This window comes from Photobacterium carnosum, assembly GCF_002849605.1.
Taxonomy (GTDB): Bacteria; Pseudomonadota; Gammaproteobacteria; order Enterobacterales; family Vibrionaceae; genus Photobacterium; species Photobacterium carnosum.
Map to the genome: position 1 here is coordinate 115,344 of NZ_NPIB01000001.1, position 230,686 is coordinate 346,029.

A 230,686-nucleotide genomic window follows, 5' to 3' on the forward strand; every position below is an offset into this window, starting at 1 on the left:
GCATTACAATATTTCTAATGGAAAATACTTAACTAACTCAACATTGTTGCTAACATTGAGTTTATCCATTGCATTAGCACGATGTACATGAACCGTTTTATGACTCAAACCTAATTCAACCGCAACCGCTTTAACATCTAGGCCAGCAGCAAGCATTTCACTAATTTGACGTTCACGTTTTGTTAAACATGCAACAGATTGTTGGTAAGGATCGGTTGTCTCTAATTGCATTTCGATATCAGATGCTAAATAACATTCGCCTTTTGCAACTTTCCGTACAGCTTGAATAAGTTCATCAGGGCTACAACGCTTACTTAAATAGCCTTTTGCTCCAGTAGCCAATGCTTTATTTACTACAGTTGCTGAATCATGCACACTCAGCATAATACAACTGACATTGTCTGCTAAATCTTCAAGTAGAACTAAGCCATTTTCATTAGGCATTGAAATATCAATGATACATACATCAACGGCTTGCTTAGCTAATCCACTACGTGCTTCTTGTGCTGAACTATATTGGCCTGCTACTTTCATATCAGACTCTAACGATAATAATTGAGCAAAACCAGAACGAACAATGACATGATCATCAACTAAAGCAACTGTAATCATAACGGAACACCCATAAGCATTAAAAAAACAACAAAAACCACTGCTAATAAAATTAACAGTGGTTCTTCATTTAATCTATTTCTATAGCGCTATATTACCGTAAACTAACACAGTGATGCATTAATATAATGGCATTTCGTCAGCAACAAATGGATTGGTCGCTCGCTCATGACCAATGGTAGACAATGGGCCATGTCCTGGTACAAATGTTACTTCATTGCCTAGAGGCCACAATTTAGTCTTAATCGAATTAATTAATGTTGGATGATCGCCTTGTGGAAAATCAGTACGACCAATACCACCGTTAAATAATACATCCCCTACAAATGCGACTTTAGCATCTGCATTATAGAAAATCACATGTCCAGGCGTATGACCTGGTGTATGGGACACTTGTAAGGTTTGATTACCAACAGTTACTACATCACCATCATTAAGCCATTGCGTCGGCGTAAATGCTTCTGTCATTGGAAGGCCAAACATTTCACTTTGACGAGGTAAGCCTTGTAACCAAAATTCATCATCTTTTTGTGGACCAATCATAGGTACCTTAAAAATCTGAGACAGAGGTTCAGCCCCACCCACATGATCTAAATGTCCATGGGTAAGTAATAATTGAGTAACGTTAACGCCAAGCGCCGCCACTTCTTTCTGAAGTTGTTGAATATCACCACCAGGATCAATAATCGCAGCTTGATGGGTTTCATCACACCATATAATAGAGCAATTTTGCTGAAACGGAGTTACTGGCACAATTTTATATTGAAGACTCATTCATACTTCCTAAACGAAGACATTATTTAACGAAGCATGCCACGAATACCCTTAAAAATACAGATTATGACAGGAATAAACTACCCTCTCCAAGTACGTACAGGGCCAGTATCAATATGAACAAATTGACTATTTGGATAATAACCAACCCCACCAATATTTAAATCTAATGCGGCCTTACGTATTTTAGCTAATGGAACTCCTTCAAGATTAAAATCGATAGCCTGAGCTTTCATATGATAGCTTTTCTTTGCAACTCCACCACGTTTAGCTAACATCTTATTGGTTTTAGATGATCGATAACCTGAAAATAACTGCGCATAACCTTCATGTCCAAGATAAGATTGGATTTGCGCAATCGCATCATACAAACGTCGATCTATACGCGCGATTTCATTTTGACGAAAATCACGACAAAGATGATCTAAACGTCGAACTTCTTTACCCACATAGCTTTTACCATTGAAATATTTCGTTTCTAACTCTTCACCTGTATGCAAATTGCGTAATAGCATCGTTCGAGGTGTTGTTGCTTGAAAAGAACTCGCTTGAACAATATTCGGGAGCATACATGCTCCAACAGCTAATCCACTTAATGTTAAAAACTTACGGCGACTAATATCTAAATTTGACATAATTTACACAACCAAATAAAAATGTTCTTTATTGCCAAAGCAATTCATATACCAATGTTGCAGAACATTATCTTTAGTTAATTAAGCAGTCAAATACACAAGTCACATAATATCAAATTGATAAATCTATTTTTAAATATCATTAACTTACACTAAATTATTATTGTAAGAAGAAATTAATACCGCATTATTTGTTGTCATTAGTCATATTCGTAAATATCAAAACGATAATTAACCGCACCGTCATCATTCACCCATGCCGTTTGATAAATAATTTCCACTGGCACTTTTTTACCTTTATTTAACCTAATTGTGCGTGTTTTTTTACTATTAGAATATGCATTAAATTGCGATTCATTTTTCCCTGAATATTGCAATAATGCTAACGCAAGTGATTTTGACTCAAGCACACGCACGCAACCTGAACTCAATGCGCGCTCATACTTATTAAATAATACTGGGTATGAAGTATCATGAAGGTAAATAGCTTGATTATTAGGAATATTAAATTTATACAAGCCTAGTGCATTTTTTTTACCTGGCTTTTGGCGTAAACGATAAGGAAATTTATTGGGTGTTAATAAGCGATATGGAATTGAATTTATATTTATCTTTTCAGTACTGCTCCAACTACGAATAACTTCATAATTATGACGCTTTAAATAACTTCGACTACGCTTTACCTTTGGTAAAATATCTTTTTTCATAATTGAATTAGGAACATTCCAATATGGATTAAAGACTACTGAATTTACCATCGAATTGAAAATTGGCGTTTGACGTGAAGGTTTACCAACAATCACCTTACTTGTCATTATCCAGCGTCCATCTAACCATAACTTCATGTAGTAACTTGGGACATTTACCACGATACCAGTATAAAGACTTGTAGACCAAAGCCGTAATCGTTGAGCATTTAACGCTAATAATCGCACTCGCTGCGTTGGATTTAATGCTAACCATTGCTGTGTTTTCGGTCCAATAATTCCATCAGGCATTAAGCCATGTCGCGATTGGAAATGTTTTATTGCCAACACAAGACGACCGGTATATAACGATTTATGTTGTGATTGATAACGCTTGGCGTCTTGACCTGAAATATCACCTAAACGCTCAAGTACTATAAGCAAATTTGAAATATTTTTAATTGTTTGTTCCGGATTAACTTTGCCATTAAATACTAATACAGGCCAACGTAACGTCTGTTGTGAATCTAATTTATTAATTGTTGTGACTAATTGATTATATTCTGAAGTTTGAGGTTTTAAACGAAGAATAAATTGATTAAATCGGTGATTTTCATAATTTTTCAACATATCGTTAATAATAATTTGACTAGGTTGCGGTAATTTTAATGGTGTCGTTTCACCAAATAGCCATAACTTTCCTTTACCATGCAACTGTTCAATAAAGCTAATATATATTAATAACGTATCTGTCGCGATAACATCATATTGCTGCCAATTTTTTAGCGGTTGTAATTGAATAAGTAAATGGTACCTAGCGGTAAGTTCTTTATTTGTTTTAGATAAACTAACTATACGAAGCTGATCCATAAAATCATTAATTGCACGTTGATCTTTCCAAAATTGACTAAATCCTGTCGACACATATAATTCAACTAATATTGATGAGTATTTCAGATTAACCCTCTTGGCATTAGCATCCTCAATCCATTGCCTTGTGCTATTGAGCATATTCCCTGATTTATCCATCGACAAAAATAAAGGTTGAGTCTTATTTAATAATACGTGTTCATTTTTATCTCCAAGCGATTGTGCATATGCAGATAATGCTTGCAAATAAAAACTAACAAATAATATTATGGCAATAAAAAAAACATGCTTAACTAATGTCATTAGTTACCCCTGTCCATACTTTAAGTATGAAAATAGAACTCTATTTAATAATTAAATATAGATGGGGAAAATATTCTCAAATCTTAGAAGTACAATTATCATTCAAATTTAGGATAATAATATCTTTAAATTAGATATAAATATCTAAAAAACCAGCAGTAATAAAAAACAGACAAATCTCAGATGATGGTTAAATCTAGGTTGTTACTGATGCCAACATCTCAAATAACAATACAACAGCCCAAAAATTTCCCAAACGTATAGATCTTACATGAAAATAATAATTAATATCATTACCTTGAGATTTCGAGCGGATTTACATTCATATAATTACATTTATCTATAAATAAATTAATTAGATACCGATAAATACCGATGAAAACATTATAATTCTTGTATACTCTCACCATAAAAAGATCCTATATATTATAATAAATTTATAGAGTTATTGCATACAAATTTTATTGGGAGAGTTAGATGGATAGGCACGAAGAAGTACTTGTTGCTCTGAGACAAATTATTCGAGCAATTGATCTACATTCTAGAAAACTAAATAAGAGTGCTGGACTAACAGGTCCACAATTAGTATTAATGCGTGCAATTCGTGGATCGGGCGAAATTACTATTCGCCAACTATCTAATAACACCAATATGAGCCAAGCAACCGCAACAACAATTCTTGACCGTTTAGAAAAACGCAATTTAGTGGTACGTAAACGTAGTGTACTTGATAAGCGCAAGGTACATGCTCACCTTACAGAAGCTGGACTTATCTTACTTAATAAAGCTCCAATGCCACTACAAGACAGCTTTATCTCTCAATATCAAGATTTAGAAGATTGGGAACAATCACTACTGCTTTCTTCTGTACAACGTATTTCAACCATGATGAACGCCGAACATCTAGATGCAGCGCCATTACTTGAAGTTGGTAGCATTACAAAACCAGAAAAACCAAATCAAGATAATCCTGACAACGAATAATATCGATAGAAAACCGACATTATTCGTCGGTTTTCTTTTTGCTTAATTAGGGTTAGGTTAACCCGCTAATACAGGATCAACCTGATACTTTATCAACGTTGATGGTATCTGTTGTTGCGTTAACTCGTACATTGCTAAGAATAATGCTTGTTGCGTTGCCGCCTCATCATGTAACTCAACCGCGGATAAAGCACAATTTAGAGCCCGCTTGATCGCCTCAACTTTTACCTGTATTAATATTATCTGTTCTTGTTCAGATAAGGCCAATTGAGTAATAACTTGTGCATTTAAATCAGTATTCTGAGCATGACTCAAAACGCTTAACTGTTGGATTAACATATCTAAGGTATAAATCGTATTAAGTAACGATTGTGATGATTGTGTCATTGTAATATCCTTATTTATCAATGAAAAATAGACATTTATTTATAATAATACATATTTAATAATTAATTTGTTAACACGATCCAAGAAGAGATATAACATGCTATTGGAAGGCATTGAAACATTATTAGTGTTAGCTCAAGAAGGCACTATGAGTCGCGCAGGAAGTCGTTTATATATCAGCCAATCGGCAGTGAGCAAACGGATCGCAAAATTAGAAGCAACATTAGGAACCAAGCTGATTATTCCATCTGGCCGATTAATTAAACTCACCCCAGATGCACATGCTCTAATCAAAAATGTAGGCCCAAGTTTTAATGAAATTCGAGGGTTGATTTTTGAGCATCAGAATTTAGACGATCAAACAATTATTACGATTGATTGTTCTGAAACCTTAGTTGCAGGGTATTTATCTGATGCTTTGGGACAGTATTTTCAGCACGATAAGTATATTTCTATCACTACTCATCACACGCCAGTGATTGTCGAAAACGTCCAATCAGGTAAGGCTACCATTGGTTTTTGTGCCGGACATTTACCTACTCAATACCGCTTTATCGCTCAACATTTAGTGGATGAACCATTTAAAGTGGTCTTTAAGCAGCCTCTCTCTGCGCTACCTAAAGCTATTATCGCTAATGATTTAAAAAATCCATCAAATATTTCACAAGCAGCGGTACTACAAAAGCAAGGGATCACGCCTTTAATGGAAATGGATTCTTACACTGCATCGGCACAATTAGCACTAGCAGGCATGATACCTGCCCTTGTACCAAACTCAATTGTAAAAACATTAGGAATCAACGAGCGCTTCTGTTTTGAATTTGAAGAACTCGCTGAACTCACTCGTCCTATTTATCTAATTTACCGTCAAAATAGTTATAAATCACCACGAGTTAAAACCATAATTGAAACCATTGCGGATGCTGTTGCCACAGCAATTTAATCGCCATTCCCATCGACATTATTACTACCATTGGTCGAATAAAGCGCTGACCTTTACTAATAACAACGTGTGCGCCTAATCGTGCGCCCATAAAACCACCAACGGCCATTATTAACCCTACCTTCCAAACAGGTAATCCAGCCAAAATAAACAAGATTAACGCGGCAATATTAGAGGTGAAATTTAGAACTTTAGTGCGGGCGGTAGCTTCTACTAGCCCTAATTGAGCAAGAACAACAAAGCAGATGGTAAAAAATGATCCTGTTCCCGGACCAAAAAAACCATCATAAAAACCAATACTTGTACCAACCGAAAATGCAAAAGCGGCTTCTGATAATTTAGGCGTGCCTCCCCCTGTGCCAATATTGGGGGATAATAAGAAATACAGTGAAATACAGACCAGCAATATAGGAATAAGGCTCGTTAATACGCTAGCATCAATATATTGTACTAATACAGCCCCAATTGCCGAACCTGCAAATGTGCAACCTATAGCCAATCGCATTTGTTTTAGATTAACTAATCCATTACGGACAAAATACCAAGATGCAGAAAAACTACCAAATGAGCTTTGCAATTTATTGGTTGCCAATGCTTGAGCCGGTGGGATCCCGACAGATAAAAGCGCAGGCACAGTAAGCATTCCTCCGCCACCAGCAATCGCATCAATAAACCCTGCGGCAAGTGCCACAAAAAATAAAATCACTAATACATCTATACCTAATTCCATTTACGATCACTTTATTAATCAACATACTAATAGCAGAATAATAACGGTGATTGAGTATATCGAACAGTGAAAGCTTGGATAGCAATCCATTCCAGTTTGGAATTGATTAAATCGTAATACATCCATAACTGCCTTTTAGCTAATGACGATTACGGCAGATCTCAGCAGGAAAAGACAATTGCACCATAATAAAGCGTTTTAGTAACTCATCATAAGGTTGATCATCAACGGCTTTTTGCATGCACATGAGCCATGCCTGTTTTTCAGCTAAACCAATATGATGATGGTGATGAGCACTAGCAAGGTTCATGCGTCCATAGCGTTCACTATAATTATCTTTTCCGCCCAACCAACCAATTAAAAATGTCGTCAATTTTTGCTGAGCTTCAGTTAAATCATGACTGTACATGGCACGTATCGTTACCGCTTCAGGTAAGCTATCGATGTAATAATAAAAATCAGCAACCAACTGTTGTACGCCAATCTCACCACCCGCCGCCTGTAAAATGCTTTCTCCTTGTTCAAACTTGGGAACATTACGCTTTTTTACACCTGAAAAATCATCACCTTCAGGGAACTCGACTTTATCAACCATTTCATTATCACTTTATAGAAATCCTTTCTTCATACTATAAGAAATGAATAAAGAGCAGCCATAACCACTCTTTATTATTTATTGTTGATCACATTTTTAATTAACTCACATAAAGTGGTCCACTGAACGATGTCACTGGTGGAACTTTACCCGTGAATTTTTCAAAATCGACCACTACGGTATTCGCACTGGTTGCTTGAGCAAGCTCTGAGGTTGGAATATCAATGGTTAATGTATTAGGATCGCCATAAGTATCTATAGCGCCAATATCATTATTCAATGGCCCAAACCACGCCCCTTCTTCAATTCGAATCACTCCAGTTGGATAATGACTTGAAAGCACAGCGCCGGCTAACAATTGCCCACGATCATTAAACACTCTTACAATATCACCCTCTTTAATGCCTTTTTTATTCGCATCGTCAGGGTTGATATAAACGGGTTCATGCCCTTTTACGGCATAGGTATTACGGAAGTCTTCAGAATCACACATTTGTGAATGTAAACGTTTATTAGGATGGCATGATTGGAGCCAAAATGGGAATTTATCAGATTTAGGTCCGCCATGTGAACGCTCTTCTTTTTCAAACCACATGGGGTGGCCTTGGCAATGCTCATAGTTATAACGCGCAATTTTACGGCTATAAATTTCAATAAATCCAGAAGGTGTACCTAAGCTATTAATTTCAGGATCTTCTCTAAAAGCAGCATGACTGACATAGGTCTGGTCTGTGGTAAATTCGACCAATCCTTGTTGCCAAAATTGTTTAAATTCTGGCATTTCATGCTTACCGTCATTAGCTTTTCGACAATCATTATACAGTTGTTCAATCCACTGCATTTCTGTCATACCACGGGTATATTGTTTACTTTTTCCAAATCGTTCTGTTAATTCAGTGAATATCTGAAAGTCGGTTTTTGATTGATATAATGGATCAACCAATTTGTGCATCGCTAGAATACCACTGGTTGAGTAAGTACCATATTGGTCGAGATCACTACGTTCAAATTGTGTACAAGCAGGTAAAACAATATCAGAAAAACGGCACGTTGGTGTCCATGTATAATCAATATTAACCACCGTTTGCAGCTTTCTAAATGCCTCTTTCATACGGTTACGCTGCTGATGGTGATTCCATGGATTACAACCACTAAACACCATCATTTTAATATCCGGCAAGACCACATTAGCGCCGTTATATTGAATTTTTTTACCCGGTTCTATAATGGCATCAATCCATCGAGCAACCGGAATCGTTGAGCTATAACCTTTAAAATCAGTATTATTCCAAATAGGTTGCTGACCTTCATCAACATTACGCGGAAAACCACCGGGACCAGCAGCAGTGCTAAAAGGTAATCCAACCCCACTATAAAAATGCGAATAAGACACCCCACCACCGGGCAAACCGATTTGACCTAACATGGATGCTAAAACCGCCCCCATCCAATACGGTTGTTCACCATGCTGTTGACGCTGCACCGCCCAACCAAACATCAACATGGTGCGATCTTTCACTAAATTACGTGCAAATTCTCGAATAGCATCTGCTTTTACACCACAAATAGGCTCAGCCCACTCTGGCGTTTTAGCTATTTTGTCTTTACCTGTGCCTAATAAATAAGGTAAGAACTCATTAAAGCCGAGTGTATACATTTCTAAAAATTGTTTATCGTACAAATCTTCTTTATACAATGTGTGCGCAATGGCAAGCATGAAAGGCACATCAGTTTGAGGGTTGACGTATTGATGTTCACAATTAAAATATTGTTGCGATTTTGATACCACAGGATCGACCGAGATCATGCGGATCTTGCCATCAGCCACTTTCTGTTTTAATTGCTCATAGTAAGCATAAGAACCGTGGGTTTCACATTGCCACCCTACCTGACTATTTTTAATCGGATCGTTTGACCACCATATCAATGTCTTACAATCTTTGAGTATGGTTGACCATGTGGTTGCTTGAGCATAAACCTCTGTTGAGCCTAATACGTAAGGTAAAATAGTTTGCCCTGCGCCAGTAGAATAATCACCAACTTTCTTAATAAAGTTACCATGCATGCCCACAGCACGTTGCATGTGCGACGTACAACTTTGGAACTGTCCTGTTTCTCGCCATCCTGTTTGACCAGCATGCAATGCCCACGGACCGTAATCTTTCTGCACCCGTTGTAACTCTTGATAAAATAAATCTAATGCTTCATCCCATGTCACCCGTACAAAGCGATTATTACCGCGAGTTTCACCACTATATTTATTTTTCTTGAGCCAATCTAAGCGCACCATCGGATAGCGCACTCGTGAAGGACTATAAATTAAGCCTTTGATCCCGTTTAACATATCGGTAGGATTTTTATCAAATTCTAACGGTTTTATTTCAGCGACTTGGCCATTATATATTCGAGCTCGAAATGCCCCCCAATGAGAACCCGATACCTTCCAAATGCCCGGCGCATCGGCGGCGGGCGTATTAGTATCACTCGCGTGTGCAACTTGTAATAATAACCCTGGGCCAATCACAGAAGCAGCACTGGTTGTCGCTAACCCTTGTAAAAATTTACGCCGACTCAAAGACATAGATCTTTCCTCTTTTTAAACGGGATACGCTATCAATGTTTGTCTTTTGCAAAATCTGATGAATGATTTTGTAAATATTTCAAAACAATGGCTTCACTGTCGGTATCAAAATTCACAAACGCTAACATGCCATTAAACATTCCCGGCCACGTATTGGCATCAAAATGATTTTCGGCAGGTTGAGTATGGCAGACACTACAATTGGTTTTATAAGCTGATTGTGCAACTGACCAAATATCATTAACATTACTCACAAACTTCGCTTTTTCTACCCACAGAGTCGCTGTGACTTGTTGCCATTTAAGCCCTGTTATATCATCTTCTTTTTCGGTCGTCCCTTTAACAATATTCTTGTTTTGAGCCGCTTTTTTGCTTAATGCTGCGGTTGGTATATTCATACCAAAATCTTGATTAATAACGCGACCAAACCCTTTTTCCTTACGCCAACCACTGATCTCAATTTGTAACATGTCATCTTTAACAGCGACAACTTTCACACCCGATGCTGGCTCTAATGATCCACCATCTTGGGTTTTTGCCTCATCTTCAAACATAGGGATAAACTGCATACTGTAGTAAGTATTACCGTTCTCATAATCTGTATTTTGTGCCACAGCCGCTAATTCAGAAATCATGCCGCCTGATGAATCCATATTTGACGGTAAATGGTGGGCAATCCCTTTATGACAATCAATACAGCTTTGATCTTTTGCAGCCGCTTGCTTCATTTGTACTTGTGCCCGTGGCGACATTTCATCCCATTTCATACTGTCGTAACTGTGGCAGCTTTTACATTCTAAAGATTTATTAGCTGCAAACCGCTTCCACTCATGCTGAGCCAATTCCAACCGCTTCGCTTCAAATTTTTCAGGGGTATCAATGGTGCCGACAATCGCACCAAACACTTCTTTACTGGCCTGCATTTTACGGGCGATTTTATCGGTCCAATTATGGGGAACATGACAATCAGGACACGTTGCCCTCACTCCTGCATTATTCTCCCAGTGAATGGTACCTTGTAATTCTGGATAAACGGTATCGCGCATTGAATGACAACTGATACAAAATTTTTCAGTATTAGTCACTTCTAACGCAGTATTAAACCCACCCCAAAAGACAACACCAGCAACAAACCCACCAAGGGTCAGTACACCAAGGCTTATCTTTGTTGCTGGACGCCAAAAGGTTAACCATAATTTTTTTATGAACGTCACCATTGTTCTCCCTCCGTTGCTTAGTTCATCGAAACATTACAACCTAACCATGCCCAGGAGGACCAAAAACAAACACTTGTAACGCCCATATCGTAAAACCATAACCACTCACTAACGCCATGGATAACAATGGAAATAATAGAATAATAATGAATAAAAAGGCCCACCATTCATAGCGACCACGTTCTTGTTCAGTAATTTCAGTACTAGCCATAATTGACCTCTAGATAATCATTACAACAGCGATATACCATTCACGAATAACAATGGATTGATGAAATTATAGTCAATGATGAATAACATTCACGTTTAACGCTCAATTAGTTCTATCAATAACAGCCTTTGAGACAAATTACAGCCATAAAAAAAGCCAGCATCACTGCTGGCTTTTTTGCGTACTAAAAGAACTAATTGATATAATTACTGTTTACACAGGTTCAATATCTAATATCCCTTGTACGGGTATTTCTACTTTTGGTTTAGCACCGAAACCGCGTAAACCCACTACGTGTACATGTTCACGATCTTTAAATATTTTACGTACCAATTTATAGGTCGTACCTTTTTCAGGGCTAATATTTTCAGGGGCCGCAATTAATAGCTGCATATCTAGACGTTCACATAACTCAAATAAGGTCGCAATAGATTTACCATCTAAACGCGCGGCTTCATCAAGGAATAACAAACGACAAGGAATAATATCTTTACCGCGTAAACGGCGAGATTCTTCTTCCCAACTTTGTATAACCATCAATAGAATGGCTTGACCAGTACCAATCGCTTCACCGGTCGATAACGCACCTGATTCTGCTTGTAGCCAACCATCAGTACCACGATTAACCTCAATGTTCAGCTCAAGGTAGTTACGGTAATCCAGTAACTCTTCACCCAGAATTTGCGGTGAACGCTGACCCATATCAATATGTGGATTTAAACGCTGGAATAATTTCGCAATCGCTTCTGAGAACGTTAGACGATTATTACCAAATAAATCGTTATGTTGATCTTTTTGATCAAGTAACCCAAGCAGTAACGATTCATGCGTTTCACGTACTTTAACGTTAAGACGAACACCACATACCTGTCCAAAACCAACATGTTGTAGACCTTGGTTAAGCATTCGAATACGGTTTTGCTCACGCTGAATTGTTTTACGAATAATCTTCGCAACAGAATCAGAGCTGATCGCTAAACGTTGTTCACGTGCGGTAAGTTCTTCTGTTAAACGACCAAGCTCCGCTTCCATTTCTTCGATAGCTTCAACCGGATCATCAGTACGAATAATATCGTGACGAATACGCTCACGTAGATGCTGATACACCGCAATATAGAACAACACTTTACGCTCAGGACGCGCGACATCTTCTGAAGCACGTAATGCATCACGTAAGTTTTCGTTATCAGCCACCGCCAGGCGCAATGCACCTAGCGCTTTATCTGATAATGAACGTAGTTCGTCAGCCGACATGTATGCCATTTCACGGCGATGTAAACGACGTTCAACATCACTTTCACGAGCAAGGCGTAATACCGCACACCAGCCTGCTTTAGCATTCACAACCAACTTACGGAAGTCTTGGTAATCTTTACCCACTTTACGTAAACGTTTCATCAAGCCTTTCATTTCAAGCTCAATTGACGTGGTTGATTTCTCTAATGTACTGCGACGATTACGTGAACTGTGTAAGCGTTCATTCAGTTCATTACGACGCACTAATGCACGTTCTTCTGCTTCAACATCTGCACGAACACCCAACTCTTGCAGCTCACGTTCAAACTCAAGCACAGTTTCATTCTTAGCTTGATGCGAACTTTTCAGAGATGCTAACAACTGGTTATATTGGTTCGTTTGTGCACGTGATTGCTTCAAGCTTGCACGAGTTGTATTACGTTGTTGCTCAGCGGTCGCTAATTTTAGTTTTAGCTGATCATTAAGCTCTGAACTCTTACTCAATAACTCAACCGAATCAGCATAACTAAAGTAATGACGGCGCTCGGCCAAATCTGCAACCGCAAAAATCAATGTTTTAAGTTGTTGCAGTTTTTGATCGGCGGCTTCGTAATTGGCCTGTAATGCATCAAACTGCTCAGGATCGGCATTAAGTGCAGATACTAACCCTTCAAGTTCAATCAATGCTTTACCGTAACGATCCAAATAATTACGCGCTTCATCCATTTGCGAAAGTTGTTGTTCAACTTCTGCAAAACGTTCAGTTAGCGTTTCATCTTCAAGCAATGTCACGATTGGGTTTAATTTGCCCAGTAAGGTTAAGCCTTCACGTGCTGCGGCCAGTTGGCTACGTTGTTGTTGCTCTTGTGCTTGTGACTCGGCTAACTGACGCATGATCTGATTACGCTGATCACGGGCTTGTTTTAGTTCAACCTCAGGATCGGCATTAAAGGCAATCGCCATATGGGTTGCCACAAAACTATTAAAGCTTTGGTATAAACGTTGTAACTTTTGCGAATCAAATGCCGCTTTGGCGTGATCTTCTACCACTTGATCACGCTCATCACGTAAAGACTCTAATCGCTGTTCACGTGCTGCTCGGCCAAATAATGGCACTTTCGGGAAGCGTGAATAACGTAATTGGCGATCATTAAGATGCACACATACTGCATTCTCAAGTTCATCAACATCAAAACCACTGTCATCAAATGAATCAGCATCACCTTCAATGATGTACAAATCATCGGGGCAATCATCAAGAGCAATCAGCTTTTCTTTAATGCCACTTAAATCAGGGACGATAATTGCATGACGAGATGGGCCATACATCGCACTGAAATAAGGCGCATCCGCAAGCGTAATGTCATCATAAATTTCAGATAACATCGTACCGCCAAGCGTCTCAGCCAACGCACGCAGACCTAAATTATCACTACCACCTGGTTGTGCTAAGTGTTCAATATCATGCTCTAATGTTTGTTTGCGTTGCGCTAATTGGTCACGCTGTGCTGACACTTGACGTTCATTATCAAGTGTTGCTTGCATTGCATCCATTACCGTTTGGCTGCTGGTTAATTCAGTATTGGCTTGGTCAGCAAGGGTTTCAAGTGCATCTGAAGCGGCAATCCACGTTGGTGCAGAAGCTTCAAGTGCGCTAATACGTACAACCAATCTTTGCTCGTTATGACGCATGTCATTACGTTGCTCAACCAAGCTCGCTTGATCTTGCTCTAAGCTTTCTAAGGTTGCTTCATGGCGCGCTTGTTCTTCCGCTAATGCCAATTCACCATCAATGGTAGTCGCAAACTTTTTAGCATACGTTTCAGCAAGTTCAATCGCTTGACGTTGACTACGCACACTACGTTCTAAATCACGATATTGTGCTTTAAGTTGTTCACCACGCTCAGAAACAGAACGAAGCTGACGACCATGCTCAATTAACTCGCGCGCTTTATCACTCGCAGTAGTACGATCAACAACACCCGCAATTGTAGTCACAATTGCTAAGCCTTTTTCAAACTGCTGCGCGGCGGCTGATGACATATCAAGCTTATGCTTTAATGCCAATAACGCCGTTGTTTGCGTGTCTTGCTGTTGTTTAAGTTGTACAAGATACGGTGGCGCTTGGTCTGGCAGCATTTGATGATCACCAGACAAATTACGTGCTTTTTCTAATGCTTGTACCGCTTGTTGGTACTGCAATGCACGGGTTTGCTGCATGTCCAATGCTTGTTGGTAGTCTGCTAACTGGGTTTTTAAGCTATCAACTTCTTCTTCCGTTAGCTGTGATTGTTCTTCGGCTATCGCTAATTGTTCAGCCGCCTCTTCAACCACCATCACTTGTTCTTCAAGACGTTCAGTTAACTCTTCAAGATCTTCTTTATAGCGAGCAATTTTCTCAGCTTGGCGAACAGCCGTTTGCACTAACTGCAAGTGATCAGAGGCCGCTTGATGATCTTGCTCTAATGCACCTTCTTGCTCGGTAAGTTCGCCAAGCTCTGCATTCATGTTATTTAACGATGATTGCTGATCAACAAGCGCCTGACGCGAACCCATTAGCTCACCACGTAAACGCAGTGTTTGCTCTAGTTTTTGCTGACGTTCGTTAGCATGACGCATATAATCGGCAGCAACATAATTGGTTGCTTCAGAAATCAAATGCTTAAATAAGTCACGATCCGTTTGAGTTAATTTGATCGCTTCTAACGTCATACGATTTTCACGTAACGCCGCTTCCATATCTTGGAAAGCTTTTTTTACCCCAGAATTATGCGGTAATAAATAGTCACGTAGTGAACGAGTGATTGCACTTGAAATACCACCATATAAAGAGGCTTCAATTAAACGATAGAACTTTGAACGATCTTGGCTATTACGTAATTTCTTCGGTAATACACCCATTTCAAACATTTGCGTATGGTAATCAGTTACCGAATTAAATGTTTTAAACTGCACCCCTTCGTGCTGGCTAACGAGATCTTTGACATCGTTAAGCTGACGAACACGGGCTTGGTTTTCAGAAATCGTTTCAACTAAAATTTCAGCAGGTTTGATATGTGAAGGTAAACCTTGAATCAAAAATGGCTTAATATCCACTTTCTTATCGCGGCCAGCCACTTGCTGTAATTTAACTGCAAAAATAATACGTTGCTGCTTTGAGTTAACCACATCCAGTGCTGCATAACAGGCACCGGGTTTTAATTTACCGTGAAGACCTTTATCACGTGAAGCATTTGAGCTACCAGCTTCAGTGGTATTACGAAAGTGTAGTAGGCTTTGGTCTGGAATCAGTGTCGTGATAAACGCTGCCATCGTGGTAGATTTACCCGCACCGTTACCGCCTGAAAGCGTTGTCACCAAATTATCAATATCAAAGGTACGTGCAAAAAAGCCGTTCCAGTTGATCATAGTGAGCGATTGATACTTGCCGCGTTCCATTAAATACTACTCTCCTGTACCGCTTGCTCTACATCTTGTTGCATTTCAAGCATTTCTTGATTATTGGTGTCAATATCATCAAGCAAACTTGATTGACTTGACGTTTGCTGGTGAACCACGGCTTCACCGTCACGAATCAATCGTAACTGCGCTTCACGGACATCATCACCAGTACGTACATCAGCACCAAAACGGAACACAGATTCACTGATACGGAACTTACCATTCTCACCAATTGGAATAAGCATTCCTAAGCGACGTAAACGACGTAATGACGTTTTTACTTTATCAAACAACTTTTCACGATCAAGATCAGAACCTAATGCGCGATTGGTGACAAGTTTCATTAACTTTTGTTCATCAGCTAATACTAATAACTCATCAAATAGCTCTTGATTAGTAAAGATACCTTCGTGTGCTAAACGCTCAGGGCTAAGATAAAGAAAACACAATACCTTACCAACGAGCATATCAATTTCAGATAACACTGAACGACCGATCAATGAGGTTGAACGCGGACGTAAGTATAAAAAACCTTCAGGTGCACGTACTAATTCAGCATTATAACGACGATAAAACATCGCTAATTCTTTCTCAAACTCAATTAAGTAAGCGTGGCTATCTAAATCTTCACTTGAAACATGGCGGCCAGAGCGCAACGCGTTATCTAGCGTAGGGAAAAGTGGGTTAGCAATTGCTTTTGCCAACTTCTCCGGCATAAATTCTTCAATATTTGTCAATGACATGGGCTTGTACCTTGGCTCCGTATTCGTTAATTGCTTTCCAATCAGGCTGAATGGCATTGAAGTCCGCTTCGGAATAACCCATTCTTACAGCCTGATCAATCACAATCCGTGCTAAATCAAAATGTTGTGCATACGGATGTTGTGCCAAATAATCTTTAAGTAAAACACTCAAGTTGATTGGGGCACCTGTTGCTTTATGTGCTTGTAACATCAAACCGACTTTCTCAGCCAATAGATCGTTAACTAAATCAAGTTCTTCAAATTCCATTTCTCCAGGCACAATACCTGTCACTTCATCATCACGTAATATTAACGTTTCATCACGCATATCAAGTAAACGTTCAGCATCTGCAAATGTCAGTAACCATGGTGCATCGAAGTAATCGGTAACCGATTGGCGTAATCGTTGACTAAAGGCGCGATTTTTATCCATATCAATCGCAGTACGAATAAATTTATGCACATGGCGATCATAGCCAATCCATAAATCAATCGTTTGTTGTCCCCAACTGATAATGCGATCTAATTTCATTTGCAGGATATAAATCATACCATCAACAAAATCAAGATCATTACGTCCTTGAATCGCTTCTTGAATAGTAAGTAATTGACTTTGAAGCTGATCACCTGCGGCCTGCAATGTATCTTGCAATTCACGTAGTGTTGATGATGTTTCATCAAGTAATGCTTCACAATTACTGATAGCAGCTTGCCAGTCTTGATTTAATAACTCTGCAATATTGAGCTTCACTTGTTGCTGCTGCTCATCCATTGCACGTTGGTTTAAATCGATACGATCAAAGATTTCAGCGACGGAATATTTTAAAACTGCATGCACATTTAGATGCCAATGTTTTTCATCACCGCCGTCTTGTGCTGCTGTCGCTGCTTTATTGATCTCATCTGCCACCATTGCTAACTGAATAGATAGTTTTAGTGTTGAGAATTCACGTTGCCGCACGTAATAATCAGTAATGCCGAGCGCTAACGGACTTAATCGATAAATACTAGCGCCATCAGTCACCTCACTGGTAAAACGTGATATCAACCGCTGTCTTACCAATTCATTTATGGCGTTATTGGCACGAAATGCTAGGGTTTCCTTGGTTTGACCGAACATATCGCTCACAATGCGAAATGCATCAACCAATTCACCTTCCCCTAATTCTTCATCAAAGCGATCACCACTTAAGACAGCAATCGCTAACAAGAACGCCAGCCGTTCTGTCGGTAAATTAAGGGCAAACTCATTATTTTTGACCCAATTTACTAACTCAGGAACAGTCTGGATAACTTCACTCATCCCTTGTCCTTATTGCTATTATTTAAATTTGTCACCACTGTTGACGTTACATCTGTGAGAGGCTTACGCGCATACACATGAATGTAACGACCTAATGACAAAAAAGGTTCCTGACGACAAAGCTTTTGCTCCATATCAAGAACTTGTTCGAAACTGTAATCACCCATTCGATCATGCTGCATATAATCATAGAATGTGCGTACGCCGGTCTTACCCATTATGTCAAACCCAGCCGTCGTTAGACACTGATATACATCATCAGGTTTTATATCTTGCTGAGGTTGTAATTTAAACCGTTTACGGTGTGGCATGCCCTGTTCTATATGGGTTAAATTCCCACAAATCAGATTCTTAAACAATAACCCGTTGTAGTTATAAAACATGACAGAGATAACGCCACCGGGTTTTACGTTATCTAATAAATCGGTTAATGTTGCAATTGGATCAGCCAGCCACTCCATAACCGCATGAAAAAGAATTAAATCAACGGGAGCTTCAATATGCTCACTAATTTCTTGAATCGGTGAATGCACTAACCGATATTGCTCAACTAAGCCATTTTTAGCAATTTCTTGTTCCGCTAATGTCAACATTTCGCTAGAAAGATCACATAATGTTACGTAATGCCCAAGAGCCGCTATTTTTTGAGATATTTGCCCAATACCGCCACCAGCATCTAATACTTGTAATGGCGAGACACCATTCAATTCCTGCAGTATATATTCGATATCTTGCCAAACAACAACTTGTCGTATTTGACCTTTCGCTGTGCCATAAATATTATCAGCGAATTTTTTCGCTAAATCGTCAAAATTTCGGTCTTTTTTCATGGCTCATTTACGTTATGATAGCGATGCTAGAATATGGCTTATTTTCTCACAAGCGGTAAAGGAATAAAGGCTTGTGATCGATTTTAGGGCTCAACTGCTGAAATTTCGGACGACATATTATGTTTATACTTAAAAAAATCATCTCAACATTAATAATGCCGCTACCGTTTCTATTATTAGTCGGCGTTATTGGTTTATGCGTACTGTGGTTTACACGTCGAAAAAAATTAGCTTCTATCTTAATAAGTATCTCTCTAATTGGTATTTTCTTATGTTCTTTTCAACCACTAACAACCTTTTTACTACGACCATTAGAACAAGAAAATTCAGCCTTTGTAAGTACCACTAAACCGATTAGCTATGTAATGGTGCTAGGTAATGATCAAGTGATTGATAAAACCTTTCCAATTACCTCTGAGCTATCTCAAACTGCGATTGCACGGTTAGTTGAAGGTATTCGTATCTTCCGTATGTATCCTGGCGCAAAATTAATTTTATCAGGATATGGTGGAATAGCCTCTCATGGCATTAGTCATGCTCGTTTAATGGCGCACTTAGCCATAGCGTTAGGTGTTAATAAACGGGATATTTTATTATTTGAATCGACAAAAGACACCAAAGAAGAAGCTTTTCAAGCGGCTGATGTTGTTAAAGATAAGAATATGATTTTAGTAACATCAGCCAGTCAAATGTCCCGTGCACTTTACTATTTCCATCAAGCTGGATTACAGCCAATTGCCGCACCAACAAATTTTAGAGCCAGTAATAACATTCGTGATTTTGTGCCTGATTCAACCTACCTCACTCAAATGGAAATTGTTGAACACGAACGTTTAGGGCAATTATGGCAGCGTATTACCCGTCTATTATTAAACTCAAAAACTGAACATTCACAGGCCGAGAAGGCAAAACATGAAACGTTATAAATCATCCAACATCATGTTTTAGCTGCTTTATTTTCAGCCAGAGGAAACACTGTATAACTCTGGCTTTTTTAAGCTAACCTTATTTTTAGCATCATTATTAAACTCATGCTGTTCTAGTATTATTTTTATCTCATTATTTTATTCTAATCTCAGCATGCTTTACTGCATTTCATGATAAAATAATGACTTATTACTTAACAAAGAATTTAATTCATGAAACTTTTAATCCGTAGCCTTTCTCGCAGTACCACTGAAGATCAAATTCATAAAATGTTTGAAGAATTTGGCAAAATTAGTGCGTGTAATCTTGTATTAGACGAAAAAACAGGTAAATCAAAAGGATTTGCATTTGTTGAAATGGCTGATGATGAGCAAGCGACTCGCGCAATGAAAGCTCTTCATGAAATGATGGTTGATAAAAGCCGTATCCGTGTAAAAATTGCTGAATAATCCAATATTGGCTTTATTTAGAAACAAAAAACCGAGTAAATAATACTCGGTTTTTTTATGCCAATAATATTCTTTTTGCGAACTAACTATTTCTGTTAACTCACTAATTGACGTACCTTTTCTAAATCTTCTAATGTATCAACCCCTGCTGGCGGTGCATCAATAGCAACATCAACATGAATTTTTTCACCATACCAAAGCACGCGAAGTTGCTCTAATGATTCAATCTGTTCTAGTGGGCTTGGCTGCCAATTAATGTAGGTATTAATAAACCCTGCACGATAAGCGTAAATTCCAATATGACGCAGTATATTATGATGAACAATCCGCGGTTGCTTAGCAAAATTATCACGATCCCAAGGAATAGCAGCGCGACTAAAATACAATGCGTAACCGTCTTTATCCGTCACCACTTTTACTGCGTTAGGATTAAAGATTTCATCATGAAGATCAATCTCTACCGCTAATGTTGCCATTGGTGCATTGAAATTCGCAATATTATCTGCAACTTGACGAATAATTGTATCTGGAATGAGCGGCTCATCACCTTGCACATTCACCACAATATGATCATCTGCAAGTTGATATTTAGCAACCACCTCAGCCAAACGCTCGGTACCTGATTGATGATCAGTTCGGGTTAAACATACCTCACCACCAAAACTATGTACCACATCGACAATACGTTGATCATCAGTCGCAACAATGACCTGATCGGCACCAGATTTACATGCTTGTTCGTAAACCCATTGCACCATCGGTTTACCTGCAATATCAGCTAACGGTTTACCAGGTAAACGTGTTGATTGATAACGAGCAGGAATAATAACAGTAAAGGCCATTACTTAACCTCATCAGAACTTAATGTACGCGCTTCTGAATCAAGTAGAACAGGAATACCATCATCGATAGGATAAGCAAGACGATCAAACTTACACACTAATTCATTATTTTCTTTATCGAAATTCAATTTGCCTTTACATACAGGGCAAGCAACGATTTCAAGCAGACGGTGATCCATACTTTTCCTTAACCTCTATAATCTGTTTAATTATGGCTGATGCTTGTGGCTCAGAGATAACTGCATCAACAGGCAGATACCACCAATTATCCTCAGCGAATGGGTAACACTTTACCGCATCTTTTTCAGTCATGACTAAATGTTGCCCTTGTTGGGCTAACTCTAATAATGTTTGATGAGTAAATGCTTGATGATCAGCAAAAGGCTGACATACAACAGGCTTTACTCCTAACGTATCTAATGTCGCAAAAAATCGTGGGGGATGACCAATACCCGCCATTGCAATGACCGACGCTAACGATGTAGCCGCACAACGGGCACCGGTTTTAATATTAATTAATTCTGATGGTGATAAATGCATTGTCGCTTCATTAGCGTGAGCGATGCCACCATTACAAATAAGGAAATCAACATCATTTAAACGCTGACATGATTCTCGTAACGGGCCTAATGGCAATAATTGCTGATTACCAAATCGACGTTTACCATCAATAACGACTAATTCAAGATCGCGCTCAAGAGCATAGTGCTGTAAACCATCATCAGTAATGATGACATCAATATCATGCTTCAATAGCAGTTTTACTGCCTCGCTTCGAACCGGGGCAACCGCAACAGGCACGCCAGTTCTACGACGAATCAATACTGGTTCATCACCAGCAAGATCAGTACTGGTATCACTCTCGACAAAATACGGATAATACGGCGCTTTACCACCATAACCACGTGAAACGACACCAGGTTTTAATCCTTGCGCTAAGAGTTGCTCTACCAACCAGATCACGACAGGTGTTTTACCATTACCACCAGCAGTAATATTACCAACAATAACCACGGGTACTGGCGCTCGATATGCTACTTTTTTACCGTTAACATACTGCTGCCGCTTACGACGACTAATCATGCCAAACAGTTGACTGAGGGGCCACAATAATGGCCACAACAGTAAATAAGCAATTCTCGCTTTACCTTTAAGCGCAGATTGATACCACAGAGCCTCAATAATAGCTGCCACAATTAATCACCAAATTGAATACGATGAAGTTGCGCATAGGCACCATTTAGGCTAATTAATTCGCCATGTGTGCCACGTTCAATGATTTCACCATCATCGACCACTAAAATTTGATCCGCTTTTTCAATCGTTGATAGGCGGTGAGCAATAACTAAAACAGTACGATCTTTTTGCAGCTCATCCAGTGCCTGTTGAATTGCACGTTCTGACTCAGTATCCAAAGCAGACGTCGCTTCATCGAGCACTAACACTGGCGCATTACGTAATAACGCACGAGCAATAGCAAGACGCTGGCGTTGACCACCCGATAAACTCACACCATTTTCGCCAATAATAGTATCAAGCCCATGCTCCATGTTTTTAATAAAGTCCATTGCATAAGCAAGCTCAGCGACACGTTCAATATCAGCACGGGTATAAGCATCACCACCTGCGTAAGCAATATTATTTGCAATCGTGTCATTAAACAAATGAACACTTTGCGATACTACCGCAACTTGGGAACGTAAATTTGACAAGGTGTAATCTTGAATATCAATATTATCTAAATGTAGATCGCCCGAATCGATATCGTAAAAACGCGTCAATAAGTTAGCAATAGTACTTTTACCTGACCCTGAGCGCCCAACAAGAGCAATGGTTTTACCCGCAGGAAGTTCAAAGCTTACATTACGTAACGCAGGTGTATCTTTCGTTGGGTAAGTAAAAGTAACATCTTTTACTGATACATCACCTTTTACGCGTTCAACTTCATGCTTACCATGATCTTTTTCTGTATCTAAATCCATTAAATCAAACAATGTATGACAAGCAGCCATACCACGTTGAAATTGAGAGGTAACATTCGTTAATGATTTAAGTGGACGCATTAAGCCAAACATTGCACCAAATACGACAGCAAAAGTACCCGGCGTTAATGAATCACGTAATGATGGTGTATTAGCAAGAATTAACACCACAACCAATGCTGAAGAAGCAATAAGTTGGATAATAGGGTTAGCAATCGCCTGTGCAGAGACCAATTTCATGGATTGGCGACGCATTAAATTACTTACATAATCAAAACGTTCTTTTTCAACCTGCTGCCCGCCGTAACTTAATACGACTTTATGACCTTTTAGCATTTGCTCAGCTGATGAGGTAACAGAACCCATTGCATCTTGCATATTACGTGAGATCTTACGGAAACGTTTTGAAACAATGCCAATGCTGATAGCAACAACAGGGGCGATAACAATCAAAATAGCGGATAACTGCCAGCTATTCCAAAACATCAATACCATTAAACCAATGATCGAAGCACCTTCACGAACAATACTGACTAATGCACCACTCGTCGCAGAGGCAACCTGTTCAGAGTCATAAGTAATACGTGATAATAATGCACCTGACGCTTCTTTATCAAAAAATGCTACTGGCATTTTCATGAAATGTTGAAATAACCGCCGACGCAGGCTCATTACAACATTACCAGAAACCCATGATAAACAATAAGTTGACACAAAACCACTTGCACCACGCATGATCATTAAGCCAACCAGATAGATGGGCATCATGGCAAGAAAGCCTGAATCTATGTTATCAAAACCACCAAAACTTTTATCAAGTAACGGTTTGATCATTGATAACATTAAGGTATCACCCGCCGCATTAATGATCAGTGCAATAACAGCAACAATAATGCCTGCTTTATAGCTCTTGATATAAGGCCACAGTCTTTTATAAGTATCTTTGGTTGATTTTTCTGTTAATTGCGTCATGAATGCCAATTTTGATGAAATACAATCTTCCTATTCTACCCTTAAGATTGCTATCAACCAAATTTGTCCACAATCCTTTTCTCTTAAACTACTTTTTATGCTCATAAAAACGACACTAAATACCATTAATATTCATTATTTTATTCTTTAGCTAACCATTGTGGCCGATACCATGCTTGAGAGTAATGATAACGTTGTTGTTTAACGCTGTAGTTATTTGGGCTCATGATTATAGATACTTGACCACTATCTTGGGTACTAATCCAATTTACATTATTAGCTTGATACCGTTTTTTTATCATCATTGACGGTAAACCCCATGGATTGAAATGCCCAATTGATACAACGGCTAATGATGGTTTGACTGCATCAAGTAAAGTTTGTGTTGAAGAAGTGCTGCTACCGTGATGTGGCACTACGATAATATCGGCTTGCCAATCTTGCACCTGCGTTAACATAACTAACTCAGACTTAGCATCAATATCTCCGGTTAATAATACACTTGGACCGCTGCCATCCACTGGTTGAATATGAATAACACAAGAATCTGAGTTTGTTGCTCGATCTGTGGTAGCTGGCGGCCATTTAACTGAGAATTCAAGTCCCTGCCATTGCCATTTTTGTCCCATAACACAGGCTAAAAAGCCATCACGTTGATCACTACTGTATTTTTCTAGAGGTTGATAACGCTGTATAAGATAATCACTGCCTCCAGCATGATCATTATCAGAATGACTTAAAACAAGCCCATCAACAGCTGATATTCCTTTATAAGCTAATATCGGTTCAATAATTGATTGTGCAATACTTTTTCCCTCCCAAGCATTACCCGTATCATAAATAAATACCCGCTGCTGTTTTTCTATTAAAATAGCTAATCCATGACCGACATCTAATATCTTCATCGTCCATTGTGATTGATCACTCTTTCTATTCTCCCACCACCCACTGCATGCAATAAAAATAATACTGAAGTAAAACCAACGAAAATACTTCAATGGTAATAATGGCCATACAACAATCATTACCGCAATCATCACTAACAGTGGCGTTATTGAAGCCGATAACATCATCCATGCACCATTACTCCATGCCGCAACGTTTAAAATGGGTGTTAATGAAAAATCAGCCAATAACCAAAACAATGATGATAACCACGGCCACCCTACGGTTATCACACCAATCAAGACTAAAGGTACGGTAATAAAACTAAGCCAAGGAACCGCAATTAAATTAGTTAATGGTGCCGCAAGAGAAACACCACCAAACCACCACCATTGAATGGGCAACATTAATAACAATAAATATCCCTGAACCTTAAATAAAGACTTTATGCGTTGATACCATCGTTGTTGCCAAGACAATGTTGTCATTGTCGGTGAATTTTCAATAATAAACATAATTAAGAAAATAATAACCGCACCAAATGACAGCCAGAATCCTGCGCTGTAACTCACAAAAGGATCCCATGACAAACACAAACCTAACGTGACTAATAATATTTGCCAAGGTCGCCAATTAATTGCAGTAATGCGTAAAACACCCACGATTAAGCACATTAATAACGCACGAATTGTCGGTAAGCTAAATCCTGCAAGCCATGCGTATCCAAAAGCAAATAACAGCCCGCACAGCAAAGGTAGCCATAACCAATAACCCGTTTGCGGTAAACATAATCGTAATAAATAACCTATCCACCACCCGATAAGCATCGCCAACCCAATATGCAATCCTGAAATGGCTAATAAATGCGCCAACCCACTATCACGTAAATCAATCCAGTCCTGCGCTTCAAGCCCTTCTCTTAATCCAAAGGTTAAAGCCGTTAAATAACTTTGATGACGAGTATTTTTTAGTAAGGGGGTTACGTTATCTAACCATTGCTGGCGAAATGATATTGAAGATGACAATCGCGTCGGTAATCCATTAGCATTGATAACAACTGCGCGACCATGAATACTGCGGCTTAATGCGTATCGCTCACGATCGAAACCCGCTTGATTAACACGCCCAACAATACGACTCAACCTAACAGGCAAGCGCCATATTTGTCCTTGTTTTAATCTTGGTGCATCTTTCCAAAAAACCATCAGACGTAATGGCAATACAAAATCAACATTAGGTGAATGTAAATTTAGCACCTTTACTTCAAAATACTCCGTGGGTATATTTTCATTAAAAAGCGTACTAATGCTTACATCTATGATAGTATTAGAGCTGTTTATTGGAATACTATCAATATTGTTAATATATTGATTAGCATCAAAAACAGCCCAGAATATAGCAAGTGAAAAGCAAATAAAAATAACACTTCGATACACCATAAACACAATGACACCAACGACTATTATTAATAGTAAATACCCATACGGTGGCAACGTGTTAAAGAGATGTAACGACAGATAACCGCTTATGCTTGCTATAAATATTTGAACCATATGGCTTTAGCCAGTCAAAAAAAAATATTATGCCAAGACATTTCATTAAAAAATTTCTGCCTAGCCATGAAGTCATTAAACGCCAAAAAGCGTTAAAAATATTTGGCAATGTACTTTATAACCCTAATCTATGGTGTCTAAACCGTCGCTCTGCGTCTGGTGCTTTTGCTGTTGGGTTATTCATGGCTTTTGTCCCTCTTCCAAGTCAAATGTTGATGGCTGCTGGTCTCGCTATTATGTTTGGCGTGAACTTACCTTTATCCGTCGCACTCGTATGGGTCAGTAATCCCGTCACGATGCCCGTACTTTTTTATGGCGCTTATAAGCTAGGTGCCTGGGTACTGCATAGTCCTGATGTTGGCTTTCATTTTGAGTTAACATGGGATTTCCTTTTAAATCAAATGAGCCAAATTGGCCCACCGTTCTTATTAGGTTGCTTTATTTGCAGTGTTCTAAGTGCATCTATTGGCTATTTTGGTATTCGATGGCTATGGCGCTATTCAGTCGTACGTAGTTGGAATCGCCGTAAATTTCGGATTCCAAAAACACGTTAACTGTAATTTTGTTATAACAATAAAACTCTGTAATTGCGGAGTTTTATTGTTAACTCCCCTTTCTTTGAGAAACTACCTCCATCATTTCACTTTCTAGATAGTCAATTTTTCACAATTACTCGATCTAACGCACATTTATTTTTCTTATAACGGCATCAAAAACTTATATTGCTAATTAGTTGCACTTAATTCCTAGTAATTGTTATTGTTCAGTCTACTATTTAAAAATAGAATACAGCCTTAAATAGCAGTAACTTATTGCCAGCTGATAAGCATTAATATTTTAATTAAAGGGAAATAAAATGGAAAATCCAGTAAAGAATTTACTCACAAAAGGTTGGAAGTGGTTTGTTGTCGTTGGGGTTATTGTTGCTTTAGCCGGTATTTTTGCAATTAGCTTGCCCGTTGCAGCAGGCATGACAATCACAACAATTATTGGCGTGATCTTCTTAGTCATAGGTTTAGTACAGGTTTACCACACCTTTAGTATTCCACAATGGAAAACTAAAATTTGGTATGTCATCAGTGCGCTATTTTATCTTCTTGGCGGCTTATTCATTCTAGGACAGCCATTCATTGGCTTAGTTACCATTACCGTTCTTATGATCGCCACTATGGTATTTAATGGTATTACACGAATGATGTTTGGTTTTAGCAGCCGAGAGCACCTTGCTGGCTGGCGTTGGATTGTTTTCAGTGGTTTATTATCAACAATCATTGGTATCTATTTCTTTAATCTAATGCATAACCCTGAATTCTCAATGTCACTATTGGGCATCTTTGTGGGTGTTTCTTTAATTTTTGAAGGTATTAGCTTTATTTTCATTGGTTCACAAATGAAAAAAGCACTCCTAAAATAAACACACTCAGCACACAATCATAATTAAAGCTTCAGTTAACTACTGAGGCTTTTTCTTTATAGATCATAAAGTAATAGGTAAAAAATAGAATTAAAAAAACATTTTCATTACAAAATATTATAAAAACATTGCCTTTGATTATAATTTTAAGTAAAAGTGTATTTTTGATACTTAGGCGATACTGTTGATGAGTTATCTTACTCTATTTAGCTTACTGCTAAACGCTTTACTAGTAAGCATAACAACTATGGCAGTGCCTACACCGTGGTATCAATACGACTCTCATCAAGCATCAGAATTTAACATTATAAATAATGAAAAAAACTGGCACGATAATGTCGTAATTTTATCCAATAATAATCATAAAACACGACAACTATCAAAAATAGACAAGAAGAAATTTGTTCCAGCTCTATATTGTGATAACAATGTCACTAGACAAGCCCACCAAATAACAAGTCATTATTCTAAATATCAACGGTATTCACATCTTATTCTTGCTAACTTTCAATACCGTTTTACCCATAGTCGTCGGCAATTACTGTTACTCAATTTCCACGACATTTACTTTAATTATGACTCTGACTACAAGGACTACATAGATGCTTGATTCATTTGTATCTATTTTTTCAGCGCTATGGCAACAAGATTTTGCAGCATTACAAAACCCTGAAAGTATTGTAATGATCTATTTTTGTGTCACCTTTGTTATTTGGTTAGAAAGCGCATTTTTACCCGCCGCACCATTACCTTGCGACAGCATTGTTATTTTATCGGGTACATTAGGTGCTATGGGTATCATTGATTTTAAATTAATCGTATTTTTATTAATTATGGCTTCAGCTATCGGTAGCTGGCTAGCTTATTTACAAGGCCGCTGGCTAGATCATTTACCTAAAGTGAAACAATGGGTCGAGATGGTTCCGCCTCATCGAATGCAAACAGTAGATAAACTATTAATTCGACATGGTGTTGTGGCTTTATTTGCCGCACGATTTATACCCGTTGTACGTTCTTTACTGCCTTTAGTTATGGGCTTTAGAATCAAAAACCAAGCACATTTTTTCCGTTTTGCTTGGTTAAGTGCTACTGCTTGGATCTTATTACTAACAGGATTAGGGTATTTATTAACGCTATTACCTGAAAATATCGCTCGCATAACAACCATGATATTAATGGTGGCACCGTTTATTACCTTGAGTATTGCAATTATTAGTCTGTTTAGTAGTTGGCTAATTAAGCGTATTAAAAAAAATAATATCGCTTAATCTCTCTTTACAAAATCAAGTTACAAAACCGATTTACAAATCAATAGCTATAAAAAAACCCGCTAAATTTAGCGGGTTTTTTATTGTCAATATTCGGGCTAAAACTTAGAAGTAGAAGCGAGTACCGAATACGATGTTAGTTAGGCTGTCTTTCGCTTTACCACTTGAGAACTCAATATCGTCAGTTGCGATGTTGTAGTTAACTTCTGCACTTAGTGCAACATTAGGGTTGATGAAGTACTTAACACCAGCCGCTAATTTAAGGTTTAGTGCCCAAGAATCACCACTTTGACCTAAATCAGAATTAGCACCATCTTTGTTGTTGTAGTTTAGAGCTGCAAGCTCAGTTGCTGCACCAACATAAGGTACCCAGTTAGTAGTGTTAACAAAGTTGTATTCAGTGAATACACCTAGTTTACCACTAACTGCATCATTTTCGTCTTTAGCTGCAACAGAAGCAGTACCACCTAGCTCCCAGTTGTCTTTAATAAATGTACCGTAAGAACCGTTTAAGTTCAGATCCCAACCACTACCTAGTTTAGCGTTACCTTGAATACCAATTTCTTGTGTACCAGCTGGAAGTTGAACAGCTGCTTGTGCAGCAACAGGAGCCATTACAGCAAAAGCTACTAATAAACCTAGTGCATTCTTTTTCATTTTAATTCCTAATTGTTTTATTTATTAACAAATCGCTGTCTATTTATAGAATGACAGTCTTATCGATTATAGAATAACAGTCATATTCGATACAGGATAAATTTGATCTAACGACGACTAAAACCGATTTGTTTTTAAGTAGCGACAAATTATCATGTAAATATGACACTGTTAAATTAAACAATATAAATTCACAAAAAAAAGAACAGTGTTCGTAATTTATATGTCATATAAATTACGATTAGAAATTTCAGATAAACATCAAGCAGCATCAATACTGACATGTATTTCTTTTTTTATAAAAAATCATCACTAAAAAAATAAAAAAAAATTAAGAAAATAAAAAAAAAGAGCCCAGCAACACTTATAAATATCACATTTAAGGCTAATTTGTAATCAAATAGGACGTATTGCACTCTATTTGTGAGTTTATTTATTACGCATTTTATCTTTATTTACAGACTAAAAATGAACTTATCTCTAATAATGCGTTAAACACCGCTTTTTTTTGACTATTAAGGCTATTTACTTAACCAACAAATAAAAAAGCGGAGTCTCGTACTCCGCTTTTCAACTAACATAACAGCTGTAAATTATATAAGTTATTACTTAGCACTCAATACTCGTGCCGGGTGTAATCGACTTGCTCGTGTCGCTGGATACCAAGTGGCAATCAAACTCAATACAATTGCAGTGGTCGTAACAATCGCCACATCCTGCCATGCTAATTGCGTTGGAAGAAAGTCAACAAAATAGATATCTCCAGATAAAAAACGATGCCCGATGATTTTTTCTATCACTCTAACAATATGCGTTAGATTAATAGCAATTAATGACCCAAATAATGAACCAATAATACTACCCAATACACCCGACAATACCCCATGCCAGACAAAGATAGATTTAATCAGTCGATCAGTTGCCCCCATGGTACGTAATATTGCAATATCAGCGGCACGATCCTTCACCGCCATCATCAATGTAGAAACAATATTAAAACAAGCCACACCAATCACGAGTACCATCACCAAATACATAATGGTACGAACCATTTGAATATCACGGTATAAATAGCCGTATTTTTGGGTCCAGCTTTTTAGATAAACATAAACGGGTAGTGTATCACCCACTTCTTTTACGATTTGTTGGGCGTTAAGCACATTATCAACATTCATTTCAATACCTGAGACACCTTGTCCCATATCTAAATATTGTTGAGCATCTTGTAACGGCACAATGGCTAAGCTGTGATCAATTTGTCCACCTAGGGCCAGCAAACCAACAACCTGTAATCGAATACGTTTTGGGGCACGTAACTTCATTTGAGGATCAGTATTTGGAATCATTGCGGTGATCCAATCGCCAACCTTCAATTTAAGCTTAGTTGCCACACCTTGACCTAAAATAACTTCACGCTTACCCGCTGTAAATCGCGACCAAGCATTATCTTTAACATAACGAGGTAGCTCACTAACTTTTAATTGTTCTTTTGGATCGACACCACGTACAGCAACTGCTTTAAGTTTAGAGCCTCTTTCAAGCAAGGCTGTAAATTCAACATAAGGCGCGGCGGCAGTAATATGTGGATGCAGTTCTACTTGCTTTAATAACGGTTTCCAATTATTTAATGGTGGTTGTACGGCTTGTAGTTCACCTTGAGGAATAACAGACAGTACCCGTGTTTGTAATTCACGCTCAAAACCATTCATCGCCGACAAACCAATGATGATCACTGCAACACCCACAGCAATTCCAAGCATTGATGATAAAGAGATAAATGACACCATTCGATTTCGTTTTTTAGAACGATTAAAACGACTACCTATATAGAGAGATAACGGACGAAACATTACTTCTCCTTAATCTCAGCTAAAATACCATCTTGCATATACATACAACGATCAAGTTTTGATGCTAATTGCGTATCATGGGTAACCACTAAAAATGCCGTACCTGATTCAGTATTAAGCTTACGCATTAGATCATAAATATCTAACGCTGTTTGATGATCTAAATTACCCGTCGGTTCATCTGCCAATACAATCGCAGGGTTATTCACTAAAGCACGAGCAATGGCAACCCGTTGACGTTCCCCCCCACTCAATTCGGATGGACGATGTTCAAGACGATGACTCAACCCCACCATATCTAGCATATCTTGTGCACGAGTACGGGCTTCACTAATAGCAACCCCGCCAATCAATAACGGCATGGCTACATTTTCAGTCGCTGTAAAGTCCGCTAACAAATGATGGAATTGATATACAAAACCAATATCTTGATTACGAATTTTAGCCTGTTTATTTGAACTTAAGGTATCTAAGCGCTGACCTTTAAAAAACACTTCACCGTTAGTAGGTTCATCTAGCGAACCAAGAATATGTAATAACGTGCTTTTACCTGAGCCAGAAGAACCAACAATAGCCACCAACTCATGATCAGCGATATCAATATTAACCTGTTTCAATACTTCAGTTTGTAACTGACCCTCTTGATAGGTTTTACATAATTGACTACAAGATAATAATGGATTATTCATAACGAAGAGCCTCAGCAGGACGGACAGCTGCCGCACGATAAGATGGAAAAATAGTCGCTAATAAGCTCAATATAATAGCGCCAACAATAACAGCCAAAATTTGCATTGGTTCAAAGTCAACAGGAAGAGAACCACCAATAACCGCAAGATTGACCCCTAAAAATGCCATGATTGGATTTAGGTAGTAAGAGATTATCACGCCAAAAACACCACCCAACAGAGCACCAATGACACCACTACTTGAACCTTGTACCATAAATAACATCAATACCTGTCGATGAGTCATCCCTTGTGTTTTCAGAATGGCGACTTCAGCTTGCTTCTCCATTACAACCATTATTAACGCTGAAATAATATTAAACGCAGCAACTCCAATGATAAGCCCCAACATCAGCCCCATCATATTTTTTTCCATTTTAACCGCTTGGAATAACTCACCGCGCTGTTCACGCCAATCTGACCATTTCCAATCGTTAGGCAAGGGTATTTTTGCTAATTCTGTCACTGCAAAAGGATCATTCAGATACAAACGCCAGCCCGACATTTGATCCAATTTATAATGCAATAATCGCCCCGCATCAGAAATATTAGTGAACACCAACTGCTTATCAACATCAGAGCCTGTATCATAAATACCAGACACAGTGAAATTACGCTGGCTTGGTAAGCGTCCTAATGGTGTAAATTGGCTCGCACTAGTCACCATTAATCGAATTTTATCACCGGGTTGAACGTCTAATTCAACGGCAAGTGCTTGACCAATAATAACGTTAAAACTACTCGGTTGAAGATCTTTTAATGAACCAACCATAAGGTGATCGGCAATAGGATCATATTGATTAGGTTCAATACCAATCATCATACCGGCAGCTAATGAGTTGGCACTCTGAATGATGGTTTCACCACGTGTTATTGCGGTCACTTTTGTTACATGCGGTAATTGTTTTAATACTTTCGGCACATGCTCCGAGAGTGGAACGCGACCATCAGCATTGGTGACAATAGCTTGTGGTAACACTCCTAAAATTCGATCTTTGAGTTGTTGTTCAAAACCATTCATAACCGACATTACTGTAATTAAAGCCATCACCCCCACTGTGATGCCTGCAGTTGACATGTAAGAAACAAAGCGACTAAAGCGATCACCAGAACGCCCACGTAAGTAGCGTAAACCAATAAAAAAAGATACAGGATGAAACATAGGCTTAAAAAACCACTCCTTTATTTGATAGCTCAAGAATACGCGTTAACGGCACTGTTTACCATCTAGCTAAGTAAATGTAATGTAAAAACAGAGGGTAAAAGATACCCACTTTACTGAGATCACTTGCTCGTAAGTACGCTCTAAGTAATAATCAGCACTAATGTCACCGATATTAGCCTTGGTTACATAATTAATATAATGACACACTCGATGACAATTAACTGGCAGTGAGTAAGCAATGAGACAAGATGAATACTTTTCAGTTCACTTAGGACTAACAATCAATGTCGAGCCATTAGCTGATGGCAAGCCGCTCCCTAATGCCGAAACTTTTAGTGCTGAAATACCAACGCTATTTCGTATAGCCCGCGAATGTAACACGCTCGAAGAAAATGCAGAACGGCTATTAAACGGCTTTGGTAAAGAAGATAGTAAAGCGTTGATCGACTATCTTGGTGCTCAAAATAGTAAAATAAACCTGCTGCTATCTTACGTGTTATCTCAACAAGATAATGCTAATTATCGTTATATTACCGAAACCTTTGGTGCCAGTAATCTAAGCTTTTATAGTCCACATCATTTTACGATTGGGCAAAATACTACCGTTAAACTATTTTTAGATCACCCCGCCGCTGCCATTTATTGTTATGCTGAGGTGATTAATTGCTCCGTTTCAGATGATCGTTTTTTAATTCAGTTGCACTACACGCGACTGTTAGAAGAAGATCGTGATTTATTAATCCGTGCCGCACTGCATTGCCAACAAAAGCTTTTACGTCAGCGGGCCCAACAACGAAACATGAATAATAACAATGACGAATAAAACATTACTCTCAATCCCCTTACCAAAAAAATCTGGGGATAATCGCTACATCGGTAATTTATCTGGTTCTGCGTTGGCATTGTCATTAGCAGAAATAGCCACTAAACATAATGGTCCTATACTTGCCGTTGTCGCGGATACGCAAACTGCGCTAAAACTACAGCCAGAGATCAGCCAATTTTGTGATCTTGATGTCCATGTTTTTCCTGATTGGGAAACACTACCGTATGATAATTTCTCGCCACATCAAGATATTATCTCTGAACGTCTGGCTCGTTTATATAAAATGCCAACGCAGAAAAATGGCATTATTTTAGTCCCAATCAGTACCTTACTACAGCGATTAACACCGCAAGAGTTTATTCATCAACATGCGTTAATCGTCAAAAAAGACGATCGTATCTCACTTGAAAAGCTACGATTACAGCTAGAAGCATCAGGTTATCGTCACGTTGACCAAGTGATGGAGCACGGTGAATACGCGAGCCGTGGTTCATTAGTTGATCTTTTTCCAATGGGAAGTAATGCACCATACCGGATTGATTTCTTTGATGATGAAGTGGATTCTATTCGTCAATTTGATCCTGAAAATCAGCGTTCAACCGCAGAAATCACCACCATTGATCTACTGCCTGCGCATGAGTTTCCAACCGATGAGTTAGCAATAGAAAACTTCCGTATGCGTTGGCGTGAACGATTTGAAGCCCGTCGCGAGCCAGAATCTATCTATCAACAAGTCAGTAAAAAAATCTGGCCAACAGGTATCGAATATTGGCAGCCGCTATTTTTTGATCATACCGAGACTTTATTCGATTATTTACCGACTAATACGCTATTAGTGACATTAGGTGATTTAGAACCCGCTGTAGACACATTCTTACACGATGCTGAGCACCGTTATGATCAACGTCGCGTTGATCCGCTACGGCCATTACTTGCACCTAAAGAATTATGGCTAACTAAAGATGAAATGTTTACTGGCTTTAAACAACTGCCTCGCGTAAGAATACAACGCGAAGCTATTGACGCTGAAAAAGTGGGTCGCTATAACCCTGCTTTAACGCCCGTTCCAGCTATAACGATTAACCATCAACTCAAAGAGCCATTCACAGAATTACGTCACTTCACTGAGCAATTTAAAGGCAAGATCATCTTCTCCGTTGCTTCTGAAGGTCGTCGTGAAGCCTTATTTGATCTATTAGCGCGCATAAAACTACGCCCAATTGTATTTGATAACCTTAGCGCGGCAATGGCTGATAAAGCCAAACATTGTCTTGTTATTGGCGCAGCTGAAAATGGTTTTATTCTTGAAAAACCCGCAGTCGCTTTTATTTGTGAAAGTGATTTGCTTGGTGAACGTATTCAACAGCGCCGCCGCAATGATAAAAAAACCACCGTTAATGCTGATACCATTATTCGTAACCTTGCTGAATTACAAGTGGGTCAGCCGGTAGTTCATATCGATCACGGTATCGGGCGTTATCAAGGCTTACAAACCCTAGAAGCAGGTGGAATAAAAACAGAGTATGTCACTCTTGAATATCAAGGTGGTGCAAAACTGTATGTACCCGTTGCCTCTCTGCACTTAATCAGCCGTTACTCTGGTGGTGCTGAAGATAGTGCACCAATTCATAAGTTGGGTGGTGAAGCGTGGGTTAAAGCACGTCGTAAAGCGGCGGAAAAAGTCCGTGATGTAGCAGCTGAGTTACTTGAAGTTTACGCCATGCGAGAGCTAAAACCGGGCTTTAAGTTCAAACTTGATCGTGAAAGCTATGCAGATTTCTGTACCAGTTTCCCGTATGAAGAAACTTATGATCAAGCGTTGGCGATTAATGCCGTCTTATCTGACATGTGCCAACCGAAAGCCATGGATCGTCTTGTTTGTGGTGACGTAGGCTTTGGTAAAACAGAAGTCGCAATGCGTGCTGCCTTTGTTGCAGTAGATAACAACAAGCAAGTCACTATCTTAGTACCAACAACATTATTGGCACAACAGCATTTCGAAAATTTCCGTGACCGTTTTGCCAATACACCCGTTCGCGTTGAAGTATTATCGCGCTTTAAAACAGCCAAAGAACAAAAACAAATTCTAGCGGATGTTGAAGAAGGTAAGATTGACATTCTTATTGGCACTCACAAACTGCTCAATAGCAGCGTTAACTACCATGATCTTGGATTACTGGTGGTCGATGAAGAACACCGCTTTGGTGTACGCCAGAAAGAAAAAATCAAAGCCATTCGTGCTGATGTTGATATTTTAACACTAACCGCAACCCCGATTCCCCGTACATTAAATATGGCGATGAGCGGCATGCGTGATTTATCAATTATTGCTACACCACCAGCACGTCGTTTAGCGATTAAAACCTTTGTTCGTCAAGGTGATGAAAATATTATTCGCGAAGCAATATTGCGTGAAATTAGCCGTGGTGGCCAAGTTTACTTCTTGCATAACGAAGTCGATAGTATTGAAAAAACTACCGAAGATTTAGCTAAGTTAATTCCTGAAGCTCGGGTCACCTTTGCTCATGGTCAAATGCGTGAACGTGAACTTGAACGGATCATGGGTGATTTTTACCATCAACGTTTTAATGTATTGGTTTGTACCACCATTATTGAAACAGGTATTGATGTGCCAACCGCAAATACCATCATCATGGATCGTGCGGATAATCTTGGCTTAGCGCAATTACACCAATTACGTGGTCGTGTCGGTCGCTCCCACCACCAAGCCTATGCGTATTTACTAACGCCACACCCAAAACGTATGACTAAAGATGCGGTTAAACGTTTAGAAGCCATTGCGTCACTTGAAGATCTTGGTGCGGGCTTCACACTTGCTACCCATGATTTAGAAATTCGTGGTGCAGGTGAACTCCTCGGTGATGAGCAAAGTGGGCAAATTCAATCGGTTGGTTTTAGCCTCTTTATGGAGATGCTAGAACAAGCAGTAGAGTCATTACGTGAAGGTAAAGAGCCAACACTTGATGACTTGCTCAAGCAACAAGCTGAAGTGGAAATGCGTATTCCAGCATTACTACCCGACGATTATATTCCTGATATTAATATCCGTTTATCACTTTATAAGCGTATCGCTAGCGCAAAAGATGATAATGAACTCAACGAGATTAAAGTTGAATTAATCGATAGATTTGGTCTTTTACCTGATGCAGCTATTAACCTAATTACCGTTAATAGTCTTAAACTAAAAGCGGCTATCATTGGGGTTAAGAAAGTGGAGAGTAATGAAAAAGGGGGTTACCTTGAATTTAAACAAGATGCCGCTATTAACCCTCATTTCTTGGTTGGTTTACTGCAAACACAACCCCATAACTTCAGAATGGAAGGGCCTACAAAGTTAAAAATAATGGCAAGTGAGACAGATCGTAAGAAAAGAATTAAATTTATTGAAGATCTGCTTAATCAATTTCGCGAAAATATGATTTAATATCACCCCGCCCTAGACATAACGTCTAGGGCTGTTTCTTTCTTATCGTTATTATCACAACCACGTCATAGACAAGAATTATCATGAAAATTGACTTTGAACTTACCACGCCTCGACTTATCTTACGTCCTTTTAAGACTGTAGATTTAAACGCTTTTCTTGAAGCTGTCACCCAATCAAGAGAACAACTTCAACCTTGGTTAGAATGGTGTGATGCCGATTTTGATCAACAACAAGCTCACGAATGGATCGAAGCAAGCCGTTTAAGTTGGCAGCATGATTATAGTTATGAATTAGCTATTTTTGATCGATTCAACGATGAGTTTGTGGGTGCAGTTTCTCTTAGTGCTATTGTGCCGTTATTTAATTCCGCGAATCTTGGCTATTGGATCACCCACAGTTATCATCGGCAAGGCATAGCGACTGAAGCCAGTCTCGCTATTATTCAATTTGCTTTTCAAATGTTAGGTTTTACTCGACTAGAAATTATTACCCATATTGATAATTATGCCAGTCAGAAAACAGCACTCGCTTGTAATGCCGTTTTTGAATGCGAAGCGAGAAACCGTATTTTTTATCAAAATAAACCCATCAATGGCTATGTGTATTCACTCATACCACAAGATTTATATTAAACAGCGTTAACCGTATTGAGATTGGTATACATCAACCTTTACCAACCCAATGTCAGTTATCATTAAATATTCTTTATTTCATAGATAGTAGTTACCCATTATGCATGCCACTGAAAGTCGCCATGGTCACGATATATTAAACCTGATTGCTGATGCATCAACACCATTTACAATCAAGACACTCCATACGTATGTTGAACAACATTGGGGAACCAACGTTCGCTTTCACACCTGTAAACTCAATGACCTTTCATTAGATGCACTCGTTACCTTTCTTTTATCGCGTAATAAAATCACAGTTGACGGCGATAACTTACATACCAATCAAGATAAAATCTGTCATCACTAAACCGTCATCCCATATAATTTAAACAACAAATATTTACACGAGATTGCTGTTCACATTTACGAGTAATGGTAAGATAAATCAACTTTATTTAGTAAGGATACACTGGTGCCAAAAATTATTATCGCAGTCGTTATCGCTGCATTAGTTGCATTTTTTCTTTATCGCTCTTACAACAACAAACAAGCGGCGCAAGAAAATATTAAAATTGGGCAAGAATTTCTAGCTGCAAACAAACTAAAAGAAGGTGTACAAACTACCGCTTCTGGTTTGCAATATTTAGTACTACAGCAAGGCACTGGCACTGAACATCCAAAAGCAACAGATACAGTGACTGTTCATTACCACGGTACATTACTTAATGGGACTGTTTTTGATAGTTCAGTTGATCGTGGTGAAAAAATTTCATTCCCACTAAATCGAGTGATTAAAGGTTGGACGGAAGGCTTACAACATATGGTTGTGGGTGAAAAAGTACGTTTCTTTATTCCCGCAAATCTTGCTTACGGTAATAATGGTGCAGGTAGTATTCCACCAGGCTCAGTACTTATTTTTGATGTTGAGTTATTTAAAATTAACTAAATAATCAACACCAATAACAACGCCAGTATGACGCTCAATTAACAAGCGTTTATCATACTGGCGTTTTTTATTGCGTGAAAAAAATCTTAGTGCAGTTTTAAGCTTGGACGAAGCACACGGTTAATACGCCCTACTAACATAATCAAACCGGTTTTAAACATGCCATGCAACGCCATTTGATGCATTCTGTACAATGAAATATAAACCATACGTGCAATACGGCCTTCAACCATCATCGAACCTTTAGACAGATTCCCCATTAAGCTACCGACAGTAGAGAAACGACTTAATGAGACTAATGAACCATGGTCGCTATAGATATACGGCTTTTGCTCACGATCTGATAATTTAGCCACGATATTAGAAAAGCAACGACTTGCCATTTGGTGTGCCGCCTGTGCGCGCGGTGGCACAAATGAGCCATCTTCTTGCACACATGATGCTAAATCACCAATAACATAAATATTATCATCACGGGTAGTTTCTAATGTTGGCTTAACCACTAACTGATTAATACGGTTAGTTTCAAGACCCGCAATATCTTTCATGAAATCAGGGGCTTTAATACCTGCCGCCCAGACCATGATTTGCGCAGGAATATGCTCGCCATCTTTGGTTGTTAAGCCTGTTTTATCAGCTTTAGTCACCATTGTTGCGGTACGAACATTAACACCTAACTTTGTTAATTCATTATGCGCAGCTTGTGAGATACGCGGTGGCAATGCAGGTAAAATACGTTCGCCCGCTTCCACTAAATTAATGTTTAAACGTGAACTATCAAGATCACTAAAACCGTAGTTATGTAATTCTTGAACTGCGTTGTGTAACTCAGCAGAAAGTTCTACCCCCGTTGCACCCGCACCAACAATGGCAATATCAACTGTTTTTTGATCTTTGTTGGCATGTAACTTCATGAACTGGTTATTCATTTCACTGCGGAAACGGTGCGCCTGCTCTGGGCTATCAAGGAAAATACAATTATCACGTACACCTTGAGTATTGAAATCATTTGAGGTCGAGCCTAGTGCCAAAACTAAAAGATCGTATTCTAACGAACGTTCAGGTACTAACAGTTCATTTTGCTTATCATACAATGCTGCCAATGTGATCGTTTTTGCATCACGATCAATATCCTGCAATGAACCCATCTGAAAATCAAATGAATGATTTTTAGCATGTGCGCGGTAACTAATCGCATCAACGCCTGCATCTAAGGAACCGGTGGCTACCTCATGTAATAATGGTTTCCATAAATGGCTAGCACGACGATCAACTAATGTAACTTCAGCACGACGCTTACGACCTAATGTACGGCCTAATTTAGTGGCTAATTCCAAGCCACCAGCACCACCACCCACAACGATTATACGTGTCAAGATAGCTTCCTCTCTTATTTTATGATTTTTAAAAACTGACAAAGACTGAATTGCATAGCAGTCTGCTGATAGTAAATAATCAAGCATAAAGACTGCTAGGCGAAAAAGTATCTATATCTTTTAATTCACACGTGTAGGCAGACGGATCTACGACCCGTCTGTAATCTGTAGGAGGTAATGGTTCCGTTGTTACTGCGCTTTAAACGCTTTTATTTTTTGTAAATGCTGCGAGATTTTTGCAAATTTATGAGATTCATTTTTATCCCAAATTATGTCATAAAATTGATCTAGCGCATTTTTTGTTTGCTGATTATCTAACACTTCATCATGAGTTGAAAGGATACAAAGGCATTTTCCTGTATTTTTTTTACGAAAATTTGTTACACACTTTGTCAAAATGTCGTCATATTCCTCTGGACGATCTATTTTACCCTCCATATTAGACTCAGGATGTAAATTAGGATTCAACATTACCTGTTTAATACCAGAAAGAAATCCAATCCGTTCCGCCCAATAACCACCAAGACCAACACCACAAATTAAAGGCTGAGGATCATCACTCGTCTCAAGCAATTTATGCACTTCTTTTAATAAATGTTGCATATCATGCTTAGGATGAAGAGTACTGTAATTTAGAAAACGAACATCAGAATCAATAAACTGCAATTGCAATACTTTATCGTGATTACCAGGACTTGTTGAGTCAAAGCCATGTAAATAAATAATCATTGTTATCTCTCGCTATCTAGTAATAATTTTACGTACTATCTATACCGACATAGACAAGTTAAATCCATAATACAGACATTGTTTTAACAAATTCAAAACAAAAACATGATCTCACCGACAAAAATGTATTCATTTAGATAATATTGATCTCAACTCAATGGCTATTTATACATATTTACTTATGCGGTCAAAAACAAGCAAACTATAATAAGTTAATCCGAATTAATATACTGAATAAGTTGTTGCTGTAATTGTAACGCTTGTTGTAAATATTCAGGCTGCTGCCAGAGATCATAACCAACCAAATACCATAATAATGCCAAATACTGACACCATGGCAGCCAAGCGATAACAGCCGTTAACCACTGCTGTTTATTAAATACCGTTTCGTCATTGATAAGCGCACGATAATCACAATAGTCATGAACGGCTTGTTCAATATCTAATACATTAGCAATAATGGTCATCGCCAAATCTAAACTGGGATCCCCTGCTGCTGCATATTCCCAATCAATAATTTTGGCTCTGGTGATAGAATCATCATCCGTAGACGGTACAATCACGTTATAGCGCCCCAGATCAAAATGGCAGCAACAATCATCAAACGCTACGGGTAAAGGCTGGCTCTGAAAGAAATGATAGATTGAGAATAGAGACGAGGTGTGATGGTCGGTATGGAGGTGTTGCCAATAATGCTCTGCACGTTGATGGACATCTAATCGCCACCAAGGTAATGGCAGTTGGTGTACTTTTGCTTGTAGTTGGCACAATGTTTGATTAGAAAATGCTGTTGTTGCTTCTACGCCTGGTAACCATTCAACCACCAGCCCTATCACTTGTTGTGTCGGTTTTTCTGCCGATGGTTCAACACTAGCAACTAACTGTAATGGCTTTGGTGCTAACTCAGTATCAGCGATCATCGACAATAATTGATATTCATGTTGACGCTCAATACCAAATGCTTGCGCAGATGCAGAAAATGGCCGCCAAACATAGTCTTTAATCTGATTGATTGACGGATGAAATAGAGTGAGTTTCCAACACCGATTCGTCAATCCTCCCGTCAGTTCGGACGCTGATATCAATTCAGTATCAGGTAAGGCAATTAAAAGATCACAATCAAAATGTTCATAATCAACCATATTGCTATTCCTCACCTGATACTAAGGCAGTGTAATTACCAAGCCGCGCTATTGGTTGCTGCGCTTTGAATTACTTGATCTTGATCAGACCACTCAATAGCGCCTGATTTCAGATCCATCAAGCGCATAGTCACTTTATAATAAGCTTGCTTACCGTTTGATGTTGATTTCATTACCGTTGATACCTTTCCATAAAGCATATATTGAGCACCAACCATATTACCAAATTGAATGGCTGTACTTTGGTTTACAAAACGATCATCTTCACGGAAATTTAGCTGTTGGCGTACTGCTTTTACACGTGCAGGATCAACAAATTTGAATTTACCCGAATCTTGTAAACGCTCAGTAATTATCGCGGTTAAATCTGCGGTATCAACATGATGACGAGTTTGATTTTTAATACTATCAACCACAACAATCGGCTCACTACGTGCTGTCATAGAACGAACAGCCGTTGACGCTAACATCTTATCAACCATTGATGATGATAACTTTTCTAAGTCACTGGAGCCAAAGTTAGTCACTGCATTTTCAATTCCATGTAAGCCACCACCGTAATTAATCGGTTGAGCACAACCCCCTAATAACGTTGCTGCTGCTAACAAGGCCATTACACTCTTTTTCATTTTAACTACCTTTAATTGTCACTATTCTAATTCATCAATTATATGTATCACGTACCACAATACGGTATTGCGTTGCCATCGTACTAGGAGCAAGAGCTTGCAGTAACAAAACTTGATTATGATTAAGTATCAATGCTCGTGATATTGACGGTGAATGATTTACTTCTAATCCATTCACATCATACCAATAAAAGTGATAGTTCAATGATATGGTTGCGTCAGTTTTATTCATGACTTCAACAGATGCATGCAAATAACCGTCACGTCGTTCTGTTTTCGAATGACTAAATTGAAGCTTATTTGCTAATACCGTATTTCCGATAACAACATGATGGTTACTATTTTCAAGACTGATCGTTGATATTGCTGATCCGCTACACCCACTAATGAGCGTTGCAAACAATATCGACAACATAGATATATATCTCATGCTACATTAATATACAGCTAGGCTGTAGCCTCCTACATTTTAATGGATTACTGATCAATATTATAAGTCTACTCAATAAAATAAAAAAAGCTTGAGTGACCAATAGCTGATCATTGTTAGTAGATTAGCCATCTTATACTCAAGCTTTATTCTCAATTTATTCTATTGCAATTTAATGCTAAGAATTGAGGACTTATTAGCTGACAATCATTGGACCTAATGGGCGGCCGCCTAATAAATGCATATGGATATGATACACTTCTTGGCCACCAAAAGGATTGCAGTTAACAATCAAACGGTAACCATCTTCAGCAACGCCTTCACTTTCTGCAAGCTTACGTGCAACCGTAAACATACGTCCCATCATTAATTCATCTTCTGCTTCAACATCATTGACTGTTGGCAGCAATTTATTCGGAATAATAAGAATATGGCTTGGCGCACGAGGATTAATATCACGAAATGCCGTCACTAACTCATCTTGATATAAAACGTCTGCTGGAATTTCTTTGCGAATGATCTTACTAAAAATAGTTTCTTCAGCCATATCTGACTCCATTAAATAATCAGCTTACATTAATTCTAGGTTAAGTATGCGCTACCCACGTCTAGAGGGCAATATTGAACACCGTTTTAAACGCTTTTTTCACTCCACTTTTCATGTTTTACCGTTTTTTTTGCAACCACCATCAAAATATTAATCAATGTTAGCCCTAAAAAGTTAAGATTTTGAAGTTCGAGACGATAGATAAATCAAACTAACGTAACATTAGAAATATCAATTATAACAATTAAATCAATCACTTTTAATAATTGCTTTTATACCAAGTGCCATCGTTATAAAGGATATTGCGATCATTAAGATCGCTATTCTCGGACTTTATGAAATTAGGGATATTATGAAAAAAAAATCTCAATCCTCTGTCATACGTCGTATGTACTTAGGCTTCGCTATCTTGGTAGCATTATTTGTCATCACAATTATATTCATGCTTGATGGTGTCGGCCGTATTCACAACCAATTAAAATCCATTACCGCTGATGCCCTTCCTCTTGTTTCAATGTCAAATAATGTGAGTGTACAACTACTGGTCGCAGATAAAATATTCAAAGATTATTTAACCAGCCAAGATCCTCAAGCAATGACCACTTATCGTACTGAATTTAAAAAACAAACTACCGTTTTTCAACAAGCACGCAATCAATTACAGCAAATCACTAAAAATAACCCACAATTAACAAAATCGATTCAAGCATTAACGGCATTAGAACAACGCTATTTTGATGAAGCGACGATTGCGATGACAAACTATCGTTCGTTATTATTAGCGACTAATAAACGCCAACAATCTTCACGTCAATTTCAACAACTACAAACAGAACTAAATATTGGCATGAAGGAATTTATTAACGAACAAGATAATATTGCTGTTAAAATATTGTCTAAAAACTATTTTGAAAAATTAAAAGAAACAGAAATCATCACTTTAGACGCATTAGCATCTGATAATACCACTGCTATCGAAAAAGCAATTAAAAGCAATAAAATCAGTGTCAATCACCTTAAAAATACCTTCCGTTCTCTCTCCACATTACAACCAAAATTAAAACAAGCCTTTGGTAACTCTGTAGAACAATACGGACTAGATATTGGCCGTACTGGTGGCGTTCTCGATCAACATTTTGAATACATCCAAGCACAACACCTTCTCTACAGTAATATTGCAACATTAGCTAAAGAAATTAATCAAGCAATGGGTATTGTTGGGGATTTTAATAAACAAGCAAATAATCAAATGAGTAATACGATTACTACAGCAGATAAAACCTATTCTGACGTAGTAACAAAAGCACTTATTATCAGCATTATAGTTATCTTGTTAGCCATTATCGTCGGATGGTATTTAGCCCGCAGTGTACGTCGACCTTTAATGGCTATATTAAAAACATTAGAAACACTAACGGCAGGAAATATGACTCAACGAACAGAAACAAGCACCTTTATTGAGTTTAGTCAGCTTAATCATCACATTAATATGTTGGCTCAAAATTTACAGCAAATTTTAACGCAAATCAGCCATACATCAGCAGAATTAAGTACCGTCGCAACTGAAAATCACGCTACAACAGCAGAAGCAAAATTGCGTTTAAATAGTCAGCGTCAGCAAACAGCTTCTGCGGCAACAGCAATGGTTGAAATGGAACATTCTGTTACAGACGTATCAAAAAGTGCCAAAATCACCATGGAACGCGTTAATGAGGTAGAACAAGCTTCAGCGACAGGTCGTGAAGTCATGACCAGTAATATCAATACAGCCCATCAGCTCTCTACACGTTTAGATGAATCCGTCCATGCCGTTGAACAATTACAAAAAATGAGCCGTAATATTGGCTCAATTTTAGATGTTATTCGTAATATTGCCGATCAAACAAATCTGTTAGCACTTAATGCCGCCATTGAAGCCGCCAGAGCTGGTGAACAAGGGCGCGGATTTGCCGTTGTCGCCGATGAAGTTCGCGTATTAGCAAAACGTACTACTGATTCCACCGCTGAAATTGAAGTTATGATCAAAAACTTACAAACCAGCTCAGGTCAAGCCATGAACATGATGCAAAGTTGCGTCACTGAAATGGATAATAGTATTAATCTGGCTTCTAATGCCAATAGTTCAATGGAAGAAATTCAAGCGATTATTATTGAAATCAGTGATATGAGTAGTCAAATTGCACAAGCGGCAGAAGAGCAACGTTGTACGACTACTGAAATTGCTCGTAGCTTAGAAGATATTAGCTACATTGCAGATAATAGTTATAACACCATGGAAGAGATGGCCGATACTGGTGTAAAACTAGAACATTTAGCCACCGAACAAAATACTCTCGTTAGTCGCTTCAAATTATAACAATATAGCTCACCGATCACGCTAATAATAACTATTCGATCGGTGGGTTTGCTTTATTTTACGTCCCAATCAGCAAACGATTGCTTTTTAAAGGAGTAATTATCCACATTGTTTGATTTATCAACTTTACTTCGGCGGGCGTTACTTTTAGAATCGGACAAATTTTTTGGGAGGGCAGAAAAAATGACGATGTTAACTATTACACGTCCAGACGACTGGCATACACATTTACGTGATGGCGATGTACTCGCTGACACAGTTCGCGATATTAGCCGTTATATGGGACGCGCGATTATCATGCCAAATCTTATTCCCCCTGTTACAGATACTGAATCTGCTTTAGCCTACCGTGACCGCATTCTTCAAGTAAATCCACAAGCTACCTTTTCTCCACTAATGGTTATTTATCTCACCGATAAAACATCCGCAGAAGAAATTCAACGAGCACATGCTTCTGGTCATGTTTACGCAGCCAAGCTTTACCCTGCTGGTGCCACCACCAATTCAGATTCAGGCGTTACTTCAATCGATCATATTCGCCCAGCATTAGAAGCGATGCAACAGGTCGGCATGCCGCTACTGATTCATGGTGAAGTCACCCATCATGATGTTGATATTTTTGATCGTGAAAAAGCGTTCTTAGACACCGTATTAGCACCTATCGTTAATGAATTCAAAGCGTTAAAAATCGTGCTGGAACATATCACTACGGCAGATGCGGTTGAGTTTGTAACCAATGCAGGTCCAAATGTTGGAGCAACCATTACTGCGCACCATTTAATGTTTAACCGTAATCATATGTTAGTCGGCGGTATTCGTCCTCACTTCTATTGCTTACCAATTTTAAAACGTAATACTCATCAACAAGCGTTAGTGGCTGCGGCAACCAGTGGCAATGCGAAGTTCTTCTTAGGCACAGACAGCGCACCCCATATAAAAGGACGCAAAGAAGCGGCTTGTGGTTGTGCAGGATCTTACACCGCCCATGCGGCAATTGAATTATATGCTGAAGTATTTGAACAAGCAGGCGCACTGGATAAATTAGAAGCCTTTGCGAGCTTCAATGGTGCTGATTTTTATGGCCTACCACGTAACACTGACACCATTACATTAACTAAAGAAGCATGGAAAGTCGCTGAAGAAATGCAATTTGGTCATGATACCGTGGTGCCAATTAAAGCCGGTGAAATGATGACTTGGAAAGTACTCCCTTAATTCAGTTGCTCTAATGATGATAAAAAAAAGGCTTCCTCTTTAGGAAGCCTTTTTAGTTTATATTATTGTTCGTTTAAATCCTCTTTACTTTACACTATCGGCTGTTGTGCTGTTTGATCTGCTGGTATTTTCAATTTATGAAATAAGCGATATAGCACGGGCACCACAATCAATGTCAGCACCGTAGCAAAGCTCAACCCAAACATAATCGTAACCGCCATCGGCTTAAAGAAAACATCGGGCAGCAAAGGTAACATACCTAAAACAGTGGTTATCGCTGCCATACACACAGGGCGAACACGACTGACTGCTGCATCAACCACCGCGAGATATTTCTCTTTGCCGCTGGCGATCTCAATTTCAATTTGATCTAACAATACGATACCGTTTTTCACCAGCATCCCCGATAGACTCAAAAATCCAAGTAGTGCCATAAAACCAAAAGGCGTATTAAGTAATAATAACCCTACCGTTACCCCAATAATTGCCAATGGTACCGTTGCCCACACAATCAGTGCTTCTTTAACTTTTTTAAATAAGAAAATTGTTATTAAGAACATGGCTAAATAGCCCATTGGCATGGTTTGGAATAGTGATGCTTTCGCGTCTGCGGATGATTCATACTCACCGCCCCACTCCAAGCTATAACCTGCGGGCAAATCAATGGTTTCAATAATAGGTAAAAGACGTGCTTGAACTGATGCCGCCGTTTCATCACCTAAAGGATCAGGATCCGCCATAATGGTTAGCATACGTTTTCGGTTTTTACGCACCACTAATGGATCTTCCCAGCGCACATTAACGCCTAATACCACTTGTTGTAATGGAATATAACCTTGAATGGCTGGGCTCCAAATCTTCATGCCTTCAATGGTACTAATATCAACCCGTTCTTCTTCTGGTAATCGGGCGACTATTGGCATCAAGTTTGTTCCTTCACGGTACAATCCAATGTTAATCCCTGAAAACGCCATTTGTAGCAGTTCATCAACCTCTTTTTTGGTAATGCCGTAACGTCTTGCTTGGCTTTCATTAAACACGGGTTCTATAACTTTAGTACGCTCTCGCCAGTCATGACGAATGTTAAAGGCGCCAGGATCAGCATTCATAACATCAACCACTTGTGACGCAATGCCTCGAAGGATCGTCGGGTCAGAACCGACAATACGAGCCTCAATTTTAGAACCCGATGACGGGCCTAACATCACCTGTTTGAGTTTGTATTCAACCTCTGGATGATCCTTATTCATCGATTGACTAAATTTACGCATAACAGGGATCACATCTTCAAAGCGCTTAACTCGAACAATCAATTCACCGTAAGACGCATAGCTTTTCTCAGGTGCATAGGTCAGCATAAACCGCTGTGAGCCTTTACCCGCACTCGAACTAACGTAATCAACGCCGTCTTCTGCATTCACCACTTTTTCTAACGATTTCAAGGTAGTATTAGTGGCACGAATATCTGTCCCTTCAGGTAACCACACATCGACCATAAACATGGGTGTTGTTGAAGCAGGAAAGAATGATTGTTTCAACAACGTAAAGCCGTATAAGCTGCCACCAAGCATTAGAATCAATGTCAATATCGTTAGCCATGCACGGCGCATACAAAACTCTAGCGACTTTCGGTATACCACAAAGAAAATACCACTATAGGGATCTTTTTGATTTTCACCTTGTTCAACGTTGACATTTTTAAAGAAAATATCAGCAAAAAAAGGCGTTAATGAAATAGCAGTAAACCAACTTAACATCAGTGAAATAAGCAACACGGTAAATAAAGTTCGGCAATATTCACCGGTTGAATCTTGCGACAAACCAATCGGCGCAAAAGCCATGACCGCAATCACGGTTGCGCCCAGTAACGGCCACTTAGTTTGAGTGACAATGTCTGAGGCAGCTTGCGCACGTGTTCGCCCCTTTTGCATCCCGATCAGAATCCCTTCGACCACCACAATGGCGTTATCCACCAGCATACCCAGTGCAATAACCAATGCACCTAATGATATACGTTGGAGATCTATTGCCATCCACTTCATAAACACAAAGGTACCAAGTACGGTTAATAGCAAGATAAGGCCAATTAACAGTCCTGAACGCAACCCCATAAAAAACAGCAGTACAATAATAACAATCGCAACCGCTTGGCCTAAGCTAACCACGAAACCACTGACTGATTTATCAACTTCTGTCGGCTGGCTATATACCTCATCGATATCAATACCAACGGGTTGTTGTTCTTTGAGCTCTGCCAATCGCTGCATCACGCGTTGACCTACTTCAACAACATTGACGCCTTCGACAAATGACACCCCCATATTAAGCGCTTGATGACCATTAAAGCTGACTAAATTATCTGGGATCTCTTTGAAACCTTTCTTAATATCAGCAACATCACGCAAATAAATTAATCCATTTGCGCCTTTATCGGTAATGATTAAATCACCCAACTCATCAACATTCTTAAACTCACCCGTCGGATGAACACGAACATATTCATCACCAATACGCACAGCTCCCGCACTTGTAACTAAGTTTTGGGTCGCTAAAATGTTATAAATCGTATCCAGTGAAATACCTAAACTGCTTAAGCGTTGCATCGATATTTCAATAAACACTTGCTCTTGCTGATTACCCGTAACAGAAACCTTACCAACACCACTCACTAGCTCAATTTCACGGCGTAAGTAATCAACGTAATCACTTAGCTCTTTATAACTATAACCCTCACCTGTGATCGCCAATAAAACGCCGAATACATCACCAAAATCATCAATCACTTTTGGCTTTGCAACACCCGGCGGCAAGTTTGATGAAATATCATTCACTTTACGTCGTAACTCATCCCAAATTTGCGGTAAATCATCAGGTCCATAATTATTTTTCATGGTGACTGTAATTTGAGAGAGCCCTCGGCTAGACAGTGAATTAACTTCATCAACATAAGTCAGTTGTTGAATTGCTTTCTCTATCGGATAAGTCACTTCTTCTTCTACTTGTTGCGGTGTAGCCCCAGGATAAGCAGTAACAACCATGGCATCTTTAATCGTAAAAGCCGGATCTTCTAACTGTCCAAGACCAAAGAAAGACACAGTGCCACCAACTAAAAATATCAGTGTAAGCATCCAGCTAATCACTTTGTTTTTAATAAAATAGGTCGCGATATCTTGTTTCATTACTGTGCCTCCTCCTGAGTAAATACCACCACTTTCTGTCCATCTCTTAAGCGGTTAACGCCTGTAACAACGACTATTTCCCCTTCTTTAACGCCGGATTTTAACCGCACACCTTCAGGTACAACCTTATCCGTCACAATTTGACGTTTTGACACCGTATTATCCGCGGAGAGCACCCATACATATTTATTTAATGAAGCAAGATCATCGCCATCCAAATTAAATAAGGCTTCTAGTGGCACTATTTGTTGCCCTATCGTATAAACTTGTAACTTCTGCGCATCGGCTTCAACTTCAATCGACATACCGTCTAAAATGAACTGATCTTTAGGCATTGGCATGGTTAAAGTCACCAGAAATGAACCGGATGTGGGATCAGGTTCGGTCGTAAACTCTTTTAATGTCACCGCATATTTTTCACCATTAGGTAAAATCGCTTTCGCAGTTGTGCGTTGTCCTTTATCAATCTCCAATATACTTTGCTTGGAATAAATCATATCGGGCGCTTGGATCTCGATATCGACAGAATCAGTACTATGAATATTCATCATTTGCTGACCAACTTTGATATTCTCAAATTGCTCAACAGGTACAATTGAAATCACACCACTAAAAGGGGCTTTAAGTACCGTAAAACTGAGCTGTAATTGGGCTAAATCAAGGTTAGCTTTTGCAATACTTCGCTTGGCTTTTAACTCATCAAATTGAGATTGAGGTAAATAACCATTTTTTAATAATATGGCTGAGCGACGATATTGGCTATTTATCACATTGTCTTTGGCCTGAGCATCATCAACTTCTAATTTAAAATCGCTGGGATCTAATCGAGCTAACACTTGGTCTTTTTTAACTCTATCTCCTGAGCGCACTAATATCTGTATCACTTCTCCTGCAATACGAAATGATAAAACAGATTTATCTGCGGCAGATGCCACTGCAGGAAACGTTAATTTAGGTGATTGTTTCCCTGATTTAACCTGTTGTACTTTTACCAACGGCTGCTCGTCACGCGGCTCAACACTCGGTTTATCACACCCGAAAAGTAACAACGCAGTACTGATTGACAGTGCCAATAAACTATAACGTTTGATCATAGTCCTCGCTCCTTGATCCATGAGCGGACCTTTTGACCTGATTGCAATTCAGAAACACCCGATGTTGCTATAACATCACCATCATTCAGCCCTGCAATAACACGGTTATTACTGTCTAATGTCACTTCGGTTCTTACAACTTGCTGCTTATCATCAACACGCCACACATAGCTTTTATTACCGTCAACCATGATGGCTCTAACTGGTATTGCTCCCGCATTACCTTGTGGCAGCACAATTGTCACGCTGCCTGACATTCCCGGCATAATATTACTACCATCAGGACGTGCCATTGAGAGTGTCACTTTATAACTGGATGTTTTGCTGTCAGGCTCAGTATCAATTTCTTTAAATTGGGCAGGAAAAGTTTGATGGGCTAAAGTATCAAACGCAACGGTAGGATTAATATTTTCAGCATGTCCTTGAAAACGCGCTAAGAGGTAATCAGGAAGCTGAAATGTCATATTGATTAATTTGGCACTTTGAATATGCATTACTGGTTGTTTAGCACCAATATATTCATAGTTTTCAACCATAGACAAAGAAATATGCCCATCATAAGGTGCAATTAACTTAGCATAACTTAAATTTGATTTTTCTTTATCTAATGCGGCTTTAGCCTGCTTAAGATTCGCTTTCGCAGTATCATAATCAAGTTCTGATACCACTTTTTTTTCACGTAATTTTTTATCACGCTTAAATTGTACATTGGCTAAATCATATTGCGCTTGGGATTGTTTTACCAACAGTGATAATTCATCAATATTTAATGTGGCCAGTGTCTGCCCTTTCGTTACAAATTGACCAGGATGGACATCAACACTCGCAAGTTGACCTGTAACTCGAAAGGCTAAAACCGCTTTATTTCCAGCTTCAACAATGGCAGGAAATGCACGTTGTGATTCATTATTACTAACTGAAACGGATTGTAATTTTACAGGGCGAGATTCAGGCTCAGCAATAACAGCTTGATCATCCTTGCACCCACTTAATGCTAAACATATAAATAATGCCGCAAAAGAGCGATATCTCATACTACTCTCCATGATGTTTCATACTGAATATTTACTATTGTTAAAATATTGTACGAATGAAATATATCTATGAATAATAGAAGTGGATAACCTAAAAAGCTCTTTTAATTGATTAGAATAGAGCCAATATCACAATCCTTGCCGATATAAAAAAGACAATAAAAAAGGAGCACAAGGCTCCTTTTATTCAACTATACCTAAATGGCTTATTTTGCCATTTCAGCTATGTTCACACGCCATGTGTCAGGGCCTGTTTGGTGAGCATTAACACCTTCAGCATCGACAGCCACCGTTACTGGCATATCTTCTACTTCAAATTCATAAATCGCTTCCATGCCTAAATCAGCAAAAGCCACTACTCGTGCTTTTTTAATTGCTTTTGCAACAAGGTATGCCGCACCACCGACCGCCATTAAATATACGGCTTTATGTTGTTTTATCGACTCAATCGTTGCGGGTCCACGCTCAGCTTTACCAATCATGCCCGTAAGGCCAGCTTCGCCCAACATCATTTCAGTAAATTTATCCATGCGAGTCGATGTTGTCGGTCCTGCTGGCCCAACAACTTCATCACGTACAGCATCAACAGGTCCAACGTAATAAATAAAGCGATTGGTAAAATCAACGCCTTCAGGCAAACCTTCACCATTAGCGAGCATTTCTTGAATACGCTTATGGGCAGCATCTCGACCTGTTAAAATCTTACCTGATAGTAATACTGTTTCACCTGAACGCCATTCTTGTACATCAGCTTTCGTCACATTATCAAGGTTAACACGACGAACATTATCGCCGACATCCCATGTTACTTGTGGCCAATCACTAAGCTTTGGTGGTGTCAATTCTGCGGGGCCTGAACCATCAAGCGTAAAATGCACATGACGGGTAGCGGCACAGTTAGGGATCATACATACCGGCTTAGATGCCGCATGCGTTGGCGCACTTTTAATTTTAACATCAAGTACCGTGGTTAAACCGCCCAAGCCTTGGGCACCAATACCCAAACGATTGACACGATCATAAATATCTAACCGTAATGCTTCTTCTGTTGTTTTTGCACCACGTTCTTGTAGCTCATGGATATCAACCGCTTCCATCAATGATTCTTTAGCAAGTAGAGCGGCCTTTTCTGCTGTACCACCAATACCAATACCTAACATACCTGGAGGACACCAACCCGCCCCCATAAGTGGTACTGTTTTTTCTACCCACTCAGCAACATCATCAGAAGGATTAAGCATCACCATTTTGGTTTTGTTTTCAGAACCGCCGCCTTTAGCCGCAATTTGAATATCAACTTTATTCCCAGCAACCATTTCAACATGCACTACCGCAGGCGCATTATCATGGGTATTTTTACGCGCTCCCGCAGGATCGGTAACTACAGATGCTCGCAATGGGTTATCCGCATTGGTATAAGCTTGACGAACCCCTTCATCAATCATTTGTTGTACAGTTAAATCGCTCTCCCACTGTACATTCATACCAATTTTGACAAAACAGGTAACAATACCTGTATCTTGACAAATAGGTCGTCGCCCTTCGGCTGACATACGAGAATTAATTAAAATTTGGGCAATAGCATCTTTTGCTGCTTGGCTTTGCTCTTTATTGTAGGCTTTTTCTAATGCTTGAATAAAATCTAAAGGATGGTAGTAAGAAATATATTGTAAAGCATCAGCCACGCTACTGATTACATCTTGTTTACGGATGATGGTCATAATTACCCTCGTTAAGTATTATCATTCCATGGCGCCCTATTTGAATCTTCCAAATTGTAGGGTATTGATCGGCAAAATAATGCTGTTCAATCTTGGGCGTCTTTCGCCGAATATGATACTCTTGCCCATAACATTGCGCTATGCGCCAATCAAACCCTTGTCACAAAAAAGAAAATGATTTGTAAATCACACCCAGAATTAAGTATTACCTCATTGCCTTACTCAAAAGATGCCGCACTTTCATGGTTTACACCATTATCGGGATTACCATGGGCAATGATATTACGTTCGGCAGCAGAAACGCATCCAGATAATCGTTACGATATTTTAGTTGCTGATCCTTTAGCCACAATTGAATCACAATCTGACACCACTTATATTAAATTTTCAAATGGTGACCAACGTAACACAACTGACGATCCTTTTTCGGTAATTGACGTGCTACAAAGTGAGCTATTACCGTCACTTAGCACATTATTAGACTTACCATTCCTTGGTGGTGCATTGGGATACTTCAGCTATGATTTAGGCCGTCGAGTAGAAAAAATTGCGACAACAGCGAGCCATGATCTTCACTTACCAGAAATGGCCGTTGGTATTTATGATTGGGCTCTCATTGTTGATCATCAATTACAACAAACATCACTTATCGAACCAAAAAATAGCCACCGTTTAGCGTGGTTAACCCAACAACACTCACAAGCACTACAATCCAACAACCAGAATAAAACATTTAAATTAACATCTTCTTGGTCATCAAATATGACTAAAGAGGATTACTGCAACAAATTTAACACGATACAATCATATCTATTATCTGGAGATTGCTATCAAATTAATCTGGCACAACGATTTAAAGCCAACTATCAAGGTGATGAATGGCAAGCTTATTGCCGCTTAGATACCGCAAATGGTGCGCCTTTTTCTAGTTTTATTCGCACGGATAACTGTGCCATTCTTTCTGTATCACCCGAACGCTTTTTACAATTAAAGCAAGGTAATATTGAAACAAAACCGATTAAAGGCACTCGTCCACGAAGTAAAGATGCCATCGAAGATAATGCTAACGCACAAGCACTCCAGCAAGCACCGAAGGATCGTGCAGAAAACGTAATGATCGTGGATTTACTGCGCAATGATATTGGTCGCGTTGCAATACCTGGCAGTGTTCGTGTACCCGCTTTATTTGCCATTGAAAGCTTTCCCGCCGTGCATCACTTAGTGAGTACCGTAACGGGTCAATTATCCAGTCATTACTCAGCAACAGATTTATTACGGGCTTGTTTCCCTGGTGGCTCAATTACTGGCGCACCGAAAGTAAGAGCAATGGAAATCATTGAAGAACTAGAACCTCATCGACGCAGTATTTATTGTGGCAGCATTGGCTATATCAGCCGTTGCGGCACCATGGACACCAATATTACGATTCGAACATTAGTTGCTTATCAACACAATTTATATGCATGGGCAGGCGGTGGGATCATTGCGGACAGTGATGCTGAGAGTGAATATCAAGAAACTCTCGACAAATTAAGTAAAATTCTGCCAACCTTATAATAACGCTAAATATAGCGATAGCAGTGTAATGGAGGCTTTAATGGGTGAACAACAGCAGATTTTAACGCGGTTTCTTATGGCACCAAGTCAACAGTATGACGCCAGCCATAAGCGTAGAATAAGTCATCACTTTACTGATGACACATATTTCAAACCCGCTGCTGTTCTGATCCCATTAGTTCCTAGAAAACAAGGTTTCAATGTCGTATTAACTCGTCGCGCTGAACATTTAAAACATCATCCAGGACAAATTGCATTTCCTGGAGGACGTTTTGAAGCTTCTGATAATGATTTAATAACCACGGCATTACGTGAAACCTTTGAAGAAACCGGTATTATTTGCCAACGTAATAACGTTATAGGTCAATTACCCCCACTAGCAACAATCAGTGGTTATATGGTGACACCATTCATATCAACAATTAGCAGTAATTATGCAGCCAAACCCGATCCGGGAGAGGTTGATACTATTTTTGAAGTACCGCTCAATTATCTGCTTAACCCCAATAATATCCACTCTCATCAGTTTCGCCTTCGAGGTGAATCCCACCAAGTTTACGCCATCCCTTATCATAATTATTCCATCTGGGGCGCAACAGCTCAGATAATTAAGCTGTTATCTAACCAAATTTGGGAAGATAAAAAATGACCAATTAGACGTTTTATTTTCATCTTACAAGCCCATTTTTGTGACGTACGTCTAATTTATTTGTATCACAAAAACTTCGTATTACAGAACGGGATCTTTATCCTTGTTTTCCCCTGACAAATAGCGACAATGCGCTCGTTCCTATATTCCGTTCCGTTCCCTTTTTATTGGATATCATAGTATGCAAAATACATCGTCAGCGTCAGCAACAGGTGCGACAAAAGCCAAATGGACCTATAAATATTTCACATGGGCTCTTTCTCTATTTGGTACTGCAGTAGGTGCCGGCGTTCTATTTTTACCAATAAAAGCAGGTGCGGGCGGTTTCTGGCCTCTTGTTATTTTGGCACTTATTGCAGCACCAATGACATGGTTTGCACATAAAGGCTTAGCACGTTTTGTATTATCCTCAAAAAACCCACATGCTGATATTACTGACACTGTAGAAGAGCATTACGGAAAAACTGGTGCTAACTTAATTACTTTCGCTTACTTCTTTGCTATCTACCCTATCGTATTAATTTACGGCGTTGGTATTACAAACACTGTTGATTCATTCATGGTTAACCAACTAGGTATGGAATCAGCACCTCGCTGGCTACTATCTGGTGTTTTAATTTCACTGATGACTGCGGGTGTAGTCTTTGGTAAAGAACTGATGTTGAAAGCAACATCAGCCATGGTTTACCCATTAGTTGTTATTCTTTTGATTCTTTCTGTGTACCTAATTCCTGATTGGAACATGTCAATGGTACAAACAGAAGTAGATTGGTCTGCAATGCCAACAATCATCTGGCTTGCGATTCCAATTATCGTGTTCTCATTTAACCACAGCCCAATTATCAGCCAGTTTGCTAAAGAACAACGTCGTATTTACGGTGATGAAGCAGTTAAGAAAACTGACATGATCACTGGTGGTGCTGCAATGATGCTAATGAGCTTTGTTATGTTCTTTGTATTCTCTGTTGTACTTTCAATGACACCAGAACAACTAAACATGGCACAAGAGCAAAACATTTCAGTACTGTCATACCTAGCTAACGTAAAAGATTCACCAGCAATTTCTTACTTAGGTCCACTAGTTGCATTTGCTGCAATTACATCAAGCTACTTCGGTCACTTCTTAGGTGCCCACGAAGGTCTTGTTGGCTTAACTAAATCTCGTACTAAGATGCCAATTGCTCGAATTGAAAAAATCTCACTAGCTTTCATTGTGATCACAACCTGGATTGTTGCAATCATTAACCCAAGTATTCTTGGTATGATTGAAACAATGGGCGCACCAATGATTGCAGGTATCTTATTCTTATTACCTGTTATCGCAATGCAAACAGTACCTGCAATGGCTAAATACAAAACATCTGTCTTTGCTCGTATCTTTACCATTTTATGCGGTATTGCAGCTATCACATCTGTCATTTATGGCGCATTTTAATATAACTATTAAAAATGTGATGATTGCGAATAATTAATCATATAAAAGCAAAAATATGTGCTAGTACTCATGGTGTTTACTAGCACAAATAACGTAAAATAGACGATACTTAAGAGTAAAGATGTTTAATCATCCTTACTCTTTTAGTTTAAGTGCGCTCGCCAAGGAAGGAGCGAGGATATCAACGAATGACAGTCTTCATCGGAGGCAAGAACAGCTTCCCCTTGACTGAGGTAATAACATGATCAGTATTTTCGATATATTCAAAATTGGTGTAGGCCCTTCTAGTTCACACACTGTTGGCCCAATGAAAGCAGGTAAAGAGTTCATCGACGACTTACGTGCGTTAGGCCAATTACGTGACGTGACAAAAATTACCGTTGATGTTTACGGTTCTTTATCGCTTACAGGTAAAGGCCATCACACTGATATTGCTATCATTATGGGCCTTGCTGGAAATTCACCTGAACATGTTGATATTGATAGCATTCCTGGGTTTATCTCTCGCGTAGAAGAAACTGAACGTCTTCCTGTTGGCATGCACTGCCATACTGTTGATTTCCCACGCGATGGCGGTATGAACTTCCATACGACTAACCTATCTCTTCATGAAAATGGCATGTCAATTCATGCTTGGCAAGATGACAAGGTCATTTTCTCTAAAACTTACTACTCTATTGGTGGCGGGTTTATTGTTGATGAAGAGAACTTTGGTAAAGAACAAGCAAATACTGTTGAGGTTCCTTACCCATTCTCTTACGCATCTGAATTGCTAGAACAATGTAATCTACATGGCCTTTCTGTTAGTGGGCTCGTTATGGCGAACGAACGCGCAATGAATGCAGAAGACGAAATTAGCACATACTTTGCTAATATTTGGAAAACCATGCGTGAGTGTATGGAACGCGGCATGAATGAAGAAGGTATTCTTCCTGGACCACTACGTGTTCCTCGTCGTGCAGCAGCATTACATCAACAACTGATTACAACAGAAAAATTAAATAATGATCCAATGACAGTTGTTGATTGGGTTAACATGTATGCATTTGCTGTTAATGAAGAAAACGCAGCTGGTGGCCGAGTAGTAACGGCACCAACAAATGGCGCATGTGGTATTATTCCGGCTGTTCTCGCTTATTATGATAAGTTCGTACAATCTGTTGGACCAAAAGAATACATCCGTTATTTTGCAGCATCAGGTGCTATTGGTGGTCTATATAAGCGTAATGCTTCTATTTCTGGCGCTGAAGTGGGTTGTCAAGGTGAAGTCGGTGTTGCTTGTTCAATGGCTGCAGCAGGTTTAGCAGAACTAATGGGCGGAAGTCCTGAGCAAGTTTGTATAGCTGCTGAGATCGCAATGGAGCATAACCTAGGTTTAACATGTGACCCAGTAGCCGGACAGGTGCAAGTACCTTGTATTGAACGTAACGGCATTGCAGCAGTAAAAGCAATTAATGCAACCCGAATGGCGCTTCGTCGTTCATCAGCACCACGTGTATCACTTGATAAAGTCATTGAAACGATGCTTGAAACAGGCAAAGATATGAATGCTAAATATCGTGAAACATCACAAGGTGGCTTGGCGATTAAAGTCATTTGCTAATGTAAAATGAACATTTAACGCAATTAACTAAAAAACTATCTTCGGGTAGTTTTTTTGTTTTACGCTCAAAATATTTATCTAAAAACCACAAACATATACAACATGATTCATTATTAATCACCTCATAACACCTATGAATTTAGATATATAGTCATATTATATCAATATAACTATCACTCTTGTTCATTACTTCTTATATCTCTAATTGTATCTATTCTTTCGTTTCTTTTCGTCCTATACTCAATTACATATACTCATTATCATTAATGTAGTGTAAGCATGGATGCGTATATCGCCTTTACATCATTGATGTTCGATATGTAATGAAGGATTTATTCCCTTTATAGAGAAGCAATATTGCTATGAAATATAAGCGTATCCTCTCGCAGAGCCATGTTGTTCTGAAAGAGTTTTATGTCGATCATCATTTAATTGTGAAGTTATCAAATGCAGACGGTAATATTCATATTAATGGTCATGTTATAGATATAAAAAATAATAGCATCTTAGTTATACCTAAATTTAGTCATATTTCTTGTTCAATTAATCAATTAAATAATCAAGAAAATATTGAACTACAAATATTAATGATCAATGAAGAGTCAATTACTGAAGCATTTAAATATATAAGTGCACTTAGGCAACCAACGTTAGCAACTTCAAATTGCTCACCTACTTATATCATTGATTCATCAGAAATTGTTGAGCAAAATTTCGCATTATTTAATCAACTATTGCCCAGCATTAGTGGATCAACAATGGAGCAAACTTTGCTGAGCCAATGCTTAGTCTTTATTTTAATAGCACTGAATAATACTGGTATTGATGTTTTCAATGTTTATCGTTTTAATTATGACGAGCCTAAAGAGCGCACAATTGCACGATTAATCACCCAAGATCCTCAACGCAAATGGAGTGTTGATGATATGGCAAAAGCACTATTTACAACGCAATCAACCTTGCGTCGTCATTTAGCAAAAGAAGGTGTTTCATTTAGCCAGTTATTACTAGATGTTCGAATGGGACTTGCACTTAATTTTTTAACTTTTTCTAATTATTCAATATCGCAAATTGGTAATCGTTCAGGCTTTGGTAGTGCCGCTTATTTTTGTGATGCATTTAAACGTAAATATAATGTCACACCATCACAATTTAGAACCAGTGCAAGAAAAGAAAATGATATGGATGCTGATGGTTGTTTTACTTGTAAAGATCACACTGAATATTTACCAGAAGCATGTCATTAGCAACCATCATTCAATAAAAAAACCTCGTCAATGCGAGGTTTTTTTATACACCATGAAAAGCAGATATAAAAAGCCCCACTTCAATAAGTAGGGCTAATTTCAAATCGTAACCGGTTACGCTACAGCGTTAGCTTGTTGTAACTCGCGATCTTTAGGCGCAACACCTACAGGTAGAATTACACGACCGTACTCTGCATTTAATACTTGTGCCATTGCAAAATAAATAGCACTTAAACCACAGAAAATACCTTCGATACCCGCAATAAAGCCAATCGTTTCGTTACCCGTAAAATCACGCGCCGCAAGCAAGAAGAATAGAATCGTTAGAGAACCGAAAACAACTTGCTTCGCTGGTGGGTAACGTAAAGAACCAACATACATAAATGCTGTAAATACACCCCATAGTAGTAAGTACCATGCCATGAACGGTGCTGGACTTGCCGCAAAGCCAAGTTTTGGCAACATAAGTAAACCAACTAATGACAACCAAAATAAGCCGTAAGAAGTAAATGCCGTTGTGCCGAAGGTATCACCACGCTTAAAGCACATCATACCAACAAGAACTTGCCCTAAACCGCCATAGAAAATACCCATAGCTAGAATCATCGAGTCTAGAGGAAAAAATCCAGCATTATGAATATTCAAGACAATGGTCGTCATGCCAAAGCCCATTAGACCTAATGGTGCTGGATTAGCAAGTTTTGTAGACATTTTATTCCCCTACAGGATTTACAACAAAAATAATAAAAATTAAAAATATGTGCGCATATTTATGCGCGGCGGATCTTAATGTAAGCCGCGGAACAGATCAATGCTTATATCACTAAAATCAGCATCTAAATTAAATACATCCTATTAAGGCATAAAACTAACAGCTAAGATTTATGATACTGAACACGTAATTTTATTTACCTTTATTAAATTACTGTTCCCTTGCCTTTTTACCTACAAGCAAGAAATAAAGCGTATATAACCTATTAATTTTAATCATTTAATTAAATTTTACGTCAAAAAAAGGAAATTGTTCTATCTATTTTAAACTTACATTTATTTGATAATTTAAAATTAAATTTTAAGAAATGTCGCTAAAAAATCGATTTTTCTCGAATGTAGAGCTAAAAAAAAAGCAACCTGAGTCACTTTTTCATACAAAACCAGTAAAAATCAATATAATCATACATTCATTGAATCAGTACTATTTTCTCTTATAACTGACCTTATGACATTGAAGCATGGCAATCATTGTGACAAACTTGCCTCAAAATTGTGATTAATCGCTGCTGATTTAATGGTAACGGATTACCTTTAATGACACAGGTACGTAATGCGTCCTCTGCAACCTCTTCAAACATGGTGTTGCATAACCCATAATCAGATAATAACGGTAACTGTAATTTTATCAGCATGCTATCAACCCATTGCACACTATCCTCAATATTAGCCTCATTATTCATCGTTAATATAACCGCTAATTTACGATAACGCGCCAGAACATCGCTGCGGCCTAATTCTGTTGCAACAGAGATATTTTCTTTCATCACGTAAGGCGAGAGTCGCGCCGTAATTAATCCATGGGGAGCATCTAAGCGACCACTTAATGCTGATGCTAATCCATGAGCAGCACCTAATTTAGCATTTGAACGCGCCATACCACCAAGCATTGCAGCAAAAGCCATGTCACATCGAGAAGGATAATGATCATCTTTGCAAGCAGGTAAAATTGACATCGCAATACGCTTTAATCCTTCCTCGCAAATCATGTCGGTCAATGGATTTTGTTCGCCACACACATACGCTTCCATTAAATGAGTAAAAGCATCCATGCCACAATATCCTGACAGCACTGCATCCATACCATAGGTTAATGTCGGATCAATAATGGCTAAATCAGGAAATAACTCCACATTACTTAAATTCACTTGTACTTGTTCTTGTGCAGATTGTAAGACAGCACTTTTACTAACTTCAGCGCCAGTACCCGCCGTGGTTGGAATTGCGATAAAAGGTAGTGATTTAACTTGTAAAGGAACATTGCGCCCGACAACATCGACATAATCATAAACACTGCCTTGGTTAGGAATTAAGGCCGCCAGAGATTTAGCTACATCAAGTACACTCCCCCCTCCGATACCAATTACCATATCAGGACAAAAAGTCCGCCCCATTGCAGCCAACTCTTCCATCATTGCAATTAAAGGTTCGCTTTTAATCACTAATCGCTGATAACGCATATTCTGTTGTTTGAAATATTGCTCCAGAGGTAGTGAACGTTGCTGATCTTGCCCGGTCACCAATAGCACACTGTAACCAAATTGATTAAGCAGCGATAAAGAATCATGCAGAGCACCTTCACCAAACACTATCCGTGTTGAAGTCATAAACTGAAACATAGTTATTTATCCTGTTTTAAATGATATTTATTCTATGGAAACCTCGTATTTAACCTTCGCTACGTCTTTTATCAAGGTTCACTAATTTATAAACTATCTAAAATTAGATTCTATTAGATGGCTTAATTTAATATTGATTACAAACAAGTTTTTATACATTTCAATTACTACAACATTAATATCAATACTGACTCACATTTAGTATTACTACGACAATAAAATACATGTAGTAAAAGTCACTTCTCATCGTAATAGAAGCGCAATAGTACGTCGTTAAGCTACGTAACATTCGAAGGCTAATGGTAAATTAGGTGATGCTAATTTAAATGGCTATATAGTTAAGTTAAGCAGGCTCAGTATTTGGTTTTTTATGCTTTGATACTATTTGACGTTAGACTCACTACATCGCTTTTATCTATTGGTTTAACAGAAAAAACCTGCTTTCTCTATTACCACTGCCGCGTTATAGTAATAACAAATTATGCAGGAGAAATTTATGTTCGTTGTTATTTTTGGTCGTCCAGGTTGCCCATTTTGTGTTCGCGCAAAAGAATTAGCAGAAAAAATCAAAGAAGAACGTGACGATTTTAACTTCCGTTACGTTGATATCCACGCTGAAGGTATCAGTAAAGCTGATTTAGAAAAAACCGTTGGTAAACCCGTTGAAACGGTACCTCAGATTTTTGTTGATCAAGATCACATTGGTGGCTGCACTGAATTTGAAGCTTATGCAAAAGAACATAACCTTCTATATAAATAAACACCATATTATTGATTAACAAAAAGGCTGACATTGTCAGCCTTTTTTTATAATTTTATAATTGTCATTCATTATTAAAACACTATTTTTTAACGTATGACGCACCTTTAAACAACCCTTCAAAAAAAATACAAATTATATTGAAGAGTTCGTTTATAAAATGGCTTTTCGTTATTTATTTCTAATATAAACTATAACCTCTGTTCAAAATCAGCTAGAATTTACCTCACTTTTATCTTTCCATTATTTCGGAAATCCGTCGTGAACATTGATGTAGCCGCTCTTCTACACCAAAATGATATTTTATTGCTATTTGTAGTCCTTGCTGTTGGTTTAAGTATCGGTAAAATTCGTTTTGCCAAAATGACACTAGGTAACTCTATTGGCGTTCTACTTACTGCTTTATTATTTGGTAATGCTGGTTTTACGTTTGACACTGACGCACTAAATATTGGCTTTATGCTATTTATTTTCTGTGTGGGTATAGAAGCTGGACCAAACTTTTTTGGCATCTTCTTCCGTGATGGTAAACACTATTTATTACTTGCATTAGTTGTCTTGTTGTCATCAATCGCTATAACGATGACCATGGCACGTTATCTGCACATGGATATAGGTTTAGCAACAGGCCTGATGGCTGGCTCACTAACAGCAACGCCAGTACTTGTGGGTGCAAAAGATGCACTTCACAACGGTCTAGCGGGTATTACTGATCCCGCAGTCATTAAGCAATTAAGCGAAAGTTTAAGTGTTGGCTACGCTATGTCTTATCTTGTTGGCTTAGTCAGCTTGATTTTCCTTGCCAAATTAATGCCTAAATTGCAAAAACAAAACCTTGCCGAATCATCACAGCAAATTGCACGTGAACGTGGCATCGGTGAAGTTGCACAACGTAAAGTATATCTACCCATTATTCGTGCCTACCGCGCAGGCCCTGAGCTTATCAACTGGATTGATGGTCGTAATCTGCGTGAGCTCGGTATTTACCGCCAAACAGGTTGCTATATTGAACGTGTTCGTCGTAATGGTATCTTAGCTAACCCTGATGGTGACGCTATTTTACAAGAAGGTGATGAAATTGCGTTAGTTGGTTACCCTGATAGCCATGCACGTCTTGATCCTAGCTTCCGTAATGGTAAAGAAGTGTTTGACCGCGATTTACTCGATCTACGTATTGTAGAAGAAGAAATTGTGGTTAAAAATGATGGTATTGCAGGTAAACGCTTATCCGAATTGAATTTATCTGAATATGGTTGTTTTCTTAACCGTGTAGTTCGTGCACAAATTGAAATGCCAATGGATCATAGTATCCTGCTAAATAAAGGCGATATTCTACAAGTTAGCGGTGAAAAAAGCCGTGTTTTAGGACTTGCTGAACGTATTGGTTTCATCTCAATTCACAGTCAAATTGCTGATCTGCTCGCTTTCTGTTGTTTCTTTATTATTGGCCTATTAATGGGCTTAGTCACAATGAAATTTGGTCATATTGCTTTTGGTTTAGGTAGTGCTGCAGGATTATTGATCGCAGGTATTACATTAGGTTTCTTACGTGCTAACCACCCAACCTTTGGTTATGTGCCTCAGGGCGCACTTAATATGGCTAAAGATTTAGGCTTAATGGTATTCATGGTGGGGATCGGTTTAAGTGCGGGTTCTAATCTATTTGCTTCTATCGGCAATATAGGTTTAACCGTCTTTATTACCAGCTTAATGGTCAGCGTCATTCCTGTCGTATTAGCCTATTTATTTGGTGCTTACGTACTCAAAATGAACCGAGCATTATTATTTGGTGCCATCATTGGTGCACGAACATGTGCCCCGGCAATGGATATGATCAATGAGCATGCTCGTAGTACTATTCCTGCTTTAGGTTATGCGGGAACTTATGCGATTGCCAATGTCTTACTGACTATCGCAGGTACACTGATCTTTATTTTCCAATAAAACCATTATCTTTATAGAGACTGACTTATTAGTTAACTAATGAGTCAGTCTCTATTCAGTCTGACTCTTTACACTACCTATTAGCGTTAAAATGTAACTAGCAAGACAATTACTTTATTTTTTATCCTACTTTTTGCGCTAATTTACATACCCTATCATGAAGTTACGGCAACAATAACTAATGCACTTTATTAGTTGATACTTTACCATGACTTATCAATACCATCCGTTATCTCTGGTGCCCAATCTATGCGTATTCTTATTGTCGAAGACGATGCTATTCTTAGCCATCACCTAAAATCGCAACTCAGCGAGTTAGGAAATCAAGTTCAATGTGCCAACACTGCCGAAGAAGGGCTATTTTTTGCACAAAATTATCCTAATGATATCGCTATCGTCGATATTGGCTTACCTGATAGAGACGGGATCAGCTTAATTAAAGACATGCGTAAAAAAGGCTTACGTCTACCAATCATGATCCTTACCGCTCGTTCTAATTGGCAAGATAAAGTCACAGGTCTTGAAGCTGGTGCTGATGATTATTTAGTAAAACCGTTTCAAAAAGAAGAAATGGTCGCTCGTCTTAGTGCCCTTGTTCGTCGCAGTGCTGGCTTTGTTAAACCAGAAATGACCGCTGGCGATATTCGCGTCGATTTACTCGCAAAGCAAGTTTATGTTTGTGACGAACTACTTGAACTAACTGCATTTGAATATGATTTATTAGAGTATTTAATGCGCCATAGCCGCCAAGTTGTATCAAAACAACGACTACTTGATGTGCTGTATGAAGACCAAGAAGGTGATCCAAATACGATTGAAGTTATGATCAGCCGCCTACGTAAAAAATTCACTAAAACAGGACAAAATAACCCTATTTCAACCATTCGTGGTCAGGGCTATATTTTTGAAATCAGCGCACAATGAAACGTTTTTTCCAGCCTAGATTAAGACAACGAGTATTGATTACCTCCGTCGCTATCATTGCCTTAGTGACTTCTGCGCTAGCTGCGGTTATCAATAAACTCTACTCTCAAAGCTATATGGCATCATATTCCTCGGAACTTGTTGCTCAAATGCCAATGGTTGTCGCACAACTTAATCGAGCTGGATTAATTAAAGATGTCGATAAATGGATTGATTCTCTCGATCCTTCTGACACTGATTATATTGCGGTTGTTTGTGATCAAAGTGATAAAACAACCTGGGTATCAAGTCAAGCTGCAAAAGCCAATTTACGTGATGTTTGCCGTTATTTGCCAGAAGATATTTCAACACCCACGTTAATTAAAATGAAAAATCATCAAGGTTATATTGCATATAATCTCAGTCGTAATAAAGAAGATGGCACAATTTATCAATTAGTCGTTCTTCGCTCTGCGAATGCCTATGAGTACTCTTTAGCGCAATTACATAAACGTACCGCTTTCTATTTAGGACTATTTGTCTTAATTGCCGTTGCCTTTTTGATTGCTGCTTTCCATTGGGGATTTCAGCCTTTACGAAAATTAGCATCGCAATTGGATCAAATGACCGAAGCTAAACGAGAGAAACTAGATGATGATTATCCGATGGAGTTACAAGAAGTAACGATGGCGGTTAATCGATTAAGCCGCATTAGTAATGACCAGCAAGGACGCTATCGTCATGCGATGGATGACCTTGCACATAGCTTAAAAACACGTTTAGCCGCCACCAATGCCCTGCTTGATGATTCATCCTTAGATCGCCGTGAGCTTAATCAACGTATCATGGAACAAATCAGCCAGATGGATGATTTGGTACAATATCAACTCAAACGAGCTATGGTCGGTCAACAAGGGTTACAAAAAAGTAATGTTGAGCTTAAACCGATTATTACCAGCCTAAATCGAATGTTAAATAAAATTTATGCTGATAAAGACGCGATATTGCATTATCACTTTGATGACAATTTAAAATTACCCATCAATAAAGATGATTTAATGGAATTATTTGGCAACATGCTCGAAAACAGTTTTCGCTTTTGTATTAGCCAAGTAAAATTATCCGTTATTGAAAATAGTGATTCTTTCACTATTTTCATTGAAGACGATGGCCCAGGGGTTAAACCTGCATTACGTGAAGCTATTTTTCAACGTGGTGTGCGCGCAGATCAACTCAATCCAGGGCAAGGTATTGGCCTCTCTGTATGTAATGAAATTATTGATAGCTACCAAGGTAAGATTCACGTTGAAGACTCAGAGCTTGAAGGTGCAGCATTCATTATTGAGCTTCCAAAAAGCTAATGGTTAATCGTTTTATCTGATTTATTAGCCAGCACTTTTATGCTGGCTTTTTAACACCTTAAAAATATAAAATTATTATGAATCAATAGGATAAATGCGATCATAAATCAAATTATATCCATATGCGTAGAATAAATAAAATATCACCATACCAATATCTAACACTAACGCATGCCATAAACTTACATTCAGCACCCATGCTAAAACTGGAATAGTGAAAATTAATAATCCAACCTCAAAACCTAAACTATGTACTATCCGTTGCGACATTGTTTTTTGAGTCACGTTATATTTTTTATACATTAACCGATCAAACCATAGGTTATATAAGTAATTCCATACTGTGGCTACAATAGAAAAAAATATCCCCATAATACCGACATGTCCAAGTTCAAACCCAAATTGACTTAAAATACCCACCATCAATATCAGACCAATAATCTCAAAACCAATAGCATGGCGAATGCGATCAAACGTTGTTCTCATAGTAAATGCTCTGTTGTGAACCAATAATATCTTTCACTAATATATCTACAAATCTCACCAATAAAAGTCATTAACTATCCGCTTAACAGATAGAAAAAAGAGCAAATATAAAAAAACCGCCATCACTGGCGGTTTATTCAATATCTATTTTATGATGCGATTATTAGATGTCTGCTACATCAAAATCAACAACAGGATTCACATCAGCATCGTAATCAATGCCATCAACACCAAAGCCAAATAGCTTCAAGAATTCATCTTTGTATTGTTGGTAATCAGCAACATCATATAAGTTGTCATTGGTTACTGTTGACCATTGATCACGACAATGCTGTTGAATATCTTCACGCAATTCCCAGTCATCTAAACGAAGACGATTTTCAGCATCAACGTCAGGTGCCGTGCCGTCTTCTTTATATAAGCGCTGCTTAAACATACGTAGGATCTGCTCCATGCAGCCTTCATGTACGCCTTCTTCACGCATTTTCTTAAAGACCATTGCAATGTACAACGGCATAACTGGAATCGCAGAGCTTGCTTGTGTAACAACACTCTTTAATACAGCAACATTGGCAGAACCACCCGTCGCACTTAGCTGAGTGTTTAGTTCTTTCGCGGCACGATCTAGGTCCATTTTCGCTTTGCCTAACGCGCCATGCCAGTAAATTGGCCATGTTAGCTCAGTACCAATGTAACTAAAGGCTACGGTCTTACAACCATCAGCCAATACACCAGCATTTGCTAGCGCATCAATCCATAGCTCCCAATCTTGGCCACCCATAACAGTAACAGTGTCTTCAACTTCTTGTTCTGTTGCAGGTTCAATACTGGTTTCAATTAATACGTTTTTATTGGTATCAACGGCTGTTGTTGTGTACGTTTCACCCATCGGTTTTAGGCATGAACGAATCACTTCACCAGTCTCTGGCAATTTACGTACTGGTGATGCCAGTGAGTAAATAACCATATCAATTTGACCAAGATCTTGTTTAATCAAATCAACTACTTTTTGTTTTGCTTCGTTAGAGAACGCATCACCATTTAGACTTTTTGAGTAAAGACCTTCAGCTTTAGCAAACTTGTCAAATGCTGCTGAGTTATACCAACCTGCAGTACCTGGTTTTTTCTCTGTACCTGATTTTTCAAAGAAAACACCAATTGTTGCAGCACTGCCACCGAATGCCGCAGCAATACGTGATGACAAGCCGTAACCACTAGAAGACCCTACAACCAAGACACGCTTTGGTGCATTTACAATTGGACCTTGAGCTTTAGTGTAAGCAATTTGCTGCTTTACGTTATCTTCACAACCAACGGGATGCGTTGTTGTACAAATAAATCCACGAGTTTTAGGTTTGATGATCATTTTCAGCTTCCCTTACATAATTATGAATAGGATAAAAGGTTAATGGCAGATACGCATTAAATTTATGTCCTAAATGAACAAAAATCGTAGTGGTTGGAGGTGTTACGCTAAATTTTGGTCAAAAAAAGTGCCACGCATTTGCGTGGCACACGGGAGAATCCAGGTTTATATATCAAAGACTAAGTACCCTAAGCTGCCTTCCCTGGTAGCAAACTTAGTTATTAAAATGGCTAGCACAGAAATGATCGACTTGAATCGCTTTCTGCCTTAGTTGCTCAGCATTCTCTATTTTTTTTACCTCCTCTTCTGTGACCACTCCCGCATCCAACGCTAACTGTAACTTCTTATTGAATAAAGCTTTGCGTGGGATCTCACCATTGCGTGTTGCTTGCATTAATTTGCGTTCTAAAGGTTTGATCTCATGCACGGCAATAAATGCGCGTTCCATAATTGCTACGGGATCATCCTCTCTATCGCCGACATAACATAAATGTGTTAATCGATCGCGATGTACACTCGGTGTCATTAATAATGCTGCAATACTGATACTAATTTCATCTTTAGGCGCCGAATAATGTATACCCAAAGGGAATGTTAATAATCGTAATGTGCGTCCAACCCCTTTACGAGGAAAATTCGTAAACACTTCATCAAATGCGACGCCACATTGATGCAAACAATGCTGTAATGCATAATCAACTAGCGGTAGATCTTGCGGCTGACGACCTTGGTCTTCAAATCGTTTCAATGTTGCTGATGCTAAATATAAATAACTAAGCACATCACCTAAGCGAGCAGATAATAACTCTCGACGTTTTAATTCACCGCCTAAGCTCAACATTGATATATCCGCACAAACGGCAAGCGCTTTTGACATACGGCTTAAATGGCGATAGTAATGACGTATTTCTCCACGAATAGGAGCACGATTAAAACAACTGCCACTCACCGCGTTTAACAACGACTTGGTTACATTACGGGTCGCAAAACCAATATGCTGCATCAACAAGCTATCAAAATCGTTCAGACCTTGATCTGAATCTGGGTTAGCTGCTGCTGCCATTTCATCAAGTACATAAGGATGACACCGTGTTGCGCCTTGACCAAAGATCATTAAATTACGGGTGATTATATTTGCTCCCTCAACGGTTATTGCTACTGGAATACCAAAATAATGATGACCCAAATAATTCATTGGCCCCAATTGAATAGCCCGTCCAGCATGTACATCCATCGCATCATTTAAAACGGTTCGAGACATCTCTGTCATATGGTATTTAGCAATGGCTGTCACAATGCCTGGTGTTTGCCCCATATCTAATGCCGTTGTTGTCAATGTTCGAGCCGCTTCTAGCATATAAGTAAAGCCACCAATACGACCTAATGCTTGTGCTACCCCTTCAAAATCACCAATCGGCATACCAAACTGTTTACGTACAACAGCATAGGCTCCCGTTGTTTTGGCAGCTAAGTGCCCAACAGCCGTTCCTAAAGCAGGCAATGATATACCTCGTCCTGCAGATAAACACTCCACCAGCATTCGCCAGCCTTTTCCTGCATAATCTTGGCCGCCAATGATCCAGTCTAATGGAATAAACACATTATGACCGCGCGTAGGACCGTTCATAAATGCCATATTAAGTGGATCATGCCGCTCACCAATATCAACGCCAGCATGATCAGCCGGAATCAACGCACAAGTAATACCTAAATCGACTTTATCGCCAAGTAAACCTTGGGGATCTTTCATTTTAAATGCCAACCCAAGCACCGTCGCAACAGGCGCTAGCGTAATATAACGCTTATTCCATGTGAGGTTTAAGCCGAGAACTTGCTCACCATCATATTCCCCATAACAAACTATTCCCTCATCAGGAATGCTGCCAGCGTCAGATCCTACTTCTGGACCTGTTAATGCAAAACAAGGAATATCTTCTCCATTAGCGAGTCGAGGTAACCAATATTCTTTTTGTTGTGGTGTACCGTAATGGGTAAGTAATTCACCGGGACCAAGTGAATTTGGCACCATCACACAAACTGCAGCACTTAAACTTCGGGTCGCTATTTGTGCCACAATCGTTGAATTAGCATGGGCTGAAAAATTAAGGCCGCCATATTGTTTACTGATAATTAACGCAAAGAATTTTTCATTACGTAAAAATTGCCAAACTTCAGCGGGTAAATCTTTTTGTTGCTGCACAATTTGATAATCATTTAACATTGCTAATAAGATCTGCAATGTTGTATCAATAAAATGTTGTTCTTCTTGCGTCAATGTCGGCTTAGGGTAATCAAGCAATGTTTGCCATTGTGGAGCCCCACCAAATAACTCACCGTCCCACCACACACTACCCGCTTCCATTGCTTCTTTTTCAGTATTAGACAGTGGCGGTAATAATGTTTTAAACCGTCTAAAAACAGGATCACTTACATAACGTTTACGCATGGTTGATAACGAGCTCATAATGCATATCCTTTTGTGATTCAATGACTATGTGGTGTACTGATTTCAGTTATTTGTCACGAAATATTTTGATAGCAAATTAATAAGAAATAGACCGATAAATCACATCTATCATTAGAATAAAATACTTGTTTAAATAATATATAACACAGCATAATTTAACAACCCAGTTACATCACACTATAAAATATCCATTCAGTGTTGTATTTCTTAATAAATAACAAGAAAGACACGGTTAATCACATCATGAGTAACTGAATCAAAGACAATCAAACTTATTTTCCTCTTTATAGGAACCAATAATAAAAAAATTTGTCTTACAAAAACTACTGCTTTTTTCTTGAAGAATATTCTTCGTAACCTACTTCGTTCATTGAGGTAGGTTTTTCTTTATCTATCATCTATTTTCCATTCTTTTAATCACCGCTATTCCTATTCACATCACGACTTATCTTATTAGTAAACAAATACCAAAAGATATAAATAGAAACCTATTATTACAAATGGAAATACCCGTAAATGATATTTTTTATTTACAAAAAACCATTCATTTTTTAGTTTTAAATCATACTTATAAATATACTTTTAAATAACATGCTTATTTAAATGCCGTTATTTTTAGTTCTATTAATTAGCCTTAAAATCAATTATAGATATATTTTAAACATTAAAAAATATCTATAATTGATTTGTAATACATAATACAAATACTATTTTTATTACATTTACTTACACTGAAAAATTAAATAAAAACATTTAAAATCAAAGGTTTAATTTAATTACTTTTTATTCGCTACTTAGCTTGCTAATATTATTATTATCATTAAAATCCCCTCACAGAATAATCATGTAATATTTATTTTCAAATTAATATTATGCCAAACTATTTATATGACCATCCAGCATATAAGTATTATTAGAGAGAAACTTCATGTTTGACAGAGCAAAACAAATTCTTATTGCTGGATTTTGTATTAATTTATGTATTGGTATCTTATTTACTTGGAGTGTATTTAAAAAAGCACTTGTTATTAATCTAGGTTGGACAAATTCTGAAGCTTCACTTCCATATACTGTTGCTATAATTACATTTTCTATAACTCTTCTTTTAGCTGGTATTCTGCAAGACAAATTTGGACCTAAACTAGTATTAATTACAGGTACTATTTTCGCAGGTTTAGGCCTTATCGCATCAGGTTATGTAACAAATTCCACACAACTGATCTTTACTTTTGGCATTTTAGCGGGTGGCGGTATTGGGTTTAGTTATGCTTGTTTAAGTCCAGCAGCAATGAAATGGTTTCATCCGTCAAAACGTGGCTTAGTCAATGGTTTAATCACTGCGGGATTTGGCTTAGCGGGCGTTTATCTAGCACCACTGATCACATCATTAATTGCGAGCTATGGTATTAATTATAGCTTTAATATTCTAGGCGTTGCCTTATTGTGTATTGCAACACCACTTGCATTTACGATCACTAATCCATCTGAAAACTATGTACCTGTTTCTTCAGCATCAGCAGTAAAGAAAACAGAAAAAGAAGTAATTATTCCACAAACAGAAATGTGTTGGACATCAATGCTTAAAACATCACAGTTCTATAATCTTTGGATTATGTACCTATGTGCGTCATCAACAGGTTTGATGATCATCGGTAACATTACGTCAATCGCAGCAATACAAGCAGATATGACAGACGCCGCACATCTTGTTGTTATCCTAGCGTTGTTTAACACATCTGGCCGTGTTTTAGCGGGTATGCTTTGCGATAAAATTGGTGGCTTAAAAACATTATCATTATCATTTGTGCTATCGATTACCAATATGCTGTTGTTCCCTCATTACAGTACTCATATTAGTCTAATTATTGGTATGGCGATTGCGGGGCTATGCTATGGTACATTACCTGCGGTATTCCCATCACTCACTGCTGGTTTCTACGGTCTCAAAAACTATGGTACAAACTATGGCGTGGTTTACACCGCGTGGGGCGTTAGTGGTTTTATTGGTCCTGTCATTGCAGCAAGTGCTGTTGACACTACAGGTAATTACCAATTAGCTTATTTCTACTCAACGATTATTATGGCTATCGCGTTTGTGTTCTCTCTTTTCACGAAAAACCCAAAGAAGCAATCACAAACGGAACCAAATGTAATGCAAACTCGCACAAAAAAAGCAACAGCATAATGTAATGATCTTAAAACATTCAACACAAAAAATAAAAATGAATTAAATCATAATGTTACAAATATACTCATTTTAAAGTAAAAAAAAACAATTATTTTAGGAACCTTTACAAATATTGTAAGTCTTATATATGTATTCAATTTGATAAATGGTTATTTTGCACTGCAATAATGCCTTTTATGAAATGTTTAATTTACTACTGCTTTAAATCCTAATTGTATTTTTTGGATAATCTCCATCCCGCTGATATTTGTCAGCGGGATTTTTTTTATCTACAATCATGGCATCTGCTCTATCAGACATCGATGTAAGAGAAGTAAACAGCAACCTTCAATAAAATAATTACATCTTTTTTATATTAAATTGAACTCTTTCATTAACGTGCAGTCTGATTATATAAGAATTGGAATTATAGATGCTTATTTTGTTTTTCAGGCCGTCAAACACAACATCTGTAATTCAAATTGCTACTACTGCTTTAAATCCTAATTGTATTTTTTTTTGGATAATCTCCATCCCGCTGATATTTGTCAGCGGGATTTTTTTATCTACAATCATGACATCTGCGCTATCAAACGTCGATGTAAGAGAAGTAAACAGCAGCTTTCAATAAAATAATGACATCTTTTTTATATTAAATTGAACTCTTTCATTAACGGGCAGTCTGATTATATAAGAATTGGAATTATAGATGCTTATTTTGTTTTTCAGGCCGTCAAACACAATATCTGTAATTCAAATTGCTACTACTGCTTTAAATCCTAATTGTATTTTTTGTTTACGCTGAAATATTTATTTCAGCGTTTTTTTTTGCTTTTTTTAGCGAATCTGCGGCGTGCCTTACAGCAAATCATCATGCTGTAACACAATACCTAAATGTCTAATTGTCTGATTTGAATTGATTTCCTTACCATTAATACCATTATCATCATTACCAAACTCAGGAAGTGGCAACTGTAACTTAATAGCCATCGCTGTATAATATTGCTCGCGAGTAGGATGGGTACTTGCCGCTAAATGCATGATAGGCATTGAAGGATGCTGCGTAATAATGGCAGTAATCACACCAATACAATCATCAAGATGTACTAGATTTACAGGCTGTTTAGCTGCACTCAACTGTTGACGACCAGATAAAAACGTCACCGGATGCCGTTGTGGTCCAATTAATCCAGATAAACGTAACACCGTCAGTTGTTGTTGCCATTGCTGACGTAACTGCTGTTCTAATGCGTAATGTAATTGCCCAGAAGCCGAACTAGGATTAACCGGGGTTGTTTCTAGTACCTCCCCTTGCAATGGGTCATATACAGAAGTAGTACTAATAAAAATAATCCGCTGACACCCTGCTTTCTTTGCTGCGGTTGCTAATGACATTACCTTTTCAATATGATCCTGTGGATCAAGATTTTTTCGTCCCGGTGGAATCGCAATTATCAGTACATCCGTTGTTAAAAATTGGACTATTGCAGGATCAATATCCCCAATCAGAGGCAGAGTTAATAAACAGCTATTAATACCTTGTTGTTGTAATACATTTGCCCCCTCAATGGTTGTTTTAGAACCCCATACTTCAATCGCTTGGCTTTTTAATGATAATGCTAACGGTAATCCGAGCCATCCACAGCCACAAATACTAACTTTCATTGATATTCCTTTTTATTTATATCTACATTTAATCAAACTTGTCATTTAATTACTTTAATTAAAAACCTACACAATAGAATCATGCTTATTTATTTCATTGCTTAAAATAACGCTTTATTTATAAAACAAATACTTATAACTGGTAAAATAAAACAACAAAAAATAACATTATTTGTTTTATAAATTTCAATTCTGAAAATAAAAAGTCGATCGCGATCAAAATCTAATAAAAACGCCCTGAAAAACACGGTTAATAGCTAGAACATGTTAATAGTTAAGTAGTATAGTTTCATTATATGGGCAACTTGATGACAAGAATGCTACAAATGAAATTCAATAACGAAGTGCATAAATAACTATGAATACCATAGAAAAAATACAAAATAACTTAGAACACTTCAGCAAATCTGAACGTAAAGTAGCGGAAGTTATTATAGCCTCGCCACAAACAGCGATTCACTCAAGCATTGCAACATTAGCTAAAATGGCCGATGTGAGTGAACCGACTGTTAACCGTTTTTGTCGTCGACTTGATACCAAAGGCTTTCCTGATTTTAAATTACATTTAGCCCAAAGTTTGGCAAATGGTACCCCTTATGTAAATCGTAATGTCGAAGAAAATGATGGTCCTGATGCCTACACCGCAAAAATATTTGAATCGACCATGGCTTGCTTAGATGTTGCTAAAAATAGCATCGACCCTATGCAAATTAATCGTGCTGTTGATTTACTCACCCAAGCAAAAAAAATATCCTTTTTTGGTCTAGGTGCATCCGCTTCAGTCGCGCATGATGCTCAAAATAAGTTCTTTCGATTTAATATCCCGATTGTGTGTTTTGATGACATTATTATGCAACGCATGAGTGTAATTAATTGCAGTGATGGTGATGTTGTAGTGGTTATTTCACACACTGGGCGTACTAAAAGTCTGGTTGAAATCGCACAAATGGCACGTGAAAATGGCGCGACAGTCATTGGTATTACCGCAAAGCATTCACCATTAGAACGTGAATGTTCATTGTCGATTTGCCTTGATATTCCTGAAGATACCGATATTTATATGCCAATGGCAAGTCGCGTTGTACAAATGACAGTGATTGATGTTCTCGCAACAGGCTTTACACTACGTCGCGGATCCAGTTTTCGTGATAATCTAAAACGAGTCAAAGACTCACTCAAAGACTCCCGTTTTTCTAAAGAATATCATTTGCTGTAATAACTAACATTAAGTGAGGCTTCGGCTTCGCTATCAAGATTATTGCACACTCATAGTTACCCACCTTATATGATAATAACTACCATACTTTTATCTTAAATTACTAAACCGTATTCATATATACCGCCTTGTTTATTCAATATAAAGCCATTTATATACTGCGAACATATTGGATAAATTAAGTCCGTTTATTTACATGGAGTTTATAATGTCAGAACAACTAAGACGTACTAAAATTGTTACCACCCTTGGACCTGCAACTGATCGCGATAATAACCTAGAAAAAATCATTGCTGCGGGTGCTGATGTGGTTCGAATGAACTTTTCCCATGGCAGCCCAGAAGATCATATCCTTCGCACCCAACAAGTACGCGAAATAGCAGCTCGTTTAGGTAAACATGTCGCGATTTTAGGTGATCTTCAAGGCCCTAAAATTCGTGTATCAACCTTTAAAGAAGGTAAAATTCAGCTCAATATTGGTGATACCTTTACGCTTGATAGTGACTTACCCAAAGGTGAAGGTCACCAAGATGCTGTTGGTCTTGACTATAAAGAACTGCCAAATGATGTTATTAAAGGCGATGTGTTGTTACTTGATGATGGTCGAGTTCAACTGCAAGTTACTGAAGTAACGGGTAATAAAGTACATACTATCGTTACCGTTGCTGGCCCTTTATCTAATAACAAGGGCATAAATAAAAAAGGCGGTGGCTTATCTGCAGCAGCATTAACAGCAAAAGATAAAGCAGACATTATTACAGCCGCAGCCATGAAGGTTGATTACCTCGCAGTTTCTTTTCCTCGCAATGGTGCAGATATGCATTACGCCCGTCAATTAGCAACAGAGGCGGGATTAACAGCAAAATTAGTCGCCAAAGTAGAGCGAGCAGAAACGGTTGCAACCACTGAAGCGATGGATGACATTATTCTAGCATCTGATGTAGTGATGGTTGCCCGAGGTGATTTAGGGGTTGAGATTGGCGATCCTGAGCTTGTTGGCGTACAAAAAAAGCTGATCCGTCGTGCTCGTAGCTTAGACCGTACCGTTATCACTGCAACTCAAATGATGGAATCAATGATCACTAGCCCAATGCCAACGCGAGCTGAGGTGATGGACGTTGCTAATGCAGTATTAGACGGTACTGATGCGGTAATGTTATCGGCAGAAACCGCCGCAGGTGATTTCCCTGTTGAAACCGTGACAATAATGGCGAGTGTTTGTCTTGGCGCGGAAAAAGAACCGAGTATTAATATTTCCAATCACCGTTTAGATCGTGAATTCTCAAATCCTGAAGAAACTATTGCAATGGCAACCATGTATGCCGCTAATCATATGGTGGGCATTAAAGCAATTGTCGTGATGACAGAATCCGGCCGTACACCCCGCTTAATGTCTCGTATTTCATCAGGATTGCCTATTTTTGCGTTATCAAGAAATAAAACGACATTGAACCAAGCTTCATTATATCGCGGCGTTACTCCCGTCTTTTTTGATCGTGATAGTGACGCAGGTTTAGAAGCGGCAAAACATGCTCTGAATGTGCTAAAAGAAGCAGGATATGTACAAGCTGGCGATTTAACCATTATTACCCAAGGTGATAAAATGGATACGGTAGGATCAACCAATAATATGCGTATTTTAACGGTTGATTAATTCTTAACTGCGCCGTTATACACGTATCATTAATAGCAATGAAAACAATGAATAACAAAGGCTGAGATCGTATTCTCAGCCTTTTTCGGTTTTAAACCAGACTCAGTTTATCGGCAGTGACCAATTAGGATTCACTAACGATGTTAAAATATGATCTTGCCATTGACCATTGATCAATAAATAATCTTTTGCTAACCCTTCTTGCTCAAAACCAACCGCCGTTAATACACCGCCACTTTTATTATTATGTGGCATATACGCGGCCATAACGCGGTGAAAATGTTTATCGATAAAGATCCACTCACATACCGCCGTTAGCGCACGACGCATCACCGCTTTGCCCTGATGCTCTTGATCTAATGAATAACCGACATGGCAGGCGTAAAAGGGTGACTTCACTAAATTACTAAAATTAATCACGCCAATAATAGCGTTCGTTTCACGATGCTCGATAACAAAATAAAAAGCCATCTCATGACGATGTAGGGTCGCGATTTGTTCTAAACGTTGTTGCCAACCCGCAAGGCTAAAAAAAGCCTCATGCCGTAATGGCTCCCAAGGCGCAAGAAAATGACGGTTACGTTGATAGTATGCTGAAATTTGTTCCGCATCTCGCGCTTCAATCAAGCGAATTTTTATATCATCAAGTATAATAGTTGATGAGCGATGTATAATTGAATGAAACAAGTACGACCTCGATATGACAGTGTTAATTGATATAACGCACATTTTATGAGTTTACATGATATTGAATACAAGCCACATTCAATATTCGATATATTAGCATAGCGTTGTCTGTTACTCTTCGGCAGTCAATGTTATTAATTATTACGCCTTTAGTGAGTGATTGATGTATTACGATTGTATTGAAACAGAACTGGGAAATATTATGTTGCTGGCCGATCATCAAGGTCTTCGACAACTATCAATTATGAGTCCCAGCTATAGCCCTAATGAAATATGGCAGCATAACCCCGAGTTTATGGCTCCCTTCATTAGACAACTCAAAGAATACCTCATCGGCTCCCGAAAAAAATTCACTTTTCCTCTCGCTCCTCAAGGCACCCTATTTCAACAGCAAATATGGCATGCCATTGCTGATGTTCCTTATGGCGAAACAGTTACCTACGAACAAATAGCCGCAAATATTGGCAATACCAAAGCAACCCAAGCAATAGGTATAGCTAAAAATGTTAACCCTATTCCCATTGTGATCCCTTGCCACCGAGTATTAAATAGCCATAATTCATTATGCGGCTATCGTTATGGTGAAGAAATCGTTGCACTATTATTAGCCTTAGAAGCTGGTGATACTATCTTGTTGGAAGAGCATCAAAACGACGAATACTAATTCCATAGCTTTATTGTTTGTTATAAAAAATAAAGAGATAGCAATAATGGCTATCTCTTTTATTTTAAGCTTAAGGATCAGTTACGTTTGCTAAGCCCATATTCACGAAGCTTATTCGCTACAGCAGTATGAGAAACCCCAAGTCGTTTCGCGAGTTTACGGGTTGATGGATAGCTCTGATATAAATTAGATAAAATGCCTGATTCATAACGTTTCATTATTTCATCTAACGAACCGGTTAATATTTCTTCACTAAGAACAGTCGTCGATTCATTTTCGGGTAATTGCACATAAGCAGACGTCATTTCAGCCCCTTCTACCTGTGTCATTGCACGAAATAAAACATTACGTAATTGACGAATATTTCCAGGCCAAGCATATTGCTTAAGGGCAAGCGCTAATTCTTCAGATAATATAGGTTTAGGTTGGTATAGCTCTTGAGAAAATTGTGTTAAGAATAATTCAGCTAACGGTACAATATCGGCGGCACGCTCTCGCAATGGTGGTACCACTAAAGCCAGCACATTAAGGCGATAGTAAAGATCCTCACGAAACGCGCCATCAGCAACCAAATCAAGTAATCTCTTTTGAGTAGAACAAATTACCCGGACCGATACTTTTATTTCCGCTTCTTCACCTACACGACGGAAAGTACCATCTTGTAAAAAGCGTAATAATTTAATCTGTAAGTGCTTTGACATCTCACCAATTTCATACAAAAAAACAGTACCACCAGCCGCTTGTTCAAAAATACCCTTTTTAGCCGGTTCGCTGACACTTCCAATGCAACCAAACAACTCTGTTTCTGCCGCATTATCCGGCATAGATATACAATTAACCACTAAAAATGGCTTATCACGATGCACTGAGCGTTGATGACAAGCTCGGGCTAACATCTCTTTACCCGTCCCCGTTTCGCCTTGAATAAGCAACGGTGCATCAAGCAATGCGAGCTTTTTTGCTTGGCCAAGTAAGTGCTTAAACCGCGATGAATGACCAATAAAATGCTCAAAACCACTGTCACCATGAATACTACGCATAACCATCGGCATTTTAGCTTCAGAAAGTGATTTCAATAAAATTAAAGCACTAACAAGTACAGGCTCAGGTGCATCATCACTGACAAATACTGGCATAATATCCATTTGATAATCTAGCCCCGAAATCACTACAATCTCACTGTGTTTTTTCGCCTGATCTTTATCTAACCAGCGAGAAAAATTGAACCCAAGTAAAGAATGAATATTTTCATTGAATAAGTCGTCACTTCGATGACCCATTAATTGTTCAGCAGCTTGATTTGCAAAATCCACTTTACCATTTAAATTAATGGTAAAAAATGGATCAGGTAACGTCTGTAATAAAGCAGATAACTCGGTATGTTCGCGTTCACTAGGCATAAATTGAATTTTACGGACATCAGTAACGCCATCTAACTGCCGAATCTGTGACATTAATTGACTAAATTGCTCAAACTCAACTTCTGGACAATTTAAATAAATAATACCAATACGATCAATTTCAATCCCACGAAGATCAATATCTTGACTCGTTAAAATATCCAATAATTCACGAGTCATACCTACTCTATCTTCGCAAAACACCTGTAATCTCATTGTTTACACCTTATTGTTATTTATCTTTTGTGTATAATTAATTACAGTTATCCATTTAGGACAATCTTGAACAATACCAATATTAATCATAGTGTTAAGATTTACCCCTGAGAGACTTAATCCACACAATTAAAAGTATCCATAAGTGAATACTGTCAACTATTCCTGACAGTTGTGTCAGTGTGCGACTAACCCATTAATGAGTCAAGCCACGAGATCGCATATACATAGATTAAATATAAAAAGAAATATTATCGACAATAAAAAAGAGAACCGAAGTTCTCTTTTTTATTGTGTATTAATTCAATCGTTAGCGCTTATCTTGCTTACCTAATTGACTTAATAGGTCGCGACGAATTTCACTCAATTTAGGCTGTTCACCCTCCATCCATGGTAATGGACGCATAAGGTTAATCGCTTTAAGTCCTAATCGACCTGTTAATAAACCGACCCCAACACCTTGGGCTACTCGGGTTGACATTCTTCCAGCAAGATCCATCGACAGCATATCCATCCCTAAATCGGCAATCACTTCAGATGCACCAGCAAATGCCATATTCGCGAGCACTAGTTTGACTAATTTAATCCGTGACCAATAACTAAGTTCAATACCATACACTGCTGAAATTTGTTCAATTAAACGAAAATTACGCCAAGCAACTAACAACATATCAGCCACCGCTAACGGACTCAGCGCCACCATTAATGCCGCTTCACTAGAATATTTTGCCACTAACTGTCGGGCTAATTTATCTTGTTGACTCACCACCATTTGATCATAAAGCGCCAACACTTCTCGATCATTATGGGTTGCAGCTAATGCATGGAGCCAACGATCATAACCATGATTATCGGTTGGAATTTGGCTTAATTTAGCTAATTTAACGCAAAAAGCTTTACCAGCCCCAATACCATCAGCCACTAATAATAGCTGCGCTTGCTCACGTTCAGTTTGACGTTGTTTTAAACGGCGTAAATTAATAAACTCACGTCCTAACGCACCAATACCCGCCACAGCAATACCTGCAACAATGGCACTCCACCCTAACGATAGCCAATTACTGGTTTGATAAGCTGTTGTGACATGATCCACGGTTTGCCAGCCAACCATAGCAGCACCAGCAACCAATAACCCTTTGAACCAACGATAACGACGTTTAGGCTTAGCGGCTAAAATTTGTTCTAGCGTTTGTTCGCTCTCAACTTCAGTACTCTCAACTGTATCAGGCAAAAATTCGCTTTGTTGTTCAAAGTTCATTTTTATCGTTAAATCCGGTTGTTGATCATTTAACGGCGGTTGAACCTCATCAAACACTATTTTTGCTTTTAATGGCTCTGTCATTGCAATTTATCTCCCAAAAGATATTCCAGTGCTTTATCCATTCGAATATGCGGTAACGGTTCATCTATTTGTTGTGGTAAAGGGCGTAAATTAATGAAATCGAATCCATTTTTATCCCAAAAATCTTGATTGGGTAATCGTCGCGGCACATCACCAGGAAAGAAAGTTTGTGCATTACCAGAAATATCCGTACCACGTAATGCGGGTACTTGTTTACCTTGGTAATTCACAAAACCAGGCTTACTCGCTTGAATCGATGCCAAGCTAACACAATCCATGCTAATACCTTCAAACGAGGCAGTTTGCCATGCTTCATTAACCAATTGCTGTAATAAGCCAACTAAGTTTGGGTGTTGCTCTGGGGTGATATGATCCGCTTTTGTCGCGGCAAACAACACTTTATCAATCCGTGGTGAAAATAACCGTCGTAACATTGAACTACGACCATATTTAAAGCTTTGCATCAATTGATCTAATGCTTGGCGCATATCATTAAACGACTCATGACCTGCATTTAATGGTTGTAAGCAATCAACCAGCACAATTTGTCGATCAAACTTAGAGAAATGATCACGATAAAAAGCTTTCACGACATGTTGCTGATAATACTTATAACGTTTTTTTAGCATCCCAAAGTTACTATCATCAGTGGCTGTTGCTAGTTGTTGCTCAGTATATTTATTGGTCCAGACCATCGGGAAAAACTGTAATACGGGCGCGCCCGCTAATTCCCCAGGTAATACAAACCGCCCCGGCTGAACCCAATGTAAACCACCTTCGGCCTTACATTGATGTAAATAATCCGTAAACGAAGCAGAAATCGTTTCAATCAAGGCTTCATCAGCAGGAGCAAAAGGATCAAACAGCTCCCCCATTGATAACCATGATTGTGCTAATGCTAACCGCTGACCTTTTAATGCTTGTGCTTGTTGCTTCGACCAATTCATGAAATCAAGATCAAGTAAGGGTAAATCTAATAACCACTCACCAGGGTAATCAATAATATCGAGATATAACGTCGCCGTATCTTGAAATAATTTCAAGGCCCCTTTTTGCGGTTTAAAGCGCAATGCTAATCGCGTTTGACTAACATCACAGGTTGGCTGAGGCCATGATGGTGGAGCCGATAATAACGCATTCATACCATCATCATAGCCAAATTTAGGGACATGCATATCCAGCTGAGGTACTCTTTTTGAACCTAATAAATAGCCTTCTCTTACCGCTGAAAACATCGGTAATCGAGGATTAATACTGGCGTGTAATAACTGGTTAATCAGTGAGGTAATAAAGGCCGTTTTTCCTGCGCGAGATAAACCGGTTACCGCAAGACGCACATGGCGATCAAGGCTGCGGTTAACCCATTTATTCACTTCATTGCTAATTCGATTCATCACGGTTCCCTATTCATCGATATGGTTTTATAACCAACCACAAAAAAGCAGGCCTGATATCATCAGTACCTGCTTCATCTTGATAGTATTTATCAACTTAATCTACGAAATAATATCAAGCACTTTAGATTTCTACGCTAAAGTTTATTAAATTCACGATCAACTTTAAAGGCAGAAGATGTTACATAAGCTTCCATTTTTTGAATTTTAGCTTCACTACGCCCAAGTTCAGTTTCAACATTATGTAAAATTTGTTGCGCTGATTGCCCTGTTTGCCATGGTTTTTGCTTGACGTTATGTTCGGTATATTGATGCTGTTGTTCTTTCCGTTGCGGTGGCATTTTGTCTAAAATTAACCACGCTGCGATATAAGCCACAGTTGCAAAAAAACCAACACCTAATAAAAAAGCCGTAACAGCCAAGATACGCATCAACCAAATTTCAACACCGAAATATTCAGCTAAACCTGCACAAACACCGCCTAATTTACCATTTTTAGGATCACGGAATAATGTTTTACGCACTATTTCTGCCTCCATTGTGGTACATCAGCATCTAGAATTCGCTCAAGCGTAACAATTCGCTCTTGCATCACCTCTGCGCGTGCCACTAAGGTTTCTAACTTTTGATGATCCTCACCAGATAATCCCTCACCTGATTTATGCTTACTGCGGTAATGAAGAATCAACCACAATGGCGCCACAATAATCATAAACACCACTAACGGAATACTAATAAAACCCATCGACATTTGTTGTTCTCCTTTCACGCAAAGGTAATAGCATTATTATTGTTTTTCTATTATTGAAAAGGCAATACCTTACAATTACTGTTGTTTATTATTCATGCTTGCTTTTAGACTCTCAAGCTCTTTTTCAATATCGTCTTGTGCTTGAAGATCTGCAAATTCTGACTCTAAGCTTTTTCCACGACCAAAACTATAGCTATCCGCTTCTGCTTCCATTTCATCAATACGACGCTCGTATTGTTCAAACTTCGACATTGCTTCATCAACTTTACTGGTATCAAGTTGACGACGTACATCTCGGCGCGTGTCGGCAGCTTTATGACGCGTCACTAACGCTTGCTGACGAGCACGAGTTTCTAATAATTTACGCTCAAGTTCAGCCACTTCTAACGATAATTTCTCAATCGTTTCATCAACTAACTTATATTCTTCATTTAATGTTAACGCAACATCAACTAACTTTTGTTTTTCAATTAATGCGGCACGAGCAAGATCTTCACGGCCTTTTTGAATCGCTAAACTGGCTTTTTGTTGCCAATCTGTTGATTGTGTTTCAATTGCTGTAATACGGCGACGCAGCTCTTTTTTATCTGCTAATGCACGCGCTGATGAAGTACGCACTTCAACCAATGTATCTTCCATTTCTTGAATGATAAGACGAATTAATTTTTGTGGATCTTCAGCCTTATCTAATAATGAATTAACATTAGCATTTACAATATCAGCAAAACGAGAAAAAATACCCATAATAAAACTCCTTGGTCAACCGTCTTAAATTACGCTTAATAAACGGTTTATATCATCAGACTCACGTTATATTGTCATGTGAGGTGCAATTCTTCTATATACATATCAACTTGCGTGCCAACTTTTAAGTGACTGTTTTACAGTAATTAAATAAATATCACCGTATATTAACCAACAATGATATAGTGAATATAACCAACTTTTAGTGAGATTGACCAATGAGAAAGACCGAAAATTTAATCGGTGAATCAGACGTTTTTTTAGCCGTACTTGATCACGCATCACGGTTAGCAACACTTAATCGTCCCGTGCTTATTTTAGGGGAACGCGGTACAGGTAAAGAACTAATTGCACAACGTATTCACTATCTATCAACCCGATGGGATCAACCTCTTGTTAGCTTAAATTGCGCAGCATTAAGTGAAGGCGTTATTGATTCTGAACTGTTTGGCCATGAAGCTGGCGCATTTACAGGCGCAAAAGGTCGACATCAGGGGCGATTTGAGCGTGCTGAAAATGGCACACTTTTTTTAGATGAACTTGCAACGGCACCGATGGGCGTTCAAGAAAAACTCTTACGTGTGATTGAATACGGTGAATATGAACGTGTTGGTGGCAATAAAAGCTGCCAAGCCAATGTTCGACTCATCTGTGCCACCAATCAAAACTTACCACAGCTTGCCATAGACGGAAAATTTAGAGCCGATTTATTAGATAGATTAGCGTTTGAAGTGATCCATTTACCACCACTTAGAGCACGGGCTGATGATATTTTACCATTAGCCGAACATTATGCGATTCGAATGTGTCGTGAAATGAACTTTAGTTATTTTGCCGGTTTTAGTTATCACGCCCAGCAACAATTATTAAACTACACATGGCCGGGTAATATTCGTGAATTAAAAAATGTTGTTGAACGCTCGATATTTCGTCATGCGATAGAAAATGAAGCTATAGATACCATTATTATTGACCCCTTCACGACGCCGTGGGAGCAACTTGACATAGCAACTACTCAACCATCTCTGTCCCAACCCCAGACAATTGTACAATTACAAAAACAAGATACGGCGACATTGACATTCCCTATAGATTTACGCCAACAACTGCAACAACAAGAAATTATATGGATTAAACAATCTTTAACATTCGCTAAATTTAATCAAACAAAAGCAGCCGAATTATTAAACCTTAGTTACCATCAACTAAGGGGATTAATTCGCAAATATGACATCAATGTTAATGGTGATTAATCAACCAAATTGAGACTACTATTCAACATAATTGACGCTTTTTCGCTAATTTAATTTAAAACAAGCAGGATAACTTGGTGAGCGAGATGGAAAATGTTAAATTTAAAAACTTAATTTCAAATAACGCCTATTAAATATGAGCGCTTACTATCGTCTTTTTATTGCTAGTTTGGTTTTATTAACCTTTAGTGGCTGTAAACAACCAACAAAAGATTCTATTACCCTACGAAACGGGTTTGTCTATTGTGGTCAAGATACACCAACAACGCTTAATCCTCAGTTAACAGACGGTGGACTAACAGCAGAAACCCTTTCGGCACAAATTTTTGACCGTCTGCTATTACTCGATCCCATTAGCTATAAACCACTACCCGATCTCGCTAAAAGCTGGACGATCAGTGATGACGGTTTAGTGTATACATTTACTCTTCGCCAAGGCGTGAAATTTCAAACAACCACATGGTTTACGCCAACACGCACTATGAATGCTAATGATGTTGTATTCAGTTTTGAGCGCGTGATTAATCCCGACAATCCTTTTCATCATATTTCTGGAGGTCGCTATCCGTGGTTTGAAAGTCTCGGATTTGCTAATGATGTTGAGAGCATTAAAGCACTGAATCCTCATACGGTTCAATTTACATTAAGACGCCCAGATAATTCTTTCTTATCTAATTTAGCCACCAGTTATGCTGTTGTTTATTCAGCTGAATATAGTCAACAATTATTAAAGTCCGGCCAAATTGGTAAATTGGATAGCCGCCCAATAGGGACTGGTCCTTTTTATGTTGATCAATTTATCCCTAACGATCTTATTCGTTTAAAGCGCCATACAGGTTATTGGCAAGGTACTGCGCCAATGGAACAAGTGGTGTTTGATATTTCTTCTCGAGGCATGGGAAATTTAACCAAATTATTAAGCGCGGAATGTGATGTCTTAGCTTCGCCTGTTGCCAGTCAATTACCGGTGATCACAGACAATAATAATTATGAATTATTAGCACAAACTGGGATGAACGTATCATTTTTAGCATTAAATACTGATCTAAAGCCCTTAAACAACCTCAAAGTTCGAGAAGCTATCAGCTACGCCATTAACAGAAATACACTACTTAATTCAGTCTATTATGGCACGGCAACCAAAGCAAAAAGCTTATTACCACCAACATCATGGGCTTATAATAATGACAGTAAAGCCATTAATTATAATCCTAAAAAAGCGAAGGCATTGCTTAAACAAGCAGGCTATAACACTGATCAAATATTAACGATGTGGGTTCCTTTAGAATCACGACCTTATAACCCAAGCCCACAAAAAACAGCAGAACTAATTCAAGCTAATCTCAAAGCTATTGGTATCAATGTGATTATTTATCATCAAGATAATATCGGTCGCTTAGGTGTCAATAACATGAATAAGTACGATATGATGCTTGCAGGTTGGATTGCCGATAACGGTGATCCTGATAATTTTTTGCGTCCATTACTGTCTTGTAATGCGAAGCATGTGGGATTAAATGTAGCTAATTGGTGTGATATTCAGTTTGATAATTTACTTGAGTTAGCATTACGTACTAATAAAACCCAACAACGGGTTAACTACTACAAACATGCACAAGATATCCTTGATCAACAAGTGCCGATCATTCCTCTTGCTCATGGTGTGCGTTTTCAAGCGCACAATAAAACACTCGGCGGACTACAGATGAGTCCTTTTGGCTCGTATTCATTTTCCAGCGTCTATCGGACTGAGTAAAGTATGTTTATCTACATTATACGTCGCTTAAATCTATTTATTATTACATTACTCATTCTAACCATTGTCAGTTTCAGCATTTTAAGACTTGATACCCAATTGCAATGGGCTTATGAACCCTTTTGGCAAGGTTGGTTCATTTACCTACAAAATTTATTCTCAGGTAACTTAGGTATTAGCTCGACAGGTATTCCGATGAGTACAGAGATACTCAAAGTCTTTCCTGCTACATTAGAATTATGTTTTTTTGCTTTTCTGTTATCTTTAGTGATTGGGATCCCGTTAGGTACTATTGCCGGCGTCCGTCGAGGCTACCCTATTGATACCATCATTAGTTCAATTACATTATTAGGTTATTCCATCCCTTTGTTTTGGCTTGCAATGTTGCTTATCTTATTGTTTTCATTGAACTTAGGATGGCTTCCTGTTTCTGGGCGCTATAGTTTATTATACCAATTTAACCATGTTACCGGTTTTGCATTAGTAGATATTCTACTATCCGATAAGCCTTACCGCATGGAAGCCTTCTTTGATGCAATTAAGCACCTTATATTACCAACTATTGTGCTAGCAATGGCCCCAACAACCGAGGTTATTCGTTTAACACGTGCATCAATAGCCGAAGTAATGACCAAAAATTATATCAAAGTTGCTCAAACCAAGGGCCTGTCAACCTTTGAGATTGTACGCCGCCATGGTATGAAAAATGCGCTGCCACCTATTATTCCAAAATTAGGAATGCAGTTTGCCTCAATGATGACCTTTGCGATGTTGACTGAATCTATTTTTAACTGGCCCGGTATTGGTCGCTGGTTACTCAATGCTATTGCGGCACAAAACTATATCGCCATCCAAGCTGGGGTTATTACTGTAGGCGGCTTTATTTTATTAGCCAATATCTTATCAGATGTTATTGGCGCACTTGTTAATCCATTGGTAAGAAAGGAATGGTATGCCATCAAATAGTGTTTACCAAGAAGCCACTATCCCAACCCAATGGGAACGCTCATGGCAAAATTTTCGCGCTAACTCATTAGCAATGTTTGGCCTGTGGTGTCTATTAGCCTTGTTATTAATTACCATTAATGCGCGCTGGTTAGCCCCTTATTCTGCGGTAGAGCAAGTAGGTGAACTACTGATGCCGCCATCATGGGATAATTCAGGACATGTCTCGTTCTTTTTTGGTACCGATGATCTCGGGCGTGATATTTTATCGCGATTGTTAATAGGCAGCCAATTAACCTTTGGTTATGCGTTATTAATCGCATTTGCATCCAGTATTATTGGACTGCTAATTGGTATTTTAGCGGGCATGAGTAGTGGCCTTAAATCGAGTTTTCTTAACCATATATTAGATACCGTATTATCGATTCCATCATTGCTACTCGCGATTATTGTTGTTGCCTATATGGGACCAGGAGAAACTCACATTTTATTCGCCATTTGGCTGGCCTTAATTCCTCGGTTCATTCGTGCTGTCTATACCGCAGTTCACATTGAGGTAGCTAAAGACTATATTATTGCCGCTCGTCTTGATGGTGCAAATAACTTTTACCTTCTTTATAATTCGATATTACCTAACATTTTAACTACCATTACCACTGAAATGACACGTGCCATTTCAGTCGCGATTATGGATATTGCTGCACTTGGCTTTTTAGGCTTAGGGGCACAAGCACCTCAACCTGAATGGGGTGCAATGCTTGGGGATTCGATTGACCTTATTTATCTTGCGCCATGGACAGTTACCCTGCCAGGGCTTGCGATTATGTTTAGCGTATTAGTCATTAACCTTGTTGGTGATGGTATGCGTCAAGCACTTAACGCGGGAATTGATTAACATGCCTTTACTTGATATACGTAACTTAACCATCGAAATTGACACGCCACAAGGGATGGTAAAAGCCGTTGATCGCATGAGTATTACGATTAACGAAAGTGAAATTCGTGGTTTAGTGGGAGAATCTGGCTCAGGTAAAAGCTTAGTAGCAAAAGCAATTGCAGGTGTATGTAAAGATAACTGGCGAGTTAATGCTGACCGAATGCGTTTAGGTGATGTCGATTTACTGGCATTATCCCCTCGTCAACGTCGTAAAATTGTTAGCCGCGAAATCGCGATGATATTTCAAGAGCCATCAACTTGTCTTGATCCCTCTGAACGTATTGGTGAACAATTAGAAGAGGCTATTCCATCATCATCATTTAGTGGTCGAATTTGGCAGCGTTTTCATTGGCGTCAGAAACAAGCCATTGCGTTATTACATAAAGTCGGTATTAAAGAACATAAACGGATCATGCGTAGCTATCCTTATGAATTAACCGATGGTGAATGTCAAAAAGTAATGATTGCAATGGCGATTGCTAACCGTCCACGACTATTGATTGCTGATGAACCGACTAACGATCTTGACCCTATTACTCAAGCACAAATTTTCCGCTTGTTAAGTCGTATGAATCAATTAGGCAACACCACCATTCTACTCGTTAGCCATGATCTCACTACCGTAACCCAATGGGCGGATAGGATCACGGTAATGTATTGTGGACAATCAGTTGAATCAGGCACATCAAAAGAATTACTTGAGCTTCCTCACCACCCTTATACCGCAGCATTGATGCGGGCAATGCCTGACTTTTCGCTTGGCATTAATCATAAATCTAAATTAGAAACATTACCGGGGTCTATTCCCCCACTCCAACATTTACCCATCGGCTGCAGGTTAGGCCCTCGTTGTCCTTATGCACAACGAAAATGTGTAGAAGTACCTCCTCGCCGAAAAATCAAAGGCCATAAATTTAGCTGTCATTTCCCGCTAAATATGAAGGATGACAACAAATGAGTTCACTACTTGAAGTTGTAAACCTAAAAAAAGATTATCACTACCGTTCAGGTTTATTCCGCCGTCGTACCATTGAAGCGGTAAAACCGGTTTCATTTCAGCTCAATGCAGGCGAAACTATTGCGCTATTAGGTGAAAATGGCTCAGGGAAATCAACATTAGCAAAAATGCTGGCAGGGGTGATCACACCAACAGAAGGTATTGTGCGAGTAAATGGTGAACAACTTCATCACCATGATTATCAAACACGCTGCAAATTGATTCGAATGATTTTCCAAGATCCTAATACTGCATTAAATCCACGGATTCAAATTGGACGGATCCTTGAAGGACCGTTAAAACAAAACACGAACATGACCCCACAAGCTCGTGAGCGACGTATTATGGATACACTTAAACGCGTCGGTTTACTGCCAGAGCATGCTTATTTTTACCCTCAGATGCTTGCAACAGGACAAAAACAACGTGTATCACTTGCCCGTGCGCTTATTTTGCAACCTTGTATTATTGTCGCTGATGAAGCCTTAAATGGTTTAGATATGTCAATGCGCTCACAAATGATAAACCTGTTACTTGAATTGCAAGAAGAGATGGGATTGTCTTATGTGTATGTATCACAACATATGGGAGTGGTAAAACATTTCAGTGACAAAGTAATGGTGATGCACGATGGCGAAGTCGTCGAAAAAGGACGTACTGCGAATGTCTTTGCTAACCCTAAGCACTCATTAACGCAAAAGCTACTTGATAGTCACTTTAGTATACCAACACGAGAAAAAAGTACTCGTATACTTAATAGTACGCCTAAAATCAGCTACTAATATAAAAATTAACGCCAGTATTTTTACATCATTGACATAAAAACACTGGCGTTATCGTTTGCTTATTTATTAAAAATTAAGCCAATGTTTTATTAATTGCAGCTAATACTGCCGCAGGATCACTTGCTTGAGTAATTGGACGACCAATCACTAAGTAATCAGACCCAGCGTCAATCGCTTCAACTGGCGTCATCACTCGACGCTGATCACCCGCTTCACTGCCTACAGGACGAATACCAGGGGTTACCAACTTAAATTGTTGTCCCAATTTCGATTTTAATATAATGGCTTCTTGCGCAGAACAGACAACACCATCAAGACCACTATTTTTAGTCAATGTTGCTAAATTCAATACCTGTTGTTGTGGTTGACACAAAATACCGACGCCGGCTAAATCACTGGCTTCCATACTGGTTAAAACCGTCACACCAATTAATAATGGGCGATCTTTACCATAAGGTTCTAAAATTTCACGTGAAGCAGTCATCATGCGCTCACCACCACTAGCATGTACATTCACCATCCACACCCCTAATTCCGCGGCCGCTCTTACTGCTTTTGAACACGTATTTGGAATATCATGAAATTTCAAGTCTAGAAATACTGAATGGCCGCGAGCATGTAATTGGCGCACAAAATCAGGACCAAAAAAAGTGAACATCTCTTTACCGACTTTTAATCGGCAGCTTCCTGGCTCAATACGATCGACAAAAGCGAGTGCCTCATGGTGATTATCATAATCAAGGGCAACGATTACTTTAGGGTCTGTTACTTTAGCGTCTAGCATTGAGTCTCCTATTATATCTAAATATATCCATTGAACGGTTATCCCACCGCCGGCAGGATTTTACATCAATTGATTAAATTTGATAACTACAACTACAAAAAAACCAGTACATTACTGCACTGGTTTTAATAATATAAAAATACTCGGTGATAATTATTCACCATCAAGTCCTCGAATTGGCTTGATTTGCCCCCAGCTCTTACAAGAAGGACATTGCCAATATAAAGCATGCGTTGCAAAACCACATTGACGACAACGATAGCGGGGTTTCGCTTTAAGTTGCTCACCCACTAAGTGACGCAAACTGGTTAAGCTTTCTTTAGCTCGACCTTCCTCTGCTTCATCAAGATGGTATTCCATCAACTGATAAAAACCTTTCATCGTAGGATTTTGTTGAAGTTGGCGTGTCATAAAAGACTGTGCGGTTACTACGCCATCATGCTTAGCAATTTCATCAGCAAGCATTAGTTCAGCACTCGCCCCTGCTTTTTGTTCGACACAATGTTGTAAATATTTCAGCCATGCCGTTTGATTATGCATTGCTTCATAACATTCAAGTAATAATGGTAAAGCCTCACCCACAAACTCAATATCTTGTTCAGATATACGCTCTAAAATTTTTGCAGCTTGTTTATATTCTTGTTGTTTAACTTGTATTTTTGCCATTGCAATCGAGGCACGAACACAGTGTTTATCCACTGACAGCGCTTTTTTGAGTAACTGCATAGCTTTATCTTGATTCTGAGCACTCAGCTCAAGCATAGACAGTTCACACCAGTAATGAGCAATATCATGCTTTAGTTTCGTTTTACCTAATTTCACCAACTGAGTTGCCATTTCAATGGCTTTTTCCCATTCTCGCGTTTGTTGATAAATAGCTAATAACTGTTGTAATGCAGACTTTCGATAATCAGGCTCATCCAACAACTGCTCAAAAATACGCTCAGCTCGATCAAAAAAACCTGCTGCCATATAATCTTTTGCTAATTGTTGTAAAGCTAAGTTACGTTGTTCAATCGATAAATTAGGCCTTGCTATCAAATTTTGGTGAATACGAATAGCGCGATCAACCTCTCCTCTGCTGCGGAATAAATTACCAAGAGCCAGATGAGTATCAATAGTTTCACTGTCAACCTGAAGCAACTCAATGAACAGGTCTACTGCTTTATCAGATTCATCTGATAACAACATATTAAGACCTGTTACATATTGGCGAGATAAGTGGTCAGACTTTTCTTGCTTTTGGTTACTTGCGCTCCTGTTACCCATATACCAACCATAAGCGGCAGCAATAGGTAAAAGTAAGAACAACAACTCAAGCATTAATTTTTATTCCTTAATAGGTTGAGCACGAAGCTGATCAAGTTCTTGTTGTTGCTTCGCTACTTTCTTTATTAATCGATTTTTAGCAAAGCGAGCTTTAAGATATAAAGTTCCACAAATTACCCAACCAATAACAAAACCAGCACCAAAGACAGTACCTAATAATGTAGAAAGTTGAAACTCACCCTGGGCAATTAAATAATCAAAACTAACCATTATTTGATTTTGCGCACCAAGAGCCAAAGTGATCAAAAAGGCAGCTACTAGAACAATAATTCCTAAAATCTTCATCGTGGATCCTCTCACTAAATCTAAATTATAATTACTGATTATGCAGTAATTTTACTGATCAAACCATGATCTATAGACATAAAAAAACGGCATACTGATAGTATGCCGTTTTTTTGTTCTATTCGCGGTTAAGCAGCTATTGATGCATTAACACGGTCACGTAATTCTTTTCCTGGCTTAAAGTGAGGAACGTACTTGCCGTCCAACTCAACTTTATCACCTGTCTTCGGATTACGGCCAACGCGAGGAGCACGGTAATGCAAAGAGAAGCTACCAAAGCCACGGATCTCAATGCGATCACCTTCTGCAAGTGTGTTCGCCATATGTTCAAGGATATCCTTGATTGCATCTTCTACCTGTTTGGCAGAGAGATGTGTTTGTTGACTACATAGTCTTTCAATTAATTCAGACTTTGTCATAAACACTCCGTTTTAGTATGTTTCTCAATAGTATAGCCGTTTAGAGGGAAAAAGCTAAAGCGATTTCCCTCTACGCTCAATTATTCGCCTTTAGCAGCTTTGAAAGCATCAGCCATAGCATTACCAAACGCAGCATCATCAACTTTGTTTAGTGTAGCCATTGCTTCTTGCTCTTCAGCAACGTCTTTAGCACGTACAGAAAGGTTAACTACACGGTTCTTACGGTCAACACCAGTGAATTTAGATTCAATAGAGTCGCCAACTGCAAGAATTAGAGTTGCGTCTTCAACACGGTCTACAGATGCTTCTGAAGCACGTAGGTAACCTTCAACACCTTCAGCAAGCTCAATAGTTGCGCCTTTAGCGTCAACTGCAATAACTTTACCAGTTATTAGAGTGCCTTTCTTAGTGTCAGCTACGAAGCTGTTGAATGGGTCTTCTTCGATTTGCTTAACGCCTAGAGAGATACGCTCACGCTCTGCGTCAACTGCAAGAACTACTGCAGAAATTTCGTCGCCTTTCTTGAAGTCACGAACTGCATCTTCACCAGAAACATTCCAAGAAATGTCAGATAGGTGAACAAGACCGTCGATGCCGCCTTCAAGACCGATGAAGATACCGAAATCAGTGATTGACTTGATCTTACCAGTTACTTTATCGCCCTTAGCTTGCATTTCTGCAAATGACTGCCATGGGTTAGCTTTACACTGCTTAAGACCTAGAGAGATACGACGACGTTCTTCGTCGATATCAAGAACCATAACTTCAACTTCGTCGCCCACGTTAACAACTTTCGATGGGTGGATGTTTTTGTTAGTCCAATCCATTTCAGAAACGTGAACAAGACCTTCAACGCCTTCTTCGATTTCAACGAAGCAACCGTAGTCAGTAAGGTTAGTTACGCGACCAGTAAGCTTAGTGCTTTCTGGGTAACGCTTAGCGATAGCAACCCATGGATCTTCGCCAAGTTGCTTAAGACCTAGTGATACGCGAGTACGCTCACGGTCGAACTTAAGAACTTTAACGTTGATTTCATCGCCAACATTAACGATTTCAGAAGGGTGCTTAACACGCTTCCAAGCCATATCAGTGATGTGTAGAAGACCGTCAACACCGCCAAGATCAACGAATGCGCCGTAGTCAGTAAGGTTCTTAACGATACCTTTAACTTCCATGCCTTCTTGTAGAGAAGCAAGTAGCTCATCACGTTCAACACTGTTTTCAGACTCGATAACTGCGCGACGTGAAACAACTACGTTGTTACGCTTCTGGTCAAGCTTAATTACTTTGAACTCAAGTTCTTTGTTTTCAAGGTGAGCAGTATCGCGAACTGGACGTACGTCTACTAGAGAACCTGGTAAGAACGCACGGATGCCGTTAAGTTCAACTGTGAAGCCGCCCTTAACTTTACCGTTGATGATACCAACAACTGTTTCAGCATCTTCATAAGCTTTTTCAAGCTGGATCCAAGCTTCGTGACGCTTAGCTTTCTCACGAGAAAGCTTAGTTTCACCAAAACCATCTTCGATCGCGTCAAGAGCAACGTCAACCTGATCACCAACTGCTACTTCAAGTTCGCCAGCAGCGTTCTTGAATTCTTCAGCAGGGATAGATGACTCAGATTTTAGACCTGCGTCAACTAATACGTAACCGTTTTCGATAGCGATTACAGTACCTTTAACGATGGCACCTGGGCGAGTTTCAACTTGGTTTAGCGACTCTTCAAAGAGTTGAGCAAAAGATTCAGTCATTTAATTAATCTTCAATATGATAAACAACCATGGGTATCCTACCTCATGGGGTTGATAATAAAGTCAGTTATCATCCATGACACCGACGTTATTTAGCTGCTTACGCAACTAAATAGGGATTCATTTATTTTAGCTTAGCATCAACATATGCCAAGACTTTTTCTAATACTTGTTCAATTGACATTTCAGTTGAATCAAGTAATAAAGCGTCATCAGCAGGACGTAAAGGCGCTACAGCACGATTGCGATCGCGGTAGTCTCGTTCCTGAATTTCGCTTAGAAGGCGGCTAAAACTAACATCTAAGCCTTGTTTTTGCAACTGATTCATACGACGCGTTGCACGTTCTTCAGCACTAGCATCTAAGAAAATTTTCACTTCTGCCGATGTAAACACCACTGTGCCCATATCACGACCGTCGGCAACCAAACCCGGTTGCTCATTAAATGCACGCTGACGGCGTAATAATGCTTCACGCACTCGTGGTAACGCTGCTACTTTTGATGCTGCATTGCCTACTTTTTCAGTACGAAGTGTATCAGAAACATCTTCGCCTTCAAGAATAACTCGAACCAATTCACCTTCAGCAACAAACTGAACATCGAGATGAGCAGCAAGAGGCACTAAAGCATCTTCGGATTCAGTATCTACCCCATGATGAAGTGCTGCAAGTGCAAGAACACGATAAATCGCACCAGAATCAAGCAGATTCCAACCAAGCTTTTCCGCTAATAGCATACATAGTGTGCCTTTACCTGCACCACTAGGCCCATCAACAGTAATAACTGGAGCATGAGTAGACATAAGTTTTCTCCAAATAGGTGTCCGTAATAGCGGGAACTTAACCCAAATTAAGGTTAGCCATCAAACGGTGGCACATTATACAGAAAAAAACTTAAATTCATATAGTTATTCCTTTCTCTTTCTTTCCTTTTTATACCAATTTAAAAGCCTGATGTCATCATAATCAGCCAACTATGAATCTAAACTGACATATTAAAAATCAGCATCTAAAAACTACACACTCAATCCTTGGAATTTAGTGAAATAATCAGGAAAAGTTTTAGAGGTACATCCAGGATCATTGATCGTAACAGCGGTATCACTTAATGCCACCAATGAAAAACACATTGCCATTCGATGATCATCATAAGTATTAATCTCAGCATGCTTTAACTGAGCAGGCGGCGTGATCACAATGTAATCTTCGCCCTCTTCTACTATTGCACCAACTTTACGTAATTCTGTTGCCATTGCAGTAAGGCGATCAGTTTCTTTTACTCGCCAATTATAAACATTGCGAATTGACGTTGTACCTTTAGCAAATAATGCTGTTGTTGCAATCGTCATAGCAGCATCAGGAATATGATTAAAATCCATATCAACCGCAGTTAGCTCGCCACCACGAGCAATAACATAATCATCACCCCATTCAATATCGGCGCCCATTTTGGCAAGCGCATCTACAAATTGAATATCACCTTGAATGCTATTTTTACCAATTCCGGTTACTTTTATCGCGCCACCTTTAATCGCAGCGGCGGCTAAAAAATAAGAGGCCGATGAAGCATCACCTTCAACTAAAAGTTCGCCTGGTGATTGATACTGTTGACCACCTTTAACTACAAACTGTTGGTAATCACGATTTTCAACCTCAACCCCAAACTGCGCCATAATATGCAATGTAATATCAATATAAGGCTTTGAAACCAAATCACCTTTAATACTAATAACCGTATCGGCACTAGCCAATGGTGCGGCCATCAAAAATGCCGTTAAAAACTGACTTGAAATCGAACCATCAATTTCAACACAGCCACCAGACAGCCCCGTTCCAATAATTTTTAGCGGTGGGTAATTATCATTATCTATATATTCAACATTGGCACCAGCACTACGCAGTGCATCCACAAGATGACCAATTGGACGCTCTTTCATTCGAGGCTCGCCCGTAAGCGTATATTCACCAGTACCTAAACACAGCGCTGCCGCTAATGGTCGCATTGCTGTACCCGCATTACCTAAATACAATTCAAGCGGTTCTGTCATAGTAAAAGCATGACCTAAACCATCAATTTCACATTCGGTTTTATCTGCTGATAAGCGGTAATTCACACCTAATTGCTTTAATCCATTAAGCATATGGCGAATATCATCACTGTCTAACAAATTCGTTAACCGTGTTGTCCCTTGTGCCAATGCTGCTAATAATAACGCACGATTTGAGACACTTTTCGAACCAGGTAGATTCACTACACCATTAACTTTAGCAATCGGCTGTAAGGTTAAACTTTCCATTGATTATTCTTCCAATCCTAATTTTTCTTATTTAGCAGAGTACCCAATAATGTCGCAGTTATCTAGCGCCAGTTTTTTAAAATCTTGTCGCTTCTCGTTAATATAGTACCAGCATCTACACTCTAATTACGGTAGAGTAGTTATCAATGACCGAAGTAAATCTTGGAGTAAGAATGAGCACTGTAACGCCGATGGTTGGAATTGGGATTATTATTGTTAATCAACAAGGTGAGATCTTAATTGGTAAACGTAAAAATAGTCATGCCCCCTACTATTCTATCCCAGGTGGTCATATGGAGTTGGGCGAAACCTTTAGTCAATGTGCCATTCGTGAAGTTGAAGAAGAAACAGGACTCACTATTTATCAACCCCAAGTGATTGCAGTGACCAATAACATCGCCACCTATTTAGAGTCAGGCAAGCATTATATTAGTGTCGCCTTACTTACTACTGAATTCAGCGGAGAGTTAACCTTAAAAGAACCTGATAAATGTGAAGGATGGCAATGGCTTGATCCAACTCACGTTCCCTCGCCACAATTTGATGCCAGTGAGCAATCGATTCGATGTTACTTAGAACAACGGTTTTGTATTAACGAGTAATCACTGTAAATAAACCAAACGTTCTAAAACGCAAAAAGCGCCTCAAATATAATAGGCGCTTTTGGTTCGAGATTCGAAGTTATTTAATCATCTTCGCGTTCGATTTCACGTGCAACGTTTTTACCGTTAATAATTACACCTTCAACTTCAACACGCTGACCATGAAGAGTATCTTCATTTAAATAATCATCAAATTCAGTATAAGCATCAATATGGATCAATTTTCCAGCTACCGTAAAAGTACCTTTCTCACCAATACTTAATGCAATACCTTTGTATTCAAATTCACGAAAACCCGATACATTACTATCATCACCGTCTAACTCGATCTCTTGAGCAACGCCATTTAACGCTTCAACTTCAATAAATGAGCCGATAACGAGTCTGTTTTTATCTACATATTGATCGTTATATTCAATTTTTGTTTTATTATTAATAGTAAATTGATTTCGAGCATTAAGTATAAATTTAGTTTTATCTGGATTTATATCAGTAATGATACCTTCAATGCTAACTTCTTGTCCTTCAGCATCATCACTGTCAATCTCAACGTCATCAGCCATAAAAACGCCATTTAGCATTTCACCACTAACTTCAACCCACTGTCTATCGGCGTTAGTTAAGCATTGAATACCTTGACGATCATCACACTCAATTTCACCCAAATTAGCTGCCTTCGAAAAATCAACTAAAGTGCTAGCACCAATTTTAAAAGTCTGATCATCTTCATTTAAATTAGTTAAACGCCCTTCAAGCTCATAGCGATTGCCAAAATCATCTTTTTCAATTTGAATAACAGATAATACTTTATAACCAAGGCCTAATTCTGTCACAACAGGTAATGACGACACCATTACCCACTTGCCATCTAACTCAGAATTTACTTTATAATCTAACGTAACACCATTTACGACAAAAGTTTTAGCCGTAATATGACTGATTACACCCACCATTGTCGGTTCGATACTCACGGTCACATTTGATTTAGTTAATGCAGTTAATTCAACCATCATCTGAGGCTTTAATAGTGTAATACCATCTATTAGCGGTTTATTTGCGTATTCAACATCATTAACTTGGTATGACATTCCATTGACTGTAATTTCATGGTTAGTTTTATTAATACTGTCAATCGTACCCATTACCAATTGAGGCTTTATTTCAACAGGTGGTTGAGGTGCAGTGCTATCATCACCGCCGCCACCGCCACAACCAGTAAGAACTAGACCAATCAATGTCGCTAATGTGATTTTTTTCATGAATACAAACCTTTTGATTAACAAATTATGAATATTGTTTTATTGGTAGGTATACTAGATCATCAAACGTGAAGTATTCGTGAAGAGCTTAATTGAAAAGATGAAAATTCTTATTGTTGATGATAACTATCAGATTGTAGAAACTATTGCAGATTATCTAGAACTAGAAGGTATGACGGCTGATTGTGCTTATCATGGTCAAGCAGCACTTACCTTTATTGAAAATAACCATTATGACGTCATTATTATGGATATCATGATGCCTAAAATAGACGGTATTGCCGCGGTTCAAAAAATACGTAATGAACTCTATTGTGGCACGCCGATTCTATTCTTAACCGCCAAAGATACCCTTGAAGATAAAGTGGCAGCATTTAAAGCCGGCGGCGATGATTACTTATTAAAGCCTTTTGCGATGGAAGAATTGTGTTTACGACTTCGCGCATTATCTAATCGTGGTCATCGACAAGATATTGGTCTGTTAACATATGCAGATCTAATAATGAATAATCGTAGTGATGAAGTCAGCCGGAATGGAAAAGCCATAAAGCTTAGCCGCATCCAATTTAAAATCCTAAAAGTGTTACTACACCATGCCCCTAATATTGTGACGCGCCAGCAAGTTATCGATGCTGTTTGGGGCGAAGAATCCCCTTCTAGTGATGCCTTGCGTAGTCATATTTATGGTTTACGTAATGCTATTGATAAAGATTTTACCACTTCACGATTAGAGACTATTCATGGACAAGGTTACCGCATCAAAACCACATAACTTTCCCAGTATTTATCGCAAAGTCGGTTTAAGTTTTGGGTTAATGACCTTTGGTATGTTTATTTTATTCTGGGCAGTTATTTATGTCGCAGAAAATCAACTTGAAGTCATTAGTCTTCATCATTGGTTAGACAAAGAATCAAGCCAATATGTTATCGACTATAAAACAATGGGTGATGATGCACCGCTGCCCAATAATAGTGAATTTAAGAGCTATTGGAGTGAACGTTCATTACCTGATTGGTTAAAAAAATATAATCAACCCGGTTTTTTTGAGCATTTACGTGGTACTGAAGATAAGCATTTTTTAGTATTTGATCATCCTTCAGGTAGAGGGTTAATGTACGTTGTCTATCAAGATGATGCTGATGATTACCTTGATGAATATGAAGATAGCCTCCATTATTTTACCTTCATTTTTGGGCTGTTATTATCATTACTGATGGGAAGTTATAGTTTCTATTTTGTGCGTTCATTATCGCAACCATTAGCAAAAATAGATCAAAAAATTCGCCAAATGCCGCCTGATCAACCCACTTTTGAAGTCGAAACACAATACCGTGAAACACGAAAAATTGAACAAGCATTACTGGATAGTAAAAATCACATTGCAGGATTTTTTCAGCGTGAAAAAGAATTCAGCCGATTTGCATCCCACGAATTACGCACCCCGATAATGATCATTCAAGGTTCAGCTGATTTACTCAATAAAGTCCCCAATCAACCGAATGTCGCCAAAAAAGCCATTAATCGATTACATCAAGCCAGTGATGATATGCGGATCTTAACCGAAACATTCTTATTATTAGGTAAAGAATCAATTGAAAACCATCATTTTAGTCACTGTGATCTAGCACTCGAACTGCGCCAACAGTTATTAATAATGGAACCCTTATTTGCAAAACAAGATGCCAGCTACTATCTTGAGATCAACCACTCAGCCACGATTAATGCACCACTCAGTTTTATTACTATTATTATTAATAATCTAATAAAAAATGCCTTTAGTTATAGTATTGGCGACATCGAAATAAAATTAGCACATGATCGCTTAACGATCATCAACCGTCATGATGGCAATGAACTTTATAATCAAGGTTATGGCTGTGGATTAGTCATCGTGCAGCGTATTTGTGAACGAATGCAATGGGCATTTACTGTCACAGATAATGATATTACCTTTACCGCTGAAGTGGTTTTTTTACCTTCAGTGTAATTAAAGAAGGAAGAATGGATGCTTACTTATATAAAATGGTTTTGTGGCGTTATCTTATTAAGCATAACGGCAGGCTGTACAACAGGAAAACCCAATAATGTTCAACCAGTGACTAATTTTGATATCAATCGTTATTTAGGACAATGGTATGAAATAGCGAGGTTAGACCACAGCTTTGAACGAAACTTAGATCAAGTTACCGCCATTTATAGTTTAGAAACTAATAATACAATTAAAGTTATAAACAGTGGTTTTAATAGTGTTAATCAACAATGGCAACAGGCGCAAGGTAAAGCTAAATTTGTTGACCAGCCAAACCTTGGCCATCTCAAGGTCTCTTTCTTTGGCCCTTTTTATGGTAGCTATATTATCTTTGCTCTTGAAGATGATTATTCAGCGGCATTAATCAGTAGCTATAACTACGACTATTTATGGATATTATCACGAGATAAAACCCTCGATCCTGCGGTACTCGAACGTTATATTCATCGCGCTAAACTGGCGGGCTTTGATACCGAAAAGCTTATTTATCCACAACAATAATAATCAATAAAATAGGCGTTATGACAATAATGCCTAACTAAAAAGATGAAAACCTTGTGACAAGGCAATAATTGCAAACATAAACATGCCAATAAAGACCAGCAAACACGTGGTAAAAATAACCGGATCCATAACATTCTTATAGGGTGGCGAACACCTTAGATCCTACTATTTATTTTTACTCATAAAGCATAATTACCACTTAACAAATGCAAGCTTAGATTGATAAGTACTATTATCACATTTTACTTAGATGATTGGGCTAAACATTTTTAAACCACGTTAAAGCATCATTAAATGCCATCGGTTTAGCAAAATAAAAACCTTGGCAGATATTAATACCACACTGCTGCACAAACTGTTTTTCTGCTTCTGTTTCAACGCCTTCAGCAACCAAAATACAGCCTGTCACTTCACTTATTTTAGCCAACAGCTGATATAAATTTTTCTCACGATCATGTTCAATATTACGTAATAAGGTACGATCTAACTTTACTTTATCAAAGTTAAACTTCAATAAATGAGGAAAAGACGCATAACCGGAACCAAAATCATCAATCGCAACCGTTATTCCTAATCCTTGCAATACCTCGATATTTTCTGATACCAGCTTATCATCTTCAAGTATGGCTTCTTCTGTGATCTCTATTTCTAAGTTCAATGGTGAAATAGCATAAAAACTTAATCTTTCAAGAAGATAAGCAACAATATGCTTATCCGAAATTGTCTCCGCTGAGACATTAATTGCTATTTTACAACCATTATCAAGTGGCATCTTTTGCATATCTTTTAGGACCAAATCAATCACCATTTTATCCAGCTGCTTCATTGCGCCTAATTGCTGGAAATCTTGAATAAATAATGGTGGCAATATTTTACCGTCCACATCTTTATAGCGAACAAGTGATTCAAACGATAATCCTTTACCCTGACTTAAATTAATTTGAGGTTGGTAGAACATCACAAACTCACCATGATTCAACATACGACTAACACGGCGGCTAATATCATGCTTACTCACATAGCTCGTCATGGCTTGATTCACATCACCTAAAAACGATTTAAGTGTGCTACGTCCAAGCTCATATTGCTGACTTATCGATGTATTATTAGATCGGCTTTTTCCCGCATAATGCAGATAAAATGGCCGATAAATAACAATCCCTATAACAACTACAATTATCTGTAATATAACCCCAGATAAACTGTGCTGAGTGGCAACATAACCACTCAGAAAAGGAGGTGTCATCCAATCCACAATTGTCGTCACTGGGTGCACTAATCCAGATGAGATCGCACCATATACAACCACAAAACTCACTAAAGGAACGCAAACAAAAGATACAATTAATATTGGATTAAAAATAATCGGCAAACCAAACAGTAATAGTTCATTGATATTAAAAATCACCAACGGTAATGCTGATAGTGCTAATGTGATATGTCGTCTTTCTTTTGAAAATAATAAAATACAAAACAGCAGACTGATCATATTCCCAGAGCCACCCATCGATAAGAAAGCATCATAAAACCCCTGCCCTAGCACATTTAAAGGGGCTTCTCCTGCTTGCCAATCAGCAATGTTTTGTTGAGTAACTTCAAATAATTGCTGCTTTGTTCTGAAAAGAAAATTATGACCATTAATGCCAATTGCACCTAATAATCCCAAAATGAATTGATAGGTTAAGCCACCGTAAAAAGTGAGTGGATTCGGAGCAATATAATTATCTATGTTTTGACTAAACGCGATCACAATTTTAGTTAATTCCTCCAACCCAACGGCTAACAAAAGAAAACAAAAAAAATGGAATACATGTTTATAGAGTGTTCGAACAAAATCTAAACGAGAAGGATCGAGCGGAAAAAGACGAAATGAAATACAGCATGATGCAGCAATCATTGCTGAAAGTAGTGCCACAAGTGGGTTATTAGGCAACCCATTATGATCAGAAACTAAACCATTAGGCACCGACACAGCAATTAATAACAGTAATGAATATGGCACAACCACCATCGCATTAACGCCATGCTTAGTCGCAATGTAGTAACTGGTAATTAAGCACAGTGCAATCGGATAGATTCCAATTAATAAATTAGAAAAATAAAAAAAATAGTTCGCTAATTCACTAAAATCAACCCATTTTAATGCATACCCCACAAATAATGTGATCGCATTACAAATAATTAACGGCAGTAATAATAAAAAAACAATAGAAATATCACGGATATAATCGTTGTAATATGATTTTAATATTGATTTTTTGTTCATACATTCACAGTGTCGATAGAAAGGGCACTGGATTATATAGAGCAATTATAAATGCTCAAGCTAAAAGAGTGTAACTAGGTATTTCGTATCGAAAATAAAACTAAAAAAATACACACATGATGTGTGTATTTTTTATTAATTAACAGTCGTTATTCATTACGCATTATTTTTTTCAAACATCTGCATAAAGTCTACCAAAGCCTGAACACCGTCTAAAGGCATCGCATTATAAATAGAGGCACGCATACCTCCAGCAACACGATGGCCTTTCAATGCTTTTAATCCGACAACTTCAGCTTGAGCTAAAAACACTGCATCTAAATCTGGATTTTTTAATTGAAATGGTACATTCATGACTGAACGGTTATCCGCATGAACATTATTAATATAGAAATTAGAGTGATCAATAAAATCATACAATAATTTAGCTTTTGCAAGGTTGCGCTGTTCCATTGCAGCAACCCCACCGACGCTTTTAAGCCATTTAAACACTTCACCCGCTAAATACCATGCAAATGTTGGTGGTGTATTAAACATCGAGTCTTTATCAACTAACACCGTATAGTCTAAAATACTCGGTAAAATTGATTTAGCTTTACCTAATAAATCATCACGTACGATAACAATTGTTAATCCTGCTGGACCAATGTTTTTTTGAGCGCCCGCATAAATAACACCATATTTAGACACATCAATTTGACGAGATAAAATAGTCGATGACATATCAGCGACAATCGGTTTATCCGTTATCGGTAAATCACGAATTTCAATACCGTCAATGGTTTCATTTGGACAAAAATGCACAAATGCAGCTTCGTCAGAAAGTGACCATTCGGCGGCGGGTAAAATAGCCTTCTTACCTTCTTTTACGCAGGTAATATCAATATTATTAGGCTGACAATACTTAGACGCTTCTTCAACAGCACTGTGCGCCCAAAAACCACCATCCATATAATCGGCAGTGGTTGCTTCACCCAATAAATTTAACGGCACAGCAGCAAATTGACCACGTGCACCACCATGACAAAATAAAACATGGTAATTAGCAGGAATATTCAGTAAATCCCGTAAATCTTGTTCTGATTGAGCGGCAACCGCAAGAAATTCTTTACTACGATGGCTGATTTCCATAACGGAAGTGCCTAAACCCTGCCAATTAATTAATTCGTGTTGGGCTTGCGCCATAACATCAGCGGGGATCATTGCCGGACCGGCACAAAAGTTATAAACCTTATCCATAATGTGGTACTTGCTCCTGCTCGAGTTACAAAATAAAAATTTGCTGCTTCATAAAGCTAATAGCATCACAATCAGTACTACTTTTAGCATTACAAAACAGACAGTAAAGATAAATATCAACATTGTGACAGATATCATTCATTTATTTCTACACCTTTATTGCGCAACTTTAAAGATTTAATTAACGATTCATTAGTTATAAATATGAAGACAAAAAAAAACGCAGCCAAATGGCTGCGTATTATTTAGAATAAAGCACTATAAGGCTTACTCTTGCTCGGTTGAATCACCTGATTCTACATCTGTTGCTGGTAGTTCTGTATTTTCAACAGCTTCACCATCAACTAATTCAGCATCTTCAATTAATTCAACTTCTGCTGGCTCATCAATACGCTGTAGACCAACAACTTTTTCACCTTCAGTCGTACGAATAAGTGTAACACCTTGAGTATTACGACCTACACGGCTAACTTCAGCAACACGAGTTCGAACTAATGTGCCACCATTGGTGATCATCATAAATTCGTCGCCGTCTTCAGCTTGAACAGCACCAACAACGCTACCGTTACGCTCAGAGACTTTAATTGAAACTACACCCTGAGTGGCACGGCTCTTCGCCGGATACTCAGCAAGGCCAGTACGCTTACCATAACCATTTTCAGTTACTGTAAGAATATCGCCTTCATTGTGTGGAACAATTAGCGAAACAACTTTATCGCCTTCAGCAAGTTTAATACCACGAACACCAGCCGCAGTACGACCCATGCCGCGAACGCCACCTTTGGTATTGCCTTCGTCGTCAATAACAACTGGGCTTTCGTAGAAACGGACTACTTTACCGTATGCTGAGAACAGCATGATATCGCAGTCACCATCAGTAACATCAACACCAATCAATGAATCGCCTTCACGTAAGTTAACGGCAATAATACCGGCACTACGAGGACGACTAAAGTCAGTTAATGGTGTTTTCTTCACAGTACCATCAGCCGTTGCCATAAAGACAAACTTATCTTCTGTGTATTCACGCACAGGAAGAATAGCAGTAATACGCTCATTTTCTTCTAGTGGTAAAATATTCACAATAGGCTTACCACGAGCAGTACGGCTCGCTAGTGGTAATTGGTACACTTTCAGCCAGTACATACGACCGCGACTTGAGAAACATAAAATCGTGTCATGGGTATTAGCAACCAACAAACGTTCAATGAAGTCTTCTTGCTTCATGCGCGTTGCTGCTTTACCTTTACCACCACGACGTTGCGCTTCATAGTCACTCAGAATTTGGTACTTAACGTAACCTTCATGAGAAAGCGTAACAACAACATCTTCTCTAGGGATTAGATCTTCTAAATCAATATCATTGCTTGCTGCTGTGATTTCAGTACGACGTTCATCGTTAAACTGTTCTTTTACTAGCTCTAATTCTTCACGGATCACTTCCATCAAACGCTCAGAGCTTGATAGGATGAACATTAGTTCAGCGATTTCTTCAAGAAGTTGCTTATATTCTTCAAGAATTTTACCGTGTTCAAGACCGGTTAACTTATGTAAACGAAGATCAAGAATAGCTTGCGCTTGTTGTTCTGTTAAGTGGTATAGATTGTCACGAATACCAAATTGCTCTTCTAGCCAATCTGGACGTGCGGCATCAGTACCAGCACGCTCAAGCATTGCTGCAACATTACCTAGCTGCCAGCCACGAGCAACTAATGCTGCTTTAGCTTCTGCTGGTGTATTTGCCTGACGAACTAATTCAATAATTTCGTCGATGTTTGCAAGAGCAAGTGCTAAACCTTCAAGAATATGAGCGCGATCGCGTGCTTTACGCAATTCAAAAATAGTACGACGCGTCACCACTTCACGGCGGTGATTAACGAAGCACTTAATCATTTCTTTAAGGTTAAAGATCTTTGGTTGGCCGTTATCAAGCGCAACCATGTTGATACCAAATGTTGTTTGTAACTGCGTTTGAGCATAAAGATTGTTCAGAACAACTTCGCCAACCGCATCACGCTTACATTCGATAACAATACGCATGCCGTCTTTATCTGACTCATCACGTAATGCACTAATACCTTCAACTTTCTTATCTTTAACAAGCTCGGCAATTTTTTCGATCAAACGTGCTTTGTTAACTTGATATGGAATCTCATGAACCAGAATAGTTTCACGACCATTCTTTTCAGTTTCGATTTCAGCTTTGGCACGCATGTAAACTTTACCGCGACCAGTATGATAAGCATCAATGATACCTTTACGGCCATTGATCATCGCAGCTGTTGGGAAGTCAGGGCCTGGAATATATTCCATTAGCTGATCAATAGTGATGCTCTCATCATTGATATACGCTAAACAGCCGTCAATCACTTCGCCAAGGTTATGGGGTGGTATATTCGTTGCCATACCAACAGCAATACCAGAAGAACCATTCACCAATAGGTTAGGAATCTTCGTTGGTAATACTGCAGGTATCTGCTCGGTTCCGTCATAGTTAGGAACAAAGTCAACCGTTTCTTTGTCTAAATCTGCGAGTAGTTCATGCGCAATTTTAGACATACGAACTTCGGTATAACGCATCGCAGCGGCAGAGTCGCCATCGATTGAACCGAAGTTACCTTGGCCATCTACGAGCATGTAGCGTAGGGAGAACGGTTGTGCCATACGTACAATAGTATCGTATACAGCACTATCACCATGAGGGTGATATTTACCGATAACATCACCTACCACACGGGCAGATTTCTTATATGCTTTATTCCAGTCATTGCCTAGCACATTCATCGCGAATAAAACGCGGCGGTGCACAGGCTTAAGGCCATCACGCACATCAGGAAGAGCACGACCAACGATAACTGACATCGCATAGTCGAGATAAGAGCTTTTCAGCTCATCTTCAATATTTATGGGCGTGATCTCTTTTGCAAGATCGCTCATGGAGCCAATATCCCTCAGGTAATTTCTGTCGTATTTTTATACGTGCAAGGTGCAATAATATAGCATATTTCAGCCTTAATAGGCACACCTTTCACGGCTTATGTTATGAGTAATTTAGCGGAATTTACAGAAAACAGAAACAAACATCGTCACATCTGTGGATTAACCGCACATTGCTGTTTATTTATTGTTCATTATACCAACTATCTTAAACTACTCTTTTTAACCTACAGAGTATGTAATTATTTGTAAAAACAAGATGTAACACTGTTTTATAGATGGAACATCTTAAAATTAACAAAATAAAATCAAAAATGCGACATTTGGCCGTTTATTAATCATTATTATTGAGCACACTGTATTTGATGATTCGTCATTCAGAAGATGTTTGTATTTTCGTTATGACTAATTCATTGATGTCTAAATAACACTATTGTTCAATTAAACATTCAATGCTTTAAACATAAACTCACTGAGGATAAAATAATGGGTGCAGCAATTAACATAATTGGCATATCAATCATTATCGGTAAATATATTTAAATGCTCATACTGGCGATTACTACCTTGTTCAGAGGTGTATTCACCCCAGAATTGATTCCTGCCACAATAAGCAGTTTCAATGAGTGACACTTAAATATCGCCAAATAGTACAATTGTACTTAGCGTACATATCCCCAATTTATTATAGATATCAAAATTTTCTCTTAAAACTTGTCACAGTTATCCTTTGCAACTACCACTTTATTTCGCATAATAGCAAATATCAATTAAGGAAAATGGCACCACTAAAATGACCAAATCGCGTAATGTTGACCTTGCAGAAATCGAAAAATTTGAACAAATAGCTTCTCGTTGGTGGGATTTTGAAGGTGAATTTAAACCCCTTCACCAAATTAATCCGTTACGTTTAAATTACATTATTGACAATGCCAATGGCTTATTTGGTAAAAAAATCCTTGATGTCGGTTGTGGTGGTGGCATTTTAGCTGAGAGCATGGCGATTGAAGGCGCAAAGGTTACTGGCCTTGATATGGGTAAAGAGCCCTTAATGGTAGCTAAATTACATGCATTAGAAACGGGAACAAAACTGGACTACGTACAATGTACAGCAGAAGAACATGCTGAACATCATCATGACGCTTACGATGTCGTGACCTGTATGGAAATGCTTGAACATGTCCCAGATCCCGCATCCGTTATTGCGGCATGTGCAAAAATGGTTAAACCTGGTGGACATGTTTTCTTCTCAACATTAAATCGTAATATTAAATCGTATCTATTTGCGATTGTTGGTGCTGAACATGTTATGAAATTAGTGCCCAAAGGTACCCATGATCATCAAAAATTTATTCGCCCATCGGAGTTAATCGCAATGGTCGATCAAACACCATTACAAGATCGTCATATTATTGGACTTCATTATAACCCTCTCACTAATACCTACAGTCTTGGTAAGAAAGTTGATGTCAATTATATCGTTCATACAATTAAGCCGTTATAGTTAACCTTATCAATATTAAAGGAGATCACTTTTTCTCCTTTAGCTACATTCCGCTAACAAATACCACGATTATTATAATTTTAAGGATCAAAAAAGCCCAGTAAGATCAAGGACTATTAATGCTTTATTTAGCTAAAAATCCACCATTTTTTTGATTCAAATTCGAGCCAAAAAAGCAATAAAAATAAATTTTATTTATCTAAAAAAATAACTGAAAAAGCATTGATTTTTACTATCTATTTGATGCTATTCGCCACATCAGTAAGTTGGTACTAACTTTTTATTGAAATCCCCATGTTATCCACAGCTGGTCAAAAAATACCATCTTGCAAAACCACGCATTCACCACTATCTTGTAAGCACTTTCGCTCAACACCCCAACATGTAGTGTTTTTGCCGAATAACTATATTTATAATAAAGTTCACATTCTTTGCTAATCTAATAGATAAATTACAAAAAAATATCATCTGCAAGGAAAACTGGGAAAATAATAACAAATGACTCAACAACTAACAGTTACCAAGCGCAACGGTCGTAAAGAACTTATCGATCTCGACAAAATTCACCGTGTTATAGACTGGGCTGCAGAAGGCCTAGAAAATGTATCGGTATCTCAAGTAGAACTAAAGTCACACATCCAGTTTTATGATGGTATCCGTACTGATGATATTCACGAAACTATCATTAAAGCAGCTGCTGATCTGATCTCAGAAGAAACACCTGACTACCAATACCTTGCTGCTCGATTGGCAATTTTCCATCTTCGTAAAAAAGCCTATGGTCAATTTGAGCCACCAACACTTTTTAACCATGTTAAAAATTTAGTTGAAAAAGGTAAGTACGATAGTCATCTATTAGACGATTACACCGAAGAAGAATTTACGGTGATGGATACCTTTATCGATCACTGGCGCGACATGAATTTCTCTTATGCTGCGGTTAAGCAACTTGAAGGTAAATACCTCGTTCAAAACCGTGTATCAGGTGAGATTTTTGAAAGCGCACAGTTTCTTTATTTATTAATTGCAGCAGCACTGTTTAATAAATACCCGAAAGAAACCCGTCTTGATTACATTAAGCGTTTTTATGATGCTTCATCAACATTCAAAATTTCATTACCAACGCCAATCATGGCTGGTGTACGTACACCTACACGTCAATTTAGTTCATGTGTACTGATCGAATGTGATGACAGTCTTGATTCAATTAACGCAACTGCAAGCTCAATTGTGCGTTATGTGTCACAACGTGCAGGCATTGGTATTAACGCGGGTCGAATTCGTGCATTAGGCTCTGAAATTCGTGGCGGTGAAGCATTCCACACCGGTTGTATTCCTTTCTACAAATACTTCCAAACAGCAGTTAAATGCTGTTCTCAAGGTGGTGTTCGTGGTGGTGCTGCAACATTGTTCTACCCTATTTGGCACCGTGAAGTTGAATCACTATTAGTGCTAAAGAACAACCGTGGTGTTGAAGAAAACCGCGTTCGTCATATGGACTACGGTGTACAGATTAATAAATTAATGTATACCCGTTTAATCAAAGGCCAGAACATTTCTTTGTTCTCTCCTTCTGACGTTCCTGGTTTATACGATACATTTTTTGCTGATCAAGTTGAATTTGAACGCTTATATAACTTGTATGAACAAGACGACAGCATTAAAAAACAATCTATTAAAGCGATTGAACTATTCTCATTGTTGATGCAAGAACGTGCGTCTACAGGTCGAATCTATATTCAAAACGTTGACCACTGTAATACACACAGCCCGTTTGATCCGGCTGTTGCACCTATTCGTCAATCAAATCTATGCCTTGAAATTGCGCTACCAACCAAGCCATTAAAGAATGTTGAAGATGAAGATGGTGAAATCGCATTATGTACATTATCTGCATTTAACTTAGGTGCGATAGATAGCTTAGATGATTTAGAAGAGCTTGCTGAACTGACAGTTCGAGCACTAGATGCATTATTAGATTACCAAGATTACCCATTACCTGCCGCTCGTCGTTCAACAATGAACCGCCGTACATTGGGTGTGGGCGTAATTAACTTTGCTTACTACTTAGCAAAACACGGTGTTCGTTATTCAGATGGTAGTGCCAATAACTTAACCCATGAAGCTTTTGAAGCGATTCAATACTACTTATTGAAAGCATCAATGAACCTAGCTAAAGAATACGGCGCTTGTCCGTTATTTAACGAGACCACGTATTCACAAGGTATTTTGCCTATCGATACTTACAAAAAAGAAATCGATAATATTTGCAATGCAGAATTACATTATGATTGGGAAACATTACGCGAAGAGATCAAGACACATGGTCTGCGTAACTCAACCCTTTCAGCATTGATGCCATCAGAAACATCATCACAAATTTCAAATGCGACCAATGGTATTGAACCACCACGTGGATACGTTTCCGTTAAAGCATCAAAAGATGGTATCCTCAAGCAAGTTGTTCCTGAGTTCGCTAAATACAAAGATAACTATGAGTTACTTTGGAATATTGGCAGTAACGATGGCTACCTACAACTTGTTGGCATTATGCAGAAGTTTATTGATCAGTCTATCTCGGCAAATACTAACTATGACCCGAGTCGACAACCGGGTGGCAGAATCCCAATGAAACTGCTACTAAAAGATCTGCTTAATGCTTATAAATTAGGCATTAAAACACTTTACTACCATAACACTCGAGATGGTGCATCAGATAGTCAAAGCGACCTGAGTGATGATGATTGTACAAGTTGTAAAATTTAAGCATTAAAAAGGGAGCCATATGGCTCCCTTTAGATTTGAGGATATCATGGCCTACAGTACTTTTTGTCAAACAAGTAACGATCAACTTAAAGAACCTATGTTCTTTGGTCAATCTGTGAATGTTGCTCGTTATGACCAGCAAAAATTTGAAATTTTCGAAAAACTTATCGAAAAACAGTTATCTTTTTTCTGGCGTCCAGAAGAAGTTGATGTTTCTGGTGATCGCATTGATTACAATAATTTACCAGATCATGAAAAACATATTTTCATCAGTAATTTAAAATACCAAACGCTACTTGATTCAATTCAAGGCCGTAGCCCTAACGTTGCATTATTGCCTATCGTTTCGCTACCAGAATTAGAAACATGGATTGAAACATGGTCGTTTTCAGAAACGATCCATTCACGTTCTTATACTCATATCATTCGTAATATCGTCAATAACCCATCGATTATTTTTGATGATATTGTGCGTAATGAACATATTATTAAGCGTGCTGGTGATATTTCTAAATACTATGATGATTTAATCGTAGCAACCAATGATTACCACCGTTACGGTGAAGGTCAACATTCAGCTAATGGTATTGCTTTCACCGTCGATTTACATGAAATCAAAAAGAAACTTTACCTGTGCTTAATGTCTGTTAACGCATTGGAAGCAATTCGTTTCTATGTCAGTTTTGCTTGTTCATTTGCTTTCGCTGAGCGTGAAGTGATGGAAGGTAATGCAAAAATCATTAAGCTAATTGCACGAGATGAAGCATTACACTTAACAGGTACTCAACATATGTTGAACTTGTTACGTAATGGCCATGACGATCCACAAATGGCAATCATTGCTGCTGAATGTGAAGAAGAATGTTTCAACATCTTTAAAGCTGCAGCAGAGCAAGAAAAAGAATGGGCAGAATACCTATTCAAAGATGGCTCTATGATTGGCTTAAACAAAGAAATTTTATGCCAATACGTCGAATATATTACTAATTTGCGCATGGCCGCTGTTGGTCTACGTTCTGCTTATGACGGTGCCAATCAAAATCCAATTCCATGGATCAACTCTTGGTTATCATCAGATAACGTTCAAGTTGCGCCTCAGGAAGCTGAAATCAGCTCATACCTTGTTGGTCAAATTGACAATGACATTAGCGCTGATGATCTTGGTGATTTTGAATTGTGAGTCAATTAACCATTACGGTTAATGGTATTAAGGTTTGTGGCAATCGCCATGAACCTTTATTAACCCAGTTAGAAAAAGCGGGTATTAAACCTGAATATCAATGTCGCAATGGCATGTGTGGTGCTTGTCGCTGTAAACTCATCTCAGGTGCTGTCACACAACAAGATGCGCTGGCTTTCATTGGTCCAAATGAAATATTAAGTTGTTGTTCTCTTCCACAACAGAATATTGAAATTAGTTTTGATTACCAATTAAATACTCAACAACCAACTAAAACTAAAATAGCCCTTTAACGTTATCTGATTATTTTGATCAAGATAAACAATAAAGAGCTATTTTTTATTGTCTGTCAGTGGTGTAGCTAACTACTTCACACACATTACATGATAAACACCATCTTCAACTTCAGTCCCTTCCGTTTCATGTTCAAAGCCTGGGAATTCTTTATCCCAAATTTCTAAACTGTGCAAATAACCGATTTGAGGGCTATTGGCATCACCAAAGTTCTCACCAGACATTAGCATCGGAATACCCGGTGGATAAGGAATAACGGCATTTGCAGCAATACGCCCTTGGAGTTTATTGGATGGCACCATTTCAACATTATCATCCACTATCGCTTCAAATGCTGCTCGTGGTGTAATATCAGCCTTAGGTAAGGTCGAATAAGCCGCATTTAACATTTCAGATGGCGTATGCGTTTTCAAATAAGTAAACATCTTATCACCCAAGTCTTTAAGCCCTAAATCACCATATACTTTTGGGTGACTCGCGGCGAGATCAGGTAACACTGATTTCAATGGGGTATTATTATCATAATGGGTTTTGAAACTCAGTAACGTATTCACTAACGTTGCCCACTTACCTTTGGTTATCCCCATTGAGAATAAGAACATCACTTGAAAATCAGTGGTACGGGTTGGCACAATACCAAAACGGGTTAAATATTGGGTCACTAACGCGGCAGGTACACCTGTATCAAGTAATTTACCGTCATCTCCCATTCCTGGTGCTAAAATACTGACCTTAATGGGATCAAGCATGCACCAATCTTTTGGAATATCGTCGAAACCATGCCATTTATCGCCTGGTTTCATGATCCAAAAATCTTGGTTAGTAGCCAATAATTCTGCCGGCGCATCTTCAAAACCATATTCAACCCCGGTTTCAGGATCAACAATAGATTCCGCATTCCATGGTTTAAAGAACCAATCACCATCAGCAACAAATTCTCGATGCAAGCGTCCCATTGCTTGACGATAATCAACCGCTTCTTTAATGACTTCATTAGTTAATGATTCACCACGATTACCGTCCATTTGTGAGACAGCAATATCGTTTGAAACACTGATAGCATACAGTGGTGATGTGGTTGCATGCATCATGTATGACTGGTTAAAACGCTCAAAACTAATATGATCTTTACCATTACGGACATGGATCCACGAGGCTTGAGACAGTGCATTCAATAATTTATGGGTTGAATGGGTTGCAAACACCGTCGGGCCATCATCAGGGGTCTCTTGTGGCTCGCCACGCATTGCAAAGTGATCGGTATAAATAGGATTAAAACGCGCGTAGCCATACCATGCTTCATCAAAGTGAATACGATTACTACTCTCGCTTAAAATATCTTGGGCTCGTTTTGCGTTATAGCATAAGCCATCATAAGTACAGTTTGTCACCACCGCATATGTTGCCATTCCACCCGCAAGATGTTTTGTTAACTCACTACTTTGTGCCGATTTTTTTAGACCTTCAGGCGACATTTGATCAGGATAAATCGGTCCAATAATGCCGTAACGATTACGGGTTGGCACCATATAAACAGGTAATGCCCCGGTTAACATTAACCCCTGCTCTATCGACTTATGACAATTTCTATCACAAATTGCTAAGGTGTTTTCTCTCATACAAATTTGCATGATGGTACGGTTTGCACCAGATGTACCTGTTACCAATGAATAAGATTTATCAGCACCAAAGACTTTAGCTGCATAATCTTCACTTTCACCAAATGCTCCAGTGTGATCGAGTAATGAACCCAGCGAACCACGCTCAATACCCATATCTGAGCGGAACAGCCCTTCCCCATAATAATTATAGAACCGCTGACCTTCAGGTGTTTTTAGAAAACCGACCCCACCTTGATGACCCGGTGCCGCCCATGAATATTCATGAATACTGTCGTACTTCATCATTGCATTGGCGAGCGGCGGTAATAACTGATCACGATAACGTTTCATGGCAGCAATTGCCCTACCCGCCATAAAATCAGAGGTATCTTCTAGAATCCATGCAAACTCACTCACTAATGACATCAAATGACGATCAACTGTTAAGGTCATTTTCTTACGTTCTGCAAGTAAGAAAACTGGAACACCTTGCTGACGTTGATTTAATTTTTCAATCAGTGAAAAGAACATATCATTCTCTTCTTGTTGCTGTCCCGTCATGCTTGAGGTCAACATAAAGCAATCAACAGCCATATTAACATTAAGCATTGAATAACAATCATCGTAGGTAGATGCTTTGGCGACAATAATTGATTCATCTTCAAATTGTTCAACTAAACGGTCAATGGCATTTGCAACCACCCCCGTAGCCTGAGAATTATCAAAAATTAATACTCTCATATGCTTACCATAATTCAACATATACAATCCTTTACTTTAAGATTAATAATTAAGATTTCGTTTAATACAATAAAACTTACGATGACACTTTATTATTTACCGCTTCACGACTAGCAATAAACCCATAAAAGAAATAACCCAGTAACGTAATGATAGCGCCATAGAATACAGCCACCTCACCAGTAGAATATGCACCATATATACTATATAGAACGGCAACTGAACCAATAATAATACCGTTGTTATATTCTTTTTGATTAACATCTGCATTCTTCATAATAATACCGAGTGCAGTTAATGCTAATACATAAGGCACCATATTTATAAATACGGCTAAGTTCACTAATACATTGAATTGTTTTAATAAGGTTGGGGAAATAGTCATAATGGCAAGGATTAACTCAAAGGCTAACATAATCATCATACCTTTAAATGGCGCATCATATTTATTCACATCGCCAAAAATTTTGGGAAATAAACGCATATCCGCAGCCACTTTAGAAACCTGCGCATTAGTAAATTGCCACCCAAGCAATGATCCTAAACAAGCCATGATTGCCATTGCGGTAATAATTTCACCGACTAATGGGCTAAACATTTGTGCAAAAACAAGCCCAAAAGGAGAATCTGATTTCGCTAATACTTCATTGGGAATAATGCCTTGAATAACGGTTGTGGAAGCAATATAGGTTGCCGCAGAAAATACAGTCGCCAACATACATGCTAATGGCACATTACGTTTTGGATTTTCAACCGTACCCGAGTTAGCACCTGCTGATTCAATACCTAAAAAGGCCCATAATGTGAGTGCCATACCCGAATAAATTGCACTGCCAGCCGAGATATCATGCGGATTCCAAGCTTCTTCAAACACTTTAGCATCAAACCAAAACCAGCCAATAATGGATAAACCCAACACTGGAATAATAATACCCCATACCGTTATTGTAGATATTTGTCCGGTTATTTTCGCGCCCTTAACATTGGCAAACATAGTAATAATTAAAATAGAAATAACACCAACAAAAGTATGTATTGGTGTTTCTTTTAACCACGGAATAAAATATTCCAAGTAGCCGACACATGACACTGCGATGGCTACAGCACTAATAACAAGACACACATAGTAAGTATAAGAGGCAATAAAAAAACTGGATTTACCATGTGCTTTTTCTGCATAAGCGGACATACCGCCATCATCCGTACAATACATGCCACATTTAGCAAATGCATAAGCAATCGCTAATGCACCAATGGCAGTAACAACCCATGCAAGTAAAGCTATCCCTCCTGTTGCGGCTAAACTTGAGGGTAATAATATTATCCCCGATCCCATCATATTAACGGTCACAATGGTCGTTAATCCCATTAGTCCCATTTTGTTATTATTTGAACTCATAACGTGAACTACCTTATAGCTTATTTAATTACATTTAAAACACTATTATTTATATGGAATTACCCATCACTGTGTTATATCGAAATAAGTATAATTTAAAATATGAAGGTAGGTTTATTTGTTAATGATATATTCTAATGTTTTACCTATATATAATTAAATAAGTTTTTTTTTGCGTATTTCTATTTTCTGAACTAAGTAACTTTGTTATTTATTTAATATTCAACAATTAATATCCACAAAAAAAAAGCGTATAAAAGAAATTTCCTTCTATACGCTATAATATATTTTTTATTACAACATTATTTTATTTTAAATGTAGCAATAACATTATCGTTATTATTTTTAATGCTTAATGTATTATTATTAATGCTATAGCTAGCAAATTCAGGCAATGCCACTAAGAATGCTTGCTCTAATTCCATTCCTTCCATACACATTTTACGTGTCGATGCTGCTTGGCCTATCGTTAATGTTGTTGCTGTTTGAGATTCTAATGCACCGTGGAAATTATTACAGCCAGAAAAGCCATTAACACTATTCGTTGTTACATCAAACTGAATAAATGCATTATTGCCACCAGCGCCAGGTTTCACCGCTTGGCCTGATAATGTCACTAATTGCCATTGTGGCCCAGCAAGTGTGGGTTGATTAGCTTGTGGCGCTACATTTTGAGGTGGCGCAACACGATCTAATTTAACCTCTAATGGCTGTTTTGCATCAGTTGCAAACGGATCCATCGCTGACGTTGAAGTCATGATCAATTTATCATTTACTTTCACCGTTGCTCTTACATTGTAACGGTGGTTAGTTTTTATTTTATTCGCATCATAATTTAATGTAACAGGATAAGGTGGAGCACCCGCAATATCCATTGATTCAGTACTTAATGTTACTGATAGCGCGTCAGCAAGAGAGACATCTTCAAGAGCAACATTTAATACCGCACCGGGTGGTAACATACGGCGATCTAAATAGATAACATTTACTTCTAATGGTTTCATATCCGCTTTCTCTGCTTTAACAACAACAGTCGCTTGCTGAGGAGCCTTAACAGTCGCTTCATTATCATTACATGCTTGTAGCATTAAAGCTGATAACATTACTGAGGTTGCTATTACTACTTTTTTTAATTTAAAAGCCATTATTTTTCCTTAAATTTACGGATATTTATTTGAAGAAATTACTCTGCTTATGTTTGAGTTACTCACCATGATTATAACGATAGTTGTAATAACACATGTTACGGTTAGTAACTGTCTTTCGTTAAAGCCTATCATTTATCATTACAATAATACAGCATTCAAAATAACAAAAAATGACAGTAATACCTCATATTATTACTATAGAACCTTATAAATGCTCACTTGCAACGCGATCAAGTGATTCATAACAGCCAAACACATCTTTACCTTGTAAATGTCGGCGTAACATATCAAAAAGTACCGTAGAGATAATCCAACGTCGATTATAATTATTATATTGACGCTTAAACATTAGCTGCTGACACCAGCAACCATCAGGGGTTGAAAGACCTAACATAAAACCACCTTCAGTTAATGATGGACCAGTCGTTAGTGTATATGTTGCGGGAGCATGTAGATGTAATCTCTGTGCTCGTAACGCAATTAAGGTCGATAATTCTTCGACACAAGCCTGCTCATCGATACTATCAGCCATAACTTCACTCACAACTAATCGAGCACTTAATGATGATACATCTTGTAACCAATTAACGGCAAAGCCACCAGAGCTTTGTTCTGATAATACTAACGTTGCATCATCAGTTAATAAATTAGCAATGGTATTTAGTAAATCACAGCCCTCACCGACAATATTATCACCAAGCAATTCAATCATATTTCCCAATAATATCGGTACCTGACAGTCATCTTGTGGTGCAAATAATTTTATTTCGATAAAGGGCAACGATGAGCGATAACCTAAACTACATGTTTCTGGTAATGTTAAAGATTGAAACAGATCACTAATACCCGATTCAGACAGACCATAAGTGTAAAGACGATGACAGACTTTGCTATTTGTTACATTAAACATGGTCTTCAAACGCGGTAAGATTTGATCATTCACCATAACTTTAAATTCACTTGGTACACCAGGCGTAAAAAATAACCACGCACGATTTAACTGCATCATAAAACCACAAGCAGTACCAACAGGGTTATCAATTAATTCAGCACCTTCGGGTAACATCGCTTGTTTAAGATTAGCCGCAGGCATCACTCTTCCCACTTGCTTATACTTGGCCGTCATTTCATCGACCCAGGCATTTGATTGCTCAAGACCAACATTAGCCGCCATTGCCGCAGAAGCAGCAGTAAGATCATCAGATGTTGGCCCTAAACCGCCATTAACAATCACAATATCCGCACTTAAACTACACATTTCAATTTCTTTAGCTAATGCTTCATAGTTATCACCCACAGTCACACGGCGCGTCATCGCAAAACCTTGTTCAAACAACTGAGCTGATAACCATGCCGCATTAGTATCGGTAATATCCCCATATAGTACTTCTTCACCTGTACTGATCATTACGACACTAAGCATGGTTGTTATTCCCTATAAAATATTGCTGATTTTTTATAGTTTATGCTGAACCCTACGCCATGGACAGAATATTATGCATCACCATTATTATTGATTTTTTTGTTAAATCGCCAGAATAGGTGTATACAATTATTTACACAATAAAGATAAGTTGACAGTTATAAACTCTATCGTTAATGTAACGAACAACAGCAAAATATTATTAATTTGCAATTACACCTAGCTTAGAGAGAATAAACGTGCAAACTACCCATCCTAAGACTGCCTATCGATAGCCACAGTGGCTCAATCTAGGTGTAAACATTTTAAAACACTTCATCTCGATTATGCCATTGTGGCCTTCTTTATATATAGGGAGCGACCACAGGTGTATTTATACCCCCTCCCACGTTAAGTTCTTATCCTTCAGGGAGTGACATAATCATGTCTTTAAATAAAACATTCGGCAGTATGCTGATCATTGCAGGCACTACAATTGGTGCTGGTATGCTAGCCCTTCCTCTTGCCTCCGCAGGATTAGGATTCACTACCGCAACAATTATCATGGTTGGTATTTGGGCGTTAATGACCTACACCGCATTATTAATGTTAGAAATCCATCAACATGCAGATCCTTCCGCAACACTCAATACATTGGCACTCCAATTATTAGGTCGTAAAGGTCAAACTATCGCAACATTAGCCATGTTCTTTTTATTTTATGCATTATGTGCAGCTTACATCGCAGGTGGTGGTAGCCAGTTAAGTGAAAGAATATCAACGTGGACAGGAACAACTATTGCCCCTCAAGTTGGAGCGGTGGTGTTTACGCTTATTATTGCCAGTGTGGTATCAATAGGCACCCACAGTGTTGATATCGTTAACCGTATCCTTTTCAGCGCAAAAGTAATTGCACTTGCGCTAATGCTTGGACTGCTGCTACCTCATATTCAAGGGCAACATCTCGTTAATATGCCCATTGAAAAAGGCTTAATTCTGTCTGCATTACCGGTTATTTTTACTTCTTTTGGCTTTCACGGTAGCATTCCTTCCATTGTTCGTTACATTGGAATCGATATCAAAGTACTGAAAAAAATAATGATCTTTGGCTCTGCGCTACCACTAGTCGTATATATTTTATGGCAATTAGCAAGCCAAGGAATAATGAGTCAACCACAATTAATGGCGAACAGTACACTTGGGGCATTTATTGGCAGTTTAAGTCAATTACTGCATAACCCGATGGTAGGTCAATCTGTCTCTATCTTTGCAGATTTAGCACTTGCGACCTCCTTCCTTGGTGTCAGCTTAGGACTGTTTGATTTTCTAGCGGATACACTTAATCGTGGCAATCACTTAATTGGACGAGGACAAACTGCGCTAATCACCTTTTTACCACCACTCGCATTTGCTATTTTTTATCCTCAAGGATTTATTATGGCATTAGGCTACGCTGCTATTTCATTGGTTATTCTGGCAATATTCCTACCCGTTGCCATGGTTAGCGCACAGCGTAAAGCACAACAAACAACAAACAATCCATCAGGGTATATTGTAAAAGGTGGTTCACTGTCTTTAGCTATTGTAACCATCACCGGTATTATTATTATCACAGCCCAGTTATTACAAATGGTTGGAATAATACCCGCGGTAGGTTAATCATTATCCGCAGCACATAAATGACAAGAATATTACTATCCTTGTCATTTATCTAAACGGCACAATAAACCATAAAAATCATATTAAAAAATGAACCAATATCACGCAATCACCATAAATATATACTTTACTAGCATTATTTCAGTTATCATTTTGCAAATTAGCACATAAATACAAAGAAAGAAGTTGGAGATGGATCCATTCTCACTGTTATATTATCTCCAAAATCCAATCTGGGTCTTTGATATCGATAATAAAAAAATCCTATGGGCAAATGATAAATCACTGCGTTTATGGGAAGCAACATCAATTGAAGAACTCTTAAATCGTGATTTTAGCCAAGATATGTCAGCGGCTGTCGCTGCAACATTCTTAGAATACCAACAAGCATTCAAAGCAAATAAAGTCATTAAAACTTGGTGGAATTTTCACCCTAGAAAAATCGCCAAAAATACACTCTGCTTATTTTCAGGGATCCCTATTGAGAATGATCGTATGGCCATGCTGGTTGAAGTCATTGCTGATGAGTCTTCATTACGCCATGATCTTGCATTCTCCGATTGCTCAAATTTATCATTACTTTTTTCGAGTAACGGTAACTTTATCAGTGCTAATAATGCTTTTTTAAATAATTATGGCGACAATTTAATCGATCTCTCTGAGTTTATTGGCGATACAAATATTTCTCAGCAATGGTTAGAAGAGACAAAAAAAGATAATAATTTCAAATGCAATCGCTTATGTTGGACAGGACAAGGTCATCATTGGTTTGATATTGAAGCAAAATGGCTCAATAATAACTCACAACTATTATTGCAATTAATCAATGTCACCAAAGATAAAGAAAAAATCAACAAAGAAAAATATAATGCTGAGCATGATTTTCTTACAGGTTTAATGAATCGTCGTGGTGTTTCTGCAGCATTAAAAGCCAGTCATCATCATCTATCTCATTATAGTTTACTGTTTCTTGATCTTGATGGTTTCAAACTGGTTAATGATTCTTATGGTCATGCCGTTGGTGATAAATTATTACGCGCAGTCGCAATACGATTATTAAATATTGTCAAAGACAAAGGTCTTGTTGCCCGTTTTGGCGGTGATGAATTTATTATTCAAATAGAGAAGCGTAATTATACCACTATCCCTGATTTTACAGATCAAATAATAAAAACCTTAAATCGTCCTTTTCATATTAAAGATATTGGTGAACTCTCTATCAGTTGCAGTATTGGTACTGCAAATTATCCTGATGATGCCAATAATTTTGATACGCTGGTAACACAAGCAGATATGGCAATGCACCGCGCTAAACAACGTGGCCGAAATTGTTATTATCCATTTTTACAAGAAATGGCCGATGCGTTATATCGTAAAATGACCTTACGTCATCATTTATCACAAGCGTTAGAGAATCATGATTTTGAGCTGTATTATCAACCTATTGTTAATTTAAAAAACCAACAATTAAAAGGTTTTGAAGCATTGATCCGCTGGCATGATGATTCACTAGGTCAAGTTTCACCCGCTGAGTTTATTCCATTAGCAGAAGAGACGGGGCAAATTGTTCCGCTAGGATTATGGATTTTACACAATGCTTGTCAACAACTGGCCTATTGGACCCAACATTATAATCAATCTTTTATTATCAGCATCAATTTATCACGAGCACAATTACAACCAAGCCTTGCGCAAACTATTGAGCAAATTATTAGCCAATATAATGTTAATCCAGCACAACTCGCATTAGAAATCACAGAATCAGCCATGCTACAAGATTACTGTGAAACCAAACCTTGTCTTGATGCATTAGCGGCAATGGGAATTGAATTATATTTAGATGATTTTGGTACGGGTTATTCCTCACTATCACAACTTCATGAGCTACCTATTAGCACGGTTAAACTTGACCAAAGTTTTGTTCAAGGCAAACACACAAGTAATAAAGTTATTATTGAAGCGACCAAAGCTATCTGTGAAAAGCTAAATTTAAAAGTTGTCGCTGAAGGTGTAGAAACACAAGTCCAACTTGATTATATCAATCAATGTGGTTTTGATTATTGCCAAGGATATTTCTTTAGTAAACCGATGCCAGTACATGAACTTGAAAAAAAATATTTCCACACGACCTTAATGAATACTCCGACATCACTACCCTTCTAAATAATAATTATTTCCCTATCATTAATTTGATAGGGAATATTTAATTATAAATGCATCCGATCACGCCGTTCAGCATGAATCAATAAATTACGGGGCGTTATAGGTTTATCACAAAATGAGCCAATCATGACGTCATATCCTTGCTCTTCAAGAAAACAAGCACGATCCAAGGCGAGCCAAATTTCAAGTGGTCGTCTAAATAATTGCCGAACAAGTTCCATTCTTTCTGTAATTCTAAATCGCTTTTCACCCTGACGTTGCCACTCATCAAAATCAATGTTCTCAGGTAACTGCACACCTCTTCTTGCGGCAGCCCACTGACAAAACGCTTTAAAACCTTGCGTCAATAATGCTTTTTGTACATTAGGGACAGAAAGGTAAATATCCGTTTGGCTTAATTCACGTTGTAATAAATCAAATCCTAAACGAAAGCTTACTTCCACAAATCGTAACTGTTTTACTCGATTACCCGCAGTAACCGTTTCTTGTAATGGGAGCCGTAAATCATGTTTAGATAAAACCAATGTGCTTGTTTTAGCAACTGCCGACATTGGCTGATAATGTGACTGGCGGATTAAATGATAACAACAAGGTGAAATACTGACTGCGGCCACTTTTTTAGCAACCACTCGCTCTAATAATGACACATGCAAATCACCACAGGCATGTAACGCAACCGCATGTTGATTAGTAACAATAGCCTCATCACTATCTGCGCTAAATGCATCGGCATGAACAAAATTAATGTTTAATTGTAATTGTTTTGCGGCTTGCTCACCGTCGATACATAATTGCTGTTGCCATTCAAGGCTCGTGACTGGCTGTTGATGTGATATCGCCAATACACGCCCAAGATACCCTTTACCCGCACACCATTCTAACCATGGTAAACCTAATGCTGGTAATACCTCATTAAAAGCGATAATTTGTTGCCATTTTCGTCCGGGAATACCGCTATCAAAACCTTGGGGTATGAATGTTTTCGTACGCGCTAATGGCTGTATTTCAGTTGCAAGTTGAGTTAGCACCTCGGCGTCTTCAATCCATGGCATTAATGCTGCCGTTAATGCATGAATATCATCCCCTAACAACTGTAACTGATTGTCATCTAATGCCATTAACCACTGACAAAACGGCAAATTTTGATGCCAAACAAACCCACGTTCAGCAAACGGCATAAACTGCCAAAAATGACGATTCTTTACCAATAATGCATCAAGACGATGAAAAAGCTCAACGTAGTTAGACATAAACAACCATTAACCCACCAAAATTGGAGGCTAGTGTATACCAAGCTAACGACTTACACATTAATCAAATAAAAAAACCGCCATCACTAGCGGTTATGAATCAGGCTAACAACAGATTATATTATCTAATCGGTAAATCCATTGAAGCAAACATATTATTTATTTCTGCTGCATTTTTTAATGCTATAGCTTGATCAACAACATTACGCGTAAGATGAGGCGCAAAACGCTCTATAAAATCATACATATAAGTACGTAAAAAAGTGCCTTTCTTAAAGCCTATCATCGTCATACTTGACTCAAAAATATGGCGAGCATCAATGGCGACTAAATCATGATCAGCATCAGGATCCATCGCCATACTTGCGATAACCCCAACACCAAGACCTAAACGTACATAGGTTTTAATAACATCCGCGTCTGTTGCAGTAAAAACGATTTTTGGCGTTAAGCCTGAACGATTAAAGGCACTATCAAGTTCTGAACGCCCTGTAAAACCAAACACATAAGTCACTAATGAGTAAGCAGCTAAATCATGAATAGTAATCACTTTTTTAGTCGCAAGAGGGTGATCTTTACGTACAACAATAGAACGATTCCAATAATAACAAGGCAACATAATCATATCTTGATATAAATGTAATGCTTCTGTTGCTATTGCAAAATCAGAATTACCTTTACCAACAGCATCTGCAATTTGCGTTGGTGTGCCTTGGTGCATATGTAATGACACTTTAGGGAATCGACGTGTAAATCCTTGAATCACCTGCGGCAGTGCATAACGAGCTTGGGTATGCGTTGTTGCAATATTCAACGTACCCATTTCAGGGTGAGTGTGCTCGCCGGCAACCGCTTTAATACTCTCAACTCGTGATAAAATATCACGTGAAATGCGTACAATTTCTTCGCCAGCAGACGTCACTTTAGTTAAATGCTTACCGCTACGTTCAAAAATTTGAATACCTAATTCATCTTCTAATAAACGCACTTGCTTGCTAATACCCGGCTGAGAAGTATATAAACTCTCTGCCGTTGAAGAAACATTAAGGTTATGATTTACGACCTCAACGATATAACGTAATTGTTGTAATTTCATGGTCTCGCCCAATCAATAATCCGTTACCTTTCACACCTATCCATAAATTCATTTACTGATTTTCATTTCAAAGCATGATCGTGCAACCATGTAATAAATATTTTATATATTGAATTAGCCTTGTTTCATAGTATTAATTTACTTTTAATTATAGAAATACACTTCCACAATCAAACAGGCATAAGGCAATGCACAAACATACGCTAACATATGAGCGTTTAATTATATTAAATAATATGTTAAAAATAGGAGAGAAATAATAATATTATTATCTAAAAATATTCCGTAAAAATCGTTTTATCTTCTATAAATTACGCTATATTTACTCTATAACTCTGTATATTGAAGTAAACTTAGAATAAAAACAAAGCATTTAATTTAAAAAGCCATATCTTTCTCTGTAGCATTAATTAGTTAGCATTTTTTACTAACAAACTACCACCAAACAACGAGATAGTGTATCTTCATTGATACTATATCAACTTTAGAAGATAGACACATTTTATGAGTATTCCTCTTATCATTGGCTTAATCAGCCTGCTACTCATTTTAATTGTTGGTTACAATATAATCATTCAATACCGTCAGCGACTAGAAAGTGCTAAACAACAAGAATTGGCTAAGCAAGTATCAATCATTGACGCCACAGAAGAACTTATAAGTAACGCTAGTCATTTACCCTATAGTAAAGAACTCTTAGTGTGTCTTAATCGACGAATTCTTTATGCTCTAGAAACGATTGCTGAAGTTGACACTAAAGACCGTTCACTAAAACAACGTATCCATCACGTAAGCGAACAATTAACACACCTCGAAACACATTTTGACCAATCTAATATTGTCTCTTTTCAAGTCCCAAATTCTGATCGTCAAGCCATTGGTATGCTCCAACTGGTTAAACGATTAAAAAATGTAATTAAAAGCGAGCATGGTAAAGGTCGAATTGCGACTCAAGCCTACGTTATTGAAAATACACGCTTAGAAAACATGCAATTAAGAATTAATATTGAAAATGTTGTGAAACGAGCTAACGATGCCCGCTTAAAACGTCAATTTGGAACAGCCAAACAATTACTAAAAAAAGGCATTGATGTTCTATCTTCTCGTAATGATGATTATGCGACTAAAGCCCAGCAGAAACTTCAATATATGCTGAGTGAAATTGATAATAATATTAGTGTCAGTAGTGAACAAGAACGACAACAATTACTCGATAAAGATAATGATGAATTAGATGTATTATTCCAACCAAAACGGAAATGGTGATTTAATTCCCTTTGTCTTAAAATAACACAACGATAAAGGTCGCAATAGCGGCCTTTTTTACGTCATCAATAACAATAAAAAAGATATGCCTTATGAATATCGATAGCACTCAACACATGGTTAATGAATTACTTAAACCTATCAATCAATTTCTTCAATGTGGCACCCCTGATAGCTGGATCAAAGAAGCGATTAAACCTGAAAATCTGATCCCATTATTGGTCGATCATTGTAATTGTGAGCTTAAAGCAAGTCAGACGGCCATGTTTATGGTGCGTAAATATGCCGTCGAGAAACAAAGTGGTGAGGCACTAATGGCATGGGCGAAACCTTATGAAGATTTCGTTTATGGTGGAAATAACCGCTCAACAGCCCATTTTCACAGTAAGAAAAATGGCCTACTCGCCCCACTCACGCCTCGCAGTGATTTTTCTCATGGCCAAGAATTGATCGATAAAATGGTGCGGCTAATAAAAGAAGAATTTCATCACTTTGAACAAGTGTTAGAGATTATGGATAAGCGTGGTATCCCTTATAGCAACCTTCATGCTGGACGTTATGCCAAAGGGTTAATGAAAGCCGTACGTACTCATGAACCAGCAACCTTAATCGATAAGCTTATTGTCGGTGCATACATAGAAGCACGTTCTTGTGAGCGATTCGCTAAACTTGCTCCTTATTTAGATCCAGAGCTGAAGAAGTTTTATATCTCGTTATTACGCTCAGAAGCACGCCATTATCAAGATTACCTGACACTGGCTGAAAAAATCGCTGGAACAAATATTGCCGATCGCATTCGAGCAATTGGTAGCAAAGAAGCAGAATTAATTATGACGCCTGATGATACATTCCGGTTTCACAGTGGTCTTCCTGTCACCACCAACGCTTGTGTTTAAAATCATAAGATCACGTGTAGCACCTACAAAAAAACCGCCAAATTTGGCGGTTTTTTTAATCACAGAATAATGAATTACTCTTCTTCTGCTAATTTTTCTTTTTTAGGCTTTTTACGCTTATCGGTAATTTCCCACTTACCGTCCACAAATAGACCTGTCCAGCCACTTGGCTTACCGTCTATTTCTGAGCGCACATAGTTTTCTTTCGTTTTACGAGAGAAACGAATCACTGTTGGTAAACCATCAGGATCAGCCACTGGCGCGTCAGTTAAGTATAAAAACTTAGGTGATAAACGTTCTTTAAAGCGTACTAACTCTTCCACTAACGGTGCACGGGTTTCACGTGATTTAGGGAAGGTACTCGCTGCCATGAACAAACCAGACGCACCATCACGTAAAACAAAGTACGCATTGGTGTCTTGTGTACATGGAATTTCAGGTAAATGTACAGGATCTTCTTTTGGTGGCGCAACTTCGCCATTCTTTAGAATCTTACGGGTGTTCTTACACTCTTCGTTAGTACACCCCATGTACTTACCAAAACGACCGTTCTTCAGTTCCATATCAGAACCACACTTGTCGCATTCAATCAGCGGGCCTTCATAGCCTTTAAGCTTGAACTCACCTTTTTCAACAATGTAACCATCGCAGCTTGGGTTATTACCACAAACGTGCAGTTTACGATCTTGATCGATCAGGTAAGCATCCATTGCCGTGCTACAAATAGGACAACGTTTCTTGGCACGTAATGCTGCCGTTTCAACGTCTTCCTCTAGAACATTAACAATGCCTTCTTCACTGCCTAAATTGATCGTTGTTTTACAACGCTCTTTAGGTGGCAATGCGTAGCCAGAACAACCAAGGAATACCCCAGTTGATGCGGTACGAATACCCATTGGACGCGAACATGTTGGACATTGAATATCAGTTAGCACGATATTGTTAGGCTGCATACCGCCTTCTGATTCATCTAACTCCGCTTTTTGAAGCTCAGTCGTAAAATCAGAGAAGAACTCATCGAGTACTTTCTTCCAGTTTTTCTCACCTTCAGCGATTTTATCAAGATTACCTTCCATGCGGGCAGTAAAATCAAAATCCATCAAATCAGGAAAACTGTTATCAAGGCGGTCAGAAACAATCTCACCCATCTTTTCTGCATAGAATCGACGTTGATCAACACGTACATAACCACGATCTTGAATGGTTGAAATAATCGATGCATATGTTGATGGTCGACCAATACCACGCTTTTCAAGTTCTTTAACCAATGCTGCTTCTGTAAAGCGAGCTGGTGGCTTAGTAAAATGTTGTTTAGACTCAACGTGTTCTAACTTCAAGACATCGCCAACGTTTACTTCTGGCAATGTTGTATCTTCATTTTTACCAGATGGGCGCTGTACTAATGTCCAACCTGCAAAACGTAATGTACGGCCTTTCGCTTTTAGCAAGAAATTACCTGCTTTAACGTTGATCGTACTTGAATCGTATTTTGCTGGCATCATCTGACAAGACACAAATTGACGCCAAATTAAGTCATATAACTTAACTGCATCTTGATCCATGCCTTCTAAATTTTCAGCTTTCACATCAACACTTGAAGGACGAATGGCTTCGTGCGCTTCTTGAGCATTTTTCTTATTGCCATAAACATTGATATTTTCAGGTAAATATTCATTACCATACTCATTACCAATAAACTCACGAGCAGCGTCAACGGCCTCTTTTGAAAGATTGGTTGAGTCAGTACGCATGTAAGTAATGTAACCCGCTTCATACAGACGCTGTGCAAGGCCCATAGTGCGCTTAACACCATAACCTAAACGTGTACTTGCCGCCTGTTGAAGTGTCGAGGTGATATAAGGCGCTGATGGCTTACTGCTGGTTGGGCGATCTTCACGCTCAATCACTTTATAAGCTTCTTTTTCAAGTAGCGCATGCGCTGCCATCGTATCGACTTTATTCTCAGGACGGAAAGCTTTACCCGCCTGTTGCGCAACCATTAACCGTAATGCATCTTTGCCTACAGTTAGTGTATCAGCATGAATATCCCAAAACTCTTCAGGATCAAACGCGTTAATTTCATGCTCACGCTCAACAATCAGTTTTACCGCAACTGATTGTACACGACCAGCAGATAGCCCACGGGCAACTTTTTTCCACAATAGTGGTGATACCATGAAACCAACAACACGGTCGAGGAATCGACGTGTTTGTTGTGCATTCACACCATCAATATTTAGCTCACCAGGTTGTTCAAACGCTTGTTGAATCGCATTTTTAGTAATTTCATTAAATACAACGCGTTTGTAGCGTGATTCATCGCCGCCGATGATCTCACGAAGGTGCCACGCAATGGCTTCTCCTTCGCGGTCTAAATCCGTTGCGAGATAAATACAATCAGCATCTTCTGCTAATTTTTGAAGTTCACTAACGACTTTTTCTTTACCAGGAAGTATTTCGTAATGCGCATTCCAATCATCATAGGGATCAACACCCATCTTGCTGATTAACGCTTTACGATCTTTCTTGTTTTTTATCGCCGCTTTTTCTTCAACACTCAACCCTTTAGTCGATGTTGCCACAGCTTTTTTACCGCCACTTCGGGCGCCCGTTGGTAAATCACGTACGTGACCAACGCTTGATTTTACAATGAAATCCTTGCCCAAGTACTTATTGATTGTTTTCGCCTTGGCAGGGGACTCCACGATAACGAGAGATTTACCCATAATGACCCTATTACGTCCTCGTGCTCGCTAATTCTAAAAATATAAATAACTGCTTAGCTAATCATTAGCGCCACAACATTCGACCAATCTCATTAAGTCACTGATCGAAATATCTAAGAGCAGTGAATTAATATGATGAGTTACAATTTGAGAATGATACATATTTACAATTAATTATTGCACTTCATTTTTGTAAAATACTCTTTACATATTGGGCTAGAAAACAAGAAGGTCAACTGCTTTTTAATTAATTTCGTCTATTTGGTTGTACCTTCCGCACTTGTTATTAATTTGTAAATATTTTTCACGTTACGTTTTAGCCCCTTACAACGTACTGATTATCAAGGTGATAAAATCCTAATTTACCTTACAGGACAACCACTTTGATGCTTTATAACTGTAGTAAGAATATAACGCTACACCATCATTATCATCTATATAGAATTATTTGATCAGTTTTACTAAATTTTTTTGCATTTAATCACAATATTGATTCTTTTTAGTAAAATCCTTACTCATATTTGAATAGATATTAACCAATTAACAATCCCGTTATTTGTTTTCTAGCAGCAACTTACTTAAACTGTATCCATTCTACTATCGATGAGTATTAATCATGGCTAATAAAGCTGAAATTTCAATCAATGAACTATTAATGATCGCTAACCAAGTCATTCAAGATCACCAAGATTACGTTGACGGCATGCGCGCAACATCTGTCATAGAAAAAGATGGCGTATTGATATTCAAAGGTGAATATTTCCTCGATGATGACGGTTTACCAACAGCTAAAACTACCGCCGTATTTAATATGTTTAAATTTCTTGCGCATAAATTATCACCTGAATTTACACTCAATACACTGCTTGTTTAAGTAAAAAAACCCGCAATAAAATGCGGGTTTTTTTTATTTAAGCAAAACGAACCATATTACATAAATGGACGCTGACCGCGTGCAACCCACTTCATTAATAATGTATCAGCAGCTTCACTTGAAGCACCTGATAGTTTTTCGATTAACTTCTTACGACGCACATATTTAACTTGTAACACTTCACGCACTTTACATGCTTCAGTGATCAAATCATCACTGGTGCTAATTTGATCAACTAAGCCTAATTCAAGTGCTTGTTGACCAAACCAATGCTCACCTGTTGCGACTTTATTAAGATCAAGCTCAGGACGGTGAACAGCAATAAATTGCTTAAATAAACCGTGTGTTTCTTCAATCTCTTCTTTGAATTTTTCACGTGCTTTATCTGAGTTTTCACCAAACATAGTTAACGTACGTTTGAACTCACCCGCTGTGATTTGTTCAAACTCAATATCGTTTTTCTTCAATACCTTACTAAAATTAGGCAACTGTGCAATAACACCAATTGAACCTACGATAGCAAACGGTGCTGATACAATTTTATCCGCAACACATGCCATCATATAACCACCACTTGCAGCCACTTTATCAACAGCAATCGTTAGTGTAATGCCTGCTGCTTTTAAACGGTCAAGTTGTGATGATGCCAAGCCATAAGCATGCACCATACCGCCACCCGTTTCTAAACGTAGCAATACTTCATCGCCTTCAATTGCAATCGCTAAAATAGCACTGATTTCTTGACGCAATGACGACACTTCACGCGCATCAATACTGCCATGAAAATCAATCACGAATAAACGTGGATCACGCGTTGTCGTTAAATCGCCATTTTTTACTGCTTGTTTAATTTCATTTTGGCGTGCTTTATCTTGCTCTTTCTCTGTTTTTTTATCCGCTTTATCACGCGCTTTTAACAGTGCTTTATCAAATAAATGTAATTCTAACTGATCAATAGTGTCTTTATATTGTTCAGTTAAATCGATAACTTCTAGTTCACCTTTTTGTGAACCATGGCGACCATTTAACGCTTTTGCTAACACCAATACGCCAACAATCGCAATCACAACTGTCGCTATTTTGGCAAAAAACAAACCATATTCAAACAAAAATTCCAAGATTCAACCCTCTATTTTGGCAAGAAAAAATGCCATAAATTATTATAAATGTGTAATCACTATCGCCGTTATTAACTCAACTTATCGCTATAATAAATCAAATTCACCGTTACGATATTCAAATAAAAGTACATTCTCTCAAAATGTAAATTCTGATATGTTTTAGTAGTAATCGATATTACAGCCAAGCTCAAGACTTGATACGTTCTTCGACGAAAAAACAGTCAAATAACGACAAAAAGACATTTTTCAAAAGGAAGCGACTGTGGATTATCAAATTGCTGCAAACAATTTAAAAGATCGCGTGATATTAGTAACAGGCGCTGGTGATGGTATCGGCCGTGAAGCGGCAATCCAATATGCCGCTCATGGTGCAACTGTGCTTCTACTAGGAAGAACCGTTGCCAAACTTGAAGCGGTTTACGATCAAATAGAAAAAAATGGCAATAAGCAAGCTGCGATTATTCCTTTAGATTTAATGGGTGCTACCAAACAACACTACCTTGATATGGCAAACACCATCCAGCAACAATTTGGGCGTTTAGACGGTGTACTACACAATGCGGGATTATTAGGCGCATTAAGTCCACTTGAGCACATTGAAGAAGCAATTTTTGATGATGTTATGCAAGTTAACGTTAAAGCACAATTGTTACTTACCCAAGCAATTTTGCCATTAATCAAACAGTCACCGGATGGGCGCATTATCTTTACCTCATCAACCGTTGGTCACAGCGGACGTGCATTTTGGGGTACGTATGCTATTTCTAAATTTGCTACAGAAGGTATGATGCAAGTACTAGCGGATGAGCTTAATGATACAACGGTAAATGTTAATGCCATTAATCCTGGTGGCACTCGCACCAGTATGCGAGCGCAAGCCTTTCCCGCTGAAGATCCACGTTTATTGAAAACACCGCAAGATATTATGCCACTTTATTTATATTTAATGGGACCTGAAAGCCGTCATATTTCAGGGCAATGTATTGATGCTCAGCCACAACGTAAACCAGGTATCAATGGCGAAGAAGAATAATGACTCTGTGCTGTAATCAGTAAATAATAGCCATAAAAAAAGCCGACATCACTGTCGGCTTTTTACTATTCATTGTATGCGTTTACTAATACTGTCTAAGTATTACTGACGTGTACGAGGCTTAACGGGCTTATTCGCTAACGGGTTACGACGATTTGCCGCATTACCTGAAGGCTTACGCTTGCCAGATCCACCTTGTGGTTTATCTGATGCATTATAAGGCTTCTTCTCATCATCTCGTGGCTTACCCGCAATATGCACAGGTTTGCTTTGAGCACGATCTGAACGTGGTTTAGTATTATCACGAGTAGGTGCTGGTTTAATACGACCACGGCCACCACGTTGCTCTTGTTGTTGTGAATCAACCTCAGTATTACGGCTTGCACTTGATGGTGCACGACGGTCATTATTACGACCGCGACGACCGCTAGGACCCGTTGTATCAACACGCTCTTCATGACGACGAACAGCACGACGAATCTGACGAATACCTTTCTTACGCTTCTGACCTTCAACGGTTAATAACGTTTCAGTTTCAGGTGGCAATTCTACTGCTGTACGCAGTTCATTTACTTCTTTTAATTCAAGCTCGCTCCAACCACCACGAGGCATATCTTTAGTTAAGTAAACATCACCATAACGAACACGTTTCAAACGGCTAACGGTTACACCTTGTGAATCCCATAAACGACGTACTTCTCGGTTACGGCCTTCAGTGATCATAACGTAGAAAGTATGATTCATACCTTCACCGCCAGAATAAACAACATCTTCAAAACGTGCCACGCCATCTTCTAGCTCAACACCTTTAACGACATTTTTTATCATCTGTTCGTTTACTTCACCAAATACACGTACCATGTATTCACGTTCAACAGTACGGCTTGGGTGCATTAAACGGTTAGCCAATTCACCATCGGTGGTGAAAAGTAACAGACCTGATGTGTTCGCATCTAAACGACCAACAGAAACCCAACGGCCTGTTGTTAGACGTGGTAGACGATCGAAAACAGTACGACGACCTTCAGGATCATGACGAGTACATAGCTCACCTTCTGGCTTGTTATAAGCCAAAATGCGACAAATTTCTTCATCTGATGAAATTAATGTAATGTTATTACCATCAATACGAACATTAACACTAAGATCTTCAAGACGATCACCCAGTGTAGCAACAACACCATCAACACTAACACGGCCGTTTTGAATCATTAATTCAATTTCACGACGAGAACCTTGACCAGCACGCGCTAGTACTTTTTGTAATTTTTCGCTCATTGTAAATAAACCTTTGTCGCCTTCACAGGCGTCGAAATTCTCATCAAAAAACCACCAATTGATACGTTCTAGTAGCAAGAATTGCTTTAAAAAGAAAGTGACATGGGGTGATTGATGCGAATAGCAATAATTTGGATTCTAACGCGATAATCTATCATGCTAGATATGTAGCCGATTATTATCGCAAATATAACGATTATTTACCATAAAAATAGCGATAAAAAAAACGTATCATAAACAACATGATACGTTTATAAAAACACATATAACAACAATATAATTACTACACAAATTAAACGGTTTTATTCAAACGGCGTAATATCACCAGCGCCAATACGTACAATATCAATATTGCCGTCACTAAAATCAATAACCGTCGTTGGTTGTTCGCTAAGATAACCTCCGTGCATAATCAAATCGACAGCATGTTCTAATTGATCACGGATTTCATCGGGATCCGCTTCTGTGGTCTCTTTACCCGGTAAAATCAAACTGGTCGACATCATCGGTTCACCCAATGCTTCAAGCAACGCTAAAGCAATATTATTATCGGGAACACGAATACCAATCGTTTTACGCTTAGCGTTCATTAATCGACGTGGTACTTCTTTGGTACCTTTAAAAATAAAAGTATAAGCACCAGGGGTATTATTTCGTAATAAACGAAACGCGATATTATCAACTCGGGTATAAAGCGATAACTCAGATAAATCACGGCATAATAAGGTAAAGTTATGCTTATCGTTTAAACGTCGTATTTGACAAATACGCTCAAGCGCTTGTTTGTTTTCCATTTGACAACCCAAGGCATAACCTGAGTCGGTAGGATAAACAACAACACCACCATTTTTAATAATATCAACAGCTTGAGTTATCAGCCTTGCTTGAGGTGTTTCTGGATGCACATAAAAAAATTGACTCATTTATCCTCCTTCGAGGCAGATAACTCTGCAGTTATTTCTACCTCTACTCGCTTTTTCTCTACCATCCAATCTTGCCATAGCGGCACTACATCTTTAGGTAACCACAAATTACGGCCTAATTCGGTCCATGGTGATGGATAATGAAAATCAGACCCTTGCGAAGCGAGTAAATTATATTCGATGGCGTAATCCCCAAAGGTACGTCGTTCTTGCGGTGCTTGTTGAGGCTGAGCAACTTCAATGCCATCGCCTTCTGCTTCAATAAAGTGCTGAATTAAGCGCTTTATCCATTTTGCCGTCATTTGATAACGACCGGGATGAGCAATAACAGCTTGACCACCAGCAGCATGGATCACGGTCACTGCATCAGCAATTGAGCACCAACTTGGTGGTACATAACCGGGATTACCTCGGGTTAAGAATTTCTTAAACACCGCTTGCATGGTTTTGGCATAACCTTGTTCAACTAACCAACGAGCAAAATGCGCACGCGTAATCGACGCGTCGCCCGCTAATGCCATCGCACCTTCAAAAGCACCTGGCATTTTGTTTTTTTCTAACCGTGCGCCAATCTCTTTTGCTCGTTCAAGCCGATGCGCAGCTTGAGCGCTAATAAATGAAATTAACTCAGGATGATTGGGGTCTATATTAAGCCCAACGATATGAATATCAAAATTTTGCCACACCGTTGATATCTCAATACCATTAATTAATGTAATTGGTAATTGCTCTTGTTCGATAACCGCATGAGCTTGTGCAAGCCCATTAATCGTATCGTGGTCAGTAATTGCCAACACATCAACCCGCTTTTCAACAGCACGGCGAACAAGATCTTGCGGCGATAAGCGGCCGTCTGACGCTGTAGTATGACAATGTAGATCAAACAACATAACTTTACTTCTTGACTTTGTTTTAATGAACTAGTTTACTAGTACGCGATTACTAAGGCAGTTATTATTATTTTTCTAACTGCTACTTTAAGCTAGTTTAAACCTATTCACTCTTATATACCTCAATGAACCTAGGATATAGAAACAGGCAAAATAAGATAACGTCATGTTACAGCAAATTAGTATCCAACGACCGCCTTTCTTGATTATTTACGAATGGCAAGCAATGTTACAGAAACAGTAAAAGACAGTAACATTTGGTACTTTTACTCAAGCCCATCATTATATAATGATTTTTTTTAGTCATAACAACATGAATGATAATCACCCAATACATTGATTATTATCAACTTGACTAAAATAAAACATCACAAGGCATTTTGTTAAAAATTATCGGTAAAAGTAAAAAACTAATCTTGCTCAAATGATCAGTTTACGCCACTATCGAATAATAAAAGCAGGATCGCATTAGTACAAACGGCAGGGAGAACGCTGTGACAACTCACTCTATTGGATCGCATATCGATAACACAACACCAGAAAATCAACATCAAATTAAGGTACTTAACCTCGATGTACCTTATATGGCTGACCCTACTGATGCTTATTTTACACTGTGTGGTGATAGCCCTTGCCATCTATTATTAGAATCAGCCGAAGTCGATTCGAAACAAGATCTTAAAAGCTTATTATTGATTGATGCCGCCGTGCGGATAGTTTGTCGTGGCAAAGAGGTTATATTAGAAGCTCTGTCTGACAATGGTCAACGCATCCTGCATGTTCTCAACAGCCATCTCAAGTCTGATATTAAAGCGATCTATAATGCTGATACGCTGCGCTTACATTTTCCAACCCATGGGCAGACGTTAGATGAAGACTCTCGCCTACGCCAAACCTCATCTTTTGATGCGTTACGGCTAATTCAACATGCCTTTGATACCGAAAACCATCCTCGCGATGCATTATTCATTGGTGGCTTATTTGCTTATGATTTAGTGGCTGACTTTGAACCACTTATCGCCGTTGATGCGGATAATAGCTGTCCTGATTATATTTTCTATATCGCTGAAACATTGTTGATTATCGATCATCAACACCAACAAGCACACTTACAAGCAACCTTGTTTGAGCATAATACCCCGTCAATTGCGGATGATCTTCAACACCGTTTAGACACACTTAAAACCCGTTGTCTTAATCCTCAGTCATTGCCAGTTGCACCTACGATCACCGCTTGTGTACCCGTTCCAACAATAACGGATCACGACTTCAACCAAACCGTTGCCGCCCTAAAACAATTTGTTATTCGAGGTGATGTGTTTCAAGTTGTGCCATCTCGACAATTTAAGCTGCCGTGTCCCTCGCCGCTTAACGCGTATAAAGCATTGAAGATTGGTAACCCAAGTCCATATATGTTTTATCTGCATGATACTGACTTTACCTTATTTGGTGCCTCGCCAGAGAGTGCATTGAAATATTGTACCCAATCTAACCAAGTTGAAATTTATCCAATTGCAGGTACACGTCAGCGCGGTAAAAACAAGGATGGCTCAATTAATCTCGATCTCGATACGCGTATCGAACTAGAACTTCGCTGTGACACCAAAGAAAATGCTGAACACATGATGCTGGTTGATTTAGCCCGTAATGATATTGCCCGTATTAGCCAAGCAGGAAGCCGCCACGTAGCTGATTTATTACATGTTGATCGTTATAGCCATGTGATGCATTTAGTGTCGCGTGTCGTGGGCCAATTGCGCCATGATCTTGATGCCCTGCACGCTTATCAAGCTTGTATGAACATGGGTACCTTAACGGGCGCACCTAAAATTAGAGCCATGCAACTTATCCGTGAAGTTGAACAACGTCGCCGTGGAAGCTATGGCGGTGCGGTTGGTTATATTACAGGACATGGGGATATGGATACCTGCATTGTGATCCGTTCTGCTTATGTCGAAAACGGTATCGCCAGTGTTCAAGCAGGTGCGGGGGTGGTTTATGACTCCATACCACAAGCCGAAACAGATGAAACCAAATCGAAAGCACAAGCGGTAATCAATGCCATTCGTCACGCCCATCAAGGTTAAGGAGCACAAGATGACCATCACGAAAAATCACCATAATGCCCATATTGTGCTGTTAGATAACTTTGATTCCTTTACTTACAACCTTGTTGATCAATTTCGAAGTCTGGGTTTTCCCGTCACGATTTATCGTAATAATTTATCAGCGCAACAAATCGAACACGCATTACTTGAACATGAAAATCCGGTATTAGTGTTATCACCAGGCCCTGGCGCACCAGCTGATGCCGGGTGTATGCCTGAACTTATTCAACGCGTCAAAGGCAAAATCCCAATGTTAGGTATTTGCCTCGGTCATCAAGCGATTGTTGAAGCTTATGGTGGTACCGTCGCCAGCGCTGGCGATATCGTACATGGTAAAGCGGCAATGATGACCCATAACCAGCACCCTGTTTTTGGTCAACTTGCCAGCCCACTTACTGTCGCCCGTTATCATTCTTTGGTCGCAACCCATGTTCCTGCGAGCCTTGAAACGATTGCTGAGGTAAATGGATTAGTGATGGCGGTTGTTAATGAACACGATAAAGTCTGCGGCTTTCAATTTCATCCTGAATCTATCCTCACCACTCAAGGCGCGGAACTACTTACTCATACACTGGCTTGGGTTATCAAAGCACCCACCACATGCCTAAAATACCCATTAAGGAAGATGATGAACGCTACTATTGCTAAACTCGCCGATAAACTCTACGCCCAGCACCCCTTGAGCGAAGAAGAAAGCCATGTTCTCTTTGATGCGATCATCAACGGTGATGTTGAGCCGATTGTATTATCAGCCGTATTAACAGCCTTAAAAATTAAAGGTGAAACCCCCGCAGAGATTGCAGGCGCAGCTAAAGCACTGGTTAAAAATGCCAGCCCTTTTCCCCGACCAGATTATGATTTCGCAGATATTGTTGGCACGGGTGGCGATGGCGCTAATACCATCAACATTTCTACTACCGCCGCCTTTGTCGCTGCTGCCTGTGGTGTAAAAGTGGCTAAACATGGCAACCGTGGCGTATCAAGCAAATCAGGATCATCCGATTTATTAGATAAATTTGGGATTAATTTAACCATGCCAGCCCAAACAGCACGCCAAGCATTAGATGAGCTTGGGATCTGTTTTCTATTTGCGCCTGAATATCACGGTGGCGTACGTCATGCGATGCCGGTACGACAAACATTACAAACGCGCACTATTTTTAATGTCTTAGGCCCATTAATTAACCCTGCCAAACCTAATATTCAATTAATGGGGGTTTATGATATCGCTTTGGTTCGCCCTATTGCTGAAACCTTAGCAACAATGGGATTAAAACGTGCTGCGGTGGTACATGGTAGCGGACTTGATGAAGTTGCCATTCATGGTGAAACCCATGTAGCTGAAATTATTGATGGGGTGATCACCGAATATACTCTTACTCCGGCTGACTTTGGGCTCAAAAGCTATCCTTTAGAAGCTATTCGTGGCGGTGAGCCTGATGAGAACTGTACCCTCATTAAACATATTCTAACGGGTAAAGGAACACCCGCTCAAGAAGGTGCCATCGCTGTTAATGTTGCACTCTTATTGCGCCTTTTTGGCCATCAGGATCTTAAAGCAAATACTCAACGCGCAATCACCATCATGCGTTCAGGTAACGCGTATCAACTTGTAGAACAACTGGCAGCACGAGGTTAATCATGGAAACAGTCCTTGCTAAAATTATCGCGGATAAAAAAATCTGGGTCGACGCCCGCAAAGAAGCGCAACCACTCGCCAGTTTTCGCCACCAGCTTACGCCTAGCGATCGTGATTTCTACCACGCACTTGCCAATACAGATCAACATGGGTGCCATCGCCCTGCTTTTATTCTTGAATGTAAAAAGGCATCACCATCAAAAGGCTTAATCAGAGAAAATTTCGACTTAGATTATATCGCGACGGTTTACAACCAATACGCCAGTGCCATTTCAGTATTAACTGACGAGAAATATTTTCAAGGCAATGTTGAGTTTTTACCGAAGGTACGCAGCCAAGTTACCCAACCAGTATTATGTAAAGACTTTATGATTGATAGTTACCAAGTTTATTTGGCGCGTCATTATCAAGCAGATGCGATTTTATTGATGTTATCTGTACTGGATAATGAACAATACCAAACGCTTGCCGCTGTGGCTGAATCACTCCAACTCGGTATTTTAACCGAAGTAAGTAATGAAGCTGAACTCACGCGCGCCATCACACTCAAGGCAAAAGTCGTCGGTATTAACAACCGTAATTTACGCGATTTAAGTATTGATCTAAATCGAACTAAACAGCTCGCACCCGATTTACCTAAAGGCACAATTGTTATTTCTGAGTCAGGGATTTATACCCACCAGCAAGTACGTGAACTCTCGCCTTATGCCAATGGTTTTTTAATTGGTAGTTCATTAATGGCAGCTGATAACCTTGATTTAGCGGTTCGAAAAGTCTTATTTGGTGAACATAAAGTTTGTGGGTTAACCTCAAATGAAGATGCTCATCAGGCTTATCAACAAGGGGCAACCTATGGGGGTTTGATTTTCGTACCATCATCACCACGAGCTATTGATCTCGACCACGCTTTAGCGGTTACCGCCTCCGTTCCACTTAATTTTGTCGGTGTATTTCAAAACAGCCCATTGACAGACATTGTGACTACCGCAACAACTTTAGCCTTAGCGGCAGTGCAATTACACGGTAATGAATCACCACAATATATTGCGCAATTACGTGAACAATTACCGGTTAACTGCCAAATATGGAAAGCCCACGCCATCACTGACAGCGTACCTGATCTTACTCAATGGTCAGTCGACAAGCACCTGTTTGACAGTAAAGCTGAAGGCAAAAGTGGAGGCACAGGTATCACCTTTGATTGGTCTTTAATTACACCAGAAAACAGATCAAACAGCTTACTTGCTGGTGGGCTCAACCCAGATAATGTACACCATGCAGCCTCGCTTGGTTTTAGCGGCTTAGATTTAAATTCCGGTGTAGAGAGTGCTCCAGGTAAAAAAGATCCCCATAAATTAGCGGTAGCCTTTACGGCAATCAAACATATTAAGGACAATAAATAATCATGAGTAAATTGAATGCCTACTTTGGTGAATTTGGTGGTCAATATGTCCCTCAAATTCTAGTACCAGCCTTAGACCAACTTGAAGATGCTTTTATTGAAGCTCAACAAGATCCCGACTTTCAGCTGCAATTTATAACGTTATTAAAAGACTATGCAGGACGACCAACAGCGTTAACCTTGTGCCAAAATTTAACTCAAGGCACAAAGACCAAGCTTTATTTAAAGCGTGAAGATCTTCTTCATGGTGGCGCGCATAAAACTAATCAAGTATTGGGCCAAGCATTACTGGCACTGCGTATGGGTAAAACTGAAATCATCGCAGAAACAGGAGCGGGTCAACACGGGGTTGCAACAGCATTAGCGTGTGCTTTACTCGGGTTAAAGTGTCGCATTTATATGGGGGCGAAAGATATTGAACGTCAAAGTCCCAATGTATTTAGAATGAAATTAATGGGCGCGACGGTTATTCCTGTAACGTCAGGTTCAGCAACCTTAAAAGATGCATGTAATGAAGCGATGCGCGATTGGTCTGCTAGCTATGACAAAGCCCATTATCTATTAGGAACCGCCGCCGGTCCTCACCCATTCCCAACCATCGTGCGTGAATTTCAAAAAATCATTGGTGAAGAAACAAAAACCCAAATTATTGCAAAAGAAGGCCGTTTGCCCGATGCGGTTATTGCTTGTGTCGGTGGCGGATCAAATGCAATTGGTATGTTCGCTGATTTTATCGAAGAAAGTAGTGTCCGTTTAATTGGCGTTGAGCCTGCTGGAAAAGGGTTAGATACCAACATGCATGGCGCGCCATTGAAACACGGAAAAATCGGTATTTTCTTTGGTATGAAAGCACCGCTAATGCAAGATGAACATGGTCAAGTTGAAGAATCATATTCAATTTCAGCAGGGTTAGATTTTCCTTCTGTTGGCCCACAACACGCGCATCTTAATGCGATTGGTCGTGCAGAATACGGTGCGGTTACCGACGATGAAGCATTAGATGCATTTCAACTATTAGCCCGTAAAGAAGGCATTATTCCAGCACTTGAATCTGCACATGCATTGGCTTATGCACTAAAAATAATTGCAGATGAACCTGAAAAAGAACAATTACTGGTGGTTAACCTTTCAGGCCGAGGCGATAAAGACATTTTCACTGTGCACGATATTTTAACGGCAAAAGGAGTTTTATAATGGATCGCTACCACAATTTATTTACTCAACTTAGTGCCCGTAATGAAGGTGCATTTGTCCCTTTTGTTACCCTTGGTGATCCAACGCCACAACGCTCAATGGATATTATTGATACTTTAGTTGCCGCAGGGGCTGATGCCTTAGAGTTGGGGATCCCTTTTTCAGATCCTTTAGCTGATGGCCCAACGATTCAAGGGGCCAATATTCGAGCTCTTGCAGCCCAAACCACCCCCATTGTTTGTTTTGAAATGCTCACTCAGATTCGCGCTAAATATCCTCAATTACCGATTGGATTACTGATGTATGCCAATCTAGTATTCGCTACAGGTATTGATAATTTTTATCGTCGTTGTGCTGATGCTGGGGTTGACTCAGTATTAATTGCTGATGTACCTGTTAATGTGTCACTTGAATTTAGAGTTGCAGCAGAAGCTCAGGGGATTCACCCTATCTTTATCGCGCCACCTAATGCTGATGCTGCAACCTTAAAAACAGTCTCAGAGCTTAGCGGTGGTTATACTTACCTACTTTCACGCGCTGGCGTCACAGGTGCAGAAATGAAAGCAGAAATGCCGATTGAACCATTATTAGCCGCATTAAAAGCTCATAATGCGCCACCTGCGTTACTCGGTTTTGGTATTTCAACCCCAGAACAAGTTAAAGCCGCCGTAAGTGCTGGTGCTGCAGGCGTGATTTCAGGTTCAGCCGTCGTTAATATTATCGAACACAACCTCAATGATCATCCCGTTATGCTGCAGAAATTAAGCGATTTTATCTGTACGATGAAGTCAGCTACACTTCGCTGATTAAACAATATAGCGTTAATAAAACAGCAACTAATAACTAGCTACTTAGACAACTAAGTGACTTTTTTTCATTCAGAGCTTGGAACAGGTATACTCTGATTAATTATTTTTAATGAGCTTGCATCCATGAAGCAACTGATAGAATTTATTCCGTTACTGATCTTTTTTGTATTATTTAAAACCAATGGTATTTTTGTCGCGACAGGTGCGTTAATTGTCACAACAGCAATTCAATTAATCGTGACATGGGTTATCTATAAAAAAATAGAAAAAATGCAGCTAATCACCTTTGCTATGGTGGCTATCTTTGGTGGTTTAACACTGTTTTTACATGATGAAAACTTCATTAAATGGAAAGTGACCATCATTTATGGTCTATTTGCTCTCGCATTACTTATAAGTCAATTGATGCATAAGCCATTAATTAAATCGATGCTAGGCAAAGAGATGACGCTGCCAGAGAACGTTTGGTTACGTATCAATCTAGCATGGACAATATTTTTTGTTGTTTGTGCTATTGTAAACATTTATATTGCATTCAATTTTCCGCTTGATGTCTGGGTGGATTTCAAGGTATTTGGTTTGTTAGGACTAACATTACTCTTTACCTTCGCTACGGGTGGCTATATTTATCGCCACTTACCGAAAAGCCCTGATGATCAATAAAGTTGTATAACTGATGACTACTGAAAACAATATCCCTCGTGGACAGCTTCTACTACGCACATTAGCGATGCCTGCCGACACCAATGCAAATGGTGATATTTTTGGTGGTTGGATCATGTCGCAACTAGATTTAGCGGGTGCTATTTTAGCCAAAGAGATCTCTCGCGGCCGAGTCGTTACCGTTTCTGTTGATAAAATAGAATTTAAAGCCCCTGTTGGCGTTGGTGATGTCGTTTGCTGCTACGGTGAATGTAAACGTATCGGTAATACATCGATGAGTGTGGGTTTAGAGGTGTGGGTAAAACCTGTTGCTGTTGATGGCATCGGTGAACGTTACCGCGTCTGTGAAGCGACATTTAATTATGTCGCAATTAACAGCGAAGGTCGTCCACGTAAGATTGAAGTCACACAATAATCCCATAAATAAAAAAGCACTTAATTAACAATAAGCACTAACTAACGTTGGTGCTTTTTATTATTTGCCTAAATCTACTTGTCCCCTCTCAATATTTAGTTAGTATGGTGCATATTAAAACAGCACGAAGCGTTATTCGTGGTTTAAACCATAACTGAATAAGGAATACCCACGATGTGGTATGTGATTTTTTCTCAAGATGTTGAAAATAGCCTAGAACGCCGCATGAGTGTTCGTGAACAACACTTAGCTCGATTAAAAGAATTACAACAACAAAACCGTTTATTGGTTGCAGGGCCAATGCCTGCGATTGATAATGAAAATCCAGGTGACGCGGGATTTACAGGTTCCACCGTTATTGCTAATTTTAATTCATTAGAACAAGCACAACAATGGGCCAATGCCGATCCGTATATTGATGCAGGTGTTTACGCGAATGTGATCGTTAAACCCTTCAAAAAAGTCTTACCTTAAATATATTCAGGATCAACTTGTGAACCTAACTAAAACAAAAAAATTACTGGTTGCCGCTGTCGGTCTGTTTATCCTTGGTGGCTGTGCATCACACGACCAACAGATGGTGGCTGAATCACTAGCACAATCACGAGCAGCAGCGATTGATAGTAAAGCACCCTACCCAAGAATTGATGCTTACCAAATCACTCAAGCCTACGCGAGTAAAAATGTTGTAAAAATCAATATTATTTATGGTGGCAATGGGCGCATAAAACCTACAACAGCGATAAAAACAGCCAGTACCAATTACTGTAATAACGCTGAATTAATACCTTTGTTTAAACATGGGGTTAATTATTTAATTACCGTTCGAGATGTGAGTGGTCGACAGTTAGTATCACAAACCATTTCAGAAGAATATTGTGACTCGTTAAAATAACCAGTATGCAATAATCAAGAAATCCCTAACTGCAACCGACCATTTTATAATGTCAATATTGCTGGTTAGGGTTTTTTATTTCTTCATAATAAGCCACTATTCAACAGGAATAGTTTCAACATTAATTGCATCATTAATTTGCACTTCAAACGATCGTAGTCTTTTATAAATAGACATTAATTCAACAATCGTGCTCCATGAATGCACTAGAAATTGAAATGATTCTTCTACTTTTCCAAACGCTCTGAGTATCTGCTGCAATACCCCCAACGTTAATGCGCCAGAAATAATAGCAGGACCCAGTGCGATATAAGGCACAATCACGGTATATTGAATATATGACCATTTTGCGATATCAAAATATAAATAATGACGATAAAGATTAAAGTAATTTTTACGAACATTAAAAAAGAGGTCTTTCACTGTTTCTGGTTTTGCTCGCTGTGGATTATCTTCCCCAAACACTAACTCTTTACGATAAGCGGCTTCTACTTTTTGATTTTTAAATTCTAAGCCCGGTAAACGAATACCAACAATCGCCAATAATACCGTTCCAAATAATGCCGAAATAATGGCTAAATACACCAACGAACGATCGACACTGCCTATCCATGGTAACTCGGTAACATTTTCACTTAACGTCCATAAAATAGGTAAAAACGCAACCAACGTCATTAAGGAGCGCATAAAACTCACGCCAAGACTTTCGACTATACGAGCAAAACGCATTGTATCTTCTTGAACCCGCTGTGATGCACCTTCAATATGGCTAATTTTATCCCAATGTTTCATGTAATAATTATTCATCGCAGTACGCCAACGAAAAACATAATGACGAACAAAAAAATCGAGAATAACCGCAATAATGATATACATTGAGACAATATTGAAGAACTCAATACAACCCGCCAAAAATTCATCAAATGTCACAGCGTTAGGTTTAGCGAGTGCCTTTTGAATAAGATCATAAAAACTCCCAAACCATTGATTCACTTCTACATCTATCTGAACTTTATACCAAGTAACATATAAAATAACGATACTACCGACAATCGACCATAGAAACCAACGCCGATCAAGAAAGAACGATTTAAACATAGTCACACATCCTTAATGTATTTATATTGAGTGCACCCCTTGCACTAACAACGTAATCAATTCATTTAATTGTTAATCACTTATTTTAGTATTTGTCACCACACACGAAAGCGCAACAAAATCCTTACAATAAAGTTCATATCGCTTATTATAATAAAAAGATGACTACTAAATTTAGACAAAAAAATCCCTTATAAACGCTTAACTAAAAATAGTAGAGTCGATAAGGGATTCTTGTTTTAGCTGTCTATTCTGACGCTAAAAACTTAGCAATGACGCTCAAAAACTAAAGCTTTAAGGCCTGCTTCTGGCTCAATATCTTTAAACTCAGCAGGGTTATCTAAACGGTGAGAAAACACCATATCAGGCGCTTCAGCAGCCATTCCATCAATCAAGAATTGACTGGTTAAGGTTGGATCATTAACACAAGCTAATACAACACCCTCTTCCGTTAATAATTCAGGTAAACGGCGCAAAATCTTTTGGTAATCTTTGGTCAGTGCAAAACTGCCTTTTTGAAATGATGGTGGATCAATAATGATCAAATCATAAGGACCCATCTTGCGTACTTTACCCCATGACTTAAATAACTCATGGCCTAAGAAACTCACTTTCTTTAAATCATGGTTATTGAGGTGATGATTATCACGCCCGCGACTTAATGCCGCTTTTGCCATATCAAGATTAACCACATAATCTGCGCCACCCGCAATGGCTGCCACAGAAAAACCACAAGTGTAAGCAAATAAATTCAACACTCGTTTACCTGCGGCATGCTCACGTACCCAATCACGACCATAACGCATATCAAGAAATAGACCGTTATTTTGATTACGGCCTAAATCTAATTTATACGTTAAACCACTTTCAATAACATCTTGATAGTCAGAGCTTTGTCCCCACAATACATCCATAGGTGAACCTTGACGATCACGATGTTGCAACAATAAAGAACGCGCACCACTTGCTTGCCAAGCATCAGTTTCTGTTAACGTAATAAGCAAATCAGTTAACACTTGCATAAAATCAGCATCGGGCTCTTTGAATAAGGAAACCAGTACTTGACCTTGAAGCCAATCAACAGTGATTTGTTCAAGCCCTAGCCAACAACGACCGCGGCCATGAAACAATCGGCGAACTTCTGATGGTGGTGTCGCTAAAGCCGTTAATAAATGGGCTTCTAAAGTAGGTAAAGCGCTAATTTCCATAACATCATTCAAAGTAGTCAATTAAGGCGGGCTATTCTATACGTTGAGCCTCAGAATACCAACCGTGGGATAAAATAGAGTCATTTACTAATGTTGAGCACGTAAGACATATTCAACCGAATAATCAATAAGACTCGTGGAATGTAATGTCAGTGTTGCTGATGATGAAATAAAGTGACGCGGGGTAGTTTCAGGTAATATCAAATGTTGTTGAGCACGATTTCGACGATGATGTGATTGACGTTTTTGTTGAGAAACTCGCATTTTCAGCGTACGTGAATGAGCACTGCGCATTGTAAACCTCTAACTAATACATTCTTGGATACAGTATAAATTATCAATACCAAAAAGAAATGCACATCCACGTTTTACTTTTCAACTGCTTATAATATGCTCAATTAGCATGTGCATATCTGCATTTAATTCATGTTATTATTTTTTATTCGCTAATACAGGCCATGATAGCATCCAAGGTTGCTGCCATTTAGTTAATGCTAGCTCAGCCTCAGCTGTTGACCATAACTCTCCGATAGTAGGCAGACATAAAAATTGTTGTAGTTCACCTTGATAAGGAAAACGTAAACCATAAGCATGTAAATAGCCGCGATCTGCCGCTTCATTACCATAAATATCATCACCCGTAATACCAGAACCAACGCTGCGCAATGCCACCCGAATTTGATGGGTTTTGCCTGTATGGGGTTTACATAAAAAGATACGACGGCCTTCGCCACCAGCAGTGGAAAAAAACTGAGTAATTGCAGGGTTTACTTTGGTTGTTTCTAACTTCCAACTACTACGGCGTGAACGGGTCATATCACCAATCACAACACCTTGTTTTTTCTTTGGTTTTTTAGTACTAATCGCTATATAAAACTTTTCAACCCGACGTTCAGCAAAATTAGCGCACAATGCAGCTGCGGCCGTTTTATTGCGTCCAAGTAGCAATAAACCTGATGTCATTTTATCAAGCCGATGAATTAAATACAGTTTTTCATCGCCAGTTTGCTCGGCAACGGCTGCAAGTAATGGCTGATCATTATCGTCTTTATGTACACTAATCCCTGGGTGTTTATTAATAATTAAGAAATCAGTGTGCTGGTAAACAAGATCAAACATAATGAAAATAACGCCTTTACGGTACAAAGATGGCGCGAGTATAACTAGCCACTAAAAAAAGAAAAGTATTAAGATTAACGTTATAACAGTGCGCAACATTTAATCACCGCTAAGACAATCAAAATCACCTTATTTTTTTATACTAAAATGGTAACGCCTCCTCAAAAATAACCTTGATCATTCAACATAAGCATTAAAGAGCACTGAATATTAGGTTTTTTTTCCGTTTCAATGCACTATATATACAAATTGTATTTATATATTGATGAAGTCATTCGATGGAACAGTTTTATCAAATCTTAACGTGGATTGGCATTTTCGCCTATTGGCTGTTAATTGCATCTGTCACTGTGCGTGTGGTCTTTAAACGCCGAGCTGTTGGTGTATCTCTCGCATGGATGATGATTATTTATATCGTCCCCATTGGCGGTGTTATAGCTTATCTATTATTTGGCGAGCTTAATTTAGGAAAAAAACGGGCGGAACGGGCTCGTGAAATGTTTTTCCCCTTTCAAAGCTGGTTTCAATGCCTAACTGATTGCCCCGGCCACATGCCACAAAAAATGAGTGATGTTGCAAAACCAATTAACGATCTGTGTGAGAACCGTTTTGGGTTACCCGGATTAGTCGGTAATCACCTGTCATTAAAATCATCAACCGATGAGATTTTACGATCGCTTATTGCTGATATAAATAATGCACAACATTCAATTCATCTAGAGTTTTATATTTGGTATCCAGGCGGCCTTGCTGATGAAGTAGGTGTAGCCCTGATTAAAGCCGCAAAACGTGGTATTAGAGTTCGCATATTGCTTGATTCCGCCGGTAGCATGCGTTTCTTCCGCTCTCATTGGCCGAAATTGATTCGAGGTGCAGGTATTGAGCTTGTCGAAGCACTCGCTGTTTCACCATTTCGTATGTTCTTACGCCGCTTAGATTTACGTCAACACCGTAAAATAGTGGTTATTGATGACAACATTGCTTATACCGGTTCAATGAACTTAGTTGATCCCGCCTTCTTTAAAGTTGATGCGGGTGTCGGTCAGTGGGTGGATGTCATGGTCAGAATCAGTGGCCCGACTGTTTCGGTGCTTAATTGTATTCAAGCATGGGATTGGGAAGTGGAAACGGGACAACGTTTTTTACCGCCATTACCTACTTGCCAAATACCAACAGAAGATGAACCAGAGTATGACACGGTACAAGTGATCCCTTCAGGTCCGGGTATGCCTGATGACATTATTCATCAGGTGTTGCTATTAAGTATTTACCAAGCAAAGAAAAGTATTGTTATTACCACGCCTTACTTTGTGCCAAGTGAACACTTATTGCATGCAATGAAAGGTGCCGCTGAGCGTAATATTGATGTTCATATTGTACTACCCGATAAAAACGATTCGACCATGGTTGAATGGGCAAGTCGTTCTTTCTTTAGTGATTTATTAAAATCAGGGGTACATATTCACCGTTTTCATGGCGGTTTATTACACACTAAATCAGTGGTGATTGATGATACTCACTGCTTAATCGGTACGGTTAACCTTGATATGCGCAGTTTATGGCTTAATTTTGAAGTCACAATGGCGGTGGATAATCTTGAGTTCACCCATAAACTGAGCCAATTACAGCAAAGTTACATTGCCGATTCAGAGCCTGTAGATAAAGAACAATGGGAAAAACGTTCAGTACGTAATAAATTTGGTGAACGCTTCTTCTATATGTTTAGCCCATTATTATAATACGGTGAACATACTGATAATAATTTGATAATAGCTTAATCATAAAAACAAAAACGCCTCAACTAGTGAGGCGTTTTTTATATATTATATATTGCTAATCTTGTTTCACTAACAATGAGCGATTACATTGCAGCCATAAAGATTTGTGAAATTTCTTCATGCGTTGCTTGCTTAGGATTAGTAAAACCACACGCATCTTTTAATGCATTATCCGCTAACAATGAAACATCTTCAGCTTTCACATTAAGATCTTTTAAGCCAGCAGGAATACCTACATCTTGAGATAGCGCCATGATTGCATCAATGGCAGCAGCAGCGCCCTGTTGTGGCGTCATTTCAGTCACATTCACACCCATTGCTGCTGCAACATCACGTAAACGCTCAGGACAAACCTGCGCGTTATAACGTTGAACATGAGGCAATAGAACAGCATTACATACACCGTGTGGCAAGTTATAAAAACCACCTAACTGGTGCGCCATTGCATGAACATAACCTAATGATGCATTGTTAAATGCCATGCCAGCCATAAATTGTGCATAAGCCATTTGCTCACGCGCATTTAAGTTTTGACCGTCTTTAACGGCTGTACGTAAGTTCGCTTCAATCAATTCAATCGCTTTAATCGCAACTGCATCTGTGATTGGTGTAGCGGCAATAGACACATAAGCTTCAATAGCATGGGTTAATGCATCCATACCTGTTGCAGCAGTCAATGAAGCAGGTTTTGCTAACATTAATTTAGGATCATTAACTGACATTAATGGCGTAGTGTTCTTATCAACAATTGCCATTTTAATATGACGTGCTTCATCTGTAATAATACAGAAACGGGTCATTTCAGAAGCAGTACCCGCAGTGGTATTAATGGCTACAACAGGTAGTTGTGGTTTTGCAGAACGGTCAACACCTTCGTAATCACCAATCTGACCACCATTCGCTGCTAACAATGCAATACCTTTTGCACAATCGTGAGGTGAACCACCACCTAATGAAATAACAAAGTCACAGCCGTTATCTTTTAACAGTGTTAAACCTTGATCAACATTGGTAATGGTTGGGTTTGGTTGAGTACCAGCGTAAACAACTGAATCAATTCCACGCTCAGTTAATAGCACAACAACTTGCGAAACTACACCAATTTCATTTAATACTTTATCGGTTACTATTAATGCTTTTTTAAAACCGTGAGCCTTAACGGCATCCGCCGCTTCTGTCAAACAACCAGCACCCATAAAATTAACACTTGGGATATAAAATGCACTGCTCATAATAACTTACCTTATTTTTCAAATATTCATTATTAAATATGTCTTATTCTATAAAACAGGTTTAAATAATGACACTCAGCGAAAATACGTCTTAAGTATTTTTACGCCTTTGGTTTTAAAATCTATTTGATCTAAAACAAGTATTGAAAAAACATTGCAACTTATATGCAAAACCATGAGCAAGATCTCAAAAAAACACCCACATTGTTTCCCTATAAAAACAATAATATTCATTAAGGAAACATAAAGCCTTAAAATAACTTATGAAGCAATATCACATCTCAATTTAATCGGTACAAAAGTCCAGTAAATGATCACTTTGTCATCTTACTATGAGCAGTATTTCCACCTACTATGCAACTAAAGCAACTTATTATTACTCTTAGTGCCTTAGAATATTCACGATTGATCGATGTGAACATTCCTGCGCTACATATTTGTTAGGTGGAAGATTATGACGTTTAAATTGACTCCAATTGCTATCTCTCTGGTATTATCCTTCGGTTTATTTGGGTGTAACAACGATAAGAATCAGCAGATATAAAAAATCCCTCATTAGTTATAACGAAGGATTTTTATGTTTAGCTCAAGCTATTATGACAGCCTGCTATCAATCTAATAATCAGTCTTATGACCAAAAATCATCAACGGGTGCAGCTTTATTTTTACGTTTCTTTTTGCCTGTGCCTTCAGGTTTTGCCATTGGCTTTTCTGCCGCTAATAAGGCTTCTGACTCATCAACTTCAAAACCGGCAACTTGTTCACGCTCAAGTCGAATTTTATTTTTCTTCTCGATAACTTTAAAGTGATGGCTGTCTTCATAATCAATCAGTGATAATGCTAAACCGACTTCACCCGCACGACCACTACGACCAATACGGTGCATGTAATCTGCTGGGCTACGCGGTAAATCAAAGTTAATCACAACAGGTAGCTTTTCAATATCAAGACCACGTGCCGCAATGTCAGTTGCAATCAATACTTCAATATCGCCTAATTTAAACGCTTCTAATACACGAGTACGTGCACCTTGACCTTTATCACCGTGGAATACTTCAGCACAAATACCACGTCGAGAAAGTTTATCCGCTAAGTGTTCACACGTATTTTTAGCATTCACAAATATAAGCGTTTGACGCCATTGATTTTCTTTAATCAATTGCGCTAATACTGCGGTTTTTTCGCCTTTATTAACGGTAAACACACGCTGTACTAACGTACTTGCATCAACACTTTGTAATTGAAGCTCAACCGGATCATTAAGTAATTCTTGAGTTAATGTCTTTACTTGCTCAGGAAACGTTGCTGAGAATAATAACGTTTGCTTGTTTTTAGGTAACAATGCTAATAATGATGATAATTCTTCAGTAAAGCCAAGACTTAACATACGATCAGCTTCATCAAGCACTAAGGTTTTAACCCGATCAAGCTTAATAGCATTACTTGAAATCAAATCTAATAATCGACCCGGTGTTGCCACTAAAATATCTGTACCACCACGTAATGCTAGCATTTGGGTATTGGCTGATACACCACCAAATACAGCAACAGTTTTAATTGCGCCATTAAAATGGGTCGCATAAGATTTAATGCTATCTGCAACTTGTTTTGCTAGCTCACGGGTTGGAACTAAAACAAGCCCTGAAACATAGTTACCCTTCGCATTCTTATTTTCAGTAGCTTTAGTTTGATACAACTGTTGTAACAACGGCAAAGCAAATGTTGCCGTTTTACCTGAACCTGTATTTGCACCCGCAATTAAGTCACGTCCCGCTAATACACTCGGAATAGCTTGTGCTTGAATAGGCGTTGGCTGTTGATATTCCAGCTCCGTTAATCGTGCTAACAAAGGTGAAATAAGGCCAAGTTCTGCAAAGTTGGCTGGTGTTGTAATAGTGGTCATTAATATACAGGCTCAAAACTAAAATAATTGCTGTCATTTTAGCTTATTTAGCCTGTACTCAGTTAGTGATATTCTGTTATGAAGGTAACTGACGTATTTGGTGAGGGTTTATCGGCTATTGCTGATGGGTTATTTTCAGTCCCCCACTTCATTTGAGCTTGTTCTATCGCACGACAGAAAACAACCGCAAATTAACTGCCAGAACATATTCTAATATGAGTACGTATTGCAATACCTCTTACCCCCCCCTTTTGGGTTTGTTATTTACCATTTAAAGTCTCGCTCTGACCATGAAATGAACGTTGTTATCTATTAACATTACAACAAGAAAAACAAGGCAGGGAATAATTCAATTAGATCATTTTGATACTCATCCCCCCTGTTACTAAATATCACCTAGGAGCTTTCTATGAACAAAAAACACGTTGCAGTTATTGGTGCTACAGGTCAAATAGGGACACCTTTAACTAACGGTTTACTCACGTTAGGGCATGATGTCACCGTCATCACTCGTGAGCGTAACGCAAGAAATAGTGCTAAATTAGCGCAGTTTGAAAAGCAGGGAGCGAAGATCGTTGAGTGTGCAGATATGCATGATGTGGATGCAATGGCAAACATTCTTCAAGGAATTGATACATTGGTAGCAAGCGTTCCTGGCTCTAAAGAAATCATCCAAAAATCCGAACCGATTTGGCTATCAGCCGCGGTAAAAGCAGGTGTTGAGCGATTTGTACCTACCGAGTTTGGTTCCCACACTCAGGCGATTGAAATGGGAGATGGTGAAATATTTGACCAAAAAAAACGCTTCCATGATTTACTCATGAACTCAGGTATTGGTTGGACACTTTATTATAATGGTGGGATTTTTGACTATTTCTTACCTAACTTAAGATTCTTTCGCAAGATCACCACATTTGGGAATCTTGAGTTACCTATTTATACCCACGATATTGAAGATATTGGCTACCTCGCCGCTATGGCAGTGACGGATGAACGGACGATTAACAAATGTGTCCAGGTTGATTTCAATGCCTTAACTCAAAACGAAATGTTAGCTCAAATCAAACAGAATTGGCCTAATTATCCTTTTGAATATGAACACTTCTCTTCAGAATACATCACAGAAATGAAAGAAAAATCAGGTGATGAGATCACATCAAAGAAAGGGAACGAAACTGACAAAGAGCGTTGGGGCATCAACTATGTTAATTATGTAATTGATAAACTTGCTGCATTTACCGAACAAACTTTACGAGCCAGTGATCTATACCCTGACTATGTGTGTAAACGCCCAGAAGAAGCATTGAACGATGCGAAATTTGTCTTCGAGGATTAATCAGCCAACATGATAAAAAGAGATAACCTTCTCGTTATTTCTTTTTATCCAAGGTACAAGATATAGCAATTTCAACGTTCGAGATTAACCATTTTTCGCCAGAGGTTGACCGTGAATGTCATGTGTTGAGACATTAATATAAAGGCATCACTAACCTAATATACAAGTTCTCATTATGGATTCTTGGTTAACCTTATTACCTCCCTGTTTATCAATACTGCTTGCCATCACCACAAAGCAAGTTTATGTGGCCATTTTTGCTGGCATCATGGCGGGATCTATCCTGCTATCTCATAATGTCTTACTGGGTATTACAAATAGTTTCAATGCGGTCGCTGATACTTTTCAGTCATCAAACTCAGTAAAAAGCTTGATATTTATCTTGATGATTGGCGCAATCATCAATGTGATGAAACAATCTGGTGGCATTGATACGCTCATTTATCAACTGGTATATAAACGAAATATTGTAAAATCAAAAGGGAGTGCACAGCTTATCACCATCGCCTTTGGCTTTTTAATGTGCCTAGAAGGAGTTGGCTCCATGATGTTAATTGGTCTTGTTGGCCGTCCGCTATTTAATCAGTTTGATATTTCACGCGAAAAGCTTGCGTTTATAGCTAATTGCACCGGAGCACCCTTAGCCTGGCTGATGCCATTTAGTGGCGCAGGGATTTTCCTTGCCAGCCTAATTGCAGTTCAAGTGGAAAATGGCACTTTGGACAAGCCGCCGATGTACTATGTATTAGCCGCATTACCTTATCAAATCTACACGATGGCTATACTGGCTTTAGTGCTATTGCTGGCGTTGAAGCAGCATGATTTCACTGCTCAAAGTACATCTGCAAATCAAGTTAATATTGTACCTTCATCTGATCATCAGCCACAAACCAGCATCTTGGCTATTATATTGCCTGTTGCTATCTTATTAGCGTCGATTCTTGTTATTACTTACGTAACAAGAGACATCAGTTCAGCGGTTTATTGGAGTGGTTTCATCTCGCTTATCGGATCAGGGATCTACTTTCGAGTCTGCAAAGTTAACATTAACCAATATGTAGAATGGTGCGTAAAAGGGATGGAAAACATGCTACCCGCAGCCATCATATTGACATTAGCATTTTCATTAAGCGGAATTACCGGAGAACTTGGCACGGGGAAGTATCTGGCTAGTTTTGTATCAAACGAGGTACCTATATGGCTTGTACCGGCTTCTATCTTTGTTATTTGTGTGCTGATTTCATTTTCTACAGGTAGTTCTGGTGCAACCGTTAGCATCATGACCCCTATTATTATACCGCTTGCGGTTAGTATCGGAATATCGGTACCGCTTGTTATTGCCACAGTAATTTCAGGCGCTGTATTTGGCGACCAAAGCTCACCAATATCTGATTCAGTGGTTGTCGCCTCATCGGCAGCTAATTGCCCACCAGCAAAACACTTTGCAACTCAGTTGCCTTATACTTTGGCTGTCGCTCTACTGTCACTGATGTTTTATCTTATAATGGGTTTTTACACTTAAATATTGAATGAGTATTTATGATATGAATATCCCTTTAGTCGGCTTTAATCACGTTAAAACATCAAATTGTGAAATTGAAGTTATTGATTTAGAAGCGTTGTATCAATGCAAAGAAAGACTCACTCATAACCCCACATTGCCACATCGAGTCAATTTTAATCATATCATTCATATAGAAGAAGGAGAAGGTACCCACCTGATTGACTTTGTGAACTACCCCTATGAGTCAGGGGCATTTATTTTTATTCAAAAGAACCAAGTGCATGCGTTTGATTTCAGCCATAAACCAAAAGGGAAAGTACTGATATTTACTCAAGAATTCATCAATCAAGCACTTACCAATATGAGACTACCAGAATTTGTACCAACGCATCTCGAGTACACTTATAAGCCTGTTTTTATTCCTGACCCAGAAACAATAAGCAGTAGTGAAATATTGCTAACTGAAATCAGCAAAGAACTTCATTATCAGGAATCTAATCCGCTCATCACTATGTTTTTATTTTCTTCACTGTCGCTCATATTACGCCGAGTCATGCCAGAAAATCATCATGATAAATTAAACAAAAATCAGTTATCTAAGTTCAATGATTTTGTTGCACGGCTTGAAACAAACTTCCACCGCACCCGAGATGCAACCTATTATGCAGACCAACTGCACACGACCTACAAAACCTTAAATCAGATATGCAAATTAGCTTGCAACCAAACAGCTAAGCAACTCATCGATGCCTACACTATTTTAGAAGCCAAACGACGGCTGGTTCTGGATGGTCTACCAACCCAGCAGCTTGCTTACGAACTTGGCTTTGAAGATGCCAGTAATTTTGTAAAATATTTTAAAAAACATACCTTGATCACCCCATCCCGTTTTCAGAAACAATTCCAAGGTGTGTGATTGACCATTTTCTTACTTATACTGACCTTATTATCCTCGGCCTTTATAGTATTATTTACTCATTCCAATAAAAGGGAATGATTACAAAAAAGGTCTTTCTACCGTTTTATCCACAACGGTTTTAATGCGCACTGCATGTACAAGTCAGTTTCAACAGAGGAAAATACGATGAGCATATCTAACAAAGACAAAGCAATTGCCCTGCTTAACAGCATTGAAACTAGAGAGCAGCAGGCTGTCGCTTATGTCAATCCAGATAAATATATTCAACACAACCTAGCTATTAGTGATGGTCTTGCAGGGTTCGGTGCAGTCCTTCAAGCACTCCCAGAAAACAGTGCCAAGGTTGATATAAAACGTGCTTATCAAGATGGTAAATACGTATTTACCCATACCGATTACACTTTCTTTGGCCCTAAAGTTGGTTTTGATGTATTTCGCTTTGAAGATGGCTTAATCGTCGAGCACTGGGATAACCTGACTGAAAAAAGTGCGCTAAACCCAAGTGGTCGCACGCAGCTAGATGGCGCAACAGCAGTCAGTGATTTAGATAAGACAGAAGAAAACAAAGCACTCGTTACTGACTTTGTTGATACTATTCTTGTTAACGGTAAATTAGCACAACTTGGTCGTTTTATTGCTGACGGTGACGCGAACTATCTGCAACACAATTCAGCGATTGCAGATGGTCTTTCTGGCTTAGGCAACGCACTGGAAGCTATGGCCAAACAAGGCATTAAAATGGCTTATACCCAAAACCATATCGTATTGGGTGAAGGTAACTTTGTTTTAAGTATCAGTGAAGGTAGTTTTGCTGGCGAGCATGTTTCTTTCTATGATTTATTCCGCATTGAAAACAACAAGATTGTAGAGCATTGGGACACCATCGAACCAATTCCAGCAAAAGACTCATGGAAAAACAACAACGGTAAATTTGGTTTCTAAGCTAAATCAATCATCCAATAAACCGTAGCAGCCATATTGCTACGGTTTGATTTTCTGTTTAACCATCCTTCCTTTTATCTCATTACCTCTATTACGAGGATATCTGGTGCTGTCGTAAAATTTTGGTAAGTACAAACGTATCGAATTCTAAATACAACTATGCAGTGAATACAATAACTCTACGACTCACTGTAGGGAATGACGGGTGTTGATTTATTCAGACGTAAAAAAGCCGTTAACTTTCGTTAACGGCTTTCTTGAATATGGAGGAGCTGCTTCGAGGATTAATGGATTTGAACCCTGCTTTACTTACTCAAACTAAACACCCACTTTCATTCAGACGTAAAAAAGCCGTTAACTTTCGTTAACGGCTTTCTTGAATGTGGCGGAGCTGCTTCGAGGATTAGTGGATTTGAACCCTGCTTTACTTACTCAAACTAAACACCCACTTTCATTCAGACGTAAAAAAGCCGTTAACTTTCGTTAACGGCTTTTTTGAATGTGGCGGAGAGATAGGGATTTGAACCCTAGATACGCTATAAACGTATGCTGGTTTTCAAGACCAGTGCTTTCAACCGCTCAGCCATCTCTCCAATTTTTATATCTCTCTAAAAGAGATATGGCGGTGAGGGAGGGATTCGAACCCTCGATACGTTGCCGTATACACGCTTTCCAGGCGAGCTCCTTCAGCCACTCGGACACCTCACCACATTGTTGCCAACAACGCTTTGCTTGTCGACGGCGTGTAATATATTGATTTATGGGATCTAGGTCAAGGGTTTTTATTGAAGTTTTTTCCATATGCTTATTTATGGTTCAATTCGCATTGTTTTTATACCAAAACCATGACTTGCTCTCATTTAAAAACAATAAAAGCACCTCAAAGGGTGCTTTCGACTAATAGCAATAAAACTAACACAGGTTAAATAAGAGGTTGAGAAGTCACTGTAACACGGAACATTCTGCGGCATAGCTCAAGAAATTGACCATAAACCACACCTAGTGCGCCTGACACTAAAATGTTACTCATTACCGCCGCTATAATTTGTTCTTTATTCGCACCAACAACCAAAAGGATACATGCATAGATAGGAGACTGGAATACCACATATGCCACCATATCTGATAACCCTTTCATCCATCGTGTTGGCGACAACTTCCGACCCCAACCAATAACATAATCACGGAACATACCGTAGGGCCATGCAATCGCAATATTAATCGGAATAGATAACGTACGAGATGCTAATGACTGTTCAAAAGACATGCCTGAAATAAAAATTTCAATCATCATCCCAGTAATAAAGCCAAACACAACCATTGCAAATATATCTGCAGCGGCATTTCTAACTCTAAATGGCACTTTAATAACAGACATTCACTTCCCTTACTCTAGCAAAATCAACCAGTATTGGATCTACATACGTTACTTAAAACTACCTAATCAACACGATGTAGTTCATGTGCGAATTAAAACAGCTTTTTTATAAAATAAGGTTCTGTATTTAATATTGGTTTCGAGTTAATAACTACTATTTGAGTTAAATGTAGGGTTTTTATCTAGTCTAAAAATAACCATTAGAGCATTTAATTGTCACTATTAGTTTATTTAATACGGCAAATTAATAACAACTAAAAATCCGAATTTAAGAATAAATTCGGATTAGTTATTTATATGTATTTATCGGGCTTATTACGCCAAAGATGGCTGTGGTAATTTAGGTAACTTAATCGTTAGTGCGATAATTAATGAAACAATTAACAATGCAAACATTAAATAGAACGTCGCGATAAAACCGCCGAAGATAGAAGCAACAATTGAACCAATGAAACTACCAACACCAAACCCTAAATAAATGATACCGTAATTTTTAGTAAGGTTATTCAAACCAAAGAAATCACTAACTAATGAAGGGAATACAGTAATTGTGCCACCAAAACTAAAGGCAATACAAGCAACAGCAACATAGAAACTCATCTGACTTTGATGAGCAAATAATAAAGCACACACACCGATTAGACATACTGCTAATGATATTGCGACAACCTTAGTACGCGCCATTTTATCGGATAACACACCTAAAACTAGTCGACCACCTAAGTTAGCTACAGCAATAATAGCCACGCTAGATGCAGCAACATCTAATGATAAATGTACATAGCCCTGACCGATGTCTTTTGCAACACCAATAACGTACAAACCACTCATACAAACAGTTAAGAAAACTAAAGCTAACATCCAAAATTGAGGACATTTCATTGATTGTGAAAGACTAAAATCACGTACTTCTGCAGCAGATTCTGTGGCAGAGACTTGTTGTTTAGGTGCATCTTTCATCATTAAGCCGCCAATGATAACCATGACCATTGCAATGATGCCCCAGTAATCAAATGTGCTTTCTAAACCATTATGCTCAAGGAAGTACATATTAATGAATTTAAAACCTAAACTCCCTAAACCATACGCACCAATCGCACAGGCAGAAATTAACCCTTTACGCTCAGGGAAAAACTTAACGCAGTTAGAGAGCGTCATTAAATAACCCGTACCGTCAGCAAAGCCAATTAACAATCCAGCAAAAATATATAATAGCCAAATATTGGTAGCATGAGCAGTAAGCAATAAACTCACACCCAATAAAACACCCGCCCCCAGAGTAACGTTACGTACACCAAACCGTTCTTGCATTTTACCCGCCATTGATGATGCAACGGCTAATGCCAAGCTCATAATACCAAAAGAAAAAGCGACACGACTTACAGGCTCAGATAACTTACCTGCAAGTTGAGAATTAAATAAACTCCATGTATAAACTGAACCTAAAGCAAACTGAGTAATAACAGTACCGAGTAACGTGAAATAACGGCTACGACTGGTGAGTTGAGTGGTCATGGTGACGTCCTTTTTTGGTGAAATACTCAAGGCCATATTGCAGATTGCCTTGCTGCTGTTCACCAAAATACGACAATAACCATAGATAACAAGGGGGTAATAAAACAATAAAATCAATGGTAACGTATAAGGAATAAAATGCAGTATAGCGGCATGAAATACATTTAGCCGCTAATCATATGTTGTGATTTACAACTGCATTAGATTACGAAAAGATTTTAAATTACTGCGACTCACAGGAATTTGTTGATCAACATGGTCCATTTTTATCATATAAGTACTATTGACCCATGGAATAATTTCTTTAACCTCATTAATATTAATGCAATATGAACGGTGACAACGGAAAAAATCACTAACAGGTAAACGTAACATTAATTCACTGATCGTCATTGATGCAATAAAGCACCCTTTCGCAGTATAAACCTGTGTTACTTTTTCATTAGCAATAGCACAACAAATATCGCTAATCGCCGTAACATGAATATGATTATTAAGTATTAAATTAATACTCTTACTACGTATATTAAGGATTGGTTGCGGTAATTCTTGTTCTTGAGCCCGCGCCTGTAACTTAGTTAATAATCCCATCACTCGTTGCTCATTAAGCGGTTTCAGTAAATAATCGACCGCTTCTAATTCAAACGCATCTACCGCATATTCTTTATAAGCTGTGGTAAATATAATTTGAGGCTTATGGGAAAATTGGGCAATATTACGTGCTAACAACATGCCATCAATTGACGGAACATTAATATCTAAAAAGACAATATCAACCTTATTAGATTGTAAAAATTTAAAAGCATCTAAACCGTCATCAAATGCTGCCACAATATTAATGGTGCTATGCTTTTCAATTAAATAGGTTAATTCTTCACGGGCTAAATATTCATCTTCTACAATCAACGCATTTAATATCATGATCTTAATCCTGATCTTTTATAAAAAACTGCATACTCGTTCCTTGCTCAAGCCGAGCAATATGTAATCCATCGCTATACAATAACAACAACCGCTGATGAACATTATTGAGTCCAATATGATGTGAATCTATTTTACCTTGATATAATCTATCAATCGTTTGCTGATCGATACCAACCCCAGTATCTGTAATTGTAACAACCACATCATCAACATTTTTTTTAACTGAAATAACTACTTTCCCAGCGACTCGTGACTGCTGAATCCCGTGTAAAATAGCATTCTCAACTAACGGTTGAATCAATAAACACGGTATTCGAGGGTGAACATCATCAATATCAAACACCACCTCAAGTTTTGATCCAAACCGTGCCTGTTCAATGGCAACATAATCACGTACTTGTTGAATTTCTTCTTGAATATCAATTAACCCAACATCACGTTCTAAATTGTAACGTAAAAAATCAGCCAAATTAGCAATCAATTGTCGCGCTTCATCAGGACGAATACGAATTAAAGTCGAAATAGCATTAAGTGCATTAAATAAAAAGTGTGGATTTATTTTACTTTGTAGGGCTGAAAACTCGGCTTTTGCTGCCATTTGCTTTAATTGTTCAATCCTTGAAACTTCCATTTGAGTGGATATTATTTGTGATAAACCAATCGCCATTTCACGCAATGACATGCGAATATGATCAGGCTGACAATAAAATATTTTAAGGGTGCCACTCACCTCACCATTTTCCCACAATGGAATAATAAGCAATGAGTGAAAATTATGTACGTTAAGGTTATTACTTATTATTTGTTCGCCACTTTCTACTGCTTGACGAGTCATTTGGCTGATTTTATGATGGGCATCTAAAAAGTGTTCTTCCCCACGGCCAACATAAGCACGAACATCTTGCGTATTAGTAATAGCTACCGCATCAGCTCCCGTATAAAAACGAATAATACTGCACACTTTTTGTAAGGCATGTCGCGTGTTAATACGAAAATAAGGTAAGGTTTTATTGGCAATCTCAAGGGCGAGCTTAGCTTGTTGCGCCGCTATCAGCTCTTGCTCTTCATCTAAATCTTGCACTAATTTAATAATTAATCCAATTGATAATGTACCAAAAATCATTGGAAAACTAATATGGGCAACAATATTATAAGCTTGGTCTTTATTATGTGATAACACCATAATCAATACCATTGTCAGTATTTCACAACACATTCCCGCTAAAATACCCAATTGGGCATAATTTTTTTTAGTACACTTACAATGGATCCATGTTGCTAATAAACCCGCAAAAATACTTGTTATTAAACATGCAACAGATGTAGGGCCATCAACATCAATTAAATAGCGATGAATACCCGCAACAATACCCGCGGGAATACCAACCCATGGACCAAAAATAATACCACCCGATAACACCGCAATAATGCGCACATTCACTAATGAACCATCAACATATAAACCGGTATAGGTACTAAATACTGCAAATAAAATAAACAATGCTGAAATCATTGCGGTTTCAACGGGTCTTCGATGAGTTTTCTTTACTATTGATTGAAACAATTGGGTACGCGTTAATAAAAATAATGTCATCAACATCAAGGCCGCGCGTTCAAATACGGCTAATAACATCATGAATTGTTCGATGTACATCGCTAAATCCTAACTATAAGTAAAATAATGAGACTCTTTAATCTATTTTCATAACATAAATCTATTACATATTTAAAGATTATGTTATTAGTGAAGTCTTCATGTTTTAATTAAAATCAACAATAACCAATTTAATATCAGTAATCGTAATTTGTGCCTCTTTTTTGATGCAATATGATAAATATTTTTAACCGTGACTAGGTTGTTATCAGGAGGCTGTTACAATAGTGATCTAAAGTTCAGCTATGCATGTATAGTTAATGCACCTGAACACTTCACCATAATTAACTTGAGATTGTTTTATGCCTTCACACCTAAGTACTATTTTGCAAAACGCTCAACTAGCAGATCAATTGCTATCTGAATCACAAACTCGCGGCTTTGTAACGGCAATGGCGGCAGCACCGCACCTTATTGATCCGACGGAATGGTTAGCTTTTATGTGGGGTGGCGAAGAAACATCACCTTTCGATAGCCATGAAGACTTAGAAACTTACGCAAAAGCTATTATTGAGATCTGGAACGAAGCGCGTGCAGCATTATTTGAAAGCACTTGGCAATGGCCTGAAGGCTGCGCTTTAGATAATAGCCAAATTGTTACCGATGCTACCAGCAACTTTTGTGAAGGTATGCTACAAGGATGGCAATTAGCGCGTGATGATTGGGAAACAATTATGCCACCAGATAGTGAAGATAACGCGTTACTTGGCGGTGTATTATTATCTTTTAGCTTATTATTTGATCCTGAAACTGCATTAGAAGCGTTAAAAGAACAAAATGCCGATGCACTAGCGCAATTTGAAGAAATCTTTAATGCGATCCCCGTTATGCTATGTGGCCTAACACAACGTGGTGCGCAATTAGTCGCAGCCCAGTAATATTCCCCAAAACAAGACTAAAAAAGGCGAGTTGATTTTTTAATGAATACTCATTTCACATCAACTCGCCATTTCGTTTTTATTCAGTTCGTTTTAATTAAGTAAGTAACTACTTACGCATTACCCTTTACTTGCAATTGTAAATCGGCGGCAAACGCTAACATTCTGTTGAGTGGAATAAGTGATTTCACACGAATGGCTTCATCAACAAAAATTTCATGTTGCGAGCCACCTTCAGCCAAGGCTGTATAAATAGCTTTTAAGCCATTCATTGCCATCCACGGACAATGTGCACAACTGCGACACGTTGCGCCTGCACCTGCAGTCGGTGCTTCAATTAATTCTTTATTGGGCACCATTTGTTGCATCTTAAAGAAGATACCTTTATCGGTTGCCACAATTAATTTGGTCTGTGGTAATGTTGTTGCGGCTTTTATTAATTGACTGGTTGAGCCAATAGCATCAGCTAATGCAACCACACTGGCAGGTGACTCTGGATGCACCAAAATAGCAGCATCAGGGTGTAGGTGCTTCATCTGTTTTAGAGCTTGTGCTGAGAACTCATCATGCACAATACACTCCCCTTGCCACAATAGCATCTCAGTGCCAGTTTGTTTTTGAATATAACCACCTAGATGGCGATCTGGACCCCAAATAATTTTATGCCCTTCACTATCTAAGTGATCAATGATTTCTAACGCGATACTCGATGTTACCACCCAATCAGCGCGGGCTTTAACAGCGGCTGATGTATTTGCATAAACCACAACCGTATGATCAGGATGCTGATCACAAAACTCAGTAAACGCATCAACAGGACAACCAAGATCGAGCGAACATTCAGCCTCTAATGTTGGCATTAACACTGTTTTTTCAGGCGTTAATATTTTTGCAGATTCACCCATAAATCGCACCCCGCAAACAATCAATGTTGTTGCTGAATGTTGATTACCAAAGCGCGCCATTTCAAGTGAATCACCAACAAAACCTCCCGTCGCTTCAGCTAAAGCTTGAATCTCTGGATCGGTATAATAGTGAGCTATTAGTACGGCATTATTGTTCTTTAGTAGTTGTTGGATTTCTTTAATGTAAACCTGCTTTTCATTATCCGATAAAGCGGCAGGTTTGGCTGGAAACGGATAGATCATTTCCGATGGATCAAATGTAATATTCATTATTCATTTGCTCGTCAGCATTCCTTACGTGTTTGATCATTATACGCATGATTTTTTAAATATCATCATTAACTAACAAACATAGCCATAACATCACAGACATATAAAACACCATTTGTGCGCATTATATTTCTAAAAAACATATATAAAAGTGAAAATTTATTAATTTTATTCTGAGAATCCTCTGAGAACATCTCAGAAAAAATATTATTGATATACGTCACAGTTTTAAAGGTCACTATATTAAATAATATCTTATCGCTTTATTGCAACGATTTAACTACCTGTAGAAGAGGTGAGACATTGGTGAAGGTCTATAACTATCATCAAGCTAGCCCTTACGGCATACAATTATAAATTAAGCCGAAAAGCCTTTCTCATTTGAGAAAGGCTTTATTTTTAAATATCAGGCTATTTTTTGAAACACAAAAAAACGTATTAATAATCTCTTTGGGTAAATGAGTATTACTTAATACTTTCACTATATTTACGTTTTGGCCAAAAAACACATTTGTTTCAAGATCTGTAACAGAAATAGGCTTATCGATATGTTCAAATATATACTTTATAAAGCGATAATTACCACTGCCATCACGCACTGAAATTACTTTATGTCCATCACAAAAAACAGTTTTCGTCTTATCATCAAAAGAAAGTCGTTTTTCTTTATTCTCAAAAGACATTAGTAAATAGACATAAGAAACAACCGTCATAATACAAAAGAAAACAAATATCACAATCATAAAGAGCTCCATATATTTAACCTATTTAACCTATTTAGCCTCTTTACAAATTTGAGGTATATTCTTCGCACTAACCCACTGCTGGAATCGTTGAGGATCACTTTGACATAAGGTAATAATTGAACCTATTTGTGCGGTCCAACCATCTTGTTTCCATAATTCTATATTTGCTAAAATCACTGCTTCTGAATGATCATTATGTAATGATTGCTCAATAATATTAAACGCATTCTCACCAGCCATTTTAGTGGCATAATCACGATTCATGTTAACACCATAAATCAATACACCACCAGTAATCCAACCAGAAAAAGCCAATAATACTAAGAATACCGATATTATTTTATTCATAGAATAACCTTGGTAGCTATATACGCAAACGGCATATTGTTACGATGGCAGAATCAGAAAGAATTTGCTTCAATTTGTCACGATCATTATCACAAATAGTCGTTACAGATCCTGTTTGAGCAGTCCAGTCATTTGCAAACCAGAATTGTATTTGTTCAATAATTTCTTGATCTGATTTTTTATTTTGCAGAGATTGAGAAACAATATTATAAGCATTTACCGTAATTTTATCATTAATAAAATCACGATCATTATTTAAATGGATAAATATTAAATAAGCGGCAAACAACCAACCTGAAATGGAAATTAATGAGTAACATAATATTTTTTTTTGACTTAGCAAAACAACTCCAGCTATCCATAGTATTAGTATTACATTTAGTAACAGCACTGATTTATTTAACAACAGCAAATAATACCAAAAAAAATAGTAAATTCCATGATAGTTTATGTTAGATAAAAATCATTTTAATACAGTTATTATTAATAGGCTAAAAAAGAATAATACCTAGCCAATAACAAATAAATAGCAAAAAAAACCCACATAAATGCAGGTTTAAATAGATTAATAACAATAAGTCTAGTGCTTTGATAACTTCAATAACGCAGACTGTGCTTGCTTAGCACTGGTCGAGTTCGGATATTCCTTCTCAACTTGAGTGTAGTAAGACATTGCTTTAACGGTATCATTACCTCGCTCAGCAATAACACCCAGTTTTAATAATGCATTTGCACGCTTGCTTGAATCTTTAATGCTCACAACAACTGCAAAATTCTTTGCCGCTTGAACTAAATCATTTTGAGCGAAATGAAGCTGACCAAGCCAATAACTTGCATTAGGCCTGTATACTGACTCAGGATAAGTGATTAAGAAAGATTCAAATGCTTGAGTCGCCCCTTGATAATCTTTCTTTTTCAAAATTAAATTTACTGCATTTTGATACGCATCATTCTCATTCATATTTTTAGAATATGTTTCTACTGATGCGTGACTTACCGCTTTAACTGCTGGCGTTGCTTTTACTGGTTGGCGACTTAACTGATCAACATCATTGTACAGCTGTCGTTGACGCTCTTTCATCTGCTTAATATCGTAACTATTACGTTCTACTTTGCCACGAATATTATCAATATCAGCCGACATTTGATCTAGCTGACGTTGAACTTGCAATTGTGATTGCCCTTGAGCTTCAAGCATACGTTCTAATGTTTGTAAATTAGCTGCTGAAGCAGGCGCGGCGACCACTTGGGTCGCCGCACCAACCAGCAACACTAATGCAAACTGACGCATTATTTTGTTACTGTTCATAATTATCAACCTAAATCTTAATTAATAAACGATCACTGCACGACGATTCTTCGCGTAATCAGCATCCGTATGTCCAAATAATAATGGTTTTTCTTCACCATAACTTACAATCGACATTTGATTAGCCGACACACCTAATGCTTGCAGGTATTGAGATACAGCGGTAGCACGACGCTCACCTAACGCAATGTTATATTCAGGCGTACCGCGCTCATCAGCATGACCTTGAACAACAACCTTGGTATTAGGATGATTACGTAAATATTCTGCGTGAGCCTCTAACATGTTTTGATACGCAGGTTGAATTTCAGCGTTATCAAATTTAAAAAAGACTGTTTGCTCTTCTTGACGCAACTTTTTCATTTGTTGCTCATGCAATTGTTGCTCAGTCATCGATCCACTTTGATCAATCGGCGTAGAGATTGTTGTTTGGCCAAGACCACTATTAATACCAACATTACCATTCTGGTTTTGAGACGCGGTAGAGCTGCCAGTACTATCTGTTGAACTACATGCAGCCAATGTCATCATTGGTAACGCAATGGCTAAGCCTTTTAAAATTCGGTTAAATTGCATCTATTTTCATCCTTCATCATTCAGTAATACCCATTAATTGGATATATTATTGTTCTATAATCCTATTATAGGAATGGACCCCAAGCAGGTGCTCGTACTCGTTTACTTGTCGATGGTAAACGCGCTTGGAATCGACCGTCAATAGACACTAGAGACAATTCATAACTATTATTTTGTGCTGAGCTATAAATAATCATACTGCCATTAGGGGCAATGCTTGGTGATTCAGCTAAATTTGCTTTTGTTAATATCTGAACAGCGCCACTTTTTAAATCTTGCTTAGCGATGTTGTAACCACTATTTGAACGATTCACCATCACTAAAAAACGGCCATCAGGGGTAATTTGAGCCCCCATATTTTGGCTGCCTTGCCATGTTACACGTTGAGTCTCACCTGTCGCTAAATCAAGATGATAAATTTGTGGACGACCACCACGATCTGACGTGAAATACATAGATTTTCCATCGGGCGTCCAAACTTCTTCCGTATTATTAGCGCGACCATGGGTTATCTGGCGTAATTGCTTTGTTTTAAGATCTTTAATATAAATCTGTAAACTACCCGTTTTTGATAATACCATTGCCAATTTTGTACCGTCTGGTGAAAATTGTGGTGAACCATTATGACGAGGATAATTAGAAATTAATTCACGCGTACCTTTATAAATATCCAGTACAAAAATTTCAGCTTTACCATTTTCAAAGCTTACATACGCTAACTTACTGCCATCAGGCGACCAAGCGGGTGACATTAACGGCTGCTTTGATTTTAAAACTACACGCTCGTTATAACCATCATAATCAGCCACACGCAATTGATACGGAAATTGTGCGCCCTGATTATCATCGACATAAGCTATTCGAGTTAAAAATGCACCTCGTTGACCCGTCAATTTTTGATAGATCATGTCTGAAATACGATGTGCATATTGACGCATCCGATTCGGTTTTACGACCGCACGGTTATTTAACAGTAAGTAATCACTCGCCGTACCTTGCGCATCACTATTTAGTTTACCTTTAACTATATCAACCAGTTGATAATTAATAACATAATTACCTTCTGCATTTTGAGTAATACTGCCAGTTACAACTGCATCAACCCCTAACTTAGTCCATGCACTGTAATTAATTTGACTTTCATTATAAGGGCGTTGTGGTAATTTATTATTCGCTATTGGACTAAATTTGCCACTTCGCTGCAAATCAGAAGCAATGACAGCTGATATATCGGTAGGTAATTTATTTTGACCTTGCCACTCAAAAGGTACTATTCCTATTGGGCGGGCGGAATCAACACCATCAGTGATGACTAAATCAAGTGCAGCATGTGCAAATTGGCTAACGCTTAGTAAGGCAAAAAATACGCCTATCATCCAACGTTTCATCAATCGCTCCTTAATAGTTACAAAAGCCGCAATCACTGTTACGGCAAAAAATAAAGTCAGTATTCACAAGTTCTACGAATAATCTACGGACTAACCGTTAAGTTGATTTCCCGTAATTGTTTAACTACATTGGGGTCATCTGGCATAGGAAATACATCCACTTGTAACACCGCTGATTTAGCAGCACGGCAAAGGGTGTCATTACCGGCTAACTGTGAGACATTCAACACTAAACCATTAGCTGCCAAACGTAATCTTAGCTTACATTTCTGACCTTTAAGGCTTTGATCGACCAATAAATTTTGTTGGATCAGTCCTTTAAACATCGAGCTATACTTAGCAATTTCATCATCAATATGCTGGTCTTTCACACCATCACGTTGCTCATTTTCAGCTTCTAATCCTGAAAGCATATCATTTAATGCTGCATCTTGTTTAGCTTGAGCATCTGCCTTCGCTTTAGCGTCTGCCTTCGCTTTAGCATCTGCCTTCGCTTTAGCATCTGCCTTCGCTTTAGCATCTGCCTTCGCTTTAGCATCTGCCTTTGCTTGAGCATCTGCTTTCGCTTTAGCGGCTACCTTCGCTCTAGCGTCTGCCTTCGCTTTAACGTCTGCCTTCGCTTTAGCATCGGCCTTCGCTTTAGCGGCGACCTTCGCTTTGGCGTCGGCCTTCACTTTAGCGTCTGCCTTCGCTTTAGCATCTGCCTTCGCTTTAGCATCTGCCTTCGCTTTAGCATCTGCCTTTGCTTTAGCGTCTGCCTTCGCTTTAACGTCTGCCTTCGCTTGAGCATCTGCTTTCGCTCTGGCTTCTATAGCCTGTTGCTGCTGTACTTGTTGTCGTTTTTTAGCTTCACGAGTTGCTTTTTCTGCTGTTAGCTTATCTTCTTTCAGCTGACGGATCCGCTCGGCATCAGTTTTGCGTTGTGCTTCAAGTGCAGCGGTTTGTTGTTGTAAACGAGCTTGACGGGCCAACTCAGCATTTTTAGCAGCTTGGCGTTGCTGACGAATTTGCTGAGCTTGTTGATTCAATATTGCAGGATCAATCATTGTCGCTTGAATGGTATTTCCTACCGATTGTTTTTTCTCAAAGGTAAAATCAGCGCCCCACAATAACAGCACAATAAATAATACATGTACAAGTACGGATATAATAACTGATGTCGAATAATTACTCTTTTTCATGCCTTAATTTCCAGGCTTATCGAGAGGATCTGTCATTAAACCTACAGATCCAACACCAGCATGGCTTAACGCATCCAAAGTTTCTACAATATTTGAATAAGGTGTGCGTCCATCCCCCCCTACCATAACCAATGTTTTAGGATTCGCCGCAAGCTCTGCTTTTACTCGAGCGACTAATTCATCAAGACTAAGGTCGTGTGCCATCTCTGCATTATTAATGCTCACCCCTAAGTGGCCATCTTTATCAACTTCGACAATAATAGGTGGTGTATTAGAATCAGGATTCATATCTGCAACGGTTTCAGCTGTTTGCGTCTTAGGTAAATCAACATCGACACCTTGGCTTACAAACGGTGCTGTCACCATGAAGATAATTAATAAAACCAACATTACATCAATATAAGGAACGACGTTAATCTCTGCCGTTATTTTGCGTTTCTTCGGTTGATAAGCCATTGCTTATTACTCCTGATTCGCTGCAAATGCCTGGCGGTGTAAAATACTTGAAAACTCCTCCATAAAAGTGGCGTAAGTATGTTCAAGTTTAGTTACTTTATTAGTAAGGCTATTATAAAACATCACTGCAGGAATCGCAGCGAAAAGACCCATCGCGGTCGCAACCAATGCTTCAGCAATACCTGGTGCAACCATCGCTAATGTTGCTTGTTTTACAGCACCAAGTGCAATAAATGCCGTCATAATGCCCCATACTGTACCAAAAAGACCGATGTAAGGGCTGATAGAACCAACAGTCGCAAGAAACGGTAAGTTAGTTTCTAGTTCATCAACTTCTTTTGATAATGAAACCCGCATAGCACGTCCAGTACCTTCCATTACCGCTTCAGGTACACTGCCATTACTACGATGTAAACGTGCAAACTCTTTAAAACCTGAATAGAAAATCCGCTCAGAACCTGAGAGATCATCTTTACGTTCTTGAACTTCTTGATAAAGCTGTGAAAGATCAATACCAGACCAGAATCTGTCTTCAAATTGACTGGCGTTACGTTCAGCACGGTTTAAAACTTGTGAGCGCTTAATGATCATTGCCCAAGAAGCAATCGACATTCCAAGTAAAATAAGCATAACCAGTTTTACCAACAAACTTGCTTGTAAAAAAAGGTCTAAAATGGTTAGTTCTGAGTTCACCTAATTTATCTCCGGCTTTAATTGTGCAGGTAATGCGATGGGTTTCATGATAGTTGGATTAACGCAGGCAATTTTCACTATAGCGCGGCAAAATACCACATTATGATCATCAACCAATTCTTGGTTAAATTCTATTGATGCGCGACGTACATTTTGAATGGTTGTATTAACAATAAGTTGATCATCTAGCTTTGCTCCACGAATAAAATCAATATTCATACTACGTACAACAAAACTCATATTATCCGCAAATAATTGTTGTTGGTTTAAGCCAATATAACGCAATAATTCGGTTCGAGCTCGCTCAAAAAACTTTAAGTAATTAGCGTGATATACCACCCCGCCTACATCAGTATCTTCATAATAAATGGTAATTGGCCATTTAAAAATATCTTGTTCTTTCATTTAGTATCCATAACCACCATGTCTCCACGATGCTAACAATCACGCTTAATACTACTATACCCTAAGTCATCAACAGATAGTTACCATGACACTAATAGATAAGTGCATTTAACTAAAAAATGAAATTTGTCCGTAAGTTCTGACAATCAAATTACAATTCTGTTCAGTTATCATGCAGCAAAAAAATTGCTCATGATCACGGTAATTTCATCCCATAAAAAAAGCCTGCTTCCATTATGGTAACAGGCTTTTTTATGACTACAGGTTAAACGTTATAAGAAGCGTAACCCGAGAATATACAGCAATATAGGCAGTGCGATATAAGGTGTAAATAACACCTGAAAATACCACCGATGAGGAACAAAACCCATACCAAATACTATCGCACTACAGGTTGCCCAAATCATCAGCGGCGCTAGTCCTACACTAAATCCACCAATATCTTTGGCAAATTGTTGAGGCTCCCACATTAATAGCCCTGTAATAGTCAATGCTATTACTACTGCTAATAATTTAAGAGGCAACACATTCAATGGTGCATGAAGTAGCTTAACCGCACGATCTATCTTACTCACTGTCTTTATCCATATTTTCAGTCGTTTCAAGCCATAACGCATTGACAATACCGAATGAACAAGCCAGTAAAACACCTAGAATCCAAGCGAAATACCACATAGTTCGTCTACTCCTTAGTACAGTGAAGTCTTGTTGTCTTCGATATATTTAGTATCAAGACGACCAAACATTTTGTAGTAACACCATGAGGTGTACACCAAGATTACAGGTACCATAACAAATGCTACCACGGTCATAATCTTCAATGTGTATTCAGATGATGTTGCATCCCAAATAGTCAAACTTACATTAGGATCTAAGCTTGAAGGCATAATAAATGGGAATGTTGCAAAACCAAATGTTAATACCACACCAACAACCGTTAAGCTTGAGAACAAGAACGCAAAACCTGCACGTTCAGCACGTGAGCATAATGCTGTTAGTAATGGCATCGCCACTGCAAGTATTGGTGCAATCCACAATACTGGGTAGTTATGGTAATTAATAAACAACGCACCCACTTGACGAACAACATCTTTCGTTAATGGATCTGAGGCTACATTTGGCAATACTTGCGATGTAATCACATAACCGTTAATACCTTGAGAGACAAAACCCGCAATAATAAATACAACGGCCATCAATATTGCTGAAATTGCAGCAACATTACGGGCACGAGTATGAATAGCATCGGTTGTTTTCATCTGTAGGAATGTTGCGCCTTGGGTAATAACCATTAATACGCTAACAACACCACAAAGTAATGCAAACGGATTCAATAAACCAAAGAATGAGCCAGTATACGTCGTCATCATAAATTCGTTTATTTCAAACGGTACGCCTTGCATAAGGTTACCAAAAGCAACACCAAAAATAAGCGGTGGAACAAAGCTACCAACGAAGATTGCTTTATCCCATAAACCACGCCATTTTGGATCAGTTAGCTTAGAACGATAATCGAAACCTAATGGACGTAACCATAGTGACGCTAACGTTATAATCATTGCCACATAAAAACCAGAGAATACCGTTGCGTAAACTAATGGCCATGCCGCAAATAACGCACCACCAGCGGTGATCAACCAAACTTGGTTACCATCCCAGTGTGGTGCAATTGAGTTAATCATTACACGACGTTCGCCATCTGTCTTACCAATAATTGGAGACAGCATACCTACGCCCATATCAAAACCATCTGTGATTGCAAAACCGATGCACAACACACCAATTAGTACCCACCAAATGATTCGCAAGCTTTCATAATCAAACATTATTCTGTTTCTCCCTGCTTACACTTCAACCTGACGTGAAACCACATCTTGTGCTGTATCTTTTTGCTCAAAATGATAACGGCCTGTCTTCAAGCTACTTGGACCTAAACGTGCAAACTTAAGCATCAAGTACACTTCAGCAATCAAGAACAAAGTATAAAGTCCGATAATTGCAGCTAACGAGAACCATAATTGTGAGGGTTCAAGGTTGGATGCAGCCATATGTACAGGCAGTATTTCACCAACAGCCCATGGTTGACGACCATATTCGGCAACAAACCAACCTGCTTCAATCGCAATCCACGGTAATGGCATACCAATCAATGCGGCTTTAAGTACCCACTTATTACCCGTGATTTTATGACGGCAAGACTGTACAAATGCAGCACCAATAATGGCAAACATTAAGAAGCCGGCACCCACCATAATACGGAAGCTAAAGAATAGCGGCCATACACGTGGAATTGAGTCATCAACGGCTTTTTGAATTTGCTCTGGTGTCGCATCAACAACTTTATCAGTATAAGGCTTCAACAATAGGCCATAACCTAAGTCGCCTTTGACTTCATTGAATGCTGCAACATTTGCTGGTGTTCTTTTACCTTCACGCAATTTTTCAAGCAAACCGTATGCAACCATACCATTACGGATACGTACTGCATGCTGTTTTTTCAGATCGCGAATACCTAATACTTGAGTATCAAGCGAACGTGTAGCGATAATACCCATTAAGTATGGGATCTTGATCGCGTACTCTGTTTCCATCGTATCTTGATTAGGGAAACCAAAAGCGGTAAAGGCTGCAGGAGCAGGTTCGGTATGCCACTCAGCTTCAATTGCTGCTAATTTTGTTTTTTGGACATCACCTAGTTCATAACCAGATTCATCACCCAAAATCATTACTGAAACGATTGATGCAAGACCAAAAGCAGCAGCGATTGCAAATGAACGACGAGCAAAGGCAATATCACGCCCTCTTAGCATGTAGTATGAACTTACGCCAAGAATAAACATCGCACCACAAACATAACCAGATGCAACTGTGTGAACAAATTTAACCTGAGCAACAGGGTTAAAGATAACTTCAGAGAAGCTCACCATTTCCATACGCATGGTTTCATAATTGAAATCCGCGCCTACAGGGTTTTGCATCCAGCCATTGGCAATTAAGATCCACAATGCAGAGAAGTTAGAAGCTAATGCAACAAACCACGTCACTGTAAGGTGTTGACGTTTTGATAGACGATCCCAGCCAAAAAAGAACATACCGACTAAAGTGGATTCAAGGAAAAACGCCATCAGTGCTTCGATTGCTAACGGCGCACCGAAAATATCACCAACATAATGAGAATAATAAGCCCAGTTTGTACCAAACTGGAATTCCATGGATAGGCCAGTTGCCACACCCAGTGCAAAGTTAATCGCGAAAAGCTTACCCCAGAACTTTGTCATGTCCTTGTAGATTTGCTTGCCTGTCATAACATAAACTGATTCCATGATGGCAAGTAAAAAAGCCATACCTAGAGTCAGGGGAACGAACAAAAAGTGATACATCGCTGTAAAAGCGAACTGTAACCGCGATAGTTCGACGACATCAGTTAACATTGATAACTCCTTTTTTCACCAGCTGACTGGTGAAGTACTACACAGTGTACCGATTATTGGGTTTAGCCAATCGTAGATAACAAACCGCAATATTAGTGATCTTCCTGATCGCATTTACCATGATGATAATGGCGTCCATCCTATTGTTGCGGTTTTGTACCAAAAATATTGTTTTACTGTTATTCTACAGCTAATAAATTCCAGGCTAATATTACAGATATCAGCAATAATCTTCAAAGTATTTATTAATAGTTTTGCTTTGATATTTATCAAACAAAATACCACCGCAAGACATCGACAACACCAAACATGATCCATATCAATAAATATTGCACTTTTTAGCGTTGAATTAAAATTTACTCTGTTTCTATTTTTAATATCTGTCTTTAATATTGATACATTACAATATAACCCATTCTCATTTATTCATAATAAAACGATAAACAACTCGCTATCTTTTCACTTCGCTATGATTAAAAATCATTATTAAACAATCAATTACATAATTCCGTCTGTGAATAATTATATACCTATAAAGAATAACAAAACAGCAGCTATGATAATAACATTCAGATCAAGCGCTAGCCCAAAAAACACACGAAATCATTATAAAACAAACAGTTAATGTCTAATTAGCTACTATTTATTAATCTAATCTTCCCTGCCGATCATTTTGTATTAAATAGATTTTGATTATGAGTGAATATTTTAGAAAAAAATACCGCACTAATGTAATGACACCTATTAAATTTAGATAAGGTTTAGATAGAAATCCATGTTTTTATGCTTATTCCCAATGATCAAACCGTTGCTAAATAGTAATCAATGTTATTTTTAATAACATTATCATTCCTAAATATTTATTTTTTTACCCATTACTAAAATAAAGATATAAAAAAACGAGACTATTATTATCTCGTTTCTTATTTCTTTATTTTTCTTTAATTGTTATTTTGTTTTTGGTAGATCAAGTCCAAAATGCAAATAAGCACGTTGCGTCGCAATACGGCCACGGGGGGTGCGCTGTAAAAAACCTTGTTGAATTAAATAAGGTTCAAGTACATCTTCAATGGTATCTTTTTCTTCACCAATTGCCGCCGCAAGGTTATCCAGCCCTACGGGTCCGCCCATAAACTTATCAATAATTGCCATCAATAATTTACGGTCCATATAATCAAAACCACTACTGTCAACATCAAGCATATCAAGCGCTTTATTGGCGATCTCTGGGCAAATATGACCATTACTTTTCACTTCGGCATAATCTCTTACACGACGTAATAATCGGTTTGCGATACGAGGAGTACCACGGGCACGCATTGCCATTTCCATCGCACCGTCTTCTTCAAGAGATAAACCAAGATAATTAGCACTACGGCATACGATGTCTTTGAGATCGTCAACTTTGTAATATTCTAATCGTTGCGTAATACCAAAACGATCTCGCAATGGTGACGTTAATGATCCCGCACGTGTCGTCGCACCAATTAACGTAAAAGGCGGCAAATCAATTTTAATCGAACGCGCAGCTGGACCTTCACCAATCATGATATCTAATTGGTAATCTTCCATTGCGGGATACAGTATTTCTTCAACTTGTGGACTTAAACGATGGATTTCGTCAATGAATAACACATCGTTTTCTTCTAGATTAGTCAGTAGTGCAGCCAAATCACCCGCTTTTTCAAGCACCGGTCCAGACGTTGTACGAATACTTACCCCCATTTCATTAGCAACAATATTCGCTAATGTGGTTTTACCTAAACCTGGTGGGCCAAAAATCAATAAATGATCTAACGCTTCATTACGCAATCTCGCCGCTTGAATAAAGATTTCCATTTGATCACGAACGTGATCTTGACCTTGATAATCGTTGAGTAACTTTGGACGAATAGCGCGATCAATAATCTCATCTTCGCGAGGTGTCTCAAAATTACTAGAAACCAGTCTATCGGCTTCAATCATAATAAATACCTATTACAGAATGTGTGATCACACCATTGAACGTAGCGCATCACGAATAATCGCTTCGCTGGTCATATCAGGCTTAGCAACTTGTGCCACAACTTTTGCGGCTACTTGTGGTTTATAACCTAAGGCAACTAATGCACTCACCGCTTCATCTTCAGCACGCGCTTGATTTGCAGGATATTGAATGTCAGCATTAGATGCAGCAGTGTCGAGTGCCGCAGTGAATAAATCACCCTCACCCCAGCCTTTAAGACGATCTTTCATCTCAACCACTAATCGTTCTGCGGTTTTCTTACCTACACCTGGAATTTTAACCAGTGTCGTAACGTCTTCTAATTCTACGCTACGAACAAATTGGCTTGCGGTCATTGCTGATAAAATTGCTAGTCCTAATTTAGGTCCGACGCCATTTGCTTTAATGACTTCACGGAACAATTCACGCTCATTTTTTTTATTAAAGCCATACAATAATTGGGCATCTTCACGCACGACAAAGTGAGTAAATATAATAGCTTCTTGACCTAACTCAGGTAACTCATAGAAACAGCTCATTGGCATAGCAACTTCATAACCAATGCCGCCCACTTCAAGGAGTACTTCTGGTGGCTGTTTTTCAATCACAATTCCGCGTAGTCGGCCAATCACAACATCATCTCTATAATAGGAAGTAAACTGGCACTAGAATAGTAAACTACTGGATCAATATCCAGCCCTTTATGCCTATCACCTTCAATAAAAAAAGCAGCCATCGCTGCTTTTATATAATAACAATAAGGCTTATTACGCGATAAATTAACGGTAACGACCACGACGAACACTGGTCGCTTTACCCGCCATCGCCATTAAGGTTTTGTTTGTATGTGCATGACAAATAGCAATCGCTAAGGCATCGGCAGCATCGGCTTGTGGTTTTCCTTCCAGCTTTAATACTGAGCACACCATATGCTGTACTTGCACTTTATCCGCACCACCATTACCGACGACAGCTTGCTTAATTAAACGAGCCGCATATTCACTCACAGGTAAGTCCGCGTTCACCGCTGCGACAATAGCACAACCACGAGCTTGTCCGAGCTTGATCGCAGAACTGGCGTTTTTTCCCATAAACACTTCTTCAATCGCAAAACAGTCGGGTTGAAATTGAGTAATAACCTCAGAAACCCCTGCATAAATCTGTTTTAAACGACCGGGAATATCTGGGCATGATGTACGAATACACCCACTACCTAAATATTCTAGTTTACGACCAACTTGTCGAATAACCCCGTACCCCGTAATACGCGAACCCGGGTCAATACCTAAAATGATAGACATGAATCCAATATTACCACTTGGTTAATATATCAATTTTCTGTTATGGCGAATTATATTCCAACCACTTTCAACATCGACATTGATATAAACATAAAAATAAGCCGACCACTTATTGCTAAGGGTCGGCCTGTTATTCGCTATTGTTAATAAAGATTAATAATAGTGAATATCGTCAAGTCAGTTGATTTAACAACCTAACTTATTCTTTATCTATTTTCTTCTTTGCAATCTTAACGGCAATTGAAAGTTCTTCCAATGACGCTGGGTTTGCTAAACTTGGCGCATCTGTCAATAGACATGCTGCTGCTGTTGTTTTAGGGAATGCAATAACATCACGAATGTTATCAGTACCACAAAGTAGCATTACCAAACGGTCAAGACCAAATGCAAGGCCTGCGTGTGGTGGTGTACCAAACTTCAATGCATCAAGTAGGAAGCCAAACTTCAAACGTTGCTCTTCAGTTGAGATACCTAAAATATCAAACACTGTTGATTGCATTTTAGAATTATGAATACGTACAGAACCGCCGCCGACTTCATAACCATTAATAACCATATCGTACGCATTTGATAGCGCATCAGCAGGGTTAGCAGCTAACTCTTCTGGTGTTAAGTTTAATGGTGAAGTAAATGGGTGGTGCATTGCAGACAATGAACCATCTTCGTTCTCTTCAAACATTGGGAAATCAACAACCCAAAGTGGTTTCCAAGCTGACTTATCCGTTAGCTCAAGATCTTCACCAACTTTAAGACGTAATGCACCCATTGCTTCAGTTACAACACGCTTACTATCCGCACCAAAGAAAATGATATCACCAGATTCAGCTTGAGTACGCTCAAGTAAAGTCGTCACAATTTCTTCGTTTAGGAACTTAGCCACTGGAGATTGAACGCCTTCAATGCCAGCAGCACGATCGTTCACTTTCATCCATGCTAAGCCTTTAGCACCATAAATACCTACAAACTTAGTGTATTCATCAATTTGCTTACGGCTTAATGATGCGCCACCAGGTACACGCACAACAGCAACACGACCTTTTGGATCATTTGCAGGAGCAGAGAATACTTGGAACTCAACATCTTTAAGAATATCCGCAACATCCACTAACTCTAGAGGGTTACGTAGATCGGGCTTATCCGAGCCGAAACGACGAGCTGCTTCTTGAAATGACATTACAGGGAATGTGCCTAGATCTACATTAAGTAGTTCTTGCCACATTTCAGTGATCATTTTTTCAGTCACTGCACGTACTTGGTCAGCTGACATGAATGATGTTTCGATATCGATTTGAGTAAATTCAGGCTGACGATCAGCACGTAAATCTTCATCACGGAAACATTTAACGATTTGGTAGTAACGGTCAAAACCAGACATCATCAACAATTGCTTAAACAGCTGTGGTGATTGTGGTAATGCGTAGAATTTACCTTTATGTACACGACTTGGTACTAAGTAGTCACGTGCACCTTCTGGTGTCGCTTTTGTTAGTACTGGTGTTTCAATGTCTAAGAATGCATTGTCATCAAGGAAACGACGAACAAAGCTTGATGCTTTCGCACGTAGCTTGATACGATCACTCATTTCTGGACGACGAAGATCTAAATAACGGTATTTTAGACGTTGCTCTTCTGAGTTCTTTTGATTGAAATCAAGAGGTAACGCTTCTGAACGGTTGATGATCTCAAGGCCAGTTGCAAAAATCTCAACTTCACCAGTCGCCATGTCTTTATTACATTGGCTTTCAGGACGCTCACGTACTTCACCGCTTAAACGGATACAAAATTCGTTACGTAATTGGTTTGCTAGTGTGAAGATCTCAGTCATATCAGGATCAATAACAACTTGAACCACACCTTCGCGATCACGCATATCAATAAAGATAAGACCGCCCAAATCACGACGACGGTTAACCCAACCGCATAAATCTACTTTTTGTCCTGCAAAGGACTTATTTAGGTGTCCACAATAATGGGTGCGCATAAGAAATTCCCAATCTATATATTTATTTAGCATGCTTGTATTTGTGTCACAGATCACTGCCAACTCAAATACAACTGGTTCAATCCTGACTGCTTGCTGTCTAATTTACGCATAAAATTGGATAGCAAGCCAACCAAGAGGAAAAATAACACGTTATTATACCCAAACAGCCCCAGTTTGCGAAGTTAACCGCACGTTTATTCACATGATCTGCAATCAATCAGAAATGGAACCATAATTAACAGTTTTTTCACGCCTGATAATTTACACTTTTCTCAAATGAACACTTTAAAGTTGCAAAGTATCTATCTCAATATCATTGGAGATATTCATAACAACGACTACTTCTGGCAATGATTTGCCTATTCGATTAGGTTTAACGCAATGATCACACAACCATTAGGTCAACAATTTATATAATGCAGGGTGTAAAAATAGCGATCGACTTGCCCATGATGCAGACGTATTTAGCACGATAAAAGATAACACCATTTTTTATGCCATCGCTCCTGCCGATAACCCCTTATTTGCTTTACTGGCCCCTCGATAATAGTTATAACAGTGGCTCTACCCCATTGAGCAAAACCTCAACACCAACAACAAAATCAACAAATAACACGGTTATGATAAAGAGTGTAATAACAATTATTAAAGACAAATGATGCTATTTTCTCTACAATACGCGACCTTTCAAAGGTGATGGATCACCTGATAGTCGCTATTTAATCCAAGCAACTATCACAGTCCCTGTAGGATACTTGTTCTTTATATATGATGAGGTTCGTGATAATGGCAAGCCACGATAATATTTTTGCTACGCCAATTGCAAAACTGGGTGATTTTACGTTTGATGAACGTGTTGCTGAAGTTTTTCCAGATATGATTCAACGCTCGGTGCCGGGTTATAGCAATATCATCTCTGCTATTGGCATGCTCGCTGAACGTTTTGCTAAGTCGCATTCGAAAGTATACGATCTTGGTTGTTCACTTGGCGCTGCCACTTTATCGATGCGTCGTCATATTGATCAGGAAGGCTGTGAGATTATCGCGATTGATAATTCAGCAGCAATGGTTGAACGTTGCCGTTTATTGGTGAATGCCTACCGTTCTGAAACACCAGTGCAAGTCATTGAAGCAGATATTCGTCACGTTGAGATTCAAGACGCTTCTGTTGTCGTGCTTAACTTTACGCTCCAATTTCTATCTCCCGATGATCGTCTCTCATTACTAGAGAAAATCTATGCTGGCCTGCGCCCAGGTGGCATATTAATCTTATCGGAAAAATATATTTTTGATGATGAACGTGCAAATGAGTTGCTAATCGATCTTCATCACGACTTTAAACGAGCCAATGGTTATAGCGAATTAGAAATTAGTCAAAAACGCAATGCGATTGAAAATGTGATGCGTCCTGACAGTATTGAAACCCATAAAAAACGTTTCAATGAAATTGGTTTTTCTAGCTCTGAAGTATGGTTTCAATGCTTCAATTTTGGCTCAATGTTTGCGATTAAATAAGGTTTACAGTTTCAATATGTTTAGTTTTTCTGCTTTTTATCAGCTTCTCGCTCAACATGAGACTTTACGTCCATGGTTAAATACTTTGCCGCAACAATTAAGTGATTGGGAGCAGCAAGAGCATGGAGATATGGCGCGTTGGGTACGTGCTCTACAAAAATTCCCTACCGATAAACCTGATATTATTGATCTCAAAAATGCAGTCAGTGTACGTAATGAAGTGCCGATTGCTGATGGAGAAAAAAAACGTTTAGAGAGTCTTTTACGTTTACTTCATCCATGGCGTAAAGGCCCTTTCAATATGCATGATATTCATATTGATACTGAATGGCGGTCTGACTGGAAATGGGATCGTGTATTACCACACATAACACCATTGACTGGTCGCAGCGTATTAGATGTCGGTTGTGGTAATGGCTACCATATGTGGCGCATGCTGGGTGAAGGGGCAAAATTAACCGTAGGTATCGACCCATCAAGCTTATTCTTAATTCAATTTGAAGCGATTAAACGCTTAATGGGACAAGACGATCGCGCCTATTTATTACCGTTAGGCATTGAACAGTTACCCGAGTTAAAAGCGTTTGATACTGTATTCAGTATGGGGGTGTTATATCACCGCCGTTCACCATTAGATCATATTCTGCAATTAAAAAACCAATTACGAGCCGGTGGCGAAGTCATTTTAGAAACTCTGGTCATTGATGGCGATGAAAATACGGTATTAGTGCCAACTCATCGCTATGCTCAAATGCATAATGTTTATTTTTTCCCGTCAGCTAAAGCATTAAAAGTGTGGATGGAAAAATGTGGCTTTATTGATGTCCGTATTGTTGATGAGAACACCACGACAACTGACGAACAACGATCAACCAATTGGATGACGAATAATTCCTTACCAGAATATTTAAATCAAGAAGATAGCTCAAAAACGATAGAAGGTTATCCAGCCCCAAGACGCGCAATCTTAGTCGGTAGGAATCCTGACTAACGACTGACAAAGGGATGCTGTTCGCATCCTTTTTTTGATGTAAACTAATGTTGTTATTATAAAAACAGACGCACATAGGAGATATGATGCTTCGTCTTAGCGTATCAGTAATTGCACTAGCGATACTTTCAGGATGTACCTCAAACGCAACGCTAGAGAAAAACCACCAACAAACTTTAGCTGCTATCAATAATGTTTCTACGCACGTTGATACTAAAATCAATGACGTTTCTACACATATTGAAAAGCAACAACAATATATAGGTCAACTTGAAAGAAAATTAACATCTATCTCAAAAGATATAAAATTTCTTAAGCACAAGAGCCTAACTCAACCTAAAGTCATTATTGAAAAACAAATTATTCGAATTCCCGTAGAACAGCCAGCGACTGACTCTAAAATCGCGAATGGTAAAGTGATTTTAGGACAAGAAGAATGGGTTTGGATTGATTCTGTTAAGAGCCATTTTAAAGCACGGGTCGATACGGGTGCGACAACATCATCACTCAATGCCGTTGATGTACAAACCTTTGAACGCGATGGTAAAGAATGGGTACGTTTTAATTTAAGTCATGACTCTGCAATTGATACACCAACAGAAATTGCAGCGAATAACAAAGCAAAACCAGAAACCATTGAAGCACCGATTTTCCGTTGGGTACGTATTCGTCAGTCAACCTCAGAAGATGCGGTTCGCCGCCCAGTAATCGAAGCATGGATTACGTTAGGTAGCTTGCATGAAAAGACCCAGTTTACGCTAGCAGATAGAACAAAAATGGACTTCCCTGTTTTACTTGGACGTGAATTCTTTAAAGATATTGCGCTAGTTGACGTAGGTAAGCAATTTGTACAAGGACAGACTGAGCCAAAGCCAGTCCAAGTTAACAAATAAATAAAGAGGCTGTCATGACGTCTAGAATACCCTTTTATATACTTATCTCCCTGCTGATAATTTCAGGTATTGGATTAAGCGTATATCGCCATGATGTCTATGGCGTGCCATGGACACCAGGAAAAGAACGCGCTGTTTGGGAAGTAGAAGCACGAGTACAATTTGACGCTATTGGCGACCCAGTACAAGTAAAAATGTCGGCACCGGGCACACAGCAAGGCTTTACACTGATCGATGAAAGTACATCATCACCCCCAAATTATTCAGTAGTGATCCACAATACTAAAGATGGTCGTGAAGCCGATTGGGCAACACGTACCGCGATTGGTAAACAAGTGTTGTATTACAAAACCCAATTATTGGTTGATGAGCATGCTAAATATAAACCTGTGCCACCAAAAGGTGAACCGGATGAAGTTAGCTTAAGTAATCCACAACAAACAGCTGCAACAGCATTGTTAACCCAAGCGCGTAATTTATCCGCTAATGATGTGACATTAGCGCGCGAGTTAATTCGTGAGTTACATGATAAACAGAATCAAAATGCCGCAGTGTTACTTGATACAATGTCACCCGCTGATGTAGTTACTAGCCTATTATCACTTGAAGGCATTAATTCTCGCATTGTCAGTGGGTTAACACTTGAAGATGGTCGTCGTCGTCAAAGCGTATCACCAATGGTTGAAGTGTGGGATAAGCAACAGACAAACTGGCAGCTATTTAATCTCACCACTGGCGAGCAAGGCAAACCTAAAAATGTAATGATTTGGAACCAACAAGGTAATGCATTACTGGATGTTGTTGGTGGCCGTAACTCAAATATCAGTTTCTCTATTATTGCCCAAGACATTACGCCACAACGTGCAACTCAAGAAAAAATTAAAGTTGAAGATCTATTAAACTTCTCAATTCATAGTTTGCCTCTTGAAGAACAAGCAATGTTTAAAACCATCATGCTTGTGCCTATTGGCGCATTAATTGTGGTGTTTTTACGTATCATTATCGGGCTTAAAACATCAGGTACATTCATGCCAGTGTTAATCGCGGTTGCCTTTGTGCAAACCCAGCTATTAACCGGTATTGTTGGTTTCCTATTGATCGTGGGTACCGGTTTAATCATTCGAAGTTATCTGTCGAAACTCAACCTACTTCTGGTCGCCCGAATATCCGCGGTGATAATTACCGTAATATTGATCATTTCAATATTCACCGTGGTGGCATTTAAAATTGGCTTAATTGAAGGTCTAACAATTACCTTCTTCCCAATGATCATTTTGTCATGGACTATCGAGCGGATGTCGATTCTATGGGAAGAAGAAGGTGCAAAAGAAGTGTTTATTCAAGGTGGTGGTTCGCTATTAACATCAGTGTTAATTTACCTTGCAATGACAACACCCATTGTACGTCACCTAACGTTTAACTTTATTGGTGTTCAATTTATTATCCTTGCGGTTATCTTAATTTTAGGTAACTACACCGGTTATCGCTTAAGTGAGCTACGTCGCTTTAAGCCATTAGTCGAGGATTAATCTATGTCGTTCTTTTCACAGTTTACCTCACCGAAAAAACTGCGTGATCGTGGCATAATGGGAATGAACAAACGTAACCATAGCTATATTGGTCGATATAATGATCGTAGTCGTTTTCCGCTTGTAGATGACAAACTAAAAACCAAGTTCATTGCTCAACAAGCGGGAGCAACCGTTCCTGATTTGATTGGTGTGATTGAGAGCCAAGCAACGGTTAAGCATATTCACCATATGGTTAAAAACTGGCCTGGGTTTGTAATAAAACCCGCTCAAGGCTCTGGTGGTAAAGGCATTTTGGTAATAGTGAAGCACAAAGATGGCATTTATGTTAAGCCATCAGGTGCTGAAATTAATCAACAAGATGTTGAACGTCATATTACCAATACCCTTGCCGGATTATTCTCGCTAGGGGGTAAAAATGATGTTGCGATGGTCGAAAACCTAATTCAATTTGATAATGTGTTTGATGGTTTTAGCTATGAAGGTGTGCCCGATGTACGCGTGATCGTATTTAAAGGTTATCCTGTGATGGCAATGATGCGCTGTTCAACGGCAGCTTCTGATGGTAAAGCAAACCTTCACCAAGGTGCAGTTGGTGTCGGTATTGATATTGCATCAGGTAAAGCGATTCGAGCGGTACAGTTTAACTTACCCGTTGAACGCCATCCTGACACTGATCGCTTATTAAGTGAGCTTGAAGTCCCTGAATGGAACAAGCTGCTGGTACTTGCTGCCAGTGCATGGGAAATGACCGGCTTAGGCTATATTGGAACAGATATGGTATTGGACAAAGAAAAAGGTCCAATGGTATTAGAGCTAAATGCTCGTCCCGGTTTAGCGATTCAAATTGCTAATGGTACTGGCTTGTTACCACGCTTACGTCATATTGAAGCAATGGGAGTAACCGCACATACACCGACGCCTGAAGAACGAGTGGCGTATTGTGCCCATCAATTTGGCGCTAAACCTGAGTTCTAAACGACTATCAATACAATAATATGATTAGCCCTGACATGCTCAGGGCTTTTTATTACCTAAAATAAATCATTAAAGTTACTATTCTTAATGTCGATAACTTAAGTATCTTATTTAACATAGCCAATTATTGATTACATGCAAACTCAATCACTGGATAATTTACAGCTTATTAATGAAATTCAACTCGGTACTCACCTTAACCATGCGGTTGAAGGTGGACGTCGTGCTGATTTTGCATTGATGTTAGCGTTATTGTCTACTGATCTGCATGAAAACATTCCTGTTGATACTACCCCAATAGAAACACTGTCATCACAACAACTGCGAGCTTATTTTGAGATTCCAGCACCACAGCCCCTCACATCAACACCATCATGTTATCAACGAGCAGCGGAACAAGCACAGGCCTTTCATCAAGCAAGTTTAACCAGCACCCGTCTATTGGCACAATTGCAACCAACCGCCCTTTCTTACCCACCCCAAAAAACCAAAGGTTTACCAGAAGACTTATTCCATAATCTATCTCTTCACGAACGTCGTAAATTACCACCTATCGAGCTAAAACCACTTCAAGCAACGCCACAAGATCTTTACTTAGCGTTAATTAAATCTAAACGCCAGAGTGAAATGAGTTGGGCTGCTTAAACCAATATTTGCAGTTGATCAAAGATAATATATATTATTTATGATGCAGAAATAATAACCCTATTTGTTCGTGACACCGCTCATAATTTCTTCTTTATTATTATTAGTTTGCACTATTTTTAACTAGTATTAAGGATAGTAATTGCCTTAGATATAACCACTACAAAATTAATACCAATAAGGCTTAAAATAAGACTATCTAAACATTAAGGCTGGGAATATATGCATATCGGACAATCAGTCGCTATTATCACCGATGCTGGTAATCCTATTGGTAAAGCAATAGCGCTTCATTTCGCATCATTAGGGGCTGCTTTAGCGCTAGTCGATAATAACGAAGTTGAATTAAAAAAAACCTTACGATCTTGTCAAAAAATAAGTGATTCGTCAGCTGCGTTCTACATAAAAAGCTACGATGAAACTAGTATTAAAACACTATTTCAACAAGTGAATAAAAGATTTGGATCAATCAATATATTATTGAATACTTGGACAGGCACAGAAATACCTAATCTATTATCACCAACATCAATCGTCGACTTTAACGATATAATGCAAAAGAGTGCTGCGAGCTTTTTTATCTTTGGAAAAGTAGCCGCTGAATTTATGCAGCATCAACCTCATCAAAGTGTCATTGTTAATCTGGCATTGAGCAATGAAAATCATCAACCACACACACCCACAACCAGTAAAACCGTTGTCAGTGGTTTAACTCAAAATTGGGCGAACGAACTTGCGAATTTAAATATTCGTGTCGGCGGTATTGTACCGATAAATCTACAGAATAAGCCTTGTGACCAACACGCGATTATTAATATCCCGATGCAAGACGAAATTGCGCGTAACGTCGAATACATTGTCCGTAATGATTCATTCAACGGACGAATGCTAGAGTCTGAAATTGGGGTTTAAACAGCTGTAAAATAATAAATTAATCAATCGGCTAAGATAAACACTTGGCCTTTTTTATGTTCAGAGGTTGCGAGGTTAATCACTTATCGATCGTGTAAATCCCCAAAAACAAAAAGCCCGTCTATTGCTAGACGGGCTTTTTTTATATTTTAGTCAGTAAAGATATTAAGCTTTTGCTTTTTTACCTTTTGCAGCAACTTGTACTGGCTCTGATTTCTTAACTACTGTTGTTTCTTCAAACGTTTCGCCGTCAACGTATGCTGTACCGTAGTAAGAAGCGATTAATACTTCTTTAAGCTCTTTAATCAATGGGTAACGTGGGTTAGCACCAGTACATTGGTCATCGAACGCATCTTCAGCAATTGCATCAACTTTAGCCATAAACGCAGCTTCATTAACACCAGCAGCTTGAATTGACAGTGGAATATCCAATGCAACTTTAAGCTCTTCTAACCAATTAAGTAACGCATTAACTTTCGTTTCAGTATTACCTTCACGGAAACCTAAATGCTCAGCAACTTCAGCGTAACGAGCACGTGCTTTCGGACGGTCGTACTGAGAGAACGCAGCTTGTTTAGTTGGGTTGTTAGTCGCATTAAAACGAACAGTATTCGAGATTAATAACGCATTAGCAAGACCGTGTGGTACGTGGAATTCAGCGCCTAACTTATGCGCCATTGAGTGACACACACCTAGGAAAGATTGCGCAAAAGACATACCAGCGATTGTTGCTGCATTGTGTACTTTCTCACGTGCAATTGGATCTTTCTTACCGTTCGTGTAAGAACTTGGTAAGTACTCTTTAAGCATCTTAAGAGCTTGAAGAGCGTGACCGTCTGAGTATTCGTTAGCAAGAACAGAAACGTAAGCTTCTAATGCGTGCGTTACTGCATCGTAACCACCGAATGCACATAAAGACTTAGGCATATCCATTACAAGGTTAGCATCAACAACAGCCATGTTTGGCGTTAGTTCGTAATCTGCTAATGGGTATTTTTGACCTGTCTTTTCATCAGTTACAACAGCAAATGGTGTAACTTCAGAACCAGTACCTGAAGTAGTTGTGATACATACTAGTTCAGCTTTTTGACCCATTTTAGGGAACTTGTAAATACGTTTACGGATATCCATAAAGCGCATTGATAAATCTTCAAAATCAGTTTCTGGATGCTCGTACATCACCCACATAACTTTCGCAGCATCCATTGGTGAACCACCACCAACAGCTAAGATAACATCAGGTTGGTAACTTGCACATGCTTCAGCACCTGCTTTAACTACTGCTAATGTTGGATCTGCTTCTACTTCATGGAAGACTTCAACTTCCATGCCTTTCTCTTTCAAGATTGAACGTAGGTCATCGATGTAACCGTTATTGAACAAGAAACGGTCAGTTACGATTAGAGCACGTTTTTTACCTTCAAGATCACTCATTGCGATTGGTAAACAGCCGCGACGGAAGTAGATAGATTTAGGTAGTTTATGCCACAACATATTTTCTGCTCGCTTAGCTACAATTTTCTTGTTGATAAGGTGCTTAGGACCTACGTTTTCAGAGATAGCATTACCACCCCAAGAACCACAACCTAAAGTTAGTGAAGGCGCTAATTCAAAGTTGTAAAGGTCACCGATACCACCTTGAGATGCAGGTGTATTCACAAGAATACGAGCAGTTTTCATTTTGTCACCGAAGTACGCAATACGCTCTTCGTTATTATCTTGGTCAGTGTAAAGTACTGATGTATGACCAACACCACCTATGTCTAATACGATGCCAGCTTGACGAACAGCATCTTCAAAGTCTTTCGCTTTAAATAGACCTAGAGTTGGAGATAGTTTTTCATGAGCAAATTCATCATCCCATGAAGCTTCTAGGCCTTCACCGATAAGAATTTTAGTTGACTTAGGCACTTTAACATTTGCTAGCTCAGCGATTTTGTATGCTGGTTGGCCAACGATGTTAGCGTTAAGTGCGCCATTGATAAGTAGTACTTTACGTACTTTATCTGCATCTTCTTTACTTAGAACTGCCGCGCCGTATTCAGCGAAACGAGCTTTAACTTCATCGTAAATTGATTCAACAACGATTGCGGCTTGCTCAGAAGCACAGATAACACCATTATCGAATGTTTTAGACATTAGGATAGAAGAAACAGCACGTTTGATATCAGCAGTTTCGTCGATAACAACAGGCGTATTACCTGCACCAACACCGATTGCTGGTTTACCTGAAGAGTAAGCTGCTTTAACCATGCCTGGACCACCAGTAGCAAGGATCATGTTGACGTGTTCATGTTTCATTAGTGCATTTGATAGTTCAACAGATGGTTGGTCAATCCAACCAATGATATCTTTTGGTGCGCCCGCTTTAACTGCTGCATCTAATACAACTTTCGCTGCGTAGTTAGTTGCATTTTTAGCACGTGGGTGTGGCGAGAAGATACAACCATTACGTGTTTTAAGACAGATTAACGATTTAAAGATTGCTGTTGAAGTAGGGTTTGTCGTTGGAACGATTGCACAAACAATACCTACAGGTTCAGCGATAGTGATCGTGCCGCCTTCATCGTTACGGTCGATAACGCCACACGTCAATTCATCTTTGTATTTATTGTAAATGAACTCAGAAGCAAAATGGTTTTTAATCACTTTGTCTTCCATGATACCCATGCCAGACTCTTCTGCTGCCATTTTAGCAAGCTCGATACGAGCAGTTGAAGCAGCTAGCGACGCAGCACGAAATATTTTATCAACTTGTTCTTGTGAAAAGCTTGCAAATTCTTTTTGAGCCACTTTAACTCGTGCTACTAAAGCATCAAGTTCAGCTAAATTAGTTACAGGCATATTGTTTCTCCAAAAATAAAAAACTATAAAATTCATCAAAAATCATTTAGTAAGAATATGCTGAAATCTTTCTACATTAAGAGCGTTAAACTCATTAACACTTTCAACAATACACATACTTAATAAATTGCTTTCAAAACTGATTATAATTTTTCACACTACAAAAAGTTTGATTTAGATCACTACTCCATCAAAACGCTGAAATAATCATTAAATAGTAAAATTTAGCGTGTTTTTCATTCTTTTACATGTAATTTTATGAGCCTTACAGCTGATTTACTTACTATGTACTAAAATCATTTATTTCACAAGCCGAAATATTACGTAATAAAAATACATTTACTAGCCCATAAGATATTTAATTGTGACAGAAATCACGATTTATTGCGTCAACTGCTCAATATTTGTTGCATATTCATCTTATACATTGTTTTTCTCTAAGCCTAAGACACAACAATCCACTTCTCATAATCAATCGTATATATAATTTTCATCGCCTTAGCTCGCATAAATTAGCTTTTATTGGTGGATGAAATAGTTAGCTTAGATTAAAATATGGTCGCAATAGTACTTTTTAACCATACATCCTTATAGATCACTAACTTAGATACCATTTATTAAGGTTAATTTAGCCCCCAATGATTTAATTTCTATGACCTCTTATAAAAATTAAAATGGCTATTTCCTTTTCTTTACTCACAGCATAAAAAATCAAAGTAACTTAGTAGGTGTAATTATGCAGACTTTTGATATAGCTATATTTTTACATTTTTTCGTTGGGCTTATTGCAACAGTCAATCCTATCGGTATCATGCCTGTTTTTGTTTCTCTTACTGGATCCATGAGCCCAGAAGAGCGAAACAAAACCGCATTAACCACCAATATTGCCATTGTTATTATTTTAATTGTCGCACTCATCGCTGGGCAACATTTACTGGATCTATTCAGTATCTCAATTGATTCATTTAGAGTTGCCGGTGGTTTACTGTTACTAAGTATCGCGTTTTCAATGATGAGCGGTAAGATCGGTGAGGTAAAACAGAATAAAGAAGAGAAGTCAGAATCCGTTAGCCGTGAACAAGTTGGAGTCGTACCATTAGCAATGCCATTAATGGCAGGTCCTGGTGCGATAAGTTCCACCATTGTATATGGCTCTCGCTATCCAGGCGTTACTTCTACTATTGGCATAGCAATCACTATTGCAGTATTTGCTTTTTGTTGTTGGTTATTATTTCGTTCAGCACCTTACATTGTTCGATTTTTAGGTCAAACGGGTATTAACGTTATTACGCGTATTATGGGTTTGATTCTTGCAGCACTCGGTATTGAATTTATTATTAATGGACTACGCGTGATGTTGCCAGGATTGAGCTAGCATCATTGTTTATCCTTATAGATAGTACCAAGCCTCAATGTTAACGTTGGGGCTTTTTTAGCACTCAATAAATCCTTAAGTCATTGTGGGGTTTTGATATACTTAGATTCATTCAAGCCAATTAATGGCAATGCGCAGCGATTAATATCTTACGTTGCATTTTACTTGTTAATATACTTTATTAAATTATGACAAAACTAACCTCAAGACAACGTCTATATCAAATTATTTTCGGTACTTCTACTCGCTTCGGACAATGGTTTGATATTGCGCTAATTATTGCTATTGTCAGTTCTGAATTAATTTTAATTATCTCATCTGTTGCTAGCATTGAATCACAATATTCCCATTTACTTGTTATTGCTGAATGGACATTTACGATTCTATTCACTATTGAATACATCTTACGTTTATATTGCTCTCCGCGCCCCTTTGCTTACATACGCAGCTTTTATGGTGTTATCGATTTAATGGCCATTTTACCTGCCTATATTGCATTTTTAATTCCAGGTTCGAACTACTTACTGATTATTCGTCTTATTCGTGTATTACGTATTTTCCGCGTGCTAAAACTGGCAAGATTTCTTAAAGATTCCAATATTTTATTACGCTCACTTCGTCACGCTCAACGTAAAATAGTGGTCTTTTTTAGTTCGGTTTTAATTCTGGTCACAGTCTTTGGCTCATTAATGTTCATTATTGAAGGTCCAGCAAATGGTTTTACTAGTATTCCCAAAAGTATTTACTGGGCAATTGTCACCATCACGACTGTAGGCTATGGCGATATTGTGCCTCACACCGTAATGGGTAAGGCGTTAGCATCATTAACCATGTTGTTGGGTTACTCAATTCTTGCAGTGCCTACGGGGATTATTACCGCAGAGTTAAATCAAGAGATGAAAACTCATCGAGGTCTGATTCGGTGTCCTAATTGTGCCACCAGCGGTCACGAAATGGATGCTGAGTACTGCAAAAAATGCGGAACACAACTGCCAGAGACGTTATAGCGACATAAAAAGCCCGTATCTAGACATAGAACGGGCTATATATAAAAACAATTAGTTACTGTTTTTGAGGCTGTGATTGTTGTTGTAAGAAATGCACTGCTTTATCAGGAAAATCAGTAAAGACACCATCGACATCCGCTTGATTATAAAACACCTCTAACATGCCATCGTAATCTTTAACATAGGCAGGAATACGATCTTTATCGGCACGAAACGTATAAGGGTGTACCACCATGCCATTCTCGTGGGCGTTTTTAACCATATCAGTGAGTTCTATGTGTCCTACCGTTGAACTGTCTTTCACTATCATCGGTTTCCATGGACCAATACCATCTGCATATTGAGACAAGACTTTCATACCATCAGGCTTAAACATCCAATCATAACTATACGCATGTGCCTTACCTGCTTTGTCATACACCATGGTCTCATTCCAATCGGTTTCCGCCATCAGTTGTACTAAATTCAGATCCATACCCATGGCTGGCATTAATTGATCATTAATACGCTTAAGTTCATTAAAATCAAACGTTTGTAAATAAATATTACTGTTTTTATCAATATAACCATAGTGTTTTAATACTGTCAGTACCGCTTTACTGATGTCTTTACCTTCATGACGATGAAACCATGGCGCTTTAATTTCTGGATATAAACCAATGTCATAACCCAAAGTTTTGTTTAACCCTTGAATCATTTCAATTTCTTCTTGGAACGTTGGAACGGTAAAATGAGACTTCCAAATAGGGAAACGTTCAGAGAAACCTTGTACTTGTTTACCCTCTTTAATATTAAAACCTTCTGTCACACTCAACTGCTTAATTTCTGCCAAGGTAAAATCAATCGCATAAAAACGACCATCTTTACGGGCACGATTTGGAAAAACAGTGGCAACATTGGTTACCCGATCCAAATAGTGATCATGTAACACCACCAGCTTATCATCTTTCGTCATTACCACATCTTGCTCGATATAATCTGGCTTCATCGCATAAGCAAGTGCCTTTGCTGGTAAAGTATGTTCAGGCAAATAACCTGACGCGCCACGATGGGCAATAACAACTTTATCAGTATTAGGTTGAGCAATTACACTTGTTGACAATATCGCGCAACCAATCATTGTCGCTAGCATCATTTTTTTCATTATTATTCCTTTAATTGCACCTTGATGAATATCGAACATAAAATATTCATTCGAAACAAATAATACGGATAATAAATGAAGATTTTGCGATCAAATGCGTATATAGCAACATTAACAGCTCAAATAATAAACTTTATTCTCGAATAGTGACTTTAATTCCAAAGTGGAATAAAGCCATTAAATATTCATCGTATCGACTTATTTGTTTCATACTTTGCTTTTACCACGTCTATAACGTGATAAAAATCAAACCGTAATAACGGCAAAAATCGTATAAACAAGCTGACATTAAGCCGATAACATAAAATGAAGATATAAAAAAACCGAGGCAGAACACCTCGGTTTAATAAAGGACAGATTTAATTATTTACGACGCCAAGTTGTACCTTGTGCACCATCTTCTAAAATAATGCCCATCGCAAGTAGCTTATCACGCGCATCATCAGCAGCAGCCCAATCTTTTGTAGCACGCGCATCTAAACGCTGTTGAATTAATCCTTCAATTTCAGCCACGTTATCGTCTTCACCTACACCACCTTGTAAGAAGGTTTCAGGATCTTGAGATAATAAGCCCAAAATATCAGCGAGTTCACGCATACGCGCACCTAATAAAGAGGCAGCTGTAACATCATCCGTTTTAAGACGGTTGATCTCGCGCGCCATATCAAACAATGCAGAATATGCTTCAGGCGTATTGAAATCATCATCCATCGCTTCTTTAAAACGAGCAACAAATTCTTCACCACCAGCAGCTTCTACTGATGTATCTAAGCCACGCAGTGACGTATATAAACGCTCAAGTGCTGAACGCGCTTGTTTAAGATTATCTTCACTGTAATTAAGCTGGCTACGGTAATGACCAGACATTAAGAAGTAACGTACTGTTTCAGGATCGTAATGGTTTAACACATCACGGATAGTGAAGAAGTTACCTAATGATTTAGACATCTTTTCACGATCAATCATCACCATGCCACTGTGCATCCATGTATTCACGTATTGACCATCGTGAGCACAGCATGATTGCGCAATTTCATTTTCGTGGTGAGGGAATTGTAGATCTGAACCACCACCATGAATATCAAAGTGATCGCCAAGAATAGATGAGTTCATCGCTGAACATTCAATATGCCAACCAGGGCGACCAGGACCCCATGGTGATTCCCATGTTGGCTCACCAGGCTTCGACATTTTCCACAAAACAAAGTCTAATGGACTACGTTTTGCCATATCGATATCAACACGCGCACCCGCTTGTAGTTGATCAAGATCTTGCTTAGAAAGGCGACCGTAATCGTCATACTTGCTCACTTCAAACATTACGTCGCCATTTGATGCAACGTAAGCAAAGCCACGTTCAATTAAACGTTCACAAAGAGTGATGATTTCAGCAATAAATTGTGTCGCACGTGGTTCAACATTCGGACGTTTCATGCCTAAAGCATCAAAGTCCGCATGCATTTCACCGATTAAACGCTCTGTTAATGATTCACAGCTTTCGCCATTTTCAGCGGCACGCTTAATGATTTTATCGTCGATATCAGTAATGTTACGAACGAAAGTAAGATCGTAGCCTGAGTAACGCAAATAACGCGACACAACATCAAAAGAGACAAATGTACGACCGTGTCCGATGTGACATAAATCGTAGATCGTAACGCCACAAACGTACATACCGACTTTGCCAGGATGGATGGGTGTAAATACTTCTTTTTGTCGTGTGAGCGAATTATAGATCTTTAACATGTCTCAGCATTACTCATTAATTTCAAATTTGTCGGTAATTACACCTTTTATAGCATTTGATCGCAAGGAAAATTCAAGGATGGATGCTATTTTAGCCATTAGTGCAGATTAAGCGGGTAATGTTTGTCTGACACGGCTAAGGTAAGTTAATATCCACGCTTAAAGAAAATACTCCATTTAAGGAAAAAATCATGATCACTCTTCACACAAATTTCGGTGACATCAAAATTAATCTTTTCGAAGATAAAGCACCTGTAACATGTGCTAACTTCCTAGAATACTGCCGTGACGGTTTCTATAATGGCACTATTTTCCACCGCGTTATTGAGGGTTTCATGGTTCAAGGCGGTGGCATGCTTCCTGGTATGGAAGAGAAAGAAACTCGCGCAACAATCAACAATGAAGCAAACAATGGCCTAAGCAACAAAACAGGCACATTAGCAATGGCGCGTACTAATGCACCACACTCTGCTAGCTCACAGTTCTTCATTAACGTAAAAGATAACAACTTCCTAGACTTCACTGGCGAAAACATGAGTGGCTGGGGCTACTGTGTATTTGCTGCTGTTGTTGAAGGCATGGATGTAGTCAATAAAATCAAAGCAGTAAAAACAGGCCGTAACGGTTACCACGACGACGTGCCAGTTGAAGACGTTATCATCGAAAACGTAACAATCGAAGACTAATACTTCGCAAAGGGCGGTCAGTTACCGCCCTTTATTAAACTCTTATGACCACATTATTTATCTCAGATTTGCACTTAAGTGCTGAACGTCCTGACATTACCGCTTGTTTCTTACGCTTTATGGCCGAAGAAACCCACCATATCGATGCCTTGTATGTATTAGGGGATTTATTTGAAATGTGGATAGGCGATGATGAAGACTCCCCTTTCTTACAGCAAGTCAAACATGCCTTCAAAACCCTGACTGATGCTGGCACACCGTGTTACTTTATTCATGGCAACCGTGACTTTTTAATTGGTAAACAATTTAGCCGTCAAACGGGAATGATCTTATTGCCTCAGCATACGGTGGTTGATCTTTACGGCATACCCACCTTAATTTTACACGGTGATACGCTGTGTATTGAAGATCAAGCTTACCAACGCTACCGTAAAAAAGTTCACAATCCTGTTATCCAATGGTTGTTTGCACGATTACCGTTATCATACAGGGTTAAAGTCGGTGATAAATTCCGCAGTAACAGCGGTAAAAACAATCAAACCAAAAACCAATCGATTATGGATGTTACTCAAGCAGAAGTAGTACGGGTAATGCGTGATGCACATGTCACTCAAATGATTCACGGCCATACGCATCGACCTGATATTCATGAGCTTAATATTGATGGCATTCCTGCACAACGGATTGTACTTGGTGATTGGTATGATCACGGTTCAGTGTTGGTATATCGCCCCGATGGATATCAATTAGAAACACGTAATTTCAGTGCTTCTAACACGAAATAATAAGCATAAAAAAAGGTACGACATGCGTACCTTTTTTATTGCTACAAAATCTATTGATTATCATTTACTGGCATGACACTTATTGTGCTTTTACCACTGTATTACTAGGCATCACTTTTCTATCAGCAAGCCATGAACGATACATCGTGATTGAGGTATAAAAAACAACAATACACACTAACCACGATAATACATGCATATTTAATGACTTCACTAAATATGCGGCAATGATCACCATTATCGGCCCAACGACAGCAACCGTTATTGTTGCGCGACTATTAAAGCGATTATGACGAATGAAGCTAGCTGATGAGAAAAAGCTTAAAAATGCACATGAGCACATCATGACGGGAAAAGCGGCTAATGGATTCATACCAAGCAGGTAAATCATTACCATACATGGCGCGTATAAGCCGATTCCTACGGTCATTAATGCACCGAAAATAAAGTTACCAACAATACCTATAACTAATTTCCAGCCACTTAAACCAAGACTACTACCCCCTAACGGAAATAGCTTTAATTGCCCAGCAAGCATTAGACCCGCCACAATTAATAACGCCACACTCATTACAATTCGAATATGCTGCCGATCCCAACTAGAGACTAACCGCGCACCGATTGTCGCACCGACACAAGCCGCAGCAACCAAACTTAATAAGGTCACAGAATCAACGGCAATTGCGGTCATAAAAATAAATGACTGAAAAACCGTTGGCAGTACTGACTGACCATTAAGTGTTCCAGGTAATTGCTGATCATCAATAAGCTTAAATTGTTTATAACCAGAGGTCATGATGGCAAAACTACCAATGCCTAAGGTGTCACAAAAGTGAGCAAAACCACCAATAATAGCAATTGGGATAATGCGTGTATCAGCTTCCTGCTTATGGTTTTTTCGCCATGCTACGAATAACATCAAACAAAAAATACCACTACCAACAAGCAATCCCGCTTGTATCAAGGTAAATATGGACATAAGGATTATTAAACACAAAGAGGGTTATTCGAGGAGCACAAAAGGTGCATTGCAAGTGGCAATTATTCCAGCCGCGAATATTATGTACTTATACGCCATGAGTTACCATTGTTTTAACCATTCATTCAATATATTGCAGCAAATATAAACACTGATTGCTAATTGATATAATCAAAACGTAAAATAGCCCTAATTTCTTTACCAAAATCGGCTTAAAAAGATGTCAAAACACTCGAATGAATGTCCTTGTGGCAGCCACAAATCACTTGCTGAATGTTGTAAACCTATCCATCTTAATCATGCATTAGCCACCCATCCTGAACAACTTATGCGTGCGCGTTACAGTGCTCATGTGCTGGGCTTAGTTGATTTTGTAGTACAAACTTATCATGCCAGTTGTGACGCAGAACATCATCGAGAAGCCATTGCCGAATCGATTAATCTTAAATGGCTTGGTCTAGAAGTTATTAACAGTGAAATTGCGGCTGATGGTCAGGGGTTTGTTGAATTTAAAGCTGGTTATAAAGAAGCCGGCGAAGAATATATACTGCAAGAGCGTTCGCGTTTTGTACAAGAAACCATGAATGGTCAGCTATGTTGGTTTTACATTGATGGGGAATATCCTCAGCCACCACCAAGCGAACAACCACCAGCACCCCAACCAGTAACCGTCACTAAAACCGTTGGTCGTAATGATCCTTGCTTATGCGGCAGTGGTAAAAAATACAAAAAATGCTGTGCCTAAGCTAACGCATTAACATTATCCATCAATAAAACTGAGTCCTAAAAATCAGTTTTATTGATGTGTTATTTGTTGATTCATTGAGAAAATATCCTTAAATAATTTACATTTAAAAAATACTCTCTCATATCTTTATTTTTAAAAGCCAAATAATTCATTACAGTTCATCATCTTATCAATCAAAATATTGTGTCCCCTTCCTTTTTCGCATTAACACAAACAATTAACATTTATTTTAACTTTTCGCTTAAATTATTGTTGCAAAAAACAACAGCCTTCGTTAGTGTGAATGACAACAACAAATAATGTTAAACCTTATTGAGTAACTATTTATGCGTATCCAAATGATTCTATCTCAACATCATCATCATCCTGACTAGTCTTTCGGGAGGATACGCCTCACCCTGGAAGACGTCTTTTTTCTTCCAGTGGTCATAACGGAATATCTCATTCAGACCCTCGGAAGAAACTTCTTTCGAGGGTTTTTTAATACCTGATTTTCAATCTAAAATTTTTATTATTTGAATGAATTTAGACAAGGAATATACCTATGCAAACACAACGATTACGCATTGCGATTCAGAAAAAAGGCCGTCTTAGTAAAGAGTGCCAAGACTTACTTAAACGCTGTGGTGTTAAATTCAATATGGTCGGTGAGCGATTAGTGGTTCACGCCGAAAATATGCCAATTGATTTATTACTCGTTCGAGATGATGACATTCCCGGTCTGATCATGGATGGCGTGGTGGATTTAGGCGTTATTGGTGAAAATGAACTTGAAGAAGTTAGCCTTGAGCGCTCAGCACGTCACGAAGCCAGTGATTACCTCAAACTACGTCGACTGGATTTTGGCGGTTGCCGTCTTTCTATCGCGATTGATAAAGATGCTGATTACAACGGGCCTCAAGATCTTAATGGCAAGCGTATTGCGACCACTTACCCGCAGTTAGTCAAACGCTACATGGACAATATTGGGGTTCAATTTACAACCTGTATGCTCAATGGTTCTGTCGAAGTTGCACCACGAGCAGGTTTAGCCGATGCCATTTGTGATTTGGTATCGACAGGTGCGACCCTTGAAGCTAATGGCTTAAAAGAAGCCGAAGTAATCTTGCGATCTAAAGCGGTATTAATTCAATCAATGGCAGTGATCAGCGCTGAAAAACAAGCCCTAATTGAACGACTCCTTATTCGTATTCAAGGTGTTATTCAAGCTAAAGAATCTAAGTACATCATGCTACACGCGCCTACTGATCGCCTTAATCAAATTAAACAATTATTACCAGGCGCTGAAGATCCAACCGTATTGCCTCTTGCTGGTGACAAAAGTCGCGTGGCGATCCACCTTGTTAGCTCTGAAAATCTATTCTGGGAAACCATGGAGCAACTTAAAGAATTAGGTGCGAGCTCTATTTTAGTCTTGCCCATTGAAAAAATGATGGAGTAAGTCATGAAAACCGTACTATGGCAATCACTCACTAAAGACCAGCAACAACAACTGTTGGTGCGCCCTGCTGTAAATAACAGCGCGAATATCACGGCCATTGTCAGTGATATTATTAAACAAGTCCGTCAACAAGGCGATGGTGCACTATTTACGCTTACTGAAAAATTTGATGGTATCCGTCCGGCAACACTTAGCGTCTTTGCAAATGAAGTTGATACGGCTTGTGCACGGTTAAGTGATGACATAAAAGCAGCCTTAGAGCAGGCGCACCGCAATATCACCACTTTCCACCTTGCACAGCAGCAACCGACCTTGCGAGTAGAAACCCAAACAGGTGTGATTTGTGAACAAGTCACCCGCCCTGTTAATTCGGTAGGATTATATATTCCTGGCGGTAGTGCGCCATTGCCTTCAACCGTACTGATGTTAGGCGTTCCTGCACAAATTGCTGGTTGTCGTCATATTGCCTTATGTTCACCACCACCGATTGCTGATGAAATTTTGTATGTCGCCAAACTATGTGGCATTAATGCTATTTACAACGTTGGGGGATCACAAGCCATAGCAGCAATGGCTTATGGCACTGACACTATTGCCAGTGTTGATAAGATTTTTGGCCCAGGTAATGCCTTTGTTACCGAAGCAAAACGACAAGTCAGTAATGACTTCAACGGTGCAGCGATTGATATGCCAGCCGGACCCTCTGAAGTATTGGTCATTGCCGATGAAACAGCTGATCCTGAATTTATTGCCGCTGATTTATTAAGCCAAGCCGAACACGGGCCTGATTCACAAGTTATCTTAGTCACATCAAGCCAAACTATTGCTGATCAAACTGCGACTGCAATTGAGCGCCAATTACGCCAACTAACACGGGCTGACATTGCTCAACAAGCCTTAGCATCTAGCCTTTTGATCGTAACCGAAACCTTACTTCAGTGTGTGGCGATTTCTAATCAATATGGTCCTGAGCACTTAATTGTTCAAACCTGTGAGCCAAGAGAATTAGTGCCACTGCTTGATAATGCAGGTTCAATTTTCTTAGGTAAATGGTCACCAGAATCGGTGGGCGATTATGCATCAGGCACTAACCACGTGTTACCGACCTATGGCTATACCCGCACTTATTCAAGCCTTGGTTTAGCCGATTTCAGCAAACGAATGACAATACAAGAATTATCAGCCGACGGTTTACTCGGTATTGCAAAAACAGTGACCACAATTGCAGCAGCGGAAGGTCTTGACGCTCACAAACATGCTGTCACTATTCGGGTTAATAAATTAATTGCACAACAAGAGAACGCATTATGACCATCGCTCAACTAGCCCGTAAAACTGTACGTGAATTAACCCCTTACCAATCAGCACGTCGTTTAGGCGGTAAAGGTGACATCTGGCTCAATGCCAATGAATCTCCGTTTGCCAATGAATACAGTATTAATCTTGCGGGCTTAAACCGTTACAGTGAATGCCAACCACCAGAGCTGATCAACGCTTATGCTGATTATGCTGGGGTTGAGCCACACCAAGTATTAACCTCGCGGGGGGCGGATGAAGGCATTGAGCTGATTATAAAAGCCTTCTGTGAGCCAAATTGCGATAGCATTCTCTATTGTCCACCCACTTATGGTATGTATGCCATTAGTGCAGAGATCAACGATATTAATGCCAAGGTTGTGCCGTTAACACCTGAATGGCAATTAGACCTTAATGCCATTGCAGAGCAACTTGATAACGTCAAGATCGTGTTTGCTTGTAGTCCCAATAATCCCACCGGCAATCTATTAGTTCGTAAAGATATTATCGCCTTACTTGAAATGACCACTGATAGAGCATTAGTGGTTATTGATGAGGCGTATATTGATTTTAGCCTTCAAGACAGCGTTAAAGATTTATTAGCAACGTATCCGCATCTGGTTATTTTGCGAACCTTATCTAAAGCGTTTGCACTGGCAGGACTACGTTGTGGCTTTACTTTAGCCAATAAAGAAATCATTGAAATTCTACTCAAGATCATTGCCCCTTACCCTGTTCCAGTGCCTGTAACTGAAATTGCAGTGCAAGCCTTATCACCAGCAGGCCGCGCACGGACCAAATTTCAAGTATTAGATCTGTGTGCTAACCGCGCTTATCTACAAGCAGGTTTGGGGATGTTAGCCGGCGTCACCGTCTTTGATGGGTATGCCAACTACTTATTAGTTAAATTTACAGATGCCGATAAGCTATTCAATACGCTATGGGATAACGGCATTATTTTACGCCGTTCACCGATTGAGAACTGCATTCGAATCAGTGTCGGTAACCGTGACGAATGTGAAAAAACCCTCGCGTTTATTCGCGGCCAATTACAACAACAATAAGGACATTGATTGTGAGCAAAGAAAAAATTCTATTTATCGACCGTGATGGCACCTTAATTGTTGAGCCCCCCGTCGACTTTCAAGTTGATCGATTAGACAAACTACAATTTGAACCGAATGTGATTCCGGCATTACTTGCACTTCAAAATGCAGGTTATACCTTAGTGATGGTCACCAACCAAGACGGCCTCGGTACTCATAGTTACCCCCAAGCTGATTTTGATGCCCCTCATTCGATGATGATGGATATTTTCAGCTCACAAGGGGTTCACTTTAGTGACGTCTTGATCTGCCCCCACTTTGACCACCAGCAATGCAGTTGCCGTAAGCCAAAGTTGGGGCTAGTTAAAGACTACTTACAACAAGGTCGGGTTGATTTTGCTAACTCGGCAGTGATTGGTGATCGTCAAACAGATCTTCAATTAGCTGAAAATATGGCGATCCGTGGCATTCAATACCATCCGAAAACCATGCCCTGGCAACAGATCGTGACAGATCTCACCACCCAACCACGGATCGCAGAAGTGGTACGTACCACCAAAGAAACCAATATTCGTGTCAAAGTGAATTTAGATCAAACGGGAGGTAATACGATTTCAACCGGATTAGGATTCTTTGATCATATGCTTGATCAAATTGCCACTCACGGTGGTTTTCAAATGACATTAACGGTTGATGGTGACTTACACATTGATGATCACCACAGTGTTGAAGATGCCGCCCTCGCCTTGGGTGAAGCATTACGCCAAGCACTGGGTGACAAACGAGGGATTGGCCGGTTTGGGTTTAGCTTACCGATGGACGAATGTTTGGCACAATGTGCGTTAGATTTATCTGGTCGTCCTTATCTTAAATTTGATGCCACATTTAGCCGCGATCATGTCGGTGATCTTTCTACGGAAATGGTGCCTCACTTCTTTCGTTCATTAACCGATACCCTAGCCTGTACGCTGCACTTATCGTCAACAGGCAATAATGATCACCACATTGTTGAAAGTTTATTTAAAGCCTTTGGACGTACTCTGCGCCAAGCGATAAAAGTGGAAGGTAATGAACTTCCAAGTAGCAAAGGAGTGTTGTAATGACAGCACTATCCATCGCCAACACCATCACTAACACCAAGCAACGGGTGGTGATTATTGATACTGGATGCGCCAATGTCTCTTCGGTTAGATTTGCCATTGAGCGCTTAGGCTATCAGGTACAAATAAGTAAAGACCCGCAAGTGGTATTAACGGCGGATAAGCTGTTTTTACCCGGTGTGGGTACAGCCAGCGAAGCAATGCATAATCTTGAGCAACGTGATTTAGTGAGCTTGGTCAAACAAGTGACCAAACCGTTATTAGGTATCTGTTTAGGGATGCAGTTACTTGGCAAAGAGTCACAAGAACACGGTCAAAATGGCAACGACATTATTCCTTGTTTAGCGTTGTGTGATGCGTCAGTTGAGAAAATCCAAGCAGAGGGTTTACCACTGCCGCATATGGGTTGGAATACCATTACTCCAGAAGATAATCACCCGCTATTTAAAGATATTCCAGCGGGAAGCTATTTTTATTTCGTTCATAGCTATGCCATGCCCGTGTTTGATCATCGAGATAACCAAGGTGGTGCAACCATTGCGACCACAGAATATGGTCAGCCGTTTACCGCTGCGGTACAAAATGGCAATTATTATGGAGTGCAGTTTCACCCAGAACGCTCAAGCAAAGCTGGCGCGCAACTGATAAAGAATTTCTTAGAACTATAACCAATCAGCTGCAACCATAACAAAAGGACATGTAATGATTATTCCCGCATTAGATTTAATTGAGGGGCAAGTTGTACGTCTATTTCAAGGCGACTACGGACAGGTCACCGAATATAACGTCAACCCAACAGAGCAATTTGCGCTCTACCACCAAGCAGGTGCTAACTGGCTGCACTTGGTTGATTTAACTGGCGCTAAAAACATTCAAGCACGCCAATTGACACTCATTAGTCAATTGCTTGCGAGTACACCAGCCAATGTTCAAATTGGGGGCGGAGTACGCTGCGAACAAGATGTCAGTGATTTACTCCATGCGGGTGCGCAACGGGTGGTTATTGGCTCAACCGCCGTTAAGCAACCAGAAAGGGTTAAAGGTTGGATCGAAAAATACGGTGCAGAGCATATTGTATTAGCCCTTGATATTAATATTGATAACAACGGCAACCGTATTGTTGCGGTATCAGGCTGGCAAGAAGACTCAGGTGTCACCATTGAAACGCTACTTGAAGACTTTCTAAAAGTAGGATTAAAACACGTATTGTGTACTGATATTTCACGCGATGGCACACTCACAGGTTCAAACGTCGAATTGTATGTTGATTTATGCCGTCAATATCCACAAGTCCAATTTCAATCATCGGGCGGCATTGGCTCACTTGATGATATTACGGCACTCAAAGGTTCAGGCGTGGCTGGCGTCATTGTGGGTCGCGCATTATTAGACGGTAAGTTTACCGCTGAACAAGCGTTTACGTGCTGGAATAGCTAAGGAGAACACATGTTAACTAAACGTATTATTCCTTGTTTAGATGTCCGTGATGGTCAGGTTGTAAAAGGCGTCCAATTTCGTAATCACAAAATCATTGGCGACATCGTACCGCTGGCAAAACGTTACGCTGAAGAAGGTGCAGATGAACTGGTTTTCTATGATATTACCGCCTCAAGCGATGGCCGAGTCGTTGATAAAAGCTGGGTGTCTCGCGTTGCAGAAGTGATTGATATTCCATTTTGTGTTGCTGGTGGTATTAAATCAACGGCCGATGCAAGCCGTATCCTTCAATTTGGTGCCGATAAAATCTCGATTAACTCCCCTGCACTTGCAAACCCCACTTTAATTTCTGAGCTTGCTGATAAATTTGGGGTGCAATGTATCGTTGTCGGTATCGATTCTTACTTTGATGCTGAAACTGGTCAATATCAGGTGTATCAATTTACGGGTGATGAACAGCGCACGCAAGCGACTCAATGGCAAACCTGTGACTGGGTACAAGAAGTCCAACGCCTTGGCGCAGGTGAAATCGTATTAAATATGATGAACCAAGACGGCGTGCGTAACGGTTACGACTTAGATCAACTCAATATTGTACGCAGTGTCTGTAACGTGCCTTTAATTGCTTCTGGTGGCGCAGGTGAAATGTCACACTTTCGTGATGCCTTTCAACTTGCCAATGTTGATGGTGCACTGGCAGCATCAGTCTTTCATAAACAAATCATTAATATTGGTGAGTTAAAGCACTACCTAAAACAACAACAGCTGGAGATTCGACTATGAGTTTAACAACATCTATTGATTGGGAAAAAGTAGCCGGATTGATCCCTGCTATTATTCAAGATAATAACAGTGGCCAAGTATTAATGCTGGGCTACATGAATGATGAAGCACTGGCTAAAACTTTAGCCACAGAACACGTGACTTTTTGGTCACGCACTAAAAACCGTTTATGGACCAAAGGTGAAACATCAGGCAACGTCTTACACCTAAAAAGTATTAAGCTCGATTGCGATCAAGACACATTATTAGTCCAAGTCGATCCGATGGGTTCTACTTGTCACTTAAACACCACTAGTTGTTTTGGTAATGATGACACGACTAATACTCAACCTGCTTTGGTGTTCCTGCATCAACTTGAGCAAATATTGGCTGATCGTAAAGGTGCTGATCCTGATTCCTCTTACACCGCTAGCCTCTATGCTCGTGGCACCAAGCGTATATCACAGAAAGTGGGCGAAGAAGGGGTTGAGGTCGCACTTGCGGCAACGTCGGGTGATAAAGCAGAATTAGTTTGTGAATCAGCCGATCTTATTTATCACTTATTAGTTCTATTGCAAGATCAGAATCTCACCCTTGAAGATGTTATTAATAAACTTAAACAACGCCATCAACAATAATGATCAATCGCTATTAATATACGGCATAATTTTTCATCACTCATAAAAAAAGGAAGCCATGCTTCCTTTTTTATTCATTTAAATGCGAATTAAAGCCCTAACGCTTCTTTATAATGCGCACGGCACATTGATACATAAAGATCATTACCGCCAATTTCAACTTGATTACCACCAGCAATTGCATTACCTGCAGCATCTTGACGAATCACCATATTCGCTTTACGGCCACAATGACAAATCGTTTTTAACTCAACTAACTTATCTGCCCATGATAATAGATAACGGCTACCTTCAAATAATTCACCAAGAAAATCAGTGCGTAGCCCATAACATAAAACAGGGATATCTAATTTATCAACCACCTCAGTTAATTGATAAACTTGTTCTTTAGTTAAAAATTGGCTTTCATCAATTAATACGCAATCAATTTTACCTGCATTAGAAAAGTTGATTAATATCTGATAAAAATCATCTGTCGAATTAAATAATTCAGCATCTTCCTGTAAACCAATTCGAGAGCTAACTTTACCTTTACCAAAACGATCATCAATCGCTGCCGTAAAAATAATTGGCGTCATGCCTCGCTCACGGTAATTAAATGATGATTGTAATAGTGTGGTCGATTTCCCAGCGTTCATTGCTGAGTAATAGAAATACATCTGGGCCATTAGCTTTCCTAGTCATACTAATTACATTTAAAAATCGCGAAGATGCTACATAAAATCACCACCAATGAAAAGCACATATATCAACAACTGCTATTATTATTATAAAAAAAACCAGTTAAAAATCATTAACTGGTTCAATTTAAACCCATTAGGTTATTTTAATAACGTGCAACATTAATCTTATGCAGTGCCTTTTAATGGTCGACTCGATAACCAAGCTAAGAAGAAACACATCAATACAAATGCAACTAAGGCGACTAAAAATGCTAATACTAATGAATCAGTAATACCTAATATTAAAAATCCAATCGTGGAGATAACCGCTACAGATAAAGCATAAGGCAATTGAGTCGCAACGTGATCAATATGATGACAACGAGCACCTGTCGATGACAATATAGTGGTATCAGAAATTGGAGAACAATGATCGCCAAATACTGACCCTGCTAATACACTGGCTAACATTGGCAACATTAAACTGATTTCAGTCGCACCTGCGAGATCGCCAGCAATAGGTAACATAATTCCAAATGTACCCCATGAGGTTCCGGTTGAAAATGCCATAATGCCTGATAATAAAAACAGGATCATTGGCAGTAAAGCTGGATTAATATTACCTTGAACAAGCGTTGATAAATATTGACCTGTTTTCATATCACCAATAACACTACCAATACTCCATGCAAATAATAAAATCAAAATGGCACCAAACATTGATTTCGCACCAACCCATAAAGTATTACCAACATCTTGATAAGAAATACGCTGACGAAAAACAGGGACAATAGCGGCAACTAAACCAAATGCACCACCTAGACATAATGCTTCACCAACATTAGTATTTTCAAAAGCACCTAATAATGCAAACGGTTTACCTTCTGCTGCTAGCACCTGATAACCGGTAAACACCATAAAAAAGAACGTCGCAATAATAAGAATAATAATCGGCCACACTAAATCACCAATACGGCCATATTGACTCTCTTTAATATCAAGCTCTTCAGTTAAATCTTTAGCCTGTTCATCAACATCACCGCCTACATCAGTGCCTCGACCATGACAAGCCGCTATTTCATGCTTTCTCATCGGGCCAATATCCCACTGGAACCATGACACCACAAACACCATTGCTAATGCGAAAATAGCATAAAAATTCATTGGCGCTAATGTCATAAAAGCACTTAATGGCGTATATTCAGTAACACCATGTGTGACCAATATGCCGCCAATCAAAGTAATAATATATGCGCCCCAGCTTGATGCAGGCATTAATACACACATAGGGGCTGCCGTGGAATCAAGAATATAAGCTAATTTTGAACGTGACACTTGAAAGCGGTCTGTCACAGGACGAGCAATAGAGCCAACAGCAAGACTATTAAAATAGTCATCAACAAAAATGAAGACCCCTAAAAAAGCAGCTAAAAGTTTTGCCCCACGTTTGGTTTTAATTTTTGTCTGCGCCCACTCAGCAAAAGCACGTGTTCCACCAGAAAGCGTTAATAATGCAGTGGTCATCCCCAGTAATATTAAAAACAGCACAATACTCATATTCCAAGTATTGATACCATTATCAGCAATAAATAACCCTTTGATTGATGTAGCAAGATAACCTACTGTATTGATAAAAGAAAAATCATTAAGAAATAATGCGCCAAGTACAACACCGGTACCTAAAGACAATAAAACTCTACGGGTTAAAATCGCTAAACCAAGCGCGACTAATGGTGGAATAATGGATGTTAGTGAGTGAGAGTAATCTATCAAAATTTATAATCTCTATGACAACCAATGATGGTTGGAGATCTACTGCTTGATATAACCATAATGTCATATCACTTTGAGTATAAGGAAAGATGGTTAGCCTCTCTAACCTCAACAGTAGCACTCCATAGTTATATTTTTATCTACTATGGTGGTATTACACTTATTCAATGTAACCTCAGTAAGACTATTTAATATCAATTTCTTACGTTGACATTGATTCACTGCACTAATAATCACATTCATATTAGTTATTGATAAATAATGCACCTCAGCTCTTATCATAAAGGAATGGAAAAATTATTCCACTCAAAAAACCAACTGCGCAACAACTAGAGCTACAATTATTAACAATAAAGATTGTAAATAAATAAGTAACGACCATAAACAATCAATAATAACGAAGTGGTATAACATTTTAAAATTTATTAGCATTTAACATATAAAGTTTAGTAACAATATCTAAAACTATTTAGCTTGTGTTTATACATTTAATGAAGAATTATTTTATAAATAGCCTTATTGTTCAAACATAACTATTTTTCAAATAAAGAAATGATTAAAATGTTTTACACATAATGTATAAAAGTATTACTATTGCAAAAAATGTTTTAATGCTGCTATTATTATTTACAGTTAATTAAAAATAACAGGAAATATAAAATGTCTGATGCAATGAAAGCGCTTTTAAACCTTCGAAGCCTACGCGCACTTTCGCGTGAATATACACTAGAGCAACTTGAAGAAGCGTTAGATAAACTAACAACAGTTGTTACTGAACGTTCTGATGCTGAAGCTGAAGAACAAGCAAAAGAAACTGAGCGCAATGAAAAACTGACTCAGTATCGTGAAATGCTATTAGCTGACGGTATTGACCCTGAAGAATTATTAGCAAGTTTAGCAAAAGCACCAAAAACAAAGCGTGCAACTCGTCCTGCTAAATATAAATTCATCGATGAAAATGGCGATGAAAAAACATGGACAGGCCAAGGCCGTACACCTAGTGCACTAAAGAAAGCATTAGATGAAGGCCAACCTCTTGAAGAATTTGAAATCTAATTCATTAGATTAAATAAAAAAGCCTAAACTATTTAGGCTTTTTTTATATCTAAAATTAATACTATGATGACTATTCTGCTCGTAATTATTCTTAGTAAGAATAAAGTATTTATATTCGTTAAATAATGTAAATAAAAAGCCAGACATTAATGACTAATTTTTTAAGCATTACTAAAACTTACTATAAACTAATAATAATTATTTTATTGAATACGATCGGCTAATGCACTCACAGCCAAAGCAAAATAATGCGAACGATTCCACTTAAGTAATGTTCGATAGTTTTCATAAATTAGATATGACTTACCTTCTCCGCCATCAGGCTGAATTAACCATGCTTGAATCTCTGCATCAGGTAATGTGCCATTATTATTACTCATTACACCTAATTGTTGCCACTGAGCTAATGTTTTACCTTTTTCAATTTCGGTGCCTTCATAAGTATCGGCCAATACTTGTGATAACTTAACTGGACGCCCCCAAGTGTATTCACTGTTCCATCCTGAGAGTTTTAAATAATTTGCAGCAGAAGCAAAAACATCGGCCTTCGTATTCCAAATGTCCGCTTTACCATCACCATTACCATCAACAGCATAAGTCAGATAAGAGGTTGGCATAAACTGACACTGCCCCATAGCGCCAGCCCAAGAACCTTTCATGTCATCAATAGTAATATGACCATCTTGTAATATTTCTAATGCCGCCATGACCTGTTTGCGAAACAGAGCCTCACGGCGGCCATCATAAGCTAATGTCGCTAATGCTTCGATAACATGGTAGTTACCTTGAATTTTACCAAAATTACTTTCTACGCCCCATAAAGCAACAATAAACCGTGGTTGAACACCATACTGCTGACCAATTCGTTCTAGTGCCACTTTATTTTGTTGATAAAGACGATTAGCTTGCTTTACTTTCCAATCAGGTACTGCACGAATAATATATTGCTCTAATGACAGTTTTTTCTCAGGTTGATTCTTATCTGCTTTAACTGCATGAGCTGTATATTTAATACCGTTAAATGCCGCCCCAATTATCGGCTCTGAAATACCTTTTTCACGCGCTTCTACTTTTAATTTGTCTACGTAGGCATCGAATCCTTCTTCGTTAGCAAAAGCCGAAAAAGACACCCCTATTCCGATGGCAACAAAAATCGATATCAAACGTTTATGCATAATAACCTTATATCTTATTTAGCGGCTTGATCAGCCTTATATTGTTCTAATAAATTAATCACTGGTGGTGGCACTTGTAAATAAAAACCGATAGTACGTAATGCCTCTTTTACTTTTTCAACATCAGCCAAAGCCAATGTTCTACCTTCTAACTTGATTACCATAACAAATTGAGGTTTACCAAAGGTCGACATTAATTGTGCGGGTATGTCCGCAAAATCATCTTTCTTATTAATGTAGAGATAAGTATTGTCTTTTTTTAAGCTTTTGTAGATTGAACACAACATATAATTAGCCTATTTCATTTATGCGCCATACATTTCAGAGTACGATTACAAGCAATCATTCACTATTGACTCAGTTTTAAGTAAATAGTGTGAGAAGTTTGTCTGAAAAACCAACGTCAACGCAAGGATAGCTTGCCCCTAACCGCGAGTAAATATACCATGCTAGTACCTTTGTGATAATGAACTAAATGGTTAATTTAAAATCTTAGCCATAATATACCTATGACCAAGATAGCTGAACTAAAAGGGAGCTCGTTCACGCTCTCTGCTCTTCATTTAGTTGATAATGACATTAGTAAAGTAACTAATCAGCTAAAAGATAAAGTTGAACTCGCTCCAAATTTTTTTGCTTCGGCACCTATTGTTATTGATATATCACAAGTTAATACTGATATTAACTTTGAACAGTTAAAAGCTGGAATTATCGATGCAGGAATGATACCTGTCGGTATTGGTGGCTGTAAAAATAAAACACAGCAAACACAAGCAAAAGCAGCTGGTTTTGCTATTATGAATGCGGCAAGACCAGTTAAAGACGAGCCATCTGAATTTTTAGCTGAAACATTAGATACTCCAGTAAATACAGATAAAGAACCAACGTTAATTATTCGTACTCCGGTTCGTTCCGGACAACAAATTTATGCTCGTAATCGTGATCTCGTTATTCTTAGTAATGTCAGTGCTGGTGCGGAAATTCTTTCCGATGGTTGTATCCATATTTATGGCACGCTACGCGGTCGCGCTATTGCAGGCGCCAGTGGTGAAAAAAGTGCGACAATTTTCTGTCAAAACTTACAATCTGAACTAATTTCTGTTGCAGGAAACTACTGGCTGAGTGATAACATTCAGGAAGAGTTTTGGGGCAAAGGTGTTGTCATATCTCTTGAAGACAATAATCTCAGTATAGAGCACCTAGCTTTATAAAAGTTTTAAGAAGGAATTGAGTAAATGACACGAATTATCGTTGTTACCTCAGGTAAAGGCGGCGTTGGTAAAACAACATCAAGTGCCGCTCTTGCATCTGGTCTAGCACTGAGCGGTAAAAAAACTGCAGTTATCGATTTTGATATCGGCCTGCGTAACCTCGATCTCATTATGGGTTGTGAACGCCGTGTCGTTTACGATTTCGTTAATGTTATTAATGGCGAAGCAAATTTAAGCCAAGCGCTGATCAAAGATAAGCGCGTTGATAATCTATTTGTATTGCCGGCCTCACAAACACGCGACAAAGATGCATTGTCTCGTAATGGTGTTGAAAAAGTATTCAAAGAACTAACAAAAATGGGTTTCGATTTTATTATCTGTGACTCACCAGCAGGTATTGAAACTGGCGCATTAATGGCACTGTATTTTGCAGATGAAGCCATTGTAACCACGAACCCTGAAGTCTCTTCAGTACGTGACTCAGATCGTATTCTAGGTATTCTAGATTCGAAGTCTCGTCGTGCAGAAAAAGGCCGAGAACCTGTTAAACAACACCTCTTACTTACACGTTACAATCCTGCACGCGTAAACCAAGGTGAAATGCTAAGTGTACAAGATGTTGAAGAAATCCTTCATATCCCACTACTTGGTGTTATTCCAGAAAGCCAAGCAGTATTAAATGCATCCAATAAAGGTGAACCCGTTATCTTTGATAAAGGTTCCGATGCAGGACTAGCCTATGAAGACACAGTTGCCCGTCTACTTGGTGAAGAGCGTCCTTTCCGTTTCTTAGAAGAAAAGAAAGGCTTCCTAAAACGTCTATTTGGAGGCTAATTGACCATGGCCCTGCTCGAGTTTTTTCGTCCTAAAAGAGCGAAAACTGCAAATGTAGCAAAGGAACGGCTACAAATTATTGTTGCTGAAAGACGTAGTGCTGGACAGAAATCTCCGGCCTACCTTCCACAGCTAAAACGCGATATTTTAGCTGTTATCAGTAAATATGTTCAAATTAACCCAGAACATGTTTCAGTAAATCTAGACCATAATGGTGATGAGTTATCGGTACTAGAACTTAACGTCACCTTACCTGACGAAGAAAAATAGAAAAGCCTCGCTAAGTCTTACTTAGCGGGGCTTTTTATTGTCTATTTTTTATTATCTATAATAGTACGGCACTTACACTATGGCAGTACAACATCTATTTCTCATCAAGTATCGCTAATGCTCGCGCTTCAAATAAAGGCTTTCGCCAGTTTTTAAGCATTTCAGGACGTTTTTCATCGGCTCGTTGATGTTTCCATGCCCATGATAATAATTGATGAATCTGTTTTTTAGACGCTAAAAATTCAGGCGCTAACCCTGTCTTTAACTCAACATCTGTTACGACATCTTTTAAACGCTTAACCATCTGCTTATAGCCTGGAAAATCGACTAAACGTTCGATTTTTTGCGGATAATTTTTAGAATCAATCGCATCACAATCATGCACCATTTTCAATAAACGGTTACAGTGACGCTGAATCTCCATCGGCTCAAAGCCTTCCTTTTCCATCACTGTACGAGATTTAATTTCTAAATGCGCAAGTTTCCACAAATGTAATTCTTTAACAATAAAGTTAAGGGCAATATCACGCTTTCTCGCTTCGCGCACACGCCAAGCTGCCAATTGCTGCAATATCGCTAATTGTTTTGGTGTTAACTGCCAAGCATTCTTAATATCAAGATACGCTTTATTAGGATCAAGCACTCGTGTTCGACGTAACATGATCGCATTACATTCTTGCTGTAACGCTTCCATATACCCTGCCGCTTCAACTTTCGCTAATAACGTTTCATATAAGGGTTTAAGATAATGCACATCCGCCGCCGCATAATCGAGTTGCTTGTCGGTTAACGGTCGAGCTAACCAATTAGTACGCGCTTCGCCTTTATCAAGTTCAACCCCTACGTACTCTTTAACTAACGCTCCAAACCCCGTTGAAATACCATGACCAAGAAAAGCAGCCATAATTTGGGTATCAAGCATCGGTACGGGTAAACAGCCAGCATGATGCAGAAAGACTTCAAGATCTTCACCACAAGCATGCAGCACTTTAATCACAGATTGATCACGTAATAATGCCCATAACGGTTCCATATCTTCAACGTTAAGTGGATCAATCAGTGATAAATACTCACCATCAAACATTTGAATCAGACCTAAACGAGGGTAAAGCGTTCGTGTACGTACAAATTCAGTATCAAGCATAACAGCTGTATGCTGACGAGCTAACTCACACCGTAGGCGAAGCTGCTCAGTTGTTGTAACAATCTCGAAATTCACAATGTACCTTTTTTATGACAGAACGACCCATTTTTAGAGCCAATTAAATATTTTATAGTAAAATGCCGGCATAAAAGCCGGCATTAGATACGTGCTAGCACAATCAGTTTCTACTATTTTATCAAACCGACATTATATTATGTCAGTAAAGATATTATTTCGTGGTTTGTTGTGCTTTTTTGTCTGACTCTTCACGCAAGACGCGGCGTAGAATTTTACCTACATTCGTCTTTGGCAATTCATCCATAAATTCAACAATTTTAGGGATCTTATAGCCAGTTAAATACTGTCGACAATAGGTGATTAATTCATCTCGCGTTAAACTATCATCACGTTTAACGACACAAAGTTTAACCACTTCACCAGACACTTCATGTGCTTGGCCGATAGCTGCAACTTCAAGCACCTTATCGTGCAGTGCTACCACATCTTCAATTTCATTCGGGTAAACGTTAAATCCAGACACTAAAATCATGTCCTTCTTACGGTCAACAATATGCAAAAAACCTTCATCGTCAAATTTGACGATATCACCAGTAGAAAGCCAACCATCGTCGCTTAATACTTCTTTGGTGGCTTCTGGATGCTGCCAATAACCTTTCATGACCTGAGGGCCACGAACTTGTAGCTCACCCACTTGATCAATACCAACCACATTACCTTCATCATCAACCATTCGTACTTCCGTTGATGGTACGGGTAAGCCAATAGATCCATTATAGTAGGTTAAGTTATACGGGTAAGCAGCAACTAACGGCGAGCACTCGGTTAAACCATAACCTTCCAGTAAATAATTACCGGTAATTTTTTGCCACTTTTCAGCTACCGCGCGTTGAACTGCCATGCCACCACCCACTGAAAGGTGAAGGTTACTAAAATCTAATTTATGGAAGTCTTTATTATTTACTAACGCATTAAATAAGGTATTTACGCCAGTAATGGCAGAAAACTGATAGCGTTGTAATTCTTTGATGAACGTTGGAATGTCACGAGGATTTGTGATCAATAGGTTTTGTCCACCCATTTCCAACAATAATAAGCAGTTAACCGTCAATGCAAATACATGGTATAACGGCAGAGCAGTCACGATTAATTCACGCCCTTCCGTCAGCACTGGACCATAAGCCCCTTTTGCCTGCATGACGTTAGACACCATATTATGGTGAGTCAGAATAGCACCTTTAGCAACGCCAGTTGTACCACCCGTGTATTGCAAAAATGCCATGTCATCGCCAGTAATCAATGGCTTAACATATTGCATTCGGCGCCCTTTGCGCAAAGCAATACGCATCGAGGTTGCATGAGGCAAATGGTATGACGGTACCATCTTTTTAATGTATTTCACCACAAAGTTAACTAATGTTCCCTTTGGACGAGATAATTGATCGCCAAGACTGGTCAAAATAACATGTTTAACACAGGTCTTTTTAGCCACAGCTTCTAGCGTATGTGCAAAATTAGATACAATCGCTTTCGCGCCAGAATCGTTCAGTTGATGTTCTAATTCTCGCGGCGTATAAAGCGGATTAACATTTACAACCACACAGCCTGCACGCAAAATACCAAATAATGCAATCGGATACTGCAATAAATTCGGCATCATAACGGCAACACGGTCACCTTTTTGAAGCTTAAGCTCATTTTGTAGGTATGCAGAAAATGCACGGCTACGCTCTTCCAACTTACGGAAGGTCATGACCTGCCCCATGTTGATAAATGCCGTTTGATCTGCGTATTTACGTACAGATTGCTCAAACAAGTCGACCAAAGATGAATATTCATCCGGGTTAATTTCTGCCGGTACATCGTCCGGATAGCGGCTAAGCCAAACCTTATCCACGTGCACTCTCCTTATAATTAGACTGCGGTGTATGTCTATAAATTAACAAAACTATAATGATATAAATAAAGCAAATATTCGCATTACAGCATATTTAACTATTGATTAGAATTTGATAGTGCCACCATGATTTCAACGTTTGAAACCAAACATAAAACTCAATACCTAATCGAATGAAGTGGGGATAAATGTTCGAATATGACGATAAACATCATTCGAGCTTTGTAAATGACAATGATGTCCCCCTGACACCACCACTTGAGTAAAGTTGTTAATATCTGATCCATTACCATCACATTGACGCATGGCAGCATATCCTTTATCACCAATAATGGATAAAACTGGCGCTTGAATATTACTTAGCAAAGCCTGTGCGTGTTGTTGTGCCATTCGATATAACGAATCACAACGTAAACGAGGATCATGACGCCAATACCAACGTCCATCACGTTCGATTATCGCTCTCTTAACTACGGCATCAAGTAATGATACCGGCAATCGGTTAACCGTAGCACGAAGCGTAAGCGCCTCAGCAAAGGTCGCCATCGAACGCTGTTTTAAACGTAGTTGTTGTTGACGATAACGTTGTCGACTAACAATTCCCATCCGTAACCGTTCCACTGTCATTTTAGGTGGATCAACTAACGGTGACAATCCTTCAATTAATACAATTTTATCGACATATTCAGGAAATGTCGCGGCATAACACCCCGCCACAATAGCCCCTAACGAATGACCAATAATATGCACTTTTTCAGCTTTAAGTTGAATAATCACTTGATGTAAGTCATCAATGTAATCAATGAAGTGATAATAATTGTCAGCACTTTTATAATCAGATTTGCCATGACCTGGCCAATCAAACGCAATAACATCATAATCAACAATTAACAACGGCCATAATAATGCAAACGTAGCGGCATTATCTTGCCAACCATGTAATAACACTAATAGCGGTTTTGACGTTAACCTTGCCGTCGTTATATCAACGTTACTACAAGCAGCAAGGTTATACTCGGCTAACGTTAGCGTTATCTCTTTCATGATAGTTATAGTACTACTCGTTCAACAATTCGGCCGTTAACCCCGAAATTAGACATCATTAAATCATTACCCCATCGATCACAATTAAAGGAATAACAAGGTTGATGCATCCAAAAAGGATCATTCAATTGTACCTGCTGTTGTACTTGCCATAATTGCTCACCTGACACGTGTACTACCGGAAAAATATAAGGGTATTGACCTATCTTTCCTTTTTCATCACCAGAAAATTGCCCAACAACGGTCAATAAACGTCCTTTTGTATATTCAAGCGGCTCTAAAAAACCATGAATATACGCAATAAATCGCCCTTGTGATGGTGAATGTAGTATTGGACGGCCATCAGCAGTTAATGGCATCGCAACCATTTCAATACGTGTTTGCAGCTGTTCATTACGAATCGAAGCAATAACACCACCTAAGCGTATCTCTTTACCTTGATTCGCCTGAGGGTGTTGTAAAATAACCGTTAAATCAGTTATAGGATCTTTAGATTTCGTTACTAACGTTGCAGGTAAGCTCGCGCAGCCTACCATAAACACTAATATCCCCCCAAGAAATAGCTTACTAAACATCTAAAACCCCCATACATTTGTTTAATAACTCAACAAAAAATAACATATCTCACGGTTTAACTCTCAAATTAACCTCGATAGTACTTAATGTTATATCGTCAAAATACAGATAATAAAAGAATTAAGAGAGAAAACAAATGAGGCAACAGCTATCACTGTTGATAGTATAGAAATACGAGTAGTTGCTACTCAATATATAAGTATTGCCGCTGCTATTATTGGATATAGCACCATTATAAATTTATAAATACACGAAGAATGACAAGATAAACTGCCACTCTTCGTATTTGTTTATATCGCTAAATCCGTTAATAATATCAACACTGATTGATGGTTGATTCTACTCACGACCTGGCAATTTTTTCCACGTAACAGTATCACGTAAATAAATTGGACTTGCGGCCTCTGCTGTAACGATTTCGCCACGAGCAAAAGCATATTTAGCTAAATACACCATATCTTGTGAATCTGGGTACAGTACACTGCCTAATTGAGCATTAAAGGGTAATTGCGTTAATAGCTCAGGATACGCTTCCCAACCAGTACCTGCAGTCAACCATGTATTGGTATCAGCTTGTACATTAGCCAATAAAACATCAGGAGCAATCACTTGCTCATTACCCAACAATAGCCAATCACCATCGGTTTTACGCTGATATTGTGCCCAGTAAAGCTCACCCATACGTGCATCAATAGCCGTCAAGACATGATCAGCTTGATGTAAACGGAACGAACCTTGCGCCATTGCAGCCAAAGTCGATACGCCAATCATAGGTAAGTTAGCACCAAAGGCTAACCCTTGTGCAATGCCAATACCAATACGAACACCAGTAAAGCTACCCGGACCACGACCATACGCCAATGCATCAAGCTGCTTTAATTTAATACCAGCATCCGCTAACACAGCATCAATCATAGGTAAAATTTTTGTGGTGTGCTCACGAGGAGCATATTCACAACGAGAAATAACATCATCGCCAATCATTAGCGCGACAGAACAGTTTTCAGTTGCAGTATCTACTGCCAGAATTTTGGTACTCATTCAAGCCTCTGAATGTTGGATATCGTCACTTACAGATACCTGAGTATCGGTTAAGTTTGACAAAAATTCGCTAACCCCTGCAACACTACGCGTGCGCGGAATTGGCGGTAAACTTCTCAAAAATACAGCGCCATAAGCACGAGTGACTAAACGATTATCGCAAATCACTAATACCCCTTTATCTTGAGTATCACGAATCAATCGACCAACACCTTGCTTTAAGGTAATCACAGCATCAGGTACTTGTACCTCAGCAAAGGGATCACCACCGCGTAGACGACAGTCTTCAATACGTGCTTTTAATAACGGATCATCTGGCGCTGTAAATGGTAATTTATCTATGATAACACAGCTAAGGGCTTGGCCTCTAACATCAATACCTTCCCAAAATGCACCTGTTGCCACTAATAACGCATTACCTCGTTCAAGGTACTCTGCTAACAGCTTTTGCTTACTGGTTTCACCTTGTGCTAATACAGGTAAATCTAGTCGAGCACGAAAGCCTTCAGCAAGATCTCGAACCATTTGATGAGAGGTACAAAGAAAGAAACAGCGTCCATCATTCGCTTCAATTACCGGTGCTAATATTTCAACCAATTTATCAGCTAAACCATAACTATTAGGCTCAGGTAAATGACGAGGCACACACAACAACGCTTGGGTGGCATAATTAAATGGACTTTCTAATGAAAACTGTTGTTTAGGCTGTAATCCTAAACGGTGACTAAAATGGCTAAAATCATCATCAACAGCCAATGTCGCTGAGGTGAAAATCCACGCCCCCTTTTGTTCAGTCATTCGCTCACTAAACTTATCAGCCACAGATAACGGTGTAATATTCAAACTAAATTGACGCGGTGTGCACTCATACCAATATGAATAACCAATAATACTGGTATCTACTACCCGTTTTAAACGCGCTTTTAACAACGTAGCACGTTCAAAAGCCGCATCTAATAACTGACTACGCCCTAACGCTAATTTTAATACATCATAGATTAAATCGAGGGCGTCATTAAGGCGTACCAATTCACGTTGCACCGCTGGTGTTTGCGAAGCTTCTCGCCAATTACCACGAAAACCAGGATCACCTAAAATAATCCGCATTTCAAACGTCGCCTGTTGTAAACGAGCAGCAGCTTTTTGCAATTGGCGCATGTCTTTCGCTTCAGTGCGATAACCAATTTCAATATCTTTTGCGAGTTCAATTAATTGGCGACTCGATAAGTTTTGACCAAAATATTGACTGGCAATATCTGGCATTTGATGTGCTTCATCAAAAATAAACACTTCTGCTTCGGGGATCAATTCACCAAAACCATTATCCTTCATCGCTAAATCAGCCAGAAATAAATGGTGATTTACCACCACAATATCCGCTTCCATCGCTTTACGGCGCGCTTTTACTACAAAGCAATCATCATAAGACGGGCATTCTCGCCCTAAGCAATTATCATTAGTTGAAGTAATCATTGGGATCACAGGACTATCTTCGGCAATATCTTCACATTCACCGAGATCGCCTGTTTTTGATGAAGATGACCATTGGCGAGTTTTAATTAATAAACTCAGCATTACAGGATCAGAATGATCACCATGACTTTCGGTGATTTGACGACTAAGGCGATCAACACATAAATAGTTTGAACGCCCTTTTAATAATGCCACTCGCCCCGTAAACCCTAATGCATTCGTCATAAAGGGTAAGTCGCGATGAAATAACTGTTCTTGTAAGTTTTTTGAACCCGTACTGATAATGGTTTTCTTACCACTAACTAATGCCGGTACAAGATAAGCAAAGGTTTTACCTGTACCTGTACCCGCCTCAACCACTAATTGTGATTGTTGCTTTATTGCATCAGCCACCGCTTTTGCCATATCAATTTGAGGTTGTCGAGCTTGAAATCCTGGAATGGCTTTATCTAACGCACCACCAGCGGCAAAAAACTTAGCTATCATTTACTTCGCACTATTGGTTATTTATACAGTATCAATACCTCTATTATGCCAATTTTATTACTCGACGACCAGCCATGTCAGAGGCTATTTCGCACGACTAAAACAACACCGCCAATAAACTATTTGACCCCAACACAGTATAAGCGTCATAGTGATAAATTATGATTTTTAGGCGGGGCGCAGCGTTGCCGTCATCAGGAATAGACATGGAAAAGAAAACACTCTTAACGGAATGCCCTGATAATATGGGTCTTATCTCCAAAATTACCAACATATGTCATAAGCACCAACTCAATATTATTAATAATAAAGAGTATGTTGATAACGCTAAAAACCATTTTTTCATGCGGACAGAATTAGAAGGCTATTTTAATGATGAGACGTTACTGGCTGATCTAGACCGCGCATTACCTACGGGAAGTAAGCGTCGAATCATTAGCTCTGAGCGTAAGAAAGTCGTTATCATGGTGACAAAAGAAGCCCATTGCTTAGGCGATATTTTGGTTAAAACCTTTGACGGTTCGCTAGATATAGAGATTGCCGCGGTGGTCGGTAACTACGATAAACTTCAAAATTTAACCGAAAAATTTGATGTACCATTTCACCATGTATCCCATGAAGGACTCACGCGCGAGCAACATGAGACGCAATTACTCGCCGCGGTACAACAATATTCACCTAACTATGTTGTACTAGCAAAATATATGCGCATTCTGACACCAAACTTTGTCGCGCAGTTCCCACATAAAATCATTAATATTCATCACAGCTTTCTACCCGCATTCATTGGGGCAAAACCTTACCAACAAGCTTTTGATCGTGGGGTAAAAATCATTGGAGCAACGGCTCACTTTGTTACCAACGATCTTGATGAAGGCCAAATCATTACTCAAAACGTAATTCCCGTTGATCATACGTTCAGTGCTGAAGAAATGGCAAAATCAGGGCGCGATGTTGAAAAATCAGTATTAAGTAAAGCACTTGGTTTAGTGGTTGATGATCGCGTATTTGTTCACGGCAATCGTACTGTGATCCTTTAACTTACCCACGGTCATCATCCATGACCTATTCGCAACAATAAAAAATGCCAGAGTCTAATGATGTGGCATTTTTACTGCTTCTTTTCATAACAGCCATTCGTTCACAGCAAACAACATTAGTTATTATTATTCACATGTTTATCTTGTTGTTCGCTCGTAATTACTGCCGCTAAAGAATGTGAATGTAATTTAATGCATATATTGCCTTTTTTAAATGCATAAGTCGGATTCGGTAAACGTTCATGCTCACCGGCGGGAGAGCTCGCTTTAACCTTGATCCCTTGATCGGCCAACTGCTGCCAATTTAATGCTGGAAATATTGAACTAATAGACTGTTCTAATTGTTCCAATGACATCGCATTTCCAGGAATAACAAACTCGACATGCTCCCACCCTTGCTGTGGATAGGTCTTACCATTCGGATACGGTAGCTCTAACGCCTCAATCGTCCACTCCCCCACTTGCAACGGTTTATCAAAACCAATCACTACAATCGGACGCCCATTAATAATCGCTTGTGACCATTCAGTACCATAAGCTAACCATGCTTGATGAAGTTCTAGTGCAATATCCTGTGAATTAACCCGCAATGCAATATGATCTGCTGCATACGATGAGAGAGAAATACCGATCTCATCAGCCAAACAAATAATGCGATTCATAAAGGCTGGTAAATCAGCTAACATTTGTTCTGGATGTAAACCTAATTGTTTCAACTTTTTCATCTTTCACCCCAACCACGTAACATTTAATAAACAAAAGCATAATTACGCATACTTTTCGCATTACAACTGACTAAACGCCCATGAGGTATCCCTCATCAATTGCTGAATTTTGGCTTTATTTTAACCTATTTTAAAAACTTTAAAAAAAATTGCCTGCAATCTCTTTTTCCAGTTGCCAAAGTACCTAACTATGTGGGTATTATTAGGGTAACGCACGCTGCTTATCAAGATATTGGTGTTTAAACTAAAATTAACACTACCATCAAAAAATACTCACGTAGCTTTGGTCGCTTTTTTAGTTAACCAAAAAACACTTTAGCTCCGTGAGTATTTTTAACGGCATATCTTGCTATATGCAGCCGTTTTTGCCATATATATATGATTGGCGTTACAAACGATTAAAGGAACAGCAAGTGAATATTCAAGCACTTATTAATAATAAAGTAGCACAAGCATTAGAAGCTGCAGGCGCACCTGCTGGTAGTCCCGCAGCAGTTCGTCAGTCAGCAAAAGCACAATTTGGTGATTACCAAGCAAATGGTGTAATGGGCGTAGCTAAAAAATTGGGCATGAATCCACGTGAATTTGCTCAAAAAGTTATCGACTGCCTAGAATTAGACGGTATTGCTGAGAAAGTTGAAATTGCAGGCCCTGGTTTTATCAACATCTTCCTTGATAAAGCATGGTTAGCCGCTCGTGGTGAAGAAGCACTAGCAAGTGAGCGTCTAGCGGTTAACGCAGATGAAGCACAAACAATTGTTGTTGACTACTCAGCGCCTAACGTAGCAAAAGAAATGCACGTAGGTCACTTACGTTCAACTATCATCGGTGATGCTGTTGTACGTACTCTAGAGTTTTTAGGCCACAATGTTATTCGTGCTAACCACCTTGGCGACTGGGGTACCCAATTCGGTATGCTTATCGCTAACATGGAGCGTAAAGAAAAAGAAGGTCGCGATGTTTCAATGAACATCAGCGATCTTGAAGGCTTCTACCGTGAATCAAAAGTGCTTTACGATGAAGACGAAGAATTCGGCAAAACAGCACGTAACTTTGTTGTTCGTCTACAAAGTGGCGACGAATACTGCCTTGATAAATGGCGTCAACTTGTTTCTATCACACTGAAGCAAAACCAACGCAACTACGATCGTCTAAGTGTATCTCTAACAGATGCTAACGTAATGGGCGAATCAATGTACAACGACATGCTTGCACCTGTTGTTGCAGATCTTAAACAAAAAGGTCTAGCAGTAGAAAGTGATGGCGCAACGGTTGTTTTCCTTGACGAATACAAGAACAAAGATGGCGACCCTATGGGCGTTATCATCCAAAAACGTGATGGTGGCTACCTATACACTACAACAGATATTGCTTGTGCTAAATACCGTTACGAGCAACTTCATGCGGATCGCGTACTTTACTTTATCGACTCACGTCAGCACCAACACCTAATGATGGCTTGGTCTATCGTACGTAAAGCAGGTTATGTTCCTGAAGAAGTATCTTTAGAGCACCACGCATTTGGTATGATGCTAGGTAAAGACGGTCGTCCATTTAAGACTC

Annotated in this window: 202 protein-coding genes, 2 tRNA genes, 1 riboswitch and 1 other annotated feature (2 of these 206 only partly in view); of the genes, 89 read left to right on the forward strand and 115 right to left on the reverse strand. The window is 38.8% G+C overall.

The window, feature by feature from the left end; translation table 11 throughout:
- The 5 genes from uhpB to CIK00_RS00550 all read right to left on the reverse strand — a co-directional run.
- Positions 1 to 4 carry the start of a signal transduction histidine-protein kinase/phosphatase UhpB gene (uhpB, locus tag CIK00_RS00530; protein ID WP_101766979.1) on the reverse strand. Its footprint begins 1,553 nt before the window's first position, so only the first 4 of its 1,557 coding nucleotides appear in the window; it begins with the start codon at positions 2 to 4; its stop codon lies off the left edge, out of view.
- The gene (uhpA, locus tag CIK00_RS00535; protein ID WP_101766980.1) at positions 4 to 612 is read right to left on the reverse strand and encodes a transcriptional regulator UhpA; all 609 of its coding nucleotides are present in this window, start codon (positions 610 to 612) and stop codon (positions 4 to 6) included. The genes uhpB and uhpA overlap by 1 nt, the downstream gene beginning before the upstream one ends.
- Before the next feature lie 120 nt (positions 613 to 732).
- Positions 733 to 1,386, reverse strand: coding sequence for an MBL fold metallo-hydrolase (locus tag CIK00_RS00540; RefSeq protein ID WP_101766981.1), 654 nt, complete (start codon positions 1,384 to 1,386; stop codon positions 733 to 735).
- Positions 1,387 to 1,466: 80 nt separating this feature from the next.
- On the reverse strand, positions 1,467 to 2,021 hold the full coding sequence (locus CIK00_RS00545; RefSeq protein WP_101766982.1) for a YcbK family protein: 555 nt from the start codon (positions 2,019 to 2,021) through the stop codon (positions 1,467 to 1,469).
- A 200-nt stretch (positions 2,022 to 2,221) separates the two neighbouring features.
- Positions 2,222 to 3,880, reverse strand: coding sequence for a L,D-transpeptidase family protein (locus CIK00_RS00550; RefSeq protein WP_101766983.1), 1,659 nt, complete (start codon positions 3,878 to 3,880; stop codon positions 2,222 to 2,224).
- 477 nt (positions 3,881 to 4,357) lie between these two features.
- On the opposite strand from CIK00_RS00550, the gene CIK00_RS00555 reads away from it, so the two are divergent.
- On the forward strand, positions 4,358 to 4,864 hold the full coding sequence (locus tag CIK00_RS00555) for a MarR family winged helix-turn-helix transcriptional regulator (protein ID WP_101766984.1): 507 nt from the start codon (positions 4,358 to 4,360) through the stop codon (positions 4,862 to 4,864).
- 57 nt (positions 4,865 to 4,921) lie between these two features.
- Here the strand turns inward: CIK00_RS00555 and CIK00_RS00560 are convergent, their stop codons facing one another.
- Complete coding sequence (locus tag CIK00_RS00560) at positions 4,922 to 5,251, reverse strand: hypothetical protein (protein WP_101766985.1); 330 nt, start codon at positions 5,249 to 5,251, stop codon at positions 4,922 to 4,924.
- Between the two features lie 97 nt (positions 5,252 to 5,348).
- Between CIK00_RS00560 and CIK00_RS00565 the strand changes: the two genes are divergently transcribed.
- The gene (locus tag CIK00_RS00565) at positions 5,349 to 6,194 is read left to right on the forward strand and encodes a LysR family transcriptional regulator (protein WP_101766986.1); all 846 of its coding nucleotides are present in this window, start codon (positions 5,349 to 5,351) and stop codon (positions 6,192 to 6,194) included.
- Here CIK00_RS00565 and CIK00_RS00570 read toward each other — a convergent pair.
- The 9 genes from CIK00_RS00570 to cmoM form a co-directional block, all read right to left on the reverse strand.
- Positions 6,145 to 6,924: a TSUP family transporter gene (locus CIK00_RS00570; RefSeq protein WP_101766987.1), complete on the reverse strand. Its 780-nt coding sequence runs from the start codon at positions 6,922 to 6,924 to the stop codon at positions 6,145 to 6,147. The genes CIK00_RS00565 and CIK00_RS00570 overlap by 50 nt on opposite strands.
- A gap of 139 nt (positions 6,925 to 7,063) precedes the next feature.
- The gene (locus CIK00_RS00575; protein ID WP_101766988.1) at positions 7,064 to 7,519 is read right to left on the reverse strand and encodes a group II truncated hemoglobin; all 456 of its coding nucleotides are present in this window, start codon (positions 7,517 to 7,519) and stop codon (positions 7,064 to 7,066) included.
- 100 nt (positions 7,520 to 7,619) lie between these two features.
- Positions 7,620 to 10,100, reverse strand: a complete 2,481-nt coding sequence (gene torA / locus CIK00_RS00580) for a trimethylamine-N-oxide reductase TorA (RefSeq protein ID WP_101766989.1) — start codon at positions 10,098 to 10,100, stop codon at positions 7,620 to 7,622.
- 32 nt (positions 10,101 to 10,132) lie between these two features.
- The gene (torC, locus tag CIK00_RS00585) at positions 10,133 to 11,317 is read right to left on the reverse strand and encodes a pentaheme c-type cytochrome TorC (RefSeq protein ID WP_101766990.1); all 1,185 of its coding nucleotides are present in this window, start codon (positions 11,315 to 11,317) and stop codon (positions 10,133 to 10,135) included.
- 40 nt (positions 11,318 to 11,357) lie between these two features.
- Positions 11,358 to 11,528, reverse strand: coding sequence for a periplasmic nitrate reductase, NapE protein (locus CIK00_RS00590; protein ID WP_045035557.1), 171 nt, complete (start codon positions 11,526 to 11,528; stop codon positions 11,358 to 11,360).
- Positions 11,529 to 11,741: 213 nt separating this feature from the next.
- On the reverse strand, positions 11,742 to 16,202 hold the full coding sequence (gene mukB / locus CIK00_RS00595) for a chromosome partition protein MukB (protein WP_101766991.1): 4,461 nt from the start codon (positions 16,200 to 16,202) through the stop codon (positions 11,742 to 11,744).
- On the reverse strand, positions 16,202 to 16,948 hold the full coding sequence (gene mukE, locus CIK00_RS00600; RefSeq protein WP_101766992.1) for a chromosome partition protein MukE: 747 nt from the start codon (positions 16,946 to 16,948) through the stop codon (positions 16,202 to 16,204). The genes mukB and mukE overlap by 1 nt, the downstream gene beginning before the upstream one ends.
- Entirely contained in the window at positions 16,929 to 18,251 is a 1,323-nt protein-coding gene (gene mukF / locus CIK00_RS00605) for a chromosome partition protein MukF (RefSeq protein WP_101766993.1), read from the reverse strand. Before mukF ends, mukE begins: the two co-directional genes overlap by 20 nt.
- Entirely contained in the window at positions 18,248 to 19,081 is an 834-nt protein-coding gene (gene cmoM, locus CIK00_RS00610) for a tRNA uridine 5-oxyacetic acid(34) methyltransferase CmoM (protein ID WP_101766994.1), read from the reverse strand. Before cmoM ends, mukF begins: the two co-directional genes overlap by 4 nt.
- A 119-nt stretch (positions 19,082 to 19,200) precedes the next feature.
- On the opposite strand from cmoM, the gene elyC reads away from it, so the two are divergent.
- Positions 19,201 to 20,007, forward strand: coding sequence for an envelope biogenesis factor ElyC (elyC, locus tag CIK00_RS00615; RefSeq protein ID WP_101766995.1), 807 nt, complete (start codon positions 19,201 to 19,203; stop codon positions 20,005 to 20,007).
- Between the two features lie 213 nt (positions 20,008 to 20,220).
- On the forward strand, positions 20,221 to 20,457 hold the full coding sequence (locus CIK00_RS00620; protein WP_101766996.1) for an RNA recognition motif domain-containing protein: 237 nt from the start codon (positions 20,221 to 20,223) through the stop codon (positions 20,455 to 20,457).
- Between the two features lie 95 nt (positions 20,458 to 20,552).
- Here CIK00_RS00620 and kdsB read toward each other — a convergent pair whose 3' ends face one another.
- From kdsB to CIK00_RS00645, 5 genes are all read right to left on the reverse strand, one after another.
- Entirely contained in the window at positions 20,553 to 21,299 is a 747-nt protein-coding gene (gene kdsB, locus CIK00_RS00625) for a 3-deoxy-manno-octulosonate cytidylyltransferase (RefSeq protein ID WP_101766997.1), read from the reverse strand.
- On the reverse strand, positions 21,299 to 21,478 hold the full coding sequence (locus CIK00_RS00630; RefSeq protein WP_036795220.1) for a Trm112 family protein: 180 nt from the start codon (positions 21,476 to 21,478) through the stop codon (positions 21,299 to 21,301). The genes kdsB and CIK00_RS00630 overlap by 1 nt, the downstream gene beginning before the upstream one ends.
- Complete coding sequence (gene lpxK / locus CIK00_RS00635; RefSeq protein ID WP_101766998.1) at positions 21,459 to 22,493, reverse strand: tetraacyldisaccharide 4'-kinase; 1,035 nt, start codon at positions 22,491 to 22,493, stop codon at positions 21,459 to 21,461. Before lpxK ends, CIK00_RS00630 begins: the two co-directional genes overlap by 20 nt.
- Before the next feature lie 2 nt (positions 22,494 to 22,495).
- Positions 22,496 to 24,253 carry a lipid A ABC transporter ATP-binding protein/permease MsbA gene (gene msbA, locus CIK00_RS00640; protein ID WP_101766999.1) on the reverse strand — a complete coding sequence of 586 codons (1,758 nt, stop codon included), beginning with the start codon at positions 24,251 to 24,253 and terminating at the stop codon, positions 22,496 to 22,498.
- Between the two features lie 140 nt (positions 24,254 to 24,393).
- Positions 24,394 to 26,691, reverse strand: coding sequence for a DNA internalization-related competence protein ComEC/Rec2 (locus tag CIK00_RS00645; RefSeq protein WP_101767000.1), 2,298 nt, complete (start codon positions 26,689 to 26,691; stop codon positions 24,394 to 24,396).
- A gap of 29 nt (positions 26,692 to 26,720) precedes the next feature.
- Here CIK00_RS00645 and CIK00_RS00650 point away from each other — a divergent pair, with 29 nt between their 5' ends.
- From CIK00_RS00650 to CIK00_RS00665, 4 genes are all read left to right on the forward strand, one after another.
- A complete protein-coding gene (locus CIK00_RS00650) occupies positions 26,721 to 27,245 on the forward strand; it encodes a DUF2062 domain-containing protein (protein WP_101767001.1) in 525 nt (174 codons plus the stop codon).
- A gap of 302 nt (positions 27,246 to 27,547) precedes the next feature.
- Complete coding sequence (locus CIK00_RS00655; RefSeq protein WP_101767002.1) at positions 27,548 to 28,105, forward strand: HdeD family acid-resistance protein; 558 nt, start codon at positions 27,548 to 27,550, stop codon at positions 28,103 to 28,105.
- Positions 28,106 to 28,352: 247 nt separating this feature from the next.
- Complete coding sequence (locus tag CIK00_RS00660) at positions 28,353 to 28,715, forward strand: hypothetical protein (RefSeq protein ID WP_144043127.1); 363 nt, start codon at positions 28,353 to 28,355, stop codon at positions 28,713 to 28,715.
- Complete coding sequence (locus CIK00_RS00665; RefSeq protein ID WP_101767004.1) at positions 28,708 to 29,373, forward strand: DedA family protein; 666 nt, start codon at positions 28,708 to 28,710, stop codon at positions 29,371 to 29,373. The genes CIK00_RS00660 and CIK00_RS00665 overlap by 8 nt, the downstream gene beginning before the upstream one ends.
- A 105-nt stretch (positions 29,374 to 29,478) precedes the next feature.
- On the opposite strand, the gene CIK00_RS00670 is transcribed toward CIK00_RS00665, so the two are convergent.
- The 4 genes from CIK00_RS00670 to lolC form a co-directional block, all read right to left on the reverse strand.
- Entirely contained in the window at positions 29,479 to 30,030 is a 552-nt protein-coding gene (locus CIK00_RS00670) for an outer membrane beta-barrel protein (RefSeq protein WP_101767005.1), read from the reverse strand.
- 605 nt (positions 30,031 to 30,635) lie between these two features.
- Positions 30,636 to 31,880, reverse strand: coding sequence for a lipoprotein-releasing ABC transporter permease subunit LolE (gene lolE, locus CIK00_RS00675; RefSeq protein WP_101767006.1), 1,245 nt, complete (start codon positions 31,878 to 31,880; stop codon positions 30,636 to 30,638).
- A complete protein-coding gene (lolD, locus tag CIK00_RS00680; protein ID WP_101767007.1) occupies positions 31,880 to 32,569 on the reverse strand; it encodes a lipoprotein-releasing ABC transporter ATP-binding protein LolD in 690 nt (229 codons plus the stop codon). The genes lolE and lolD overlap by 1 nt, the downstream gene beginning before the upstream one ends.
- Positions 32,562 to 33,770 carry a lipoprotein-releasing ABC transporter permease subunit LolC gene (gene lolC / locus CIK00_RS00685; RefSeq protein ID WP_101767008.1) on the reverse strand — a complete coding sequence of 403 codons (1,209 nt, stop codon included), beginning with the start codon at positions 33,768 to 33,770 and terminating at the stop codon, positions 32,562 to 32,564. The genes lolD and lolC overlap by 8 nt, the downstream gene beginning before the upstream one ends.
- 241 nt (positions 33,771 to 34,011) lie before the next feature.
- Between lolC and CIK00_RS00690 the strand changes: the two genes are divergently transcribed.
- The 5 genes from CIK00_RS00690 (at position 34,012) to CIK00_RS00710 (ending at position 39,607) form a co-directional block, all read left to right on the forward strand.
- The gene (locus tag CIK00_RS00690; protein WP_101767009.1) at positions 34,012 to 34,596 is read left to right on the forward strand and encodes a PilZ domain-containing protein; all 585 of its coding nucleotides are present in this window, start codon (positions 34,012 to 34,014) and stop codon (positions 34,594 to 34,596) included.
- Positions 34,586 to 38,044 carry a transcription-repair coupling factor gene (mfd, locus tag CIK00_RS00695; RefSeq protein ID WP_101767010.1) on the forward strand — a complete coding sequence of 1,153 codons (3,459 nt, stop codon included), beginning with the start codon at positions 34,586 to 34,588 and terminating at the stop codon, positions 38,042 to 38,044. Before CIK00_RS00690 ends, mfd begins: the two co-directional genes overlap by 11 nt.
- 83 nt (positions 38,045 to 38,127) lie before the next feature.
- Positions 38,128 to 38,679, forward strand: a complete 552-nt coding sequence (locus CIK00_RS00700) for a GNAT family N-acetyltransferase (protein WP_101767011.1) — start codon at positions 38,128 to 38,130, stop codon at positions 38,677 to 38,679.
- A gap of 100 nt (positions 38,680 to 38,779) precedes the next feature.
- Complete coding sequence (locus tag CIK00_RS00705) at positions 38,780 to 39,028, forward strand: YecH family metal-binding protein (RefSeq protein WP_101767012.1); 249 nt, start codon at positions 38,780 to 38,782, stop codon at positions 39,026 to 39,028.
- A 105-nt stretch (positions 39,029 to 39,133) separates the two neighbouring features.
- Positions 39,134 to 39,607, forward strand: a complete 474-nt coding sequence (locus CIK00_RS00710; protein WP_045039373.1) for an FKBP-type peptidyl-prolyl cis-trans isomerase — start codon at positions 39,134 to 39,136, stop codon at positions 39,605 to 39,607.
- Positions 39,608 to 39,693: 86 nt separating this feature from the next.
- On the opposite strand, the gene CIK00_RS00715 is transcribed toward CIK00_RS00710, so the two are convergent.
- The 6 genes from CIK00_RS00715 to hinT all read right to left on the reverse strand — a co-directional run bounded on the left by CIK00_RS00715 (position 39,694) and on the right by hinT (position 44,460).
- A complete protein-coding gene (locus CIK00_RS00715) occupies positions 39,694 to 40,983 on the reverse strand; it encodes an NAD(P)/FAD-dependent oxidoreductase (protein WP_101767013.1) in 1,290 nt (429 codons plus the stop codon).
- A 189-nt stretch (positions 40,984 to 41,172) separates the two neighbouring features.
- Positions 41,173 to 41,712 (reverse strand): alpha/beta hydrolase YcfP, encoded by a 540-nt coding sequence (gene ycfP / locus CIK00_RS00720; RefSeq protein WP_101767014.1) that lies wholly within the window; start codon positions 41,710 to 41,712, stop codon positions 41,173 to 41,175.
- A gap of 212 nt (positions 41,713 to 41,924) precedes the next feature.
- Entirely contained in the window at positions 41,925 to 42,854 is a 930-nt protein-coding gene (locus CIK00_RS00725) for a phosphotransferase (RefSeq protein WP_101767015.1), read from the reverse strand.
- Positions 42,855 to 42,889: 35 nt separating this feature from the next.
- Complete coding sequence (gene lpoB / locus CIK00_RS00730) at positions 42,890 to 43,483, reverse strand: penicillin-binding protein activator LpoB (RefSeq protein ID WP_101767016.1); 594 nt, start codon at positions 43,481 to 43,483, stop codon at positions 42,890 to 42,892.
- Positions 43,484 to 43,517: 34 nt separating this feature from the next.
- Positions 43,518 to 43,898 (reverse strand): YcfL family protein, encoded by a 381-nt coding sequence (locus CIK00_RS00735; RefSeq protein ID WP_167388488.1) that lies wholly within the window; start codon positions 43,896 to 43,898, stop codon positions 43,518 to 43,520.
- A gap of 211 nt (positions 43,899 to 44,109) precedes the next feature.
- Positions 44,110 to 44,460 carry a purine nucleoside phosphoramidase gene (hinT, locus tag CIK00_RS00740; protein WP_080156687.1) on the reverse strand — a complete coding sequence of 117 codons (351 nt, stop codon included), beginning with the start codon at positions 44,458 to 44,460 and terminating at the stop codon, positions 44,110 to 44,112.
- Positions 44,461 to 44,848: 388 nt separating this feature from the next.
- Here hinT and CIK00_RS00745 point away from each other — a divergent pair, with 388 nt between their 5' ends.
- On the forward strand, positions 44,849 to 46,816 hold the full coding sequence (locus CIK00_RS00745; protein ID WP_101767376.1) for a methyl-accepting chemotaxis protein: 1,968 nt from the start codon (positions 44,849 to 44,851) through the stop codon (positions 46,814 to 46,816).
- A gap of 183 nt (positions 46,817 to 46,999) precedes the next feature.
- Positions 47,000 to 48,031 (forward strand): dihydroorotase, encoded by a 1,032-nt coding sequence (gene pyrC, locus CIK00_RS00750; protein ID WP_101767018.1) that lies wholly within the window; start codon positions 47,000 to 47,002, stop codon positions 48,029 to 48,031.
- Between the two features lie 89 nt (positions 48,032 to 48,120).
- On the opposite strand, the gene CIK00_RS00755 is transcribed toward pyrC, so the two are convergent.
- The 4 genes from CIK00_RS00755 to CIK00_RS00770 all read right to left on the reverse strand — a co-directional run bounded on the left by CIK00_RS00755 (position 48,121) and on the right by CIK00_RS00770 (position 55,059).
- A complete protein-coding gene (locus CIK00_RS00755; protein WP_101767019.1) occupies positions 48,121 to 51,210 on the reverse strand; it encodes an efflux RND transporter permease subunit in 3,090 nt (1,029 codons plus the stop codon).
- Entirely contained in the window at positions 51,210 to 52,304 is a 1,095-nt protein-coding gene (locus tag CIK00_RS00760; RefSeq protein ID WP_101767020.1) for an efflux RND transporter periplasmic adaptor subunit, read from the reverse strand. The genes CIK00_RS00755 and CIK00_RS00760 overlap by 1 nt, the downstream gene beginning before the upstream one ends.
- Positions 52,301 to 53,338, reverse strand: coding sequence for an efflux RND transporter periplasmic adaptor subunit (locus CIK00_RS00765; RefSeq protein WP_101767021.1), 1,038 nt, complete (start codon positions 53,336 to 53,338; stop codon positions 52,301 to 52,303). The genes CIK00_RS00760 and CIK00_RS00765 overlap by 4 nt, the downstream gene beginning before the upstream one ends.
- Positions 53,339 to 53,544: 206 nt before the next feature.
- Complete coding sequence (locus tag CIK00_RS00770; protein ID WP_101767022.1) at positions 53,545 to 55,059, reverse strand: fumarate hydratase; 1,515 nt, start codon at positions 55,057 to 55,059, stop codon at positions 53,545 to 53,547.
- Between the two features lie 174 nt (positions 55,060 to 55,233).
- On the opposite strand from CIK00_RS00770, the gene pabB reads away from it, so the two are divergent.
- The 5 genes from pabB (at position 55,234) to CIK00_RS00795 (ending at position 61,550) form a co-directional block, all read left to right on the forward strand.
- The gene (gene pabB, locus CIK00_RS00775; RefSeq protein WP_101767023.1) at positions 55,234 to 56,616 is read left to right on the forward strand and encodes an aminodeoxychorismate synthase component 1; all 1,383 of its coding nucleotides are present in this window, start codon (positions 55,234 to 55,236) and stop codon (positions 56,614 to 56,616) included.
- Between the two features lie 40 nt (positions 56,617 to 56,656).
- Positions 56,657 to 57,265: a CoA pyrophosphatase gene (locus CIK00_RS00780; RefSeq protein ID WP_101767024.1), complete on the forward strand. Its 609-nt coding sequence runs from the start codon at positions 56,657 to 56,659 to the stop codon at positions 57,263 to 57,265.
- Between the two features lie 181 nt (positions 57,266 to 57,446).
- Positions 57,447 to 58,700, forward strand: coding sequence for an aromatic amino acid transport family protein (locus CIK00_RS00785; RefSeq protein WP_101767025.1), 1,254 nt, complete (start codon positions 57,447 to 57,449; stop codon positions 58,698 to 58,700).
- Positions 58,701 to 58,941: 241 nt separating this feature from the next.
- The gene (locus CIK00_RS00790) at positions 58,942 to 60,303 is read left to right on the forward strand and encodes an L-serine ammonia-lyase (protein ID WP_101767026.1); all 1,362 of its coding nucleotides are present in this window, start codon (positions 58,942 to 58,944) and stop codon (positions 60,301 to 60,303) included.
- Positions 60,304 to 60,665: 362 nt separating this feature from the next.
- A complete protein-coding gene (locus CIK00_RS00795) occupies positions 60,666 to 61,550 on the forward strand; it encodes a helix-turn-helix transcriptional regulator (protein ID WP_101767027.1) in 885 nt (294 codons plus the stop codon).
- Between the two features lie 114 nt (positions 61,551 to 61,664).
- Here CIK00_RS00795 and CIK00_RS00800 read toward each other — a convergent pair whose 3' ends face one another.
- Positions 61,665 to 62,261: an acetate uptake transporter gene (locus CIK00_RS00800; protein ID WP_101767028.1), complete on the reverse strand. Its 597-nt coding sequence runs from the start codon at positions 62,259 to 62,261 to the stop codon at positions 61,665 to 61,667.
- Positions 62,262 to 62,767: 506 nt separating this feature from the next.
- Complete coding sequence (locus tag CIK00_RS00805) at positions 62,768 to 63,940, reverse strand: iron-containing alcohol dehydrogenase (RefSeq protein ID WP_101767029.1); 1,173 nt, start codon at positions 63,938 to 63,940, stop codon at positions 62,768 to 62,770.
- A gap of 496 nt (positions 63,941 to 64,436) precedes the next feature.
- Between CIK00_RS00805 and CIK00_RS00810 the strand changes: the two genes are divergently transcribed.
- The 4 genes from CIK00_RS00810 (at position 64,437) to CIK00_RS00825 (ending at position 68,908) form a co-directional block, all read left to right on the forward strand.
- On the forward strand, positions 64,437 to 64,700 hold the full coding sequence (locus CIK00_RS00810; protein ID WP_045035599.1) for a GrxA family glutaredoxin: 264 nt from the start codon (positions 64,437 to 64,439) through the stop codon (positions 64,698 to 64,700).
- Between the two features lie 261 nt (positions 64,701 to 64,961).
- Positions 64,962 to 66,644, forward strand: coding sequence for an aspartate:alanine antiporter (locus CIK00_RS00815; RefSeq protein ID WP_101767030.1), 1,683 nt, complete (start codon positions 64,962 to 64,964; stop codon positions 66,642 to 66,644).
- Between the two features lie 249 nt (positions 66,645 to 66,893).
- Positions 66,894 to 67,568: a response regulator gene (locus CIK00_RS00820; RefSeq protein WP_045035601.1), complete on the forward strand. Its 675-nt coding sequence runs from the start codon at positions 66,894 to 66,896 to the stop codon at positions 67,566 to 67,568.
- Positions 67,565 to 68,908: an ATP-binding protein gene (locus tag CIK00_RS00825; protein ID WP_101767031.1), complete on the forward strand. Its 1,344-nt coding sequence runs from the start codon at positions 67,565 to 67,567 to the stop codon at positions 68,906 to 68,908. The genes CIK00_RS00820 and CIK00_RS00825 overlap by 4 nt, the downstream gene beginning before the upstream one ends.
- 75 nt (positions 68,909 to 68,983) lie before the next feature.
- Here the strand turns inward: CIK00_RS00825 and CIK00_RS00830 are convergent, their stop codons facing one another.
- From CIK00_RS00830 to CIK00_RS00840, 3 genes are all read right to left on the reverse strand, one after another.
- Positions 68,984 to 69,394, reverse strand: coding sequence for a PACE efflux transporter (locus CIK00_RS00830; RefSeq protein WP_101767032.1), 411 nt, complete (start codon positions 69,392 to 69,394; stop codon positions 68,984 to 68,986).
- 163 nt (positions 69,395 to 69,557) lie between these two features.
- Complete coding sequence (gene fabV / locus CIK00_RS00835; protein WP_101767033.1) at positions 69,558 to 70,760, reverse strand: enoyl-ACP reductase FabV; 1,203 nt, start codon at positions 70,758 to 70,760, stop codon at positions 69,558 to 69,560.
- A 214-nt stretch (positions 70,761 to 70,974) separates the two neighbouring features.
- Positions 70,975 to 73,224 carry an acyl-CoA dehydrogenase gene (locus CIK00_RS00840; RefSeq protein ID WP_101767034.1) on the reverse strand — a complete coding sequence of 750 codons (2,250 nt, stop codon included), beginning with the start codon at positions 73,222 to 73,224 and terminating at the stop codon, positions 70,975 to 70,977.
- Between the two features lie 931 nt (positions 73,225 to 74,155).
- Here CIK00_RS00840 and CIK00_RS00845 point away from each other — a divergent pair.
- Positions 74,156 to 75,412, forward strand: coding sequence for an L-lactate MFS transporter (locus CIK00_RS00845; RefSeq protein ID WP_101767035.1), 1,257 nt, complete (start codon positions 74,156 to 74,158; stop codon positions 75,410 to 75,412).
- An 840-nt stretch (positions 75,413 to 76,252) separates the two neighbouring features.
- On the opposite strand, the gene CIK00_RS00850 is transcribed toward CIK00_RS00845, so the two are convergent.
- Positions 76,253 to 77,059, reverse strand: coding sequence for an NAD-dependent epimerase/dehydratase family protein (locus CIK00_RS00850; RefSeq protein WP_101767036.1), 807 nt, complete (start codon positions 77,057 to 77,059; stop codon positions 76,253 to 76,255).
- A 358-nt stretch (positions 77,060 to 77,417) separates the two neighbouring features.
- Here CIK00_RS00850 and CIK00_RS00855 point away from each other — a divergent pair, with 358 nt between their 5' ends.
- Positions 77,418 to 78,275 (forward strand): MurR/RpiR family transcriptional regulator, encoded by an 858-nt coding sequence (locus CIK00_RS00855; protein ID WP_101767037.1) that lies wholly within the window; start codon positions 77,418 to 77,420, stop codon positions 78,273 to 78,275.
- A gap of 208 nt (positions 78,276 to 78,483) precedes the next feature.
- Positions 78,484 to 79,929: a pyruvate kinase gene (gene pyk / locus CIK00_RS00860; RefSeq protein WP_101767038.1), complete on the forward strand. Its 1,446-nt coding sequence runs from the start codon at positions 78,484 to 78,486 to the stop codon at positions 79,927 to 79,929.
- Positions 79,930 to 80,031: 102 nt separating this feature from the next.
- On the opposite strand, the gene rimJ is transcribed toward pyk, so the two are convergent.
- Complete coding sequence (rimJ, locus tag CIK00_RS00865; RefSeq protein WP_101767039.1) at positions 80,032 to 80,616, reverse strand: ribosomal protein S5-alanine N-acetyltransferase; 585 nt, start codon at positions 80,614 to 80,616, stop codon at positions 80,032 to 80,034.
- A 163-nt stretch (positions 80,617 to 80,779) separates the two neighbouring features.
- Here rimJ and CIK00_RS00870 point away from each other — a divergent pair, with 163 nt between their 5' ends.
- Positions 80,780 to 81,280, forward strand: coding sequence for a methylated-DNA--[protein]-cysteine S-methyltransferase (locus tag CIK00_RS00870; protein ID WP_101767040.1), 501 nt, complete (start codon positions 80,780 to 80,782; stop codon positions 81,278 to 81,280).
- 77 nt (positions 81,281 to 81,357) lie between these two features.
- Here the strand turns inward: CIK00_RS00870 and tyrR are convergent, their stop codons facing one another.
- The 6 genes from tyrR to pspA all read right to left on the reverse strand — a co-directional run bounded on the left by tyrR (position 81,358) and on the right by pspA (position 87,127).
- A complete protein-coding gene (gene tyrR / locus CIK00_RS00875; RefSeq protein ID WP_101767041.1) occupies positions 81,358 to 82,896 on the reverse strand; it encodes a transcriptional regulator TyrR in 1,539 nt (512 codons plus the stop codon).
- 310 nt (positions 82,897 to 83,206) lie between these two features.
- A complete protein-coding gene (locus CIK00_RS00880) occupies positions 83,207 to 84,238 on the reverse strand; it encodes a YcjF family protein (protein ID WP_101767042.1) in 1,032 nt (343 codons plus the stop codon).
- A complete protein-coding gene (locus CIK00_RS00885) occupies positions 84,235 to 85,632 on the reverse strand; it encodes a YcjX family GTP-binding protein (protein WP_101767043.1) in 1,398 nt (465 codons plus the stop codon). Before CIK00_RS00885 ends, CIK00_RS00880 begins: the two co-directional genes overlap by 4 nt.
- Before the next feature lie 137 nt (positions 85,633 to 85,769).
- A complete protein-coding gene (gene pspC, locus CIK00_RS00890; protein ID WP_227990252.1) occupies positions 85,770 to 86,159 on the reverse strand; it encodes an envelope stress response membrane protein PspC in 390 nt (129 codons plus the stop codon).
- Positions 86,156 to 86,383, reverse strand: a complete 228-nt coding sequence (gene pspB / locus CIK00_RS00895) for an envelope stress response membrane protein PspB (RefSeq protein WP_101767045.1) — start codon at positions 86,381 to 86,383, stop codon at positions 86,156 to 86,158. Before pspB ends, pspC begins: the two co-directional genes overlap by 4 nt.
- 75 nt (positions 86,384 to 86,458) lie before the next feature.
- The gene (pspA, locus tag CIK00_RS00900; RefSeq protein WP_101767046.1) at positions 86,459 to 87,127 is read right to left on the reverse strand and encodes a phage shock protein PspA; all 669 of its coding nucleotides are present in this window, start codon (positions 87,125 to 87,127) and stop codon (positions 86,459 to 86,461) included.
- A gap of 218 nt (positions 87,128 to 87,345) precedes the next feature.
- Between pspA and pspF the strand changes: the two genes are divergently transcribed.
- The 6 genes from pspF to CIK00_RS00930 all read left to right on the forward strand — a co-directional run bounded on the left by pspF (position 87,346) and on the right by CIK00_RS00930 (position 93,797).
- On the forward strand, positions 87,346 to 88,380 hold the full coding sequence (gene pspF, locus CIK00_RS00905) for a phage shock protein operon transcriptional activator (RefSeq protein ID WP_101767047.1): 1,035 nt from the start codon (positions 87,346 to 87,348) through the stop codon (positions 88,378 to 88,380).
- Between the two features lie 136 nt (positions 88,381 to 88,516).
- Entirely contained in the window at positions 88,517 to 90,136 is a 1,620-nt protein-coding gene (sapA, locus tag CIK00_RS00910) for an ABC transporter substrate-binding protein SapA (RefSeq protein WP_101767048.1), read from the forward strand.
- 3 nt (positions 90,137 to 90,139) lie between these two features.
- A complete protein-coding gene (locus tag CIK00_RS00915) occupies positions 90,140 to 91,102 on the forward strand; it encodes an ABC transporter permease (RefSeq protein WP_101767049.1) in 963 nt (320 codons plus the stop codon).
- Entirely contained in the window at positions 91,089 to 91,976 is an 888-nt protein-coding gene (gene sapC, locus CIK00_RS00920; protein ID WP_101767050.1) for a putrescine export ABC transporter permease SapC, read from the forward strand. Before CIK00_RS00915 ends, sapC begins: the two co-directional genes overlap by 14 nt.
- Before the next feature lies 1 nt (position 91,977).
- On the forward strand, positions 91,978 to 92,976 hold the full coding sequence (locus tag CIK00_RS00925; RefSeq protein WP_101767051.1) for a peptide ABC transporter ATP-binding protein: 999 nt from the start codon (positions 91,978 to 91,980) through the stop codon (positions 92,974 to 92,976).
- A complete protein-coding gene (locus CIK00_RS00930) occupies positions 92,973 to 93,797 on the forward strand; it encodes a peptide ABC transporter ATP-binding protein (protein ID WP_101767052.1) in 825 nt (274 codons plus the stop codon). The genes CIK00_RS00925 and CIK00_RS00930 overlap by 4 nt, the downstream gene beginning before the upstream one ends.
- A 76-nt stretch (positions 93,798 to 93,873) precedes the next feature.
- On the opposite strand, the gene pyrF is transcribed toward CIK00_RS00930, so the two are convergent.
- From pyrF to aroA, 7 genes are all read right to left on the reverse strand, one after another.
- On the reverse strand, positions 93,874 to 94,584 hold the full coding sequence (gene pyrF, locus CIK00_RS00935; protein WP_101767053.1) for an orotidine-5'-phosphate decarboxylase: 711 nt from the start codon (positions 94,582 to 94,584) through the stop codon (positions 93,874 to 93,876).
- A 153-nt stretch (positions 94,585 to 94,737) separates the two neighbouring features.
- On the reverse strand, positions 94,738 to 95,907 hold the full coding sequence (lapB, locus tag CIK00_RS00940; protein ID WP_101767054.1) for a lipopolysaccharide assembly protein LapB: 1,170 nt from the start codon (positions 95,905 to 95,907) through the stop codon (positions 94,738 to 94,740).
- 6 nt (positions 95,908 to 95,913) lie between these two features.
- On the reverse strand, positions 95,914 to 96,198 hold the full coding sequence (locus tag CIK00_RS00945; protein ID WP_101767055.1) for a LapA family protein: 285 nt from the start codon (positions 96,196 to 96,198) through the stop codon (positions 95,914 to 95,916).
- Positions 96,199 to 96,326: 128 nt separating this feature from the next.
- Positions 96,327 to 96,617, reverse strand: coding sequence for an integration host factor subunit beta (gene ihfB / locus CIK00_RS00950; protein ID WP_036795301.1), 291 nt, complete (start codon positions 96,615 to 96,617; stop codon positions 96,327 to 96,329).
- 80 nt (positions 96,618 to 96,697) lie between these two features.
- Positions 96,698 to 98,368 (reverse strand): 30S ribosomal protein S1, encoded by a 1,671-nt coding sequence (gene rpsA, locus CIK00_RS00955; RefSeq protein WP_101767056.1) that lies wholly within the window; start codon positions 98,366 to 98,368, stop codon positions 96,698 to 96,700.
- 124 nt (positions 98,369 to 98,492) lie between these two features.
- Positions 98,493 to 99,170 (reverse strand): (d)CMP kinase, encoded by a 678-nt coding sequence (gene cmk / locus CIK00_RS00960; protein WP_101767057.1) that lies wholly within the window; start codon positions 99,168 to 99,170, stop codon positions 98,493 to 98,495.
- A 213-nt stretch (positions 99,171 to 99,383) separates the two neighbouring features.
- Complete coding sequence (gene aroA / locus CIK00_RS00965; protein ID WP_101767058.1) at positions 99,384 to 100,664, reverse strand: 3-phosphoshikimate 1-carboxyvinyltransferase; 1,281 nt, start codon at positions 100,662 to 100,664, stop codon at positions 99,384 to 99,386.
- 173 nt (positions 100,665 to 100,837) lie between these two features.
- On the opposite strand from aroA, the gene CIK00_RS00970 reads away from it, so the two are divergent.
- Positions 100,838 to 101,266, forward strand: coding sequence for a nucleotide triphosphate diphosphatase NUDT15 (locus CIK00_RS00970; RefSeq protein WP_101767059.1), 429 nt, complete (start codon positions 100,838 to 100,840; stop codon positions 101,264 to 101,266).
- Between the two features lie 83 nt (positions 101,267 to 101,349).
- Here CIK00_RS00970 and CIK00_RS00975 read toward each other — a convergent pair whose 3' ends face one another.
- The gene (locus CIK00_RS00975) at positions 101,350 to 102,525 is read right to left on the reverse strand and encodes a DUF5666 domain-containing protein (protein ID WP_101767060.1); all 1,176 of its coding nucleotides are present in this window, start codon (positions 102,523 to 102,525) and stop codon (positions 101,350 to 101,352) included.
- A gap of 100 nt (positions 102,526 to 102,625) precedes the next feature.
- Between CIK00_RS00975 and CIK00_RS00980 the strand changes: the two genes are divergently transcribed.
- Genes CIK00_RS00980 through CIK00_RS00990 form a run of 3 tightly spaced genes read left to right on the forward strand, consistent with a single transcriptional unit; the run spans position 102,626 to position 105,056 of the window.
- Entirely contained in the window at positions 102,626 to 103,297 is a 672-nt protein-coding gene (locus tag CIK00_RS00980; RefSeq protein ID WP_101767061.1) for a response regulator transcription factor, read from the forward strand.
- On the forward strand, positions 103,266 to 104,513 hold the full coding sequence (locus CIK00_RS00985; RefSeq protein WP_101767062.1) for a sensor histidine kinase: 1,248 nt from the start codon (positions 103,266 to 103,268) through the stop codon (positions 104,511 to 104,513). Before CIK00_RS00980 ends, CIK00_RS00985 begins: the two co-directional genes overlap by 32 nt.
- A gap of 18 nt (positions 104,514 to 104,531) precedes the next feature.
- A complete protein-coding gene (locus tag CIK00_RS00990; RefSeq protein WP_101767063.1) occupies positions 104,532 to 105,056 on the forward strand; it encodes a lipocalin family protein in 525 nt (174 codons plus the stop codon).
- A gap of 262 nt (positions 105,057 to 105,318) precedes the next feature.
- Here CIK00_RS00990 and CIK00_RS00995 read toward each other — a convergent pair whose 3' ends face one another.
- The 3 genes from CIK00_RS00995 to gyrA all read right to left on the reverse strand — a co-directional run bounded on the left by CIK00_RS00995 (position 105,319) and on the right by gyrA (position 111,501).
- Positions 105,319 to 107,325, reverse strand: a complete 2,007-nt coding sequence (locus tag CIK00_RS00995; protein ID WP_101767064.1) for an EAL domain-containing protein — start codon at positions 107,323 to 107,325, stop codon at positions 105,319 to 105,321.
- 156 nt (positions 107,326 to 107,481) lie between these two features.
- The gene (gene serC, locus CIK00_RS01000) at positions 107,482 to 108,564 is read right to left on the reverse strand and encodes a 3-phosphoserine/phosphohydroxythreonine transaminase (protein WP_101767065.1); all 1,083 of its coding nucleotides are present in this window, start codon (positions 108,562 to 108,564) and stop codon (positions 107,482 to 107,484) included.
- A gap of 267 nt (positions 108,565 to 108,831) precedes the next feature.
- Complete coding sequence (gyrA, locus tag CIK00_RS01005; protein ID WP_101767066.1) at positions 108,832 to 111,501, reverse strand: DNA topoisomerase (ATP-hydrolyzing) subunit A; 2,670 nt, start codon at positions 111,499 to 111,501, stop codon at positions 108,832 to 108,834.
- Positions 111,502 to 112,294: 793 nt separating this feature from the next.
- Between gyrA and ubiG the strand changes: the two genes are divergently transcribed.
- The 4 genes from ubiG to yfaE all read left to right on the forward strand — a co-directional run bounded on the left by ubiG (position 112,295) and on the right by yfaE (position 117,244).
- Positions 112,295 to 113,005: a bifunctional 2-polyprenyl-6-hydroxyphenol methylase/3-demethylubiquinol 3-O-methyltransferase UbiG gene (gene ubiG, locus CIK00_RS01010; RefSeq protein ID WP_101767067.1), complete on the forward strand. Its 711-nt coding sequence runs from the start codon at positions 112,295 to 112,297 to the stop codon at positions 113,003 to 113,005.
- A gap of 498 nt (positions 113,006 to 113,503) precedes the next feature.
- Positions 113,504 to 115,771, forward strand: coding sequence for a class 1a ribonucleoside-diphosphate reductase subunit alpha (nrdA, locus tag CIK00_RS01015; protein WP_101767068.1), 2,268 nt, complete (start codon positions 113,504 to 113,506; stop codon positions 115,769 to 115,771).
- A 46-nt stretch (positions 115,772 to 115,817) separates the two neighbouring features.
- Positions 115,818 to 116,951, forward strand: coding sequence for a class Ia ribonucleoside-diphosphate reductase subunit beta (nrdB, locus tag CIK00_RS01020; RefSeq protein ID WP_101767069.1), 1,134 nt, complete (start codon positions 115,818 to 115,820; stop codon positions 116,949 to 116,951).
- Complete coding sequence (gene yfaE / locus CIK00_RS01025; protein ID WP_101767070.1) at positions 116,948 to 117,244, forward strand: class I ribonucleotide reductase maintenance protein YfaE; 297 nt, start codon at positions 116,948 to 116,950, stop codon at positions 117,242 to 117,244. Before nrdB ends, yfaE begins: the two co-directional genes overlap by 4 nt.
- 72 nt (positions 117,245 to 117,316) lie before the next feature.
- Here the strand turns inward: yfaE and adiA are convergent, their stop codons facing one another.
- The 4 genes from adiA to CIK00_RS01045 form a co-directional block, all read right to left on the reverse strand.
- Complete coding sequence (adiA, locus tag CIK00_RS01030) at positions 117,317 to 119,608, reverse strand: arginine decarboxylase (RefSeq protein ID WP_101767071.1); 2,292 nt, start codon at positions 119,606 to 119,608, stop codon at positions 117,317 to 117,319.
- A 55-nt stretch (positions 119,609 to 119,663) separates the two neighbouring features.
- Positions 119,664 to 120,986: a putrescine-ornithine antiporter gene (potE, locus tag CIK00_RS01035; protein WP_101767072.1), complete on the reverse strand. Its 1,323-nt coding sequence runs from the start codon at positions 120,984 to 120,986 to the stop codon at positions 119,664 to 119,666.
- 302 nt (positions 120,987 to 121,288) lie between these two features.
- Positions 121,289 to 122,131, reverse strand: coding sequence for an META domain-containing protein (locus tag CIK00_RS01040; protein ID WP_101767073.1), 843 nt, complete (start codon positions 122,129 to 122,131; stop codon positions 121,289 to 121,291).
- Between the two features lie 208 nt (positions 122,132 to 122,339).
- The gene (locus CIK00_RS01045; protein ID WP_101767074.1) at positions 122,340 to 123,557 is read right to left on the reverse strand and encodes a CinA family nicotinamide mononucleotide deamidase-related protein; all 1,218 of its coding nucleotides are present in this window, start codon (positions 123,555 to 123,557) and stop codon (positions 122,340 to 122,342) included.
- 423 nt (positions 123,558 to 123,980) lie between these two features.
- Here CIK00_RS01045 and tyrP point away from each other — a divergent pair, with 423 nt between their 5' ends.
- Entirely contained in the window at positions 123,981 to 125,195 is a 1,215-nt protein-coding gene (tyrP, locus tag CIK00_RS01050) for a tyrosine transporter TyrP (RefSeq protein ID WP_101767075.1), read from the forward strand.
- Between the two features lie 192 nt (positions 125,196 to 125,387).
- Positions 125,388 to 127,358, forward strand: coding sequence for a putative bifunctional diguanylate cyclase/phosphodiesterase (locus tag CIK00_RS01055; RefSeq protein ID WP_101767076.1), 1,971 nt, complete (start codon positions 125,388 to 125,390; stop codon positions 127,356 to 127,358).
- A gap of 44 nt (positions 127,359 to 127,402) precedes the next feature.
- Here CIK00_RS01055 and CIK00_RS01060 read toward each other — a convergent pair whose 3' ends face one another.
- Positions 127,403 to 128,608, reverse strand: coding sequence for a methyltransferase (locus CIK00_RS01060; RefSeq protein WP_101767077.1), 1,206 nt, complete (start codon positions 128,606 to 128,608; stop codon positions 127,403 to 127,405).
- Between the two features lie 121 nt (positions 128,609 to 128,729).
- Positions 128,730 to 129,704: an HTH-type transcriptional regulator CysB gene (gene cysB / locus CIK00_RS01065; RefSeq protein WP_101767078.1), complete on the reverse strand. Its 975-nt coding sequence runs from the start codon at positions 129,702 to 129,704 to the stop codon at positions 128,730 to 128,732.
- Between the two features lie 504 nt (positions 129,705 to 130,208).
- Here cysB and CIK00_RS01070 point away from each other — a divergent pair.
- Entirely contained in the window at positions 130,209 to 130,970 is a 762-nt protein-coding gene (locus CIK00_RS01070; RefSeq protein ID WP_101767079.1) for a DNA repair protein, read from the forward strand.
- A 92-nt stretch (positions 130,971 to 131,062) separates the two neighbouring features.
- On the forward strand, positions 131,063 to 131,866 hold the full coding sequence (gene miaE, locus CIK00_RS01075) for a tRNA isopentenyl-2-thiomethyl-A-37 hydroxylase MiaE (protein WP_101767080.1): 804 nt from the start codon (positions 131,063 to 131,065) through the stop codon (positions 131,864 to 131,866).
- A gap of 74 nt (positions 131,867 to 131,940) precedes the next feature.
- Here miaE and topA read toward each other — a convergent pair whose 3' ends face one another.
- The gene (gene topA, locus CIK00_RS01080) at positions 131,941 to 134,592 is read right to left on the reverse strand and encodes a type I DNA topoisomerase (protein WP_101767081.1); all 2,652 of its coding nucleotides are present in this window, start codon (positions 134,590 to 134,592) and stop codon (positions 131,941 to 131,943) included.
- Between the two features lie 616 nt (positions 134,593 to 135,208).
- Between topA and CIK00_RS01085 the strand changes: the two genes are divergently transcribed.
- A complete protein-coding gene (locus tag CIK00_RS01085) occupies positions 135,209 to 135,466 on the forward strand; it encodes a DUF2498 family protein (protein WP_101767082.1) in 258 nt (85 codons plus the stop codon).
- A gap of 56 nt (positions 135,467 to 135,522) precedes the next feature.
- Here the strand turns inward: CIK00_RS01085 and sohB are convergent, their stop codons facing one another.
- Positions 135,523 to 136,584 (reverse strand): protease SohB, encoded by a 1,062-nt coding sequence (sohB, locus tag CIK00_RS01090; RefSeq protein ID WP_101767083.1) that lies wholly within the window; start codon positions 136,582 to 136,584, stop codon positions 135,523 to 135,525.
- Positions 136,585 to 136,849: 265 nt separating this feature from the next.
- Here sohB and CIK00_RS01095 point away from each other — a divergent pair, with 265 nt between their 5' ends.
- Positions 136,850 to 137,620 carry a YciK family oxidoreductase gene (locus tag CIK00_RS01095; protein ID WP_101767084.1) on the forward strand — a complete coding sequence of 257 codons (771 nt, stop codon included), beginning with the start codon at positions 136,850 to 136,852 and terminating at the stop codon, positions 137,618 to 137,620.
- A gap of 102 nt (positions 137,621 to 137,722) precedes the next feature.
- Here the strand turns inward: CIK00_RS01095 and rluB are convergent, their stop codons facing one another.
- The 3 genes from rluB to rnm all read right to left on the reverse strand — a co-directional run bounded on the left by rluB (position 137,723) and on the right by rnm (position 140,711).
- Positions 137,723 to 138,898, reverse strand: coding sequence for a 23S rRNA pseudouridine(2605) synthase RluB (gene rluB, locus CIK00_RS01100; RefSeq protein ID WP_101767085.1), 1,176 nt, complete (start codon positions 138,896 to 138,898; stop codon positions 137,723 to 137,725).
- Positions 138,899 to 139,200: 302 nt separating this feature from the next.
- The gene (locus CIK00_RS01105; RefSeq protein WP_101767086.1) at positions 139,201 to 139,821 is read right to left on the reverse strand and encodes an L-threonylcarbamoyladenylate synthase; all 621 of its coding nucleotides are present in this window, start codon (positions 139,819 to 139,821) and stop codon (positions 139,201 to 139,203) included.
- On the reverse strand, positions 139,818 to 140,711 hold the full coding sequence (gene rnm / locus CIK00_RS01110; protein ID WP_101767087.1) for an RNase RNM: 894 nt from the start codon (positions 140,709 to 140,711) through the stop codon (positions 139,818 to 139,820). Before rnm ends, CIK00_RS01105 begins: the two co-directional genes overlap by 4 nt.
- 584 nt (positions 140,712 to 141,295) lie before the next feature.
- On the opposite strand from rnm, the gene CIK00_RS01115 reads away from it, so the two are divergent.
- The 9 genes from CIK00_RS01115 to gspS2 all read left to right on the forward strand — a co-directional run bounded on the left by CIK00_RS01115 (position 141,296) and on the right by gspS2 (position 149,836).
- Entirely contained in the window at positions 141,296 to 142,798 is a 1,503-nt protein-coding gene (locus tag CIK00_RS01115) for an anthranilate synthase component 1 (protein ID WP_233426525.1), read from the forward strand.
- Positions 142,799 to 142,808: 10 nt separating this feature from the next.
- A complete protein-coding gene (trpD, locus tag CIK00_RS01120; protein WP_101767089.1) occupies positions 142,809 to 144,458 on the forward strand; it encodes a bifunctional anthranilate synthase glutamate amidotransferase component TrpG/anthranilate phosphoribosyltransferase TrpD in 1,650 nt (549 codons plus the stop codon).
- Between the two features lie 2 nt (positions 144,459 to 144,460).
- Complete coding sequence (gene trpCF, locus CIK00_RS01125) at positions 144,461 to 145,861, forward strand: bifunctional indole-3-glycerol-phosphate synthase TrpC/phosphoribosylanthranilate isomerase TrpF (RefSeq protein WP_101767090.1); 1,401 nt, start codon at positions 144,461 to 144,463, stop codon at positions 145,859 to 145,861.
- 2 nt (positions 145,862 to 145,863) lie between these two features.
- Positions 145,864 to 147,054: a tryptophan synthase subunit beta gene (trpB, locus tag CIK00_RS01130; protein ID WP_101767091.1), complete on the forward strand. Its 1,191-nt coding sequence runs from the start codon at positions 145,864 to 145,866 to the stop codon at positions 147,052 to 147,054.
- Entirely contained in the window at positions 147,054 to 147,860 is an 807-nt protein-coding gene (gene trpA / locus CIK00_RS01135; protein WP_101767092.1) for a tryptophan synthase subunit alpha, read from the forward strand. The genes trpB and trpA overlap by 1 nt, the downstream gene beginning before the upstream one ends.
- Before the next feature lie 126 nt (positions 147,861 to 147,986).
- Positions 147,987 to 148,526, forward strand: coding sequence for a septation protein A (locus tag CIK00_RS01140; protein WP_101767093.1), 540 nt, complete (start codon positions 147,987 to 147,989; stop codon positions 148,524 to 148,526).
- 13 nt (positions 148,527 to 148,539) lie between these two features.
- The gene (gene yciA / locus CIK00_RS01145) at positions 148,540 to 148,941 is read left to right on the forward strand and encodes an acyl-CoA thioester hydrolase YciA (RefSeq protein WP_045035667.1); all 402 of its coding nucleotides are present in this window, start codon (positions 148,540 to 148,542) and stop codon (positions 148,939 to 148,941) included.
- Between the two features lie 174 nt (positions 148,942 to 149,115).
- On the forward strand, positions 149,116 to 149,415 hold the full coding sequence (locus CIK00_RS01150; protein WP_101767094.1) for a YciI family protein: 300 nt from the start codon (positions 149,116 to 149,118) through the stop codon (positions 149,413 to 149,415).
- Between the two features lie 19 nt (positions 149,416 to 149,434).
- Positions 149,435 to 149,836, forward strand: coding sequence for a type II secretion system pilot lipoprotein GspS-beta (gene gspS2, locus CIK00_RS01155; RefSeq protein WP_101767095.1), 402 nt, complete (start codon positions 149,435 to 149,437; stop codon positions 149,834 to 149,836).
- Positions 149,837 to 149,932: 96 nt separating this feature from the next.
- On the opposite strand, the gene sbmA is transcribed toward gspS2, so the two are convergent.
- The 4 genes from sbmA to CIK00_RS01175 all read right to left on the reverse strand — a co-directional run bounded on the left by sbmA (position 149,933) and on the right by CIK00_RS01175 (position 153,261).
- On the reverse strand, positions 149,933 to 150,934 hold the full coding sequence (gene sbmA, locus CIK00_RS01160; protein ID WP_101767096.1) for a peptide antibiotic transporter SbmA: 1,002 nt from the start codon (positions 150,932 to 150,934) through the stop codon (positions 149,933 to 149,935).
- A gap of 266 nt (positions 150,935 to 151,200) precedes the next feature.
- Positions 151,201 to 152,142, reverse strand: a complete 942-nt coding sequence (locus CIK00_RS01165; RefSeq protein WP_101767097.1) for a class I SAM-dependent methyltransferase — start codon at positions 152,140 to 152,142, stop codon at positions 151,201 to 151,203.
- 87 nt (positions 152,143 to 152,229) lie between these two features.
- The gene (locus CIK00_RS01170) at positions 152,230 to 152,436 is read right to left on the reverse strand and encodes a hypothetical protein (protein WP_101767098.1); all 207 of its coding nucleotides are present in this window, start codon (positions 152,434 to 152,436) and stop codon (positions 152,230 to 152,232) included.
- A gap of 138 nt (positions 152,437 to 152,574) precedes the next feature.
- Positions 152,575 to 153,261: a TIGR01621 family pseudouridine synthase gene (locus CIK00_RS01175; protein ID WP_101767099.1), complete on the reverse strand. Its 687-nt coding sequence runs from the start codon at positions 153,259 to 153,261 to the stop codon at positions 152,575 to 152,577.
- A gap of 278 nt (positions 153,262 to 153,539) precedes the next feature.
- On the opposite strand from CIK00_RS01175, the gene cls reads away from it, so the two are divergent.
- Complete coding sequence (gene cls / locus CIK00_RS01180) at positions 153,540 to 155,000, forward strand: cardiolipin synthase (protein WP_101767100.1); 1,461 nt, start codon at positions 153,540 to 153,542, stop codon at positions 154,998 to 155,000.
- Positions 155,001 to 155,122: 122 nt separating this feature from the next.
- Here the strand turns inward: cls and yiaY are convergent, their stop codons facing one another.
- Both yiaY and CIK00_RS01190 read right to left on the reverse strand, forming a co-directional pair.
- Complete coding sequence (yiaY, locus tag CIK00_RS01185; protein ID WP_101767101.1) at positions 155,123 to 156,271, reverse strand: L-threonine dehydrogenase; 1,149 nt, start codon at positions 156,269 to 156,271, stop codon at positions 155,123 to 155,125.
- 628 nt (positions 156,272 to 156,899) lie between these two features.
- Positions 156,900 to 158,174, reverse strand: a complete 1,275-nt coding sequence (locus CIK00_RS01190; RefSeq protein ID WP_101767102.1) for a DEAD/DEAH box helicase — start codon at positions 158,172 to 158,174, stop codon at positions 156,900 to 156,902.
- Between the two features lie 409 nt (positions 158,175 to 158,583).
- Here CIK00_RS01190 and CIK00_RS01195 point away from each other — a divergent pair, with 409 nt between their 5' ends.
- The 4 genes from CIK00_RS01195 to CIK00_RS01210 all read left to right on the forward strand — a co-directional run bounded on the left by CIK00_RS01195 (position 158,584) and on the right by CIK00_RS01210 (position 162,875).
- Entirely contained in the window at positions 158,584 to 159,510 is a 927-nt protein-coding gene (locus CIK00_RS01195) for an aromatic alcohol reductase (protein WP_101767103.1), read from the forward strand.
- A gap of 175 nt (positions 159,511 to 159,685) precedes the next feature.
- Positions 159,686 to 161,032, forward strand: coding sequence for a Na+/H+ antiporter NhaC family protein (locus CIK00_RS01200; RefSeq protein WP_101767104.1), 1,347 nt, complete (start codon positions 159,686 to 159,688; stop codon positions 161,030 to 161,032).
- Between the two features lie 22 nt (positions 161,033 to 161,054).
- Positions 161,055 to 161,930: an AraC family transcriptional regulator gene (locus CIK00_RS01205; RefSeq protein ID WP_101767105.1), complete on the forward strand. Its 876-nt coding sequence runs from the start codon at positions 161,055 to 161,057 to the stop codon at positions 161,928 to 161,930.
- A 135-nt stretch (positions 161,931 to 162,065) separates the two neighbouring features.
- Positions 162,066 to 162,875, forward strand: coding sequence for a nuclear transport factor 2 family protein (locus CIK00_RS01210; protein WP_202820793.1), 810 nt, complete (start codon positions 162,066 to 162,068; stop codon positions 162,873 to 162,875).
- Between the two features lie 502 nt (positions 162,876 to 163,377).
- Here the strand turns inward: CIK00_RS01210 and CIK00_RS01215 are convergent.
- The 6 genes from CIK00_RS01215 to CIK00_RS01240 all read right to left on the reverse strand — a co-directional run bounded on the left by CIK00_RS01215 (position 163,378) and on the right by CIK00_RS01240 (position 168,346).
- A tRNA-Ser gene (locus CIK00_RS01215) sits at positions 163,378 to 163,468 on the reverse strand.
- A gap of 27 nt (positions 163,469 to 163,495) precedes the next feature.
- Positions 163,496 to 163,583, reverse strand: a tRNA-Ser gene (locus CIK00_RS01220).
- 214 nt (positions 163,584 to 163,797) lie between these two features.
- Positions 163,798 to 164,253 carry an L-alanine exporter AlaE gene (locus tag CIK00_RS01225; RefSeq protein WP_101767107.1) on the reverse strand — a complete coding sequence of 152 codons (456 nt, stop codon included), beginning with the start codon at positions 164,251 to 164,253 and terminating at the stop codon, positions 163,798 to 163,800.
- A gap of 315 nt (positions 164,254 to 164,568) precedes the next feature.
- Complete coding sequence (locus tag CIK00_RS01230; protein WP_101767108.1) at positions 164,569 to 165,768, reverse strand: L-lactate MFS transporter; 1,200 nt, start codon at positions 165,766 to 165,768, stop codon at positions 164,569 to 164,571.
- Positions 165,769 to 165,957: 189 nt separating this feature from the next.
- Positions 165,958 to 166,686 carry a LytR/AlgR family response regulator transcription factor gene (locus tag CIK00_RS01235; RefSeq protein WP_101767377.1) on the reverse strand — a complete coding sequence of 243 codons (729 nt, stop codon included), beginning with the start codon at positions 166,684 to 166,686 and terminating at the stop codon, positions 165,958 to 165,960.
- A gap of 7 nt (positions 166,687 to 166,693) precedes the next feature.
- Entirely contained in the window at positions 166,694 to 168,346 is a 1,653-nt protein-coding gene (locus CIK00_RS01240) for a LytS/YhcK type 5TM receptor domain-containing protein (protein WP_193435444.1), read from the reverse strand.
- Positions 168,347 to 168,648: 302 nt separating this feature from the next.
- Here CIK00_RS01240 and CIK00_RS01245 point away from each other — a divergent pair, with 302 nt between their 5' ends.
- Positions 168,649 to 169,224: a UPF0149 family protein gene (locus tag CIK00_RS01245; RefSeq protein ID WP_101767109.1), complete on the forward strand. Its 576-nt coding sequence runs from the start codon at positions 168,649 to 168,651 to the stop codon at positions 169,222 to 169,224.
- Between the two features lie 113 nt (positions 169,225 to 169,337).
- Here CIK00_RS01245 and nadA read toward each other — a convergent pair whose 3' ends face one another.
- The 19 genes from nadA to aspS form a co-directional block, all read right to left on the reverse strand.
- On the reverse strand, positions 169,338 to 170,399 hold the full coding sequence (nadA, locus tag CIK00_RS01250; RefSeq protein WP_101767110.1) for a quinolinate synthase NadA: 1,062 nt from the start codon (positions 170,397 to 170,399) through the stop codon (positions 169,338 to 169,340).
- A gap of 377 nt (positions 170,400 to 170,776) precedes the next feature.
- Positions 170,777 to 171,142, reverse strand: a complete 366-nt coding sequence (locus CIK00_RS01255) for a hypothetical protein (protein ID WP_101767111.1) — start codon at positions 171,140 to 171,142, stop codon at positions 170,777 to 170,779.
- Positions 171,143 to 171,172: 30 nt separating this feature from the next.
- The gene (locus tag CIK00_RS01260) at positions 171,173 to 171,493 is read right to left on the reverse strand and encodes a hypothetical protein (RefSeq protein WP_101767112.1); all 321 of its coding nucleotides are present in this window, start codon (positions 171,491 to 171,493) and stop codon (positions 171,173 to 171,175) included.
- 16 nt (positions 171,494 to 171,509) lie between these two features.
- Positions 171,510 to 171,836, reverse strand: coding sequence for a hypothetical protein (locus CIK00_RS01265; RefSeq protein WP_101767113.1), 327 nt, complete (start codon positions 171,834 to 171,836; stop codon positions 171,510 to 171,512).
- 237 nt (positions 171,837 to 172,073) lie between these two features.
- Entirely contained in the window at positions 172,074 to 172,802 is a 729-nt protein-coding gene (gene ybgF / locus CIK00_RS01270; protein WP_101767114.1) for a tol-pal system protein YbgF, read from the reverse strand.
- 21 nt (positions 172,803 to 172,823) lie between these two features.
- Complete coding sequence (gene pal, locus CIK00_RS01275; RefSeq protein WP_101767115.1) at positions 172,824 to 173,378, reverse strand: peptidoglycan-associated lipoprotein Pal; 555 nt, start codon at positions 173,376 to 173,378, stop codon at positions 172,824 to 172,826.
- A gap of 65 nt (positions 173,379 to 173,443) precedes the next feature.
- The gene (gene tolB / locus CIK00_RS01280) at positions 173,444 to 174,766 is read right to left on the reverse strand and encodes a Tol-Pal system beta propeller repeat protein TolB (RefSeq protein WP_101767116.1); all 1,323 of its coding nucleotides are present in this window, start codon (positions 174,764 to 174,766) and stop codon (positions 173,444 to 173,446) included.
- Positions 174,767 to 174,849: 83 nt separating this feature from the next.
- Complete coding sequence (tolA, locus tag CIK00_RS01285; RefSeq protein WP_101767117.1) at positions 174,850 to 175,947, reverse strand: cell envelope integrity protein TolA; 1,098 nt, start codon at positions 175,945 to 175,947, stop codon at positions 174,850 to 174,852.
- Positions 175,948 to 175,950: 3 nt separating this feature from the next.
- Positions 175,951 to 176,403, reverse strand: coding sequence for a protein TolR (gene tolR / locus CIK00_RS01290; RefSeq protein WP_101767118.1), 453 nt, complete (start codon positions 176,401 to 176,403; stop codon positions 175,951 to 175,953).
- A 6-nt stretch (positions 176,404 to 176,409) separates the two neighbouring features.
- Positions 176,410 to 177,096 (reverse strand): protein TolQ, encoded by a 687-nt coding sequence (tolQ, locus tag CIK00_RS01295; RefSeq protein WP_101767119.1) that lies wholly within the window; start codon positions 177,094 to 177,096, stop codon positions 176,410 to 176,412.
- Positions 177,097 to 177,501, reverse strand: coding sequence for a tol-pal system-associated acyl-CoA thioesterase (gene ybgC, locus CIK00_RS01300; protein ID WP_101767120.1), 405 nt, complete (start codon positions 177,499 to 177,501; stop codon positions 177,097 to 177,099).
- A 272-nt stretch (positions 177,502 to 177,773) separates the two neighbouring features.
- The gene (locus CIK00_RS01305; protein WP_227990233.1) at positions 177,774 to 178,076 is read right to left on the reverse strand and encodes a cyd operon YbgE family protein; all 303 of its coding nucleotides are present in this window, start codon (positions 178,074 to 178,076) and stop codon (positions 177,774 to 177,776) included.
- Positions 178,069 to 178,176: a cytochrome bd-I oxidase subunit CydX gene (gene cydX, locus CIK00_RS01310; RefSeq protein ID WP_036795409.1), complete on the reverse strand. Its 108-nt coding sequence runs from the start codon at positions 178,174 to 178,176 to the stop codon at positions 178,069 to 178,071. The genes CIK00_RS01305 and cydX overlap by 8 nt, the downstream gene beginning before the upstream one ends.
- A gap of 14 nt (positions 178,177 to 178,190) precedes the next feature.
- Positions 178,191 to 179,327: a cytochrome d ubiquinol oxidase subunit II gene (cydB, locus tag CIK00_RS01315; protein WP_101767122.1), complete on the reverse strand. Its 1,137-nt coding sequence runs from the start codon at positions 179,325 to 179,327 to the stop codon at positions 178,191 to 178,193.
- 18 nt (positions 179,328 to 179,345) lie between these two features.
- Positions 179,346 to 180,932 (reverse strand): cytochrome ubiquinol oxidase subunit I, encoded by a 1,587-nt coding sequence (gene cydA / locus CIK00_RS01320; protein ID WP_101767123.1) that lies wholly within the window; start codon positions 180,930 to 180,932, stop codon positions 179,346 to 179,348.
- A 948-nt stretch (positions 180,933 to 181,880) separates the two neighbouring features.
- Positions 181,881 to 182,897: a Holliday junction branch migration DNA helicase RuvB gene (gene ruvB / locus CIK00_RS01325; protein WP_101767124.1), complete on the reverse strand. Its 1,017-nt coding sequence runs from the start codon at positions 182,895 to 182,897 to the stop codon at positions 181,881 to 181,883.
- A gap of 27 nt (positions 182,898 to 182,924) precedes the next feature.
- Positions 182,925 to 183,548, reverse strand: a complete 624-nt coding sequence (ruvA, locus tag CIK00_RS01330) for a Holliday junction branch migration protein RuvA (protein WP_101767125.1) — start codon at positions 183,546 to 183,548, stop codon at positions 182,925 to 182,927.
- 147 nt (positions 183,549 to 183,695) lie between these two features.
- Entirely contained in the window at positions 183,696 to 184,217 is a 522-nt protein-coding gene (gene ruvC, locus CIK00_RS01335) for a crossover junction endodeoxyribonuclease RuvC (RefSeq protein WP_045037304.1), read from the reverse strand.
- A 199-nt stretch (positions 184,218 to 184,416) separates the two neighbouring features.
- The gene (aspS, locus tag CIK00_RS01340; RefSeq protein WP_101767126.1) at positions 184,417 to 186,198 is read right to left on the reverse strand and encodes an aspartate--tRNA ligase; all 1,782 of its coding nucleotides are present in this window, start codon (positions 186,196 to 186,198) and stop codon (positions 184,417 to 184,419) included.
- Between the two features lie 789 nt (positions 186,199 to 186,987).
- Between aspS and cmoA the strand changes: the two genes are divergently transcribed.
- The 7 genes from cmoA to CIK00_RS01375 all read left to right on the forward strand — a co-directional run bounded on the left by cmoA (position 186,988) and on the right by CIK00_RS01375 (position 193,664).
- The gene (gene cmoA / locus CIK00_RS01345) at positions 186,988 to 187,716 is read left to right on the forward strand and encodes a carboxy-S-adenosyl-L-methionine synthase CmoA (protein WP_101767127.1); all 729 of its coding nucleotides are present in this window, start codon (positions 186,988 to 186,990) and stop codon (positions 187,714 to 187,716) included.
- A 16-nt stretch (positions 187,717 to 187,732) separates the two neighbouring features.
- Positions 187,733 to 188,707, forward strand: coding sequence for a tRNA 5-methoxyuridine(34)/uridine 5-oxyacetic acid(34) synthase CmoB (cmoB, locus tag CIK00_RS01350; RefSeq protein WP_101767128.1), 975 nt, complete (start codon positions 187,733 to 187,735; stop codon positions 188,705 to 188,707).
- 86 nt (positions 188,708 to 188,793) lie between these two features.
- Positions 188,794 to 189,600 carry an ATP-dependent zinc protease family protein gene (locus tag CIK00_RS01355; protein ID WP_101767129.1) on the forward strand — a complete coding sequence of 269 codons (807 nt, stop codon included), beginning with the start codon at positions 188,794 to 188,796 and terminating at the stop codon, positions 189,598 to 189,600.
- Positions 189,601 to 189,614: 14 nt separating this feature from the next.
- Positions 189,615 to 191,129: an inactive transglutaminase family protein gene (locus tag CIK00_RS01360; RefSeq protein WP_101767130.1), complete on the forward strand. Its 1,515-nt coding sequence runs from the start codon at positions 189,615 to 189,617 to the stop codon at positions 191,127 to 191,129.
- 3 nt (positions 191,130 to 191,132) lie between these two features.
- Positions 191,133 to 192,107, forward strand: a complete 975-nt coding sequence (locus CIK00_RS01365; protein WP_101767131.1) for an alpha-L-glutamate ligase-like protein — start codon at positions 191,133 to 191,135, stop codon at positions 192,105 to 192,107.
- Positions 192,108 to 192,242: 135 nt separating this feature from the next.
- Positions 192,243 to 192,752, forward strand: a complete 510-nt coding sequence (locus CIK00_RS01370) for a VC2046/SO_2500 family protein (RefSeq protein WP_101767132.1) — start codon at positions 192,243 to 192,245, stop codon at positions 192,750 to 192,752.
- A gap of 222 nt (positions 192,753 to 192,974) precedes the next feature.
- Complete coding sequence (locus CIK00_RS01375; RefSeq protein ID WP_101767133.1) at positions 192,975 to 193,664, forward strand: SDR family oxidoreductase; 690 nt, start codon at positions 192,975 to 192,977, stop codon at positions 193,662 to 193,664.
- A 165-nt stretch (positions 193,665 to 193,829) separates the two neighbouring features.
- On the opposite strand, the gene adhE is transcribed toward CIK00_RS01375, so the two are convergent.
- Positions 193,830 to 196,508, reverse strand: a complete 2,679-nt coding sequence (gene adhE, locus CIK00_RS01380; protein WP_101767134.1) for a bifunctional acetaldehyde-CoA/alcohol dehydrogenase — start codon at positions 196,506 to 196,508, stop codon at positions 193,830 to 193,832.
- 736 nt (positions 196,509 to 197,244) lie between these two features.
- Between adhE and CIK00_RS01385 the strand changes: the two genes are divergently transcribed.
- Both CIK00_RS01385 and CIK00_RS01390 read left to right on the forward strand, forming a co-directional pair.
- Entirely contained in the window at positions 197,245 to 197,883 is a 639-nt protein-coding gene (locus CIK00_RS01385; protein WP_101767135.1) for a YchE family NAAT transporter, read from the forward strand.
- Between the two features lie 188 nt (positions 197,884 to 198,071).
- Positions 198,072 to 198,890: an ion transporter gene (locus CIK00_RS01390; protein ID WP_101767136.1), complete on the forward strand. Its 819-nt coding sequence runs from the start codon at positions 198,072 to 198,074 to the stop codon at positions 198,888 to 198,890.
- Between the two features lie 55 nt (positions 198,891 to 198,945).
- Here the strand turns inward: CIK00_RS01390 and glpQ are convergent, their stop codons facing one another.
- Both glpQ and cysS read right to left on the reverse strand, forming a co-directional pair.
- A complete protein-coding gene (gene glpQ / locus CIK00_RS01395; protein WP_101767137.1) occupies positions 198,946 to 200,034 on the reverse strand; it encodes a glycerophosphodiester phosphodiesterase in 1,089 nt (362 codons plus the stop codon).
- Positions 200,035 to 200,397: 363 nt separating this feature from the next.
- Positions 200,398 to 201,780 (reverse strand): cysteine--tRNA ligase, encoded by a 1,383-nt coding sequence (gene cysS, locus CIK00_RS01400; RefSeq protein WP_101767138.1) that lies wholly within the window; start codon positions 201,778 to 201,780, stop codon positions 200,398 to 200,400.
- 191 nt (positions 201,781 to 201,971) lie between these two features.
- Between cysS and CIK00_RS01405 the strand changes: the two genes are divergently transcribed.
- Positions 201,972 to 202,466, forward strand: a complete 495-nt coding sequence (locus tag CIK00_RS01405; RefSeq protein ID WP_101767139.1) for a peptidylprolyl isomerase — start codon at positions 201,972 to 201,974, stop codon at positions 202,464 to 202,466.
- Between the two features lie 44 nt (positions 202,467 to 202,510).
- Positions 202,511 to 203,251, forward strand: coding sequence for a UDP-2,3-diacylglucosamine diphosphatase (lpxH, locus tag CIK00_RS01410; RefSeq protein ID WP_101767140.1), 741 nt, complete (start codon positions 202,511 to 202,513; stop codon positions 203,249 to 203,251).
- Positions 203,252 to 203,330: 79 nt separating this feature from the next.
- On the opposite strand, the gene CIK00_RS01415 is transcribed toward lpxH, so the two are convergent.
- Positions 203,331 to 204,230 carry a sulfite exporter TauE/SafE family protein gene (locus CIK00_RS01415; RefSeq protein WP_101767141.1) on the reverse strand — a complete coding sequence of 300 codons (900 nt, stop codon included), beginning with the start codon at positions 204,228 to 204,230 and terminating at the stop codon, positions 203,331 to 203,333.
- Positions 204,231 to 204,450: 220 nt separating this feature from the next.
- Between CIK00_RS01415 and CIK00_RS01420 the strand changes: the two genes are divergently transcribed.
- The 9 genes from CIK00_RS01420 to hisIE all read left to right on the forward strand — a co-directional run bounded on the left by CIK00_RS01420 (position 204,451) and on the right by hisIE (position 212,698).
- On the forward strand, positions 204,451 to 204,975 hold the full coding sequence (locus CIK00_RS01420) for a YchJ family metal-binding protein (RefSeq protein WP_101767142.1): 525 nt from the start codon (positions 204,451 to 204,453) through the stop codon (positions 204,973 to 204,975).
- A gap of 352 nt (positions 204,976 to 205,327) precedes the next feature.
- Positions 205,328 to 205,463: a sequence feature (His leader region), on the forward strand.
- A 59-nt stretch (positions 205,464 to 205,522) separates the two neighbouring features.
- Positions 205,523 to 206,419: an ATP phosphoribosyltransferase gene (gene hisG / locus CIK00_RS01425; protein WP_101767143.1), complete on the forward strand. Its 897-nt coding sequence runs from the start codon at positions 205,523 to 205,525 to the stop codon at positions 206,417 to 206,419.
- Positions 206,420 to 206,422: 3 nt separating this feature from the next.
- Positions 206,423 to 207,730, forward strand: a complete 1,308-nt coding sequence (gene hisD, locus CIK00_RS01430) for a histidinol dehydrogenase (protein ID WP_101767144.1) — start codon at positions 206,423 to 206,425, stop codon at positions 207,728 to 207,730.
- Positions 207,731 to 207,732: 2 nt separating this feature from the next.
- Entirely contained in the window at positions 207,733 to 208,779 is a 1,047-nt protein-coding gene (hisC, locus tag CIK00_RS01435) for a histidinol-phosphate transaminase (RefSeq protein WP_167388494.1), read from the forward strand.
- Between the two features lie 11 nt (positions 208,780 to 208,790).
- Positions 208,791 to 209,861 (forward strand): bifunctional histidinol-phosphatase/imidazoleglycerol-phosphate dehydratase HisB, encoded by a 1,071-nt coding sequence (hisB, locus tag CIK00_RS01440; RefSeq protein WP_373322835.1) that lies wholly within the window; start codon positions 208,791 to 208,793, stop codon positions 209,859 to 209,861.
- Positions 209,861 to 210,529, forward strand: coding sequence for an imidazole glycerol phosphate synthase subunit HisH (gene hisH, locus CIK00_RS01445; protein WP_101767146.1), 669 nt, complete (start codon positions 209,861 to 209,863; stop codon positions 210,527 to 210,529). The genes hisB and hisH overlap by 1 nt, the downstream gene beginning before the upstream one ends.
- Before the next feature lie 34 nt (positions 210,530 to 210,563).
- Complete coding sequence (hisA, locus tag CIK00_RS01450; protein WP_101767147.1) at positions 210,564 to 211,298, forward strand: 1-(5-phosphoribosyl)-5-[(5-phosphoribosylamino)methylideneamino]imidazole-4-carboxamide isomerase; 735 nt, start codon at positions 210,564 to 210,566, stop codon at positions 211,296 to 211,298.
- A gap of 9 nt (positions 211,299 to 211,307) precedes the next feature.
- On the forward strand, positions 211,308 to 212,081 hold the full coding sequence (gene hisF, locus CIK00_RS01455) for an imidazole glycerol phosphate synthase subunit HisF (protein ID WP_101767148.1): 774 nt from the start codon (positions 211,308 to 211,310) through the stop codon (positions 212,079 to 212,081).
- Positions 212,078 to 212,698, forward strand: a complete 621-nt coding sequence (gene hisIE, locus CIK00_RS01460; protein WP_101767149.1) for a bifunctional phosphoribosyl-AMP cyclohydrolase/phosphoribosyl-ATP diphosphatase HisIE — start codon at positions 212,078 to 212,080, stop codon at positions 212,696 to 212,698. Before hisF ends, hisIE begins: the two co-directional genes overlap by 4 nt.
- Before the next feature lie 89 nt (positions 212,699 to 212,787).
- Here hisIE and CIK00_RS01465 read toward each other — a convergent pair whose 3' ends face one another.
- Together CIK00_RS01465 and CIK00_RS01470 are read right to left on the reverse strand one after the other, a co-directional pair.
- A complete protein-coding gene (locus CIK00_RS01465; protein WP_101767150.1) occupies positions 212,788 to 213,366 on the reverse strand; it encodes a thymidine kinase in 579 nt (192 codons plus the stop codon).
- A 180-nt stretch (positions 213,367 to 213,546) separates the two neighbouring features.
- Entirely contained in the window at positions 213,547 to 215,136 is a 1,590-nt protein-coding gene (locus tag CIK00_RS01470; RefSeq protein ID WP_101767151.1) for a Na+/H+ antiporter NhaC family protein, read from the reverse strand.
- 104 nt (positions 215,137 to 215,240) lie between these two features.
- Positions 215,241 to 215,413: riboswitch (Lysine riboswitch) on the reverse strand.
- A 380-nt stretch (positions 215,414 to 215,793) separates the two neighbouring features.
- On the opposite strand from CIK00_RS01470, the gene CIK00_RS01475 reads away from it, so the two are divergent.
- Positions 215,794 to 216,189: an H-NS family histone-like protein gene (locus tag CIK00_RS01475; protein ID WP_101767152.1), complete on the forward strand. Its 396-nt coding sequence runs from the start codon at positions 215,794 to 215,796 to the stop codon at positions 216,187 to 216,189.
- A 203-nt stretch (positions 216,190 to 216,392) separates the two neighbouring features.
- Here CIK00_RS01475 and CIK00_RS01480 read toward each other — a convergent pair whose 3' ends face one another.
- Entirely contained in the window at positions 216,393 to 217,364 is a 972-nt protein-coding gene (locus CIK00_RS01480; RefSeq protein ID WP_101767153.1) for a lytic murein transglycosylase, read from the reverse strand.
- A gap of 14 nt (positions 217,365 to 217,378) precedes the next feature.
- Complete coding sequence (locus CIK00_RS01485) at positions 217,379 to 217,651, reverse strand: YcgL domain-containing protein (RefSeq protein WP_101767154.1); 273 nt, start codon at positions 217,649 to 217,651, stop codon at positions 217,379 to 217,381.
- A 222-nt stretch (positions 217,652 to 217,873) separates the two neighbouring features.
- On the opposite strand from CIK00_RS01485, the gene minC reads away from it, so the two are divergent.
- Genes minC through minE form a run of 3 tightly spaced genes read left to right on the forward strand, consistent with a single transcriptional unit; the run spans position 217,874 to position 219,679 of the window.
- Positions 217,874 to 218,575 carry a septum site-determining protein MinC gene (gene minC, locus CIK00_RS01490; RefSeq protein ID WP_101767155.1) on the forward strand — a complete coding sequence of 234 codons (702 nt, stop codon included), beginning with the start codon at positions 217,874 to 217,876 and terminating at the stop codon, positions 218,573 to 218,575.
- 24 nt (positions 218,576 to 218,599) lie between these two features.
- The gene (gene minD, locus CIK00_RS01495) at positions 218,600 to 219,409 is read left to right on the forward strand and encodes a septum site-determining protein MinD (RefSeq protein ID WP_101767156.1); all 810 of its coding nucleotides are present in this window, start codon (positions 218,600 to 218,602) and stop codon (positions 219,407 to 219,409) included.
- Positions 219,410 to 219,415: 6 nt separating this feature from the next.
- Entirely contained in the window at positions 219,416 to 219,679 is a 264-nt protein-coding gene (minE, locus tag CIK00_RS01500; protein ID WP_045026762.1) for a cell division topological specificity factor MinE, read from the forward strand.
- Positions 219,680 to 219,773: 94 nt separating this feature from the next.
- Here the strand turns inward: minE and rnd are convergent, their stop codons facing one another.
- The 6 genes from rnd to CIK00_RS01530 form a co-directional block, all read right to left on the reverse strand.
- Positions 219,774 to 220,898: a ribonuclease D gene (gene rnd / locus CIK00_RS01505; RefSeq protein ID WP_101767157.1), complete on the reverse strand. Its 1,125-nt coding sequence runs from the start codon at positions 220,896 to 220,898 to the stop codon at positions 219,774 to 219,776.
- Between the two features lie 154 nt (positions 220,899 to 221,052).
- Complete coding sequence (gene fadD, locus CIK00_RS01510; protein ID WP_101767158.1) at positions 221,053 to 222,738, reverse strand: long-chain-fatty-acid--CoA ligase FadD; 1,686 nt, start codon at positions 222,736 to 222,738, stop codon at positions 221,053 to 221,055.
- A gap of 165 nt (positions 222,739 to 222,903) precedes the next feature.
- Complete coding sequence (locus CIK00_RS01515; RefSeq protein ID WP_101767159.1) at positions 222,904 to 223,782, reverse strand: alpha/beta hydrolase; 879 nt, start codon at positions 223,780 to 223,782, stop codon at positions 222,904 to 222,906.
- Between the two features lie 5 nt (positions 223,783 to 223,787).
- Complete coding sequence (locus CIK00_RS01520; RefSeq protein WP_101767160.1) at positions 223,788 to 224,357, reverse strand: Slp family lipoprotein; 570 nt, start codon at positions 224,355 to 224,357, stop codon at positions 223,788 to 223,790.
- A gap of 340 nt (positions 224,358 to 224,697) precedes the next feature.
- Complete coding sequence (tsaB, locus tag CIK00_RS01525; protein ID WP_101767161.1) at positions 224,698 to 225,399, reverse strand: tRNA (adenosine(37)-N6)-threonylcarbamoyltransferase complex dimerization subunit type 1 TsaB; 702 nt, start codon at positions 225,397 to 225,399, stop codon at positions 224,698 to 224,700.
- The gene (locus tag CIK00_RS01530; protein WP_101767162.1) at positions 225,400 to 227,358 is read right to left on the reverse strand and encodes an ATP-dependent DNA helicase; all 1,959 of its coding nucleotides are present in this window, start codon (positions 227,356 to 227,358) and stop codon (positions 225,400 to 225,402) included.
- Between the two features lie 206 nt (positions 227,359 to 227,564).
- Here CIK00_RS01530 and purU point away from each other — a divergent pair, with 206 nt between their 5' ends.
- Entirely contained in the window at positions 227,565 to 228,398 is an 834-nt protein-coding gene (purU, locus tag CIK00_RS01535) for a formyltetrahydrofolate deformylase (protein WP_101767163.1), read from the forward strand.
- A gap of 116 nt (positions 228,399 to 228,514) precedes the next feature.
- On the opposite strand, the gene CIK00_RS01540 is transcribed toward purU, so the two are convergent.
- Positions 228,515 to 229,123 carry a VOC family protein gene (locus tag CIK00_RS01540; protein WP_101767164.1) on the reverse strand — a complete coding sequence of 203 codons (609 nt, stop codon included), beginning with the start codon at positions 229,121 to 229,123 and terminating at the stop codon, positions 228,515 to 228,517.
- Positions 229,124 to 229,536: 413 nt separating this feature from the next.
- Here CIK00_RS01540 and argS point away from each other — a divergent pair, with 413 nt between their 5' ends.
- Positions 229,537 to 230,686 carry the 5' portion of an arginine--tRNA ligase gene (argS, locus tag CIK00_RS01545; RefSeq protein ID WP_101767165.1) on the forward strand. The gene runs 581 nt beyond the window's last position, so the window shows 1,150 of its 1,731 coding nt (coding positions 1-1,150); it begins with the start codon at positions 229,537 to 229,539; the stop codon falls past the right edge of the window.

What these genes read in the sequence shown, in the direction of transcription:
- uhpA (WP_101766980.1), bottom strand. Translation starts at nt 612, where the DNA reads ATGATTACAGTTGCTTTAGTTGATGATCATGTCATTGTTCGTTCTGGT.
- CIK00_RS00540 (WP_101766981.1), bottom strand. Translation starts at nt 1,386, where the DNA reads ATGAGTCTTCAATATAAAATTGTGCCAGTAACTCCGTTTCAGCAAAAT.
- CIK00_RS00545 (WP_101766982.1), bottom strand. Translation starts at nt 2,021, where the DNA reads ATGTCAAATTTAGATATTAGTCGCCGTAAGTTTTTAACATTAAGTGGA.
- CIK00_RS00550 (WP_101766983.1), bottom strand. Translation starts at nt 3,880, where the DNA reads ATGACATTAGTTAAGCATGTTTTTTTTATTGCCATAATATTATTTGTT.
- CIK00_RS00555 (WP_101766984.1), top strand. Translation starts at nt 4,358, where the DNA reads ATGGATAGGCACGAAGAAGTACTTGTTGCTCTGAGACAAATTATTCGA.
- CIK00_RS00560 (WP_101766985.1), bottom strand. Translation starts at nt 5,251, where the DNA reads ATGACACAATCATCACAATCGTTACTTAATACGATTTATACCTTAGAT.
- CIK00_RS00565 (WP_101766986.1), top strand. Translation starts at nt 5,349, where the DNA reads ATGCTATTGGAAGGCATTGAAACATTATTAGTGTTAGCTCAAGAAGGC.
- CIK00_RS00570 (WP_101766987.1), bottom strand. Translation starts at nt 6,924, where the DNA reads ATGGAATTAGGTATAGATGTATTAGTGATTTTATTTTTTGTGGCACTT.
- CIK00_RS00575 (WP_101766988.1), bottom strand. Translation starts at nt 7,519, where the DNA reads ATGGTTGATAAAGTCGAGTTCCCTGAAGGTGATGATTTTTCAGGTGTA.
- torA (WP_101766989.1), bottom strand. Translation starts at nt 10,100, where the DNA reads ATGTCTTTGAGTCGGCGTAAATTTTTACAAGGGTTAGCGACAACCAGT.
- torC (WP_101766990.1), bottom strand. Translation starts at nt 11,317, where the DNA reads ATGGTGACGTTCATAAAAAAATTATGGTTAACCTTTTGGCGTCCAGCA.
- CIK00_RS00590 (WP_045035557.1), bottom strand. Translation starts at nt 11,528, where the DNA reads ATGGCTAGTACTGAAATTACTGAACAAGAACGTGGTCGCTATGAATGG.
- mukB (WP_101766991.1), bottom strand. Translation starts at nt 16,202, where the DNA reads ATGGAACGCGGCAAGTATCAATCGCTCACTATGATCAACTGGAACGGC.
- mukE (WP_101766992.1), bottom strand. Translation starts at nt 16,948, where the DNA reads ATGTCATTGACAAATATTGAAGAATTTATGCCGGAGAAGTTGGCAAAA.
- mukF (WP_101766993.1), bottom strand. Translation starts at nt 18,251, where the DNA reads ATGAGTGAAGTTATCCAGACTGTTCCTGAGTTAGTAAATTGGGTCAAA.
- cmoM (WP_101766994.1), bottom strand. Translation starts at nt 19,081, where the DNA reads ATGAAAAAAGACCGAAATTTTGACGATTTAGCGAAAAAATTCGCTGAT.
- elyC (WP_101766995.1), top strand. Translation starts at nt 19,201, where the DNA reads ATGTTTATACTTAAAAAAATCATCTCAACATTAATAATGCCGCTACCG.
- CIK00_RS00620 (WP_101766996.1), top strand. Translation starts at nt 20,221, where the DNA reads ATGAAACTTTTAATCCGTAGCCTTTCTCGCAGTACCACTGAAGATCAA.
- kdsB (WP_101766997.1), bottom strand. Translation starts at nt 21,299, where the DNA reads ATGGCCTTTACTGTTATTATTCCTGCTCGTTATCAATCAACACGTTTA.
- CIK00_RS00630 (WP_036795220.1), bottom strand. Translation starts at nt 21,478, where the DNA reads ATGGATCACCGTCTGCTTGAAATCGTTGCTTGCCCTGTATGTAAAGGC.
- msbA (WP_101766999.1), bottom strand. Translation starts at nt 24,253, where the DNA reads ATGACGCAATTAACAGAAAAATCAACCAAAGATACTTATAAAAGACTG.
- CIK00_RS00645 (WP_101767000.1), bottom strand. Translation starts at nt 26,691, where the DNA reads ATGGTTCAAATATTTATAGCAAGCATAAGCGGTTATCTGTCGTTACAT.
- CIK00_RS00650 (WP_101767001.1), top strand. Translation starts at nt 26,721, where the DNA reads ATGCCAAGACATTTCATTAAAAAATTTCTGCCTAGCCATGAAGTCATT.
- CIK00_RS00655 (WP_101767002.1), top strand. Translation starts at nt 27,548, where the DNA reads ATGGAAAATCCAGTAAAGAATTTACTCACAAAAGGTTGGAAGTGGTTT.
- CIK00_RS00660 (WP_144043127.1), top strand. Translation starts at nt 28,353, where the DNA reads ATGGCAGTGCCTACACCGTGGTATCAATACGACTCTCATCAAGCATCA.
- CIK00_RS00665 (WP_101767004.1), top strand. Translation starts at nt 28,708, where the DNA reads ATGCTTGATTCATTTGTATCTATTTTTTCAGCGCTATGGCAACAAGAT.
- CIK00_RS00670 (WP_101767005.1), bottom strand. Translation starts at nt 30,030, where the DNA reads ATGAAAAAGAATGCACTAGGTTTATTAGTAGCTTTTGCTGTAATGGCT.
- lolE (WP_101767006.1), bottom strand. Translation starts at nt 31,880, where the DNA reads ATGTTTCGTCCGTTATCTCTCTATATAGGTAGTCGTTTTAATCGTTCT.
- lolD (WP_101767007.1), bottom strand. Translation starts at nt 32,569, where the DNA reads ATGAATAATCCATTATTATCTTGTAGTCAATTATGTAAAACCTATCAA.
- lolC (WP_101767008.1), bottom strand. Translation starts at nt 33,770, where the DNA reads ATGTTTCATCCTGTATCTTTTTTTATTGGTTTACGCTACTTACGTGGG.
- CIK00_RS00690 (WP_101767009.1), top strand. Translation starts at nt 34,012, where the DNA reads ATGAGACAAGATGAATACTTTTCAGTTCACTTAGGACTAACAATCAAT.
- mfd (WP_101767010.1), top strand. Translation starts at nt 34,586, where the DNA reads ATGACGAATAAAACATTACTCTCAATCCCCTTACCAAAAAAATCTGGG.
- CIK00_RS00700 (WP_101767011.1), top strand. Translation starts at nt 38,128, where the DNA reads ATGAAAATTGACTTTGAACTTACCACGCCTCGACTTATCTTACGTCCT.
- CIK00_RS00705 (WP_101767012.1), top strand. Translation starts at nt 38,780, where the DNA reads ATGCATGCCACTGAAAGTCGCCATGGTCACGATATATTAAACCTGATT.
- ycfP (WP_101767014.1), bottom strand. Translation starts at nt 41,712, where the DNA reads ATGATTATTTATTTACATGGCTTTGACTCAACAAGTCCTGGTAATCAC.
- CIK00_RS00725 (WP_101767015.1), bottom strand. Translation starts at nt 42,854, where the DNA reads ATGGTTGATTATGAACATTTTGATTGTGATCTTTTAATTGCCTTACCT.
- lpoB (WP_101767016.1), bottom strand. Translation starts at nt 43,483, where the DNA reads ATGAAAAAGAGTGTAATGGCCTTGTTAGCAGCAGCAACGTTATTAGGG.
- CIK00_RS00735 (WP_167388488.1), bottom strand. Translation starts at nt 43,898, where the DNA reads ATGTTGTCGATATTGTTTGCAACGCTCATTAGTGGGTGTAGCGGATCA.
- hinT (WP_080156687.1), bottom strand. Translation starts at nt 44,460, where the DNA reads ATGGCTGAAGAAACTATTTTTAGTAAGATCATTCGCAAAGAAATTCCA.
- CIK00_RS00745 (WP_101767376.1), top strand. Translation starts at nt 44,849, where the DNA reads ATGTACTTAGGCTTCGCTATCTTGGTAGCATTATTTGTCATCACAATT.
- pyrC (WP_101767018.1), top strand. Translation starts at nt 47,000, where the DNA reads ATGACGATGTTAACTATTACACGTCCAGACGACTGGCATACACATTTA.
- CIK00_RS00755 (WP_101767019.1), bottom strand. Translation starts at nt 51,210, where the DNA reads ATGAAACAAGATATCGCGACCTATTTTATTAAAAACAAAGTGATTAGC.
- CIK00_RS00760 (WP_101767020.1), bottom strand. Translation starts at nt 52,304, where the DNA reads ATGATCAAACGTTATAGTTTATTGGCACTGTCAATCAGTACTGCGTTG.
- CIK00_RS00765 (WP_101767021.1), bottom strand. Translation starts at nt 53,338, where the DNA reads ATGAGATATCGCTCTTTTGCGGCATTATTTATATGTTTAGCATTAAGT.
- CIK00_RS00770 (WP_101767022.1), bottom strand. Translation starts at nt 55,059, where the DNA reads ATGACCATCATCCGTAAACAAGATGTAATCAGTAGCGTGGCTGATGCT.
- pabB (WP_101767023.1), top strand. Translation starts at nt 55,234, where the DNA reads ATGATTTGTAAATCACACCCAGAATTAAGTATTACCTCATTGCCTTAC.
- CIK00_RS00780 (WP_101767024.1), top strand. Translation starts at nt 56,657, where the DNA reads ATGGGTGAACAACAGCAGATTTTAACGCGGTTTCTTATGGCACCAAGT.
- CIK00_RS00785 (WP_101767025.1), top strand. Translation starts at nt 57,447, where the DNA reads ATGCAAAATACATCGTCAGCGTCAGCAACAGGTGCGACAAAAGCCAAA.
- CIK00_RS00790 (WP_101767026.1), top strand. Translation starts at nt 58,942, where the DNA reads ATGATCAGTATTTTCGATATATTCAAAATTGGTGTAGGCCCTTCTAGT.
- CIK00_RS00795 (WP_101767027.1), top strand. Translation starts at nt 60,666, where the DNA reads ATGAAATATAAGCGTATCCTCTCGCAGAGCCATGTTGTTCTGAAAGAG.
- CIK00_RS00800 (WP_101767028.1), bottom strand. Translation starts at nt 62,261, where the DNA reads ATGTCTACAAAACTTGCTAATCCAGCACCATTAGGTCTAATGGGCTTT.
- CIK00_RS00805 (WP_101767029.1), bottom strand. Translation starts at nt 63,940, where the DNA reads ATGTTTCAGTTTATGACTTCAACACGGATAGTGTTTGGTGAAGGTGCT.
- CIK00_RS00810 (WP_045035599.1), top strand. Translation starts at nt 64,437, where the DNA reads ATGTTCGTTGTTATTTTTGGTCGTCCAGGTTGCCCATTTTGTGTTCGC.
- CIK00_RS00820 (WP_045035601.1), top strand. Translation starts at nt 66,894, where the DNA reads ATGCGTATTCTTATTGTCGAAGACGATGCTATTCTTAGCCATCACCTA.
- CIK00_RS00825 (WP_101767031.1), top strand. Translation starts at nt 67,565, where the DNA reads ATGAAACGTTTTTTCCAGCCTAGATTAAGACAACGAGTATTGATTACC.
- CIK00_RS00830 (WP_101767032.1), bottom strand. Translation starts at nt 69,394, where the DNA reads ATGAGAACAACGTTTGATCGCATTCGCCATGCTATTGGTTTTGAGATT.
- fabV (WP_101767033.1), bottom strand. Translation starts at nt 70,760, where the DNA reads ATGATCATCAAACCTAAAACTCGTGGATTTATTTGTACAACAACGCAT.
- CIK00_RS00840 (WP_101767034.1), bottom strand. Translation starts at nt 73,224, where the DNA reads ATGAGCTCGTTATCAACCATGCGTAAACGTTATGTAAGTGATCCTGTT.
- CIK00_RS00845 (WP_101767035.1), top strand. Translation starts at nt 74,156, where the DNA reads ATGTTTGACAGAGCAAAACAAATTCTTATTGCTGGATTTTGTATTAAT.
- CIK00_RS00850 (WP_101767036.1), bottom strand. Translation starts at nt 77,059, where the DNA reads ATGAAAGTTAGTATTTGTGGCTGTGGATGGCTCGGATTACCGTTAGCA.
- CIK00_RS00855 (WP_101767037.1), top strand. Translation starts at nt 77,418, where the DNA reads ATGAATACCATAGAAAAAATACAAAATAACTTAGAACACTTCAGCAAA.
- pyk (WP_101767038.1), top strand. Translation starts at nt 78,484, where the DNA reads ATGTCAGAACAACTAAGACGTACTAAAATTGTTACCACCCTTGGACCT.
- CIK00_RS00870 (WP_101767040.1), top strand. Translation starts at nt 80,780, where the DNA reads ATGTATTACGATTGTATTGAAACAGAACTGGGAAATATTATGTTGCTG.
- tyrR (WP_101767041.1), bottom strand. Translation starts at nt 82,896, where the DNA reads ATGAGATTACAGGTGTTTTGCGAAGATAGAGTAGGTATGACTCGTGAA.
- CIK00_RS00880 (WP_101767042.1), bottom strand. Translation starts at nt 84,238, where the DNA reads ATGACAGAGCCATTAAAAGCAAAAATAGTGTTTGATGAGGTTCAACCG.
- CIK00_RS00885 (WP_101767043.1), bottom strand. Translation starts at nt 85,632, where the DNA reads ATGAATCGAATTAGCAATGAAGTGAATAAATGGGTTAACCGCAGCCTT.
- pspB (WP_101767045.1), bottom strand. Translation starts at nt 86,383, where the DNA reads ATGTCGATGGGTTTTATTAGTATTCCGTTAGTGGTGTTTATGATTATT.
- pspA (WP_101767046.1), bottom strand. Translation starts at nt 87,127, where the DNA reads ATGGGTATTTTTTCTCGTTTTGCTGATATTGTAAATGCTAATGTTAAT.
- pspF (WP_101767047.1), top strand. Translation starts at nt 87,346, where the DNA reads ATGAGAAAGACCGAAAATTTAATCGGTGAATCAGACGTTTTTTTAGCC.
- sapA (WP_101767048.1), top strand. Translation starts at nt 88,517, where the DNA reads ATGAGCGCTTACTATCGTCTTTTTATTGCTAGTTTGGTTTTATTAACC.
- CIK00_RS00915 (WP_101767049.1), top strand. Translation starts at nt 90,140, where the DNA reads ATGTTTATCTACATTATACGTCGCTTAAATCTATTTATTATTACATTA.
- sapC (WP_101767050.1), top strand. Translation starts at nt 91,089, where the DNA reads ATGCCATCAAATAGTGTTTACCAAGAAGCCACTATCCCAACCCAATGG.
- CIK00_RS00925 (WP_101767051.1), top strand. Translation starts at nt 91,978, where the DNA reads ATGCCTTTACTTGATATACGTAACTTAACCATCGAAATTGACACGCCA.
- CIK00_RS00930 (WP_101767052.1), top strand. Translation starts at nt 92,973, where the DNA reads ATGAGTTCACTACTTGAAGTTGTAAACCTAAAAAAAGATTATCACTAC.
- pyrF (WP_101767053.1), bottom strand. Translation starts at nt 94,584, where the DNA reads ATGCTAGACGCTAAAGTAACAGACCCTAAAGTAATCGTTGCCCTTGAT.
- lapB (WP_101767054.1), bottom strand. Translation starts at nt 95,907, where the DNA reads ATGCTTGAGTTGTTGTTCTTACTTTTACCTATTGCTGCCGCTTATGGT.
- CIK00_RS00945 (WP_101767055.1), bottom strand. Translation starts at nt 96,198, where the DNA reads ATGAAGATTTTAGGAATTATTGTTCTAGTAGCTGCCTTTTTGATCACT.
- ihfB (WP_036795301.1), bottom strand. Translation starts at nt 96,617, where the DNA reads ATGACAAAGTCTGAATTAATTGAAAGACTATGTAGTCAACAAACACAT.
- rpsA (WP_101767056.1), bottom strand. Translation starts at nt 98,368, where the DNA reads ATGACTGAATCTTTTGCTCAACTCTTTGAAGAGTCGCTAAACCAAGTT.
- cmk (WP_101767057.1), bottom strand. Translation starts at nt 99,170, where the DNA reads ATGTCTACTCATGCTCCAGTTATTACTGTTGATGGGCCTAGTGGTGCA.
- aroA (WP_101767058.1), bottom strand. Translation starts at nt 100,664, where the DNA reads ATGGAAAGTTTAACCTTACAGCCGATTGCTAAAGTTAATGGTGTAGTG.
- CIK00_RS00970 (WP_101767059.1), top strand. Translation starts at nt 100,838, where the DNA reads ATGAGCACTGTAACGCCGATGGTTGGAATTGGGATTATTATTGTTAAT.
- CIK00_RS00975 (WP_101767060.1), bottom strand. Translation starts at nt 102,525, where the DNA reads ATGAAAAAAATCACATTAGCGACATTGATTGGTCTAGTTCTTACTGGT.
- CIK00_RS00980 (WP_101767061.1), top strand. Translation starts at nt 102,626, where the DNA reads ATGAAAATTCTTATTGTTGATGATAACTATCAGATTGTAGAAACTATT.
- CIK00_RS00985 (WP_101767062.1), top strand. Translation starts at nt 103,266, where the DNA reads ATGGACAAGGTTACCGCATCAAAACCACATAACTTTCCCAGTATTTAT.
- CIK00_RS00990 (WP_101767063.1), top strand. Translation starts at nt 104,532, where the DNA reads ATGCTTACTTATATAAAATGGTTTTGTGGCGTTATCTTATTAAGCATA.
- CIK00_RS00995 (WP_101767064.1), bottom strand. Translation starts at nt 107,325, where the DNA reads ATGAACAAAAAATCAATATTAAAATCATATTACAACGATTATATCCGT.
- serC (WP_101767065.1), bottom strand. Translation starts at nt 108,564, where the DNA reads ATGGATAAGGTTTATAACTTTTGTGCCGGTCCGGCAATGATCCCCGCT.
- gyrA (WP_101767066.1), bottom strand. Translation starts at nt 111,501, where the DNA reads ATGAGCGATCTTGCAAAAGAGATCACGCCCATAAATATTGAAGATGAG.
- ubiG (WP_101767067.1), top strand. Translation starts at nt 112,295, where the DNA reads ATGACCAAATCGCGTAATGTTGACCTTGCAGAAATCGAAAAATTTGAA.
- nrdA (WP_101767068.1), top strand. Translation starts at nt 113,504, where the DNA reads ATGACTCAACAACTAACAGTTACCAAGCGCAACGGTCGTAAAGAACTT.
- nrdB (WP_101767069.1), top strand. Translation starts at nt 115,818, where the DNA reads ATGGCCTACAGTACTTTTTGTCAAACAAGTAACGATCAACTTAAAGAA.
- adiA (WP_101767071.1), bottom strand. Translation starts at nt 119,608, where the DNA reads ATGTTGAATTATGGTAAGCATATGAGAGTATTAATTTTTGATAATTCT.
- potE (WP_101767072.1), bottom strand. Translation starts at nt 120,986, where the DNA reads ATGAGTTCAAATAATAACAAAATGGGACTAATGGGATTAACGACCATT.
- CIK00_RS01040 (WP_101767073.1), bottom strand. Translation starts at nt 122,131, where the DNA reads ATGGCTTTTAAATTAAAAAAAGTAGTAATAGCAACCTCAGTAATGTTA.
- CIK00_RS01045 (WP_101767074.1), bottom strand. Translation starts at nt 123,557, where the DNA reads ATGCTTAGTGTCGTAATGATCAGTACAGGTGAAGAAGTACTATATGGG.
- tyrP (WP_101767075.1), top strand. Translation starts at nt 123,981, where the DNA reads ATGTCTTTAAATAAAACATTCGGCAGTATGCTGATCATTGCAGGCACT.
- CIK00_RS01055 (WP_101767076.1), top strand. Translation starts at nt 125,388, where the DNA reads ATGGATCCATTCTCACTGTTATATTATCTCCAAAATCCAATCTGGGTC.
- CIK00_RS01060 (WP_101767077.1), bottom strand. Translation starts at nt 128,608, where the DNA reads ATGTCTAACTACGTTGAGCTTTTTCATCGTCTTGATGCATTATTGGTA.
- cysB (WP_101767078.1), bottom strand. Translation starts at nt 129,704, where the DNA reads ATGAAATTACAACAATTACGTTATATCGTTGAGGTCGTAAATCATAAC.
- CIK00_RS01070 (WP_101767079.1), top strand. Translation starts at nt 130,209, where the DNA reads ATGAGTATTCCTCTTATCATTGGCTTAATCAGCCTGCTACTCATTTTA.
- miaE (WP_101767080.1), top strand. Translation starts at nt 131,063, where the DNA reads ATGAATATCGATAGCACTCAACACATGGTTAATGAATTACTTAAACCT.
- topA (WP_101767081.1), bottom strand. Translation starts at nt 134,592, where the DNA reads ATGGGTAAATCTCTCGTTATCGTGGAGTCCCCTGCCAAGGCGAAAACA.
- CIK00_RS01085 (WP_101767082.1), top strand. Translation starts at nt 135,209, where the DNA reads ATGGCTAATAAAGCTGAAATTTCAATCAATGAACTATTAATGATCGCT.
- rluB (WP_101767085.1), bottom strand. Translation starts at nt 138,898, where the DNA reads ATGAGCGAAAAATTACAAAAAGTACTAGCGCGTGCTGGTCAAGGTTCT.
- CIK00_RS01105 (WP_101767086.1), bottom strand. Translation starts at nt 139,821, where the DNA reads ATGAGTCAATTTTTTTATGTGCATCCAGAAACACCTCAAGCAAGGCTG.
- rnm (WP_101767087.1), bottom strand. Translation starts at nt 140,711, where the DNA reads ATGTTGTTTGATCTACATTGTCATACTACAGCGTCAGACGGCCGCTTA.
- CIK00_RS01115 (WP_233426525.1), top strand. Translation starts at nt 141,296, where the DNA reads ATGGCTGACCCTACTGATGCTTATTTTACACTGTGTGGTGATAGCCCT.
- trpD (WP_101767089.1), top strand. Translation starts at nt 142,809, where the DNA reads ATGACCATCACGAAAAATCACCATAATGCCCATATTGTGCTGTTAGAT.
- trpCF (WP_101767090.1), top strand. Translation starts at nt 144,461, where the DNA reads ATGGAAACAGTCCTTGCTAAAATTATCGCGGATAAAAAAATCTGGGTC.
- trpB (WP_101767091.1), top strand. Translation starts at nt 145,864, where the DNA reads ATGAGTAAATTGAATGCCTACTTTGGTGAATTTGGTGGTCAATATGTC.
- trpA (WP_101767092.1), top strand. Translation starts at nt 147,054, where the DNA reads ATGGATCGCTACCACAATTTATTTACTCAACTTAGTGCCCGTAATGAA.
- CIK00_RS01140 (WP_101767093.1), top strand. Translation starts at nt 147,987, where the DNA reads ATGAAGCAACTGATAGAATTTATTCCGTTACTGATCTTTTTTGTATTA.
- yciA (WP_045035667.1), top strand. Translation starts at nt 148,540, where the DNA reads ATGACTACTGAAAACAATATCCCTCGTGGACAGCTTCTACTACGCACA.
- CIK00_RS01150 (WP_101767094.1), top strand. Translation starts at nt 149,116, where the DNA reads ATGTGGTATGTGATTTTTTCTCAAGATGTTGAAAATAGCCTAGAACGC.
- sbmA (WP_101767096.1), bottom strand. Translation starts at nt 150,934, where the DNA reads ATGTTTAAATCGTTCTTTCTTGATCGGCGTTGGTTTCTATGGTCGATT.
- CIK00_RS01165 (WP_101767097.1), bottom strand. Translation starts at nt 152,142, where the DNA reads ATGGAAATTAGCGCTTTACCTACTTTAGAAGCCCATTTATTAACGGCT.
- CIK00_RS01170 (WP_101767098.1), bottom strand. Translation starts at nt 152,436, where the DNA reads ATGCGCAGTGCTCATTCACGTACGCTGAAAATGCGAGTTTCTCAACAA.
- CIK00_RS01175 (WP_101767099.1), bottom strand. Translation starts at nt 153,261, where the DNA reads ATGTTTGATCTTGTTTACCAGCACACTGATTTCTTAATTATTAATAAA.
- cls (WP_101767100.1), top strand. Translation starts at nt 153,540, where the DNA reads ATGGAACAGTTTTATCAAATCTTAACGTGGATTGGCATTTTCGCCTAT.
- yiaY (WP_101767101.1), bottom strand. Translation starts at nt 156,271, where the DNA reads ATGAGCAGTGCATTTTATATCCCAAGTGTTAATTTTATGGGTGCTGGT.
- CIK00_RS01190 (WP_101767102.1), bottom strand. Translation starts at nt 158,174, where the DNA reads ATGACCACTATTACAACACCAGCCAACTTTGCAGAACTTGGCCTTATT.
- CIK00_RS01195 (WP_101767103.1), top strand. Translation starts at nt 158,584, where the DNA reads ATGAACAAAAAACACGTTGCAGTTATTGGTGCTACAGGTCAAATAGGG.
- CIK00_RS01200 (WP_101767104.1), top strand. Translation starts at nt 159,686, where the DNA reads ATGGATTCTTGGTTAACCTTATTACCTCCCTGTTTATCAATACTGCTT.
- CIK00_RS01205 (WP_101767105.1), top strand. Translation starts at nt 161,055, where the DNA reads ATGAATATCCCTTTAGTCGGCTTTAATCACGTTAAAACATCAAATTGT.
- CIK00_RS01210 (WP_202820793.1), top strand. Translation starts at nt 162,066, where the DNA reads ATGTACAAGTCAGTTTCAACAGAGGAAAATACGATGAGCATATCTAAC.
- CIK00_RS01225 (WP_101767107.1), bottom strand. Translation starts at nt 164,253, where the DNA reads ATGTCTGTTATTAAAGTGCCATTTAGAGTTAGAAATGCCGCTGCAGAT.
- CIK00_RS01230 (WP_101767108.1), bottom strand. Translation starts at nt 165,768, where the DNA reads ATGACCACTCAACTCACCAGTCGTAGCCGTTATTTCACGTTACTCGGT.
- CIK00_RS01240 (WP_193435444.1), bottom strand. Translation starts at nt 168,346, where the DNA reads ATGTACATCGAACAATTCATGATGTTATTAGCCGTATTTGAACGCGCG.
- CIK00_RS01245 (WP_101767109.1), top strand. Translation starts at nt 168,649, where the DNA reads ATGCCTTCACACCTAAGTACTATTTTGCAAAACGCTCAACTAGCAGAT.
- nadA (WP_101767110.1), bottom strand. Translation starts at nt 170,399, where the DNA reads ATGAATATTACATTTGATCCATCGGAAATGATCTATCCGTTTCCAGCC.
- CIK00_RS01255 (WP_101767111.1), bottom strand. Translation starts at nt 171,142, where the DNA reads ATGATTGTGATATTTGTTTTCTTTTGTATTATGACGGTTGTTTCTTAT.
- CIK00_RS01260 (WP_101767112.1), bottom strand. Translation starts at nt 171,493, where the DNA reads ATGAATAAAATAATATCGGTATTCTTAGTATTATTGGCTTTTTCTGGT.
- ybgF (WP_101767114.1), bottom strand. Translation starts at nt 172,802, where the DNA reads ATGAACAGTAACAAAATAATGCGTCAGTTTGCATTAGTGTTGCTGGTT.
- pal (WP_101767115.1), bottom strand. Translation starts at nt 173,378, where the DNA reads ATGCAATTTAACCGAATTTTAAAAGGCTTAGCCATTGCGTTACCAATG.
- tolB (WP_101767116.1), bottom strand. Translation starts at nt 174,766, where the DNA reads ATGAAACGTTGGATGATAGGCGTATTTTTTGCCTTACTAAGCGTTAGC.
- tolA (WP_101767117.1), bottom strand. Translation starts at nt 175,947, where the DNA reads ATGAAAAAGAGTAATTATTCGACATCAGTTATTATATCCGTACTTGTA.
- tolR (WP_101767118.1), bottom strand. Translation starts at nt 176,403, where the DNA reads ATGGCTTATCAACCGAAGAAACGCAAAATAACGGCAGAGATTAACGTC.
- ybgC (WP_101767120.1), bottom strand. Translation starts at nt 177,501, where the DNA reads ATGAAAGAACAAGATATTTTTAAATGGCCAATTACCATTTATTATGAA.
- cydX (WP_036795409.1), bottom strand. Translation starts at nt 178,176, where the DNA reads ATGTGGTATTTCGCTTGGATTCTAGGTGTTTTACTGGCTTGTTCATTC.
- cydB (WP_101767122.1), bottom strand. Translation starts at nt 179,327, where the DNA reads ATGTTTGATTATGAAAGCTTGCGAATCATTTGGTGGGTACTAATTGGT.
- cydA (WP_101767123.1), bottom strand. Translation starts at nt 180,932, where the DNA reads ATGTTAACTGATGTCGTCGAACTATCGCGGTTACAGTTCGCTTTTACA.
- ruvB (WP_101767124.1), bottom strand. Translation starts at nt 182,897, where the DNA reads ATGATTGAAGCCGATAGACTGGTTTCTAGTAATTTTGAGACACCTCGC.
- ruvC (WP_045037304.1), bottom strand. Translation starts at nt 184,217, where the DNA reads ATGTCTATCATTTTAGGTATTGACCCGGGTTCGCGTATTACGGGGTAC.
- aspS (WP_101767126.1), bottom strand. Translation starts at nt 186,198, where the DNA reads ATGCGCACCCATTATTGTGGACACCTAAATAAGTCCTTTGCAGGACAA.
- cmoA (WP_101767127.1), top strand. Translation starts at nt 186,988, where the DNA reads ATGGCAAGCCACGATAATATTTTTGCTACGCCAATTGCAAAACTGGGT.
- cmoB (WP_101767128.1), top strand. Translation starts at nt 187,733, where the DNA reads ATGTTTAGTTTTTCTGCTTTTTATCAGCTTCTCGCTCAACATGAGACT.
- CIK00_RS01355 (WP_101767129.1), top strand. Translation starts at nt 188,794, where the DNA reads ATGCTTCGTCTTAGCGTATCAGTAATTGCACTAGCGATACTTTCAGGA.
- CIK00_RS01360 (WP_101767130.1), top strand. Translation starts at nt 189,615, where the DNA reads ATGACGTCTAGAATACCCTTTTATATACTTATCTCCCTGCTGATAATT.
- CIK00_RS01365 (WP_101767131.1), top strand. Translation starts at nt 191,133, where the DNA reads ATGTCGTTCTTTTCACAGTTTACCTCACCGAAAAAACTGCGTGATCGT.
- CIK00_RS01370 (WP_101767132.1), top strand. Translation starts at nt 192,243, where the DNA reads ATGCAAACTCAATCACTGGATAATTTACAGCTTATTAATGAAATTCAA.
- CIK00_RS01375 (WP_101767133.1), top strand. Translation starts at nt 192,975, where the DNA reads ATGCATATCGGACAATCAGTCGCTATTATCACCGATGCTGGTAATCCT.
- adhE (WP_101767134.1), bottom strand. Translation starts at nt 196,508, where the DNA reads ATGCCTGTAACTAATTTAGCTGAACTTGATGCTTTAGTAGCACGAGTT.
- CIK00_RS01385 (WP_101767135.1), top strand. Translation starts at nt 197,245, where the DNA reads ATGCAGACTTTTGATATAGCTATATTTTTACATTTTTTCGTTGGGCTT.
- CIK00_RS01390 (WP_101767136.1), top strand. Translation starts at nt 198,072, where the DNA reads ATGACAAAACTAACCTCAAGACAACGTCTATATCAAATTATTTTCGGT.
- glpQ (WP_101767137.1), bottom strand. Translation starts at nt 200,034, where the DNA reads ATGAAAAAAATGATGCTAGCGACAATGATTGGTTGCGCGATATTGTCA.
- cysS (WP_101767138.1), bottom strand. Translation starts at nt 201,780, where the DNA reads ATGTTAAAGATCTATAATTCGCTCACACGACAAAAAGAAGTATTTACA.
- CIK00_RS01405 (WP_101767139.1), top strand. Translation starts at nt 201,972, where the DNA reads ATGATCACTCTTCACACAAATTTCGGTGACATCAAAATTAATCTTTTC.
- lpxH (WP_101767140.1), top strand. Translation starts at nt 202,511, where the DNA reads ATGACCACATTATTTATCTCAGATTTGCACTTAAGTGCTGAACGTCCT.
- CIK00_RS01415 (WP_101767141.1), bottom strand. Translation starts at nt 204,230, where the DNA reads ATGTCCATATTTACCTTGATACAAGCGGGATTGCTTGTTGGTAGTGGT.
- CIK00_RS01420 (WP_101767142.1), top strand. Translation starts at nt 204,451, where the DNA reads ATGTCAAAACACTCGAATGAATGTCCTTGTGGCAGCCACAAATCACTT.
- hisG (WP_101767143.1), top strand. Translation starts at nt 205,523, where the DNA reads ATGCAAACACAACGATTACGCATTGCGATTCAGAAAAAAGGCCGTCTT.
- hisD (WP_101767144.1), top strand. Translation starts at nt 206,423, where the DNA reads ATGAAAACCGTACTATGGCAATCACTCACTAAAGACCAGCAACAACAA.
- hisH (WP_101767146.1), top strand. Translation starts at nt 209,861, where the DNA reads ATGACAGCACTATCCATCGCCAACACCATCACTAACACCAAGCAACGG.
- hisA (WP_101767147.1), top strand. Translation starts at nt 210,564, where the DNA reads ATGATTATTCCCGCATTAGATTTAATTGAGGGGCAAGTTGTACGTCTA.
- hisF (WP_101767148.1), top strand. Translation starts at nt 211,308, where the DNA reads ATGTTAACTAAACGTATTATTCCTTGTTTAGATGTCCGTGATGGTCAG.
- hisIE (WP_101767149.1), top strand. Translation starts at nt 212,078, where the DNA reads ATGAGTTTAACAACATCTATTGATTGGGAAAAAGTAGCCGGATTGATC.
- CIK00_RS01465 (WP_101767150.1), bottom strand. Translation starts at nt 213,366, where the DNA reads ATGGCCCAGATGTATTTCTATTACTCAGCAATGAACGCTGGGAAATCG.
- CIK00_RS01475 (WP_101767152.1), top strand. Translation starts at nt 215,794, where the DNA reads ATGTCTGATGCAATGAAAGCGCTTTTAAACCTTCGAAGCCTACGCGCA.
- CIK00_RS01480 (WP_101767153.1), bottom strand. Translation starts at nt 217,364, where the DNA reads ATGCATAAACGTTTGATATCGATTTTTGTTGCCATCGGAATAGGGGTG.
- CIK00_RS01485 (WP_101767154.1), bottom strand. Translation starts at nt 217,651, where the DNA reads ATGTTGTGTTCAATCTACAAAAGCTTAAAAAAAGACAATACTTATCTC.
- minC (WP_101767155.1), top strand. Translation starts at nt 217,874, where the DNA reads ATGACCAAGATAGCTGAACTAAAAGGGAGCTCGTTCACGCTCTCTGCT.
- minD (WP_101767156.1), top strand. Translation starts at nt 218,600, where the DNA reads ATGACACGAATTATCGTTGTTACCTCAGGTAAAGGCGGCGTTGGTAAA.
- minE (WP_045026762.1), top strand. Translation starts at nt 219,416, where the DNA reads ATGGCCCTGCTCGAGTTTTTTCGTCCTAAAAGAGCGAAAACTGCAAAT.
- CIK00_RS01515 (WP_101767159.1), bottom strand. Translation starts at nt 223,782, where the DNA reads ATGAAAGAGATAACGCTAACGTTAGCCGAGTATAACCTTGCTGCTTGT.
- CIK00_RS01520 (WP_101767160.1), bottom strand. Translation starts at nt 224,357, where the DNA reads ATGTTTAGTAAGCTATTTCTTGGGGGGATATTAGTGTTTATGGTAGGC.
- tsaB (WP_101767161.1), bottom strand. Translation starts at nt 225,399, where the DNA reads ATGAGTACCAAAATTCTGGCAGTAGATACTGCAACTGAAAACTGTTCT.
- CIK00_RS01530 (WP_101767162.1), bottom strand. Translation starts at nt 227,358, where the DNA reads ATGATAGCTAAGTTTTTTGCCGCTGGTGGTGCGTTAGATAAAGCCATT.
- purU (WP_101767163.1), top strand. Translation starts at nt 227,565, where the DNA reads ATGGAAAAGAAAACACTCTTAACGGAATGCCCTGATAATATGGGTCTT.
- CIK00_RS01540 (WP_101767164.1), bottom strand. Translation starts at nt 229,123, where the DNA reads ATGAAAAAGTTGAAACAATTAGGTTTACATCCAGAACAAATGTTAGCT.